Origin of the sequence: Gordonia spumicola, assembly GCF_009932475.1 — a bacterium.
Classification (GTDB): Bacteria; Actinomycetota; Actinomycetes; order Mycobacteriales; family Mycobacteriaceae; genus Gordonia; species Gordonia spumicola.
Map to the genome: position 1 here is coordinate 112,825 of NZ_BJOV01000002.1, position 221,683 is coordinate 334,507.

A 221,683-nucleotide genomic window follows, 5' to 3' on the forward strand; every position below is an offset into this window, starting at 1 on the left:
TCGGACCCCACACCGCCCCCAGGATCTCGCGTTGGCTGACGAGGTTCCCGTCCGCCCGGACCAGAAGTTCCAGGATCCCCCACTCCGTCGGGGTGAGGCGGACCTGCTCGCCGTCGCGGAGCACGCGCGTGCCCGCGAGGTCGACCTGGATGGCCCCCGCTTCGACTATCGGCGCGGCAGGCGCGGGGGCCGCCGTCGCACCGCGACGGATCGCGGCCCGCAGCCGGGCGAGGAGTTCCTCCATCCCGAACGGTTTTGTCACATAGTCGTCGGCTCCGGCGTCCAAAGCGGTCACCTTGTCTGCGGCGTCGGTCCGCGCCGACAGGACGATCACCGGGACCGTGCTCCAGCCGCGCAGGCCGTGCAGCACGGTGAACCCGTCCATGTCGGGCAGTCCGAGATCGAGGACGATCACATCCGGCGACACCTTCGCGGCCGTTTCGAGCGCACCGGCCCCGTCCGCGGCCGTCGTCACCTCGAATCCCCTGGCGCGCAGGTTGATCCGGAGTGCACGCAGCAATTGCGGCTCATCGTCGACCACGAGGACGTGTCCGTTCGCGCCGGTCATCAGGCCTCCTCTCCGACGGGCAGCTCAACGACCATCGTCGCACCGCCGCCCGGTGTCTGCGTCGCGGACAGCGTGCCGCCGACCGCGGTGACGAATCCGCTTGCCACCGACAGTCCGAGGCCGACCCCGGACGTGGTGCGGTTCTGGTCGCCGTACTGGTGGAACGGCACGAACACCCGCTGCACCTCGTCGGTGGGGATGCCGACGCCGTGGTCGATCACGCTGATCCGGCATCGCGGGCCGCCGTCGGGTGCGACGGCGACCTCCGAACGGATCTGCACCTCCTTCGACCCGTGCCGCAACGCGTTGTCGACGAGATTCGCCAGAGCCCGCTCGAGCAGGCCGGCGTCGGTGAGGGCCCACGCCTGGTCGATGGTGACCGGAATGTCGACGGCGGCCGGATCGCGCAGGGACACGGCCGCCGTCGCGCGGTGGATCACCTCGGCCAGGAACGTCGGCCGCAGTTGCGGCCGGACGACGCCTGCCGCCAGGCGCGACGAGTCGAGCAGGTTCCCGACCAGCGCCGACAGCTGGTCGACCGACTCCTCGACGGTCGCGAGGAGTTCGGCGGTGTCTTCGGCGCTGAAGGTGACGTCCTCGCTCCGCAGGCTCGACGCCGCGGCCTTCGCGGCGGCCAGCGGCGTCCGGAGGTCGTGGCTGACGGCCGACAGCAGCGCCCGCCGCAACTCGTCGGTGCGGGCCACCTCGTCGGCGAGCGCGGCCTCGGCCGCCAGCCTGTCACGTTCGGCTGCCGACGCCACCTGGTTCGCGACCGCCGTCAACACCTGGCGGTCGCGGGCGTCGATGGCGGGTCCGGCCAGATTGAGGCGGTACGCGCCGTCGTTCGCCGGGCACACGGTGTCCGGTTCACCCGTCGGGTCCGGCCCGACCGACGCGACGACCCCCGCGTCGTCGTCGATCCACACCGACGTCTGCTGATACGTCCCGCGGACCCGCTCCAGCAGGTCGGCGACGCCCGCGCCGTCGAGCACGGCGCCGGAGAACAGCGCGAGGAGTTCGGCGTCGCGGCTCGCGCGCTGCGCCTGGACGCGTCGGACCGTCGCCGAGTCGACGAGCGCGGCGACGGCGATCGCGATCATCAGCATCACGGCGAGGGTGATCACGTTGTCGGGTTCGGCGATCGTGAACGTCAGGCGCGGGTCGGCGAAGAAGAAGTTCAGCAGCAGCCCCGAGGCCACCGCCGACAGGGACGCGGGCCCCACACCGCCGAGCATCGCGACGGCGAGGACGCCGACGAAGAACAACGACGACTCGCTGGAGAAGCCGAGCCAGTCGTCCATCAGCGCGACGACGCCCGTCACTATCAACGGCACGACCAGTGCAAAAACCCAGCTCAGCGGCCGGTGGAAGCGGGTCTGCCGGATGTCGAAGGGATTGCGCTGCTGGGCCTGCTCGTGCGTCACCATGTGCACGTCGATGCGGCCGCTGTCGCGGACCACGCGCGATCCGACGCCCTCGTCGAAGATGCGGCTCCACCGCGACCGGCGGGACGTGCCGAGCACCAGTTGAGTGGCGTTGGCCGCGCGCGCGAAGTCGAGCAGGGTGATCGCGACGTCGTCGCCGACGACGGTGTGCACGCGCGCCCCGAGGTCCTTCGCCAGCGCGCGCAGCGCGGCGAGGTCGACGGCTCGACTGTCGGCGAGCCCATCGCCCCGGACGACGTGCGCGACGATCAGTTCGGCGCTCGACCGGGATGCGATCCGACTCGCGCGGCGGATCAGCGTGCCGCTCTCCGGTCCCCCGGTCACCGCGACGACAACACGTTCACGGGCCTCCCACGTGTCGGTGATGGCGTTCGCCGACCGGTACACGGCGAGCTTCTCGTCCACCCGGTCGGCGAGCCACAGCAGCGCCAGCTCGCGCAGCGCCGTCAGGTTGCCCTGCCGGAAGAAGTTCCCCAGCGCGTCGTCGATGCGGGACGCGTCGTACACCTTGCCCGCCGTCAGCCGCTGCCGCAGGGCCCTCGGCTCGATGTCGACGAGTTCGATCTGGTCCGCGGCGCGAACCACCGCGTCGGGCACGGTCTCCTGTTGCGTGACGCCGGTGATCTGCGCGACGACGTCGTTCAGGCTCTCCAGATGCTGGATGTTGACCGTCGAGAGGACGTCGATCCCGGCGTCGAGGATCGCGTCGATGTCCTCCCACCGCTTCGTGTTCGCGAGGCCGGGCGCGTTGGTGTGCGCCAGTTCGTCGACGAGCACCACATCGGGCCTGCGTGCCAGGACCGCGTCGAGGTCCATCTCGTCGAGGGCGGTCCCGCGGTAGTCGACGCGGCGACGCGGGATCACCTCCAGTCCGTCGACCATCGCCGCTGTCGCGACCCGCCCGTGCGTCTCGACGACGCCGACCACCACGTCGACGCCGTCGTCGCGCAGGCCGCGGGCGGTCGCCAGCATCTCGTACGTCTTGCCGACGCCGGGGGCGCATCCGAGGAACACCTCGAGCTGGCCTCGCGTCTGCGCTGTCATGGCCTCGACACTATCGGCAGCTCGGCCCGGTGAGCCCCAGCGCTGCGTTGACGCGTGCGACGTTCACCGTCGGCTCGCCGAGGAAGCCCAACTGGCGGCCGTCGGTGTTGTCGGTGATGATCCGGCGGACCTCCGCGAGCGGCAGCCCCGTGTTCCGGGCGATGCGCGGCGCCTGCAGATCGGCGTAGGCGGTCGAGATGCCGGGATCCAGGCTCGACCCCGAGCGGGTGACGGCGTCGGCGGGCACCTGGTCGGGTCGGACGCCTTCCCGCTTCGCTACCGCGGCTCGCCGCGCGTCGACGATCTTCACGAGGTCGGCGCTGTTCGGTCCCAGATTGCTCGCACCCGACGACGACGGGTCGCCCGCGCCCGTCGGATCGTCGACGCCGCCCGCGAACCGTGCGTGCAGGTATTTGTCCGGCTGGCCGGGCTTCGCGTGCTGGTCGACGCCGAGCAGTTCCGATCCGACGACGCAGCCGTCGGCGTCGGTGATCTTCGACCCCTCCGCGCCGTCGGAGTTGATGCGCGAGACCGCCCACACCGCGGCCGGGTAGGCCACGCCGACCACCACGGTGAGGGCGGTCAGGGCGATCAGTCCGACGACGAACTGTCGGGCGAGACCGGTGAGAAGGTTCTTCATGAGGTCATCCCATTCCAGGTAGGAGGCGGACCAGCAGGTCGATGAGCCAGATGCCGATGAACGGCGTGATCACGCCGCCGACGCCGTAGATCAGCAGATTGCGGCGCAGCAGTCGGGCGGGCGCGACCGCGCGGTAGGTGACGCCCCGCAACGACAGCGGGATGAGCGCGACGATGATCAGCGCGTTGAACACGACAGCCGACACGATCGCCGACTGCGCCGAGTGCAGGCGCATGACGTTCAGCGCGTCGAGTTGCGGATACACCGTCGAGAACAGGGCAGGCAGGATCGCGAAGTACTTCGCCAGATCGTTGGCGAGGGAGAACGTCGTCAGCGCGCCGCGTGTGATGAGCAGCTGCTTGCCGATGCCGACGACCTCGATGAGCTTGGTCGGGTCGGAGTCGAGGTCGACCATGTTGCCCGCCTCCTTGGCGGCCGACGTCCCCGTGTTCATCGCCAGACCGACGTCGGCCTGCGCGAGGGCGGGCGCGTCGTTGGTGCCGTCGCCGGTCATCGCGACGAGGCGTCCCGCCGCCTGCTCCTTCCGGATCAGGGTCAGCTTGTCCTCGGGCGTCGCCTGTGCGACGAAATCGTCCACGCCCGCCTGGTGGGCGATGGCGGCGGCGGTGAGCGGGTTGTCGCCGGTCACCATCACCGTGCGGATGCCCATCGCCCGCAACTGCGCGAACCGTGCGGCCATGCCCGGCTTCACCACGTCCGACAGTTCGATGACGCCGAGGATCTTCCCGGTCTGCGCCACGACGAGCGGGGTCCCGCCGCGGCCCGCGATCTCGTCGACGATCGCGTCGACCTCCGGCCGGGACGTCCCGACCCAGGCGCGGACCGAGTCGGCGGCGCCCTTGCGGTACTCGACGCCGTCCACGTCGACGCCGCTCATGCGGGTCTGCGCGGTGAACGGGATGGCGACATAGTCGTCCCGACTCCGACCCCGGTCGTCGAGCGCAGTCGAGAGACCTTGGCCTTCGAGCGCAGTCGAGAAACCTTGGTCTTCGAGCGCAGTCGAGAAGCGATCGGCGGCCAGTTCGACGATGCTGCGACCCTCGGGGGTCTCGTCGGCGAGGCTGCACAGGTGCGCGATGTCGGCCAGTTCGGCTTCGGTCACACCGTCGGCGGGGTGGAACGCCGTCGCCCGGCGGTTGCCGAACGTGATGGTGCCGGTCTTGTCCATGAGCAGGGTGTCGATGTCGCCCGCGGCCTCCACGGCGCGGCCCGACATGGCGAGCACGTTGCGCTGCACGAGACGGTCCATGCCCGCGATGCCGATCGACGAGACGAGGGCGCCGATCGTCGTCGGAATGAGGCACACCAGCAGGGCGATCAGCTTCACCGGGTCGGCGGCCTCGCCCGCGAACTGCTGCATCGGACCGACGGCGACGACGGCCAGCAGGAAGATGATCGTCAACGCGGTCAGCAGGATGTCCAGCGCGATCTCGTTCGGCGTCTTCTTGCGCGCCGCCCCCTCGACGAGGGCGATCATGCGGTCGACGAACGTCTCGCCGGGCTCGGTGGTGATGGCGACGACGATCCGGTCCGACAGGACGACTGTGCCTCCGGTGACGGCACTGCGGTCACCGCCCGACTCGCGGACGACGGGAGCCGATTCGCCGGTGATCGCCGACTCGTCGACTGTCGCGATCCCCTCGACCACGTCGCCGTCGCCCGCGATCACCTCGCCCGCCTCGACGACTATCCGCATGCCGACCGACAGTTCCGATCCCGGCATCTGCGTGATCGAACCGTCGTCGTTCAGGACACGGGCGACGGTGTCGCGCTTGACCTTTCGGAGACTGTCGGCCTGTGCGCGGCCGCGTCCCTCGGCGACGGCCTCGGCGAGTCCGGCGAACAGCACCGTGAACCACAGCCACGCGACGACGACCCATGCGAACACCGACGGATGCCAGATCGACAGTCCGGTGGTGATGGCGGCCCCGACGAACACGACGAACATGACGGGGTTGCGGGCCTGATCGCGCGGGTTCAGCTTGCGGACGGCCTGCGGCAGGGACGACACGAGTTGTCTGGCGTCGAAGGCGCCCGACGTGACGAGTTCCGGTTCGGACTCGGCGGTGGGTCGGGGTTCTGTCTGGAGCGTCATGAGAGCGCCTCCGCGATCGGGCCCAGCGCCATCGCCGGGAAGAAGGTGAGACCGGCCACGAGCAGGGTGGTCCCGAGAAGTAGTGCGCCGTACAGGAATCCGCGGGTCGGCAGGGCCGTCGCCGGGTCCGCCTCCTTCGGCGACTGAGCCGCGAGACGACCGGCGAGGGCCAGCACGAGGATGATCGGCAGGAGTCGGCCGAACAGCATCGCCAGACCGAGCGATATCTGGAACCAGTCGCTGGTGACGGTGAGGCCGCCGAACGCGCTGCCGTTGTTGTTCGCCGCCGACGCGTAGGCGTAGACGATCTCGCTGAAACCGTGCGCGCCGTCGTTGCTGAGGAAGCCCGTCGTCGAACCGAGCAGGACGGTGATCGACACGCCCGCAAGGACCAGCGCGGGCATCACCAGGACGTACAGCGCGGCGAGGGTGATCTCGTGCTGACCGATCTTCTTGCCGCGGAACTCCGGGGACCGTCCGACGAGCAGCCCTCCGACGAACACCGTGATGATCGCGAGGACGAGCAGGCCGTACAGGCCGGAGCCGACGCCGCCGGGCGCGACCTCCCCGAGCAGCATGTTCCAGATCAGGGCCCCGCCGCCTGCCGCCGAGAAGCTGTCGTGGGCGGCGTTGACCGCACCCGTCGACGTGCCCGTCGTCGACACCGCGAACAGCGCCGTGCCGGGAATCCCGAACCGCAGTTCCTTGCCCTCGAGCGCGGCGCCTGCGGCGCGGGTCGCGAGGCCGTCGGTCCTCGATTCGAACGTCCACACGATCGCGAGCATCGCGCCCCAGATCGACGCCATCACGCCGAGGAGGGTGAGGCCCTGTTTGCGGTCGCCGACAAGCGTTCCATACGTGCGGGTCAGCGCGACGGGGATGATCAAGATCGCGAGGATCTGCACCACGTTCGTCAGCGGCGTCGGATTGGAGAACGGGTGCGCCGAGTTGGCGCCGTACGTCCCGCCGCCGTTGGTGCCGATGAGCTTGATCGCCTCCTGCGACGCGAACGGCCCGACGGGGACGTGCGATGCGGTGCCGTCGAGCGAGGTGTAGTCGAAGCCCGTGGCCCACGACTGGACCGCGCCCTGGAGTACGAGGATCACTGCAACGACGGCCGCGAGCGGCAGCAGGATGCGGATGGTTCCGCGGACCAGATCGACCCAGAAGTTGCCGAGATGACCCGTCTTACGTGCGACGATGCCGCGGATCAGGGCCACGGCGACCGCCATGCCGACGGCCGCTGACAGGAAGTTCTGTACCGCCAGGCCCAGCATCTGCGTGAGATTGCTGATCGTCGACTCCGGCGTGTACGACTGCCAGTTGGTGTTGGCGACGAAGGAGACGGCCGTGTTGAAACTCATCGCGGGCGACATGCCCGGCTTTCCGTCCGACCACGGCAGGACGCCCTGCAGACGCTGAAGCGCATAGAGGACCAGGAGTGACGCCGCGGAGAATCCGACGACGCTGAGCGCGTACCCGCGCCACGTCTGACCGGACCGCGGGTCGACGCCCGCGACACGGTAGACGAGGCGTTCGACGGCCAGGTCTCTGTTCGACCGGTAGACGCGCGCCATGTAGTCGCCGAGCGGCACGTACACGGCCGCCAGGACGAGGAGGATGAAGACCAGCGTGAGCACGCCGGCGAGAGTGGAGTTCACCGGGTCAGAACCTCTCGGGATACAGGAGTGCCGCGATGAGGTAGCCGACGACGGCCACCGCGACGATCACCAGGATCACCGCGACGGTCCCCGCCCCGGTCATCGCGACATCCGACGGTCGAGCCCGTGGACGGCGAGCGCACAGAGCGCCGTCGCCGCGGCCACGATTGCCAGCATCACCACATCGGCCATGACAAGACCTCCTCGAATGTGTTCACAGAGTTCACATTCGGCCCGGTTCCGGGCGTCCGCCAGAGGCCTTAACGCGATCCATACGTCGTCGATCACGATCTTGACGCGATCTGATCGCATGTCCACCGATCGGCGGAAACGCGCCCGATTCAGAACTTAGATTTGCCTGATAGCCGAATCAGGCGTCTAGTTGATGCATATGTCCGTGTCTGCACGATTTGGAGGACCCATGAAACTCTCACTGAAGCTCGCCGCCGTCTCGGCCGCGGCAGCCGCCACCGCCGTCTTCGGCGTCGTCCCCGGCGAGGCCGCCGCCGCCAACCCGACGCAGCCGACCCAGCCCGCCGGAGGCAACGGCGGTGTGGTCGTCACCAACACGAACACCAGCATCGACGTGCTGGTCGTGAACCGTCAGAAGGCCAGCGAGTGCACCGTCACCGCGAGCCGTCCCGACGGCGCCGCCACCAAGGTGTTCACCAAGAAGATCACTCTCAACGACGCGAACCAGCACACGGCCGCCGCGAACATCAGCGGCCTCGGCCCGTACACGTACACCGTGACCGGCAAGTGCGTCGAGCCGAACGCCGACCCGACCAAGCCCGCGAGCGAGTCGAACCTGTTCGGCGGCACCAACCTGATCGACATCAAGCTCAAGGGCGGCACGTCGACCCCGACCAACCAGTGCCTGCTGATCGTCAAGGGCGTGGCCTGGGACCTCGGCCTGCGCGGCGCACCGCTCGAGTTCGTCATGGGCATCGCCACCCAGTTCTGCCCGAAGTAGGCAGCGTTCATCGCGGTCCCCCGTCGGATTCCGGCGGGGGATCTGCAGTTTCGGGCCCCTCATTCGACTGGATGACCCAACGTCCCGGCCGACCTGTACTCGAAGGACTCCGAGCTGGTCGGTCTCACCGTGACGGCAATCGTCGACGGCAACGTCGACGACGTGAACTCGATGGGCGAGGTCGAGGCTTCCGGCTCGGTGCTGTACCTGCAGTACACGGTGACCAACGCCTCCGACCAGCCGCTGCCGAAGGACTTCAAGGCCAGCGGCCTCAGCATCGTGAATCAGAACAAGAAGGCCATCACGCCGAAGACGAGGATCGCCGGCCTCAAGAACTGCGACGGCAGACTGGAACCACCTGCCGGGATCACGAAGGGCGAGTCGTACACGTCGTGCACCGTCGTCCGCGGCGACGACGAGGTGCTCGGCGCCGGCTTCACCGAAGGCGGCGGCCCGTACTCGCCCGACTATCGGAGCAACCCGATCATCTGGAAGAAGTAGTCGACCCGACCGCACTGAAGTGGTGACCATGTGATCGTGACGATCGCGTGGTCACCACTTCGTCGTCTCAGATGGTCCGGCGGCGGAGCGTCGCGGCGGCGAGGGCCAGAGCGACGACGATGCATGCCGCGACGATCGCGATGTCTCGAACCATGAGCGCCGTGACCGACGGGTGGGCCGCCACCTCTTGCAGTGCTTGGACAGCGTACGTCAGCGGCATGACGTCCGACAGCGCCTCCATCCAGCCCGGCAGCTGGTCGCGCGGGACGAAGAGTCCGCAGAGGAACAGCTGCGGGATCACCACGACGGGCAGGAACTGGACCGCCTGGAACTCGGTTTGCGCGAACGCGCTGCACAGCAACCCGAGACCGACACCCAGCATCGCGTCGAGCATGGCGATCAGAATCACCCAGCCGATCGATCCGACCGATTCGAGGCCGAGCAGCCCGAATGCGACCGCCGATGCGAGGACGGCCTGCACCGCGGCGACGACCGAGAACGCGACGCCGTAGCCGCCCAACAGGTCGAGCTTGCCGATCGGCGTCGTGAGGAGCCGTTCGAGGGTCCCGGAGCGGCGTTCGCGGAGCATGGCGATCGACGTGATCAGGAACATCGTGACGAACGGCAGGATGCCGAGCATGACGACGCCGACCCGCTGGAACGGATCGGGCGCGCCCGGCGGCGACGGCTGGTCGGAGTACATGAAGTACAGCAACGTCATCAACAGGATCGGCACGACGAGGACCAGCGCGATGGTCCGCGGGTCGGCGCGCAACTGGCGGAGGACGCGGATCGCCGTCGCGCCGAGCATTCGCGGGTGCATCAGGCCGCCCGCCCTTGAATGAGGGCGAGGAAGGCGTCTTCGAGGTTGTCGCATCCCGTACGTTCTCGGAGGTCACGCGGAGTCAGGTGGGCGACGAGCCCACCGTCGCGCATCAGGATGAGGTCGTCACAGCGGTCGGCCTCGTCCATGACGTGACTGGAGACGAGGATCGTCACGCCCGACGCGGCGAGGTCGGCGAAGCGCGACCACAGGTCGGCGCGGAGGACGGGATCGAGCCCGACCGTCGGCTCGTCGAGCACCAGCAGCGACGGCTCCGTGACCAGGGCGCACGCGATCGACACCCGACTGAGCTGCCCGCCCGACAGGTCGGCCGCGAGGTGATCGGCACGGTCGGTCAGGTCGACGGCGCGCAAGGCCTCGTCGACCCCGTCCACCGCGCCGAACAGCGTCGCGAAGTAGCGGACGTTCTGCACCACGGTGAGGTCGGTGTAGATCGACGCCGCCTGGGTCACGTATCCGACACGGCGCCGCAGGCTCGGCGATCCGGCGGGTTCACCGAGGACCGTCACCGTGCCACGGACGTTCTTCTGCGTCCCCACGATCGAGCGGAGGAGCGTCGTCTTGCCACACCCGGACGGCCCGAGGAGCCCAGTGATCCGACCCTGCGGGATCGTCACGCTCAGCCCGTGGACGGCCGTGACCGGTCCACGCCGGACGGTCACGTTCTCACATCTGATCGCATCCACCGTCGCCTCAATTCATCGACTGTTGAGTTCAGGTGAGACGATACGCCGAGTCCGATCGGCCCGCACCGCGGATCGACGTGGAATCTTCGAGCGCCTTCTCGACGCAGCCCTACCGGAGGGATCGGCGACCGGGCACATGCCCCAAGATCGGTCGATCCATCGATCTCCAACAGCACTATGCCGTTGAGACTCGATGGATCGACCGATCTCAGGACGCCTTACTGAGGGTGAACCGCCGGACGCACTGAACCCCGCCCTCCGATTGTCGAAAAGCGGGGTTCAGTGGCTCCGGTCAGCCGATGACGAGCGTTTCGCCGTCGGCGTCGACGTTCACCGGCACCACGTCGCCGTCGCGGATGTCGCCCGCGAGCAGGGCCTTGGCGAGCTTGTCGCCGATGGCCTGCTGCACCAGCCTGCGCAGCGGCCGGGCGCCGTACAGCGGGTCGAAGCCGCGTTCGGCGAGCCATTCCTTGGCCTTCGGCGTCACTTCCAGATCCAGCCGACGCTGCGCGAGGCGCTTGCCGAGCTGGGCCAGCTGGATGTCGACGATCGACACGAGTTCCTCCGGGCTCAGCGCGTCGAAGACGACGACGTCGTCGAGCCTGTTCACGAACTCCGGCTTGAACGCCGCGCGGACGGCCGCCATCACCTGGTCCTTGGTTCCGCCCGCGCCCAGGTTGGACGTCAGGATGAGGATGGTGTTGCGGAAGTCGACCGTGCGACCCTGGCCGTCGGTGAGACGACCCTCGTCGAGGACCTGCAGGAGCACGTCGAAGACGTCCGGATGAGCCTTCTCGACCTCGTCGAACAGGACCACCGAGTACGGGCGACGACGCACGGCTTCGGTCAGCTGACCGCCCGCCTCGTACCCGACGTAGCCGGGAGGTGCTCCGACGAGTCGGGCGACCGAGTGCTTCTCACCGTATTCGCTCATGTCGATGCGGATCAGGGCGCGTTCGTCGTCGAACAGGAACTCGCCGAGCGCCTTCGCCAGCTCCGTCTTGCCGACACCGGTCGGGCCGAGGAACAGGAATGACCCCAGCGGACGGTTCGGGTCGGCGACGCCTGCACGCGCACGTCGGACGGCGTCCGACACCGCACCGACAGCGGCCTTCTGGCCGATGACACGGTGGCCGAGTTCGTCCTCCATGCGGAGCAGCTTGGCCGACTCACCTTCGAGCATCTTGCCCGCGGGCACGCCGGTCCACGCCGACACGACCTCGGCGACGTCGTCCGGGCCGACCTCCTCCTGCAGCATCACGTCCTGGTCGGGGTCGGTGCCGGTCTTGGCGATCGCCGCCTCCAGTTCCTTCTCCAGGCCGGGGATGGTGCCGTAACGGAGTTCGGCCGCCCGCCCGAGATCGCCGTCGCGTTCGGCCCTGTCGGCTTCGCCGCGGAGGCGTTCGAGCTCCTCCTTGACGTCGCGGACCGCGTCGATCGCCGTCTTCTCGCCCTGCCAACGGGCGAGCAGCTCGTTGAGCTTCTCGCGGTTGTCCGCGAGTTCGCCGCGCAGGGTCTCGAGCCGGTCCTTGGACGCGGCGTCGGTCTCCTTGGCGAGCGCGACCTCCTCCACTTCGAGTCGACGGACCACGCGCTCCACCTCGTCGATCTCGACGGGACGCGAGTCGATCTCCATGCGCAGACGCGACGCGGCCTCGTCGACGAGGTCGATCGCCTTGTCCGGCAGGAAGCGCGAGGTGATGTAGCGGTCCGACAGTGTCGCCGCCGCGACGAGCGCGGAGTCGGTGATGCGCACGCCGTGGTGCACCTCGTACCGATCCTTGAGGCCGCGGAGGATGCCGATCGTGTCCTCGACGGACGGCTCGCCGACGTACACCTGCTGGAAGCGACGCTCGAGAGCGGCGTCCTTCTCGATGTACTGGCGGTACTCCTCGAGGGTGGTCGCGCCGACCAGCCGCAGTTCGCCACGGGCGAGCATCGGCTTGATCATGTTGCCCGCGTCCATCGCCGAATCGCCTGTCGCGCCCGCACCCACGATGGTGTGCAGCTCGTCGATGAACGTGATGATCTGGCCGTCGGAGCCCTTGATCTCATCGAGCACGGCCTTGAGCCGCTCCTCGAACTCGCCGCGGTACTTGGCGCCCGCGACCATCGAGCCGAGATCGAGCGAGATCACCGTCTTCCCGCGGAGGGATTCGGGGACGTCGCCCGCGACGACACGCTGAGCGAGGCCTTCGACGATGGCCGTCTTGCCGACGCCCGGCTCGCCGATGAGCACCGGGTTGTTCTTGGTGCGACGCGAGAGGACCTGGACCACGCGACGGATCTCGCTGTCGCGGCCGATCACCGGGTCGAGCTCGCCTTCGCGGGCACGCTTGGTGAGGTCGGTCGAGTACTTCTCGAGAGCCTGGTACGTCGATTCGGGATCCTCGCTGGTGACGCGACCGGTTCCGCGGACGGAGACGAAGGCCTCGCGCAGCGCCTCGGGCGTTGCACCCGCTCCGGACAGGAGCTTGGCGACGTCCGACTCGCCGGTCGCGAGACCAACCACCAGATGTTCGGTGGACACGTAGTCGTCGCCCATCTCGGTCGCGAGATTCTGTGCCGCGGTGATCGCCGCGATCGACTCACGCGACAGCGTGGGCTGAGCGCTGGCGCTCGACACCGTCGGTGCTCGTCCGACGAGGGCTTTCGCTTCGTTTCGGATGTGCGCGGGGTCGACGCCGACCGCCTTCAGCAGCGGCGACGCGATGCCGTCGTGCTGTTCGAGCAGCGCGGCGAGGATGTGGGCCGGACGGACGTCGGGGTTGCCCGCCGCGGCCGCGTCCTGGACGGCAGCCTGCAGCGCAGCCTGCGTCTTGGTCGTGGGAGTGAAGCTGTCCACTTGGTTGCCTTCCTGTAGGTCTGACCTCCGGAGCTCTTCCGGACTTAAGTCTATACGGCTCATGTTTTGCCGTTCGTAGAGTTCAACTACTTGAGACTTGAGTCCATTCCACTCAATCTTTCTTCTTTGAGTGAGCTGCAACACTCCGGTTGTCGCAGACGTCGCGGCGGCGTCGGCGTACCGTTCCGCGGTTCGTCCGAACAACCCAAAAATCGGTCGGATCGTCGGAGTTCAAGGACGATATGCCGCTCGGCCCGGATGATCAGACGGATCTTCGCGAATCAGGATGAAAGGCATGCTCTTGACCACGCCATCGGGCCCCCGGCAGGGCTACATCTACGTACTTACGTCGCCGAACTGTTCGAGCGTCAAGATCGGGCGTACCGAGAACCTCCCGCCGCACCGACTTCGAGAGATCAACCAGACTCCGGCGTACCAAGCACACGGCCCCTGGACCATCGCGGACCTCGTGCATGTGACTGACGTCGTCGCCGTGGAGACACGCATACATCGCGCGATCCGGTCACGGTATGACGCCAGTATCGAGCACCAGAACGAGCTGTTCGACATCTCAGTCGTGGAAGCACGCGGCCTATTGAGGACTGTTCCCGAGAGATCCGAGGTCCACGCGTACCCAAAGCTGGAGCGCGGCTTCTTCGACCCCGACCTCGCCGCCTACCTCGACTCCCTCTACCGGAGCGCCGGCCTATCGGCATTCTCGGGCGAGCAGGGCGCGTGGACGCTGTCGCTGTTCCCGTCCAGCGGCCGATATTTCACTGTCAACATCGGGCCACATGAGGTCGCCTACTCCACCACCCCGAAGCCCGGCCAGACACGACACCGGAACGTGATCGTCGTGGACAAGCTGATACGCGACTACCCCGACGTCAAACGTTGGGTGCGCAACCATGCGGGGTCAATCGACGACGCCGACTACGCGTCCCAGCGCGACCGTGCGACGAGCATCTACTTCGAAGGCGACCTCACCGAGGCGAACGAACTGCTCGCACTGCCCGGCGTCCGGAGAAGCCTGATCGCCTACTGGACCGAAGGCATCCTCGAACTTCGAGAAACAGGCCGGGAGAGTCGATACAAGAACTCCCACAATTGGAACGCGGCCGCTGAACTGCAGCGACGAGCCGAGGGCGTTCCGTCGATCCTCCTCGACCACACAGACTTCGAGGCGTGAGCCGAAAGATCGACACCCGAGGTCAGCGAGGATCCGGACCGGTCCCGGGCATGCGGTCGAGCTGGTCGAGTTCGTTGCGCATGCTGCGGATGACCATTCACCGGGCGTCCGATGTAGGACCGGCCGACGCCAGGCCCGTTTCGTACGCCCGGATCACCAGGTGGACGCGGTCGCGGGCTTCGAGTTTCGTCAACAGTCGCCCCACATGCGTCTTCACCGTCGTGATCCCGAGATAGAGGCGATCGGCGATCTCACCGTTCGACAGACCGGCGGCGACGAGCGCGAACACCTCGAGTTCCCGGTCGGTGAGGGTGTCCGGCACCGTCGGGCCCCGGGGCGCCGACGGCGGGGTGCGGACGAACTCGGTGATCAGCCTGCGGGTGATCGTCGGCGCGAGCAGCGCGTCGCCGCGTGCGACTGTGCGGATCGCGTCCACCAACTCCTCCGGTGGCGTGTCTTTGAGGAGGAAGCCGCTCGCGCCACCGCGGAGCGCGGCGAACACGTGATCGTCCTCGTCGAACGTGGTGACGATCAGGACGCGCGGGGCGTCGACGTCGGCGGTGATCAGCCGGGTGGCCTCCAGCCCGTCGATGCCGGGCATCCGGATGTCCATGACGACGACGTCGGGCCGCAGGCGCCGCGCGGCGCGCACCGCTTCCCCGCCGTCACCGGCCTCCCCCACCGCAGTCAGGTAGGGCGTCGCGTCGATGAGGAGCGCGAACCCGGCGCGGACGAGCTGCTCGTCGTCGACGACGAGCACCCTGATCGGCTCGGTCATGCGCCCGCTGCCTGGTCGGCGACGGGCAGGCACGCGGACACCGTGAACCCGCCGTCGTCGTTGGGTCCGGCCACCACCTCGCCGCCGAGCAGGTCGGCGCGTTCCCGGATCCCGGCCAGCCCGAGGCCAGACCCGGCGAGCGGGACGGCAGGCGCGGACCCGCCGTCGTCGCTGACCGTGAGGATCAGCTCGGACGGCCGATGACTCAGTTCGATGCGCACCGCCGCACCCGGCGCATGTTTGACGGCGTTCGTGACGGCCTCCTGGACGATGCGATAGCCGGACAGGTCCACCGCGGGCGGGTAGTCGCGCGGGACGCCGTCCTCGGTGAGCGTCACCGCGATCACCCCATCGTCGCCGATCCGCGCGACGAGCGCGGACAAGTCGGCCAAGCCGGTCCCCGAACCGCCGCCGGACCCGCTATCGCGGATGTCCCGCAGCAGACCCCGCAGATCGGTGAGCGCCGCCCGGCTCGCGACTTCGATCGTGGCGAGCGCCTGCCGCGCCTGATCCGGCCGGGCGTCGAACACCATCCGGCCGGTCCCCGCCTGGACGGCGATCATGCTCAGCCCGTGCGAGACCACGTCGTGCACCTCCCGCGACAGCCGCACGTGTTCCTCGGCGCGCAGCCGACGCCGCTGTTCGGCGGCGGCCAGCTGTTCCTGCTCGGCGACCCGCCGCCGATAGTCGCGCCCGGTCCGCACCGCGTCTCCGATCAGCCACGCGGGGATCGCGAGCGCCAACTGGACGGCGTTCTGATCGATGTCCGGGCGCAGGACGTAGGCGACCAACGCGCCCACCGTGGCCGCCAGCACCGCCGCGACCGTCACCGCCGCCGACAACCGTCGAGGGCGGGCGACGGCGACCGTGTACACCGCGATCGGCAGCGCGGGTCCGGCGTCGGAGACGAACGGCGTGAACTGCACCCCGAGGAGCGGCGCCACCGCGAGGACCACCGAGATCGTGACCAGCGCACCGACCGGGCGCCGTCGGCGGACCGCCACCGGGGCCGCAGCGAGCACCCCGAGCAGCGCCTGCGCCGGGAGCGGCCCCTGCCGGTCGACAGCGCCGACCAGAAGCGGACCGGTGAACAGGACAAAACAGCCGAGTGCGAGCGCTGCGTCGACGAACCGTGCGGTCCGTTCGGCGCCGAACCTGTCCGCGATCCGGACATGCCACGGCGGGCGGTCACCGTCGACGACGGGCTGAGACGAATCGGCCATGTCATCCGACACTACGAGCCGCAGCGAACCAGCGCATCGTCCTCGAGGCCACCGCCTGCCTCCTCCTCAGGTACCACCCGCGGGTCCCCGGTCCTGCGCGGGCACCACCCGCAGTCAGGCCCGCGGACCGACGACGGCGAGCCGATCGGAGAGCACCGTGAAGACATGACCACTCACACCGCACATCACTGCACCTCTCGCCCTTGCACCTCTCCCGACTGCACCGCTCCGAACTGCGCCGCCACTCGACTCTCCCGGTCGTCGGCCGCCGCCTTCGGCACCCTGTTCACCGCGGGCCTCGCCCAGGGAGCAGTCCTCTACGCGGGCCGCCCGGCCGACCCCGGACCGCGTGTCGCCGGGACCGCCGCATAGTGGCCGCACCTGGCTCTCGCCACGCTCGCCGCCGTCGTGGCAGTGAGCGTCTTCGTCCACCGCAGGCGCGCCGGACGCCGCGGGCCGGTCCTGCTCCTGCCACTCGGTGCACGCGCCCACCGCCGGGTCCGGCGGACGCTGCACGACATTCGACGCCGGCCGGCCCCGGGGCGTCGCCACCGCCGCCCTCGTCGCCCTGATCCTGTACGGGGCGTTCCGGATCGGTCTCCAACTCGTCGCCGGACTCGACCCGAGTTTCACTGTCAACGCCTGGGGCGGCCCCACCTATGTCGGCGCTCTCGCCGCGCACCTCCTCGACGCGGTCGCTCTGATGTCCGCCGCCGCGTGGGCGCTCGACAAGATCATGCTCGACGACCACTGACGGCGGCCGAACGGGTCCGCACCCAAGAACGGCGACTTCACCAAGGTCTCGCCGTACTCCTCGATCACCGCACCGCACATCGCGACGAACCGACCCAGCGCACTCCCGCCGGAACACCGAGATCTCCAGCTACGTCAGCGAGGATCCGGGCCGGTCCCGAGCATGCGGTCGAGTTGGTCGAGTTCTTGGCGCATGCTGCGGATGAGACGGGGGACGCTCGGGATGGACGACGGAGGTTCGTCGGAGAGCACGGAGCGGACGGCCATATCGGCCAGTTCGGCGGCGACGGCGTTCTCGTCGTCGCCGGGCTGGTGCCACCAGGCGATCCAGTTGAGCATGCCGACGACGCCGAGAGCCGCGGTCCGCGGGTTCACCGAACGGAAGACTCCGACCTCGATGCCGTTGTCGATCACCGTGATCAGCTCTTTCAACACCGCTCGGCGACTCGCCGCATACGACGCCGCAAGCGCTTCGGGAAGGTCGGACTCGGACCGGATCATCAGCCGGAACCTGTCTCCGTTGCGCATCTGTTGCACGGCGAGGGCCTCCGACATCCGCTGCAGTTTCTCGCGCGGGCCGAGATGCGACATCGCGTTCACCTGATGCAAGAGCTGCGCCGGCTCCTCGGCGATCTCGCTGACGAGCTGCGCGAACAGTTCGTCCTTGTTCGCGACGTAGTGATACACGGCCTGCCGCGTGAGACCGGTGGCTTCGGCGATGTCCTGCAGCGTGGTGCCCGCGACGCCCTTCTCCGCGAACAGGCGGGTCGCGTTCTCCTTGATCTCACGCTCCACGAGCTCGCGGCGGACGCGGGGACGACCGCGGCGGCGAGGGGCCGGAGCCTCCTCGCCGCCCTGATCAGCGACATCAGTGGTCATGACCACCGATTATTCCTCACGATGTGAATGACACGAGGTCGACGCGCTCACTGACGGCTCCGGCGGCGGCGTCGGCCCGGAACTCCTCCGGAACGTCGACGACCACGACGGCGCCGGTCCGACGCCGCAGGGCCTCGCCGACGTCGAGACGGTCGAGAGTCGACTCCCGATCGTCGGCGCCGGTCAACCACACGGTCGACGCGGCGGGCGGCTGAGCGATCAAACGCCGCATGGCCGCGCTCCACGGGCGGTCCGCGATCTCGACCAGAGCCGTGCCGTCGGCGTCACGGAGATCCGCGTCGGCGAGACGATCCGACCGCCCGGCGGTCGGACGCGACAGCGCCCACTCGACAACCTCGCCCGACGCGGGAACGTCGTCGACGCCGCACTCGCCGTAGGCCGCCAGACCGGCCGTCACCAGGCCCGACGCCGACTCGGCGAACCGTTCCAACGACACTTTCCCGGCCCGTGTCATGTACGCGATCATCAACTGTTCGACGGGCATGGCGAGGCGCTCGGGGAAGTTGTCCCACCACACCATCGACCGTTCGGCGATCGCCTGCAGATGGTCGACGGCAGGCCTGCGCTCGGCCTCGTAGGTGTCGAACGCCGACTCCAGATCGTCGTGCTCGAGCAGCGCGCGATCGAGCACGATCGCGTCCTCCATCGCGAGCTTGGTGCCCGATCCGATCGAATAGTGCGCGGTGTGGGCGGCGTCGCCGAGCAGGACGATGTTGCGGGTGTGCCACGAATCGCAGCGGATGGTCCGGAACGTTGTCCATTTGGTGCGATTGCCGATCAGGCGATGTCCCTGCAGCGTCTCGGAGAACGCCGCCTGCAGGTAGTCGAGCGACACCTGATCACTCTCCGACGCCGGCGTCGCCTCGGTCGACACGTCGAACCCGGCGCGTTGCCACGTCCGCTCATCGGTCTCGATGAGGAACGTGCTGCGATCGTCGGCGTACGGGTACGCGTGGGCCACGAACGTGCCGTGCTCGGTGGTGACCGGCGTGAACACGGCGCTCTCCAACGCGAAGTCGGTGCCGCACCACAGGTACAGCCCCTCCCCCTGCGCGATGTGCGGACCGAACTCGTCGGCCAGCTCGGTCCGGGTGACACTGTTGATGCCGTCCGCCGCGACGATCAGATCGGCGTCCACATCGGCGACGGTGACGCGCTCACCGAACCGCAACTCCACCCCTGCCTCGCGAGCGAAACGCTGCAGCACCGACAGCAGCGTCGCCCGGCCGATCGCGAGGAGTTCCCCGTGCGCCAACCGGACCTGACTGTCCCCGACTTTCATCGACATCTCGTGCGGGTGCGACTGCTCGACGATCGCGTTCAACGACGCCTCGTCCGCCTGCCGCAGGTTCCGCTGTGTCCGCGATGCGAGGCCGACGCCGAACCCGAACGTCTGATCGGGGACGCCCTGTTCGTACACGGTGACAACGGCGTCGGGATGACTCTTCTTGAGCAGTCGAGCAGCATACAGGCCGCCGGGCCCTCCTCCGAGGACCGCGATAGAGGCGAGTCTCATGACTGCGCTCCTTCCGATTCGAGCAGCGCGGCGACATCGGCGCGCAGGCTCTTCTTGTTGATCTTCCCGACGTTGGTCTTCGGCAGCTCCGCCACCCAGACCAGCCGTTCGGGCCATTTGAATTTGGCGACGCCGAGTCCGTCCATATGGCCCTGGACCTGCGTCATCGAAAGCTCGGACGCCCCTTCTCCGGCGACGACGAACGCACACACCTTCTCGCCGAGCCGCGCGTCGGGCATGGCGACGACCGCGGCCGCGGCGATCCCCGGATGACGCATCAGCAGCACCTCGACCTCCTCGGCGTTCACCTTCTCGCCGCCGCGGTTGATCAGGTCCTTGATCCGGCCCTCGATCGACAGGTTGGGTCTGCCGTCGGCGTCCCGGCGCACCGCGGCCAGGTCGCCGGTGCGGTAGAAGCCGTCCGAGGTGAAGGCGCTCGCATTGTGTTCGGCCGCGTCGAAGTACCCGCGGATCGTGTACGGGCCGCGGCAGCACAACTCGCCGACCTCACCGTCGGCCAGTTCGGTCTCCCGACCCGGTTCGAGGATGCGGATCTCGTCGGACGGCGCGATCGCCCAGCCGACGGTCGACGACCGGAATCGGGCAGGCGAGTCGAGCGTCGACACCATGAACATGCCTTCGCTCATGCCGAACATCTGCCCCGCCCAGCGGCGACCGCCGTCGTCGACCCGCGCGAACAGGTCGGCGGACACTTTGGCCCCGGACAGGACGGTGTGACGCACGGTCGCCAGCAGCGGCTCGAACTCCGGCGACTGCACGGCCCGGTAGTGGCCGTGCCCGATCAGCAGATCGGTGACGCCCGCGTCCGACATCAACGCGAACGCCGCGACGTGGTCGGGGTTCGCCAACACCAGCGTTGCGCCGACCGAGTGCGCGGCGTGCAACGCACACGAGATGCCCGCATTGTGGATCACCGGAATCAGGTGTCCCACAAGCGAATCGGCCGACCAGTCAAGGGCTCGGGCGTAGAACAGCGCGTTGTTCCAGTACTCCGCGTGGATCCGCGGGATCACCTTGGGAACGCCCGTGGTGCCGCCCGACAGCTGGAAGACGGCGACGTCCTCCGAGGCGATGCCCGCCTCAACCGACTCGACGAACGCGCGGGCGTCCGCCGGGTCGATGTCGACGCCGAGCTCCTCGATGCGGTCGACGCCTTCGGCGCGCTCGCCGACGGTGAACAGGTGCGCCATCGCGGGCTGCTGCGCGGCGACGTCACGGGCGAACCCGACGAGGTCGAACGACAGTCCGGTCTCGACGATGTGCGCCACCGCTCCGACCTTCGGCCCGATGTGCCCGATCTCGTGCATGCGGTGCTGAGCGAGCGTCGCGACCGGGATCAGTCCGGCCTTGAGGCATCCGTACCAGGCGAGGACTGTCGCGAGGCGGTTGGTGACCTGGAAGATCACCGGGTCGCGAGGCGCCAGCCCACGGGCACCGAACGCCGCCGCGATCTGATCCGTCCGTTCGTCGAGCTCACGGTAGGTGAGGGTGCCGTCGGCGGTGATCAGCGCGGGTCGGTCGGGGTCGGCGAGCGCGGCGTCGTGGAACCGGCGGCCGGTGGGCAGCTCGCTCCACTCCCCGCTCGTCCGATAGGCCTCGGCCACGTCGGCGGGGTACGGCACGAGAGCGCCGCCCCAGTCGAATGCAGTCACGTCGAACTCCTAGACCGTCGGTGCGGCGGGCAGCAGGCTGGTGAGCTCGCCGACGTGATCGGGATGATCGGCCGGGACGATGCCCGAGTACACGGCGGTGAAGCAGCCGGGGCAGCACTGCTGGCGGAAGACGACGTCGGCGTCCACGTACTCGCCGGGCGCGGACGTGACCTGCGGTCCGGCCTCGCTCGACGGTCCCTCGTAGTGGGCCAGCGACAGGTGTCCGGACTTGGTGTCGCCCAGGATCCGGCCGCAGTGGGCGCAGGCGATCACCTTGGCGTCGCCGATCGTGAGCTGGGCGAGGTTGTCGTCCACGCGACGTGCCGCGGACAGGTCGACGCGGGCGTCTTGCGACGCCGGGATCGTCGAGCGGTCTCGACGCTGCGCGAGCATCTCGTCGCGCGTGGCCGCGGTGGCCGCCTCGTCGACGGACTCGCCGTCGACGACGACGCCGTAGTTCACCAGGGCGCCGTCGGTGGTCACCTTGCCGTTGACGACGTCGGCGGCCACCGACGCCGGGTCACGGCGCAGCGGGTCGCCGTACCCGCCGCCGCCCTGCCAGTGCATGAACAGCACCTCACCGGGGGCCAGATAGCTCTCGGCGTAGCAGGCGCCGATCTCCTGGGTGCCGCCCAGCTCGTCGAGGTTCGCCGGCAGCTTTCCGGCCTTGATCAGGTCGCCGATCGCAGAGTCTCGGGCCAGGATCTCCAGGCCCGTGTTGCCCGGCAGACCACCGGCGAGACCGCCGTTCTGCGCGACGGCCTTGCCTGCCGACGCGAACACCAGACCCATCGGGACGCTGCTGCCGTACGGGGTGACCGCGAGCGATGCGCTGACGCCGCCGCGCATCCGGCCGGGGCCGCCGGAGTCGGGTTCCTCCCGCCGCCACAGGGTGAGCAGCGGGTACAGGAACTCGGTCATCTCGGTGTCCGGGATGCGGCCCATCGGGATGCAGAACAGGCCGCCGGTGTCCATGCCGTCGGCGACGGGCCGTGCACCGTAGCCGCCTGCCATCGGTTCCATCATGATGTTCAGGAACGGCACCGGCTGCTCGCCACGCTCGTCCAGACCTGCGACGACGGCGGTGTCCCAGGTGCCGCAGCACGACGCCTGCACATTCTTGCCGAGCTCGATGTCCTGGTCGAGCATCTGCGCGAGGCATTCGGCGATCAGATTGCCGGTGAGCCACGCGGGCCCGATCGGTCCGCGGCTCACCGCGGCCGGGAACGTCGCGTTGTTGATCGTCCCCGCTTCGGAGACGAGTTCGAAGCAGCGCATCAGACCGCCCGCCGACCACGGGATGTCCCCGGCGAGGATCGGCAGCAGGGCCAGCATCACGCCGCCGCGCATGCCGGCGTAGGTGCAGTTGATGACGCCGGTCTGCGGATCTGTTCCGGTGAAGTCGAACGTCAAGTGATCGTCCTGCTTGGTCATGGCGACGGTGATCTTGTGCAGGCCGCGGTCGCCCGTCGACGCCTGGTCCTGGTACCCGGTGGCCTTCCAGGTACCGTCGGGAAGCGACGTCAGCTTGGTGCGGAGACGCCCCTCGGCGTCGTTCATCATGCGCTTCATGACGGCCTTGACGGTGTCGGCGCCGTACTGCTCGATCACCGCGAGGAGGCGGTTGCGGCCGACCGTGTTGGCGCCGATCTTGGCCCGCAGGTCGAGGCCGACGAGCATCGGGACCCGTGATCGGCGGGTCCACGCGTCGGCGACGTCGCGCTGCAGCACGTAGTCGCGGACGACCTTGATCGGCGGCGTCGGCAGCGACTCGGAGAACACGTCCTTCGCGCCCGGATCGAACGAACCGAGACCCGAGCCGCCGAGGTCGGGCTCGTGGCAGATGGCGCTGGTCCAGCCGAAGAGCTTGCCGTCGTAGAAGATCGGCTGGTACACGATCACGTCGCTCTAGTGCAGACCGCCGCCCACCCACGGGTCGTTGCAGAGGAACATGTCGCCTTCGACGATCCCCGGGTTGTCGGAGCGGTTCTGCAGAGTCCAGTAGATGGCGAGGTCGACGGCGCCGACGAGCATCGTGTTGTAGAGGCCGACCTGGACTTCCTGGCCCACTTCGTCGCTGACCGCGAAGTCGAAGTCGTTGGCGTCGGTCACGATCGGCGATCCGGACATGCGCTTGAGCGCCTCGCCCATCTCGTCGGTCACCGACCACAAGCGGTGACGGATCACCTCGTAGGTGAGCGGGTCGACGGCGTCGATCTGCTCCTGGGTCACGGTGTGCAGCGGCACCTTGGCGCCGACGGCGCGACTGAGTGCTTCGGGGTCCACGGGGCGGCTCGAGAACACCTCGGAGCCGGGAATCGGTGCGGTCATGTCAATTCTCCTAGAGGTCTTCAGGCCTGGTCGACCGTGATGTGCAGGTTGCCGAGTCGATCGATGGTTCCGGTGGTGTCGTGGGGGACGACGACGGTGGTGGTCGGGACCTCGATGACGGCCGGGCCGCGCAGGACGTGGCCCGCCCGCAGCTTCGTGTAGTCGTAGATGTCGGTGTCGACGTAGCCGCGGGTGGCGCCGAGGCACACCTTGCGGACGCCGGTCAGTGCGACCGACGCGTCCGCCGACTCGCCGGCGGCCAGTTCGGGGAGGACCGGCGAGAACGGCAGGACGCCGGTGCCGCGGACTCGGTAGGTGATCGCCTGGACGCCTGCCTCCCGGAACCCGGAGTCCTTGCCGTACAGGTCGCCGTAGCGCTGCTCGAACACCGCTTCGGCGTCAGCGAGCTTCTGCGCGTCGAGGTCGCCGCCGGGGATCGGGGTGGCGACCTCCGCGAGCTGCATCGTGTACCGCATGTCGATCTCGCGCTCGATCTCGACGGACGAGAAGTGCAGCCCCTGCCGTTCGAGCATCTCGCGGACCTGGGACTCGAGGCCTTCGAAGTTGGCCTGGACGCGGGCCGGGTCGAGCGGCAACGCCGCCGGGTCGGACATCTCCTTGGCGAGCACGATGTCCGACGACGCGAGGCCGTACGCGGAGAACGCCGAGGCCACCTGGCCGAGCGGGACGACGACGTCGGTGGCTCCGATCTCCTGTGCGTACAGGCCGCAGTGGGCGGGGCCGGAACCGCCGAACGCGTAGACGATGAAGTCGCGCGGGTCGTGACCCGCCTCGACGACGGTCTTGCGGAGGAGGTCGCCGGTCTGCGCGTTCTGCACCTCGTAGATCGCGGCGGCGGCGTCTTCCACGGACAACCCGAGGGGTTCGGCGATGCGGGTGCGGATGGCCTCACGGGCCAGGCTCACGTCGAGGGCGCGGCGGCCACCGAGGAGTCCGCGCTCGGGGATTATGCCCAGCACCAGGTTCGCGTCGGTGTTGGTGGGCTCGGTGCCGCCGTTGCCATAGCAGGCCGGGCCGGGGACGGCCTGCGCGCTGTGCGGACCGATCTGCAGGTTGCCGCCCGCATCGATCCAGGCGATCGCGCCGCCGCCGGAGCCGATGGCGTGGACCTCGAGGGTCGGCACGTTGATCGGGTGATGGTTGATGATCGTCGTGGACGATCGGACGGGTTCGCCGCCGACGATGAGGCCGGCCAGGAAGGTGGTGCCGCCCGCGTCGGTGGCGATGATGTTGTCATGGCCGAGCTGCTGTCCGAGTTGGACGGCGCCGACCACACCGCCGGTGAGGACCGAGCCGACAGTCGAGATGGCGTTGCCGGGGGCCTCGGCCGCCGCGACCGCGCCGCCGTTGCTCTGCATCACAAGCAGCGGACCGGTCAGCTTGTGATCACGGAGCTTGGTCTCGAGCTCGCCGAGATAGTCGCGCAGACCCGGACCGACCTGGGTGCTCATGATCGTCGTCGCATTGCGGGCGAACTCGCGGATGCGGGGCGACACCTCGCTGGAGATCGCGACGAACAGGCTCGGGTCGATCTCGTGGGCGATCTCGCGGATCCGCTGCTCGTGCGCCGGGTTGCGGAACGACCACAGCAGCGACACGGCGATCGCGCTGATGCCGTCGGCGATCAGCGTGCGGACGGCGGCGCGCACCTCGTCCTCGTCGAGGGGCACAACAACGCGGCCGTCGCGGTCGACCCGCTCGGTCACTTCGAGGGCGTGACGCTTGCGGACGAGGCCGTGGGACTTGCTCTGCCCGATGGGGTTCTGCAGTTCTTCGGGCGCCCGGCCGAGGTAGCGGCCCTCGACGTTCATGATGTAGATCGAGTCGCGGTGCCCCTTGGTGGTGAGGAACCCGATGTCGGGGACTTTGTTCATCACCAGTGCGTTGAGCGACGACGTGGTGCCGTGCGCGATGTGATGCGTGTTCGCGAGCATCTCGTCGAGCGACTGCCCGAGTTGCTCGGCGAGGACCTCGAGCACGTCCATCACGCCTTCCGAGTAGTCGGGCGGGGTGGACGGAGCCTTGCCCGCCACCACCATTCCTTCTCCGTCGTCCAGAACTGCGTCGGTGAACGTGCCACCGACATCGACGCCGATTACGTATGCCATGAGCCCTGAGATCTCCTTCTGACGTGCCCACCACCCTAGTGATGCGCATCACCTGATGCTTGCTGACGTCGATTATTCGACGCTTGCGCAAAGAAAGTCAAGAGCAGAGCGTAAATTTCTCGACGGTCGCGTCGATGAAGTTCCAGATGGCCTCTCATCTGGCATTTCAAATGAACCCAGTTGCCTCGGAGGACTTGACGAACGAACCGAACGGTCCAATACTCGTCACTAACGACGAATAATTGACACCCACCGAGAGGCACCAATGAACACCCACCGCATCGGGCTGGTCGTTCCCAGCTCCAACGTCACCGTCGAGACCGAGATGCCGCGCATCCTCGGCGCCCACCCGGACGCCGACTTCTCGTTCCATTCCACCCGCATGCGCATGCACCAGGTGTCGCCCGAAGGTCTCGCCGCGATGAACGCGCAGCGCGAGCGCTGCGTCCTCGAGATCGGCGACGCCTCGCCCGAGGTGATCCTCTACGCGTGCCTCGTCGCGATCATGGTCGGCGGCCCCGGCGAGCATCAGCGCGTCGAATCCGCCGTCGCCGAACAACTCGCCACGGGTGGATCGGAAGCCCGTATCCGGTCGAGTGCAGGCGTGCTCGTCGAAGGCGTGCGCGCACTCGACGCGAAACGGGTCAGCCTGGTGATGCCGTACATGCGGCCGCTCGCCGAGCGGGTCGTCGCATATCTGGAGGCCGAAGGAATCGAGATCGTGGAATGGCGGGCCCTCGAAGTGGCCGACAACAACGACGTCGGCTGCATCCCCGGCGACCGAATCATGGAGGCGGCCCGCTCCCTCGACCTGACCGGCGTCGACGCCCTCGTCATCAGCTGCTGCGTGCAGATGCCGTCACTGCACCTCGTCGACGCCGCCGAGAAGGAGTTCGGGCTGCCCGTGCTGTCCGCCGCAACCGCGGGCGCCTACAGCATCCTCCGCGGCCTCGACCTGCCCGTCACCATCCCCGGCGCAGGCAGCCTCCTGCGCTCCGACCTCGACTAGGAGTTCGACATGTCCGAATCAGCACACCTCGTACAGGGCGTCGACCACGTCGCCTACCCCACCTTCGACCCGGCGGGCACTGTTCGGTTCTACCGCGACACCCTCGGCTTCCCCGTGGTGCACTCGATCTGCGCCGCGGGTTGGGGGCCCGACGAGCACCCCGACTTCATCCACTTCTTCTTCGACATCGGCAATGGGGACCGCCTCGCGTTCTTCTACTACTTCGGTCTGGAGCCGTTCGACGGCGGACCGCAGGGCGACTCGTACTCGCGGTTCGGCGAGGAGGTCCCGATCTGGTTCATCCGGTCGCGGCACCTCGCCATCCACGTCGAGAGCGAGGAGCACCTGATGGAGTACCGTCGCCGCCTCGACGCCAGCGACTGGCCCGTGGAGATGCAGATCCAGCACGAGACGATCGAGTCGATCTACACCCACGATCCCAACGGCTACATGATCGAGATCACCCGCGCGATGCGACCGGTGACGCCGCAGGAAGACCTCGACGCCAACCTGACGATCGACGCGCTCGTCGACATCGTCTCCGCACCGAATCCTTCGATGGACGCACTGCTCGTCCGCAAGGCCGAACTGATCGTCGAACGCGCCGAGGCGTGGCAGGAGGTGCAGGCGTGATGATCAGCGTTCTCGTGCTCGACGTCCCCGAGAACCGTCCCGTGGTGGAGGTGGCCGCGACGGCCGACACCGTCACCGTCGAACGGATCGGGCCGTACTTCAAGGTCAGCGCCCCCGGTGAGATCGTCATCGACCGTCGAGCCACCGGCTGTCGTCACGCCGTCTGGTACAGCAGTGTCGCCGGACTGATCGCGGCCCGCATCATCCAGTGGGACAAGGACGCGATTCGTCTGGAGCAGCGATGACGTCGCCGCGGCTCGGCGCGGGCCGGTACATCGAGTCGGCGGCGATCCCGGAGTCCACGGTGACGTCGGCGCACGAACTGTCGACGTCCGACGGCGCGAAGGTCAACGGCGTCCTGCGGACGACGCCCGGCGCGACGACGGTCGTGTCGTTGATGCACCCGCGGCAGGATCTCACTCATCACGTTCTGGTTCCCGAACTGCTCGCGCGCGGCTACGCGGTATGGACGCAGGGCGCACGGTCGACGAACAACGACCTCAACCTGATCCACGAGCAGGCGTTGCTCGACGCCGCGGCGGGCCAGGTCCTTCTACGGGACCGCGGATTCGACAGGCGCGTCACACTCGGCCATTCGGGCGGTGGAACCCTGTTCGCCTTCTATCACCAGCAGGCGTGGCTGACGCCCGAGGAGCGTCTGACCGCCGCCCCGTCCGGCCGCCGTGTCGACCTCGCATCCGCCGACATGCCGGTCCCCGACGCCGCCGTCTTCATGGCCCCGCATCCCGGACAAGGCGCGTTGCTGCAACGGCTCATCGACCCGTCGGTCGCCGACGAGACCGATCCCATGTCGGTGGACGCGACGCTCGACCCGTTCTCCCCGGACAACGGTTTCGCCGAACCGGGGACGTCGTCGACGTACTCCCCCGAGTTCGTGATGCGGTACCGCTCGGCGCAGGCCGACCGAGTGGCGCGGCTCGATGCGCGTGCGCGGGAACTCGTCGCCGGCACGTCTGCCGCGCGCGCCCGTTTCGCCTCGTCTCAAGATCCGCGCGACCGCCGGGCGGCCCTCGCCCCGCAGGTGATGACCGTGTACCGCACGGACGCCGATCTGCGGTTCATGGACCTGTCGCTCGATCCGAACGATCGACCGTACGGCTCGCTGTTCGGCCGCCGCCCCGACCTCACCGACTACGGGCTCGTCGGATTCTGTCGGCTCGTCACGGCGGAGGCGTGGCTGTCCACGTGGTCTGCGAACACCACCAACGCCGACTTCCTGCGGTGCGCGCCAGGGGTCCGCGTGCCGTCGCTGTTCGTCGAGCTGACAGGCGACGCCGCGTGCTTCCCCGACGACGCGAGGGCGATGGTCGCCGCCCTCGGCTCGTCCGACGTGGAGCACCGCCGCGTGGCAGGCACACACTTCGGCGGACCGATCGCGTCCGGAGCTCCGACGGGCGCCTCACTCGCCGCCGCCGAGATCGGCGACTGGCTCGAAGCCCGTGGCTTCTGATCCCGTCCATCGCATCTACGCGTCTGGACTCCGCTCGACGAGCCGGGTGGGCGTCCACGCGGGAATTTCACGACCGCCCGGCCCGTTGCTCCACGCATGAGCCAGCCTCGCAGCGCGCTGCCGATCGTCGACATGTCACTCCTGAACGGGACCGACGACGATCGGCGCGCGTTCGGCGACTCCCTGCGGACGGCGACCCACGAGTACGGCTTCTTCTACCTCGTGGGACACGGCATCGGCCGCGACGTGCGCGACCGCCTGTTCGCCGCGGCGCGCGAGTTCTTCGCCCTCCCGGAGGCCGACAAGCTCGACGTCGAGATGCTGGGCAGCCCCCAGTTCCGCGGCTACACGCGCTTCGGCGGCGAGTACACGCAGGGCAGCATCGACTGGCGGGAGCAGATCGACGTGGCCGCCGAATACGAACCGCTCGGCGACGGCCCCGCCTACCTGCGGCTCGACGGCCCCAATCAATGGCCTGCCGCCCTACCCGAGTTCCGCGCGGTGATCACCGACTGGGAGAACCGGCTCCACGCGATCGGTCTGAACCTCATGCGCGAATGGGCCGTCGGTCTGGGCGCCGACCGCGACGTCTTCGACGACGCGTTCGCCGAGCGCCCGCACACGCTGCTGAAACTGGTCCGCTATCCGGGCCGCGACACCTCCCAGGACCGCCAGGGCGTCGGCGCCCACAAGGACCCCGGAGTCCTGACGCTGCTGCTCATCGAACCCGGCAAGGGTGGACTGCAGGTGGAGCACGACGGCGACTGGATCGACGTCCCGCCGCTCGACGACGCGTTCGTCGTCAACATCGGCGAGCTGATGGAGTACGCCACCGACGGCTACCTGAAGGCGACGTTGCATCGCGTCCGGTCTCCCGAGGTCGGAGCCGAACGCCTGTCCGTCCCGTACTTCTTCAACCCGGCGCTATCGTCGACGATGCCCCGGATCGACCTGCCCGCCGACCTCGCCGCGCAAGCGCGCGGCGTCACGCTCGACCCCGACAACGTGATCTCCGGGACCTTCGGCGAGAACATGCTCAAAGCCCGTCTCCGCGCGCACCCCGACGTCGCCCGCATCCATCACGCGGACCTTCTCTGCTGACCTGACCCGAGCGAGGCCGCGCTCTGCACCGAACGCGCCGATCGCCCGTGAACCTTGTCATCGACGGTTGACAAATTCAGGTGACATCGCCATTCTGAACTCAGTTCATAAAATGAACGTCGTTCAGAATGGAGTCGGCATGAGCTTCCCATCCCGCGGACCGAACCTGGCGGACCGCCTCGCCAGCCCACGACGCGACACCGACCGAGCACGACTGCGCGCTGCGGTCGAGAGCAAGACCGTGCTGATCACCGGGGCGTCGTACGGACTCGGCGAAGCGACCGCCCGCTCGCTCGGCCACGCCGGGGCGACGGTCGTCCTCGCCGCACGCAGCGTCGACCGCCTCGACGGACTCGCCGCCGAGATCGGCCCGCGGGCCCACACCCACGCGCTCGACCTCACCGACCTCGACTCCGTCACGACCGTCACCGACCGAATGCTCGACGCACACGGCGCTCCGGACATCGTGATCAACAACGCGGGCATGTCGATCCGACGGTCGCTGGCGCTGCAGTACGACCGCCCACAGGATTTCGAGCGGACGATGGCCGTCAACTATCTGGGCCCGGTGCGGATGATGCTCGGCCTGCTTCCGGCGATGCGGGACGCGGGCGGCGGTCACCTGGTGAACGTCTCGACGATCGGCGTCCGGATTCCACCCGGCCCCCGATGGGGCGCCTACCAGGCGTCCAAGGGCGCCTTCGACACGTGGGTGCGCAGCGTGGAACCCGAGCTGGCGGCCGACGGCATCGACGTGACGTCCATCTACATGGCGTTGATCCGCACCCGGATGAGTGCACCGACGCCGATCATGCGCCGACTCCCCGGACTCGACCCCGACGACGCCGCCGACGTGGTCGCCGCCGGTCTCACCCGCAGGCCTCGCAGGCTGGCGCCGTGGTGGGTGCGTCCGACCGAACTGTCGGGCATCGCCGCAGATCGCCTGGTCACCGCGCTCTACTCCCGCAGTCTCCGGCACTCGGCCGACTCCGCGAGCGCCCGCGGCGAAGTTGTCAGCCGATGAACGCCACGCACGTCGCGTCGACGCTGTGGCGCACCGGAATCCTGACCCCGCCCCGCCCGTCGACCGCGATCGGCATGATCCGGTCCGGAACGGCCGTCCCGTCCGGACTCGGCCGGATGGTCCGGCTCTCGGCGGCCCGCTGGCCGATGCGCGTGGCGCTCCGCGACGACAACGGTCCCCTCACCTACCGCGCACTCGTCGACTCCGCCGACGACGCCGCACGTGCACTGGCCGACGTTCACCGGATCGGCCCCGGCTCGCGCGTCGGCGTGATGTGTCGCAACAGCCGTGACTTCGTGATCGCGCTGCTCGCCTCGGCCCGGCTCGGCGCCGACGTCGTGCTGCTCAACACCGACTTCCGCGGCGCCGCCCTCGACGCCGCCGCCACCCAGCAACGACTGTCCCTGGTGATCGCCGCCGCGGAGTTCGCCGACATCGTGTCCGCGACCGGGGTGCCCGTCGCCGACCCCGGCATGAGGTCCGTGCACGGAGCCCTCCCGTCGGTGCCCCGCGAGGGACGGCTCGTCCTGCTCACGTCGGGCACCACCGGCAACCCGCGCGGTGTGCCTCGCGACCCCGACATCGGCGCGCTCCTGGGCATGGTGACGACGGTGCTCGCCCGGACGCGGCTCCGCTGCGGCATGCGGACGATGATCGCCGTCCCGATGTTCCACGCGTTCGGCCTCGCGGTCCTCGGCCTGACACTGTCGTTCAGCGGGACGGCCGTCATGCGCGAACGCTTCGATCCGGTGGCGACCATCGATCTGTGCAGACGCCACGAGGCGCACGCGCTGATGGTGGTCCCGGCCATGCTGGCCCGGATCCTGGACGCCGATCTGCCCGCCGATGCGAAGACCCCGCCCGTCGTTCTCAGCGGCGGTTCCGCGCTCTCCCCGATCACGGCCGCGCGATTCACCGAGCGGTTCGGCGACGTGCTGTACAACGGCTACGGCTCGTCCGAGGTGGCGCTGGCGACCCTCGCCACCCCCGACGACCTGCGTACGCGCCCCGGCACCGTCGGCAAACCCATCGAGGGTGTGCGCATCGCGGTGATCGGCGACGACGGACGACCCGTCCCGACCGGAGCCACCGGACGAGTGTTCGCGGGCGGCGCGTCGGCCGTCGACGAGTACGTCGGAGGCGCCCGCAAGGACACCGTCGCCGGCCTCGTCTCGACGGGCGACCTGGGGCGACTCGACGGCGACGGACGACTCCACGTGATCGGACGGGAGGACGACATGATCGTCTCCGGCGGCGAGAACGTGTACCCGCAAGCCCTGGAGAACGCGCTCGCCGCACACGACGGAATCGTCGACGCCTGCGCATTCGGGGTGGCCGACGACCGGTTCGGTCAGCGGCTCACCGCGCTCGTCGTCTCGCGGGGGTCGTTGACGTCCGACGACGTGATCGATCACCTCTCCACGCGGGTCTCCCGATACGAGCGCCCACGCGAGATCCGGTTCGTCGACGAGATCCCGCGCAACGCGGCGGGGAAGGTGGACCGTGCGGCGGTTCGTCGCCTCGTGGGAGAGGAAGCCCGATGAGCACCGTCCACCTCTTCGACGTCGCGCCGCTGCGTCCACCGTTCGGCGGCGAAGTGCCCACGCAGGCACTGGTGATCGTCGACGACGAGCGGGTGACCGTCGTCGACGCGGGCTTTCCCGCCGCGGTCTTCGCCGACCCCTCGATGATCGGTTTCGAGGCGCGTTTCCTGCGTCTCCCCGACCGCCCGGACTCCGCGTTGGTGAACCGTCTCGCATCGATCGGCGTCGGTCCCGACCAGGTCGGCGACATCGTCCTCACTCACCTGCACAGCGAGCACGCGGCGGGCGTCTGCGACTTCCCCGAGGCGACCGTGCATGTCAGCGCCACCGAACTCGCGGTCGCCACCGGCTCGTCGTTGCGCGCCCGCGTGTCGTACCGGACGCGCTTCTTCGACCACGGTCCCCGCTGGAGCCCGCACGACGGCGACCTCGACTGGCTCGGCGTCCCCGGCTGCACCGAGGTTCTCGACGGGATCGTCCTCGTCCCGCTGCCGGGGCACACCGCCGGGCACTGCGGCGTCGCCGTCCGTCTCGACGACGGGACGTGGTTGCTGCACACCGGCGACGCGAGCTACGCCGACCCGCGCAGCGGGACGCCCGCCGCGTTCCCCCTCGGATTCTACGAGCGGTTCACCGCGGCCGACCGGGCCGCGCAACGACATACCCTGGCGACACTCGCCCGGCTCGCCGCCCGAGACGACGTCCACCTGATGTCGTCGCATCGCATTCCGATGCGACTGCCCCTCACCCTGCGACCCCCAGTCAAGGAGCACGACCGATGACCACCGTCGAGAAGATCGTCGTCCCCGGCGACGAACCGTTCGAAGCACTGATCGCCCTGCCCGACTCCGCCTCCGGCCCGCTGCCCGGCGTCCTGTTGATCCACGACATCACCGGAGCCGAACCCGACATCGAGCGAAACCTGCGGATCATCGCCGACCGCGGGTACGTCGCGCTCGCGCCGCTGCTGTTCACCGTCGGCGGACGACGACGCCTGACCTGCGTCGTCTCCGCACTCGGGTCGCTGTCCACCCGGCGCGGACGGTCGTTCGAGGTCATCGAGCGGGCGCGCATCGCGCTGGCCGAGACGCCCTCGTGCACCGGCGACGTCGCCGTCACCGGATTCTGTATGGGCGGCGGGTTCGCACTCCTCGTCGCCGACCAGAAGTACGCCGCGGCCGCACCGTTCTACGGATCCGTCCTCACCCACGGATTCGCCGGTCCCGACATGTGCCCGGTGGTCGCGTCGTTCGGCTCGCGGGACCCGATCCTCATCCGCGGCGAGAAGCGCCTGGCGAAGGCTCTCGACAAGAACGGCGTCGACCACGACACCAAGACCTACCCAGGAGTCGGACACAGTTTCGCCAACCAGATGGACGTCCCGCAGTCGTTGCTGCGGGTGACGGGCTTCGCCTACGACGAGGACGCCTCCTCGGACGCCTGGGACCGCGTGTTCGCGTTCTTCGACGCCCGATTCGGCGAGCGCGCGTCATGACCAGGTCACCGCGAGTCATCGTCGTCGGTGCGGGCATCGGCGGCATCACCACCGCACACGTCCTGGCCCGCCGAGGCTTCGACGATGTGACGATCCTGGAGAAGGGCGACGAGGCCGGCGGCGTCTGGCACTGGAACACCTATCCCGGTCTGACCTGCGACGTCCCGTCCAACCTGTACCAGTTCGCGTTCGCCCCGAAACCCGACTGGGAACGGGTGTTCGCGACCGGACCGCAGATCAAGCGGTACGTGAACGACGTGATCGATCACCTCGGGCTCCGAGACCGGCTGATCTGCGACGCCGAGGTCGTCTCGACAGTGTTCGCCGACGACGAGTGGACCGTCACGCTCGCCGACGGCCGGACCTTCGTCGCCGACTTCGTCGTCATGGCGACCGGCGTCCTGCATCATCCGAACGTCCCGGACATCCCCGGTCTCGACACATTCGGCGGGCCGGTCGTCCACTCCGCCCGGTGGGATGCCGACCTGCGCATCGAGGGCGAACGCGTCGCCGTCATCGGGTCGGGCTCGACGGGCGTCCAGCTGGTGACGGCCCTGCAGGGCCTCGCATCCCGGGTCCTGCACTTCACGCGGTCGCCGCAATGGGTGATGTGGGCTCCGATGGATCTCAAGCAGTCACGCCTGCTCACCGCGGTGCTCACCCGCTTCCCCGCCGCTCGGTCCGCGCTGTACCGGGCCCTGCTGTCCGGGTCTGGATTCCTCGCCGACGTCACGACGGTCCCCAGCTGGCGCAGGCGAGCGCTGCAGCAGTTCGCGCGGGCCTCGCTCGCGGTGCAGGTGCGCGACCGCCGCACCCGAGCCGCCCTGACGCCCGACTACGAGCCGATGTGCAAGCGGCAGGTCCTCTCCGGCGGCTACTACCGCGCGCTGCAGTCGGTGGACGCCGACCTCGTCGACGCTCCGATCCGCGAGGTGACCGCGACCGGGATCACCACGGGGGACGGCGTCCACCATCCCCTCGACGTGATCGTCCTCGCAACCGGATTCCGCGCACATGACTACATGCGGCCCATGGACCTGCGCGGACGTGACGGCGTGCGCATCGACGACGTGTGGGCCGACGGTCCGCGCGCCTACCGGCTCACCGCGATCCCCGGCTTCCCCAACCTGTTCACCGTCCTGGGCCCCAACTCCCCCACCGGGTCCATCTCGCTGCAGTACACGGCCGAACGGACCGCCGAGGCCATCGCCGACAGACTCGACGAGTTCGCCGCGGGCGTCTTCGACACCATCGAGGTGACCGAGGAGGCGACCGACGAGTTCCTCGCGGAGGCGAACACGGCGATGGGCCCGACGGTGTGGGCCACCGGCTGCGACTCCTGGTACCTCACCCCGGCGGGCGACGTCGACCTGTGGCCGTACGATCGCCGAACGCTCACCCGCATGCTCGCCGAGCACCGCACGGACCACTACCGATTCACCCGATCCCCGATGACCACGCACGGAGCGACCCGATGACGATCCACCACCTGAACTGCGGCACCATGCACCCGATCGGCGGGATGAGGATGGTCTGTCACGTCCTGCTCGTCGAGACCGACAGGGGACTCATGCTCGTCGACACCGGTCTCGGCGTGCGCGACGTCGAGGATCCGGCCGGCCGTATCGGGACTCCCCTGTCGCGTGTCATCCGCCCGGACTTCTCGATGGCGGAGACGGCCCTCGCCCAGGTGTCGGCTCACGGGTTCGCCGCGTCGGACGTCACCGACATCGTGATGACACACCTCGACTCCGACCACGCGGGCGGCATCGACGACTTCCCCGGGGCTCGCCTGCACGTCAGCGCACGCGAGTTCGCGAACGCCGACTCCGAACCCGGACGCTCGCCCGCCGTCCGCTACCGTCCGTGGCGTCGGACGCGGCATCCCGACGACGTCAGGGCGTACGCACAGACACCCGACGACTGGTTCGGGTTCGCAGCGACCGCGCTCGACGGTTTCGGCGACGACATCGCCTACGTGGCGCTTCCCGGCCACACCGCGGGCCACATGGGCGTCGCGATTCGCGACGGCGAGCGTTGGCTGCTGCATGGCGGTGATGCCTTCTATCACCGAAACGTCATACGAGGCGGACGTGTCCCCCGATCGTTGGCGATCGCGCAGTTCGGATCGGCGCGGCAGCCACGAACCGCCCGCGACACTCGACGACGGCTCGCTGACCTGCATGAACGACACGCCGATTCGATACGGATCGTGTGCGCGCACGACAGCGCGCAGCTCGACGAGAGCGCCGTGTCAGACGACACGTGACATTGCGGACCGCACGGACAGTGCAGGATGGACACATGACTTCCGATCCCCAGGATTCGCCCGGCACGCGCTGGGGCGACCGCGAGCAGCGCCGCGCCGACATTCTCCGCGCAGGCGAGTCGCTGCTCGTCTCGGGTGGATACGACGCGCTCCGCATGCGCGACGTCGCGACCGGCGCAGGCATCAGTCTCGGCGCCGTGTACACGTACTACACCAACAAGGAGTCGTTGTTCATCGCCGTCTTCGCGGAGCGGCTCGAAGCCATGCTCGCCGAACTCGAGCCCAAGGTCGCGGAGGCCGAGGACGCCGTGGACGCGTTCATCGTCACCGCGACCATGTACCGCGACGGATACCTGTTGTTCGGCAGACAGTTCGACGCGTTGAGCCTCGTCACCGACGAGGACAAGCTCCAGCCCGAGGTGGTCGAGCAACTGCGCCGGGCGACGGCTCGCATGGTGACGACGCTGTCGTCGTCGCTCGTCCGTTTCGGGTACGAGGGCGACATCCCGCTCGCCATGACGTTCCTCTGGTCGTCGATGCGCGGGCTGGCGAACCATTATGCGTCGGCCCGCAGCCAATTCCTGCCCGTGTCGTGGGACGAGGCCGTCGCATTCTCGGCCGAGTCCCTCGCCCGCAGCCTTCGCATCTCGCCCCGCGCGTAAGGGTGTGTCAGAACGACCAGATCAGCGGGACCACGAAGATCGCGACGATGCCGAACAGCAGCAGGCACGGGAGTCCGAGCTTCCAGTAGTCGCCGAACTTGTACGCGCCCGGCTCGGCGACCATCAGGTTGCCCGGCGTGGCGACGGGAGTCATGAACGACGCCGCGCCCGCGACGGTGATGCCCATCATCATCGGAAGCGGTGAGACGCCGGCGTCCTGGGCGATGGCGACCGCGACCGGCGCGACGATGAGGACCGTCGCGAGATTCGACAGGAACTGTCCGAGGATCAGCACGATGACGACCACCGCCGCCAGCAGCAGGTAGGGCGACGAGTCGCCGAGACGATCGACGAGCGTCGACGAGATCTTGTCGGCCGCGCCGCTGGTCTGCAGGGCCGTCGACAGCGGAATCATGCCCGCGACCACGAACAACGTGGTCAGCGAGATCGACGACTGCGCCTGGCTCGACGTGATCACCCGCAGTCCGACGAGGAGGACGGCCGCCGCGATCACGACAATCGACGCGGGCACCACGTTGACCGCGAGCATCACGCACATCGCGATGAGGACGGCGACGGCGATGTACGAGCTGCGTCCGAGGACCACGGACTGTCGTTTCACCTGGTCGGGGGCGTCGACGGCGAGCACCCCGGAATGGGCGGCCTGGCGTTCCAGCGACTCCCACGCGCCGCGCATCACCAGGACGTCGCCGACGCGCAGCGTGGCCTTGTCGAGGTGTTCCCCACCGCGGTTGACGGCGACGACGATCAGGTCGCCCGACTCGGTGCGCATGCCCGGGTACACCTCGTCGCCGAGGAACGGCGATCGCGGCGGGATGACGATCTCGGTGACACCGTCCTCGTAACTGAGCGACGCGTCGCCCGCATCGAGCGAGTACTGTCCCGCCAGGGTCTCGGCGTAGTCGCCGAGGTCGCGCGGGGCGTTCGCGGGGCTGCGGTGCGGGAGCAGCCGAGGACCGAGGAACACGGCTATCGCGATGACGCCCGCGAGCAGCGGCACACCGACGAGGGCGAACTCGAAGAAGCCGAGGCGACGCGCGTCGGCGTCGACGGCCAGGTCGGACACGAGCAGGTTGATCGGCGTGCCCAGCAGGGTCAGCATCGAGCCCGCGTGGGCGGCGAAGGCCAGCGGGATCAGCATCTGCGACGGCGGCTGTCCGATCTTCACGGCGAGCATCACCGCGACCGGCACCAGCGCGGCGACGGCTCCGTTGACGCTGATCAGCGCCGTCAACGCCGCCGAGAGCAGCATCATCGCGGCGAGGGTCGCCGTGCGGCTCTCACCGATGCGGCGGATCAGCTGCTGCCCGGCCCACGCCGTGACACCGGTCGCGTCGAGCGCTTCACTGACGACGAACAGACCGGCGAGGTAGATGACGATGGGATCGCCGAACCCGGCGATCGCCTGCTCGAAGGTGACGGTGTGCGTGAAGTACAACGCGAGCGTCACCCCGAGCGCGACGATGCCGGGCGAGAAGCGGTTCCAGATGAAGACGGCGATCGCGCAGACGAGAACGATCGAGGTGGTGATGATCGGGTCGATCGGGAGTGCCTTTCTCGTGTCCTGGTCAGATGGAGGCGAGCTGGTCGTCGATCTCGGTGATGCGATCGATGACCGGGTTCTCGATCAGGTGGCCGTGGGCGATCACGGCGCGCGGCTGACGCAACGCCGACAGTGCGTCCATCGGGTTGCGGTCGAGGAGGATGACGTCCGCCGACTTGCCCACCTCGAGCGAACCGGTGACGTCGTCGATTCCGAGGATCCGCGCATTGCCCGCGGTCGCCGTGTTGACGGCCTCGGCGATGGTGAATCCACCGAAGCGGACCAGGTACTCGAGTTCGAGCCAGGTGTTGGCGTGCGTCACGTAGGTGACGGCCGAGTCGGTGCCCATGCCGATCGGGATGTCGTTCTCGCGCGCCGCGGCGATGCCCGCGACCATCTCGTCGAGGACGAGGACCGCGTTGGCGTGTACGACGTCGTTCGCGCTGGTGACGGACTGGTCGAGCTTGACCAGCGGCATGCACGCCTGCAGGGTCGGGATCATCGCCGACCAGCCGCGCAGCGACTTCGGGTTGTCCTTGTAGAGCGCGATCGTCTCCTCGTCCATCGAGCTGCCGTGCTCGATGGTGTCGACGCCCGCGAGCAGAGCGTTGCGGACGCCTTCGACGCTCTGCGCGTGCGCGGCGACGAGCACGCCGCGGGCGTGGGCCTCTTCGCAGACCGCCGTCATCGACGGGACGTCCATCTCGGGGTGCCGGCGTGGCCGATGCACTTGGCGTCGCTGACGCCTCCGGTCGCGGCGATCTTGATGGCGCGGGCGCCGTGGTCGAGGTTCTCGCGGGTCCACTTGCGGGCCGCGTCGACGTCGTCGGCGATGTGCGCGATCATCGGAGCCCCGTGGCCGCCGGTGATCGCCATCAGCGGACCGGACGGCAGAATCCGCGGCCCGACGAGTTCACCCGCGTCGATCTGATCGCGCAGGCCGATGACCTCGTACGAGACGTCGCCGACGGTGCGCAGCGTGGTGACGCCGGTGTGCAGCTGAGTGAGGGCGTTCATCCGCACCCGCTTGCGCAGCATGACGCCGCCGAGCGGCCCCTTGGCGAGGAACGCGGCGATCTTCGACGTCGCCGGGTGCAGCGCGATCTTCGACAGCGGCCTGCCGTCCGCGAACAGGTGCGCGTGAGCGTTGATCAGGCCGGGCATGGCGAAGCGGCCGACGCCGTCGAGGTGTTTGGCGTCGACCGGGATCTGCACGTCGGCGGCCGGACCCGCATACGCGATGGTCCCGTCACTGTCGACGAGGAGGGTCCAGCCTTCGTGAACGGTCCCGGATTCGTCGCCGGTGACGACGGTGACATCTGTGATGGCGATGCTTATGGACATTGTTCAATTCTATCCTTCCGTCGATGCTCCTCGTCAGCGAACTGCACGGCCGGAGCGCCGGAGCAGGCCGTCGACGCAACCCCGAGAGCTCGCGGCGCAGCCGACGCGGAAGCTTCATGCCAGAATTGAAAACGACCATAAATAGAACACGTTTCAGTCTTGACTGCCGACGAGGAGCCGACCATGAGCCGCCGCCAGACACTGCTCGCCACCGCCGAACGATCACCGGCCGCCGTCGCCGCACACGACAAGCAGGCGTGGCTCGACGTGTTCACCGACGGCGGCGTGGTGAACGATCCGGTGGGCTCGGCGCCCCATCGCGGACGGGACCGACTCGGCCGCTTCTACGACACTTTCATCGCCCCGAACACCGTGACCTTCCATCCGGAGCACGACATCGTGTGCGACGACGTCGTCGTCCGCGATCTGACGCTCGAGATCACGATGAGCGACGCGGTGACCCTGTTCGTGCCCGCCCACCTGCGCTACGAGATGGCGTCGCCGGATCGCATCGCCAGCCTGCACGCGCATTGGGAGCTCCCCGCGATGGTCGGCCAGATGCTCGGCACGGGCGTGTCGTCCGCGCCGGTGTCGTTGCGACTGTCGACACTCCTCATACGAAATCAAGGACTGGCAGGCACGGCGGGATTCGCGCGCGGTTTCGTGCGCGTCGGCGCCGCGCACAAGCGCAAAGCCGTCGAGCACCTCGAGTCGAAGCACCCCGATTGGACGGCGGGCAAATGCATCGCGGCCGGGAACTTCGTCACCGTCAGCATGCGGCGCGGCGGTGAGCACGCCGTCGCCATGATCGAGTTCGCCAAGGGGTCGATCACCGGCGACCGACTCTTCGCCGAGCAGCGGGAACACGACAGCTAACGGTCGGCACATCGACTCGATTACGTATCGGATCGAGACGAAACACATTCGCCTACGCGTTCGGATCGCCGTCGATCGATAGGGCCTGACGTGGGACTCACGGCCTCAGACAACGTCACCCCACCCCTTCGTGTCGGCCGTTCAGATGGCCGACGAGGCGACCGCACACACCGCCTCCGCACTCCGCGCCCATGCCGCAACTTCGCGGTTACCGATTGGTCAGAAGATAACTGAAACAGTGGAACAGATTGCGTCCACCGCCTCAGGGGACGTCAGATCGACCGGACACGAAGGCTGCTGAACTGGACTTACGATCAGTGTTCAGAATTTTTCCGGACAAATCGTCGCACCGACTAGCGGCCCGGGAGAGTTTGCGTTACGGTAACTCCGTGCCCCCGAGGGAGGTCCGGGACGAAGGTGTCAAACGAGGGGTGTCGAATCGGCGTGATGTCGTTCGGCTGATGCGATACCTAGGCCTCGAAGAGATTCGAGGCAGACGGCGGCGGCCGGTTCCGTGGGGGGACCAGCCGCCGCCGTTCTGCACATCCGCCCGCCGACGACGTGGCACAAACCGTGCCAAGCACACGTTCAGCAGTGCCGAATGCACCGGCAGCTGTGGCGAAATCCGCAGACGAGGAGCACCGTCCTCGTCAGACGTCACAGGCGATCTCCACCGGCCCAGACAGTGCCCACCCGGAGCCACGGGGAACGAGCCTTCTTAGCCACTACATCACCCGATGTGGCCGACGGTGGCGATCCCATGCTGTTTCTGCACGCTGACGTGCTATTTCACCTCTCGGCTTCGTGTCGCTGACGAATTGCCCAGATGTTGCCTAAGCTTTTGCAGGAGCCCAGAACGGTGGTACGGTATAGCTGCTTGCAATCGGTTCACACTGTCGGAGCGTTACAACAGCCCGACGACCGCGACCGAACGACCCGACCGGAAGGCGAAATGGACAACGGCTTTGCAGATCGGCTGAACCGACTGTTCGAGACGGTGCACCCTCCGGGGCGTCGTCCGCATACCAACTCTGAGGTCGTCGCGGCGCTGACGTCGGCGGGTCACTCGATCTCCAAGCCCTACATGTCGCAGCTGCGCAACGGGCACCGCACCAACCCGTCGCACGAGGTCGTCGTCGCGCTCGCCAAGTTCTTCAAGGTGCAGCCCGACTACTTCTACGACGATGTGTACGCGGCGAAGATCGACCACGACCTCGAAGTCCTCTCCCAGCTCCGCGGGCGCGGACTCCGCCGCCTGTCGGCCCGCGCGTTCGACCTCTCCGAGGAGTCGCAGGAGATGCTGACCGCGATGGCGGAGAAGCTGCGCCGTGGCGAGGGCCTCCCCGCCACGCCCAACGAATGACGAACGTCCCTCGACGATGACGCGGAGGCGGAACATCTGGCGGGCGGCGGCGCCACTGGCGGCCGCCGCCATCGCCGTGTGCGTTCCGCTCGCCGCCCCGACCATCGCCGGGGCCCACCCGGACGGCGGTTGGGGGCACTGCCACCATCACCACGGCTGTTGGACTCCGCCCACCACCACGGGTCCTACCACCACTGACCCGACGACAACGACGGACCCGACCACCACCACGGACCCGACGACCGATCCGACCACCACGGATCCGACGACGACGGACCCCACGACGACGAGCCCGTCCGACACCACTCCGACGGCGCCGACCATCACCTTCACGTCACCGAGCCCCACGTCGCCCACGGTCACGTCACCGACGTCTCCCACCTCTCCGAGTTCGCCCACGACCAGGACCGATGCGTCCGGCCCGCGGACGACGCCGCCGCGCGCCACGGCCCCCGGCACCGTTCCTCGACAGCGCCCGGCGACGCCCCGGACCTCCTCGCCGCGGACGGTCACCGTTCCGACTGTGGACTCGCCGCTGACACCGCCCGCCGCCTCGAGGCCCACGGCCCCGTCCGAGTCGTCCGACGACGACTCGCACGACGTCGTCGCCGCCCCCGTCGGCGTGGGCGGACCGCCGAGCTCCGGGCCGGGTCCCACGTCCGCCACCCTCGGTCAGTACATCGGCGCCGCCGTCGGCGTCGGCGGAATCCTCGCCGTCGCCGCGGGGACCGCGGGCCTCACCCTCCGATCCGCCCGCGCCGGACGTGCACGAATCAACGCCGCCCGGGCAGAATTCATCTGATCTGACCTACGATGGCGTTCGATGTCTGACAACGGCGAGTCCCCCCGTGTGCGCCGGTCGCACCGCCGCGTCCACGCAGCGGTCGACGCGGTGCTCGACGTCGCCGCACAGAAGCACGCCAATTCACTGCTCGAGATCGTCCACGCCGTCGCGAAGCACGCGGTCGGACGGTGACCGTCGCCGTCGACGACCTCGCGCCCGGTGTGTGGGGACAGCGCCGCGAGTACGACGATCACGACGAGATCGTCCTCGCACGCTCGCTGCCGAGCGAGGCCCGCACCCTGGCGCACGAGCTGGGGCACGTCGTGTTCCGTCACCCCGGTACCGCGGCCGACGACGCGTCGCTCGCCGCCGACGACGACCTGATCGCCTACATGCTGCGCGGCGAGGAGCCGACCGATGTGGAGACGACACCCGACGACACCCTCGAATTGCAGGAGTGGGAGGCCGAGGCGTTCGCCGCACGCCTCCTGCAGCGGCTCGGTCAGCTCGATCGACGCCAGTCGCTGCGTCCGCTGCTGCGATACGACGAGGCCCTTGGATGACGTGGGCCACCTGGATCATCGCCTTCCTGTGCGCGGCGGCCGTCGGATCCCGGCTCGGGCGACTCACCGTCCGACCACCGTCGCTGGCGCGTAGTTCCGTCGTCATCGCGGCGGTCGCCGTCGCGGGCGCGGCCACCGTCCGCACGCCGACCCTCGCGGTGATCATCGGGCCGCCGGGCAGCCTGCGGCCCGAGATCGTGTTCGTCGGTTGCTGGGTGCTCGTAGCCGCAGCCACGGCGATGATCGCGGCGGCCGCATGGCCGGTGATTCGACGCCGCGCCATCGACCGACTGACTGTCGTGGTGCCGCTGCTCACTGTCGGAGTCATCGTCGCCACCGCCGTCACCAAGCACGTCGTGTACAGCACCGTGTTCATCGTCGCCGCCGGACTGTTCTCGCTGCTCGTCGGCGTGCGCTACATCGCCTGGCACTCCCTCGGACGAGCGATCGCCGTCTATCTCACGGGGATCGCCGTCGTCGTCGGAACACTGATCGCCGATCTCCGGCACGTCACGCCGACGTCCGACTTGTGGGCGGCGGCGATCGTGATCCTCAGCCTCGCGTGCACGTCGGTGATGCTCGAGTCGTGGTTCCTGGCCCGCTTCGACCTGCGGGTGAACCGGCGACTGTCGGAGCTGCTCCTGACCGCCCACCCCGAGTTGGCGTCGGCCGACTACTCGTCGGCCACCACGGTCCTCCGCGCCGACGATCAGGTGTCGCAGATCCTCGACGGCCTGTATCTGCACGCGGGCGCCGGGGTGATCATCGTCGAGATCGACGACGTCGACGCCCTCTCACCCGTCGACCGCGCACGTCAGGTGGCCCGCTGGCTGCACGATTCGGAGTCGACGCCGATCGACCCCGACCTCTTGACGGCGCCGGACGGACTGTCGGACCGGACGTGGGTCCGACTTCTCGCGCGCGAATTCAATCGACTGATGTAACGAACCGTCGCTCGGCGACGATGCGCGGCATTCAGTACGGTGGTTTCATGGCGGACATCATCATCATCGGAGGACACGGCAAGATCGCGCGGCTCCTCGCCCCACTGTTGACCGAACGCGGAGACAACGTCACCTCGGTCATCCGGAAGCCCGACCAGGCCGACGCGGTGGCCCAGACCGGAGCGACGCCTCTCGTCTTCGACGTCGAGAACTCCTCGCGTGCCGAGATCGCTGCCGCCCTGGCCGGTTTCGACGCCGTCGTCTGGAGTGCGGGCGCGGGCGGCGGCGACCCGGAACGCACGTACGCCGTGGACCGAGACGCGGCCATCCGCACGATCGACGCCGCGGCCGACGCCGACGTCCCGCGATTCGTCATGGTCTCGTATCTCGGTGCGAACACCGATCACGGCGTCCCGGAGGACGACTCGTTCTTCCCCTACGCCGAGGCGAAGGCCGCTGCCGACGTCGCGCTCCGCGAGTCGGACCTCGATTGGACCGTCCTCATGCCGGGAGCCCTGACTCTCGACGAGCCGTCCGGGACGATCGACCCGGCCGCGATCCGCGCGTCCAACCTGCCCGGCACGTCCCGCGCCAACGTCGCGCTCGTCGCCGCCGCGGCCCTCGCCGACTCGGCATCGATCGGCAAGAACGTCCCGTTCACCGACGGTTCGGTTCCCATCCCCGTCGCACTCGCCGCCCTCTAGCGCCGCTTACCGGCGCAGCGCCTTCGAGGCGTCGAAGGCCTCTTCGCGGCTGCCGAGATGCCATGCGTGCCATCGGCGCCAGCTGTTCACCGCGATGCGCTGTTGTGCGTCGTCCACCGCGGGGACCACCCGGCGGAGCAGTTCGACGACGGCCACGAACGGGGCCCTCGCGACGAGGAACGCGAGGCCGGGGAGACCGCTGGGCAGGCGGTAGTCCTTCCGGTTCCACGGAAGCATGAACAGGCGAGTGTATCCGGCCTGCAAGTGCAGGTGCGCCAGGGCGCGGGCGCGCCCGACTCCGCGGACCGACGGTCCGGGCCGGAACGACGGGACGAATCCCTCGACGAGTTCGGGGCCGAGCGGACCCGAGTCGTGTTTGCGGGTCGCGTCGAAGTAATAGAGGAGTCGGACGCCGTCGGCGACGGTCTCCGGATACATCTCGTCGACGCGGCATCCGACGAGATGGCCGAGGTAGCGGTTGAAGTGCAGCACCGCGCGCATCTCGGCGGGGCTGGTGAGGAAGCCGAGCGCGAACAGGCCAAGGGCGGGTGCGACGCTGCCGCCGAGGAGCGTCAGCATCATCTCGCTCTGGCTGATCGGGAGGCCGTGGACGTCGGACCGCCATTCCGGGTGCGCGGCGACGCGGGCCCGGACCGACACGTGCATCACCCGCACTTTGAGGGAGACCTCGCGGGCGGTCGACCCCGGCGTGAGCACCGCACCGGGCCGACACACCTCCAGCCACCAGCGGCTCGTCTCCAGATACCGGTGCAGGGCCGACGCTCCCGCGTACCCGCCGGACAGCGACAGCGGAACGGCGAGCGACGCTTCGGTGTACGTGTCCATCGTTCCGGCGTTGCCGACGGCGCCCAGGCTGTATCCCCAGCGACGCCAGACCGCGGCGCCCTGTTCGATGAGTTCGGGGTCGACCCAGTCGGGGACGGTCTCGAACTCGGCGAACAGTTCGCGCATCGACTCGGGTGCGTCCGGGACATTGTCGACGCCGACGCGGAGCGCCTCGTCGAGCAGTTCGCGGGCCTTCGCGCTGCCCATCTCACCGTGATAGGTCTGCGCGACGAATCGTTCGGCGACCGGATCGCCGTCGCTGTGGCCGCTGACGAATGCGCCGCGCACCGCGTCGGACGGCAGCAGGTCGAAGCGGGTGAACCGCTTGACCCGATCGCGGATTCGGCGATGCTGCGGCGACACTGTCAGTTCAACGGTCATGCTTGACGACGATAGAGCCGAACCGTTTGAGACACCAGAGGAAATTAGTCTCATTCTCGTGTCGCGTACTGTCGAATCGGTCCCCTACCCCACATCTCGGAGGCAATCATGCAGGTCAGCGTCGTCTGGACGATCAATGCGAAGAGCTTGTCGCTCGACAAGGCGATCGAGAACCTCACCACCCTGCGCGATGAGGGCTTCCGCCGCGTGTGGTCGACGCAGATGCCAAACGAACCCGACGTGCTGACCGCGATCGCCGTCGCGGGCCGCGAGGTGCCCGACATCGAGTTCGGCACCAGCGTCGTCCCGATCCAGTCACAGCATCCGATGAAGCTCGCCCAGCAGGCGTCGACGGTCAACCAGATCATCGGCGGGCGCCTGAACCTCGGCCTCGGGTTGAGTCACCGGGTCGTCACCGAGGGCATGTGGGGAGTGCCGTACTCGAAGCCCGTCCAGCGCACCGAGGAGTATCTCGACGGGCTGCTGCCGTTGCTCGCGGGCGAGAAGGTGAACGCGGCAGGCGACCTCGTGACCACCCGCGGCCGCCTCTCGATGGTCGACGCCCCGGTGCCGGACGTCTACTTCGCCGCGCTCGGCCCCAAGATGCTCGAGGTGGCCGGCCGTCGTACGTCGGGCACGGTCACCTGGATGACCGGCCCGAAGACGCTGCGCGATCACATCGTCCCCTCACTGAAGCGGGCCGCAGCCGACGCGGGCCGGCCCGCGGGCGCGGTTCGGACCGTCGCGATGCTGCCGGTCAGCGTGACCGACGCCGTCGACCACGCCCGAGCCGAGGCCGGAAAGCAGTTCGCCATGTACGACGGTCTGCCGTCGTACAAGGCGATGCTCGACCGCGAGGGTTTCACCGGTCCCGCCGATGCCGCGATCATCGGCGACGAGGCGACCGTCGCCGACCGGATCCGCGAGCTCGCGTCGTTCGGCGTCGACGAATACGTCGGCATCCTCTTCGACCGCGACCCCGAGGTCCGCGCACGGACGCGCGCGCTTCTGCGCACCCTCGACGCCTGATGTCGATCAGGCGTCGATCCGGTCGACCTTCGAGACGGTGAGGTAGCCGACGAGGATCGCGGTGACCGCGACGAACACCCAGGTCACGTTGTTGGTGCCGAGATCCAGGCCGCCGTCGGCCTTGGGTGCGGTGAGCAGGTCGCCGAGCGACGCGCCGAGCGGACGGGTGACGATGTACGCGGCCCAGAAGGCGACGACCGCATTGAGCCGCAGGACGTAGCGGCCGACGGCCACGACGCCGATGACGCCCGCGAACAGGGCCAGCGACAGCGGGTAACCGAGGGCGTACTTCTCCGAGATGAGGTCGCCCGCCGCGGTGCCGAGGGCGAAGGTCACCAGGATCGCCGCCCAGTAGAAGCACTCGCGGCGGCGGGTGTGGATGGAGTGGATCGACAGGGTTCGGTCGGTGGCGTACCAGACGCCGAACACCGCGACGAGCAGCACCGCGAAGACCGTGGTCGACGTCGTCAGCGGCACGCCGTAGCGGTCGGTGAGGTTGTCGGTGACGAGGGTGCCCGCGACGGAGACGAGCAGGACGGTCACCCAGTAGACGATCGGGATGTAGCGTCGGACGCCGATCTGGACGGCGAGGGCGACGACGAGGAGCCCGAGGGTCGCGACGGTCGTCGACTTGAGACCGAACCCGAGGGTCATGTTGACGTAGTCGGCGGCCGTCTCGCCGACCGTGGTGGCGAGGATCTTGATGATCCAGAAGTAGACGGTCACTTCCGGGACCTTGCTGAGCGCGAGCGCTGCGGGGCGGACACTTGTGCTGGTGATGGTCATGGCGCAAGTGTCGACGGAACACGCTTGGAGGTTCCTGTGACGGCGAGCGGCGCTATCGTCACGACTGTGAGTCTTCGACGTTCCCTCGGGCCGGTCCGGACCCGGATCACCGTCCTCGCCACGGTGTTGGTCATGGTCGCGCTGACAGCGGCCGCAGCGGTGATAGTGCTGGTCAGCCGCAACCTGATGCTGTCGACGGCCGACCGTGGGACCGCCGAGCGCGCGAGTGAGATCGCGATGACCCTCGGCAGCGAGGGGCTGCGGGGCGTCGACTCGGCGCTGCTCGACACCACCCAGTACGTGGACGTGATCCAGGTGATCGGGCCGGACGGCGCGGTGCTGCTGTCGAGCCGGAGCGGGGCGGTCGCGCCCCTCGGATCACCCGTCGAGGAGGGTGCCCGGACGGTTGAGCCGGATCGACGGTTCGACGCGTCGTCGGGCGACTTCCGCACCACGTTCATCGGGGTGAGGGCGTCGGACGGGACCGACATGACGGTGGCCGTCGGCGCCGCCGAGGCCCCGCTCAAACGCCTCGTGCTGGTTGTCACGCTGCTGTGCGTGATCGTGTTCCCGATCATCGTGCTGATGATCGGGCTCCTGACTTTCCAGGTCGTCGGGCGGGCGCTCAGGCCGGTCGAGGGCATCCGCCGCGAGGTCGACGAGATCACGGCGGGACGTCTCGACCAGCGGGTCCCCGTCCCCGACGGCGGTGATGAGATCACGCGCCTCGCGGAGACGATGAACAAGATGCTCGACAGGCTCGAGTCGGCGCGGGAGAGTCAGCTGAAGTTCGTGGGCGACGCGTCGCACGAGCTGAACAGCCCGCTGACGACGATCATCGGACTCACCGACCTCGCGGCGTCGCGCGATGAACCGATCGATGCCGCGACCGTCCGCGACGTCTTGGCGCCCGAGGCGCAGCGACTGCAGCGGATGGTCGCCGACCTGCTGCTGCTGGCGCGGGCCGACGAGAACGGGATCGGTCTGGCCCTCGGGCCGGTCGACCTCGACGAGCTCGTGTTCGCCGAGGCGTCGCGCGTCCGGGCGATCACGGCGCTCACCGTCGACGTGCGCCCGATCCCGGTCCAGGTGGACGGCGACCTCGACAAGCTGACTCGCGCGCTGCGCAACCTCGTCGACAATGCGATCCGGCACGCCGACGGGCGGATCGCCCTGGAGATAGTGGACGGCGGCGACACCGTGACGGTCGTCGTCTCCGACGACGGCCCTGGCGTCCCGGACGCCGACAAGGCGCGGATCACCGACCGGTTCGTGCGGCTCGACGACGCCCGCACCCGCGCGAGGGGCGGGTCGGGGCTCGGGCTGGCGATCGTCGACGAGATCATCCGCGCGCACGGAGGCGAGATGATCGTCGACGACGCTCCCGGCGGCGGCGCACGGATCGGTTTCGTCCTTCAGTCGAGCCGGTAGCCGATTCCGCGGACGGTCGTGATCGACGACGTCCCGAACGGCGCGTCGATGCGTTTGCGCAGGTAGCTGATGTACACCTCGACGACGTTCTCGTCACCCGCGTAGTTGACGTCCCACACCGAGTCGACGATCTGTGCCTTCGTGACGGCGACGCCGCGGTTGCGCATCAGGAACTCCAGGAGCGCGAACTCGCGACGCGTCAGGGGCAGCTCGACGTCGTCGCGGCGGGCGACGTGGGCGGCCGGATCGAGTGTGAGACCGCCCGCGGTCAGGACCGTCGGTCGTTCCGGTGCACTGCGCCGGACGAGGGCCCGCAGGCGCGCGACGAGGACGACGGGCGAGAACGGCTTGGTCAGATAGTCGTCGGCGCCGAGGTCGAACGCGTCGGCCTGGTCGTACTCGCCGTCCTTCGCGGTGAGCATGAGGACCGGCGTCCACACTGCCGCCGCTCGCAGACCGCGGACCACTTCGTAGCCGTTGAGACCGGGCAGCATGATGTCGAGGACGATCGCGTCGTATCCACCGGTCGCGGCCTCCTCCCGCCCAGCGAGACCGTCGCCGACGGTCTCGACCACCCACCCCTCGGCGGTCAACACCCGACGGACGGTCTCGGCGATCGCCGGGTCGTCTTCGACGACGAGAACTCTCATATGCTCGATCGTATGTCTGACGCACCCGTGCTGATCACCGTTGACGATCTCGTCGAGGCCATGTTGTCGTCCCGTCCGCCCGCAGTCTTGGACGTCCGCTGGCAGTTGGGCCTCGACGACGGCGCCCAACGGTACGCCGACGGTCACCTGCCGGGTGCGGTGTACGTCGACCTCGAGACCGAACTCGCCGCTCCCGCGTCGCCCGAACTGGGTCGTCACCCGCTGCCCGACCTCGCCGACCTGCAGGCCGCGGCCCGCCGGTGGGGTGTGGACGTCGGCTCACCCGTCGTCGTGTACGACGACAACGCGGGCATGTCGGCCGCCCGCGCGTGGTGGCTGCTGCGGTGGGCCGGAGTCGCCGACGTGCGGATACTCGACGGCGGTGTCGGAGCCTGGGTCGACGCCGGGATGCGGGTCTCGAAGGGCGATGCGAAGCCCCGCGTCGGGAACGTCGTGCTGACCGGCGGCGGGATGCCGACGGTCGACATCGCCGACGTCGGCGACACCGCCGCGCTGGTGCTCGATGCGCGGGCAGGCGAACGGTTCCGCGGCGAGGTGGAGCCCGTCGACCCGCGGCCCGGCCACATCCCGGGCGCAGTCAGTGCCCCGACCTCGGAGAACGTCGACTCCTCTGGCCGATTCCTGCCGGCGGCCGCGCTGCGCGAGCGGTTCTCGTCGCTCGGCGTCACCGGCGACGTGATCGTCTACTGCGGTTCCGGCGTCACCGCCGCCCACGAGATCGCTGCGCTCGCCGTCGCAGGCCTCCCCGCGGCGCTGTACCCCGGCTCGTACTCTCAGTGGTCGAGCGACGCCTCCCGGAGCGTCGCGCTGGGCTGACGCTTTCGCCGCCTGGCCGACACCAGGCCGAAGCGCTTGCCCGTGCGGGCGTCGATGCGAGGGGTCGTGTCATCGAACATCCGCTCACTGGCGGTTTCCGGGGCGTCGTCCGACGTGGCGATGAGGTACTTGTCGGGCAGCGAGAGTTTGGCGATCGTGCGCCACGTCTTCGCGTACTGCACGTGAAGCGGGCCCGCCGTGTACGGGAGGTCGTACTTCTCGCACAATGCGCGGACGCGGACACCGATCTCCCGCAGCCGGTTGGACGGCAGATCGGGGAACATGTGGTGCTCGATCTGGTAGCTCAGATTGCCCGACAGGAAGTCGATCACCGGGCCGCCCGTCAGGTTCGCGCTGCCGAGCATCTGCCGCAGATACCACTCCCCCTGGGTCTCGTCGTCCACGTCTTGCATGGTGAACTTCTCGGCGCCGTCTGGGAAGTGCCCGCAGAAGATGACCGCGTTGGTCCACACGTTGCGGATGAGGTTGGCGGTGACCATCGCGGTGAGCGCCTTCCGCCATCCGCGCTTGCCGCCGAGCGGCGCGCCGATGAGCGGGGTCGCGACGTAGTCCTTGAACGTCTGGCGGCCGATCTTGCGCGCGACCTCCGAGGCGTCCGCCTTGAACTTCGCGCGGTCGAACCACGGTCGGTTCCATTTGCGGGCGGCCTTGCCCAGCTCGAGATGCTGGATGGCGATGCCGTACTCGAACAACAGCGTGAGGATCGTGTTGTACAGGAGATTGCCCGCGTTCACCGGCTTCCACGGCTGGTCGCGCGTCACGCGCAGTACCCCGAAGCCGACGTCGTCGTCCATGTCCAGGACGTTCGTGTACTTGTGATGCGTGAAATTGTGGGTGTGCTTCCACAGTCGCGAGGTGCCCGCGGTGTCCCACTCCCAGGTCGTCGAGTGGATCTCGGGGTCGTTCATCCAGTCCCACTGGCCGTGCAGCACGTTGTGGCCGAGCTCCATGTTCTCGATGATCTTGGACAGTCCAAGCGTCGCGGCTCCGGCCCACCAGAGTCCGCGCTTGTGCGCACCGGCGAGCATCAGGCGGCCCGCGACGTCGAGGCCGCGTTGAGCGGCGATCGTCCGCTTCAGGTATCGGACGTCGGCCTCGCCTCGAACGGCCTCGATCTCGCGCCGGACTGCGTCCAACTCCGCGCCGATCGTCTCCACGTCGTCCCTGCTGAGGTGCGCGTATGCAGGAATGTCGGTGATCGCCATAGGTCTCCTCCGAGCTCGATTCAATAACCTACGCAACCGTAAGTTACGGTTGCGTAGGTTGTCAATCGCTCAGCAAGGCAGGCTTCGCTTACACTCCTACTGACCGTCGATTCACCGCTCCGACCGCGCCGCGGAGAACAACGCGGCGACCACGTGGTCCTGTTCGGTGATCGTGAGCCTGGGGAACATCGGGAGGTGCAGGACGTCTCCGTCGCGGGTCACGTCGACGCCGCGTTGGTCGAGGATCTCCGCGGTGTGACGCGCCCGGCACGGGTCCTGCCTCACGGCGAACCGATTCCACACGTGATTGTCGACGCGTTCGGGAAGGGTGAGGACTCCCGTCTCGGCGAGCGGAGCCAACCACTCCAGGTAGCGCAGTGCGAGGATCGACCGCCTGAGGTTGTTCAACGCGAGGAACGGGAGTCGTGCCGACAACGCGGCGGCCTGCACGTCGTCCATCCGCGTGTCGGCGGCGAGGTCGCGGACGAGGTCGGCGACGTCCGAACGGTAGGTGAGAACGGCGCCCGATCGACCGCACGATCCGAGGTTCTTCTGCGGATCGAATCCGATCACGACCGCGTCCGACCACACGCCGAGCCCGTCCAGGCCGATCCCTTCGGCGGCGTCTTCGACGATCGCGACCGACAGTCCGTCGACGACGGCGCTGATCGATCGGACGTCGGCCGCCCGACCGTACCGGTGGACGGGGATCACGCATCGGGTGCGGTCGGTCAGCGCGGCGCGTACGCGTTCGGGTGCGAGGAGATCCTGGTCGTCGGTGTCGACGACCACGGCGACCGCGCCGACCCGGCGGACCGCATTCTCGACGCCCGTCGCCGAGTCGGGGACGATCACCTCGTCGCCCGCGCGGACCCCGACCGCGCGCAGGGCCGCGATCAACGCATCCGCTCCCGAAGACGTGCCGATCGCGCCTGCCGCACCGAGGAAGCCCGCCAACGAGTGCTCGAAGTCGGCGACCCACGGGCCCGACTCGAATCGGCCGGTCACCAGCACGTCGTGAATGGCCCGCTCGATCGGCGCGATCTCCTCGGCAGACAAGAGACGATCGAGCGGCGCCGCCGGAACCGACGAGACGACGCCGCCGACGTCGACGATCTCCTTGCGCTTCCACAACGGGTTGCGGGTGGCGAGGGCACGGAGCTGCTCGTTGCCTGGGACGTCGAGGACCATCACCGGGCGCGGCGGGAGACGGTGCATCACGCGGTCGGCGAGCAGGCTCAGATCGGTGGCCCGCCCGTTGACCGTCATCGGCGCGACATCGTGAACGACGCTGTCCGCGATCATGTCTGTCATCAAACCCGTCCTCTCGGATTCGCCGACCATCGGCGATCACCCTTCCAGAACTACCCCCGCCCGCCGCGGACCGGAATGGGGCGAAGCGTCAATATCTCGTAGGGAAATCGCTAAGACGTGGGCTCCGAATAAGTTTGGCGCTCAAAAGGCGTATATCCGCCTTTTGAGCACCAGATGTGAATCAGTCGACGCTTCGGCGGAGTTCAAGGGTGGTCAGGAGCTCGCTCAAGACCTCGTCGGGCGAGAATTCGAGGCGCTTCCACGTGAAGATCAGCGGCTTCCAGCCGATGGACGTCAGCGCATTCGTCGTCGCCTGGTCCTTCTCCCACTGGTCGTGGTCGTGATGGAACGCCCAGCCGTGCAACTGCACCACCACCTGCTCCGCGGGGAACACGAAGTCCATTCGGAGATTGCCCATCCACACCTGCTGCGTCCACCCGATGATGCCGTGCTTGTTGAGGAATCGGACGAACTTGCGCTCCAACTCCGACTCCGAGAGGTCCTCGGCCGAGCGCAGGAGTCGTCGGGCCATCCGCATCCCGCGGGTGCCCGCGTTCCGTTCGAGGGCCGCACGCAGCTCCTTCAGCGTGACGCAGCGCATCTGCAGGGCGCGGTCCATGAGCGCGACTCCGTCGTCGCCGAGGTCGGCGGCCGCGGCCAGCACGGTCAGCGGAACGGCCGTCGTGACCACGCCTTTCACCGTCGTCACGTCCTCGGCGGGGTACGTCCGACGGCACACAGACGCCGGCACGCTGCACGAGTCGACGACGTGCGAACTCCGCGGCGTCGAGATCGTCACCTCATCGGGCAGGACTTTCGTCAGCCTGTGCAGCCAGGCGGCCGCGGTCCTGTCGACGACGGCGCCCGAGTAGCCCTCGGCGACGATCCGGATGCGCGCCATGTCGGCCATCCGATGCTCGGCCGACAGGAACGTCGACCGGGCGTGCGGCACCCACAGGCCGCTCTCGGTCCGCGCGCGCAACTGCCCCCTCGTCATGCCGAGATCGCGTGCTTGAGCTGTGGTGATGACCCCGTCGTGGTCGGCGAGAAAACGCGCGGCGCGCACTCCGACCGATTGTTCTGCCCCCATACCCGTTAGACGCACGCCGTCTCGTCCCGGTTCCACCGCCGACCGTCCGGCGCGTCGGATAACCTCCGACGCATGCTCACGTGGAAGCCCGTGCCGGCCGATGCGGCGGTCGTCGCACCCGATGAACGACTGTCCTGGCCGAGGACCATCGGAATCGGGGCCCAGCACGTTGTCGCGATGTTCGGCGCCACGTTCCTCGTCCCCGTGTTGACCGGGTTCCCACCGTCCACGACGCTGCTGTTCTCGGGCGTCGGAACGATCGCATTCCTGCTGATCACCGGCAATAAGCTGCCGAGTTACCTCGGGTCGAGCTTCGCGGTGATCGCACCGGTGACCGGCGCGGTCGCCAGCCACGGAACCGGCAGTGCACTCGGCGGATTCATCGTCCTCGGCGCGGTGCTGATCGCGATCGGTGCGGTGGTCCACCTCGTCGGGACGCACTGGATCGACGTGATCCTGCCGCCGGTGGTGACGGGCGCGATCGTCGCGCTCATCGGCTTCAACCTCGCGCCCGCCGCGAAGAACAACTTCGAGAAGGGCCCCGTGGCAGGCATCGTCACGCTGGTGCTCATGGTCGCGGTGCTGGCGTTTTTCCGCGGACTCGTCGGACGGCTCGCGATCTTCCTCGCGGTGGTCGCCGGATACCTGCTGGCCCTCGCGATGGGCGACGTCGACACGTCCGGCATCAAGAGCGCCGCGTGGATCGGACTCCCCGAGTTCCATGCGCCGACGTTCCACCTGTCGGTGCTGCCGCTGTTCTTGCCCGCGGTGATCGCGCTGGTCGCGGAGAACATCGGGCACGTGAAGTCGGTGTCGCAGATGACCGGCCGCGACCTCGACCCCGTCACCGGCCGCGCGCTGATGGCCGACGGCGTCGCGACAGTGCTGGCGGGTGCGGGCGGCGGCACGGCGACGACGACGTACGCGGAGAACATCGGTGTCATGGCGGCGACGCGCGTCTACTCGACGGCCGCCTACTGGGTGGCGGCGACCGTCGCGATCGTGTTGTCGTTGTGCCCGAAGGTCGGGGCGGTGATCTCCGCGATCCCGCCGGGTGTCCTCGGCGGTGCGACCGTCGTCCTCTACGGCCTCGTCGGCATCCTCGGCGTCCGGATCTGGCTCACCGCGGGCGTCGACTTCTCCAAGCCGATCAACCAGATGACCGCCGCGATCCCACTCATCATCGGCATCGCCGACTTCACGTGGCGGATAGGCGATCTCGCGTTCACCGGCATCTCGCTCGGCTCCATCGCGGCCCTAGCCGTCTACCACTGCATGCGACTTCTCACCGCGGCCCGCGACCGCGTTTAGGATGCCTCCTGATGCTTCACCGGGCACGCGCCGGGGAAGGTTCCGAGGCGGTCGATCCGGTACCCGTTGGGGTACGACCGCACGCGCCGGCTGTCCCCGAACGATGTCGGCGTGCGCCGCGGCGGCAGCAGTCGGACGATCCACGCGCGAGCACGCATGGCCCGTCGACTGAGCGCGACGACCGGGGCCGACGGCTTCCGGTAGCCGAGGGCGTTGAGCAGCGGATCGTCCATCAGCGCCTTCGAGAAGACGCGGGTGACGGGGGCGGTGAACCTCGGGAAGAACGTGGTCATCAGGTCGAGCGTCATGTCGGCGACGGCACGTCCGCCGTCGTCGAAGGCGAAGTGCTCGGCCTCATAGGTGTCGAGGAGGGTCTCGAACTCGGCGTACGTGGCGGGGACGTCCTTGATGTTCATGTGCCGGGCCAGCTCCCGGTAGTAGTTGGTCGACGCGATCACCTCGTCCTCGGTGAACGCGCGCCAGCCGTAGTCGTCCATCCACCGTTTCGGGACGACGACGAAGGTCGCGAGGACGTACCGCATGTCGTCGTTGGAGATGTCGTAGCGGTTGTGCATCTGGTTGATGCGGCGCAGCGCGGCTTTGCCGTCGGACGACGCGAACCCGCAGATCAGCGGAGCCTCGAGGAGGAGACCGGTGTCGTCATAGCGCCTCTGCGTGGCGTCGAATCCGCCGGATTCGGCGAGGAGCGCGCCGACGCTGGGGACGGCGTAGGTGCGGAACAACGCGAAGCTGAGGGCCTGATTGACGTCCCACGGAAAGTCGAGCGTCGACATGTGGCGGTAGATCTCGACGTAGTCGCGGTGCGGGTCGAGTCCGGCGTTGCGATCGGGGTTGAACATGGGAGGCCCTTTCATTGTCTGCCATCACCATAAGTCTACTTATGCCGCCTTGGCAAGGGTTTGCCGTCACTCGACGTGACAGAATCCCTCCATGGAGACGTCCGCCGAACCCGACAAACTGCGAACCCGATTCTTGGACGCAGGCATGACGGTCCTCGCCCGCGACGGCTACTCCGGATTCAAACAGGCCGCGGTGTGCGCCGAGACCGGGGTGACGACCGGGGCCTTCTACCATTCGTTCCGCAATTGGAAGGCGTTCGAGGCCGAGCTCATCGCGCATTGGCGGATCGAGGCTACCGACCGGCTGGTGGAAGCGGCGCGCAGCGTGACCGACCCCGTCGAACGGATTCAGGCGCTCATCTCCATCGCGCTGAACCTCCCCCACGACACCGAACGCGCCATCCGCACGTGGGCGGCCACCGACCCGAAGGTCCACGCGGCACTGGCGTCCGTCGAGGCGGCACGGCTGGACGCGATCACCGAGATGGGACTCGAACTCTTCGGCCCCGAACGCGCCCGCCGCCTCGCGGCGACGTCGATGCTGCTCCTGACCGGTTTCGAGAACTCCACTCAGCCGTCACTCGACGACTTCAAATGGGCGATGGACACCTTCACCGCCACCGCCCTCACCTCCCTGACCCAGGAGACGTCCTACACGTCCGAGTAGTCGGCCACCTGGCCGCGCTTGGGGGCCCGGTACATCGTCCACGCCATGCGCGGGAGGAGTCGCGCGGGCAGACGGGCGGGCCAGTCGTCCGGGCGGAGGAGGGCCTCGGTCCCACCGTCGACGGTGATGACCGATCCGACCATGAAGTCGGCGGCGGGCGACAGCATCGTCATCACCCAGTGGGCGAGTTGATCCGGGGTGCCGTATTCGCGGATCGGGACGGGGAACGAGCGGACCTGCGATCCGGTGGGGCTCGCCAACTGCCCGGCGAGGAGCGGGGTCATGACGGGCCCTGGCGCGATCACGTTCATCCGGATGCCCGATCCGGCCCAGTCGGCGCCCACGCCGACGCGACGGACCCACCTCGCCACCGCGATCTTGGACGCGGCGTACGACGCGGGCGCCGACAGCGGGCCGCGCCGGGTCAGGATCCGCGCGGACTTGGCCGCGTCACCGTCGAGGAGCGCACGGACGGCTCCGCGGGGGACGAGCGGCGTCGACGTCGTCGAGTTCGATCCGAAGACGACGACCTTCGCGTTCCCGGCCTGGGCGAGTCGAGGACGGATCGCGTCGAGGAGTTCGGTGACGCCGAGGTAGTTCACCTCGACGAGCATGCGTTCGCGTCCCCTGCGCGGCCCCATGCCCGCGGCGAGGACCGCACCGTCGAGCGGCCCCTCCGCGGCGGCGAGAACGGCGCGTGACGCCGCGATCCGGCCGTCGCGTGTCGAGAGGTCGGCGGTCACGTCGGCGTCGGCGAGGTCGACGCCGATGACGTCGTGCCCCTCGTCGCGCAGCCGCTGTGCGACCGCCGCTCCCATGCCCGACGCCGACCCGGTCACCACGTAGACACCCATACCGCTACTAGAACATGTTTCAGTTCGGGGCGGTAGGGGCCGTCACGAAATGCCGTAGATGCGTTGCGCGTTCCGCGCGAAGAGCTGGCCGAGCAGATAGTCGCCGCGGTCGGCGACGACGTCCAGCAGCGCACCGACGACCACGTCGAGCGGGGCGTTGGGCCGGTCGATCGGCATGTCGGAGCCGAAGACCACGCGGTCGGGCCCGAAACGGTCCACCACGTGCAGGACGAGCGGGCCGATCATCTCGGCGAGGACGCCTCGTCCGCCGACAGTGCCTGCCGTCTCACGCCCGTAGCCGAGCACCCCGAGCGCGAGACCGGACACCTTGACGACGATGTTGGGTCGCGCCGCGAGCATGGCGATCCGCTCCTTCCACAGGCCGAGGATCTCGGCGCGCGCGGCGGCCGTCGTCCCCGTGTCGGCTCCGACCGGCCCGAACACGCCGACGGGCAGCCCCAGGTGTTCGACGACGATCGTCGTCTCGGGAAAACGCCTCGCCAGCAGGTCGAGCTCACCGAGCTGATGCGAGTAGGCGAAGGAGTGGAACACCAGGCCCGCATCGGCCAGGGTCTCGAACCCGCGGAGGAAGTCGGGCGATCCGAGGACCCCGGATTCGCGTCGCCACTGGGTCACCTGCGGGTCGGCGTGCCGGGACCACTTGTATCGGACGCCGCGGACCAGCGGCGTGTACCCGGTCTGCGCGTCGATCGCCGCGGCGAAGCCCGGATGAGCCGGGTCGGCCGCGACGACGATCGCACCGAGATCGGGTACACGACCGCCGCCGAACGACAGTCCGGTCACGTACCGGGTCTCGTCGAACGAGGACGCGGCGTCCGACGTGTCGCCCGACCAGTGCGACTCCATGTGGACGACGGAGCCGACCCCGACGCCTGCCACCCTGTGCAGGGTCGCGGCCTCGGCGCCGTAGTGGCGCGGCTCGTACGCGGTGCGGACGATCGACGGGTCGATCATGAGGAGTCGTTCGAACTTCTTCGTCAGCATCCCCGACATCCACAGCGCGGGCCGCGGGAAGCGGTTGATCACCGGCATGGTCGCGACTCTGGCATAGCGGGACAGCGCCCACGTGGATTTCATCGGGTCGTAGAAGTGGACGTGAGCGTCGACGATCCCGGGGATCACTCCGTCCAATGTCACCACCGCTTCAGCGTGCCATACGGGCACACGCCGGGGCCGGACCGCTACCCTGGTACAACGCGGCCAGGCGTTCATCTGGCCGTCGAGCCAGGCGAAGACAGTTTCGCGGGCACGCCCTAGTCGATCAGTGGAGGAGGACGTCGCCGGTGACCCCGCCCGCGCAGCCAGTGCTGACCGTCCTCCGCGAGCGCATCGATCGCGACCGCGACCGCTTCAGCACCGGCGTGTTCCGACGCCTCTTCGCGCAGACGCCGCTGCTGAGGGAGCTGTTCCCCGCCGACATGGCGGGCATGCGCGACACGTTCATGCGGGTCGTCGACCACGTCTTGGATGCGATCGTGGCGGAGGACGATCATGCCGAGCTGATCGAGTTCCTGGCCCAGCTGGGGCGCGACCACCGCAAGTACGGAGTGATCGGCGACCACTACTGGCTCATGTACGACGCGCTGATGGCCGAGATCGAGGCCATCATGGTCGGGATGTGGGACGACGACGCGCGGGACGCCGCGTCGCACGCGATGATGCTGATGACCGGCGTCATGCGGGGCGCCGCCGACAGCGCCGAAGGCCCCGCCGTATGGCATGCGCGGGTGGTTCAGAAGTTCCAGATCAACCGGGAGCGGGCCGTGGTGCGGCTGGTCCCGACGGGCCCGCCGCTGCGGTACCGGCCGGGGCAGTACACCGAGGTCCAGATCCCGCAGCATCCCCACCTGTGGCGCGACCTGTCGCCCGCGACGCCCCCGAACGACCGTGGCGAGTTGGAGTTCCACGTCCACGCGATCCCGAACGGCGAGTTCAGCGGGTCGATCGTGCGTCAGACCCAGCCAGGCGACGTGTGGAAGTTCGGCTCGCAGCACGGCACCATGCGGGTGACCGGCGACCGCCCCGTCCTGATGGTCGGCGGCGGCTCGGGCCTGTCGCCGTTGCGCGCCATCCTGCTCGACATGGCGCGCCGCGTCGACTCCCCGCCGACACACGTCTTCTACGGCACCCGTCACCCCGGCGAACTCTACGAGCTGGGTGTTCTGGCTCAGCTGGCGTCGACGAATCCGTGGCTGCGGGTGACGGCCGTCGCCGAGACGCCCGACGACCCGTGGTGGCTCGGCGACTCCGCGGACCCGCGCCAGTGGGGTTTCGAGCTGCGGTTCGGTCGCGTCGGCGACGTCGTCGCGGGCTACGCCGACTGGACGCAGCATCAAGTGCTGTTGTCCGGACCCGCGCCGATGGTGTTCCACACCCAGTTGAAGTTGCGAGCGTCCGGGGTGGCCCCCGACCGCATCCTGCACGATCCCCTCAACTGATCGCGCGTCACTTCCAGCGCTTCGCGGACGCGGCCTCCACCAGCACGTCGGCCGACGCCGTCATCGACAGCGGCAACGGGATGGCCGACGGGACCGCCGTCGCGTTCGCCCCGCCCACGTAGACGGCAGGCACTCCGGCCTCGCGCAGGACGGCGCCGACGGCGTCGGCGTTCGGGACGTCGTCGGCCATCGTCGCGACCGTCACGACCATGCGGGGCGCCCATTCGGCGGCGAGTCTGCCCCAACTCTCCAACGGCACGTCGGCGCCCGCGTACAGGACGTCCATCCCGCGTCGACGCAGGCAGACGGCGAAGGCGAGCGCGGGGATCTCGTGGTGGCCGTGCGGCGGCAGTCCGACGACGACGCGCGGAGAACCCGCGGGTGTCGCGTCGAAGAGCGCGCCGAGCCTGCGCATCACCGCGGCGGCGACGAAGTGCTCGGCGGCGACGGTCATCCGGCCGCTCTCCCACGCCGCACCGACCGCGTGCATGCTCGGCAGCAGCCAGTGCTCGATGACGTCTTCGACGGGGCCCGCGGCGAACGCGTCGTCGAGCAGACGGGCGAGGTCGGCTCCATTGAAGAAGCGGCCGGCGCGGACGAGCGCGTCGTGCCCCGAGACGTCGGCGGGGCCGTCCCCGAACGGCTCACTCCGGGCGACGATCGCGGCCGCTCGGTTGACGGCGACGCCCGATTCGACGAGCGCTCGCATATGCCTGAGGCGGTCGACGTCGCTCGACGTGTAACACCGGTAACCGGACGTTTCGGACCGGATCGGCGTGACGATGCCGTACCGCTGCTCCCACGCACGCAGGGTGGTCGTCCGAATCCCCACCACCTGAGCCACGTGCCCGATGCGCAGCCCTGTCGACATGCCATCACCTCCGGACCGATTGTCCCACCACCAGTAACATTCGACAATTGCGCTTATCTGTGTAAGGTTTGAGGTGTCGGGACATCGAGTCCCCACAACGAGAACAAGCGATCGATGCGGTGATCGCAGATCACACGAGACTGATCGAGAGGATCTCCATCATGGGTGTTCAGGACAAGTTCGAGAACAAGGCCGAAGAGCTGAAGGGTCGCGCCAAGGAGGCCGCGGGCGCGGCCACCGGCGACGAGGACCTGAAGAACGAGGGACAAGCCGACCAGGCGTCGTCCGCCGTCCACAAGGGCGTCGAGAAGATCAAGGACAAGGCGAACGAGATCGCCGAGAAGCTCCTCGGCGACGACGACAAGTAGTCGTACCGACATGCGCGAGGCGGCGGGGACGTTCCCGCCGCCTCGCGCCCGCCTCCAGAGCTGTTCGTCGAGCGGAGTCGCGTCGACCCCGGACAGGACCGCACCATGACGTTGTTCGACACCATCCTCGACCGGTCGGTGATCGGCGGCTATTCGCGTGCGGGTTTCGCGCTTCGCGCGCGGACGTGGCACGACGATCCGTCGCCGGACGCGCTGGCGGGACGCACCGTCGTCGTCACCGGCGCGACGTCGGGGATCGGGGCGGCGATCGCCGCGCGCGTCGCCGCGTCCGGCGGCCGCCCGATCCTGGTCGGACGTGACGCCGATCGCGCCGAGGAGGTTCGGGCGTCGATCGTGCGACGGCGGCCTGGCGCGTCGCCGGCGATCGAGTTGTGCGACGTCTCCGACCTGTCTGCGGTGCGCGAGCTGGCACGACGACTGTCGGACAGCGTTGTGGACGCGATCGTCCACAACGCAGGCGTGATGCCGCCCGAGCGCACGGAGTCGGCGGACGGGCACGAGTTGTCGCTCGCCACACACGTGCTCGGACCGGTCCTGCTGACCGAATCGCTCGCGCCCCGACTCGACGCGAGCCCGGACGGCCGCGTGGTCTTCATGTCCTCGGGCGGCATGTACACCTCTCCCCTGCCCGTCGACGATCTCGAGTACCGCCGCGGCGACTACCGGGGCGCCCGCGCCTACGCACGAAGCAAACGGGTCCAGGTCTCATTGCTGCCGATCCTCGCCGCGCGCTGGCCCGGGACGATGGTCGCGGGCATGCACCCCGGCTGGGTCGACACGCCGGGGATCACGGCGTCGCTGCCAGTCTTCCGCCGGGCGGTGCGGCCGCTGCTGCGCGACGCGGACGAGGGCGCGGACACCGCCGCTTGGCTGCTCGCCACCCGGCCGACACCGCCGAGCGGCAGGTTCTGGCACGACCGCGTCGCACGTCCGACGCACTACCTCGGCGGGTCGGACGACGGCGTCTCAGCGGTGTGGCGGCAGGTCGCCGACGCGTGCGACATCGAACCGGACGGACGAGACCGTCGAGTGAAAGCGAGGCGGAATCCGTGATCGAGATGCAGCAGACCGTGGTCACCACGGCCCCGGCCGACGCCGTGTTCGACTACCTGGCCGACTTCACCAACGCGGAACGGTGGGACCCCAACGCCTTGTCCGTCACGACGCTCGACGGCGACGGCGGCGTCGGCACGACGTACCGCGTCGACAGCAAGTTCGCCGGACGGACCACGACGCTCGACTATCGGCTGACCGAGCTGGTCCCCGGTTCGCTGATCCGCCTGCGCGGCGAGAAGAAGTCGATCACGGCGGTCGACACGATCACCGTCACCGAGGGCCGATCGCGGACCGCCGTCACCTACGCCGTCGAGTTCGACTTCACGGGCGTTCTCCGCTTCGCCGAGCCCCTCCTCCGAATCGCCGTCGCGCGCCTCTTCGCCGACGGGGCCGAGGGCCTCTCCAGAGAACTCGACCTCCTCGCGCCCTAGTCCCGCTTGCATATTGGTAACCAAACAGATACCAATATGGAGGTGGACGCTTTCGAGGCTCTGGCCGACCCGATCCGGCGACGCCTGTTGACGAGGCTTCGGCGCGGCCCCGCGCGGGTCGTCGATCTCGCCGACGAGCATTCGATCAGCCGTCCCGCGATCAGCAAGCACCTCCGGCTGCTGTCGGAGGCGGGCCTCGTCGACGCGGTCCCGTCCGGCCGCGAGCGCCACTACCGATTGGTCGAGGACGGCTCCGCTCCTGTTCAGAGGTACCTGAACACGTTGCGGCCGCCGATCCCCGAACACGCCCTCGACGGTCTCGATCTCGAGGTCCGCCGCACCACCCGTGAGCGTCGGACCGCCGACGCGGACACCGAGGAGAACACCGCATGAACACCCCCACTCCCACCGGCCGCCGCATCGACGCCGCGGACGGAACGTACTGCGAATGGCGTCGGACGTTCGCCGCACCGATCGACGACGTCTGGGCCGCGGTCACCGAACCCGAACGACTGGCCCGCTGGATCGGGACCTGGACGGGCGAACCGTCGTCCGGCGCCGTGACGTTCCAGATGCTGTTCCAGGGCGACGACATGCCCGCGGAGGCGTTCGCGATCGACGAATGCGAGCCGCCCCGGAGGCTGCGGATCACGACGACGTCACCGTACGACGGCGAGAATCCGACCCACTGGCAGCTGCGACTGGACCTCTCCGAAGCCGACGGCGTCACGACGTTGACGTTCGCGCAGAGCGTCCCCGACCCGACGATGGCCGAGGGCGTCGGCCCCGGATGGGACTACTACCTCGACCGCCTGGTGGCCGCGGAGACGACCGGCGACGCGTCGACCGTCGACTTCGCCGCCTACCACCCGAACGACGAGTTCACCGCGCACTACCGAGCAGAATTCGGCTTCTGACCCGCCCGCTCCGAGCCCCGTGACCGCATTCCGGTCACGGGGCTCGGAGCGGTGGGATCAGGCCGTTCAGCGGCCAGCCTCACTCTCATCACGCCGAGCAGTTCGTCGAGGAATCCTTCGAAGCGTGCGATGTCGGACGCCGGGTAGCGAACGATGAGGCCGCCGACGTCCCGCCCGAGGGGCGCGAAGAACTCGTCGGCTAGGGCTTGGACGTCGGGCGCACTGCGCAGCGTGACGACGCGTCGATCGTCGTTCTCCTTGGTCCGCACGACGTGCCCGGCGCGTTCGAGGCGATTGATGACGGCGGTGGTCGCCGGGTTCGACTTCCCGATCCGTTCGCTCAGGCGGGCAGGCGTCATGACTCCGCCGCCCTCCTCCGCGGCGAGGATCTCCAGCAACGCTTCGGCGTCGGTCGAATGCAGCCCCAACCAGGCCGCGAACTGGCGGCTGAACTCCCGATACGTTGCGCCGTACACGCGGAGTCGGTCCGCCAACCCCTCCCACTGAGCACCGTCGCCGACGTCGGACATGTTGACAAAACTACACGTCAGATTTAGTTTCACTGTGGAATTATTTCAAGATGGAAGTGAATTGATGTCATCTACCGACACTCCCGAGGTCGCCCCCACCCGGCGGCAGTGGCTGGGACTGCTCGCCATCGCCCTCGGCGTGGCATTGATCGTCGTCGACACGACGATCGTCAACGTGATCGTCCCGTCGATCATCGAAGACCTGGACGCCGACTCCACGCAGGCGCAGTGGATTCAGGAGTCGTACGCGATCGTGTTCGCCGCGCTCCTGCTCGTCGTCGGACGCGTCGCCGACATCGTCGGCGCGCGCCGCGTGTTCGTCGCGGGCGTGATCGTCTTCGGCGTCACGAGCATCCTCGCGGGCCTCTCCTCCGGCAGCGGCCTGCTGATCGTCGCTCGTTTCCTGCAGGGCGCGGGCGCCGCGATGATCCTGCCGACGTCGCTCGCGCTGCTCAACGCCACGTTCACCGGCAAGGCTCGCGGTCAGGCGTTCGCCATCTGGGGTTCGACGATCGGTGCGGCAGCCGCACTCGGCCCGCTGCTCGGCGGCTGGCTCGCCGAGCACGTCTCGTGGCGCTGGGCGTTCGGCATCAACGTGCCGTTGGCCGTCCTGATCGTCATCGGCATCCTGACCTGCATGGATCGTTCGCCTCGCGTCGCGGGCCGACTCGACGCGATCGGCTCGGTCCTGTCGGTGATCGGTCTCGGACTCCTCGCGTTCGGCCTCATCGAGGGCCGCACCTACGGGTGGGCCTCCACCACCACGCCGCTCACCATCGGCGGTGTCACCTGGGGCGGCGGACCGTCGCCCGTGCTCGTCGCGCTTGTCGTGAGCGCGCTCGCGCTCGCCGGATTCGTCGCCCGCCAGGCGATGCTGCGCCGTGCGGGCGACGCCGACAAGGCGCTGATGGACCTCGGGCTGTTCTCCGTGTCGTCGTTCCGCAACGGCAACGTGGCGACGTTGATCATCGGCGTCGGCGAATTCGGCGTGGTCGCCGTCCTCCCCCTGTGGCTGCAGTTCACCCTCGGGTACAGCGCTGTGCAGGCCGGCCTGGCATTGGTCCCGATCGCGATCGGCAGCTTCATCGCCAGCGGCGCCAGCTTCGGTCTCGCCGACCGCGACGTGACGCCCCTGGCCCTGCTTCGCGTCGGCCTCGCCTTCGAGGTCATCGGCCTCGCCGCGCTCGCCTTCTTCGCCGAGCCGGACAGCTCGTGGTGGGCGCTCGCCCTGATCCTCGCCGTCTACGGCGTCGGTGTCGGATTCGCGACGGCTCAGGTGACCAACGTCGTCCTCGCCGACGTCCCCGAGACCGACAACGGCCAAGCGGCCGGCATCCAGAGCACCTTCCGCCAGCTCGGATCCGCGCTCGGCATCGCGATCCTGACCACGGTGTTCTTCACGACGCTCGGTTCGCGCGTGTCCGATCAGCTCGCCTCCGACGGCATGGACGTCGCGGACGCCGGCCGGAACGCCGACACCATCACCGCCAGCGCGGGCGCGGCGATCGAGGGATTCGCGGCCCGGCCCGGGACCGCCGCGATCGCCGACGCCGGACGCACCGCGATGACCGACGGCATCATGATCAGCGGCTACATCGCCGCAGGCTTTGTACTCCTCGGGCTCGTGGCGTCCCTGCTCATCCCCCGGCACACGCGACAATAGCTCCGAGCCCCGTGACCACATGCTGGTCACGGGGCTCGGAGTAAGTCAGTTCTTGCGTTTTCGCGGCTGCCAGACGACGAGTGCGTTGGTGTGCGGGACCGGGACCAGTTCGGCCCCGGGGCGGACGTTCCGACGGGCGTTGTCGAGTTCGTTGGTCAACTCGGCGACGCGGCGTTGCAGGGCATCCACCTGATCGGTGAGCTCGATGATCCGCTTGACGCCCGCGAGATTGACTCCCTCGTCCTGCGACAGACGCTGCACTTCGCGCAGCATCTCCACGTCGCGGTTCGAGTAGCGTCGTCCACCGCCACTCGTCCGTTGCGGGCTGACGAGGCCGAGCCGGTCATAGGTGCGTAGGGTCTGCGCGTGCATGCCCGCCAACTCGGCGGCCACCGAGATCAGGAAGGTGGCCGCCTCGTCACGGGGTTGCTGCTTCGCCATGGCACGCTCACCTGGCCCATCCGTCTCGTGGATCGAATCCGCTCGCCCGTTCCGCCTCCGCGTACGACTTCATCGCGGCGACGGCCGCGTCGTCGAGCTTCGACGGAACGGCCACCTTGACGGTGACGAGCAGGTCGCCCGCACCGCCCGCGCGTTTCGGCACGCCGCGGCCCTTCAACCGCAGCGTACGTCCGTCCGACGTGCCCGCGGGGATCTTCACCCCGACCGACCCGTCCAGCGTCGGGACCGACACCGTCGCACCGAGCACCAGCTCGGAGAACGCGACGGGCAGTTCCACCTTGAGGTCGTTGCCGCTTCGGGTGAACACCTTGTCGGCGGTCACGTGGACTGTCACGTACAGGTCGCCCGACGGTGCGCCGCGCCGTCCGGCCTCGCCTTGTCCGGCGAGGCGGATGCGCTGACCGTCTTCGACGCCCTGCGGGACGCGGACGTTGATGGTGCGCGGCCGCACGGTGATCCCCGACCCCGAGCAATCCGGGCACGGATCGTCGATCTTGGTGCCGGTGCCCTGGCAGTCCGAGCACGGCTCCGAGAAGCCGAAGTGCCCCTGGTTGCGGCTGACGAAGCCCGAACCGTTGCAGTTGACACAGGTCCGCGGGCTGGTGCCCGGCTTGGCTCCACTGCCGTGGCAGTTGGTGCACGGCGACGGGCTCGTCACCCGCAGCTGCACCGTCGTGCCCTGAACGGCGTCGCGGAACGCGAGAGTCGTCTCCGTCTCCAGGTCGTTTCCCCGACGTTGGCGCGGGGCCGACGGAGTCTTGCGCGACCGTCCGCCGAAGAGCCCGCCGAACAGGTCGCTCGCATCGGCTCCACCGGCGCCGGCGCCGAACAGGTCGCCGATGTCGAATCCACCGGCCCCGCCGAAGCCGCCCGTCGGACCGCCGTCGGCGCGGTAGCGACCACTCGCCATGAGCGTGCGCATCTCGTCGTACTCTTTGCGCTTGCCGTCGTCGGCAAGCACGCTGTGGGCTTCCGACACTCGTTTGAAGCGCTCTTCGGCGGCTGTGTCGCCGGGGTTGGCATCGGGGTGCAGCTCGCGGGCGAGCTTCCGGTATGCCTTCTTGATCTGCTCCGCAGTGGCGTCGGAAGAAACGCCGAGGTCTGCGTAGAAGTCACGATCCAGCCATTCACGCTGGGCTGCCATCAGGCGTCACCTCCTTGAGAGAAAAGTATGTGGTCTCGACTGCGCTCGACGAACCGTCCGGTTCGCCGAGCGCAGTCGAGGTGTGTCATTCCGCGGCGGGGGCGTCGGTGACGGTGACCATCGCAGTGCGGATCACCTTGTCGCCGAGGCGGTAGCCGGAGCGGTAGACGGTTCCGAGGACCGGCTGGTCGCCGGAGCCGTCGTTCTGGATTGCTTCGTGCAGTTCCGGGTCGAAGACGTCGCCCGCGTCACCGAACTTGGCGAGCTTCTCGCCCGTCAGGACGTCGCCGAGCTTGTCGGCGAGCGCCTTGAGCGGGCTGCCGTCGGTGACGTCGCCGTGCTCGCGGGCACGGTCGAGGTCGTCGAGCACGGGCAGCAGCTTCTCGACGAGAACCTGCTTGCCGCGCGCCACGGCCTGGAGGGCTTCCTCGGCGCTGCGACGCTTGAAGTTCGCGAACTGGGCGCGTTCACGCTGCAGTGCCTCGGTGAGCTCGGCGACCTGCGGGTCGACCGCAGCCTCAGCTGCAGTCGACTCCGCGGGAGCCTCCACCACGACGCTCTCGTCGGTGACGGCCTCGTCGACGACGGACTCGTCGGGCGTCACGTCTTCCGGCGACGTCACTTCTTGTCGCCTTCGGCCGGATCGTCCACGACCTCGGCGTCGACGACGTCGTCGGCGTCACCGGCGGGACCGCCCGCTGCCTCCGACTCGGCCTGCGCGTTGGCGTAGATCGCCTGGCCGAGGGCCTGCGAGTCTTCCGACAGCTTCTCGATCGCCGAGCGGATCGCGGCGGTGTCGGTGCCTTCGAGGGCCTTCTTGGCGTCGGCGACCGAAGCCTCCACCTTGTCCTTGACGTCGGCCGGAACCTTGTCCTCGTTCTCCTTGAGGAACTTCTCGGTCTGGTTGACGAGCGACTCCGCCTGGTTGCGGGTCTCCGCCTCCTCGCGGCGAGCGCGGTCCTCTTCAGCGTGAGCCTCGGCATCCTTGACCATGCGGTCGATCTCTTCCTTCGAGAGACCGGAACCGTCCTGGATGCGGATGCTGTTCTCCTTGCCGGTGCCCTTGTCCTTCGCGGTGACGTGCACGATGCCGTTGGCGTCGATGTCGAAGGTCACCTCGATCTGCGGGACGCCCTGCGGTGCGGGTGCGATGCCGCCGAGTTCGAACGAGCCGAGGAGCTTGTTGTGCGCCGCGATCTCGCGCTCACCCTGGAACACCTGGATCTGCACCGACGGCTGGTTGTTCTCAGCGGTCGTGTAGGTCTCCGAGCGCTTGGTGGGGATGGTGGTGTTGCGCTCGATCAGCTTGTGCATCACACCGCCCTTGGTCTCGATGCCCAGCGACAGCGGGGTCACATCGAGCAGCAGGACGTCCTTGACCTCACCGCGGAGCACACCGGCCTGCAGTGCGGCGCCGACGGCGACGACCTCGTCCGGGTTCACGCCCTTGTTGGGGTCCTGTCCGCCGGTGAGCTCCTTGACGAGCTCGGTGACGGCGGGCATGCGGGTCGAGCCGCCGACGAGCACCACGTGATCGATGTCGCCGACCGAGATGCCCGCGTCCTTGATGACGGCCTGGAACGGCGTGCGGGTGCGCTCGAGGAGATCGCTGGTGATCTTCTGGAACTCACTGCGGCTCAGCTGCTCGTCGAGGAACAGCGGGTTCTTGTCGGCGTCCACCGTGATGTACGGCAGGTTGATCGAGGTCGACTGCGACGACGACAGCTCGATCTTCGCCTTCTCGGCAGCCTCACGGAGACGCTGCATCGCCATCTTGTCCTTGGTCAGGTCGATGCCCGAGGTGGACTTGAACTTGTCGACGAGCCATTCGACGACGCGCTCATCCCAGTCGTCGCCGCCGAGGTTGTTGTCACCGGAGGTGGCGCGGACTTCGACGACACCGTCGCCGATCTCGAGCAGCGAGACGTCGAACGTGCCGCCGCCGAGGTCGAAGACCAGGATGGTCTGTTCCTTCTCGCCCTTGTCGAGTCCGTAGGCGAGTGCGGCCGCGGTGGGCTCGTTGACGATGCGCAGGACGTTGAGGCCGGCGATCTGGCCGGCTTCCTTGGTGGCCTGACGCTGCGAGTCGTTGAAGTAGGCGGGGACGGTGATGACGGCGTCGGAGACGTCCTCACCGAGGTACGCCTCGGCGTCGCGCTTGAGCTTCATCAGCGTACGGGCGCTGATCTCCTGCGGCGTGTACTTCTTGTCGTCGATCTCGACGGTCCAGTCGGTGCCCATGTGGCGCTTGACCGAGCGGATGGTGCGGTCGACGTTGGTGACCGCCTGGTTCTTGGCGGGCTGGCCGACGAGCACTTCACCGTTGCGGGCGAAGGCGACGACGGACGGGGTGGTGCGGGAGCCTTCGGCATTGGCGATGACGGTGGGCTCGCCGCCTTCGAGAACGGACACCACGGAGTTGGTGGTGCCGAGGTCGATTCCGACAGCACGGGACATGTGTGTTCCTCCTTGTGGGCGGCATCTGTGTAGGAAGCCGGTTGATGATGGCCTGGTGGCGTTGATCGTCGAGACCTAAGCGCCTTCGACTCAGGTCTACCGGTCCGTTTCCGATCCGTCAACCTTCTTGAGTCTGTTTCACTCAGGTTTCTTGCTCGGTTCAACTAGCGCCACACGGATTCCATTCCCCAGATTGAGCGAGATACGCTCAATTATTGCCGTGACGTCCCTCACATGCTTTTCAGCCCCTCCAGGGAGGACGCCGCATGACGGTCGAGCCCGACCCAAGTACCAACCAAGCCGCCCCCCATGCTGATTGAGCCGGACCGGAGCGCAAGCGGAGGTCCGTGTCGAAATCCCGCACGTCACGCCGGAACGAGGACCCGCCGCCCGATCACCCAGCGAACCCCTCGACCACGGATCGTCGCGAACGCTCGCCGACCGTGATCGCACCAGTTCAACGACACCCCGGACCGCCGGGCCCGCCGACAGGGAGCCGACAGCCCCATACATCCGTATCGCGCAAGCCGCACTCCGGCGTCGATCCCAGGCCGACGACACCTTCGAAATCGCCACCCACATCCCCGTAGAACACGTTTCAGTTCTGCGGAGAACGCAGACGTCACAGACACCGCGCGTCGCCGAACGCCCGATTCGAGCTACTAGGTGGGCACGTGGCACATTTCGCAACGTCAATTTGTGACGGACGGCACTCGACACATTGGACAGTGCCGCAGCCCATATCTGGCGCGAACGTATTCCAGATACCGTCTCTTTTCGCAGGCAGCGCCACTGGACAACGTTCACTCGATCGAATCGATCGATCAACATCATGTATGGCACACACCCTGCTATCGACCCCTTGTCCCCCGAAATGGGTACACCCACAGGTTCGTCTCAGCGGCCATGATTCTCCTCATGCAACAGAACGCACTGACCACCACCGCTCGACGCGCAGCCGTCATCGCAGCCGCCGGCGCGGCCGCGTTCTCCCTCGCAGCCTTCGGCGCGGGCGCCTCGCACGCAGCAGTCGGCGAGAACCTCCCCGACAACTGCCTCCAGTACTCGTCGAACGGCACCACATGGGGTGGCATCAACACCATCTCGTGGACCGGCAACGTCCCGTCGCCGGGCAGCGAAGTGCTCCAGGCCGCGTTCAAGGTCAAGAACACCTGCGACACTCCCGCCAAATTCCAGGCGTACGCGGGCAACTGGTCGATCACCAACGGCGGCACCGCCTACGTCCGCGCCAACGCGGGCGCCGTCACCGGCACCAAGAAGGATCTCGTCGGGAATCCCGGCATCCTCGTCGTCGAGTCGAATCGACTCGCCCAGGACACCCCGATCGACGTGAAGCTGTTCGTCGGCATTCCGCAGGGCGAGACCAAGCAGGGCTACAAGATCACTCCCGACTGGAGCACCGCGCTCGAAGAGGTCGCGGGCGACGGCCCCACCGATCCGACGGATCCCACCGACCCGACCGATCCGGGTTGCGACTCCGGCAGCGCGAGCGGAAGCTCCAGCGGCTCGCTGGGCGACATCCTCGGACCGATCCTCTGCTCGGACACCGGCAGCCTGTCCGGCAGCGCGGCGGCGAAGCTGATCCAGCTCGACTCGCCTGCGGTTGTCGCAGCGAATCGCTGACAGAACTCCCTCCCTGCCCCGATCCGTCGTGGCGGGCCTGAACCCCGGGCCCGCCACGACTCTCCACAGAACTTCGGCCGCACCCTCAGGTGACCCCCGGCCGTAGACGGTCGATCACGACGACCGCCTGCGCGGCGACTCCCGACGCGCACTCCCTCCCAGCACTCCGTCCTCGCGGAGTGCCCGACCCGACAAGGGACAAACATGAACAAGGTTATGAAGGGCGCTCTCGCCGCAGCCGCAGGCGCAGCCATCCTCGCCGGTGGCGCAGGCACCATGGCGGCCTGGAACAGCAACGTCACCACCAACGGCGGCACCGTCACCGCCGGTCAGCTGAACCTCACCGCAGTCGACTCCGGCTCCTGGACCTGGGTCGGAGGCACCAAGAACGGCCAGGCGTTCGTTCCTGCCACGGACAAGCTGGTCCCGGGCGACGTGGTGCGCTACACCGCCACCTACAAGATCACCGCGGTCGGCACCAACCTGAAGGCCACCCTCACCCCGCAACTCGGTGGCGTCACCGGTGAACTGAAGGACTTCCTGACGGCCACCAATGCAGGCGGCGGCGCGGTCAACATCACCTCGACCGACAACAACACCAACAAGACGGTGTCGACCGACATCACCTTCAACGCCAGCACCACCGGCACCGACGGCCAGACCAAGACCGCCGACCTGTCGGGCGCGACGGTCACCCTGCAGCAGACCAGCTAGTCAGCTCTCTCCTAAGAGGAAATCGTGAAGCCCCAAATCAAATGGGCGCTCGCAGCGGCGGCGGTTCTGCTGGTGGGATTCTTCTCCCTCCAGCAGACCGGCGCCCTCTGGCGTTCGGAAGCATCCGCACCCGGCGGCACCGTCACCGCGGGAACACTCGAGATCTCGGCGGGCCAGAGCGGCGTCAAGAGCTTCAATCTCGATGGATTGACCCTCACTGACGCCGACGCAGGTCAGAGCGTCCAGAAGCCGCTGCCGGTCATCAACTCGGGCAACGTCACCATGCGGTACAAGCTCAACAGCGTCGCCGTGAACGGCTCCGCGCCGCTCATGCTCCGCGTTGCGAAGGTCGCCGATCAGGCAGCCTGCACGGCAACCGGGACTCCCGGCACCGAGCTCTACAACGGTGCGGCGAACACCGCGTTCACGGCACCGCAGAACGTCTCCGCTGGAACCACCGAGGTGCTGTGCCTGAAGGTGACCATCGCCGACAACGCGCAGACCGCGCAGTCGAGCAACGCCACCTTCACCTTCGGCGCTGAGTCGGTCTCGAACTCATGATTTCGGGTCGCGGAACACACCACGTCGACGAGGCTCAGCCCTCGCCGGACACCGACGACGTCGAGCACGGTGTCGACGACGATGAGAAGACTCCACTCCTGTGGTGGGTCAAGACCATCGCCTCGTGGACCCTGCTCGCCGCCGCCGTCGCGCTGCTCGCAGCACTCGTGGTGGTTCCGCGACTGACCGGCTCGACCGCGTACACCGTCCTGACCGGTTCGATGGAGCCGACGTCCCCCCGGGGACGTTGATCGTCGTCAAACCGACTCCGGGCGACCAGTTGAAGGCCGGCGACGTGATCACGTTCCAGCCGAAGTCGGGCGACCCGTCCGTCACGACGCACCGCATCATCAGCATCGTGTACGACGCATCCGGCACCCGCCGGTTCATCACCAAGGGCGATGCGAACAACTCCACCGATCCGGTTCAGCTGGTCGAGGAGCAGATCCGCGGCAGGCTCATCTACTCGATACCGAAGCTCGGCTATCTGAACAACGTGATGTCCGGCAACTCGCGGAGCATCGCTGTGTTCCTCATCGCGGGAGCGCTAGGTCTCTACGCGCTCTGGATGTGGATCGGCAGCATCCGGGACCGCAAGAAGCCCAAGGACGGCGACCCCGAACCCACCGACAAGGCCGATGCGCCACCACCGGGTCCGGAGTCCGGGGAGACCAGTTCGTCCGAGTGGCCCGCAGCCGATCCCGGCACCCTCGGTTCGCTGGTCGTCACTGCCGCACCGGCGACGGACGTCGTCGCGACACCTGCCGTCGTCGCACCCCAGCCCGATCCCTACGAATACGCCTCGGCACCGTCACCGGCTCCCACCCCGGTCCAACCGCTCGGCGGCCACGCGGGATCGCCGAGCGCAAGAATGTTCCCCGCCCAACAGATGGCCGTGCCGCATGCGTACTCGCCATCGCCATGCCACGTGTGTGGCGCGCCGGCCCCTCCCCCGGCTGAACCCCTCGCGGACGTGCCGTCGACCGCGACCACCCGACCGATCCCCATCATCAAGTGACATGAGGCAACAGATGTCTACTCCCACCGAATCCCGCCTGCGCGGTCGCCTCGGCGCGACCGGCTGGACCCGCGCCCGTGCCATCGCATCCCTAGGCATGGTCTTCGGCCTCGGCGCCGTCGGCACGATGGCCGCCTGGTCCGACACCGCGACCGCCACCACCGGCATGTTCTCGACGAACGCGGTCAACATCAAGATGACCGTCAACGACAACCGCCCGGTCTACAACTTCGTCGGCTTGAAGAAGATCAACATGGCGCGCGGCGCTACGACGGCCGGTCTGCTCACCGTCAAGAACACGGGCTCGGATGCCTTCACCTACGCCATGGGCGTCGATATCGCGAACAACGGCACCGCCACGTACGGCGGTGCCAGCGCAGCGATCTTCGCGCAGAATCTCCTGGTCACGGTCCTCAAGAACGGTACGGTGAGCGGCGCCACCTGCACCGGCGGCACCGTCGTCGGCACCGCCGACACGCCGCTCCTGATCGGGTCCAAGGCGCTCGTGCCGACCACCGCTCCGCTGGCCGTGAACGGCACCGAGAATCTGTGCATCCAGGTGAAGGTCAACGCCAACGCGCCGAAGGAGGCCCGCATGGCCGCGGTCTCCGCCAAGTTCAAGTTCACCGCGACCAAGGCCTGACCTCAGATGAGTCGACTCACCGATACCGCCTCCGGTCATCACTCACGACGTGAGCTGCTGCTCAATGTCGGTGCGATCCTCGGTTTGGCCTGCATCGTCGTGGCGATCGGATCGATGGTGTTCGGGGTGACCCCGCTGGTGTTCCGCTCCGGTTCCATGTCCCCCGACATCCCCACCGGTTCACTCGCCCTGGCCCGGACCGTCGATGCCGCCGACCTCCGAGTCGGCGACGTGGTGAGCGTCGACAACGAAGTCGGCACTCGGATCACTCACCGGGTGATCGGCATCGAGAACGTCGGCGACGGTTCGGTGTCGTTGACTCTGAAAGGCGACGCCAATCGCGTTCCCGACCCCTCTCCCTATGTCGTGACACGTGCCGATCGGGTCATCACCAGTGTCCCCGTCCTCGGCTATGTCGCAGCCTGGCTCTCGAGCAAGACAGCCATCTTCATCGGCGGAATCATCGCCGGCGCCCTTTTGATGCTCGCGTTCGGCCCGATTCGCCGCCCGAGCGACCGCACCCTTTCGACCGACGAGCCCGCCGAGAGCAGCGAGCCGCAACTCCAGGAGGCAGACCATGCCTGAACTCTTCCAGTCCGTCCGGGGCAAGATCCCGTCCACGCGCGCACTCCTCGCCATCGGCGGGGCCGCGGCCGTAGCCGTCGGCGCGCTGTCCACCACCGACACTCTCGCCGCGAACAACGATGCGGTCAGCGCCAACACGTCGCAGATCGCCAGCCAGAACTTCTTCCCGGTGCGAGCCCCGGTCAATCCGAGCTACTCCACCCCAGGTACTTGTTTCGGCGGCAATGCGACCCTGAAGTGGCAGGCGGCTTCTGGAACCCCCGCCGACCAGCTGTGGCAGATCGAAGAATGGGGCAACTCAGGAACCCTGTTGATGTGGACCAGCCCAAACCTCGTGGCGTCGACCCGCGAGCGCCAAACTGGCATGGAGAACAACGGCGGCTCCACCCATGAGTATCGAGTCTACGGCGTGAACGCCACGACAAACGAACGATCCACAGGCTACGTGTCCATCTACTTCTACCGGGATGGCGGTCGCTGCAACTACTCGAAGGGTACGGCGACCGAAGGCCCGGTGAACATCACCACCTGGCAGGAGACGACGGACTACACCCCGTTCGACTCCGAAGAAGTGATCAACGTTCAGCGGAGCAACCGCGCGGCGTTCGAACCGCCTGCCGACGCCAGTACTTCGCCGTCGTCGACCGCTCCGACGACGTCGAGCAAGCCGTCGTCGACCGAGGCTCCGTCGTCCACCTCGTCGACGCCGTCCGCGCCGTCGAGCGAAGCACCCACGTCCACCGAGGAGTCGAAGGCACCGACGACGTCCTCCGCTGAGGCCGACAAGATCACGTACGGCGTTGGTATCGCGGGCACCACGAAGAAGCTGATCATCTACAAGAACGGCACCGAGATCTGCGACTTCGACATGGCCGAAGGCGATACGCCGTCGAGCAACGGCAACACCGTCTCGGTGACGAACGGCAGCACGGTGAAGACGGTCAATCCCAAGACCTGCACCCTGAGTTGATCCCCTGAACGGAAGCGCCCGGCCGAAATCCCCGACGGCCGGGCGCTTTCTTCATGCCCGGAATCGCAACCGTTAGAGTGCGGTCATGTTGACCCCCGAAGAGATTCATGACGTCGCGTTCAGCAAGCCGCCGTTCGGCAAGCGTGGGTACAACGAGGACGAGGTCGACGCGTACCTCGATCTCGTGGAAGCCACGGTCTCGGAACTCCGCACTCGACTGTCGAAATACGAGAAGATCTGACCGGCCCCCGTTGGTCTGGTGTCGCGTTCGGCCGCTACCGGCCGTCGACGTGACGAGTGGTCGGGCGGTCGGCGATCTCCATCGCCCAGGCGTAGAAGTCCCTGGCCCGGCCCCGCAGAACCAACAGATCGGGCCTCCACGCCGCGGCGGTGAGGAGGTCTGCGAGGCCGAGGTCGGCCCAGTCCCACATGATCGCGTTGTAGGCGAGCATCATTCGCCCGACACGGCGTCGGACGCGGCGCGCCTCGTCACGTCCGACGCCCATCTCGGCGAGCGCGTCGATGCTCGCCCGAGCGTCCTCGTCAGTGAACGACGTGTCGAGGAACGGTTCGAGCAGCAGTCCCCACGCGTCGGGTCGTCGGACCTGGGGAATCCCGTTCCGTTCGGCGAACGCGGCGAGATCCGGCTCCAACGCCTTCACGATGAACAGCGTCTCGCCGTCGACGGTCCTGATCTCCGGAGGGCACGCCGCCGGGTCGACGTCCCGAATCCGCGCCACGTGCAGCACCGGCCTGTCGACCACCGACGCCGCCGGAAACGGATACTCCCGCAGCGTGACCACACCATCGCCAAATGTCACGTCCGCGCACGCGACATTCCCGAGCATCGTCATGTGCCGAGACTACGACCACGGGATCGGTCGATGCCCGTGAAGGCTCTAACCTGTCGTTTCCTGTCGCCTGGTGACAGCAAACGACAGGTCAGTGATGTTCACACGCACAGACACCCGCGCTACCCTTCGCCCATGAGCGACATCAGCTACGAGGTCCGCGACCAGGTCGCGTACGTGAGCCTCAACCGGCCCGAGAAGCACAACGGCCTCACCCTCGACATGCTCGACGACCTTGCCGCCGCGGCTCGTCGCGCCTCGAGCGACCGGAGTCTGCGCGCGGTGATCATCTCCGGCGAGGGAGACTCGTTCTGCTCCGGCCTCGACTTCGCGTCCGCGGGCAAGGAGCAGGGCCGGATCATGCGGATGCTGGTCCCGAAGAAGTCGTCGGCCGCCAACAACTTCCAGAACGCGGGCTGGGCGTGGCGCAACGTCCCGGTCCCGGTTATCGCCGTGCTGCACGGGCACTGCTACGGCGGCGGACTGCAGATCGCACTCGCCGCCGACTTCCGTTTCGCCTCCACCGGCACCGATCTGTCGATCCTCGAAGCGAAATGGGGACTGATCCCCGACATGTCGCTCACCGCGAGCATCGCACAGCTCACCACCATCGACGTCGCGAAACGCCTGACCATGACCGGCGAGATGTTCAACGCAGCCCAAGCGCTCGACTGGGGCCTAGTGTCCGGAGTCTCCGACGATCCACTGGCCGACGCCGAAGCACTCGTCGTCGCGATCAAGGAACGCTCCCCGGACGCCGTCGCCGCGTCGAAGGCCCTGTTCGAGAACACCTGGTACAACGGCTCGCGACTCTCGTTCCCCGTGGAACAGGCACTTCAGGTCCGGCTTCTCCGCGGACGCAACCACGCGATCGCCCGGAAGGCCGGACTGTCCAAAGAGAAGCCGGTCTTCGAAGAGCGGCAGATCTGAGCTTCCACGTCTGACCGTCACTGCTTACAGCAGGCAACCCTCCACACTCCATTGCTCCCCCGCTCCGGTGACGGTTACGCGAACACGCACCTCGACGGGCGGGTTGTATCGCTACGGTCGGTGCATGGAACGCAGCGACAGGCGCACGCCGCAGATCGTGCAGAGCTGGCGCGAGATTCAGGACCGCGATCCGGTTGGGCCGTTGTGGCGGGCCGCGCAGATCTTCCGACTGCTGTCGTTCGTGTACGCGCTCGGCTTCCAGATCGCCGTCAACGGCGACCTGACAAGGCCCGGCCTCACGTGGGCCCTGTTCGGCGTCATGACCGTCGCCAACATCTGGTGGACCGTCGGCTACCTCGTCGGGTTCGGGCGACGCCCCTGGTTCGTCGCCGTCGAGGTCGCGGTGTCTGCCGCGATGATGATGTCCACGTCGTTCGTCGCCGACGGCTCGTGGATCTCCGCCAACCAGACTTGGCCCACCACCCTGTGGATGACGAACGCGGCGCTCTCGACGGCCGTCATCGGCGGCACCCTGTGGGGTGCCGCGGCGGCCCTCGCCATCGCGTGCGCGAACTACTACGTGAAGGGCGAGGTCTACCTCAACTTCGGCCGCAACGCGACGGCCATCCTCCTCGTCTCCGCGGCGGCAGCCGTCGGCATGGCGGCGTCGCGCGCTCGGAAAGTCCACGGCGAACTCGTCGCCGCCGTCGCTGTCGCCGCCCGATCGGCCGAACGCGAACGACTCTCCCGCGAAGTCCACGACGGCGTCCTCCAAGTCCTCGCGCTCATGGCGAAGCGGGGACGTGAGATCGGCGGCGACGCTGCACAGCTCGCCGAACTGGCCGCTGAACAGGAACGACGCCTCCGTGCCCTCATCGCCGATACCCCCGACACCGCTCTCGAGCCCGCCGAACGCGACCTCGCCGCCGTCCTGCGAACCGTCTCCGGCCCCCGCATCCACGTCAGCGCACCCGCCGAACCGGTCACCGTCTCCGCCCTCGTCGCCGACGAACTCGTCGCCGCCGTCGACAACATCCTCGACAACGTCACCCACCACGCCGGCCCCGGAGCCGAAGCGTTCATCCTGCTGGAAGATCTCGGCGACCAGGTGATCGTCAGCGTCCGAGACGACGGCGTCGGCATCCCCGACGGGCGCCTCGCCGCCGCCGAAGCCGAAGGCCGCCTCGGCATCTCGAGGTCGGTGATCGGCCGTGTCGAAGCGCTCGGCGGAACCGCGCGCTTGGAGTCCGGGCCCGATGCCGGGACAGAATGGGAACTGTCCGCACCGAAGGAGAGCCGCACATGACACTGCGAGTGATGGTGGTCGACGATCACCCCATGTGGCGCGAGGGGGTGGCCCGCGACCTCACCGACAACGGGTTCGACGTCGTCGCCACCGCGGACAGCGTCGCCGCCGCAGGCACACGCGCCGCGACGGTCCTGCCCGACGTGGTGCTCATGGACATGAATCTGCCCGACGGCACCGGCGCCCAGGCGACGGCCGCCGTGCTCGCCGTCCATCCGGGTGCTCGTGTGCTGATCCTGTCGGCGTCCGACGAACGCGATGACGTCCTCGACGCCATCAAGGCCGGCGCCACCGGGTATCTCGTGAAGAGCGCCCAACAGTCGGAGCTGATCGCCGCCGTCACCGCCACCGGCGACGGCCAGCCCGTGTTCACCCCGGGGCTCGCCGGACTCGTCCTCGGCGAGTACCGACGCATGTCGGCTTCTCCCCGGGCGGACGCCCCCGTCCTCACCTCCCGCGAGACCGAGGTCCTGCGGCATGTCGCCAAGGGGCTGTCGTCGCGCCAGATCGCGACCCGGTTGGAGATCAGCCCGAGGACCGTCGAGAACCACGTCGGCTCCGCCCTCCGAAAACTCCAACTCGGCAATCGCGTCGAACTCGCCCGCTACGCCATCGAACACGGCCTCGACGCCGACTGACCTCCTCGCTCCGCTCGTCGAACTCACAGCCGGGTGCGCACGAGCAAGTGACCATGCGGTCTGAGTAGTTCCACTCATGATCGGGACCGCGGTTCGGACGAGTGTTGAAGGCATGAACCAGACGCCGCAGTTCCAGCCCCACGTCCAGTACCAGACCAACACGTACACGCCGTATCCCCTACCGCCGTTGCCGCCGAGGAAGACTCTCGGGCAACGGCTTTCCGCTGCCGCCGAGTCCGGTCTCATCGGGCGGATCCTCGCCGGTGTCGGCGTCGCGATCACCCTGTCGGGCATGGTGATGCTGCTTGTCCTCGCCGCACAGGCCGGACTCCTGCGCCCCGAGGTCCGCGTCGCGGGCGGCGGGGTCCTCGCGGCCGCGCTCGCCGCGCTCGGCATCTGGATCGGACGGGCCCCGGCCAAACGTCCCGGTGCCGTCGCCCTCGTCGCGACCGGCATCGCCGGACTCCTCTTCGACGTCCTCGCCACCAGCACGATCTACCACTGGATCCCGGTCCCCGCGGCGCTCGCCGCGACCGGCGCGATCGCGGGCGTCGGGCTGACCGTCGCCCACCGGTGGGACTCCCAGACCCTCGGCCTGATGGTCTCGATCCCCGTCTTCATCCTCTCCGCGATCGTCAACGGCGGTATCGACGACACGCTCGTCGCCTTCCTGATCGTCTACGTCGCCGCAAGCACGTGGATCCAGGTGGGACGCGGCTGGACGCCCATGTTCCTGGTCAACACCGCGGCCGTCGTTCTGCCCGCGATCGTCTACGGCGCATACCCGGCGGACCCGTGGATCGCGGCGTCACTGGCACTGGCCGGCGCGGCCGTGATCGTCGGATCGTCGGTCCTGCTGGCCCGCACCAATGCGTACCCCGAACTGATCGCACTCGTGGCGGGCGCCGCCGCCCTCCCGCTGATCTTCGCGGTCAGCGAACTCGGCGCCCCGGCGGCCGCCATGCTCGCCGCGGGAGCAGCGATCTACGGTGCGGCGGCCTTCGGGACGGTGCGCGTGGCCGCCCGCGACGTCCGCGTCATGTGGCTGCTGCCCTCCGCGGTCCTGCTGATGCTCGCCACCGGGTACGCCGTCGACACCGCGTACCAGCCGTCGTCGATGCTCGCCGCGAGCGTCGTCCTCGCGGGCGCCTCGTACGCGGCGCGTGACCTCGCCTTCGTCGTCCGGATCCTCGCCACCGTGTTCGGCGTCATCGGCGTCCTCATGCTCAACGGCTACGGCGCCGCGGCCCAGGTGTTCTCCCCCGAACTCGACTCGCGTTCCACCTACGCCTCGCTCGTCATGGGCACCGTCCTCGGGCTGATCGCCGTCGGGCTGATCACCTGGTCGTGGGCCACCGCCTACCGCAAGGACGCACTGCCGATCACGATGGGCGGCGCGATCATGTCGCTCTGGCTGGTCACGACCGGCAGCCTGAGCGTCGCGCACCTCGTCACGTCGGACGCCGACGCCGCCTTCCGTTCGGGTCACGCGGCCGCGACGATCATCTGGGGCGCGGTCGCCGTGATCGCCCTGCTCGTCGCACGCAGGCTGGCCGGGTCCGACCGCGCCGTCGTCCTCACCGCAGGTCTCGCAGTGATGGCCGCCGCGATCGGCAAGCTCTTCCTCTTCGACCTCGCGACGCTCGACGGCGTCTACCGGGTCATCGCGTTCATGGTGGTCGGCCTCATGCTCCTCGGCCTCGGCGTCTCCTACGCCCAGACCCTCACCACGTCGGACGACGAACTCGCGCACACCTCGTGACGAGAGAATCGAAGGACCCCTCTGCTTCCGCGAGCAGAGGGGTCCTTCGTGTGCAATGCGTGGACTACTTCTTCAGGAGCGACATCACGAGTCCGCCCGCGAGCGCGATGATCGCACCGACGAGGGCCAGGTACAGGCCGCTGCCTGCCTTGAAGTCGCTGCCGAGGCTGATGTAGGTGAAGCCCGCGCTGAGGATGGCGAGCACTCCGAAGATGATCGGCAGGCGCTTGAGGTTCTCGCTGAACTTGCCCATCAGCCGGGCGAGCGCGACACCGATGAGGCCGAGCATCGCGACGCCGGCCAGCCAGTGCAGTCGGCCCATCGACACCTCGGTGATCTGGAAGATGCTGCCGTTGGTCTTGGTGCCGAAGCCCGTGACGGTCGCACCCGAGTCGAGCTTCGCGACCGCCCACACCATCGGGTAGCTGGCGAGGACGAGGACCGCGCCGAGCATCGTGACGACGGCGCCGATCGAGAACCCGGTGTACTCGTTCGCCGGAGCCGCGGCGGGAGCGTAGCCTGGCCCACCGACCGGCTGCTGCTGCGCGTAGTTCGGCGCCTGCGGCGGAACGCCTCCGGGCTGCTGGAAGTTCGGCTGCTGAGGCTGCTGCGGCGGCGGGAAGTTTCCGGGCTGCTGAGGCTGAGTCATGCGAAAGAACGTAGCGCACCCGCGCAGGACGCTGCGCGGGTGCGTCGTTCGATCAGATGATCTACCAGTCGGCCTCGTCGAAGACGACCATGCCACGGATGTTGTTGCCGTCGAGCATGTCGTCGTAGGCGCGGTTGATGTCTTCGAGACGGTACGTCTGGGTCACGAGGTCGGCCAGGTTGAGCTGTCCCGCCCGGTACTCGTTGCAGAGTTTCGGGATCTGCGTGCGAGGGCCAGCCCCGCCGAAGATCGCGCCCTGGATGCGTTTCTGCAGGAGTGTCAGCTCGAACAGGTTGAGCTTGACGTCCATCGCCGCGTAGTCGCCCATGCCGACGACGATCACCTGACCGCCCTTCGCGGTCATCGCGGCGGCGGGCGCGATGTATTCGCCCTTCATCTCACCGACGGTCAGGACGACGGTGTGCGCCATCTTTCCCCACGTCAGCTCGTTGACGACCGGGGTGGCCGCCTCCATCGACTCGAACGTGTGGGTGGCGCCGAGCTTCTCCGCCATGTCACGTTTGAACGCCACCGGGTCGATCGCGATCACATGACGCGCACCCGCGGCCTTCGCGCCCTGCACCGAGTTGATGCCGACGCCGCCGATGCCGACCACGACCACCGTGTCACCGGGCCGCGTTCCGCCGATCTCCGACGCCGAGCCCCATCCGGTGGCGACGCCGCACCCGAGGAGCGCGGCCGCCTGCAGCGGGATGTCGTCTTCGATCTTCACGAGGGACGCTTCGTTCACCGTGATGTACGGCGAGAAGGTCCCGAGCAGGCACATCGGAGTCAGTCCCGTGTCGCCCTGCGTGATGCGGTGGGTCTTGTCGGAGATCGAGAGGCCCGTCAGCAGGCCCGCACCCTCGTCGCAGATGTTCTGCGCGCCGCGAGAACACGGCTCGCACACGCCGCACGCGGGAATGAACGCGGTGACGACGTGATCGCCCTCCGCGAATCGAGTGACGCCCTCACCGACCTTGACGACGACACCCGCGCCCTCATGTCCACCGACAACCGGGAACGGCGCGGGCGACTGCCCGGTCCGCAGGTGATGATCGGAATGGCACAGGCCGGACGCGGCCAAGCGAACCTGGACCTCGCCTGCGACGGGATCACCGAGCTCGACCTCCTCGATCTGCCACTCTTGGTTGGGGCCGTGCAGGACAGCGGCTTTCGTCTTCATGCGCACATCACTCTCTTCGCGGAGTCGTTGACGAGGCCACCCGACACCGGAGTGACCACGGTCTCATCCTGCCCCGCGTCGAGCCCCCGGCGTGGGCGTATGTCGATTTACGGTGGACGTCCACTGCTCCGATCGGACGACACGACACGCCGACGCGGAATGGAATCCGGCACGCGATTGCACGTACCATCCCGCTGTGACGAATGCCCGAAGCAGTGCGAGTGGCGCGTCGCCGCAGAAGACGGCGGACGTCGGCTACCGCCTCGACCTCGACGGGCTTCGCGGAATCGCGATCTTCCTGGTCGCCGTGTTCCACGTCTGGTTCGGCAGGGTGTCCGGCGGCGTCGACGTCTTCCTCACCCTGTCCGGGTACTTCTTCGTGGCGTCCCTGCTCAAGCACGTCATCGTCACCAACCCGTCGGACGTCGGATGGTCGGTCGCGATCAACCCGTGGCCTCGACTGTCGCGCATGCTGCGGCGGCTCGTCCCCGCCCTGTTCCTCGTGTTGGCCGCCATCGCCGCCCTCACGTGGTGGCTGATGCCGTCGACCCGGTGGGGTCCGCTCGGTCGGGAACTCATCGCGTCCGCCCTGTACTACCAGAACTATCATCTGGCGTTCGCGTCGCAGGACTACGGTGCGGCAGACTCCGCGATAAGCCCGATGCAGCACCTGTGGTCGATGGCGATGCAGGGCCAGTTCTTCTTCATCACCATCATCACCGCGTTCGCGCTCGGCGGCCTCCTCAAGCTCGGCGCGCGCTGGTGGCCCGCCCTCGGCAGACGCACGGTGATCACGGGGATCGTCGGCGGGTCCCTCGCCCTGGTCGCGGCCGTCTCGTTCGCGTGGGCCAACTACCGCCACGGCGTGCATCAGACGTTCAACTACTACGACACGATCGCCCGCCTCTGGGAGCCGATCACCGGTGGGCTGCTCGCGATCTGGATGCCGCGGCTCGCTCTCCCGAACTGGCTGCGATCCCTCCTGAGCATCGGCGCCGTCGCATTGATCGCGTCGTCCGGCTTCTGGATCGAGGGTGTTCAGGAGTATCCGGCCGCGATGGCGCTCGTCCCCGCCGGATCGACGCTGCTCCTGATCTGGCTCGGTTCGGCGGCGTCCGCGGCGACACCGGAGTCGGGCCTGTCGCCCGCGGGCAAGCTGCTCGCCCACCGGCACATCGTCTGGCTCGGATCCATCGCATACGCCCTCTACCTGTGGCATTGGCCGCTGCTGATCTTCTACATGACCTGGCGTTTCGAAGACAGCGTGTCGTTCGTCGAGGGCACCGGCATCCTGCTGGTGTCGCTCGCCATCGCCTGGTTCACCTCCACCTACGTCGAGACTCCATTGCGCGCGGGACGCGGCGGCGGCTTCTCCACCCGCTACCGCAGGCTGATGGCGGTGTTCCTCGTGGTGGTGTCGGTGTTCGCGTTCGCGAGCGCCGGGTACTGGCAGTACCGGGAGTCGAAGCAGTACATCGACACGTCGAACCTCGATCCCCGGCTGTACCCGGGCGCGAGGGCGTTCCTGGACGACGCCCCCGTCCCCGCCGTCGACCCGGTGCCGTCCCCGGAAGCGGTCGTCGACGAATGGCCGATCAACCACGGACCGCACTTCTCCAACTTCGGCGATCCCCGCGTGAAAGTGGGCGTCTACGGCGACCGCCGGGCCAAGCGCACCGTCGCCGTCGTCGGCGGCTCGCATTCGGAGCACTGGATGAACGCCATCGACGCCCTCGGCAAACGTCGCGGCTTCCGCGTCACCACGTACATGAAGGCGGGCTGCGCGCTCAGCACCGAGGCGTCCGTCGAGATCGACGGTCGGCTCCTCACCGAGTGCAATGAGTGGACGGAGGCGGTGATGGACAGGCTCGCCGTCGACGAACCGGACGTTGTGTTCACCACGGCCACCCGGCCCGTGTCCGACGGCCGGGGCGACACCACGCCGCGCGGCTACCTCGACATCTTCGACGAGTTCCGGGCCCGCGGGCAGAAGGTGATCGCCATCCGCGACACCCCGTGGACCCACGGCCCGATGCTTCCGCGCGACTGCGTCGCCGCGGGCAAGAACCCCGAGGTGTGCGGCGTGTCGCGGGATCGCGCGCTGTCGCCGGTCAACCCTGTCGACGCGTTCGCCGACCAGTTCCCGAACATGACCTTCCTGGACTACTCCGACGGCTTCTGCCGCGACGGGTACTGCCCGGCCGTGGTCGGCAACATCCTCGTCTGGCACGACGGCCACCACATCACCAACGCCTTCGCGCTCAGCTTCCTCCCCCACCTGGACGCCGACTTCGGACGCGCCACCGGGTGGTGGAAGCCCGCACCGTAGGCCTCACATCAGGCAGCGGACGGACGCGCCGTCCGAGCCGGGCGCGACGAGCAGCACGTCCGCGTGCCCTCCGTCGCGGCTCGACAGCAGCGCGCGGACCGGCGACGACGCCCGCACGACGAACGGCTCCGCGGAGTACTCCGCGGACGACGCGGCCCCGGTGAGCACGAGGGACGCGGCGCCGTCGTCGTCGGTCTCGGTGATCAACACGCCTCTGCCCTCCGCGAGGAGCGACGCCCCGACCGCGAGGGCCGACACGAATCCGGCGGGTCCGCCCCCGACGTCGTAGGTGAGTCGGCACGTCGACGCCCCCAGTCCGTCGCGGACCGCGGCGGCGACGGCCGCCGATTCGTCGCCGCCGACGTGGATGACCGCGCCGATGTCGGACGGGCGCAGACCCGCATCGTCGAGCGCGGCGTACGCCGCTCGGACGGGGAGCAGCGGTCCGGGCCAGTCTCCGCTGGTCACAGCCATTCCGGCCACGTTGAGGCCGGGTCGTCCGGAGGTCATACGCCAAGGCTACGGTGCAGCAAACGAAAATCTATTCATTCGAATGACGCGGCGGACGTCAACGCGTCCAGCACCGCGCGTGGACGCGACAGCAACGCCTCGCGGAACTGGTTCCGCACCTTGCTGTAGAGGGAGCAGTGGCCGCACGGCGCGATGACGCCGATCGCGTCGAGACCGTATGCGTCGCACAGCATCACGGCCCGTCCCGCGTGGAAGTCCTGCGTGACGATGAGCGCCGAACGCAGCCCGAACTCGCGCACCGCACGACGGCAAGTGGCGGCCGTGTTGAGGCCGAACCGATCGTCGACGATCCGTTCGGCGGGCACCCCGTTGTCCTCCAGGTAGGCGCGCATCACGTGGACTTCGTTGCCCGCGTCGTCGGCGTCATTGCCGGAGACGAGGATCCGCGTCACGCGGCCGGTGCGGTACAGGTCGAGGGCGACGTCGAGCCGAGCGCGAACGTAGTCGCCCGCCTCACGGTCCTCGACCTTCGCCCCGAGGACGATGAGCGTCGTCGGGGCGTCATCGGGTATCTCGGACGGTTGCACCACCCGCCCGCGCGAGGCGATCGCCACCCATGACGAGGTGACCACGACAAGCGCCTCCACCGCGATCAGCAGTATCAGCACGAAGAGCCGACACCGGCGACGAGTGAACACCCGTACACTGTAATCTCCTTGACGCCGACCGCGGCATGAGGCACCCGACGCCCGCAAGTGTGCGTCATGTCATAATCATTCGCGCACCATCACACCCGCCGAGGAGACCCGCCATGCAGTACATGCCCGTCACCGAATCGATGTTCCTCGTCGCCGAGACACGAGATCAGCCCATGCACGTCGGCGGACTCCAGCTGTTCATCCCCCGCGAGGGCCAGACATCCGACGAGCTCGCGGAAGAGATGGCGGCCACGTTCACCTCCGCCACCGACATCGCGCCGATGTTCCGCAAGCGCCCGGCGACACCCGCCCAGCTGGCCGGATACACGGCGTGGTCGTTCGACGACACCGTCGACTTCGACTACCACCTGCGCCGCATCATCCTGCCGCGCCCCGGAGCCATCCGGGACCTGCTGCGCTACGTCTCGCTGAATCACGGCGCACTCCTGGACCGTCGTCGGCCCATGTGGGAGGTCCACATCATCGAGGGTCTCGCCGACGGACGCGTCGCCCTGTACACGAAGGTCCACCATTCCGTGGTCGACGGCGTCACCGCGCTCCGGCTGCTCCAACGCACCCTGTCGACCGATCCGGCCGACCGCGCAGGCACCGCGTTCTGGGACTCGCGCCTCAAGCGCCGTCGTTCCGCGCCGACCGAGCCGAAGGGACTCCTGTCGTCCCTGACCAGCGCCGCCGGGCAAGTTCTCGACGTCGCCGACCAGGTCGTCGGAATGGCGCCCGCCGCCGCGAAGATCGCCGTCGCGGGCGTCACCGACAGCGACTACTTCGCCCCGATGCAGCAGGCTCCGCAGACCATCCTGAACGTTCCGATCGGTTCGGCGCGACGTTTCGCCGCGCAGGACTGGCCGGTGGAACGCCTCCGCGCCGTCGGCAAGGCGCAGGGCATGACGCTGAACGACGTCGTCGTCGCCATGTGCTCGGGTGCGCTCCGCCGGTATCTCGCCGACAACGACGCCCTGCCCGACGAGTCGCTGGTCGCGTTGATGCCCGTGTCGCTGCACGCGGACGGCGACTCCGACGGCAACGCGGTGACGGCCATCTCCGTCCGGATGGCGACCGATGTGGAGTCCACGGCCGACCGTGTCACCGCGATCAAGGCGTCGACGGCCGCGGCGAAGAAGGCCGTCCGAGGCCTGCGCCCGCTCCAGGCGTTGGCGCTGGGGGCCGCGACGATCTGGCCGCTGGCGTTCAACACCGTCCCCGGCTTCGTGCAGTACACCCCGACCGGCTTCAACCTGATCATCTCGAACGTCCCCGGCCCGGACGACGAGCTGTACTGGAACGGCGCCCGTCTCGACGGCTGCTACCCGGTGTCGATCCCGATGGAGGGTCTGGCGATGAACATCACCGTCACCACCGTCGGAGGCAAGGCCAACTTCGGCATCATCGGCGCCCGCGCCGAACTCCCCCGCCTCCAGCGGATCCTCGATCATCTCGAGACCACCCTCGCCGAGATGGAGACCATCGAGCCGCAGGCCTGATCCACCGACGACACGCCCGAAACCGAAAGACCCTGCCCGACAACGTGTCCGGGCAGGGTCTTCGTGGATGCCGGTCAGGCGGCGGCCGGAGCCTCCACCGCGGGCTGGTCGGCAGCGGGAGCCTCATCGGCGGCCGGGGCGTCCGATGCCGGGGCCTCCGCAGCGGGAACCTCCGCTGCCGGGGCCTCCGAAACGGGCGCCTGCACGGCGGGCGCCTCGACTGCGGGAGTCTCCACAGCGGGGGCCTCCGTTGCGGGCGCCTCCACGACAGGCGCCTGCGCGGCCGGGGTCTCCGGGGCCGCAGGCTTCGTGGCGACGCCGGCCGCCGGGGTCACGTCAGCCGTGGCCGCAACGGGCGCGGGCTCCGACGAGCCGGTGGAGCCGAGGCCCTTGAACAGGTCCGACTCGATCTTCGGGCCACTGTCGGTCATGACGACGCGGATGAGGTCGTCATTGAACTTCGGGATGATGTTGCCGCCGAGGAGGTTCATGACCTCCTTCGGGATCGGCAGTTTGATGCCCATCGACTCCTGGACCGAGCTGAAGTCGGCGAGCAGCTTGAGCGGGTTGGCGAGCGCCAGCGACAACGGGTTCTTGATCGCGTAGACGACCGGCCCGTCGCCCTGCTGCGACTTCTGGAAGACGAACATCACGCTGGTGCACGAGCTCAGGGTCTTGCCGGTCGCCGGGTCGGTGACGGTCGCCGAACCGTAGACGGCGGTGCAGATGGTCTGGACCGAGGCCGGATCGTCCAGGCTTCCGGACGCCGCGGTGACACCGCCGAGGGCGACGGCCTTCACGTTGTTGCCGAGTCCGACCGCCAGTGCGATGCCGCCGGGGAGAGCGACGGCGTCGGCCTTGGAGTCGCCGATACCCGCGGCGAGCGCGAAGCCGCCGAGGTTGGCGTGTGCGAGGCCGACGCCGCCGAGTCCGCCGATGCCGATCGCGCCGCTGAGGACGTAGTCGGCGATCGCGATGCCGGTGCCGCCTGCGCCGATCGCCGACGCGAAGCCGCTGCCGGAGATGGTGGCGTTTCCGGGGAAGAGGAGGTCGGGGTTCCACTGGGATCCGAGGTCGAGAGGGAGCGCGATGGCCTTGTTCAGATCGCCGAGCTTGATGCCGGGTGCGATCAGACCGAGGATCGCGTCGGCGCCTGCCGCGATGACGGACGGTGTCGCGGTGGAGCAGTCGGTCGACCACTTGAGTACGGGATCACCCGCGGGCGCGTCGCCGGGATTGCAGGTGAAGGTGGGGAGGTCGTCCGCGGCATGCGCGGGGGCGACCGGGACCAGGGCTCCGGTGGCGAGGGTCGCGGTGGCGAAGCCTGCGACGAGCGCTTTGCGGAATGTCGACTTTTTCACGTCAACTCTTTCTGGGAGGAGTTCTTGTCCGGAACACGGAGATCGCACGAAGTGGGGATGCGATCGACCCCGACGCTAAACCCGAAACCTACTGACGAGTAGGCAGCCCCTCGACATGATGTGAACCACGGCACAACAGCAGCCGAGTGTGATCAAAATCGTGCCACCGAGTCAGTCGTCGGCCGCGGCGGCGTCGAAGTATCGATATCGGCCGCATCGCTATACCCGCAGGCCACAGCTTCCCACGCCAAGCAAATGTCCAGCGAACGAACGACAGACGGATAGAGACAAGAAACGTTGGTGACGTTTCCGTCGCCGAGACCGGAAAACGTCACCAACGTTTCTAGAACTGTCAGGCAGCCGCGTCGACCACCGGCTCGTCTGCTGCCGGAGCATCGTCCGCAAGAGCCGCGTCCGAGGACGCGTCGGCCGCCGGGGCCTGCGCGGCGGTCGTCTCGGCAGGCTCGTCGGCGACCGGAGCCTCGGTGGCGGGAACCTCGGTCGCGGGAGCGTTCGTAGCGGGAGCCTCGACCACAGGCGTCACGTCAGCGGACGGCGTGGTCGTCACCGCGGGAGCCTCGTCTTCCTCGGCAACGGCGGCCGCCAGGGCGGGATCCGCATCGGCCTTCGCCGCGACGACGGGTGCGGCATCGGCCTTCGGAGCCTCCTCGGCGGGAGCCTTCGGCTTGAACAGATCACTCTCGAACTTCGGCCCCTGATCCGTCATCACCACACGGAACAGGTCCTCGGAGAAGTACGGGACGAACCCCGTCTTGATCAGGCCGAGAGCCTCGGCCGGGATCGGAAGATCCATGCCCAACGACGCACCGAGTTCCAGGAACGGCGCGAGTAGGGCGAGCGGCGCCGCGAGCTGTGCGGAGAACGGGTTCTTGATCGCGTAGACGACCGGACCGTCACCCTTCTGCGACTTCTGGAAGATGAACATGACGCTGGTGCAGTTGTCGACGTTCTTGCCCTTGTCGTCGGTCACCGACGCGGTGCCGTACAGCGCGGTGCAGTAGGCGTAGGCGGCGTCCTTGTCGTCGACGACGCCCGAGACCGCGGTGGTGATGCCTCCCAAGGCGACCGCGTCGACGTTCTTGCCCGAACCGACGGCGATGGCGACACCTCCCGGCAGGGCCTTGGCGTTGGCGACCGCGTCGGCGCCGAGCGAGGTCGCGAGTGCGAGGCCGCCGAAGGAGGCGTTCGCGTTCGCGGTGCCCTGCATGAGCCCGAGTGCGATGGCACCGCTCAAGGCGCTCGGCGCATTGGCATGGGCGTCGCCGCCCGCGCCGACGGCCATGGTGAAGCCGTCTCCGGCGATCGACGCGTTGCCCGGGAGGAAGCCGAGGATGTTGAGCGCGATCGCGCGGTTCATGTCGGCCAACTTGATGCCGAGGTCGGGCGCGACTATCGCGAGAATCGAATCGGCGACAGAAGCCACCACGGACGGCGACGCCTTGGTGCAGTCCGCGGTCCAGCCTTCACCGGACTTGACCTCGGCGTCGCCGGGCACGCACGACGTCGGGAACGGGTCCGGGACCGGCTCGGCGGCGGCCGCGTGCACGGGTGAAATCGAGAAGCCGATCATCGCCGACACAGCGGTTGCCGCGACGGCGGATCGGAGGAGGGACTTCTTCACTGGTGACTCACTTCCTCGGGCGTCGATGGCATATGACCTGAGCCATTCCTCAAGGCCGTAGTGATACCCGTCTCAGCGGACGCTACAACCGGCCGCGGTGTCGGCCGAACAAATGAATGCAAAGCGACAGTAAAGACATCGTCACACCGGCAAACCTGGCACTGAATTGCACTCTCGAGGCGTCCGGCACATCTCGCCACCCCTTGGCAGTTCAAGTTACCGATAAGTAACATATGGGCACGAGGTTCTGGAACCCGTTGCAACCAGGGAAGTTAGGTAAACCTTGGCGGCGCCGAACGGGCCCGAAGCCTTACGGTTACCTGAAGAAAATTGTCGACATCGTCGTGAGCATCGGCCGCCCACGACGAGTCGTAGTACTTTCCTGGAGAAAGGCCGGTACTTCCCATGACGACGACGACCGTCACCATCGGAACGATCGCCGCATTGATCAGCCTCGTCTGCTGGGCGCTGTTCCTGCGCGGTGTGTTCACGATGGTCCGGACCATCGCCCAAGGTCAGAAGGTCGATTCGGGACGGTTCGCCTACCCCGGCAAGCGCCTCGTGACGATGATGAAGGAATTCGTCGCGCACACCCGGATGGTCAAGTTCCGCACCGTCGGCTGGGCCCACTGGCTGGTGATGTTCGGCTTCCTGATCGGTGCGATCTTCTGGTTCGAGGCCTACGGACAGATCTTCGACCCCGAGTTCCACTGGCCGATCTTCGGCGCGTGGCACATCTACATCTTCGCCGATGAGGTCCTCGGACTCGGCACGGTGATCGGTATCACGGCGATGATCATCATCCGCCAGCTGAACCATCCGAGGCTGCCGGGCCGCCTGTCGCGCTTCTCGGGGTCGCGCTTCGGCGCCGCGTACTTCGTCGAACTCGTCGTCCTCATCGAGGGCCTCGGCATGATCTTCGTGAAGACCTTCAAGATCGCGTCGGGCATCGAGAACCCGCCGATCTGGACGTCGTTCTTCACCCACTACTTCGCGCAGCTCTTCGACGGCATCTCCGTGTACGCCGTCACCGCGGCCGCGGTCGTGAAGCTGATGTCGGGCATGATCTGGCTCGCCGTCGTCGGTCTGAACATCGACTGGGGCGTCGCATGGCACCGCTTCGCCGCGTTCCCCAACATCTTCTTCAAGCGTGAGTCGGACGGCGGTGTCGCCCTCGGCGCCGCAAAGCCGATGATGAGCCAGGGCAAGGTCCTGGACATGGAGACGGCCGACCCCGACGTCGACGCGTTCGGCGCGGGCAAGATCGAGGACTTCAGTTGGAAGGGCTGGCTCGACTTCACGACCTGTACCGAATGTGGTCGCTGCCAGAGCCAGTGCCCCGCCTGGAACACCGGCAAGCCCCTGTCGCCGAAGCTGATGATCATGTCGCTCCGCGATCACGGTCAGGCGAAGGCCCCGTACCTGTTCGCCGGTGGACGCAAGGACGTCGGCGGCGAGGAGATCGGCCTGGTGGACGCCGACGGCAACGTCGACGAGGCGAAGCTCGCCGCGATCCCGGAGGCCGCACGTCTGGAGTCCGAGCGCAAGCTGGTCGGCGAATCGCTCGGCGGCGATCCGGCCGGCGCCGTCATCGACGTCGAGGCCCTGTGGAGCTGCACCACGTGCGGCGCGTGCGTCGAGCAGTGCCCGGTCGACATCGAGCACGTCGACCACTTCATCGACATGCGCCGCTACCAGGTCCTCATCGAGTCGGACTTCCCGTCCGAGCTCGCGGGCATGTTCAAGAACCTCGAGAACAAGGGCAACCCGTGGGGCCAGAACTCGTCGGCGCGCACCGCGTGGATCGATGAGATCGACATCGACATCCCGGTCTACGGCAAGGACGTCGAGTCGTTCGAGGGTTACGAGTACCTGTTCTGGGTCGGCTGCGCAGGCGCCTATGAGGACCGTGCGAAGAAGACGACGAAGGCCGTCGCCGAACTCCTCGACATCGCCGCCGTCGACTTCCTCGTCCTCGGCGAGGGCGAGACCTGTACCGGCGACTCCGCTCGTCGCGCGGGCAACGAGTTCCTGTTCCAGATGCTGGCGCAGCAGAACATCGAGACGTTCAACGAGCTGTTCGCGACCGCGCCGACGCAGCGCAAGAAGATCGTCGTCACCTGTGCGCACTGTTTCAACGCGCTCGGCAACGAGTACCCGCAGGTGGGCGGCGAGTACGAGGTGGTCCACCACACGCAGCTGCTGAACCGCCTGGTCCGCGAGAAGCGTCTGGTTCCGGTGGCCCCGATCGGCGGCGGCGAAGCCGTCACCTACCACGACCCCTGCTACCTGGGACGTCACAACAAGGTGTACGACGCCCCGCGCGAACTGATGGATGCCGCGGGCGGCGAACTCACCGAGATGCCTCGCCACGGCGAGCGGTCGATGTGCTGTGGCGCGGGCGGTGCCCGCATGTGGATGGAAGAGCAGATCGGCAAGCGCATCAACGTCGACCGCGTCGACGAAGCGCTCGACACGCTCACCGCTGCACCCGCAGGCGAGACGACCAAGAAGATCGCGACCGGCTGCCCGTTCTGCCGCGTGATGCTCACCGACGGTGTGACCGCCCAGCTGAGCGGCACCGAGGACGAGGGCAAGGTCGAGGTGATCGACGTCGCGCAGATGCTGCTCGAGGGCGTGAACCGCGGTCGCCAGGAGGTGAAGCGCGGAGGAAACTTCCTCGGCCCGATCCCCGTGGCGGCCCCCGCAACCGTGCCCGCTGCTGTTGCGGCCCCGGCCGCCAAGCCTGCCGCTGCGAAGCCCGCCGCAGCAGCTCCGGCCGCCGGTGGTCTGGCTCCGGCAGGCGGCCTGAAGAAGCCCGGCGGCCTCAAGAAGCCCGGCGGCGCCCCCAAGCCCGGCGGCGCCGCGGCTCCCGCTGCTGCACCTGCGGCTCCTGCCGCCGGTGGTCTCGCGATGGGCGGCGGAATGAAGAAGCCCGGCGGCCTCAAGAAGCCCGGCGGCGCTCCCAAGCCCGGCGGCACTGCCGCTCCGGCCACGCCCGCCGCGGCTCCCGCCGAGACCGCGACCGCGGCCACCGAGGGCAAGGCCAAGGGATTCGGCATGGCAGGCGGCTTGAAGAAGCCCGGCGCCAAGAAGCCCGGCACCGCTGCTCCGGCAGCTGCTGCTCCCGCCACTGAGGTCGCTCCCGCAGCTCCGCCCGCTGAGGCCGCCGCAGTCGCCGAGGTCACGTCGGGCACCGAGGGCAAGGCCAAGGGATTCGGCATGGCAGGCGGGCTGAAGAAGCCCGGCGCCAAGAAGCCCGGCGCCGTTGCTCCGGCAGCCACCGCGGCTCCGGCCGCCGAGGCCCCGGCTGCTGAGGCCCCGGCCGAAGCCGCTCCGGTCGCTGAGGCCGAGCCGACCTCGGTCGCCGCAGTCACCGAGGGCACCGAAGGCAAGGCCAAGGGATTCGGCATGGCGGGCGGCTTGAAGAAGCCCGGCGCCAAGAAGCCCGGCGCCCCGAAGCCCCTCGGCGGAGCTCAGGAACCACCCGCTGCCGCGACTCCCGCTCCGGCCGTCGAGGCCGAGTCCGACGTCGAGGCCCCGGCCGCTGAGGAACCGCAGGCCGCTCCGACCGCGGACTCGCGGACGATCACGGAGACCGGTGCATCGAAGGCGAAGGGCTTCGGCATCGCCGCAGGCAAGAAACGCCCCGGCGCGAAGTAGACGGTTCGACCGCGAGAACGGCCCGGAAGCGAAAGCTTCCGGGCCGTTCTTCTTCCCCCGCATCTTAAGAAAAGCGACGTTTTCGTGCCACCGAACAGATCTGAGGTTGGCACATCTTCCTGGCGTTCCCGCACTTGAAGGCCCATATTCGGGACACCGTGCTCGACCGACCGAGAATCCGGGACCGCTTTGCTGAATTTCGTCCCACGCCCGAACCGCCGAGTCTCTCGAAACATGATTCGTCCGTTCGAGCTACACGATTCAGGTAGCGGAGTTGTGACTCAAGGCACTCAGAAGGTGGATTGTGTGCCTACTTATGGCCGCTTGGCACACGCTTGAGTCGATTGGCAACACCAGTCACACGCGCAACACTCGTTCTTAGGCGATGGCTTACGTTTTCCTGAGCAATCGATCAACAGCAGTTCGCTGTCGTGCTGTCGTTCGTCGCAACGATCTAAGGGGAAAACGAATCATGCTCAGCCGGAGAAGCGCGGCCACAGCCGCGACGATCGCCACCGCGGTCGGTTCACTCGTCGCCTTCGCGCCGACGCCGACCGCATCGGCGGCCGACATCGTCACGACCACAACCTTCACGCACGCCTGCGCCGTCGACGGCTCGTTCAGCGACTGGACGTCGAACTACAACGACACCATGGTCGTGAGCGCGCCGGCGACCGTCGCACCGGGTGAACAGTTCACCATCAAGATGCAGGCCGGCCCGCTCGTCATGCCCGACGCCGCCATCGGCCGACTGAAGTACGACTTCAAGGTCCCCGACAACGCGACAGTCGTCTCGGCACAGTTGGTCGCGGGCACCGCCGTCGGCCTCGGCGGCCAGACTCCGACGCTGTTCCGCGTGAACGCCGCAGGCCAGGTCGACGCGAACGGCCAGTATCTTCGCATGACCGGCGACGGCCACCTCACGATCAACAACGGCCCCAACGGCAAGGACAACGACCCGGGCAAGGGCCTGCAGGTCGCGAAGAACGTCCAGTGGAAGACCCCGCAGATCGCCATCGTCGTCAAGGCGCCGATGACCGAGGGCACCCACATCACGACGGGCATCCGCACCGGTGCCGAGACCGCGGCGATCAAGGTCGACGAGACCAGCATCAGCTTCGGCGACACCCGCAATGTCGTCGACAAGACCGCTTCGTACTGTGTCGCAGCAGGAAACGGACGCGGCGCGCTGTCGAGCACCGAAGTGGTCGACCCGGCCGTCCGTACCACCGTCACCCTCGACGTCCCCGACAACGCGGGCGCCGGCCAGGAAGTGACCCTCAAGGCGAACCTCGATCCCGACAACGCCGAGGGCAAGGTCCAGTTCAAGGACGGCGACGACAACATCGGTTCGCCGATCACCGTGACGGGCGGTGTCGCCACCCTCGACCACACGTTCACCACACGTGGCGATCACGACATCAAGGCCGTGTTCACCGCCGACCCCGGTTTCCGCGACGCGACCTCCGGCGTGAAGACCGTCGTCGTCAAGTCCGCGACGACCACCGCCCTCGACGCCCCGGCGACCGCGCGCGTCGGCGAAGAGGTCACGTACACCGCGAACATCGATCCCGATGACGCGACCGGCACCGTCCAGTTCAAGGACGGCGACGACGACCTCGGCGCACCGGTGCCAGTCGTCAACGGCAAGGCCACCCTGGACCGCAAGTACGACGAGGCCGGGACGCATCACATCAAGGCCGTCTTCAACGCCACCGGGCACTTCGCCGACTCCGAGTCCGACGCCAAGACCGTGACCGTCAAGGACGCCGACTTCGCGACCACCGCCGTCGTCATCGACCCGATGGACGCGGTGACCGGCGAGTCCACCTCGCTGCGTGCGACCGTCCGCCCGATCCCGGACGGCGGCAAGGTCGAGTTCTTCGTCGACGGCAACTCGGTCGGTGAGGCGAACGTCGGCACCGCCGACGGCGTGGCAGTTCTGGCCCACACCTTCACCACCGCAGGTACGGCTGCCGTGACCGCCAAGTTCCTCGGCGCGGACGGCTTCGCCGCATCGGACGTGTCCGCTCCTCGCAATGTCACCGTGAAGAATCCCGACACCCGCACGAACACCAGCACCAAGCTGTCGGTTCAGGGTGCACCGAACGTCGGCAAGACCGTCACGTTCACCGCGACCGTCGATCCCGGCACCGCGGGCGGATCGGTCCAGTTCCGCGCCGGCACCCAGGAGCTCGGCGCCCCTGTCGCCATCGTGAACGGCGTCGCAACGCTGACCCACACGTTCACCGAGGAGGGCACCTACGCCGTCACCGCCGAGTACCTGGGCGACGACGACAACCGCGCCTCCGAGTCGGGTCCGACCATCATCAAGGTGACCACCGCGTCCACCCCGGTCGACCCGGGCGGCAACGGCTCCCTCGACACCGGCTCCCTCAGCGGCCTCCTCGGCAACTGACACCCCACTTCTCTAGGAGATCTTCGTGAAGAAGTCAGCACGCCGGATCCTCGCGATCGGCGCAGCTACCGCCGCCGGGCTGACGGTCCTCCCGACCGTTCCCGTCGCCAACGCTGAAACCACAACAACAACGTTCGACGTGATGTGCCTGGCGACCCCGTCGTCATCGCTCGCGGGCGGACCGCAGAACATCGGCAACCCGGGCGCTCAGATCACCGTCGACGCCCCCGCCACGGTCAATGCGGGCGACGAGTTCGACGTCCTCATCTCGCCGCCGCCGATCACGATCCCGAACGGCATCACCGCATCGGGCATCACGGCCACGATCGAGGAGTCGTCGCGCATCAAGATCGACGTCATGATGCCCGACAACGCCACCTACCTCAGCGGTGAAGTCGTCCCCGGCACCTCGATCGGCCTGAGCGGCACCGCGCCGAACATGCTGCGCGTCAACGAGGCGGGCACGGTCGATCCCAACGGCACCATCCTGCGCCTGTCGGGCAACAACCAGGTCATCGGCAACGGTCCGTCGTCGAGCAAGAACTCGTCGGGCGGTATCGTCGCCAAGAACGTCGGCGGCAGCAGCGCGTCAACCACGTTCAAGCTCCCGCAGGTCAAGGCGCGTCTGAAGGCAGGCACATCGGGCGCCATCAACCTGAAGCTCCGCACCGCGGGCGACGCGGGCACGTTCGGCAACGACAAGAACCCGATCACGCTCCTCCCGAAGGCGAGCGCGCCGCTCGTCGGCACCATCTGGGCGCCCGCGCAGTGCACGCCGCGCACCGGTGCGGGTGATCCGCTGAACAACGGCGCGGGCCCGCTCGCGACGGTGAACATCACCGAAGCCGACAAGCAGACGACGACGACGCTCGCCGTGCCCTCGACGGTCAAGAACGGCGACACCGCCACGCTGACCGCGAACATCGCACCTGCCGCGAACGGCGGCACCGTCCAGTTCTCGCTGAACGGCGACGATCTCGGCGCGCCGGTCGACGTCGAGAACGGCAAGGCGTCGATCGAGCACAAGTTCGAGACCGACGGCGACTTCGACGTGAAGGCCGTCTTCTCCGGCACGAACGGTTTCGAGGGCTCCACGTCGAGCACCAAGACGATCAAGGTCACGACCGACGACGTCACCACATCGGTTCGCACCACGGGCCCGAACGACGCGTACGTCGACGAGGACGTCAACCTGACCGCGCAGGTCACCCCTGCAATCCAGGGCGGCACCGTGACGTTCACCGTGGACGGCGCTTCCGGCCCGACCGCCGAGGTCGGCTCGGACGGCACCGCAGTGGCTCCGTACAAGTTCACGACTCCCGGCACGCACCGCGTGCTGGCCCGCTACTCGGGTCGTGCGGGCGTCGCGGGTTCGGTCGCCCCGATGTTCCCGGTCAGCGTCACCGCTGCCCCGGCGGCTGCCGTCCAGACGACGACCACGTTGTCGCCGGTCGGCACCGTGAACAAGGGCGAGTCGGTCACCCTGAAGGCCACCGTCGATCCGTCGAACGCCAACGGCACCGTGCAGTTCAAGATCGGTGACAAGCCGATCGGCCGTCCGGTCCGTGTCGTCAACGGAGTCGCCACCCTGACCACGACCTTCGCGACCGGCGGAGAGTTCGCGATCAGCGCCCAGTTCACGGGCGACAACGGGTTCATCGACTCCGCGTCCGATCCCGAGACCCTGAAGGTCCCGGGCGGCGAGGATCCCGGCACGCCCACCGATCCGGGCACCGGATCGCTCGGCAACATCTTCGGCAGCTGACCCCTCCGAGGTAGGCCCCGACAACGGCGGCCCCGAACACTCCTACGAGAGTGTTCGGGGCCGTCGCCGTTCTCCACCGGAAACGCTGGTGGCGCTCGGCCGCGTTACAGTCAGTCAGGCCTGCCGGCCACGTACGTGTGGGCCACCGCCGCGGTCAACAGCGTGTCGACGCCGTCGATGAACGGGTCCCGTTCGAGCACCACGAAGTCCGCCGACATCCCCGGCACCAGGCTGCCGATCGTGTCGTCCCAGCGGCACGAGTACGCCGCGTCCGCCGTCCCGTGCACGATCGCCTCCGCCAACGGGAGCGCATACTTCGGCAGATTCGGTTCCAGTCCGTCCACCAGCGCGGACCTTCTCGTCGACGCGATGTACATGTTCGGCAGCGGAGGATACGGAGCCGTCGGCGCATCCGTCCCGAACGCCACGACGGCGCCTGCCGCACCGAACTCCGGCCACGGATAGCCGCGGTCGGCCCGATCGTCGCCGAGCACCGCCCGCCACTGTTCCTGGATCGCCGGGTCACAGTGCACCGGTTGCATCGATGCGACGAGACCGAGCCGCGCGAGCCGAGTCACATTCGCCTCGGTGACGGTCTCCAGGTGCTCCAGCCGATGGCGTCTCGGGATGTCGCCGTTCACCTCGATCGCATGCTCGACGGCGTCGAGTGCGATGTCGGACGCCTCGTCGCCGATCGCGTGCATGGCGACCTGCAGGCCCGCCGCATCGGCCGCGGCGACGACGGGGGCAAGCGCGTCCGCATTCCAGATGGGTCCGGGATGGCTGCCGTCGGTGAACGGGTGCTTCATGGCCGCGGTGCAGCTGTCGATGACACCGTCGACCATGATCTTGACGCCGACGATCCGCAGCCACGGGCCTGACAGTCGGTCGCGCAAGGCCGCGGCCTCGGCGACCTGAGCCAGACTCGTCTCGAGCTCGGACGATCGCTCGATCAGCCAGTGTCCCGCCACCCTGATCGGAAGTCGGCCGCCGCCCGCCTCCAAGGCACGCTCCAGCGCCTCCAGATCGGGGCGGTTCAACGACATGTCGACGACGGCTCCCACCCCCGAGGCCCGGTAGCGGGCGAACGCCTCGGCGAGCGCGGCGTCGCGGTCGGCGTCCGTGGTCACCGCGTCGAGATGATCGCGCATCCGGCCGAGCGCGGCCGTCTCGTAGAGCATTCCGTCGGCGACCCCCGACTCGTCTCTGCTGATCTCGCCGCCGATCGGATCCGGGGTGTCGTCGTCGATTCCGAGTTCGCGAAGGGCCGCGGTGTTCACCCACGCCGAGTGGACGTCGTTCGAGGTCAGGTAGACGGGCCGGTCGGCGACCGCCGCGTCGATCATGTGCCGGTCCGGGGTGGAGCCGTCGAGCGCACCGTACAGCCAGCTCCGGCCGATGATCCGCGGCGCGTCCGGCGCGTCGGCCACCGCTCGCCGCAGCCGTTCTTGGATGTCAGCGAGATCCTCGGCGTCGACCAGGTCGACCTGCCCGAGCGACTCGCCCAGTGACACGAGGTGAGTGTGAGCGTCGACGAAGGCCGGCAGCACCAGGGCTCCGCCGAGGTCGACCGTCCGATCCGCACCCCAGGTGTCCGCGGTGTCGGTGTCCCCGACGTAGGCGATCGTGTCGCCGTCGACGATCAGCGACGACACCCATCCCGTGTCCGCGGCCGTGAACACACGCCCGTTCCGGTAGTGGACCGTGCTCATCGAAGAACCTCCGTCGTCGCGGGCGCCGCCAGTCGGCGCCATTCGCCGGTCCCGGCGGAGGTCGGCGGGCCGTCGAGCACCGACACCGCGCGGGTCGCCGGGTGCAGGCGCACCGTGGCGAGGGTGCGCCATCTGGCCCCGAGAGCGGCGTCCGGCGACGGGACGCAGCACAGTTCCGCCTCGCCGGGCCCCGACGACAACCAACCGGGCAACGCGTCGACGTCGGCGACCGAGCCGGAGCGCGGCAGTCGGGACCGGACGAGGTCGAATCGGGCGCGCGAGTCCGGAACGTCGAGCCACCACTTCTCGCCGATGCTGTTCACCCGGTCGAGGAAGTGGTTCGTGTGAAGCAGGTAGCCGTCCACCGGGGTCAGGTCCGCGACGCGCCCCGGCGACAGCTCCGCGCACACCGCGCTACGCGCGTCGAAGACGGTCAGCGCGCTCGACGAGGTGATCGTCGCCGAAGCCAGGAGGTCGAGTGCGGCCTCGACCGAACCGCAGTCGGCGAGGATGGTCGCCGCCAGCACGTGCACCGGCACTCCGCCGGGGGCGTCGTCCACATGGCCGAGGATGTTGAAGTGCACGGCGAGGCCGGCCTCGTTGACGCCGATCTTGCCGAGGACGCCCGCCTCGCTCAACCCGACGTGCGCGAACCGAGTCCCGGAGGCCGAGTACGTGTGCCAGAACGGGTCCAGTTCCTCGTGCCAGTCCCACGTCTGGATACCGAAGGGCTCCGCGCCGTCCGGCGCCACGACGAGGGTCGTGCACTCCGGCGACGGCGCGGGGGCGAGAGTCAGGATCTCGGTGCGCGCGTTGAGCATGAGGACCTCGTCGACGCCGATCTCGGCGCCCCGTGCGATCCCTTCGAGCTCGTCGAAGACGTCGGGGCGCCAGTCGGTCAACGCCCGCGCCGTCTCGGCGACAGCGACGTCGATCTGCTCCGTGGACACGCCGAGGGCGTCGAACAACCGCCGGTACTCGACTGACGCGTCCGACATCACCGCGCGCAGTGCGCGACCGCGCTGCCTGCCGCGCTCGGCGGGGTCGTCGGAGTCGACGACGACGTGCGGTCGCTTCACGCCGCAACACCGATCTGGCGACGGATCGTCGACGCCATCATCGTCCCGTAGATCACCGATGCGAGCACCATGCCGACGGGGAGAGACAGGTCGACGTCGCTCATCGCGGACGCGACGGGCCCGGTGAAGTCGGGCGCGCTCACGCACAGGATCGCGGCGGCGCTCGACACGATCAGCGCGACGAATCCCGCCGGATTCACGCCGCCCACGTACCAGAACGGGCTCGCGCTCGTCTCATCGCTCACCTGCAGGCCGTCGTACCGGTTGCGGCGCAGGACCAGGTCGGTCGTGTAGATGGCGATCACCGGACCGGTCACCACCACGATGAACTGCATGAGGTTGCTGATGGTGTCGATGAAGTTGGAGACCAGGAGCGCGTAGAGGGTGAGCGCGATCCCGACCGTGCCGTCGAGCAGCACGCTCACCGATCGTCGCAGTCGTAGTCCGACGGCCTGCAGGGCCAGACCGGAGCTGTAGGCGGTCATCGCGTTGTTGGCGACGGTGCCGACGATCACCGCGACGAGGAACACCGGCACGAACCAGTCGGGCAGAACGCCTTCGAGACCGGTCTGCGGGTCGGTCATGTCGACCGCTGTCGCCGCGATCGAACCGATCGAGGTGAACAGGACGCTCGGAACGAACATGCCGATCGTGGTCCACCAGGTGATCGACGCGACGGACGTGTTCGACGGCAGGTACCGCGCGAAGTCGGCCGAGTTGGAGTACGAGAGCGGTCCGGACGCCACGAGAGCGGTGCCCGCGGTGAGGGTGCCGAAGAGTTCGACGCCGGTCAACGGCGGCGGATCGTACGACCAGACGGCGTGACCGATGACGAAGTAGGCGAGCATCGCGAAGACGGTGATCAGCGCCAGGGTGAGCGGAACGTAGACGCGGACGATCGTGGCGTGACCGTAGACGGCGAGCACGAGGGTCACCGCCGCGATGGCGACGATGATGACGATCTTCGTGACCGTGTTGACCGGGATGCCGAACCGGTCGGCGAGCGCGAATCCGGTGGCCGCGGCCGCGGCCCAGTTCATCGCGAGGTAGCAGACGCTGATGAGCCATCCGGTGATCGCGATGTTCACCCTGTTGCCGTGTACTCCGAACATGGCACGCATGATCACTTCGCTCGGCGTGCCCGACGCCGCTCCGCTCGCCGCGATGACGCCGACGGGGATGCTCACCAGGTTGCCGACGACGATGACGGCGATCGCCTGCCAGAGCTGGAGGCCCATGAGGACGAGCGCGCCGCCGACGACCAGGGCGAGGTAGCTGACGTTGGGCGCGGCCCACACCGCGAACAGATCACGGGCCTTGCCGCGACGTTCGCTCTCGGGGATGAAGTCGATGCCGTGGGCTTCGATGCGTCCGACGCCGTCTACGTCCGGTGCCAGCTTGTCTGCCTCGGTAATCGTGCTCATTGTGTCTCCAACATCATGTGGTTCCCCCGCTATGGTGTAGATCACGCTAGATATGCAAATCGATTTGGACAAGACGTTGTCGAACGTGGATTTCTCCGACCCTCCCCTCGACTAACGTCGGATCGATGAAGGGTCAACGGTCCCGGCCGACGATTCACGACGTCGCTCGGCGAGCCGGCGTTTCGGCGACCACCGTCTCCCACACGTTCACCGGGAACGGCACCGTCGCCGCACGCACCCAGGAGATCGTTCGCGAGTCGGCCGCCGAACTCGGCTACCGGCCCGATCCGCTCGCGCGCGGACTGCGCAACACGCGGCACGGCGTCATCGGGCTGGTGATCCGACAGCTCCACTCGTTCGACTCACTGCTGCCGACGGGCGTCGACTACTTCCTCCGCTTCGCAGGCGCCGCCGCCCTCACCGCCCTGGAGCACGACTACGCACTGATGCTCGTCCCCGATCCGACGGGCGAAGGCAGATCCGGAGACACGTCCCTGTGCGACGGATACCTCATCGCCGATCCCGTCCACGGCGACCGACTCACCGATCTCATTCGCTCGCAACGTATTCCGCTCCTGACCATCGGATACGAACCCGGTGGTCCCACCGACGACGCGCTCAGCCTCGACAACACCACGATCACCCTCGACGTCCTCGATCACCTCGCCGAGCGGGGCGCTCGGCGGATCGCCGTGGTCCTCGGCACGGATGAGAACGCGTGGAACATCGACACCGAACGCGCCTACCGAGACTGGACCGCCCGCCACGGGCAGCGGCCGATCATCAGCGCGCGCGCCGAATCGGACGGAACCGCGGGCGGCCGCAACGCCGCCGGCGAGTTGTTCGACGTCGCCGACGACCTCCGACCGGACGCCGTCTACGCCATGACCGGACGTCAGGCGGCGGGCGTCATGGAGGCGCTCGCCGACCTCGGGCTCACCGTCCCCGACGACGTGCTGATCGCCTGCGGCTCCGACTCCGAGCACACGCGCACATCACGACCGGCCATCACATCGGTGCAGCTCCATCCTCATCTGCTCGCGTCGGCGGCCGTCATCACGATGATCAACATGCTGGAGCACTCCGATCACCCGGTGCCCGAGACCGATCTCCGCCCGACCCTGGAGATCCGCGGCTCGACTGCACGGCCCGAGAGGCCGACCGGCGAACGTTGGTGACGTTTCCAGGCTAACGGCGGCCGAAGCGGCCGGTTACGAAATGACGGGCAGCGAGATCGAGGGGCGCGTCCGCGCTGGACTCTGGTCGCGGGAGGCGCGCACGGTGTTCATCTCGGTGGAACATCCGATGGGCGATGCGGCGCGGATCAGAATCGTCTCCGCCGCGTACGGCGGCGTCATCGACCGCGCTTCGGCCGCATGGTGGCACGGGTTGACGAAGGAACCACCTGTCGACGTCCAGATCGCTGTCGGCCGATCCGTGCGGGCGACGCGACAGATCGGCACGCCCGTCGACGCGAAGCGGCGGTCGTACCCGTCCGAGGACATCGTCACCTTCCGCGGCATCCAGGTCACCTCGCTCTCGCTGACGGTGCTGGAGGCATCCGCCGAGTTGGACGACGGCATCGCGCTGATGGACCGCGCACTCCAGACGAAGTGCGTCACGGTGGCATCCCTGCGTGCGGCCTTGGACCGGAACTCGGGCGCTCACGGAATGAGGCGAGCGCGGTTCCTCTTGAATGCGGCAGCTGACCTGTCCGAATCGCAAGCCGAGCGACTGTTCATCAAGATTCTCCGAGAGTACGGGATCACCGGGTGGACGCAGCAGGTCTGGATCGCCGGGTTCAAATGCGATTTCGCGTGGGTCGTCGAGGGGGTCGCCGTGGAGATCCACGGCTGGGGCTGGCATCACCAACACGACCGCTGGGAACGCGACCAGAAGTGGATCAATGCGATGTACGGCGTCCAGTGCGTGCCGTTGGTCTTCACCTGGGAGCGCATGACGACCGATCCCGCCGGGTGCATGGCGGAGCTGATCGACGCCATCGAGCGCAGGCGCGCGGCAGCTGAACGTTGGTGACGTTTTCCGGCTCTGCGCCGGATAACGTCACCAACGTTCTCGCGCCTCAGTCGCGGTAGCGGACCATCAGCGGCGCGTGGTCGGAGAGTCGGGACTCCGGGGACGGTTCCTTGTCCACCCAGACGGCGTCGCAGCGGCGGGCGAGGGCCGGGGAGGACAGTTGGTGATCCACTCGCCAGCCGACGTCCTTGGTGAACGAGTCGCCCCGCCAACTCCACCAGGTGAGCGGGCCCGGCCGATCACCGTGCGTCGCCCTCACCACGTCGACGAGACGTCGCGGGGACAGCAGCGAGGAGAACCACTCCCGTTCCTCCGGGAGGAAGCCCTCCATCTTCCGCGCGGCCCGCCAGTTCGTGACGTCGTGCTCCACATGGGCCACGTTGAGGTCGCCGACGAGCGTGAAGTCGCGGCCCGCACGGGCGGCGGCCAATCGATTGCGGTCGAGTTCGCGCGCGAACCCGGCGAGGAACCGCATCTTGCGCTGATACTTGGCTCCGCCGTCCATCTCCTCCCGCATCCCGCCGGGACGCTGCAGATGTGCGGGCTGACCGCCTTTCGGCAGGTAGAGGCAGGCGACCGTCAGTGGCCTGTCGGCCAGATCCACTTCGATGTAGCGGCCGTGCGACGCGAAGGCTCCGAGGCCGCGGGCCTTCGGGGGATCGACGGCCCACGACCGCACCGCGGCGGGCTCCACCCGCGTCAGCAGGCCGACGCCGTTGCGCCCGAAAATCGATCCGACGTCCACCGACGCCGTGTATCCGGGGAACTCGCCGACCTCCGACAGCGGGCAGCGCAACTCCTGCAGACCCACGACGTCGGGCGACCGGTCGGCGAGCCACTCGTCGAACCCGCGCCGCCGAGCAGCGCGAATGCCGTTGACGTTGAACGATGCGACAGTGAAACCCACACCACAACAATGCACGGCCGGGCATTGTCGTCTGCTCGCGGCTGACAGAATGGACGCATGAGCCGTCCCCACGTGTCGCACCAGAACCTCAATCTGCGCACTCTCGAGCAGTCCGAGAAGCTGCAGAACGTCTGCTACGAGATCCGCGGTCCGGTGCACGCGCACGCGTCGCGCCTCGAGGCGGAGGGACACCGCATCCTCAAGCTGAACATCGGCAACCCGGCACTGTTCGGTTTCGAGGCCCCGGACGTGATCCTGCGCGACATGATCCACGCCCTCCCCTACTCGCAGGGCTACTCGGAGTCGGCGGGAGTCCTCTCGGCGCGACGCGCCGTGGTGACCCGCTACGAGCTGATCCGCGACTTCCCGTACTTCGACGTCGACGACGTCCTGCTCGGCAACGGCGTGTCCGAGCTGATCACGATGACGATGCAGGCGCTGTTGAACAACGGCGACGAGGTCCTGATCCCGGCCCCCGACTATCCGTTGTGGACGGCGATGACGGCCCTGTCCGGCGGCACCCCGGTGCACTACAAGTGCGACGAGGACAACGGCTGGAATCCGTCGATCGAGGACATCGAATCGAAGATCACGCCGAACACCAAGGCGATCGTCGTGATCAACCCGAACAATCCGACGGGAGCCGTCTATTCGCGCGAGGTGCTGCAGCGCCTGGTCGACGTGGCTCGCAAGCATTCGCTGCTGATCCTGGCCGACGAGATCTACGACAAGATCCTGTACGACGACGCCGAGCACATCAACGTCGCCTCGCTGGCGCCCGACCTGCTGGTCTTCACGTTCAACGGCCTCTCGAAGGCGTACCGGGTGTGCGGTTACCGCGCGGGCTGGGTCGTCATGACGGGACCGAAAGATCACGCGCGCGGCCTGATCGAGGGCATGGGGATTCTCGCGTCGACGCGCCTGTGCGCCAACGTCCCGGCTCAGCACGCCATCCAGGTGGCGCTCGGCGGCTACCAGAGCATCGACGATCTGGTCCGCCCCGGCGGTCGCCTGCTGGAGCAGCGCAACGTCACGTGGGACAAGCTGAACGAGATCCCCGGCGTGAGCTGTGTGAAGCCGATGGGCGCCCTGTACGCGTTCCCGCGGCTCGATCCGGAGGTCCACGAGATCCACGACGACGAGAAGTTCGTGCAGGACCTGCTCCTGCAGGAGAAGATCCTCGTCGTGCAGGGTTCGGGCTTCAACATGCCCGACACCGAGCACTTCCGGATCGTGACTCTTCCGTGGGCGCGGGATCTGACCGATGCGGTGGAGCGGATCGGCAACTTCTTGTCCTCGTATCGCCAGTGACCTGCGGAAACGCGGGCGCTAACTAGAGCTAGCGCTTTTACTGTCACCGGTGGTACCGTGTCAACGAGCAATGGCACGATCGGAGACGGCACATGACTGATTGGCAGCGCAGCGACATCACGGCGGGCGCCGTGCGACTCGCGACGTACGCGTACGGCGACACCACCGACACGACCCGCCCGGCGGTGGTGCTGGTGCACGGTTGGCCCGACACGCATCACCTGTGGGACAACGTGGCGCCGCAGCTCGCGGAGCGTTACCGCGTGTTCGCCTACGACACCCGTGGCTTCGGCGAGAGCGACCGTCCGACCGACGTCCCGTCGTACGCGCTGCCCGGTCTGGCCGACGACCTGTTCGCGGTGATCGACGCCGTCACCGACGGCGGAGCCGCGCACGTCGTCGCCCACGACTGGGGTTCGGTGCAGACGTGGGAAGCAGTGACCACACCCGACGCCGAGAGGCGCATCAAGTCGTTCACGTCCGTCTCCGGCCCCAATCTCGACTTCCTCGGCGAGTGGGCTCGCGCTCAGCTCGCCACGCCGACCCCGCGCAACATCGGCCGTGCCCTCTCGCAGGTGGCGTCGTCGGCGTACACCGGCTTCTTCCAGGTCCCCGGGGTGTCGGACGCCTTCTTCCGCACCCTCGGCTCGGACAAGCTGTGGACCGAGTTCCTGCACTTCGTCGAGGGCACGCCGCGCGAGAACGTCTCGTTCGCGCCGACGCTGCGCGAAGACATGATCTCCGGCCTGAAGCTGTACCGCGCCAACATCCGCGGAAAGCTCGCCAAGCCCGAACCGCGTCCGACGAAGGTCCCCGTCCTCGAGGTCGTCAACGACCGCGACATCGCGCTGCGTCCGGCCATCTTCGACCTCACGTACACGCACGCCGAGAAGCTGTGGCGCAAGAGCGGCACATCCGGCCACTGGCTGCCGTACACCAACCCCGACTACCTCGCGGAGACGGCGCGCGAGTTCATCGACTTCGTCGAGAACGGCACGTCGAGCGCACCGAACACCATCGACCGCGCCCGCCAGCTGACCGCTCCCCTGCCGCTCACCGGCAAGCTCGCCGTCATCACCGGTGCGGGCAGCGGCATCGGCCGGGAGACCGCGTACGCGCTCGCCGCACTCGGCTGTGAGGTCGTCCTCGCCGACATCAACGTCGCGGGCGCCGAGGAGACGGCCACCGAGTGCAAGGCGAAGGGCGTGCTGACCAACGTCTACGAGCTCGACGTCTCGAAGCTCGCGGCCGTCGACGAGTTCGCCGAGACAGTCCGCGCCCGTCACGGGGTCCCGGACATCGTCGTCAACAACGCGGGCATCGCCCTCGCCGGCGGAGCGCTCGACGCGTCGGACGCGCAGATCGAGCGCCTCTTCGACATCAACGTACGCGGCGTCATCTCCGGCAGTCGCGCGTTCGCCAAGCAGATGGTGGCACGAGGCACCGGCGGCCACATCGTCAACCTGTCGTCGGCCGCGGCGTTCACCCCGTCTCGCGACCTCGGCCTGTACTCGGCGAGCAAGGCCGCCGTCCTCATGTTCTCGGAGAGCCTGCGCGCCGAGCTGGCCGAGCACAACATCGGAGTGAGCGCGATCTGCCCCGGCATCGTCCACACGAACATCACGAACGCCACCGAGTACGCGGGCGCCGCCGATCAGGAGGCGACGCGCAAGAAGATCGACGGCTTCTACGAGAAGCGGAACTTCACTCCCGACCGGGTCGCGAAGGAGATCGTCGACGCCGTCGTCTCCAACAAGGCCGTGGTCCCGGTGACGCCGGAGGCCAAGTTCGGGTACCGCGTGTACCGATTCATCCCGTGGGCGTCGCGCATCGCCGCACGTCAGAAGCTGAACGGATAGGACGAAGACGATGACCGCTGTGCACGCCAACCGTTCCACCCCCGAGACCGATCCGGGCGAGGTGGAACTGCACGCCCGCAACGTCGAGTTCGACCTCTCCGGCACGCCGCTCCACTGGATCCCGGACGCGCCGGTCTCGTCGAACATGATCACGGTGCTGAACCTGCTGCTGCCCGAGGGCGAGCGCTGGTTCGTGGAGACGTTCAACGAGGCGCTCCCGATGATCAAGGACGACAAGCTCGCCACCGCCATGCGCGGCTTCGTCGGTCAGGAGGCCATGCACGCCGAGGTCCACGACAAGGCCGTCGAGAACTGGCTGTCGCGCCACGGCGTGGACGCCACCGGCTACCTGGAGCAGATGGAGTGGATCTTCCGCAAGGTCCTCGGTCCCCGTGAGGGCCAGACGCCGGAGCAGGACCTCAAGCATCTCATCGAGCGTCTGTGGCTGATCGCCGCGATCGAGCACTACACGGCACTGCTCGGCGATTTCGCGTTGAACTGCACGTGGACCGAGAACGGCGCCGACAAGAACATGGCGGACATGTTCGTCTGGCACGGGGCGGAAGAGGTGGAGCACCGGGCGGTGGCGCACGACGCCGCGGCCTACTTCGGCGACACCCCGATCCGTCGCGGCCGTGCGATGGCCCTGGCGATGCCGTTCCTCGCGATCCTGCTGGTCCGAGGGTTCCGGTTCATCAACAGCCAGGACCCGCTGTACGACGACATGAGCGTTCCGGCCAAGTACACGAAGTACGTCAAGGACTACTTCGTCGAGTCGCGTCGCGGCCTGTTCCCGAAGATCGGCGGCCTCGTGTGGGCGACGGCCACCTACTTCAAGCCCGGCTTCCACCCGAACGACATCGGCGACACCGCTCAGGCCGTCGCGTACCTGGCGTCGTCGCCGGGCGCTCGTCGCGCGGGGTGATCCGGCGATGAATCACGTGATGCACCCGCACACGACCGCGTTGTCCACCGAGCCGCCGCATCTTCACGGCCGGTGGCGACGCGATCCGCTGATGCGCATGATCACCGGTATCGGCAAGGTGTGGTTCCCGTTCTGGGGCCGTCTCGAGCCGCTGCGGGAGACCTCGGAGGACGACAACGTCCAGGTGCTGGAGATCGTCGGACGCGAGGTTGTCGCGCTCGACGAGAACGTGATCGCGTTGACGTTCGCCGCACCCGACCGGTCGGTGCTTCCCGAATGGCATGCCGGAGCCCACCTCGACCTGCTGCTGCCGTCCGGCCGCATGCGCGAGTACTCGCTGTGCGGCGATCCGGGCGATCGGACGACCTACCGCATCGCGGTCCGGCGCATCCCCGACGGAGGCGGCGGGTCGAAGGAGGTCCACGACGACCTCAAGGTCGGCGACACCATCTCCATCAAGGGCCCGCGCAATGCGTTCCCGCTGGCGATGCCCGGTTACGGGTCGCCCGTCGGCAAGTTGCGGTTCATCGCCGCAGGCATCGGCATCACTCCGATCCTGCCGATGGTCGCGATCGCCGACCGTTTCGGCCTCGACTGGTCGATGGTCTACACCGGCCGCTCGCTCGAGTCGATCCCGTTCCGCCGCGAACTCGCCCGATACGGCGACCGCGTCCAGATCCGCACCGACGACGATCACGGTCTGCCGACGATGTCCGAGCTCGTCGGCGATGTCGGCGACGCCGGGCTGGCCGTGTACTGCTGCGGCCCCACCCCGATGCTCGAAGCGCTCCGCGTCCACCTCGTCGGCAGCGACGACGTCGAGTTGCACTACGAGCGCTTCTCGCCGCCGCCGATCGAGAACGGCACCGAGTTCGAGATCCGTCTGAGTTCGACCGGGGAGACCGAGACCGTCGCGGCGGACGAGTCGGTGCTGACAGCGCTGCGTCGTCTGCGTCCGAACACTCCGTACTCGTGCCAGCAGGGCTTCTGCGGCACGTGCAAGCTGCACGTGTCCGACGGCGTCGTCGAGCACCGCGACGGGAGCCTCATGGAACCCGAACGCCAAGCCGGCTACTTCCTCCCCTGCGTCTCACGCTGCGAGACCGACTCCCTGACGATCGACGCCTGACCTCTCGACCTGCTCCGCCCTTGGAGCGCGTCCTCCCAGCCCTTCGAGCGCAGTCGAGAAGAGCTTCGAGCGCGTCCTCCCCGGTCTTCGAGCGTGTCCTCCCCGGTCTTCGAGCGCAGTCGAGAAGGTCTTTGACAGAATGCTGTCGTGACCGAGTACCGAATCGACGACCTTGCACAGGCCGCGGGGACCACGACGCGCAATGTGCGCGGCTATCAGGATCGTGGTCTGATTCCCCGGCCCGTCCGTCGTGGGCGGATCGCGATCTACAACGACGAGCACCTCGCTCGACTCCGCGTGATCAACGACCTGCTCGGTCGGGGCTTCACGATGCAGCACATCGGCGAGTTCTTCGAGCGGATGCGGCAGGGTGAGGACCTGGCCGAGGTTTTGGGTCTGCGGGAGATGGTGTCGGAGCCGTGGTCCCGGACGCCGTCGGAGACGATGTCGGCGGAGAGACTGCACGAACTGCTCGGGACGGACGATCCCGAGCTCCTCGCCCGGGTGCGGGAGTCGGGTCTCATCGAACCGGTCGGCGACGACGACCCGCCGAGCCAGTACACGGTCACCGACACCGAGAGCGTGGACGGATACATCCGCCTGATGGCGATCGGCGTGCCGTTGGAGTACATCCTCGGTCTGCAGCGCACCTTGGACGCCGACATGGATCGGGCGGCGCACACGTTGATATCGGCGGGTCGCCGGGCCATCACGGAGGGCCGCTTCGACGGCTGGATCCCGGAGAGCGACGAGGAGTCGGGCTGGGCGTCGTTGTTCCTCGGCGAACTGCGTCGAACGGGACGGGTGGCCGCCCACAACACCCTGTACCGCGCACTGGACCGCGAACTCTCACGCCAGTTGGACGACTATCTGGCGATCGCCCGCGAACGCAGGCACGCCGCAGACACAACCTAGTTCACGACGATCGGCGGGAGTCCGGGGATCGGGTTGGGCACGGTCCTGCGCTTGTGGCCGGGGTCGGGGGTGCGGCCCGTCGACGGTTTCTTGGTCGTCTTCTTCGGCGGAGGCGGCGGCGGGGGCGTCGTGTAGGCGAGCATCGTCGACCGGGCCGCGGCCATCTCGGTGGGATCGGCCGTGGTGGGGATGCGTTCGGGTTCGGACGATGTGGTCGACGGCTTCTGGGCGGTGTCCGAGGCGCTTTCGGAGTCGAGGGCGGCCATCGTCGGGCCGCCGTGCTCGTGGACGTTCATGGCGACGGCCGTGCCCGCACCGGCCAGGCCGAGCAGCACGACGACCGCCGCGGCTGCCGTCCACCTGCGACGGCGCCGCGCCTGCAGTTCGCGTTCTTCGTCGGACGGACCGTCGACGGGCGCGGTCTCGTACTGGACGTCGCCGTTGTCGTCGAGCTCATAGTCGGCGGGATCGATGCCGGACGCGGTGAACGACATCGGGCCGCTCTCGTCGGACTGTTCCGTCCAGGCGAGGGTCGCGGGGGTCTCGTCGACCCGGTCGAGGAGTCCGGTCTCCCGATCGTCGCCGCCGAAGGTGGCGGGGAACGGGTCGCCGGGCAGCAGTGCGCTGAATCCGCGTTCGGTGAACGCCTCCCACAGTCCCGGCCATCCGTCGGTGCCGGGGCCGAGGAGGATCGCGTCGACGGGCTGCGATCCGGCGAGTTCGATGAGCATGCCGTGCAGGCGGTTCACCTCGGGAACCGTCGCCTCGACCATGTCGACGCGTGTCACGGAGACGAAGCTGACGGCGCCGCGGCCCATCGCGAGGGCGCTGTCGCGGTCGCCGATGGTGGTTCGCGTGTGCGCTGCGAGGGGTATGAGTTCGGCGAAGACCTCGGGGTCCTCGGCTTCGGGGACCTTCCCGTTCTCGACGAGTTCGCCCGCGATCCGGACGTCGAGCACCGCGGGTACGATGCGGGCCTCGCGGAGTTCGCCGATCACTCGACGAGTTCCGTCGACACGGCCCATCCACACGCCGTCGTCGCCGAAGGTGATGGCGAGCACGGCGCCGGTCGGGGCGGGCGGGATCGGGAAGTCCGCCAACCATCCGAGAGTGCCGTGTCCGCTTGTCATGGTGTCAGTTCCGGAAGTTCAGATACGCCTTGGAGGGCGTCGGACCGCGCTGGCCCTGATACTTGGATCCGACAGCGGCGCTGCCGTACGGATTCTCGGCCGGGCTGGACAGCCGGATCAGGCACAGCTGGCCTATCTTCATGCCCGGCCAGAGGGTGATCGGCAGGTTCGCGACATTCGACAGTTCGAGCGTGATGTGGCCGCTGAAACCGGGGTCGATGAAGCCTGCCGTCGAATGCGTGAGCAGACCGAGGCGGCCGAGGGACGACTTGCCCTCCAGACGGCCCGCGAGGTCGTCGGGGAGCGACACCACTTCGAGGGTCGACCCGAGAACGAACTCGCCGGGATGCAGCACGAACGGCTCGCCCGCGGCCGGTTCGACGAGCGTCGTCAGCTCGTCCTGCTGCTGCTTCGGGTCGATGTGCGTGTACTTCGTGTTGTTGAAGACGCGGAACAGCCCGTCGAGGCGCACGTCGACGCTCGACGGCTGGACCATGGCGTCGTCGAACGGGTCGACGCCCAGTCGGCCCCCGCCGATCTCGGCACGGATGTCGCGATCAGATAACAGCACTCATAGAGGTTAACTGAACTTTGCTCACGCCCGGGCATCGGTCGCATCAGATCACTCGTCGGATCGAGGCGTATCGGTCGAGGGCGTCGAGCCGTTCGGCGGCGTGGTCGACGATCGGTTCGGGGTAGTCCGCGGGCCGGTTGACGCCGAGGCGGTGCACGAGCGTGCCGGGGACGCCGCGGAGTTCGGGCACCCAGCGACGGACGTAGTCGCCGTCGGGATCGAACTTCTCACCCTGCGTCGTCGGATTGAACACCCGGAAATAGGGCGCAGCATCGGTCCCGCAGCCCGCCACCCACTGCCATCCGTGCTGGTTGGACGCGAGATCGCCGTCGATGAGCCGATCCATGAAGTGGCGGGCGCCCCACTGCCACGGCAGGTGGAGGTCTTTGGTCAGGAACGACGCGACGATCATCCGCACCCGGTTGTGCATCCACCCCTCGGCGTTCAGCTGACGCATGCCCGCATCGACGATCGGGTAGCCGGTGCGGCCGTCGCACCACGCCCGGAACGCGGATTGCGCGGCGGCCCCGGTGTCGTGCGGGAGGCGGCGGAACTTCTCGTCGTACTCGACGTACGCGGTGTCGGGGCGGTGATGCAGGACGTCGGCGTAGAACTCCCGCCAGCACAGTTCGCTGCGGAACTTCGACGCACCGGAGTCGTTGCGGGTTCCGAGCTCGTGCAGGAGCGTCCGCGGATGCAGGCAGCCGGTCTTCAGGTATGCCGACATCCGGCTGGTGGCGTCGAGGTCGGGGCGGTCGCGGTCGGCGTCGTAGGTGTCGAGACGGTCGTCGACGAAGCTGCGCCATCTCGTCAGTGCGGCCCGTTCACCGCCGTTGCTGTCCGCGTCGACGACTGTCCGCCCGTCGAATCCCGACGGATCGATCCAGTCGACGGTCGTCTCGTCGGTCTGTGCGGGCGGCCGCCACCCGTGGTCGTTCCAGGAGCGCCGAAACGGCCCGAACACGCGGTACGGCGTGCCGTCGGCCTTGCGGATGCGGCCCGGCGCGACGGCGTACGGCGACCCGGTGCGGACGAGCGGCGTGTCGCCGAGGGCGTTCTCGACCTCACCGTCGCGACGTGCACCGTACGGCGTGAAGTCGGCCGACACGTGCACCGACGACGCCCCGAGTTCGGTGACGATGCGCGGTACCTGGTCGACGGGGTCTCCGCGCACAACGAGTAGCCGTCCACCGAGAGTCTCGTCGAGTGCGGAGAGGCAGCCCAGGAAGAAGTCGGTCCGCGGACCCGGTCGCGCGACACGCTCGTCGAGCACGAACACCGCCACCGCAGCGTCCGACTCCCCCGCCGCCGTCAGCGTCGGCAAGTCGTGCACGCGCAGATCGCGCCGGAACCACACCACCGAAAGATCCGCGATCTCCGACTCCTGTCCTGGTCTGCGCACACCCGGGCCGCGTACGTTTGTTACGGTAGTCGTCGCACGGTCACACCGTGCAGCGCCGATGTAGTTTAGTGGTAGAACAGCAGCTTCCCAAGCTGCGAGTGCGGGTTCGATTCCCGTCATCGGCTCAAATAACAGCAGGTCAGACGCGGTAAATGTGCGATAATCGCACCATGTCAACACTCCGTGTCAACACACACACGCAATTCGGCCAGGTCAGACGCGGGTGCACCATCCCGCGTGGTGTCAACTGATGGCGTCGATCAGGCCACACCGGGCAGCCAACGGAGTCGTCACCTACCGCGTCCTCTGGCGACAAGACGGGCGACAACGCGGCCTCACCTTCACCGACCTCACGTCGGCCGAGCGGCACCGCGGCAACATCGAGCGCATCGGAGCGTCCGCCGCCCTCGACATGCTCGGCATCGCCGACAGTGGCGAATTGACCCTGCGGGAATGGCTCGACGATCACGTCGCCAACCTCCCCGGCATCATCGAGGGCACTCGGCGGCAGTACAGGCGGTACGTCGCACACGACCTTGCAGACCTCGGACGGCTCCCCCTCGCCGCCGTCACCGAGGCCGCCGTCGCACAGTGGCTCCAAGGCATGGAGCAGCCTGTCGGTGCCGACGGCAAGCCGGGTAAGCGGCCCAGCAGCAAGACCCTCCAGAACAAGCACGCCTTCCTCTCGGGCGCGATGAAGGCCGCCGTACGCGCCGGGAAGATTGACCGGAATCCGTGCGACGGACAGCGGATCATGCGGTCCGAACGCCGCGAAATGGTCATGCTCACGCGCGCCGAGTTCGACAAGGTGCACGCGACGATCGGGCGGGAGCTGTGGGCCGACCTCGCATTGTGGCTCGTGTCGACCGGCATGCGATTCGGAGAGGCGACAGCGCTCGCCCCGTCCGCAATCGACCTCGACGAGGGGACGTGCCGGATCACGCGCGCATGGAAGCGAGGCAAGGACGGCTGGGAGATCGGACCGCCGAAGTCACGCCGCTCCGTGCGGACCATCAACCTACCGCCGCAGGCCGTCGACATCGCCCGCCGGAGGATCGCCGATGGTGGCGACCTGGTCTTCGTCGTGAGCACTGGCGCGCGCTGCCGTCAGCAGAACTTCTTCAACGAAGGGTGGGCGCCCGCCCGCGGCGTCTTGGGCACGGATCGTGTGCCGCGCATCCACGACCTGCGGCACACGTGCGCGTCGTGGATGATCGGTGCTGGCGTGCCACTGGTGGTGGTGTCGCGTCACCTTGGGCACGAGGACATCACGACGACGGCCAACGTCTATGGTCACGTGGATCGGGAGTCTGGCGCGGCGGCTGCCGCCGCGATCGGGAGAGTGCTCGGGTGACGGAGGGTATCCTCGGGCGTCCGTGCGGGGTCGTGCAACGACGAAAAGCCCCCGACCTCCGCGTGATGCGGAAGCCGGGGGCATTGTCGTGCTTGGGGTCGACCAGATCAGCTGTACTTAGTCTTCGGCGTCACGTCGACGGCGACCGGTCCGCCCGCGTTGACGGTGATCGTCGCGTCGAGCGCCTGCCCTCGCAGGAACGTTGACCCGTTCCAGATGCCGTAGTGCGTGACATTCGTCGACGCCGGGACCTGTAGGTTCACCGCTGACCCTTGAGCCGTGGCCTGTGTACCGTCGTCGGTCGCCGCCGCCCACGTCGTGTTGGCCGACGCCGGTGTCGTCGCGATCGCGTTTGCACCTGTCGTGCCGGGGTCCGCTGAGTGCAGGGTGATCTTTCCGCCCATGCCGCCGATCGCGTCTGCGACGGCCTTCCGGTGTGCTGCTGTCTTCGCCATGTCATTCCTTCTCTCGTGAGGTTCGGCCCGGACTGCTGATACAGGTGATCCCGCGGGCGATTGATGTGGAGCCGTCAGCGGCGACGCGGACGACGTCGGCGATGAACTCGAACGCCGGTGCGTCCGGGTCCGCGAACGGGGCGTAGTCGTAGTCGGCGAGATCCACGCCGATCACTGCGCCGTCAGCGCTCGCAGTCGCGCTCGTGATGGCTGACCCGGCCGGGACGATGACTGCACCGGGGCGTGGGCTGGTGCGGGTTGTGTGGATCATGCGTATTGCTGCCTCGCTCGGATGAACACGCGGCCTGCTGCGCCTGCACCACCACGGGTGCGGGACCCGAAGATGCCGCCGTTGCCGCCCGCGCCCGCTGCTCCCGGTGCGGTCGCTGCACCGCCGTTTCCGGTGCCGCCGTTGCCGCCGGTGTGGGTGACGCCCTGCCACGTGGTGTTCCCGGGAGCGGCGCCGTTCTGTGTCGACGTCTTCCCCGACCCGCCGGGCGACGTCAGCGCGAACGCCTGGCCGGTGTGGACTACCGACGACGCTGTGCCGGGGTTCGGTGATGCGTGGTCGGAGTTCGCGGCCTGTGCGCCACCCGACCCGACCGTCACCTCGAGGGTGTCGGCGTACTCGCCGATCTGAGATACCGATGATCCCCAGCGGTTGACACGCTCGATCGTGGTCGTCGCCCACGCGGCTGCGTTGCCGCCCTTGCCTGCCGAGTTGATCGCGCCGTTGCCGGTCTGTCCCGATGCGCCGCCGCCGATCACGACGATGTCGAGGTGAGTGGCCCACGCCGGGATCGGGTACACGAACGAACCGGCGGTCGAGTATGTGGCGTCTGCAGAGGCGTGCGACGTCCACCGCGCTGCGCCACTGTCCTCGCCTGCTGCGAGGTCGAGGCCGGACGTGTGCGCAAGGAGTGCAGCGAGGTCGAGGCCGGTCCCTGAATCGGCTCCCGCCAGGTACGCGAGGATCGTGGCGAGGTCGGTACCTGTGCCGGTGTCGACGCCGGTCGCTGCCCACTTCTCGATCCACGACGCCGCATCGGACCCGAGACCGGCGTCGGTGCCGGTGACGATCGCTCGCAGGATCGCAGTGTCGAGGCTCGCCCCGGTGTCGGTTCCGCTGAGCGCGGCGACGATCAGCGCTACGTCCGTCCCCGTCGAGACATCAGTTCCGAGCAGGTGCGCGACGAGTTCGCCGACGTCTTCGCCGATGCCCCCGTCGATCGCCGCACGAGCGATGACCGTTCTCCACCCTCGGACCGGGTCGCGGGTCGTCGGCCCGGCACTGCCCGCCCAGCCCTTGCGCGGGGTGAGCGTCGGGCCGGTGGGTGACCAGGTCATCAGGCGACCGGTCGGAACATCGCGCACACGTCGACCTGGCCGCGTCCGCCATTCCCGCCTGCGCCAGCTGATTGTCCGAGCGCCGCGTTCCAGTCACCGGCCCCACCGCCACCGCCACCCGGCGCGCCACCGTTGCCGCCGCGCTGCTGCCCAAAGAGCCCATAGACTGCGCCGCCACCACCGCCACCGGCACCGCCCGTGGTGTAGTTGCCCTTAGTAATGCCGTGCGCACCGTTTCCTGCAGGTGTGACAGATCCCCAGTACCCAGAGTCGCCAATACCCGCAGACCCACCCGCAGCCCCAGAGGACGACTCACCAACCCCGCCCGGCGAGATCCGCCGGTCATGCGAGATCGAGTGACTATGACTCCCAGTCGAGGACGTGCTGCCCGTATTCGCGGAGATTCCGACGACGATCAGCAGGCCGCCGTCGCCGCCCGACCCCGGTGCCGCCGACGACGCCAGGTCGCCGAAGATAGTGGGGATCGCCGAGGTACCGGGGACCGAGACGACTAGGTTTCCAAACTTCGATACGCCGCCGTCAGAACCCAACCCGGTACTGTTCGCCGGACACCCAGCACCGCCCTGCCCGACAATGATGGTCTGAGACGTACCCGCATCGGTCGGCGAGATTCGGTCGCAGATTCGGCCGCCGCCTTGACCTCCTGTGCCGCCGTCCGTGGAGCGAGCACCACCGGTTCCGCCGCCGTAGACAGTCACGAGGTAGTGATCGACTTCGTATCCAGTGGGTACGACGTGCGCCGCTGGTGTCCACGTCGTGGTTCCAACTGACGTGTAGGAGACGAGGTGGTAGGCCATGTCGTCGAGGACACCGACGGTGATCGCCTGACCACCGAGGCCTGTCGACACCTGCTGCTGCGTCGTCTCGGTAGTGTCCTTGAGTCCACCCAGATCGGAGATGATGTCGGCGAGCGTGCCGCCGACGACCGGGATACCGCGCAGTGCACGGAGCAGCGCGTCGATCAAGTCCTGCACGAAGTCGTCGATCCCGGCGAGCGCGGACTCGAGCCCGGCGACCATCGCCTTGGGGATCGAGCCGAGGACAGCGGCCGGATCGTGCAGCAGCTTGTCGAGCAGTGTGTCGAGCCCTGCGGCGTTGTCCTCTCCGAGGCCGAGCAGGTCGCCGATCGCGTCGGCGAAGTCGCCGATCCGGTCGCCGATCTCGCCGACCGATGGGATACCGAGCGCGGTGAGAGCCTGGTCGATGAGGTGCTCGATCCAGTCGCCGAGGTTGCCGAGCGCGTCGAGGAGTCCGGTCACCCACTGCTGCGGGATCGACGTCGCCGGCTTGCGCAGTGCGGCGTCGTCCCACCAGATCGATCCGGCTGTGACGACGTCCTCGGTAATCAGCGTGAGCGTCGCCAACGTCGCACCAGCTGGTGTAGTCGCCGACCCGGACAGCTTCACCCAGTCCGACGACGCGGCCGGCGACGTCTTCGACGCGATCACGGTCTCAGCGAGCATCGTCTCGCCGTCCCACCACCGGACCGCGAGCTTCCACGCAGCAGCCGACGACGACGTCGCCACACCGGACCACTTCGCCCACACCTCAGCGTCCAGCTCCTGGCCCTCGGCGACCTGCACCGGCGTCGACTGCTGCAGACCACGCACGCCCGCACCCGTGAACCGAGCCGATCCGGCCTTCGTGCGGCCGACAGCAGCGTCGTACAGCCAGCCCTCGCCGACAACCATCGAATCGGCGCCGTCAAAGTCAGGATTGGCGAGCAGATTCGGTGTGTCCGTGGACAGCCAACCGATCGGAATGACGCCTTGTAAGAGCGCCTGCGCCCCCTTCGCGATGTCGCCCAGAATCGGAACCTCGCCGATCAAGTCGATGAACGGGTCAAAGTCCCCAGTCAGCGCGGACGTCACCGCATGGACAAGTTCACGAATGATCTCCAGCGGATCACCCAGCGGCAGCAGCTTGCCGTTCCAGTCGCCCTCAATCAGGGCTTCCCAGTCTTCCCTCGTCATCCCCGAGAAGTCCGCGAGACCACCAGTGACGCCGTTCGACAGATTGGCCGGGATAAAATACTGGCCGAAATTGGTGCCCGCAGCGGGCAGATTAGGTGTGGTCATCGCCGGTCCTCCTTCTGTGCACGCACCACAGTCCAGATCAGATGCGCGATCGTCACAGCCAAACCGAAGTACAAGACGAACCGAATCTCATTGCGTCCCCAGTACGCCGAGCCGATCCACACCGACACCGCGACCTGAGTCGTGAACGCAGCCAGCGCGAACGCGAGATACAGCACCGCCCGTCCGCCGCGGGTGGCCTGCCATCGAGACCTCAACCCGTACAGGGCGACCAACACCCACGACAGGGAGGCGATGACAACGATCGCCACGTTCGCCCCGATACGCTCGGGAAACATCGGCATGATCGCGAGGGCCGCGGCCGTCGTAGTCACAGCGCCAGCAATAGCGCGCCTCATGCATGCCTCCTCTTCATCGCCAGATCGATCGACTCGCCGAAGTGGTTTCGTGCCCGCTGCTCGCGGCCTTTCGCTGCCAACGCGAACGCCTCCGGCCCGCGGGCATGGATCGCATCGCGTTTCTGCTCTGCAAGGTCGGCGGCTTCACGCGCATGCTCAACCTCCGGCGGCGAGCCCTCGCAACTCCACGGCCACCTCATGACTGAGGTTCCCGATCGAAGAGTCGCTGCACGGACTCGGCCACGGCGGTTCCAGTACGGGCCGCGTCGAGGAGCATCCCGTTCTGTCTCAGCAGTTCGGCGTTCGCGTCGTCATCGGCTGCCGACTTCCGCTTCAGTTCGACGATCTGCTCGTCCTTGAAGCGGATCTCTCGGTCGTGAGTGCGGCGAGGGATCAGCCAGCCCCTCAAGATCATGACAACCACCGCAGCCAAGAGTGCGCCCGATCCCAGGTCGGCCCATGGGAGCGGCGGCACTACTCGCCCTTGCGGTGTCGACCGCCGCGGGTGTTGGCGGCGGCGAGTGCTGTACCACCGCCACCGAGGAGGGCGGCAACCACAGCCAGCCAGAGGGACGCTTCGGTGTCTGACACGACGCCATAGACGACACCGATCGGCACGAGTGCAGTGAGGACGGCGTAAATCCGCTGACGAGCAGCGGGAGTCAGGGCGATCATGCGGTCACCACCTTGATAGCGCCCGACGGATCCCACTCGAGGCGGCCGTGCTCGAAGTCCTGCACGCGCCCACCGGTGCCGTTGTCGCGCTCGTCCGACGTCGGCCAGCCAAGCGGCCCCGTCTCGAACCCCTCCTTCGCCCACCGGTCACCGATCACACCACGCACCGGGAACCCCGGCTGGTCGCCCTGTCGGTAGATCACGCCGCCCTGGAACGCCTGCACCGCTCCGCCCTTGACGAGCGTGTGACGGCGGACCGGGTAGCCGAGGAACCCCGCCTCCCACCGGTGACCTGCCCACGTCTCGAAGATCCGCATCGGCACCGCGACAGCGCCAGTCTTCGGATTCCAGTACACGTAGCCGTTCGCGAACTGAGCGAAACGACCCTCGCCGTCCGGCGTCTTGATCTCACCCTTGGTGACACGCTCCCCCAGCCACGATGCCGCGACCTTCGCCTCAGCGTCGATCGCGTTCACAACTGGCTTCACTACCTCAGTTGGTGCGCCCTTCGCGTAGCCGATGACCACGTCGTACGGGAAGTTCGGTCCGGGATCCGCGTGGTCGGTGCCGCCCCACACGCGGGTGTCGACGTGACCGAGGATGCCTGGAAGTCCGGCGGCGGTCACCCTGCGAAGAGGAATCCGGTACTTGTCGGACCAGTAGCGGAGAACTCGGCCGACCGAGCGGAGCATCTTGTCCTGGGCGAGCCATTCAGCACGCGACTGCGATGCGTTGCCGACGACGCACAGGTTCAGCAGAATGTCGTTGCCCTTGTTGCCGGTCGACCAGGTCTGCCAGTCGTCGGTGTTCTCGCGGATCACCTTTCCGTCGACGCCGACCATCACGTTGTAGCTGCCGGACTGTGTACGAACCTGGTAGCTGACGACGTCGTCAGCGGTGCGCGAGGTAGCGGTCGCGGACTTCCCTGACTCGGTCGTGTGGATGCAGATTCCGACCAAGCCGGATGTCGGGCGCGGTCGCCCGAACCCGAACTCTTCTGACCTGTCGCTGTCGTAGTAGGTCACTATGGCCTCCTGGATGAAATGGCCCGCCGAATCTCGGGGCCTATTTGATGTGAAGTGGTGTCTGGATCAGATGTCGGTCAGCGTTTCCGTGAAGCTCCGCGCTTCCCGCGACGGCGCTCCACCTCCGCCAAGTACTCCTCGTGTTGCTCACGCGCCAGCCGCTTTATCCGGTCGCGCGGATCCTCCACGCCCTCGACACCATCGCGGTACACCCACAGACCGGCTGCCGAATCCTTGTCGATCGACGTACCCGGCTGGTAGTCCTTGATCGGCTCGCAGCAGATCCGGATACCGACCTCGACCTGATGTCGTGCGACCTCGAGCCAGTACTCCGGGCCCATCACCATCGGTGCGCCGACGACGAGCGGGAGCCCGACGAACGTCGCACTGATGCGGTCGATCTGATCGTTCAGTTGGTCTTCGGTCAGATCCTTGTACGGGACACAGGCGTCGCACACTGTCACCACACTCCCAGCATTGAGGCCGCCGAAGCGGTGTCGGAGATCATCTTGATGATCGTTTCGATCGGGTCGCGGTCAGCGGGTGCACCGAACTCGGCTTCCCACTGCGCGAAATGGTCTGCCGCCCAGTTGAATGTCGTCTTGCTGCAGCGCTCTACGTGGATCTCGCCGGACTCGTCGCCCGCGATCTCGAAGCTGCCGCGGTCACCCTTGTAGAAATGGCCCGAGCCTTTCCAGCCGACAACGTACGGGCCGCCAACCGATGTCACCTTCCCGTGCCGTTGCCGCTCCGTAGCCTTCACGCCCGACCGGACCGCCATCAACGACGACAGCGTGTACGCCTTACCTGGCAGGTCAACGTGGTACTCGAGATAGTGCGACGAGCCTTGCTGCGCTATTCGATGCGGCAACTTCACCGAGATCCACGCAAGTACCGTGTCCGTATAGAACGGCTTCAACACCGCGTCTATCGCGCCACCCTGCGGCCCGATCCCGTACCCGCCGACATTCAGATTCGATGTCACCAAGTCGCCAAGCGCCTGCACCCCGGCGCTGATCGCCTCATTCACGCCCGGCGCACTCTGTCCGCCGCAGTTGATGATGATGCCCTTCGATGGCGACGTCGTGAACTCAGTCTCGGTCGGATAGTCAGCCGGGAAGTGGGCGAACGGGAAACCCTTCGGCGTCTCGAACATCGTGCTGTAGAACTGTGATGGCCACTGCGGTTCGCCGGTCAGCTCGACCTCGATGTCCTCGAACATGTCGCCGATCGATTCGCGAATCGTGCGAGTCATCCCGTCGAAGATCGTGCCGCCATTCGCAGCACCCTCGCGGTGTCCGGACTTGTCGACAATGTCGACGACCAGCGCACCGTCCTTGATGTCAGCGCCAGGCCACGGCTCCGGATCCCCGGCACGGTAGCGGCGAGTGACGACCGACATTTCCGCATCCGACATGATCGGCGATGCGATGTCGTGCCACTTCCCCCAGCGGGACATGAACAGCGCCCACGTCGTCCCGTCCGCCAAGTCCTGCAACAGCGTCGTCGGCTTGATGACGATGTCCCAGTTCGACATGTCCAACCCGTCCAACCAGGTCATCGGGTTCATCGGATCGTCAGGGATCTGCCAGATGCTCGAGTAGATCCGCAACAGATTCAGGAACAACGCCGTCTTCAAAGTCCAGATCGCCGGCCCCGCCAACAGGAAGATCCGCGGGAACTGGAAGATCGCAGGCAAGAACGGATTCGACCAGCAGTCGACCCACTTCAGATTCTCGTAGTCGGTGAGGAACGTGACGACCAAGAGACGCTGCCCCTTCGCATCCTTCTTCACCGTCTTCGAGTCGTAACGCCCCGACAACCGGACGCCGTTGTGCTCGACATCGACGTGGAAGTTCTCGCCCTCACCGCGCGACATGCGCCCGCGGTCGTCGTTCATCCACTGCGCGACCGGGTGATCAAACGCCAACGTGAGTTCAATGCTGCCGGTGTCGTTCTCGTTGTCCTCGGCGTGAATCGACACGACATCGAGCAGCAGATGTTGCAGTCGTTGCTGTCCGTCGAACACGAACGTTCCGGGCGGCGTCTCCCGCATCGCCTCGACACGACGATCCTCAGCCTCGGTCGCCTCGCGGATTGCGTTGCACTGATCGAGCAGCGACATCGTTGGAGCAGTCATCTACAGCTCCATTCCGATGAAGCGCGACCACAGTCGCGGCATGTGAACCTCAGCGCGGGCGCCCGACGACGGCGCACCGGTCACCGAGATCGGGAGTTGAGTCAGCGGCGTGTACGGCGGGATGTCGAAACGGACCCAGTTGCCGTTCATGCGGCCCAACAGATTCGCACCGGTGAGCGTCGACGCATGCAGCTTGCGGCGTTCACGCGTGATCCGCGCACCACCATCAGCGACCGTCACATCGACAGTCACCGTCCGCGTCGCCTGCTCGCCCGCCGGGACACGAGCACCCTCCGGCCCTTGCCACGACGGATCCGGAAGCACCCACTTGCCCGGCGTCAGGATCCACGTGTGGCGGCACGGCGTATCCGTCGGATTCGACACAGTGACAGTCCCACTGCCACTACTGTCTGACGTCTCAAAGAAATCCACTTCGGTGCCCGAAGTCGGCAGCGGTTGCGGGGCACGCAACTCGTACACGATGTCGAAGATCGCATTCGTATACGGGTCGCGCTCCATCTTCATCTCCGGTGCCGCCTTCAAATGGGCGTCCAGAGTGCGGACACCCGACAGTGTCGAGTTGACCTCCACCTGCGGAAGACGCGCAGCGGGGTTCCACGGATCGCGGCGTGACGAGAATGCACGCCGGAAGTCAGACTCAAGGCGACCCGCCTGCTTCGACCCGGACAACTCCTCGGCGATGTACAGGCCGATCGTCATATCGCGCGGCTTGTACCGCTCGCCCGAGAACACTGCACCCTCAGTGTCCTCTATCCAATCCGTCTCCATTGGTGCGTCCATCAAGCCATCACAACTCGACTCAGCGATGGTGATCCACGGATTACGCTGCGATCCCCACACTGGAAACCGTGTGCCGTCCCCCGCGATGAACGTGACATCAAAACCGGGCATCAGACACGGCCCCCCTTACCGGCCGCAACCAGCCGTCGATTCTTCTGCCGTTGCTTATCGGCGAAATCGCGATCGTCCCGGGCAGGCTGAACGCCATTCGGACCCTGAGCGACGACCACCTTGATCAGTTGGTCGAGCTTCGCGACGATCGCATCCGTCCCGATCCCCGACTGGAAATCACGACGCACCATCTGCTCGAACGCCGACGTCTGCCGCGGCGACAACACCCGCTCAGGCGTATTGATGTTCTTCAACATCAACCCCTTGCGAGGAGCGATACCGCCCTGGTCGTACCAGTTGTTCGCCTCGTGAAACGCCTTCGCATCCACCGGCGTCTTGTACCGGCCATCCACGTACTTGTCGAAAGCCTTCGCCTGCAACGCCGGATCGGTCGTCTTCGGGTCGACACCAGCCGCCCGATACACGTCCTCACCAGCCTGAATCAGACCCCAGTACTTGCCGTTCTGCGCATCCGGCTTCCACGTCGACTCCTTGTTGACGATCCAATCCGTCGCCGACCACTGATCGCCCGACCGCCACGCCTCACGCAAACCGCCCTTGAACGCGGCCTTGATCGCATCCACCGACGACAGCTTCCCGACGCCCGTGTCCTCGCCACGCTTCGGTCGGTGAGTACCCGGATCACGGACACCCTTGCCAGGCGTGATCGTCGCCGTCGTCGTCTCCGACGCCTTCAGCTTCTCCAGGTCCTCCTTGGCCTGCTTCGCCTCCCGCTCAGCCTTCTCGGCCGCAGCCTTCGCCGCCATCCGCGACGACTGTGACGACTTCTTGTTGGCCTCCACCTCCGCGAGCCGCTGCTTCGCGACCTTCAGCGCGGTCTCCTTGTCGGTGACCTTGTCCTCGGCCTCACGCAGCTTCTTCGGATCGACAGGCTTACCGGACGTCGTGTCCTTCACCGGCAGACCGGCCCACGCGGCCAATGCGCCGGGCGAATCATTGACGCCGAACACGTCGAGAATGTCCTTGATCTGACCCGACACGCCCGTCTTCACGACATCGCCGACCAGACCCGAGATCGTCGACTCCTTCGACACCGTGTCCGGTGTCGACGTTGTCGTCGGCGAATCGGTAGTCGCAGACGGAGCATCTGTCGTCGAATCGAGCGTCAGAGTGCCGACCGCATTATCCAGAGCCTGCGCCACCGTCAGATACCAACGGTCAGTGAACTGCGGATGATCCGGCCCCACCGGACCGCCGACCATACCGCCGCCGTTCTGGCCGCCCATCTCAACATTCACGTCATCCGGCAGTCGACCGATCGCATGGCCGCCACCCGGACCGCCGTTGTAGTACGCGACCCGCATGTCACCCGACTTGCCAGCGCCACGCTGGTATCCCATCGCCGGAAGATCTGACCCCATCGACCCTGTCGACATGCGGCCGCCGAACGGCGGCAGGCCAGCAGCAGCACGCGCAGGCGCCGAAACAGCTCCGGAGCAGTCGCCCCAGTTCACGCCGCCCCAGACGTACGGTGCGCCTGTCAGAGGGCGTGACGCCCCGTGTCCACCGTCGACCAACTCCCTGAGTTGCTTGCCGTTGAACCCACCGTCAGCGAACCGGGTGATTCCGTCGGCCCCTGCTGACTTGAGCAGCTTCGACACCGCACCGCCAGCGATCCCACCGAGCAGCCCCGAGACGGACCCGTCGCGCGGGATCAGCTCGAGCCCGAACATTCGCGCGACCGCCGCCAGGATGTCCGTCGACCGACGGCGCTTCGACGGCGCGAGCGGGATGAAGGCTTCGCCATGCGTCGACGGCTCCGCCCACTGCACCAGGCCGCCGCCAGGATCAGCCTGCTGAATCAGCGCACGGTCCGGGAGCGTGTCACGCACGCCGCCGTTCGCGTACGCCTCCGCTGCACGGATACCGCCCGCCGCATACCGACGGATCGACCCGTCAGCGTTGCCGCCATTGGCGGCCTGCGCTGCCGCCGCAGCGGCAGCAGCAGCCGGATTCAGCGCCCCCACCGCAGTCACGACACTGATGACGGCACTTCTTTCGCGCGCAATCTGATTCAGCTTGTTCTCGACAGTATCCGCACCCTGTTCTCGGACGAGAATCAATTTGTCATTGTCGTTCACAACCTTGAGGCCGATCTGCTCCAGCAGCGCATTCACACCGGGGGCGAGAGGGGCCGTGATCTCGATGTCCTTCTTGTTGTCCTTGTTGACCTTCACGCCCAATTCGTCGAGAAGAGTGCGGACTGCACCCGCACCCTGCGTCGTAACACTAATCGACTTCATAGGCGGAATCTGAGTAACCGCATCGATGACAGTCTGGAGCTTTGCTCCCGCTTCTCCGGTGACGTCAACCTTGATTGCCTTCTGGCCGTTCTCGATGACCTCCCGATACTTGATCCCCAGCCTGTCCAACACAGGCAGGGCCGCCTTGATCTGGTCATAGCCAATAGCGACTTCCTTACGTCCTGGGGTCGCGATCATCGCCGCCCTAATCGCCCCCAGCCCCTGGACCGCCTCCGGTGCCCCAGTCAGCTTCACCATCAGATCGATGTTGTCGCCACCACCGAAGCTGCCGTACAACTCGCGGATCTTCTCGATCGGCTTGTTGGTCGCATCAGCGAGAGCCTGCAACGTCGCCTCGATCTCACGGTTCGTACGGGAGATCGCTGCACCGTCACCAGTGGACGCGACCTGCTGCTGCTTCTGCGCGAGATCATCGAGGATCGAATACAGCTTGCCGCCAGTCACCCCCATCTCGTCCAGATTTCCCTTGGCATCGAATGCCGCCGGACCAATCTCCTTCGCAGCCTCGGCGGCCTGACGGATCGACTCACCCATCTGGCGCATTGCGTCGGCTTTGTTCCGCGCCGGATTCAAGGCGTCCATCGCAGTCTTGATCGCCTTCAGCTTCGACTCTGCGGTGGCCGACTTATCGCCGAGTACGTCGATTGCTTCTCCGAATTCGGCGACTCCATGCGTGGTCATCCTTGCGATCGCCTGCTGCTTCTCAAACTCAATCCTGTAGCCCTGCAAAGCAGCAATCGTGTCTGTGCCCACCCCTAGAGATTTCAGGGATGATACAAACTGATCCCACGACTGTTTCGTGCCGGAAATCCTAGCAGTCAACTGGGACATTGAAAGGCCCATTGAATCCATAGCTTCCTTTATGGAAGTTGCTCCAACTCCGGTCTCTGCAAGAGGTTTCTTAAATGCGCCACTAAACATATTCGTGGTCAATTCAGAGACAGTATCCAGGCTCTTGACTGACATGTCGATCTGCTCCGACAATGCGCTGAATACGTTGTCGTCGACCTCGCCGCGCGAGGCCCTGAGGGCGACCTTGACGTTGGTGACTGCCGTGGCGTATTCATCAGCCCTCTGTTTCGCTTCGGCTGCCTGCTCCTTGTTCTTCTGTATGTGGGACGTGAGCGCCATGACGCCGACCGTTGCGCCAACCATTGCGACACCCCACGGGCCGCCCATCATGCCCATGAGGCCAGCGCCGGCCGAACGCATACCCGCCATGCCTGCGGAGGCCACCCCGGCGGTTCGCGAGAAACGCTGGGCACCCGCCGCACCCTGCGCGTACGCCTGCCGAACTGTCGAGCCGAACGTTTGCGTCTGCCGAGCCGCAGCAGCCTGAGCTGCCGTCATCCCCGCCTGGGCCGCTGTCGCACGAGTCGCAGCAGTCGTCGATGCCAAACGGGCCTCGGCAACACGAGCCTCAGCCGCAGCAACCTGCCCGGCCGTCGCGCCAGCAGTCGCGCGAACACGCGCAAGGTTCTCTTCCGCGATCAGCACCTTCGCGGCTGCCGTCGCCGCGACGTTCTGAGCCTGCGCCAGCCTGGTCGATGCCGCCGCCAGCGCGGACTCCGACTCGGCCGACAGTGCCGACGCACGAACAAGGCCCGACAACTTCTGCGTCACGGTCGACGTCGCCGTCGACACCCTCGACATCAGGGTCGGCATCGTCTTGAAGGCCATCCACCCGATGAGCGCCGCGCCCACCAGGGCAGGCTGCGCTTCCATCAGGTCAGCGATCCCCGACAGCACGGGCTCCAGTGCCGATAGGACGGACGCGACACCCGATATCCCGGCCATCGCGACCTGCCACGTGCCGACGCCGAGGCTCGCGGACACGGATGCGATCGACGTCGCGATCCGGATCACCGTCGGCGCGAGCTGCTGCCCAGTGCTGATGAGCTGCATGAACGTGTCGCGCGTCTGATTGACGACGCCAGAGCCCTGGAGAGCCTTCCACGCCGCCATCGCCGACGCCTGGATCTTCGGCCCGAACTCCGTGACCGCCTTCGACGAGATCGTCTGGACGAAGGCACCGACCTTCGGCTCAAGCTGGTCGATCGCATCAGTGATCCCGGAGAATCCGCCCGGCAACGCCTTGAAGATCGGTTCGAGCGCCGTCGCGCCGATGCGGCCCGCCGCGGCCTTCATGTTCTCGAATGCGCCCTGGACCGTCTGGCCCATCTCCTCCGCGCCACCACCGACCTTCTCGGTCATCACCTTGGCGAAGTCCTCGAACGACACCTTGCCGTCGGAGACCATCTTGGACGCTTCTTCGGTGGTCACCCCGTAGTTCTTGGCGAGTTCGGGGAGGATGCCGATCTGGCGCTCCATGAGCTGGTCCAGGGTCTCGCCGTCGAGCTTGCCCTTCGCGGCGATCTTGCCCCAGATCATCCCCATGTCGTTGAGGTCGGTGCCCGCGATCGCCGCGCTGTCGGCGACCAGGCGCAGCGTCGATTCGAGCTGCTGGCCCGGCTTGATACCGGCGGCCACCATCGTCCCCGCCAGACCCGCGGCGTCGCCGAGACCGAAGGCAGTGCCCTTCACCGCGGCGAGGGCGTTCTTCATGATCGACTCGACTTCTTCGCCCGACGAGCCGAGCGCGCGCAACTTGGCCTGAGCCTGGTCGATGGTGTTGAGTCGGGAGAAGCCCTTCGTCAGCGCGAACCCGATACCACCGAGCGCGGCAGCCCCAGCGGTCGCCACCCCGCCCTTGAGTGCCGTGCCGAGCGCCGACGACATCTTCGAGCCCATCGACTTGCCAGCCGCCGCGGCGTCACCGTCAGCCTGACCGAGAGCCCGCTTGATCGCGGGCCCCATCTTCGACGTCTCGGCCACTAGGCTCACGTAACCCACTGCAAGCTCCGGCATGGGCATCCTCCGATCAGATGAGGTGCGCCAACCGGCGCGGAATGTCGTGAAGCGCGAGTACTCTCAGCGCATGAAGAAGTGGCTCGCCGCGATCGCCGCGGTCATAGCAGTTGTCGGAATCCAGGGATGCGGCAGCGAATCAAGCGGGCCGGACCCGTTCACCATCAAGGCCGACGTGTCGATGATCTTCTCCGGATACGGAGTGCTCACGATGGAACCGGAGCATTGCGACACTGTGACCACCGAGAACGGTCGATGGCAGTCTGACGTGCCTGTGATCTTCAAGCAGGGCGAACGCGAGATCGGGACCGGCGGCGTGATCTCCGACCTCGCTGATATAGATCAGAGCACCGGATACCGTGTGTGCTCCTACACCGTTTCCGGCACCGTCACCCCGAAGGACAACAGCTCGATCACCGCCGAGTTCTCCGACGGTGGCGAATGGTCGCAATCGATCCACGACTGGCAGACAGGAGAGTCTGCGTTCATCTACCAGTCGTCGTTGGACGCCTCGGACACTACCGACGCTGGTTTCTAGCCACCACCCGCAGCTTTCTGCCGGGCGCCCTCCCTACCCTCGCAGCGACTCTGCGACAGCCCGAGCGTCTTGAACCTCGGTGGACTCGGCATTACCTCCGGCCGGACTGGCGCTAGCGCTGGGCCCGTACTCCGCTGGTAGATACCCTGCCAGCGCATCACCTTCGAGGTCGTCGAGCAGTCCCATGCGCATGAGATCCCAGAACCGCAGCGAGGAGAGTGCGGTCGCCGACTTCGCCGCAAGCTGGGCGCCGATGTCGTTCCAGTACCAACCGTCCGGGTCAAGCGCCCGAGACAACGCCGAATCGTGCTTGCGGTGGTCGATGATGTCTCGCAGGTCCGACCATGAGAGCACGGTTGCGATGTCGCGGCGACTGTAGCCGCGGTCCAGGAGGTCCGAGTTCACGGCCCCGCCATGCTCCTTCAGGAGTCGGCAGAGCCCGAGGATTCCCCCTCGGTGATCTCCTCGCCAGCACCGTTGATCGCCTGGAAGATCTCATTCGCGAGACCCGACGGGATGCGCTGCACCTGCTCCCACTCGGCGTCGCTGCAGAAGTGCTTGAGCCAGCGGAGTTGGAACGTCTTCGGGGAGACGTTGAGATCTTCGGGATCGTGCGGAGGTTTCGCCGCGGGCTTACGTCCTGGCTTCGGCGCGTTCTCGGGGTCCTTCTCGAACTCGGCGACGGCCTTGGCGTGCGCGGCGACAGCTTCCTGCCATTCGTCGAACTCTGCGGCGCGCTTGGTGATGTCGGCGACGAACTCGTTGTAAGCATCGACGACGTCGGGGTCCATCCAGTCCATCGTCGGCATCGTCACCTCGACGACCTTGCCGCCACCGACAGGGATCGGCAGAGTGATCAGGTGGTCGTCGGTCGATCCGAGCTTGATGATCTTGGGCATCGGTCAGGAGCCTCTCGTGAGAAGTAGTTGGGGTGCGGTCGGAGCCTGGACCTGGCCCGGTGGAGGCCACGGCTCCTGACCAAAGGGGTGAAGACACCCCACCGGGCCAGGTTGAAAAAGTCGCCTATCAGGCGACGGTGACGGTGCCGCCGTTGCCAGTCGCGGTGACCGCGGTGACGGCGACCGAGAACGACGCAGTGAGCGGGCCGCCGGAAGAGCCGGTGACGGTGACGCCCGAGCTGCCGACGTTCGACAGTGCGCGGAGTGCGGTCTGCAGTGCCGCGGCGGTCATCGTCGAGACGGTCGCAGTGGTCTGGCCGTCGACCGTCGCGGTGTAGTCGGTGACACCGGAGCCGATGGTGAAGACCTTCGTGACCGGTGTCGGCATGGTGATCTCGCCGTCGTCGATGAACGTGCGGAAGAACCGGCCCGCGTCATCCTTCGACGCCTTCACCGTCACCTCCACACCCGATGCATCCTGCGACTCGAGCTTGAACTCGGAGACATCCGAGACTCGAGCGATCTCGATGGTGTCGAAGCGGAGCTTGTCGCCCGACCTCGTGGTCGTCACGATCGCCACGAACGGCAACTGCTCGCCGGTGTGGTTGATCTCGGTGAGATTGCCGTGCGTTCCATCCGACGGAGTGTGGACCACGTTCTGCACGCCGTGCAGGAACGCGAGGACCTCTTCCTTGTCGACGTCGAGCAGCTTGAACTTGAACTCGCCCGAGTACTTGTTCTGGAAGGTGATGTAGTCGTTGCCGTCGAAGTCCTCGACAGTCTGCGACTCGCGGGTCTCGCCGATCGACAGGCCGTCCTTGGCGAGGGTGCCAAGGTCGCCGAGCTTGATGGCCGGGTCGAGCGGCAGGACCGCCTGCGTCGGCAACGTGGTGCCGAGCGGTACGACGTACACGACGCCGCCATCGACGGACTTCGCCACGAAAGTGTGCTTGATTGCCATAGTGGTTTGCCCCTTCTAGGCAGAGTGGTCAGGAGCCGTGAAGGGTCTATTCAGTTGTGGTCAGAAGGTGATGCAGTGCAGCGTCCCGTGGACCTGCCACTTCGCCGCACTGGTGTCGGGATCGCCATAGTCGACGATCGTCGCGTCGTCCCAGTCCGAGATGATCCGCGACCGGTTCGGCGAGTCCTGCAAGGCGGTGTCGACGTCGAGCGCATCCTGTTCGGCCTGCACCGAGTTCGGCGCGTAGCACTCCACCAGGAGCGACATGTGGTCCACAGATCGACTGCGGGTGCCGCCAACTCGTGAGACCCGGATGTACCGCGTGTCCTTCGGTGCCTTACCTGCAACATGCACGCCGGGAAACGCCTCCTTGAGAACGCGGATCGCCTCGGCCAGTGGAGTCGTCATGACCCGCCGGCCATCGCCCGAAGGAGGATGTTGTGCTTCCTGTCTGCGGCGATCGCGTGCGCATCCGCGGTCACAACCGATGCACGCCAACGACCCTGAGGCCGCTTGATGCCCTGCCGTGACCCGACAGCGAACATGCCCTTGCCCTGCGCGTTGGCGCGGGCAGCGATCTGCTCAGCCATCTTGTCGATCTCCCCCACCACCGCCGGAGCGCGACGGAGATCGTAGAAGCCCTGAGGTTTGAACACGACCTTCATTCCGTGCACCTCACCTTCTGCCAGTGGCCCGGCGCGTACGCCGCCCACACTGTCTTCGGCGTCTGCATGATCACCAGAGCGCCCGATGGTTCAGTCATGAACGTGGTTTCGGGGCCGTCGAACTGGTCGACCTCTTCCTCGCCGCCTTTGTCGACGCCGGTCACGATCTCGATCATCCGTTCACAGCCTTCAGGTTGATGACGCCGCCGGGGTTCCAGCCGAACGGATTGTGGTCGAACATCTCCGGACCGCCGACCACCTCGAACTCGACGCCGTCGAGAACCATGCGGTCACGGTGCGAGCAGTCGAAACCGGGCGGCACGAGCATTTCGACCTCGACGATCTCGCGGTCATGGCCGGCCAACTTCGGTTCCGATGTCTGCGGTGCGCCCCACCCGTAGACGGGCTTCGGGACCGCGGGGAACCAAAACTCGACCGGGTTGCCGTGAGCATCCTCGGCCCCTTGATCGAACGCGCGGTGCCCGACGGTGAACAGCAGTGGGAACTCGTCCATCGTGCTCATCGTGTGTCGAAGCTCCATGCTCGGCCGCGGCAGCCGTACCGCCGCAGGATCCGCTTGTCGTCCTTCGTCAACCACGGACTACCCGAGGTCGCGCCCTCGGTGTACGTCCCCGACTGCGAGTAGACACCCGCCGACCGGGAGAACTGGTCGAGGTGCTGCATCTGCGGAGGCGACGCGGGCGCACTCAGCACCCGCGCCACCATCCGCGACACCACCAGCGACACATCATCCGGCACAGGATCCGGGTCGTCCGCGCATGCCATCCACGCGCGGGCCGACGCCGAAGCCTCCACCAGAAGACCGGCCGCCTGCGTCTCCTCGTCAGTCGTCAGAGGACGCCCGAGACGCGCTTGCACGTCCACGAGGTTTGCGAGCGGTGCCACTGGTCTGCTCCTTCACGGTCAGGTGGTCGCCGACTGTGACGCCATCAGGAACGGAGTCGCCCGCGGCGAGCACCACCCCGGCGACGAAGACGACGCCTTCGAGGTCGTCACGGATCCGCATCAGGACAGGACCGTGGCGACCATCGACGCGACCGGGTTCACCAGGACCGGGAGTGCGATCGCGTTGGAGTGCACCCACAGTCCGATCGGGTCCTTGGTCTTGTATGCGCCGACCGCGATGCCGGGCTGCTCACCGGCGCCGATGCCGTACTCCGGCTCGTCCGCTTCAAGCGTTGGGCCGAAGAATGTGGCACCGAGGATGTTGCTGCCGCCGGTCGGAGCGACCTCAGCCGGGAGCAGGAACACCTTCTTGTCGGAGGTGGTGCGCTGGCCCTTGACCTTGCGGTCGTAGATGTAGATCGGGGGCAGCGAGTGCGCCGACAGGGTCGCATTGAGGACGTCGACCGACACGATCTGCGGGGAGCCTGCCGCAGTTGCGACGAGCGCACGCACAGCCGGGTCGCGCAGCATCACGTTCAGCACCTTGCGCGACATGACGAGCGCGCCAGGAGCCTCACCATCGTTGGCGTCGGCGTAGGCGTCGACCCACGTCAGGAGATCCTCGAGGATCTTGGTCCCCGAAGCCGCGTCCCATAGAACGGCCGCGGTGACCGTGTTGCCAGCGGGCCGGAGGAAATCCGCAGTCTGGACAAGGTTGTTTTCGTTGATCGACAAGACGCCGGTCTCGAGGGCCTGCCCACGTGCGACCTCGAGTCGATCCGAGATTGCACGAATGGTTCGGACTGTGGCCGCCTCGATGCCTCCAAGGGCGATTGCTGCCCCGTCTGCTCCCCGCGTGCGAAGCTGGCTGTATTCGCTGATGTGCTCTTTCAGGCCCAGTGGGATCAGGTCGAAGACCTTCCGCTCCGCCTGTCCGCCCGAACCGATCGGAGTCTCCGAGTCAAAAGAGCGGAACTTGGCAAGCTGCCCGGCACCGTTCTTGCCGACGACCGTGCGGACGACGACGTCGTTCACGGCGGTGTTCGGCAGCCAGCGGGCGAGGGTGCCCTGCTTGGCTTCGATGTCTTCCTGCGCGGCGCGGGCGAACCCGGTCAGCTCGGCGGGAGTGATGGTCTCGGTGTAGAGAGTCGCCATGATCAGGCCTCCAGGAGGAAGTGGCCCGACTGCTTCGCCGTGGCAGCGGCGACAGTGGAGGGCAGCTTGGATGTGATGATGCGGCCGTGCCACACGCCGGGCGCAGCGACGTTGCCGCGCGCGGCGTCGACCGACTGGTCAGTGAGCAGGAAACCGGCGATGACTTCCGTGCCGTCCGATGCGCCCGACGCGTAAGGCACAGCGAGGCCAGCCTTCATCGCGTACGGCTCACCGGACTTGATGCGGCCGTCGACGATCTTCGCCGACCATGCCGCGGGTGCGAGCGTGACAGTCTTCGCGACGTCGGTACCGTGGCGCGAGCCGAGCCACGACTGGTCGCCTGCACCGAAGGACTCAGTTCGAGGTGCGAGCTGGGTCATAGTGATCACTCCTTCCAGAGCGGTCAGGTGCAGACGACGGTCGCCTGCACGAGGGTTAGTTGTTGTGGGCCGCCTTGTAGCGGTCACGGCCTGCAGTCACAGAGCCGCCGGTCTTGCCGGGCGGCGTGCCCTGCTGCGGATTGATTGCGGGACCTGACTTGATGTGCTGCGCAAGCGTGTCGACCTGCGCCTTGATCTCGTCTTCAGTCGTCCCGGTGATCAGGCCAAGCAGGTCGGCCGGGAGTCCCGCTCCGAGCCTGGTCCGCAGCGCCGACACCTCGGCGGCACTACGCGCCGCCTTCTCGTCCGCGAGCTGCTGCTCCAGTGCCGCGATCCGCTCCGACACGTCATCGCCACCACCCGGTTCGGGCTTCGGCTTCGGCGCAGGCTTTGGGTCGTTGACCTTCTTGCCTGCATCGATCTGCTGCTGCAGCTCGGCGTTCTTCTGCTTCTGCGCCGCGAGCGCGGTCACCAGCGGATGATCGCCCGGCAGCCGCTCCGGGGCCGCGGATGCGGCCGGTGGTGCGGCAGGTTCGGACGGGGTCGCCGGAGTCGCCGGCGGGGTGAGCTGATCGCCCATGATGTGATCACTCCAATCGAGTGAATCAGTCCCGACCCGATCGGCCGGGGTGGTCTAGAGCCTGTTGAGTGCCAGGCCGAGCGCCTTCGCCACGTGAGGCGGAAGTCAGCGAGTACGAGCCCCGCGAGACATGCGGTCCATCTCAGTGATGATCTTCGTCGTGTCACCACCGGCAGCCTCGCGCGCCTGGATGTACTGCTCATTCCAGTCATCCACATACGGCGGAGGCGTATAGCTGCCTCCTGGACGGACCATCACGCTCAAGCAGTGACAGTTATCGTGGTACTTCTCGCCGAGATCACGCGTCCCGCGCGGCCTCCGCAACTTCGCTTCACCAACGGATCGACCGACCTTCGCTGCAGCCCGAGAATCCGAGTAGTACGCGCGGCTGGCGAGCGCCTCTTCCCTGGTCATCAAACCCGCCGCGATCGCACGCCTATCAGCCACCGTCAAGTCAATGCTCCGGCCAACCACGCGAGTCGAGGCATCCTCGCTCCGATAGAAGGTTGCGTTCGGACCGACATGACGAGTGCACAGCATCCGGCAGAACGAGCAAGCGTTCGCTGACGCATGACGCACCCACCGGGCTCCAGGTTCAGCAGCAGCATTAGCCACCACCGTGTCGCGCAGCCCGTTCATCAGTGTCCGAGACGCAGATCCGAGCAACACGGTCAGACCCGCCTCTCCCGACGTCGAGTTCAATGCCCACAGCGCAGACTCGCTCAACTGTTGCGGCGGCGCCAGTCCCACAGGCTTAGCCCGATATGGCGTCGTTGACGGCGACTCGTCATACCACTGCGTGCCGAGTTCAATCGCCGTCGCCTCGTACGGGGCAATAATCTCCGGATAAGCGTCCACCAGTAGCGCCCGGAACTGGGCCGGGTCAGACTGTGCGATCGCGCGCCAGAACCCGGCCAGGTCACGCCCAAGACGGCGATCCAATTCAGCGAGCAGTGCGCGCACCTCGGTCGGAGTCATCGCGATTCGAGCTTCGCCGCATCCTGCTCGGGCATACGCAGCGCCACCGGGATGCCGCCCGTCAACTTGATTCCGTTCAAGCCAAGACGGTTCGCCGCATCCTCAGGGTCCACTCCAGCACGCACGGCGATACCCAGAGCCTCGAACCTCGCCTTCAGAACGTTCGCGTCCCGAGTCGGATCTTCCGCGGCCTCCGCGATTGCCTGCGGCTGTTCGCCGATCTTCGCTATCAACGCTGATACCCCATCCGCGCGCTGCTCGGCTTTTAGCTGCTGCTGCTCCTGCGGCGACAACCCGACGCGGTCGTACGTGACCACCGACGTCGGAGCCAGCACGCCAGACCCGATGAGCTTTGATGCTTCGTCGGCCGCTGCGGCACGCGTGGGTGTCGACGCATCACGCCAGTTCACGCCGATCTCGCGGAACGTCTCGACGTCGTATTCGCCCATGATCTCCAGCGCCAGACGGCCAACCTCGAGCCATCCGTACCCGAACGACGTCTGCCGCCGCTCGGCGCGCTTCACCAGCCGGTACTCCTGCTGACGAATTGAATCCGCGCTCGACGGGTTGTCCGTCACGAAACCGAGATACGGTGCCGGGATCCCCGACTCCGCGGCGAGCAACTGCGAGTAGGCCTTGATCTGCTCGATGTACGGCGTCGGCGGCGCAGGACGGAACTCGTGAAAGCTCGGCGTCACCGGGTTGCCGTCCTCGTCATACTGCACCGGCACAATGTTCAACCTGCCCGCAGTTGCCCGGAAGCCAGCGCGAGCATTCTGCTCCGGCGACTTCTCCTCCGACATCCCGAACACCTCAGGATCAGCATTGAGGATCGTCCACTTCGGAGACGTGTAGAACTCGCGGTTGATTTCCATGCCGCTGAGCGTCCGAACCGCGGCGCGCGTGTAGTACGCAACCGGCCGCGTGATCTCCGACCGCCCCGACACGTCCGATGCACGATCCCGATTCAGCATCCGAGCAACCGGCACACGACCCAGGTTGTGGACATCGCGGCCCACAACAACCAGCCGACCGCCAACCGACTTCTCGAACCGGATCGTCTCGTTCGGCAGGTATAGCGTCTCCATCACGACCGTGCCGTGCTCATCGCTCGTCTGAGACAACGCCGACCGAGCACGCCGCGACCGGTAATCCCAATCGACCGTGCACGACTCTGTCGACTCTGCCGTTACGAGCACGTCAGGCTCGCCGGCGTTCGCGTCACCGCGGCCCACTGTGGTGAACCCGACGCCATAGATCAGCGCATCCAGGTGCCCGCGGCCCGACTCCACACCGAGATGGTTGTCCCGAAACACATCGACCAGGCGAGTGTCCTCAGCGCCGGTCCAGCCGCGCAACTCCAGGCGCTCCTCAAGGACGTCAACGACAGTCCCCGGCCAGCCCATCACCGCGTTGATCAGGTCCGGCAGATCCTTCGGAGCTGCGATGCCCAGATCATCGGGATCAGTGTGACCCTCGTACAGGTCCGCCTTCTTCTTGTTGTGCACGCGCACAGCAACCAGACGTTGCCGTAGCGCCTCCACTGAGAGCTTCTCGTCATCCGACAACACCAGCGTGGGCAGAGCAATCGCGACCGTCATCCGATCACCGCCTTCCGTACACGCTTCGTTGTTGACCGCCCAGGGCGGTGAGTCTTAGTGGCACCCAGCAGAGCCAGGAAGGCAGCCACGAGCGGGAAGATCGACACCGTCGAATCCTTCCGATCCAGCCCCCACCCGCCAGCCGTGCCAATCGGCCGCTTCCGTGCACCCTCAGCAGCGTCATTCACCGACTGCTGACCCGCATGCGACAACGTGCCCGCCTTGATCCGCGCAGCCGCCAGGCCACACGCACGAGCCATGTCCGTCGCGCCCGACCGGACCACATTCACGCCACGCTGCTTCAACTCGATCTGCATCGAGGCAGCAGGAGACGCATCGTCAATCACCACCGGCATACGGCGGCCAGCACGCTCAGCAACCCAGGCAGTCGCGGCAGCCTCATCAGTGCCGCGCCACACCTCCTCGACATGCGCCGAATCGCCCTCAATCCAGCACGCACCCACCGAGATCTCCCGGGCATGCGACATGTCCACAGCGAGCGCATCAGGCCTCACGCCAGCATCGGGGCCGACATCCACCAGCTCGGCCCACTGCGACGGCGACACAACGATCTGGTGCGACGACACGTCATCCCAGATACCCAGCGCCTCACGCCGCCACGAATCCTCATTGCGGAGCTTCTTCCGCAGCCGCAACATCGCCCGCTCCGTCGTCCGGTGCGGGAAGCTCGGGTTCGCCTTCATCCACTGCGCCCGATCCATTGGATCGCAGCCTCGGTCCGCCGACATCTCGATATAGAGCGTGCCGTCCGACTCTCCGTCGACCGCTTCCTGCCGCATCACCGTGAAGAACTCGCCCTTGTCCTGAGGCCTCGGAGGAGTCCCCATCACCAGACAGAGCGGATTCACAGCAACGTTCTGAGCGGCACCCATGTTCTCAAGTGCCTGCAGCGACAAGTGCTGGCCCTCATCGAAGACCAGGACATCGACGTCAGTTCGGCCTCGACCGAAACCAGAGTCACGGGCGCCGAACTCGATCTTCGAACCGTTCGTGAAGACGATCGCCTCGTCGCCCTTGCCCTTTGGCGTCGCCTCAATGTGCGGCTGAACCTTCGGGCCCTGCGACATGTCGTAGAACTTCTCGAACGTCTCCAGTGCCGTGTCCTTCACCTGAGCCGTCCAGATGACCTTCAAGCCCGGCTTCATCAGACACAGCGCGAAGATGATGCAGCCGATGATGTACGTCTTGCCGACCTGCCTCGGAATCGAAATGACGATCGTGTCCGCCGCATACTCGCCGTCGCCGTTGAGCGACAGAATCAGCATCGACGCGCCGTCCTGCCAACCGTCGAAATCCCAACCCAGCCGGCGGCACGTCAACCGCACCGACGGCCACTCCGACCCGACAATCCCCTCGGGCGTCACGACGTGGCGGGCGACCTCCGACAGCTTCGCCCGACGGCGGTCAATACCCGGTTCCATCCCACTGCTCGACCTCAAGATCAGCGACCACCGACGCCTCAGCAGACGCCGTCCGCCGGCGCGCCTCCTCCTCAGCAATCAGCTTGTTCAGCTTCGACAGCTCGTTCGAGTACTGGGGTCGCGTGTTGTCCAACGCCGACTCCAAGCCCTCGGCGATGATGACCCGCTGAGCCCTCATGATCGCCAACGTGTCCCCCGCCGCCACAGCCTCCGTCAACGACAGCGGCTTCTCAGGCTCAGGCACGGTCTCATCTGGTGCGACCGACCGCAATTGCGTCTTGCGAGTCATGCGGCCTCCAATCGCTACCGGGGGGGCGGGGGGGTGTTCGGAGGGGGTAAATGCCTATGCCGTGAGGTGCGGTCGAGAAGGGGGTGGCAGGGGCATATGGGTGGTACCTGAAATTAATTCAGGCGACCCTGATCACTCCCCCTAGGGGCGCTTCATGGAGTAGCGGATGGTCTGGGTCGAGTGCAGCAAGAGCGCGCTCCAAATGTCCGATTCGACGGGTGTAATCTGTTCGAGCCAGCATCTCCGCAACATTCTCTCTGCAGGTCACTTGCTGCAGGTGCTCAGGATTCACGCACAATGAGTTGCCGCACATGTGGTGTGCAGCCTGCTCTCCGAGAGGCATGCCCAGCTTCGCTTCAAGCATCGCCCTATGTACCGGTACCTGCTTCTTATCGCCGATCTGCATCACGGCGTATCCCCGCTTGATTCGACCAACCCATACCCAACATCCGCGATCTTCGTCTTCGGATGTACGCTTCTTGATCTCCATTGTCAGGCGACTGTAGTCACGCGACTCGTAGGCGACTCGTAGCGGGCCAAGCTTGCTGGTGCTCTTGCCTCTCGCGGCGGCGACGCACTCAGTGCTGCACATCTTCCCGCTCTCTGTGTGGAGGACGTTGCACCATGCGCATTGCTTGAAGGATTCCCGCTTTACCTTCGGGGGGCGATGCCGCATAGCTTCGGCTGCTGCCAGTGAGGCGGTGGTACTACCGCACTTGCGCGAGCAGTGACGTTCGTTCTTCCGTGCCACCTGTGCTGTCGATCCACAGTGCGCGCAGGTGATGGTGTACTTGCGCTGCGACCTGTGCCAGTCGGCGTAGTGCGGTCCACATAGGCGACGTGCATGTTGCGGCTTGTCGCACCCGTCTTTGGTGCACGCGTCCTGCCTTGCCTTGCGGTACTGGTAGCTGCATGATCGGCTGCAGTACTTGCGTTGGCATGGCGTTGCACAATGCGCGCAGATATGATTGGTCATGTCGAACTCCTCCTACGGGTTCGGCCAATGCCCCGGACGGTTGCAGCCGTCGCGGGGCCTTTTAGTTGGTGATCAGTTCCAGTTGCGTTCGGTGATGTAGTCTACGCCGGTGTTGTGGATGATGCGGTCTGATTTTGCGCGGTTGCAGGATCGGTGTGCTGGGACGATGTTGTCGAGGGTGTCGGGGCCGCCGCGGTCGAGGGGTATGACGTGGTCGATTTGGAAGGCGTTGGGGTCGAGGTGGTGTGCCTCGTAGTTGATGGGGTTGTTGCACCAGTGGCATGCGGGTTGGTCGGCGGCGATGATGCGCCTGTGTCGATCGCGTGTGCTGGTGTTGCGCTTGGCTGTCACGCTGCGTCGCCCGTGTCGGTGTCACCGGTGGTGGTGACGTAGAGCGTGTGGTCTGTGGCGGCGAGGCTGTCGTGTTGTCGCTCAGCGAAGCAAACGATGGAGCAGTCGGCCAACCGTCGGACGCCGCACCTCTCGCAGAACCTCATGCACACCACCGTGAGAACGGCGCATCAGCAAGGCGCTGCACTTCGGTGACGATGTCGGCTGGACAGTAGTCGCGGACGAGCGCGGCGAGCAGCTCGTCTTCGTCACCGTGTGCGGCTTCGTCGTCGGCGCTAGCCATGATGATGCGGTTGACTTCGGAGCGCACTTGTTCTGCGTTCATCATGCCTGGCCTCCGTCGTGTTCATGGTCGGTGAACGTGACGCCTGCGCAGGTTTCGTGTGCGCCGTTGTGGCCGTTGTTCTTGGCGCACCAGACGCGGATGTGGTGTCCGTCGTGGGTGGTGCGCTGGTGTGCCTGGCAGGCGCGCGGGTTGGTGACGGCAGTCATGCGTCCTCCAGGCTGAGTCGGACGGTGATGTGGATGCGCAGGCGGCTGAGTGTGTCGGCGGTCAGTCTGTGTGCGATGGGCCGTGCAGCTTCGGTGATCTGGTCGGCGATCCACGCGGCGAGGCTGGTCATCCTCGTGCTGCGATGCTGTCGATGGCTGACGCGAGGAGTCCGCGAACCGTGTAGCTCGGCGCGCTCTGGGATGTGGTGATGATGATTCCGTCGGTGCCGTCGGGTCGGATGAATCCTGAGACGATGACAAAGTCTGTGATGAGGTCTCCCTCGTCGCGCTCAGGGTCGCGAATGAAGTCACGTACGTCTTCGTCGGTCATCGGACGTTCGCCTTCCACCATCGGTTGATCTCCCGCGCCACGGGTGCGGGCAGGTGCTTGGGCACGATGCTGATCACGTAAGCCTGAGCAGCGCGAACGGGTCGTAGCGCGCATACCGCTTCGGGTATGCGCGGCACAGATGTAGAGCGGTTGCGATGACTGCTGCGCGGCAGGCCACGTTCGCGACAGGGTGCGTTGCGCGCCCACGGTCGAGCGCTCTGGACAACAAACGTTCGGGGTCGGTGCGGAGCGCGTAGATTTCCCACGCTGCGACGCCACCGATAAGGCACCACCAAGCTCGCCCACCGCTCACGATGGCCTCCCGGGTGGTGTGAAGTTGTGCCCTGCACGCGTCGTGGACGTTGTCCGTGCGCCAGCCCGCGCATGTTGGCGCGTGCAGGGCGGGAGGGTGCGCACGCTCAACCCGGTTTCGGGGAGCGGATACGCGAAACGGGACCGCTGATCTAGTGATCAACTGTCCCGCTACGCGAAGCGTATCACGCAGGTATGGGCACTACCTGAATGTCATTGACGTGCCGGACTAGCTCGGGCGTCAGGTCGAACCACTCCCCTACTACGCGCAAGTGCCGGAACTGCTCATGCCGACGCTGTTCGAGTGCTCGACCGCCAAGCTCGAACGTCATGCAGTCCTCGGGATTGATCGACGACAGCCGGGACGCGAGGCCCTGCGACGTACCGATCTTCGCCCGGTTGCCGAGCCGCATGTAGTAGACGACGGACCGACGACCCGCCGCGATACCCATCAGCTTTCGGCGGTGGGCGCCAAACTTGGTTCGCTCCTGCGAGTAGGTGCACGACCCAGCGCGGCATTCGACAATGCCGTTCGCCAGTCCGACGAGCAGGCCGGTAGTCCCGCATCCCGGGCACGGGCCGGGGATGAACTCCGCCTCCATTGGCAGCAGTTCGTACTGTTGGTCCACTCCGGTCCGCGTGCCGAGGATCTGGTTCGTCTGTCGATAGACGACGTACACGTGCTCTTCGCAGAGCGGGATCACGGTCGCCATGTCCTCGAACGAGGGCTTGTAGCAGTCGGGGTGGCAGCAGGTCGCCGCCTCCGAATCGATGTAGTGGGTCGCGCGGCGATTGACCCAGCGGCTAGTCTTTCCCATGTCGAACTCCTTCGTAGTTCGTCCACACCCCGGGGTCGTTCCAGCGATCGCCGGGGCCTTTCCGTTATCCTCATTCTACCTGTTCACAACAACTTCTCGCTGATGCGCGCCTTGCGTCGCAGGTGTGCGTCGATCACGTCGCCGAGCCGGTAGAACTTGGTCCCGGACTGGCCGTCCTCGCTCGCCGGCTTCACGTCCCGATGCTTCGCCAGGAGTCTCAGTCGCTCGCGGTTCAGCCCGCGTCCCGGCTCCCCAATCTTCCGCGCGATGGTCTCGATGGTGGACAGGGTGACGAGGGACTTGTTCGCCGCTTCGAGCCGCCGCGGGTCGATCACGACCTCGTCGTCCGGCGGAATGTCCACCATGCGCCGGCACTCCGCGACGGCCGACTCGATGTCGTCGAGCGCTTCGGCCGATCCCTCGCAGAGAGCGAGGGCTTCGGCGTTGCGGTGCAGCCATGCCGCGATGGACAGTGTCGCGTCTGCGGGTCGCCCCCGCCCGCGGCCCTGGTCGAGCATGACGCGCACCCATCCGACGAGCGTCGCGTGCAGCAGGTCGGCCGCTTCGGCGGCACCGATGTGGAACGGGATCGACGACCCGAGCTGCTTCGGTCTGTGGCCCTTGCTCATGCCCGGCTTCGACAGCCGTGCGGTGCGACACTCGACGTTGAGCAGATCCTCGACCAGGCCAGGCACGCCGGCGAGGACTTCACGAAGCCGCTTCACCTCGTGCCGCTGCAAGTGCTCGTGCGCGCGAGACACCATCGAACGTGCGGGGTCAAGCGTCCGGTCGCTCTGGTTGCTGGTCATTAGCTGTGGTCCTCTCGGGTCATGCGGTCGGCGGTCTCGGCTTCGGGGCTGGTGTCGCAGTCGGTGCCGCACACGGGCGGCGGTGGACAGGTGCGGTCACAGACCCAGCACCAAGCGGGTTCGGCGGTCACGCTTCGGCCTCCTGGGTGGTGATGGTGAGCCAGAGTCGGCCGACGCCGGTTCCGGTCTTTGGGTGGATGGCGGGCATCAGATCGGTGACGTACCGGCTGTCGTCGTCTTCGACGAGTCCGTAGTCGCGGAGGCCGTCGACTAACGCCTTCTGGGTGGGCGTGAGGTTGATCGGGTCTCGGTGCCTGGTCTGCGATGGGGCGTAGTGGAGCTGGATCGTCGCGTGGGCGACTTTCAGGGGCAGGTTGGTGTGACGGGCCAGGGTTGCGGCGTCAGCCCGTACGGAGCGAATCTGGCGGGCTTTGGCTCGCATCGCCGGTACCGACGTGGGTACACCGCCGTTGAGCGTGAGTGGCGGTGTCCGATACGGCAGGTCGATCGTGAACGTCGTCATCGGCGCGCCTTCCTGTACCCATGCGCAGTTCTGGATGTGCACGGGATCTTGCGCGTCAGCTTGGTCGAGAGGTTGACGCACGCTTCCCGCTCCCCCGCGCCGCACGTCTCGCACGGCAGGTCGATCGCGCCGTGCTGGTCGTACGCGGCCCACACCGGTTCACCCTCGGCGGCAATGGGGAGACCGCCGGATTGCGGGTCGCCTGCCGGGAGCGCGGCGACCGCGGAGCCCTTGTCGGCTTCGGCGTCGATCGCCCGCAGGCGCCGGTAGGTGCCGACGAATGTTCCGACGCGGAGGGTGTCGGCATCAGGCCGCGTGTAGTGCTCGTCGACGGCACGGCAGGCGAGGGCTGTGTCCGTGATGCCGTGCGGCTGGCATGTCTCGGCCCAGACGCGGAGTCGGGCCGGGTCGGATGTCATTCGGTCGTCGTGGATTTCGGCGCGGCTGATGGCGGCAGCGACGGCGCGGATGGTGTCGGGGGTCGGCTGCTGGGTCATGCGGTGCCTTCCTGGAATTGGGCGATGAGCGCTTCGGCGTCGTCGAGGGTGGACACGGCCCGCAGGGTCGCCTTCGTCGGCTTGGGTGTGTCGGCGGGTCTGGCGGCTTTGGCGACGAAGCTGGGGATCTGTGACGGGTAGATCCGGTCGCTCGCGTGCCATGCCTTGATGCCGTCGGCGATCTGCACGGGGTCGATGCGGTCGCCGAGGAGTGTGTCGACTTCCTGGGCGATCTCGATGAGCGTCTGTGACGGGATCCCTCCGCCGGCCCACTGGTTGAAGCTTGTTGCGAAGCGGTCGGCTTCGGCGGAGCGGGCTGTGGCGTTGAGTTCGCGCATTCGGACTTCGGCTCGCGTCTCGCGCGTGTTCGCGCTCGCGCGCTGGTGAGGTTCAGTCCTAAGTGCGGGAGGAAGAGATTCCCCTGTTCCCCTGCTCCCCTGCTCCCCTGCTCCAGCACTGAGTGTCTCCGGAGTGTCTCTTGAGACACTCATGCAATTTGCATGAGTGTCTGCCTGGTCGAGCATTTCCGCTGTTGGGAGAGGGTAGGAGTGCCCTTTGCTTGGCCGGTTGACGACTTGGTGCTTGTCCCAGTTGCGGATGAACACGAGTTCGCGTCGAGCCTGGTTTGGGTCTGTGTACATGACGATCAATCCGGCGTTTTGCAATTGCTGCAAGTCTCCGGAGACACTCCGGAGTGTCTCTTGCAAATTGCATGAGAGGTCATGTGCGTACAGATCCGCGACGATCGATGACAGTCGCGCATCCCCTACGCCGTTGTCGTCGACATAGGACCAGAGTCCGATGAACGTCAGTCTCGCGCTGATGGGAAGGGACACGATTGTCTCGTCGCGCCAGAACTCTGGCTTGATTGACCGAATCCTCATGCCGCCTCCCCTGCCGGCATCGCGAACAGCACGAGTTCGTCGGGTTCGTCACCGTGCGGCCACTGCTGGGTTCCGCAGGCGTCGCACCACTCACCGCGGGCGTGCGCGTCAAGGCGTCTTCTGCGGTCGTCGTTGGCGGTCACTGTGCACCTCCGAAGAGTGTCGGTTCATCGGCCTGCCCTGCGGCGTGGACGAACGGCCACGGCGTGCCGCACTGGCGGCATCGCGGGTGCCGCGGGTCCCGTGCGTCGAGAGTGAGGTGCGGGCAGATGTCGGGGTCGAGAAGCTTCTTCATGCCGGCCGCCTCTCCGCTGCCCGGTCGCGGGTCGCCGCCCGGAACTGACCGGCCTCTCGGTATGTCCAGCCGTAGCCTGGGAGTGCTTTCATGACGCTGGCGCGGCCGACGCCGAGGGTTCTGGCTGTCTCCCGGTAGGAGCAGCCGTCGTCGAGGAGACGTTGGGCGGTGGCGTGCTGGGCTCTGGTGAGGCTCATGCTGCACCTGCCCCGAGGTGCTCCCACGTGGTGTGCCGGATGCACGGGTCGGCGATGCGGAGTTCGGTGCGGACGACGCCGTACGGTGCTGCGGCGACGTTCGCGACATCGTTGACGATGGTGGCGTTGATGGGGTTGAGGGTGCGGATGAGGCTGAGGATGGTGGCGGTGGCGAGGCGTCGGGGTCTGATGTTGGGGCCGGTGATGGTGGCGTGTGTTGCGTGGAGGTCGTCGAGCCAGGTGCGTACGAGTGCGACAACTTCGGTGGTGGTCACGACAGGCTCCTTTCAGGGCTGGTAGAACGCGGCGAACAGGCAGATGCCGATCGCGAGCGTGGTGATGACGGCATTGATGGCGAGGGCTTGGAGATGCGTGCAGGACTTCACGACGACGTCTTCTGTCGGTGGTTGGCGCTACCGTCGCCGCATGGCGTGGTGTTGGTGGGATGGTGCGGAGTGGCGGCAGACCGAGCGGGGTGTCGTTGAGACGATCCCGGCGGCGTGCCCTCGGTGCGGTGTTGCGTGGTCGACGCCGGATCGGATGCTGATCCTGCGGGACAACGCAGTGAGGTCGTGGGGGGCGCCTCCGGACGGGTCGACGACGGCGACCGTGTTCTACGAGTGCCTGCACTGCCCGCAGCTCGTGTACGTGCGACGCCGCTAGCCATCACGCCTCCCCGTCGAACGCGCGGATGGTCGGGCACGGGTGGTTCTCGCTGGGGCATTCGGTGCAGATGGTGTTGCCGCAGCCGCACCGGCAGTCGACGGGCGAGTGCAGCTGCCGGACGCGTAGCTCTGCTGCCCCGGCTTGGTCGGTTTCCCGCCGCAGGCTGGCGATCGCGTCGACGGCGTCACCGTGCGTGCCGACGGGCCCACCAGCCGCGAGGGACAGGTGATGCCAGATGTCGGCCTCGCGGTCGACGGCGGCGCGTGCCTCGTCGCGTTCTTCGCGGTGGAGGGTGGCGCGTGCTTCGGCCCGCTGATGCGCGGCGATCACCTGATCCCGCTCGGCGGTCAGCCGCTCAACCTCGGCGCGTGCCTCGCGGAGGTCGGCGTCGACGGACTCGCACAGGTGGGTGGTGATGCGCTCGACCCGCAGGTCATCCCGCAACCGCTCGTTCTCGGCGAGCAGGTCGCGGACGAGGGTGGGCGCATCGGCGATCAGCGTGATGTTCGCGCGGCCCATGTCTGTGTCGCAGTCGTCCGGGTGCAGGAGTGCGATGAAGAACTTCTCGTCAGGGCTGACGACTGCGATCTGCCCCTTGTCGGACGTGTACGTGGCCCAATCGCCGGGCGTGATGCCGTCGAGGGCGGCGCGGGCACGAGACGCGACGTCGGATTGATCATCCTTTGGGGATGGTGACAGCCTGTCGGCCACGTCAAACTCGTCAGTCATTGGTCAGCTCCTCGCTGGTGTAGATGAGTCGGGCGGTGTCGCACGGCCACTCTTCGAGGCACCCTTCGCACGCGTGGTGCGGCGTGTCGCAGTGGCAGAGGTATGGCTTGTGCAGTTCGCGGATCGGAGCGAGGGCCGCGCGGGCGGCGGACTCCATTGCGTGGCCCTGCGAGGCGAACCCGTGACAGTCGGTGCCGTCCCACGCCCGCTGTGCAGCTTCGACTGCGGGATCACGGCCGGTCATCGCACACCGCCGTCGTCCGGTTCGGTGACGGCCTTGCACAGCAACTCCTTGTAGACGCTGTCGGCGATCGCCTTGGTGAACAGGCTGAACACGAAGTCGATGTCGTTCTGGCACTGGCAGCCGCGTTTGTGACATCGGGGCCACTGCCACTCGGCGTCTGCGCGACCGACCTTGGTGTCGTAGATCGCGGCCTCGATGCGAGGCCACATGTCCAGGTCAGCCACGGCCCTCACCCGCCTCGGCGTGAGCGGCGGTGATCCCGTCAGATCCTCGAGTCTCTGTACCTCCGCCGTCGAGCGCGATCCGGTACGTCGGGATGATCTCGTCGATCACTCCGACGTAGGCAGGGCTGGTCGCGGTGCGGCCTCGCCCCGTGGTGACTCGCTGGCCGGCGGCCCAGTCGGACCTCACGACGGCGTACCCGGCGGCGGCGAGGGCGTCGACCTGGTGTCCGGCGTGCTCGCGCTCCCAGTCGACCCGTGTCCGCACCGGGGCCGTGCCGCGCCACCCGCAGGTACACGCGCCCACCCACCCGGACTCGGCGTTGATCAGGTCAGGTCCCATGCATCGGTGCGCGGCGATCACGTCCTGCGCGGTCACGGCTGCACCGCCTCGGCGAGGTAGCCAGCATCGGCGAGCGCGCGAGCATACGGAAGGCCGACAGAGACGACAGCGCCGTTCGGATGCGTGACGGACACCGAAGCCGCCTTCACGATCAGCGCTTCCCGCGCGGCGTCCTGCTCGGCCTTCTCCTGCGCGGCGCGGTGCTCACGTTCGAGGTGGTTGGCGTGCGCCAGGATCGAGGAACGCTCGATGCCGTCGAGGTGCCGCGCGATTGACTCCGCTTCCCGCAGGATGTCCCACGGCTGCATCGGCACGTCGAGCACCTTCTCCTCCGGCTCGGGGACGAGACGGTGCAGGACGGTGACGGCAGAGTCGGGGTGCCAGGTGTTGAGGTCGTCGCTGCGCCACCCCGCGGTGATCCACCACGGGCGGCTGTCGTCGTCCAGGCGGACCGCGATCGACTCGCGGCCATCCACGCGGACCATGTACGCCTCGCCGGGCTTGCAGGTGGTGGGATCGATCGTGGTCATGCTGCTGCCTCCATCTGTCGGGCGTGCTTCGCCGTGCGGCGATGCTGGGTCAGGAATCCTCGGCGGACGGTCGCGCCACACGCGCAGCGCCACGAGGACACCGACGGGAGGTCGAACAGTGTCAGTTCACTCACCGCCCTCACCCGCCTCGGCGAGCATCCGGCGTGCATGCAGCCCCGTCCGGCGGTGCGCCCCCTGATTGCCGGACGACACCCACGTGCCGCACTCACACAACCGCTTCCGAGTCTTCGCCGCATTCGAGGCGGCCCGACGGCACGCCCTGCACTGCCCGCCACTCGGGCCGACATGCACCGCGGCCGGGTCCGTCAGGTCATGCAAACCCTTAGCGCATACTGACCGCCGAGGACGGCCCGGTGGGCGCGACTCGCGAGCGAAAACCTTCCCGCCCCACACGCCGAACGACTCGCCGCGCGCCTCCGCACCCTCACGGCACGCGACACGGACCGGGCAGTGGAAACACACCATCGCCACCCGCAACAGGACGTCGCGGTCATCCGACGTGAACTCGCTTCGGCCCTGGCACGGGGTCGACTCTGGGGTGCGCCTCATGACTGCACCTCCACATCCACGACGTCGGCGTCGGGCGTCAGCTCCGGCTCCGGCTCGGCGGGCGCAGTCAGGGCGTCGATGCGCTGTGCGATAGCCAGCAGCAGGTCCGCCACCTCGTCCGTGTCGCCGTACTTGCGCGGCAGGAAGTCCGCCAGCTTCCGCAAGCCCTCCGCGTCCTCCGACGCCGCGATGCGCGCCGCCATGTCCGCCGGGACCGGCTCGGCGGCGGGCGCAGCAGGCTCGGCGATCGGCGCGGGCTGCTGCTGCACCTGCTCCGACTCCACGCGGCGCGGCGCATCCGCGATCGGCGCGCCGTCCACGTCGACGTCAACACCCAACTCCTCCGGCGCATAGATGACGCCGAACAGCGCCTCCGACGCCCACATGCGGGCCGCTTCCGTCACCGCGCGGGCGCGCATCATCGCGCCTGGATAGGACTGCCACGGCCCCTTCTTGCCGAGAAGGCCAGCCTTGCGGGCGCGGTCCAAATCCCAGCGGATCGGGTCGGGCACGAAGTCGGGATCATCCGCGCGGATGATCACCGCCTCCGCGTAGGTTTCGTCGCCCTTCACGCGGAGCTTGTGGCCTGCCTTGCGGACCAGTGCGCCGATCAGGTCAGCCGACGCGGTCGGCTTTCCATCGACGATGTGCACACCCGTGAGGGCGCTGATGCGGGGCACGCCGAGAGCGTCGGCGAACTCGAACGCCACCAGAAGGGCGGCCGGATTGTCGCGGTACTGGCGCGGGAGCGCATCACGCGCACCCGCCATCATGCGGGCCCGCTCCGCGTTAACCGCGAGTTCGCGGGCCGAGTCGGTGCCAATCAAGGCAAGGTCGGTGCTCATGCTGCTTCGAGTCCTTTCAGGAGGTCGCTGGCCTTGTCGGCGAGCTTGGGTGCTGTGGAGAATGTGGGCGGTCCGTCGCCGCGGCCCTTGCGGCGCGTGCCGAGCGTGACGCCGCGCCACGTCGCCTTCTTGCTGTCGCCGAGGAACGCGGCAAGCTCGGCGGCCGCGACCGCCTTCGCCGACTCCGCGACGTCATGGGCGCCGATCGCGGCCAGGAAGGCGCCGGCGATCTCGTCGGGGATCTCGACGCCGGGATCGTCAACAACGACGGGGTGCTGCCAGCGCAACGCCTGCCGATCCTCGGTGCGGCGGTAGTCAGCGGCCGGGGCGATGCCGAGGTCCAGCGAGTCGAGGAACAGTCGCCCCTCACGCGCAAGCCACCGCTGCACGCCCTCGTCAGCGTCGATCCACGTCTCGGCGGGCTTCATGTCGATCAGCTCGTCGCCTCCACACGATGCGACCAGGCAGCGGGACGCGCCGGTCACCCACATCTGCCACTGGACCTGCGCCTGATAAGCGACGGGGACGCCGTCACGCGCCCACATCCAGTGGTCACGCGCGGTCTTGATCTCCAGGAGCGCGAGCCGCCCGTCGACGTGGACGACGCCGTCGGGCTGGGCCAGCGCCCACGACTCCGTCGCGTGCTGCCACGTCCCGGTCGACGCGACCGCCCACTCCGGGTGCAGCTCGGCGAGCCACCCGCGGATCAGCGGCTCGAACACGTGCCCCCGCGTCTGTGCCCGCGTCTGCGGTTCGGGCGGCGTGGTGCCGGCCATCTTGTGCCACAGCGAGTGCGGGGTGTCGTGGCGGGAGAGGCCGACGACGGCGGCGATCTTCGACGCCGTCATGTGCCGCAGCCACTCCGGCGAGCCGGGATCGACCGCGTGATCGAGGATGATGCCCGTGGTCATGACGCCTCCCGGACGATGATGGTGTTGGTGCAGGTATCGGCAGTGTGGGTGTCGGTGGCGCAGTCCTCGCACCACGCGCCGTAGGTCATGCAGTGCGGCTCGTGCCGCCAGGAGGTGGCGGGGCCGTACGCGCAGCTGCATGTGTCGCGGCTCATCGCCGCACCTTGCCGTTGCGGACGATGTCGCCGAGCGGCCCGCCGAGGGCGGGGTGGTCGTCGGGGACGTCGAGCTTGCCGGGCTTGACGCGCAGGCCCATGCTGACGCCGATCACCCATCCGGTGAAGCCGATGACGCAGGCGATGAGCGCGTCCGCGGCGGCGTTCACGACGTCGCCCCGCGTGCCCACGCGACCGCCCGGAGCGTGTCCAGCGCGCTCCGCTCGGCCTCGTCGATGCGGCCCCAGCGACGGCCGTTCCAAACGAGCGGACCGTCGACCGTGAGTCGCGCCTCGGCATCCGCGCCGAAGTACGCCCAGTCGTCGTCCATGCGGTCGGGCGTGGAGTCGGGGTGCAGTCGCTCCCACTCGGCACGGTCCACGACGACCGTCGAGCCGTCGAGAAGCTGGTCATAGACGTGCGTGCTCATGCCGTCACCTCGCGGCCCTCACGGTCGACAGCGACACACGCCGTGACGACGCGCTTCGCCTTGCACTTGTCGTCGAGCGGCACCATCTCTGACAGGAGGACACCGACGCGGACGAAGCGCGTCGCATCCTGGAGGTAGTCGGCCGAGCGCGACGGCGACACCCCGAAGTGGAGGCCGTGACCACAGAAGGTGGTGGGCTCCCAGTCGGGGGCCTCCGGCGTGCTGCCGGGGCGGTAGTCGACGCCGCGTGGTGTCGTCCACTTGTCGTCGACCGCCTTGAAGACGACCGCGATGTCGTCGGCGGTCGTCTCGCCGGGGATGACCTTGACGCCGCGGACCTCGCACCACGTGCGGGGGTCGGTCATGTCGACCGCGGTCATATCGATGACGACGCCGCCGTCGAGGGTGACGCGCTGTGAGTGGAGGTGGATGGCGACGCATCTCCGCGCCTCGACGTGCGAGCGGTCCCACGCCTCGACGTGCGAGCTGTCCCGCGCCTCGACGTGCGAGCTGTCCCGCGCCTCGACGTGCGATCTGCCCCCCGCCTCGACGTGCGAGCGGTCCCACGCCTCGACGTGCGAGCTGCCCCCCGCCACGACGTGCGATCTGCCCCGCGCCACGACGTGCGATCTGCCCCCCGCCACGACGTGCGAGCTGTCCCACGCCTCGACGTGCGATCTGCCCCGCGCCTCGACGTGCGAGCTGTCCCGCGCCTCGACGTGCGAGCTGTCCCGCGCCTCGACGTGCGATCTGCCCCCCGCCTCGACGTGCGAGCTGCCCCCCGCCACGACGTGCGAGCTGCCCGAGCTGTTGAGCGTCAGCCAGACGCCGTCCGGCGACTCGACGTAGATCGTGCACGCCTTGTCGGCGAGCGCCTTGTCCAACTCCTGCTGGGTGGTGACCGTGATGATGGTCATGATGGTCCTTTCGGTGGGCTGGTCTCGCCCCGCTCCCTCTTCGGGGCGAGACCAGCGGCAATGGTGGTCAGGTGGTGATGATGAGAAGGTCGTCGCATTCGATCCACGCAAGACGCGTGCCGAACGGCGACGTGATCGCGATGTGCGCGAGCATCCCGGACGGGCCGGGCGCGTATCCGGCGATGTCGCCGCACACGATGTCGCAGCACGCCGCGTCGATCAGGCGCGTGCTCACGACGCCCGCTTCGACCGCGACCGCGGCGACAAGCCAGACGGGCGGTCGGCAGGATCGGGGTTCGGCTCCACCCTCAGTCGAGCCAGTGTCTCCTGGAACTGAGCCTCGGTCATGCCACGGAATCCGCCAACTTTGGTGTGCGGCCATTCCTTGACCATCTTCCGCCGCACCCAATCCGCGGACCGGGGCCGGCCATTCGGCGGCGACAAGCGCTCGGCGATCGTCGCCGCGTCCATCAAGTCAGACATCGGGATCCTCCTGGTGGTTGGCCTGCGCCTGCTGGAATGCCTGCCAGGCGTCGAGAACGGGCGCGAATGCTTCTTGGGATGCGAGCGGGGTCATGCCCTCGCAGACGCGGGCGGCGTGCGTCACCGTGCGATCGACGAAGACCTCGAACGCCTCCGCCGCCTGCTCTGACATGACGGCCGGTTCGACGGCGGTCACGATGCCGCCTTCGACCGCGACCGGTAGGTGCTGATCGTCGACAGGGCGACGCCGACGCGGGACGCGGCATGCTCTGGCGACACTCCGCCGCCGACAAGCCAGTCGAAGTCCTCGATGACGTCCTCGACGTGACGCTCCACGTCTATGAGTGATCTGGTCACGATGCCGCCTCCTCGCACGGTCGGTGGGTGAAGGCGGCGCGGCCCTCTGCGTCGACACCGTCCGGGATGCGGATCGTCGGCTGGTGCAGGATCGCGATGGTGCGCACCGTCTGCGTGACCGGGTCAATCCCGGCGATCGACGCGACGCCCTTCATCTGATTGACGTGGGCGTCGACGATCGGCATGGTGCGGACCTGCGCGAGCGCGTAGTGGACAGACATCCTCCGTCGGCCGATGCGTGCACCCTCCACGACGACGTGCGTAGCGCCCAAGTCGCGGAGCCACCGCCGGACGGGCTTCAGGTGTGTGACGTGTGCAGATGTCATTGCTGGTCTCCGATCGCTGCGAGAAGGTCGTCGACGCGGACCGTCACCCTCGTGGTGACGTCGCGGTGGGTGGGGTCGTCGATCGTCACGTCGACCAGCCCCCCCTGCTGCTGGTGGATGGTGACGGTGGTCTTGGCGACGTCGAGCGGCGTGCCGCCGACACGACGCGACACGATCGCGGGCGCGGTCACAGCGGTCACAGCGGTCACAGCGGTACCGGCGTTTCCGTGCGCACGAAGACGACCGCCCGCTCCAGGACGTCGATGATCGACTCGCCGGGCTGGCCGATGACGAAGATCGACGCCCAGGGCGTGTCGTCGAAGTGCCGGACACGCAACTCCGGCGCATCCTGCTGCTGGTACTCGTCTCGGTCGGCGTAGATCACCTGCACGTCCGCGCCATGCCCGGACACCGTGAGCGCCGGGAATGCGACGTCGAACCCGTCGCACGGAACCGTCTCCGTCGCGATCTCACCCAGCAGTGCGTGAATGCGGTCCAGGTCGCTCATGCCGCCACCTCGATCACAGCGTCGGCGGCGACCCGCCACACTGCGGTCTCGCCGAAGCGGTCATCCCACACCGTCACCAGCACCTCGCGGTCCGTGTGGTCGAGCACCGTCACCGACAGCGGCGTCACGTCCCCACCCGACCGGAACGTCGGGGCCCACGCGAGCTTCGTCGCGGTCATGCCGACACCGCCTTCGCCAGTCGGAAGGTATTGAGGTGATCCGCGAGCGCGTTGTACAGGTCGACGCACTCACGGCCGTCGAGCCCCAACGATCCGATCATGTCGGACCTCGCGTCGTGCGGCTCAATGAATCCGAACTCCTGGACGACGTCGCGATCCAGATCGCCGATGTGGGTGACCCCGTCAACCACAGTCGTCTTGACTTCGGGACGATCGAAGAGTGTGAATCGTGCAGTGTCGTTCATGCTCATCACTTCGGCTCCGGGAAGGTGTCGAGGGTCCAGGCTCCGGACTTGGGGCGCTGCAGCTTGCCGAGTGACTTACCGTCACGCCACGCGTTCCACGCGACGAGGAAGAATCCGACGAGGTCTCGGTCGGATGTGATGACCTTCTGCTGGTTGATCCGCTCGAGCCGGTCTCGCAGTGCGAGGATTGGGTTCCCGGGGTCGAGGCTGGCGCCGGTGATGAGGGATTCGCAGAACGCGCGTTGCGCTTCGCCGTCGACCTGGCGGAGCATCAGCATGACCGCGACGGTCACCGACGGGCGGGCCTTGATCCGGCGGAGGCGTTCGCCCGCGATGTCGCGGAGCATCGCCATTTCGACGGGGTGCTGGTGTGCCCACTCGACGATCTCCGGGTTCGAGATGCGGTTGCGGACGCGGTCGCCGAAGAATCGGCCTTCGACCCACTCGATGTAGACACGGATCGCTCCGGCGATGATCCGCTGGCTCGACGCTCCGACGAGTCCGTCGATGGAGAGCTGGTCACCAGCGGTGCGCTTGCGGCCCTGGTCCATCGTGTCTTGCGACGAGGTGGGCAGGCCGCGGACCACAAGAAACGTGATGCCGGGGAAGTCGTCGGGCATCCGTGACAGGGCAGTGAGCCGGTGTTGTCCGTCGAGGAGGACGTCGTCGACGGACCACTTGATCGCTTCGCCGTTGTACACCCAGCGGCCGGACTCCATCTCGCGGATGAGCTGCTGGACGTGATGTTCGTTGATGGGCCGGTTGCGGGTGTTCTTGGCGAGGACGCGGCGCGCGGTCTGCGGTGTGACGAGCAGGTTCGCAGAGACGGGCTTGCCGAAGAATCGGATGACGTTGTCGTCGTTGTTGGGCTGGGACATGGGTTATCCTTCGATGGTGTTGATGACGCCGTTGAGGGCGTCGCGGACGCGGACCAGGTCACTCAGGTTGGACGCCTTGACCTGGTCCTTGTTCTTTTCCAGGCGGTCGTCCGCTGTGAGGCGGGCGACCGTGTCGACGGCGCGCTTCAGGTTGAAGACGGCAGTGTCGAACGATTCGGGGAGCGGCCGACGGCGCGGCGTCGGCACGGCAGGGGCGGGCGACGGCTCGGTGATCGGACGGTCTTCGTCTGCGGGCTCGTCCTCGATGAGGGCGTCGGCGTCGTAGGCGGCGTCGATCCAGTCCTGGTCGGACATGTCCACGGGATCACGGTCGTCGACCATGCCGCCGACTTCGGTCCCGTCTTCGTCGGTTGCGGTGATCTGCTGGCGAGCGCGAACCGCGTCACGGATCGCGGCAGCAGTTGGCTTGCCGCCGGTCTCGTCATTGACTTCATTCATGACGCCGACCGCTTCGGCGGGATCAAGCCCGGCGAGTTCACGCGCCTGCCCCTCGTTCGCGGGCAACGTGGTGTCACCAATTGGTGACATCGCCATGTCTAGCGCGGCTTCCATGCCGTCCACGACAGTCGCGGCCGACATGAGGTCGTAGGCGCGCTTCCGGGTGAGGTTCCACCGACTCCGGCAGTAGGCCTCGAATGACGAGTACTTGTGCAGGTACAGGCGTCCGTCGCGGATGGTCGCCAGTGCTCGCCCGATCTCGATGAACGACTGCAAGCCGCGCTCGATCACCTGCTCCTGCTCGTCGAGCGCAAGCGCACCTTCGGGATCGCAGATCGACGAAGTCGCGCGAAGCATGAACTCCATATCGTCGGAAGCCATCAAGCGACCTCGTCTTCCGGGGGGCGACGAATGGCGATCTGCGGTACCTCAAGGACCCTTGCGGAGCGCGCCAGGAGGACGTCTGTCAGCGGCTTGCGGCCAGCTTCAATGTTGGCGAGGTAGGGGCGCGAGATGCGGATCTTCCCCGCAAACTCGTCGGGCTTGAAGCCCCTGAGTTCCCGTAGTGCACGGAGCACTGCTCCCGTGTGTTCCCTGTCTTCGTTCATAGTTACCAACCGTAGGGAACTATAGGGAACATGTCAACAGTGCCCGAGGGAACATTGCGGAACTTCCATGTTTGAGCACGTCAGAAGGGAACTACATCTATGTAGTTCCCTTCGTGTTTTTCCGCTCTAGCAGGTGGTGTTCCCTGAAGTGTCGCTGTTGATGTTCCTTGGTGTTCCCCTCACACTTGAGCCATGAACGAACGACAGCTTGGAGAGGTCGGCCAGATCGTTGCGAACCGGAGGGCGCGTCTGCAGATGGACGCTGCAGGTCTCGCGTCAGCAGCCGGTGTCGATCCGAAGACGCTTCGCTCCCTGGAGCGTGGCGAACGCTGGCCTCGAGACCGAACGCTGCGGAAGATTGAGGTGGCGCTCCAGTGGCAGCCAGGTTCGCTCGACAGCATCAAGAGTGGTGGGTCCGCGATCGCGATCGATGGACTGGCGGCTGTTGATGAGTTCGGCGAGGAACGCTTCTATATCGACCCGAACCAAGTCGATGTGCCCGACAACACCCCCGAAGAATCCCGGTACAGGTCTGTGCTTGGAGACCTCGCGGACATTCAAGAGACAATGCGCCACCAGCCGGATCGCGCAAGCGTCATCGCAGACAGGCGCATCCGCGCGGCCGGGAGACTGCTCGACTCTGCGGCCGAATCCCTCTCTACATCCGACAAGTCTCGAGCGGTAGATGACCTTGACGCATCCGTAGTGGTCATCCGCAGCACAATCGCCGAACTTCAGAAGGAGATACCCCATGCCGAACAACCTGCCACTGACGCCGCCGATCCGACGGCGGCCGCGCGAGCACAGGGCACCGAAGACCAGAAGAACGATGACAAGCCCACAGACTTGTCGGAGCGTCGATCAAGGCGTGAGGCTTTACCGGAGCGGCCGGACGATGCGATCGCGGCCCGGCGACTGGACCCGAAGTTCGGGTTCGAGGACGAGGGCGCGGACGGCATCGGCGAAGAGAACCAGGACACCGGCTGGGACGAATAACACGCGTGTAGTTCCTGGTCGCGGCGGTTTCTGTCGGCGGGGTGTGGTCACATGCCGGACATGAACGCATGGCATCCGTGGCGGTGGGCCCGCGACCACCACCCCGACCTCATCATCGACTGCACGCGCCGCCTCGCGGGCGACGCGATGGGACTCCTCGGGGAGCGCAAGATCTGGCTGCACCGCGGCCTCACCCAAGCCGAGCGGCGGACCACCCTCACGCACGAGATCATCCACATCGAGCAGCCAGACGCGAGCGAGGCAGCCGTCGAGCGGGAGACGGCACGCCGGCTCATCACCACCGACCAGCTCGTCGACGCCTTCCGGTGGCTGCGGCACCCGACCGTCGCCGACCTCGCCGACCACCTGTGGGTGGACCGGCAGGCGGCGGCGTGCCGAATGCAGCACCTCGACCCGATCGAGGTCGCACAGATCGAGGCCGCCACCGACGGCGACTGGTCGTGGACGGCATGACCGACGGCGGCGCATTGCGGGCCGCCAGGTGTTGACATGTCAACACGGCGCGGCATTCCCGCTGGTCGCGTCCCACCCATTTCCACCCACTCTGGAGCGCTTTCATGCAGGTCAAGGCTATTTTGTGGGATGTCAGGTCGGGTTCGATTCCCGTCATCGGCTCCACGAAACCCCTGGTCAGAGCGTTTTGGCAGGGGTACGTCAACATCCGAGCCCCGACCATCCACGGCGTTCAGCCGACCGCCGCCCGGACGATCGACGGGTACATTCCAGCGCATGCGCCTCCGACCTCTCGCCGCCGCCGCACTCGTCGCGGTCAGTGCGACGAGCCTCGCGTCGTGCACTCGCGACCGGACTCAGGAAGCGAACGCGCTGCACGACGACGTGCTCGCCATGCCGGGTGTGACGGCCGTCGACATGTACTACGACAATCACTGGTCGTCCGGATACGACGTGAAGTTGACCGTGGACATGTTCACCGCGACTCCCGCCCAGGTGGACGCCGTCGCCCGCCGTATCGACGCCGCCCAGGCGGGCGCGCTCGCCGACTACGACCCGGTCGGCGTACTGCGGGTGACGCGCACCTCGACGCTGACGTTCACCGAACAGTCGGACACGGCGGACATCCCACTGCACACCGTCGCGACCAGGCTCGCAGAACCACTGTGGGGCACTGTGGACGCGCGCAGCGCCGGCGACCGCGTCATCGACCTGGGACCCGCAGTGACGGACTCCCCGACTGCGACTGTCGACGCACTCTTCCGCATCGTCGCCGTGCCGTTCACGGTCGCAGTCGACAGCCGGCGGCGCGACGGCACCTCGTGGCGGATCGTCGAACCGACGACTGCCGAGGTGAAGGCCGCCGTGCAGTCGCGCATCGCCGCCCTTCCCACAGTTCCGACGGCTGTGCGAATGAACCGGGACGGCATCGCCGAACTGTCACTCGACCTGCCCGACGACGCCGTCGCCTACGACGCCATCGTCTCCGCTGCCCGCACGACCGACGGTTCGAAAGACCGGCCGACCGTCGTCAAGTGGACACTCACCGGCCACCCGTCACCCACCAGCGAGAACGGGTGGCGCGGGAGCGTGACGATCGGCGGCTGCGACGACGGCTCCGCCCAGTCCGCTACGACCGACCCGTTTGCCCTGGATCTCGAACGTCGCATCCAGACGCAGTTCAACGTCTGCGCCACCTGACGCCGCCGGACATTGCTCGGTGCGCCCAGAATCGGTCGATTCATCGACCTTCAACGGCATATTGCCCGCGCATCTGAGTGACGAGACCGATCGTGGGGCCGTCCTCGTCGACCGTCGACCGCTACCGTCAAACGCATGACCGCTGCACGCACCGCGTACGACTCCCTCGAACCGTTCCACGTCGTCGCCTACTTCAATCCGGGGATCGGCGCGGCACTGGCCGACACCGGACTCGATCCGCACGCCTTCTACCTCGGGGGACGGGGCGCGCCGCTCGGCGACGCCGCCGCGGAGGTCGTGGCGTCGACGTTCTACAACTTCTCCCCCGCCCTCGTGTCGACGGGCTGGGCCGCGGCCCGCGACGTCGGCCTGGAGAAGGTGGCCGAGCGCCGCTACCTGATGCTCGACGAGGTGCTGCGCCACATCCTCGGCGACGACGCCGACAACCCGGAGATCGCCGAACTCGCCGACGGCTTCGGACGCCTCGCCGAGGGACTTCCCCTGGGCGGTCGCGCGCTGGCGGCGGCGTGGTCGGCGACCACCCCGCCCGACGGCAACAACCTGCTGAGCCTGTGGAACAACATCGCGATCCTGCGGGAATGGCGCGGCGACAACCACATCGCCGTCCTCGTACTGCACGGCCTCGACGGCATCGACGCCTGCACGTTCCACGAGGCGACGCTCCCCGACCCGACGATCCGCCGCCGCGTCATGGGACGCCGGATGACGCAGTTGACGCGCGGATGGTCGGACGAGCAGTGGGAGGCGTCCATCGACAGCCTCGTCGAACGCGGCATCGCCGAACGTACTGACGACGGGCACCGCCTCACGTCCGACGGCGCCGCCCTCTACGACGACATCGAAGCCACGACCGACGCGCTCGGCGAGACCGTCTGGGCAGGCGCCGGCGACCTCATCGCCCGCATGCGCCCGTACGTGAAGGCCGTCATCGACGCGGGGATCCTTCCTGGGACCACGAAGCGATAGCCGCCTCCACGTCGCCGTGCAGGAGATACTGGTTCACCGCAATCGCGGCCGCCGAACCCTCTCCAGCAGCAGTGATGACCTGGGCCTTCGGATTGACGACGTTGCCCGCGGCGAACACTCCGGGGACACTCGTCGCACCGCGGGAATCCACGGAGACGAATCCGTGCGACGCGACGTCGCAGCCGAGTGACCGCAGGATGTCGTCGTTCGGGTCGAACCGCGGCCCGACGAACACGACGTCGCGCGGCACGCTCTGCCCGTCAGCCATCTCGATCGCCTCGCCGTCGAACGCGGCCACCTCGCCGTCGACGATCTCCACCCCGCGTGCCCGGATCGACGTGCGTTCGGCGTCGGACAGGTCGGCTCCGTTCGGGAAGAAGACGACGTCGCGCGACCACAGCGGCAGCAGCAACGCCTGGTGCACCGACGCGTCGCGGTTGAGGCCGCCGAGCACCGCGAGCCGCCGGTCCCGGACCTCGTAGCCGTGGCAGTACGGGCAGTGCAGGACCTCCGAGCCCCAGCGCTCGCGAAGTCCGGGGATCTCCGGGATGTGGTCGACCAGACCCGTCGCGACGATGATCGCCGACGTCCGCACGTCACGTCCGCCGCCGAGGGTGACGACGTAGCCCGGCTCCACCCCGCACGGCACGACGCGCGCGACGTCGCCGTCGACGAACTGGACGCCGTATGCGCGCGCCTCGTCGCGGCCGATCTCGACGAGTGTCGCGGGCGGCAGACCGTCGTGGCCGAGGTAGCCGTGCATGTGGGCGGCTGGCGCATTCCGCGGTCGACCGCCGTCCACCACGAGGACGCGGCGCCGAGCGCGGCCGAGGACCTGTGCCGCCGTGAGGCCCGCGGCCCCGCCGCCGACGATCACCACGTCGTAGGAGTTCTGAGTGTCTGCTGCAGTCGCGTTCATGCGCCCACTGTCCGACAGCCTTCCGATTTCGGCAAAGATATTTGCCGAAACAGGGAATGCGGAGGACAGTCGGGGCATGGTGAACCCGACGATCACGAACGCCATCGACCGCGTCGGCCCCCGGATCAAGGAGTTCCGGACGCGACGCGACATCACACTCACCGAACTCTCCGCGGAGACCGGCATCTCGGTGAGCACCCTGTCGCGCCTGGAGAAGGGCGAACGCAAACCCAGCCTGGAGCTCCTGCTGCCGATCGCGCTCGCCCTCCAGACCCCGCTCGACGAGCTGATCGCGGTACCACGGATCGCCGACCCCAGGGTGGTCGTGGCACCACGCACCGTCAGCGGTCGGACGATCCAGCCGCTCACCGCGAGACGCGAAGGACTCCAGGCCTTCAAGATCACCATCCCCCGCGGCCAGAGCGACCCCGATCCAGTGACGCACGACGGCTACGAGTGGCTGTACGTGCTGTCCGGCCATCTTCGTCTGATCTTGGGCGACCACGACGTCGTCCTCGGCCCCGGCGAGGTCGCCGAGTTCGAGACCACCGTCCCGCACTGGTTCGGCAGCGCCGGACGCGGACCCGTCGAGATCCTGAGCTTGTTCGGGGCGCAGGGCCAACGGATGCACGTCCGAGCGAGGTCTACGCGCGCAGCCGCCCCCGGATCATCTCCCGACGTTCGGCGATCACGGCGTCGAGCGGCGCCGTCGACCGGCGCGACCTCGACAGGATGACGGCGCCGTTGATCGCGGCGAGCGTCGTCGTCGCGAGGATCTCCGCGTCCGCGACGCCCGCCGCCGCCAGCGACCGTTCGATCACACCCGCCCACCTCTCGATCACCTCGTGAGCGATGTCGAGGGCGTCGCCGTCCGAGTCGCTGACGATGACCGACACGACCGGGCACGCCGCGTCGAAGCCTGAGCGCCGCAGCACACCCTTCCAGAACCGCCCGAATCGCTCGAGGGCCGCCACCGGGTCGGGGTGGTCGAGCACCGATTCGACGGTGTCGCCGGTGACGGTCAACGCCTGCCCGATGAGATCGGCCCGCCCGCCCGGAAAGTGGTGATACACGGAGCCCCTCGGCGCTCCGGTCCGTTCGAGGACGGCGTCGACGGTGAGCCCGGCCGCACCGCGTTCGCGGAGCAGCTCGATCGCGCCGTCGATCATCACGTCGCGAGTACCCGCCATCGTCAGCCGCCGAGAGTGCGGTTCACGTAGTCGAGGTTGGCCTGGATGCCGACCCTCCACTCCTCCAGACGGCGGGACACGATCCGCGCCTCCTTCTCCGGCATCCGGGAGATCGCGATGCTCAGGCCCGACGGCGACGGCCCCATCCGCGCCCACTGCCGGAGGACGGCGCCCTTGCTGCTCGGCTCCACCTCGAACGCCCACGTCGCCATCACGTGGCCGGGCTCGAACCCCTCGATGTTCCACACCCAGCGTCGCCCCGGATCGACCTCCGCGACCACCGCGGTCGTCGACCACGAGCCGAGCGCCGGGTTCACGTTGCTCCCCACGAAACGCGCACCCGGCACCACCGCGTCGGCGCCGTCGAGCCATTCGACCGATTGGAGCTCGGGCGACACCTTCACCGGCAGCGTGATGTCGGTGATCAGATCCCACACCTGCTCGGGGGTGGCCCCTTCGACGACCGTGCTGAGTTCGAGTGTCGGACCGTCCGAATACCGCATCGCGAATCCCTTCTATGGATTATGGTCTAGTCCATAGTCCACTATCGAGGGAGCTCGCACATGAGAATCGGAGTACTCACGGATCCACGCGTGCCCGGCGCGGTCGACTTCGCCGTGGACGCCGAACGCATGGGCGTCGACTCCCTCTGGGTGCCCGAGGTGTGGGGATACGACGCGCTGACCGCGATGGCCTATCTGGCCGCGAAGACCGAGCGCGTGTCGTTGGGGACGTTCATCGTCCAGCTCGTCGTCCAGCTCGGATCGCGCTCCCCCGCCCTGCTGGCGACGTCGGGACTGAGTCTCCAGCAGTTGTCGGGGGGACGATTCATCCTCGGCATCGGAGTGTCGGGGCCGCAGGTGATGGAGGGATGGCACGGCGTCCGCTTCCGCAAGCCCGTGCAGGCCACGCGGGAGACCGTCGACATCATCCGGACGATCAGCGCGGGCGAGCGCCTCTCGTACGACGGTGAGGTGTACCAGTTGCCCCTTCCGGACAGCACCGGCAAAGCGTTGCGTCCCATGGTGATTCCGGAGAAGTTGCCGGTCTACATCGCCGCGATGGGTCCGAGGAACCTCGAACTGACCGGTGAGGTGGCCGACGGCTGGATCGGCAACGCGTTCATGCCGGAGGCCGCCGACGTGTTCTTCGACCCGATCCGGACCGGAGCCGCCCGCACCGGCCGCACCCTCGCCGACCTGGACATCCTCGCCCCGGCCGCCGTGCAGTTCGTCGCCGACGACGCCGAACGCGACGCCGCCGCACGCGGGCACGCCGACGGCTACGCGTTCACGATCGGCGCGATGGGCGGCGCGGGCTCCAACTTCTACGCCGACGCGTTCAGCCGCCTCGGTTTCGCCGATGAGGTCGCCACCGTCGCGCGGCTGTGGCGCGACGGCGACAAGGAGGCGGCCCAAGCAGCCGTGCCGGTCGAGTTCGGTGTCCGCACCAATCTCATCGGCACCCCCGACGAGGTGACCGACCGCCTCCGCGCCTACGCCGACACCGGCGTCACCACACTCCTCGCCAAGCTCGACGGCCCCCTCGACCGGCAACGGCAGACCATCCGCACCCTCATGGAGTGCGTCGACCGGATGTGACGCCGAAGATCGGTCTCCTCATCGCCGTCCGACGGCGTACTGCCGCTGAACATCGATGAGGAGACCGGTCTCGGGCGGATCAGCCGACGGCGGTCGGCACCGCCTGGTCGACGACGTCTTCGCTCGGTTCCCGCAGCGCCCATGCGCCGACCGCGGCCGACAGCAGGGACACGCCGACGGCGACCCATGTCGCCTGGGCCAGACCGTCGATGAACGCCGATGACACGACGTCGTGGATCGCCGGGCCCGCACCGGCGGGGGCGCGCGAGGACACTTCGACGCCGGCCATCACCGACTGCTCGGCGATCTCTCGGGCCGGGGCGGGAACCCCGAGTGCGGTGAGTCGGTCGGCGACGTCCGACGCGTACACCGAGGTCAGAACCGATCCGAGGACGGCGACGCCCAGCGTTCCGCCGATCTCACGGGTGGTGTCGTTGACCGCGGAACCCGCTCCTGCCTGTTCCGGAGTCAACGCGTCCATGATCACCTGCGTGCATGGGCCGGAGATGAACGCGAGACCGGCAGCCATCAGCATCATCGACCAGATGATCAGCCCGAAGTAGGTCGACTGCTGATCGACGAACTGCACCAGACCGAAGCCGGACGCCATCAGCAGGGCTCCGGTGACGGCGACCGGCCGCGGCCCGAAGCGATGAGCAGCGGCCATCGCCGCGGGCGACAACGCGGCGACGACCAGCGCGAAGGGCAGCGTGCGGACACCCGCCTGCAGCGGCGAGTAGCCCTGCACGGCCTGGAAGTACTGCGTGATCAAGAAGATGAATCCGAACAGGGCGAAGAACGCGACGGCCACCATCGCCGCGGCGGCCGCGAACCGACGGTTCGCGAACAGCATCACGTCGAAGATCGGGTCGCTCACGCGTCGCTGGTGCGCGACGAACACGGCGAGGATCGCCGCCGCGACGAGCAGTCCGACGATGGTGCGCGCCGACGCCCAGCCGGCGGCGGGCCCTTCGATGACCGAGTACGTGAGGAGCCCGAGTCCGGCGATCGACAGAACGACGCCGACGGCGTCGAACCGAGGAAGCAGTGCGTGTTCGTCGAGCCCACGCGGTCCGATCACCCCGAGGACGGCGACGAAAGCGACCACCCCGAAGGGGACGTTCACCCAGAACACGGACGCCCACGAGAAGTGCTCGAGGAGCCAGCCGCCGAGCACCGGGCCGATGGCGATCGCGACACCCGACGTCGCCGCCCACACGCCGACGGCCGCCGCACGCTGCTTCGGATCGGTGAAGATCCCGACGATCAAGGCCAGCGTGGCGGGGAAGACGACCGCGGCGAACGCACCGAGGCCCGCCCGCGCGGCGATCAGTTCACCGAGGGATCCGGCGAGGGCCGCGCCGACCGATACGACGACGAATCCGACGATGCCGCCGAGCAGCATCCGGCGGTGGCCGAAGCGGTCGCCGAGATATCCACCGGTGAGGAGCAACCCCGCGAAGACCAGCGTGTATGCGTCGACCACCCACTGGAGTCCGGAGATCCCGGCGTCCAACTCGCGGCTGATGGTGGGGAGCGCGACGTTGACGATCGTGTTGTCGACCATCACGAGCAGTTCCGCGAAGCAGAGCGCGGCGAGGGCGAGCCATTTGTTTCTCATCAGTTCCTCCGTTGTAGAACGACGTACCAATACAGTAGTACGCCGTTCTACATCGATGTCAACACTTTTGTAGAACAACGTTCCAGTAAGGTGGGCCACATGTCCGCCAGCCGCCGCACTCCCGCAGCCCAGGTCCGATCGTCGCTGCTCCACGCGGCCCGGCGCATCCTGGAGGCCGACGGCCCCGCCGGGCTGACGGTCCGAGCGGTCGCGTCCGCGGCCGGAGTCGCACCGATGGGCGTCTACAACCACTTCGACGGCAAGGACGGACTGCTGTCGGCGGCCGTCAATGACGGATTCGCCGAGTTTGGCCGCGCGATCGCCGCCGCCGACAGCGACCCGACCGAGCGTCTACTCGCGGCGGGCCGGGCCTACCGCGCGTTCGCAGTCGCCAATCCGACGCTGTACTCGCTGATGTTCGGCGGGCAGTGCGAACCCGACAGTGTCGTCGCAGACGCCGCGTTCACCGCGCTCGTCGACATCGTCCAGTACGGCCAGGTGGGAGGGGTCATCCGGGACGGCGACCCGGCGGCGCTCGCGATGCAGATCTGGTCGTGCGTCCACGGCGCGACGAGCCTGGAACTCACCTCGGCAATGGCGCCGGGCGCCGTCATGACGGAGAACTACGAGAACGTCATCGCCCTCATCGCGCGCGGCGTGGCGCCGTAGAACTTCGGTGACGTTTCCCGGCGTCGGACCGGGAAACGTCACCGACGTTGGGCGAGGAGGTACTTGGCCGTCACAGACGTGCCCTCATCGGGGTCATCGACAAGCGTTTCGAGCAATTCGACGGCCGCGGGGCCGCCGATCTCGCCGAGCGCCTGCGCGATCCGGCGACGGGCCGGGCCGTCCGCGCCGCGGAGCGCCGTCCCGAGCCGATCGGCGCACGACGGGTCACCGAGTGCGGCGAGCGCCTCGGCGGCGTCGACGTCCGCGACACCGTCCACGATTCGGTCGACGAGCGGTCCGACCACCCCTACGTCGCCGCGATCGGCCAGCGCCTGCGTCGCACGCCTCCTCACCACTGGATCATCATCCGCCACAACGGTTCTCAAGGCTTCGGACGATCCCGTGACAGCACTGAGCGCGAGCACTGCACGCCGGCGGACGGCGACGTCCGCATCGGCGAGAGCTTCCGTGAGCGCGGGGACGACGTCGGCGTCCGACCGCGACAGCGCCCACCGCAGCGCGCCCGCGACGTTCTCGTCCGTCTCCGACAGCAGCGCCCGCACCAACGCGTCCGGCGGAACCCCCGCATCGGCGACGGTCAGCGCCGCCCGCTGCCTGCTGCCCGCGTCGTCCGACTCGAGGCCGGCCAGCAGCGCGACGACGCCGAGCACCTGCTCCCAGTCCTCCGGCCCCGCGTCTGCCACCCGTCGGAGCCGTTCGACGAGTTCCCGTTCGCGCGCGATCCGCTGCTCGGCGCGGGCGGTCAGATCGGCGACGAGGTCGGCGGGGGCGAACGACGGATCGTCCAACGCCTGCCCGACCTCTCGCAACGACAACCCGAGCGCCCGCAGACTCTCGACGTGGAAGATCCGAACGATGTCGTCGGCCGCGTACTCGCGGTACCCGGCCGACGTCCGACCGCTCGGACTCGCCAGACCGAGCGCGTCGTAGTGCCGGAGCATGCGCGCACTCACGCCGGAGCGTCTCGCGACGTCACCGATCCGCATCGTTCACCTCACAGGTCGTCGGCGGCCGCACCGAGCGCGGCGATCCTCTTGGCTGCGTCGACGTCGAACCCGAACGCCGACTCCGGGTCGTCCATCAACTGTGCGGTCGCGGCGGCGTGTCCGCTGATCACCGGGTCGGGCGAGCGGCGAGCGGCGGCCACCACCGGAGCCGCCGCGTCCGAGAGACAGACGAACGCCCGGCTCAGGCTGCGGTGGACGACGGTGTCGCCGCGACCGAACTGCGTCGCCAGTATCGCAGCCAACGCCGCCCTCCGGTCGTCGGGCACGAGGATCACGGCGACCCGCCACGCGGCCCGCGCGACCTCCACGTCGTCGTCGACGAGCAGTCGCCGAGTGATGTGCGGCCACGCCGAGACGTCGCCGATCTTCGACAGCGAATGCAGGGCCTGGCTCCGCGCCAGACCGCTCGGCGAGTCGAGCTCGGCGATCAGCGCGGGCACCGTCACCGCCGCGGGCAGACGCGTGATCGCCCAGGTCAGCATGTCCCTCACGTAGAAGTCCGGCTCCACGCGGCACCTGTCGATCAGCGTGTCGAGCAGCGCGACATCGGGGTCGACGCCCGCCGCCATCGCGGCCTGCAGGCGCACGGACGCGCGGTCGTCGGCGAGTGCTCTGGTGAGCTGTGGGGTCATGGGGACCACCTCCTTCGCCGTCCACGAAAGACCTTGTCACCGTGTGAAGGTCAAGCGCGCGAATGCGCCACGAAACGCACGCGTGAGGCCTAACGTCGTCTATGCCCGAGTCCCCCACCTCGAGGAAGTGCCATGTCCGTCCCCCGAATCCGCGTGGCGCTCGCATGCGCGGCCGCCGTCGCTCTCGTCTCGCCCGTCGTCGCCCCGGCGGACGCCGCCGTCGTCCCCGGCGTCTCCGCCGCCTGCTCTGCGGGCGACCCGAACGTCGCCGACGCCAGCGTCCGCAATCCGATCACCGGCAACGTCCTCATCCGGATCACCGCCGACTGCACCGATTCGAGCCCGTCGTTCGTCGGACGTGCCGCCGACACCGTGCTCCGCGTGATCTCGCCGGGGACGTCGATCAGCTCCCTCAACCAGGCGATCGCGATCGGCCCGCTCGCGGGCACCGACGCCACGATCACCGGCCGCGGGTTCACCACCGCCATCGCCGCGCTCGGCGGCTCGTCGACGTCGAACGCCCGCAACACCTTTGCCGCGGCGATCACGGCCGCTACCGGTCCGGGCGTCGCAACATCGAGCGCCCTGCTCGGCATCGGCGTGTCGCTCGCGATCGGCGTCCCGATCGTCGCACCCAACCGGGCCGACACGAACGCGCTCCCCGGCGGCATCGCGATCGCCTCGGCGAATCATCCGCTCGCGGGCCGGACCGCGGACGCGACCGCCCTGCTCGGCATCGCGAGCGCGACGGCGACAGCCGACCCGGACGACGGCGCCGTCTGCACGGCCCTCTACGGAACGGCTCGGGTCGCGGACCGGAACGGCGCCAACATCGACTCCTGCACCAGCGTCGGATTCATGTTCCAGCGCCGTCAGCAGAACGACGGCCCGGTGTGGTACTCGGTGAAGGACCCGACGTCGGTCCGCGCCGTCGCACCCATCGGCGACGGACTCACCGATCTGATCGGCGCGGTCGGCAATGTGGTCGACATCCCGCCCGCAGCCGTCGACGTGCTCAGCGCGGCATTCGTCCCCGAGTTCACGCGCGACATCGTCCGAGTCTCGTTCGACGACGGTTTCCGCATCGGCACCGACCTTCTCGGGGGTCTCGGCTCCACGTCGGGCAGCACGGCGAAGCGTCACTGACGTTCGGACCGGAAACGCCCGAGTCGGGCGTCCCCGCGCTGCATACTGACCAGATGAGACGCGTGTTCGTCGCCCTGATCGCCGCCCTTCTGCTCGCACCGCTCGCCCCAGCGCACGCGTCGACGCGCGTCGGCCCGCTGCCGGACGACTTCCTGTGGGGCGTCGCCTCGTCGGGGTTCCAGGCCGAGGGATACTCCCCGGCGAGCAACTGGACGCGGTACATCGCGCGGGGCACGACCACCGACCGGATCGGGAACTCCATCGACTTCCGGCACCGCTACGCGTCCGACATCGCGTTGGCGAAGGGCCTCGGCGTGAAGGTGTACCGGATCGGGATCGAGTGGGCGCGGGTCGAACCGCGGCCGGGGCTGATCGACAGGCGTGAGCTCGCCTACTACGACGACCTGGTCGCGCAGATCGTCGCCGCCGGGATGCGCCCGATGATCACCCTCGACCATTGGGTGTATCCGGCGTGGATCGCCGACCGCGGGGGCTGGGCGTGGTCCGGGACCGCCGACCGATGGCTGCGGCACAATCGGATGATCGTCGACCGATACACGAAGTTCCACCCGCTGTGGATCACGGTCAACGAACCCGCGGCCTACATCCTGAAGGAGGTCCAGCACGGAGGGCTCGCGATCGGGGACGTCCCGCGGATGACCGACCGCCTCGTCCACGTGCACCGTGTCATGTACGACTACATCCACGCCCGCGACCCCAGGGCACGGGTGTCGTCGAACGTCGCCTACCTGCCGACGGTCGAGCCGACGGTCGATGCCGCGATCCTCGATCGGATGGCCGACAAGATCGACTTCGTCGGGTTCGACTACTACTATTCGGTGACCCCGACGGACATGTCGGCGGCCAACGTGGCCGTCGACCGCATGTGGGACGCGTCGATGGCCGCCGACGGCATCTACTACGCCCTTCGTGACCTGCACGAACGGTTCCCCGGCAAACCGTTGTACGTCGTCGAGGCCGGCCTGGTGACACAGGACGGCAAGCCGCGCGTCGACGGATACCGCAGGGCGGATCACCTGAGGGACATGACCTACTGGATCCAGCGCGCGCACGACGACGGGATCCCGGTGATGGGCTTCAACTACTGGACGCTCACCGACAACTACGAGTGGGGCAACTACGCGTCGCGCTTCGGCCTGTACACGGTGAATGTGAAGACCGATCCGACGCTGACCCGCCGCCCGACCGACGGCGTGGCCGCCTACCGGCAGGTGACCGCGGCGAACGGCGTGGCGGCGTCGTACCGACCGAGCCGGCCCGCGGTCTGGTGCTCCCTGGTGGCGGCTCCGTCGAGCTGCGCGCAGCCGGTTCACTGACGCGGGGCGCGTCCAGCCTGTTTCAGGGCGAGACGCAGCGCGTACTCGAGCTGCGCGTTGACGCTCCGCAAGTCGTCGGCCGCCCACTTGGCGATCGCGGCGTGCACATCGGGGTCGATCCGGAGCAGCACCTTCTTCGACTCCCGGCGGGGAGCGGTCATGCGTACAGCGATCCCGCATTCACGACCGGCTGGGTGGCCCGGTCGCCGCACAGCACCACCAGGAGGTTCGACACCATCTGGGCGCGGCGCTCGTCGTCGAGGTCGACGATGCCCTGCGCCTTCAGGTCGTCGAGCGCGAGTCCGACCATGCCGACGGCGCCCTGGACGATCTGCTTGCGTGCCGCGACCACCTGCGCGGCCTGCTGACGGACGAGCATGGCCTGCGCGATCTCCGGCGCGTACGCGAGGTGCGTGATCCTGGCCTCGATCACCTCGATGCCTGCCGACGCGGTGCGTTCGCGCAGCTCATCGGTGAGTTCCTCGGCGACCGTCGCACCGTCGCGGAGGCTGATCACGTTCTCCTGGTGCGCGTCGTACGGGTGGATCGTCGCCAGGTGCCGCACGGCGGCCTCCGACTGGGTCGCGACGTACTGTTCGTAGTCGTCCACGGCGAAGGCCGCCTTGAAGCTGTCGACCACCTTGTAGACGACGACGGCCCCGATCTCGACGGGATTGCCGTCCGCGTCGTTCACCTTGAGCGTCTGCGTCTCGAAGTTGCGGACGCGCAGCGAGATCGTCTGCTTGTCGGCGAGCGGGATGACGGTGAAGAATCCCGGCTCGCTGACCGAACCGACGTACCGCCCGAAGAACTGGACCACCCTCGCCTCGTTGGGTCCGACGACGGTGAGTCCGCTCATCGCGAGCAGCGTCGCCAGACCGAGGACGATCGCCACGACGACCACCGCCGCGAACGCCCCCGATCCGCCGTCTGCCATGACGACGACCGACCCGATGCCCGCGGCGATGCACACCGCGAGGACGACGAGTCCTGCCAGAAGTGCGACGAACCCGTTGGTCCGCCACGCCTGCTTCAGTTCCATGACGCCTCCTATCGAAGTGATATCACTACGATAGCCCGTTTCGGGGCGACGGGCAGTCTTACGCCGGACCGCTCGCCTTCACCATGCGTCGGGTGCCCGACCGGACCTTCCACGACTGGCCGCGGTACTGCCCGGTGCGGGGATCGGCGCGGTCGACGAGGAAGTACCAGTCCATCTGCGCGGCGGCCGGGGTGACGGTCATGACCGCGTAGCCGTGAGCGTCGGTGTCGACCCAGCGGATGTGGTGATTCAGCGTCTCCAGTGCCGTCGACGCCGCCCCGCCGACCGGCGAATGCTCCGGCAGCGACACCATGTCGTCCACGTTGTTCGAGGTCACCGAGGTCACGACGAACTCGGTGGCCGAGGTTCCCGCGCCGGGGTAGTTCGCGGGATTGCGCGGGACGTCGTTGGCGAACGACATGTGGATGTCGCCGGTGATGAACACGACGTTCTTCTTGCCCGCTCGGTCGATCGCGTCGAGCAGCGTCCGACGGTCCTTGGTGTAGCCGTCCCACTGGTCGCCGTTGAACGCGACACCGTTCTCGGGAACGCCGATGAGCGTCGTCAGCTCCTTGGTGCGCGCCGGGTCGAGCGGCGGGACGAGGATCGGCGCGATCATCACCGAGTTCCCGACGATCTGCCACGTCGCCGTCGACGTGGTGATGCCGCCCTTGACCCACTCCATCTGGCGACGACCCATGATCGTGCGCTTGCGATCATCGGCCTCCGGCGAGAAGCGGCCTGCCTCCTTGTCGCGGTACGTCCGCAGATCGAGCATGTTCAGCTCGAGGAGCTTGCCGTAGGCGAGACGGCGGTAGATGTGGCGATTGTCGGCGCTGACCTGCGGTCGGACCGGCATCCACTCGTAGTACGCCCGGTCGGCGTGCGCCTTGCGCTGCGTCCACGACCCCTGCGAGGGTTTGTGGTTCTCGGCCCCGCCCTTCCACTGGTTGTCGGCCACCTCGTGGTCGTCCCACGTGACGATGAACGGGTGCTGCGCGTGGGCGGCCTGCAGGTCGCGGTCGGTCTTGTACTGACCGTGGCGGATCCGATAGTCCGACAGGGAGACGATGTCGTGCTTGGGTTCGTGCGTGCGGACCGATCCGTGCTTGCCGCCGTACTCGCCCGGCGCGTACTCGTAGATGTAGTCGCCGAGGAAGACGACGGCGTCGAGGTCTGTGCGTGCGGCGAGGAAGCGGTAGGCGCCGAAGTATCCCGCCTCCCAGTTGGCACAGCTTGCGACTCCGAAGCGAACCTGCGCGACGTCCGCACCGGCCGCGGGCGCGGTCTTGGTCCGCCCGACCGGCGAGACCGCTCCCGCCGCGGGGCCGCCGGTCACGCGGAACCGGTACCAGTAGACGGCGGCCGGGCTCAGACCCGCCGCGTCGACCTTGACCGTGTGATCACGGGAGGCGTCGGTGCTCGTCGAACCGGACGCCACGATCCGGGAGAAGCCTCGGTCCGAGGCGATCTCCCATGTGAGGGTCGACGCGCCCCCTCGACCCGATCCGGGGGTCGCGTCGCTGGTAGGAGTCACGCGGGTCCACAGGATGACGCCGCCGGGCAGCGGGTCTCCGGAGGCGACGCCGTGACGGAAGGCTCCCGCGGCGCCTGCCGACGCGGGCGCGGGCGCGACCCCGGCCGCGAGGGGCAGTCCCACGGCGATGGCGCCCGCTCCCGCGGCTCCGATGAAGCCGCGGCGAGAGAAGGAAGTGGAAGCTGTGTCAGACATACCGGGGACCTTCCCACAGCCGGATGACCCGATGGTGAACGCATCCGTAACTACGGATCGTCGTAGGTATGCCCGACGGTCATGTGCCGTTCATCGATTCATGGGAAAGTGGATCGCATGATCGAGAACAGCCCCGAATCGGTCGGACCCGACCGTCGCACATTCCTCGCCGGAGCCGCAGTCGTCGCAGGCGCGGCCACCGTCGCCGCCACGGGCGTCGGCGCACCCACCGCGTCCGCCGCGGGCCGCTTCCCGTTGCCCCGGAAGTCCGACGCCCTGCGCGTGCTCGTCACGGGCGACGCAGGCACCGGAGAGAAGCCGCAGTTCGCGGTCACCGCCGCGGCCCGCAAGCTGCACGCCGCACGGTCGTTCGACGTCGCGGTCGGTCTCGGCGACAACATCTACGAGTCCGGTCCGAAGGGGCCGGACGATCATCAATTCCAGACGAAGTTCGAAAAGCCCAACGCGGGCCTGGACTTCCCGTGGCTGATGACGCTCGGCAACCATGACAACACCGCGGTCTTCCCCGGTGACGGCGGCTGGCTGCTCCGCGGCGACGCTGAGGTGAAGTACCACAATCGGTCGCGCCGCTGGTACATGCCGTCGCGCTACTACTCCGTGTCGCTCGGGGTCGCCGACTTCTTCATCGTCGACCTCAATCCGCTCGCTGCGTATATTCCCCCGGTGTTCTCGCCGGAATGGGAGCCAGGTGGTCACTACATGACGCGCCAGGCGCGCTGGCTCGACAAGGCACTCGCGGCGTCGAAGGCTCCGTGGAAGATCGTCTGCACCCATCACCCGTACGCGAACAACGGGCCGCACGGTCCGGCTGGCGACTTCGACGGACTCCCCGCGCCGCTGAACGGCCAGGCTGCGAAGGATTTCATCGAACGCCACATCGCGGGCAAAGCGCAGTTCCTGTTCTCCGGCCACGACCACAGCCAGCAGATCCTCGAGAACGTCTCGGGTCTGAAGGGGACGCGTCAGATCGTGTCGGGCGCGGCGGCCAAGGTGGTCAACAAGTCGTCGTCGAAGCAGTTCCGCGCCAAGTACGAGAACTACAAGGACCGCGGCTTCATGACGCTCGACGTCACGCCGACGAGCCTGCGACTCACCGCGTACGAGGTTCCGGTCTCGGGTTCGGCCCGGGCCGCGTACTCCACCACGTACCGACGCTGAGCGAGATACCCCACACGATCAGCCACACGCTCATCGATCCCACTTGGATTCGCTGAGCCAGGCCGAGCAGGTAATCGCCCTGGAGACGGTCCGACCCGAGCATCCAACCGGTCGCGACCGTCACCAGGGCGAACACCGCCGCGCCGGATGTCTTCAAGATCGGCCAGCTGCCCTCGCGGTACGCCGACCAGGTCGCCGCGATCATCGTGACGAACAAGGAGAAGACGGCGATCGCGCTCGTCGCGGCGTGGACGAGCGGCGCCGTTCCCATCGGGGACAGTGCGTCGGCGACGGTCGCGACGCCGAAGACCCCGACGGCCGCGACAGCGGTCCTGGCTCCGACTCCCCGAAGCCCGAGCGTCACCAGGATCAACGCCGCCGCCACCGCGGCGCCACCGGCGACGATGTCCCCGTACTCGTAGACGCGATGACAGGGGACGTCGGGCTCCTCGAGTTCGGAGAGGAACGAACGGAACCGGTCGCGGCCGGTCGGGACGATGAAGTCGAAGACCCATGACGAGTAGGCGACGCCCGCGATCACGAGCGCAGCGGTCGCCGCTGCTCCCCGCATCCTCTCTCCCCACACCCGGCTCACGGTACGCCCGCACGCCACCGGCCTCGTCGCCGCGCTCGGAGTCCAATCAGTCAACAGAAACCGTTTCATCACCCGATGGCAAGATTGCGGTGAGTCGTTGCTACCGTCAACGCCCATGAGTGACCGCACCCTGACCGACGTCCTCGTCCTCGGCAGCAATCGGATCCCGTTCGCACGGTCGAACGGGGCGTACCTCGGCGAGACGAACCAGTCGATGCTCACCGCCGCGCTCGGCGGACTGATCGACCGCTACGACCTCGCGGGTCAACGCCTCGGCGAGGTGGCGGGCGGCGCCGTCGTGAAGCTCGCGCGCGACCACAGCCTCACGAGGGAAGCGCTCATGGACTCCTCGCTCTCACGCATGACGCCGACGGTCGACGTGCAGCAGCAGTGCGCGACCGGCGGACAGGCGATCGTTCACATCGCCAACAAGATCGCGTGCGGCCAGATCGAGTCGGGCGTCGCCTGTGGCGCGGACACGACGTCCGACCCGCCGATCGGCTTCGGCCCGCGACTGCGGAATCGTCTCGTCAAGGTGAACGCGGCACGCTCCCTCGGCGACCGGCTTCGCGAAGCAGCTCAGATCCCCCTGTCGATCGACTTCGACATCCCCAGCCCGTCCGAACGACGTACGCACCTCGTTCCCGGTGCGGCCCAGGCGATCACCGGCGCGGCGTGGAACATCGGACGTCAGGAGCAGGACGAGATCGCGCTGGCTTCCCACGAGAATCTCGCCGCCGCCTACGACGACGGATTCTTCGACGACCTCGTCACCCCGTTCGCGGGCCTCGCACAGGACGACAACATGAGGCGTGGACTCACCGCCGAACGCCTCGCCGGACTGTCACCGTGCTTCGGCGGCGCCGACGGCACCATGACGGCGGCCAACTCCACCACCCTGACCGACGGAGCGTCGAGCGTCCTCCTCGGCAGTCCGGCATGGGCGGCCGAGCGCGGGCTGACACCGCTGGCCCGCATCGTCGACGCCCAGAGCTGGGCCGTCGACTATGTGGACGGCGACCCGAAGTCGGAGGGCGTGCTGATGGCTCCGGTGTACGCGGTGGACGAGCTGCTGCGCCGCAACGATCTGGCCTTGCAGGACTTCGACTTCTACGAGATCCATGAGGCGTTCGCGTCACAGGTGTGCTCCACGCTCGCCGCGTGGGCCGACGACGACTTCTGCCGCGAGCATCTCGGCCATGCGACGCTCGGCGAGATCGACCGGTCGAAGCTGAACGTCCACGGCGGCTCCCCCGCGACAGGTCACCCGTTCGGCGCGACGGGCGGCCGCATTGTCGGCACCCTCGCCAAGCTCATCTCACAGAAGCCAGGCTCCCGAGGTCTCGTCTCGATCTGCGCGGGCAGCGGGATGTCCGTCGCACTGATCCTCGAGTCTGTCTAGTGTCCCGAACCTGAAGTTCGTTGCATAGATGACTACGTCAGCATGCTCAACCACCATTGGATTATGAATACTCGTGCAATGGTCTTGCAGTTCGGGACACCGGTCAGCTCATCGCGATCAGGCCGCCACCGAGCCCGACCATGACGACGGCGATGATCGAGTCGAGCACCCGCCACGCACGGACGGAGGAGAACATCGGCGCCATCTTCTTGGCGCCGAATCCGAGGGCGAGGAACCAGACGATGCTGGCGATGCACGCGCCCACGGTGAACGCCCATTTGGCGTCGGCGTGGCTGTTCGCGATGGAGCCGAGCGTGAGCACGGTGTCGAGGTACGTGTGCGGGTTCAGCCAGGTCAGAGCCAGCGCCGTGCCGAGCGCCACCCACAGTCCGCGCGTGCGGCCGGGGTCGTCGTTGGTCGTCGAGGTCGGCGTCGGACGCCATGCTCGGCGGGCGGCGAACACTCCGAGCAGCATCAGGTACACACCGCCGATCACCTTGGCGATGCTGACGACCTCCGGATGCGAGGCGACGACGGCGCCGAGTCCGACCGTGCCCGCGCTGATGAGGACGATGTCGGACACGACGCACACGGCGATCACCGGAAGCACATACGAGCCGCTGATCCCTTGTCGGATCACGTACACGTTCTGAGGTCCGATCGCGATGATGAGGCCCGCTCCGGTGAGAAGGCCGGCGAGCGCGGCGAGCAGGAAAGTCGTGGTCACGTACATCGACGTTAGGAACCGCACGATCATTAGTCCATCAACTGATTCTTAGGAAAGATTAGAATCAGTAACTGTGATTTCTGGCATGGACGTCTCCGCAGAAGGCCTCGTCACCCTCAGCGCGGTACTACGCGAGGGAACGTTCGAGGCGGCCGCCGCATCGCTGCACGTCACACCGTCGGCCGTGAGTCAGCGGATCAAAGCGCTGGAGCAGTCGGTCGGCCGAGTCCTCGTCAGACGTGTCAAACCGGTGACCGCGACGCCCGACGGCGAGGTGCTCGCAAGGCTCGGTGAGCAGTGGTCCCTGCTGGTCGCCGAGGCGCAGGGCGAGTTGACGGGGATCGCGCACGAGCCCGACGTCGACCCCCGCCTGCTGCCCCGCGTGACGATCGCCGTCGCGTGCAACGCCGACTCGCTCGCCACCTGGTTCCTGCCGGTGGTCGCCGAGTTCCACGGCGCGCACCCCGTGTCGATCGACCTGCACCGCGACGACGAGAGCGTCACGACGGCCATGCTTCGGGCCGGCGACGTGGTCGGCGCGGTGACGTCGGAGCCGACGGTGGTACGCGGCTGCAAGACCGTCGAGTTGGGCTCGCTGCGGTACTTCCCCGTCGCGTCACCCGAGTTCATCGATCGGTGGCTGCCGAACGGCGTCCGCGCTCGCGACATGCGGCACGCGCCGATGGTGATGTTCGACCGCAAGGACCACCTGCAGATCAAGGCACTCAAACACCTCGTGTCCGAGCCGATCTCGCCGCCGGTCAACTACATCCCGGCGGCCTCGGAGTACCGCCGCGCCATCCAGGCAGGCATCGGCTGGGGCGCGGTCCCCGAGGTGGAGATCGACGACGAGCAGATCGGTCGCAGACTGGTTCCGCTGTCACGCAAGCCGATCGACGTGCCACTGTTCTGGCAGCACTGGAAACTGCGCTCGCCACTGGTCACGGCCCTCACCGAACTCGTCGTCGACCACGCGGCCCGGAACCTCGTCCCGCCCAGGCGCGGTCTCGCCCCGGTTCCCTCCGGCGGCCGCTGACCGCGCCGGGCGCCTCGCACGATTGCGACCCTCCCCGGCGGTCCGTCAGCGGAACAGCCTCCCGAGGAAGCTGCCCCGCGCGGACTTCGCCGCGGCCTTCTCTGCGGCGGAGTGTCCGCCCGCGCACCACTGCGTGGCGGGCACCGATGCCTTGACCTGTGCGACGTGGCTGCCGCAGCCCGACCACGTGGTCTTTCCACACGTCGTGCACTTCACCGCATGACACATTCGTGTATCTCCTGATGGGTCAGGCGGGCGCTTCGCCCGCATCGATGGCTTCAACGAATTCGCAGAACGCCTCGAAGGCGCGCGCACCGTGCACAGTGGCGGGCCCACCGTGCATCAGGAAGGTGACGCCGATCGCTTCGGCAGCCTCCTGCGGCGTGGCACCCGCGCGTGCCGCCGCCTGACCGTGGGACGCGACGCAGCCGTCACAACCCTCGACGACGCCGATGGCGAGTGCCACCAACTCCTTCGTCTTGCGGTCGAGTGCACCGTCGGCGAATGCAGCCTTCGAGAGCGCGCCCCACCCCTGGTAGACGTCGGGAATCGCCCGACGCAGCTCTCGGTGCAACGGTGCCAGGTCACGCAGCACCTGCTTGCCATGCGGCGAATCATGATCGTTCATGTCGTCTCCTTCCGACCATATCCCCCTAGGGGGTTAATTCGAACCTACCATATCCCCCACGGGGGTTAGGTGAACAACGGTCCCGGCTGCACCGGCCGGGCACGGCGGCGTTCGCGCTATTCTCCGAATGTGAAACTGCGCGTCGTGTCGTTGCTCGCTGTCGCCGCCGCCGTGATCGGCCTGTCCGTCCCGACGACAGCGCATGCGGGACCGGCGTCGTGCGTGCCCTTCGGGACGGCGCAACTGCCGCCGGGCGCCCCCGCGACGGGCAGCCGGGCAGGCTTGGAAACGTTCCCGCGATACACGGGCTCGCGGGCGCCACAGCGAGTGGAGCTGCGGACGGAGACCGCGCAGTTCAATCTGCACTGGGAGTTCGCGCTCGTGGGCCACCGGCTGATCGCACGGCCCCGGTCGACGACGCAGTGGCGCGCGGTCCCGCTGCCGTCGTGCCTGTCCGACCGTCTCGTCGCCATCTCGCTCGACGACGACGAACTCGTCGGCATCGACGCCCAGGGCTGGATCTACACGATGGACAACGTGAATCAGTCTCCGCGCCTGTGGAATTGGACGTCGGCGTGGGGCGCGATGCTGTGGACTGCACCGGGCCGCACGCTGCCGGGTCGGAAGACGGGAGGATGGGCGCTGTCGGTCACGTCACCGTCCGACAACCGCGTGTACCAGGACATCGCGGGCCGGGTGCATCCGAGCGGCCAGGCCAAGATGACGATGATCCCGTCGTTGACCGGCGACGGCAGCCGCATCACCTACGCCGACCCGTGGCTCCCCAACGACGACAGTTACGAAGTCGGCGGACCGCTCGGCGGACGCTTCCGGTCCACATCGTTGTCGGCGGCCGCGTCGACGATGTTCGTGATGAACAAGTACGGCGACATGTTCACCCGCACATTCGACTTCGATTCGTCCGGCTCCGACTCCGTCTTCTTCCGCTACAGCTGGGAGTCGCAGCGGGGCAAGCCGAGCGCCACCGACCTCACGACCGAGACGTGGGACCGCTCGACGGCCGCCGTCCAGCTCCCCGCTCCCGACTGGGCGCGCCAGCCCAAGATCCCCGGCCGGATCACGTCGACGATCACCGTCGTCGCGACCGGGCCGGGCGTGGAGAAGAGGGAACTGCGCGTCGCGGGCGCCCGGGCCGGGGCGGTGGGATTCTGGCACAAGGCACTGCACGCGACGGCCTGGTCGTTCACCGCGACCGGCGGCCCGCTGCCCGGAAGACCGCTGCAGAACTCGCCGTCCGACCGATCGTCGGAGACTCTCGCCGACCCGGTCCCGTGGAACCTCTCGGCCTCACTGCCGTCGCGGAAGGCCGTGGTCGACGGGCAGACGCTCATCGACATCGGACTGCCCTACAGCGTCGTCGACCCGCGACTGCTCGACCGGGTCGGTCTGACGGCGCCGCGTTCGGGTTATCGACTGCAGGTGACCGCGTTCGATCCCGCCGTCACCACCCGCCCCGCGGTGGTCGTGACCCCGACCGGCGCCCGGATCCCGGTGCTCCTGCACACCGCGGACGGCATGCGGATGACGCCGAGCCGACCTGGACTGACGTCCACCCCACGCCATCTCGTCGGAGCCGTCGCACTCGACGACGCGACATTCGCGAGACGGGCGTCAGACACGGCGATCGCGGCGTTCGTGCGCGACTGGATGCGAGGCGAGGCCATCGCCCCGATCACCCTCAGCGCCACCACGACGAGCCTGGTGATCCGATGAGCGGCGCCCTCGTCGACGTCGGCGACGGCATCGAGATCTGGGCGTCGTCCACCGGTGACGGTCCGGCGGTCCTCCTGTCCCCCGGCCTCGGAATGCCGCCCGGCTCATGGGCTTTCAGCGGCCTTCCCGAGAGGTTGGCCGACGCCGGGTTCCGCGTGATCACGTACGCGGCACGCGGTGTCGCCCCGTCCTCCGCGCCGCCCGCCCCGTACACCGTCCACGGGATGGCCGCAGACGCGGCGAGCGTCCTCGGCCACTTCGACGTCGACGAGGCGATCCTCGTCGGGTACTCGATGGGCTGCTACGTGTCACAGGCATTGTTCGACGTGTGGTCCGGCCGCGTCGTCGGGCTGGCGATGATCGGCGGCCTGCGGTCGTCCGTGATCGGCGAGGTCGTGAATCGGATGGAACTCGACCTCATCGAGAGACTCGGCGGCGTTCCGGCGTCGGTCTCGCTGTTCGAGCAGCTCATGACCACGTTGGCGCCGTCGACCTTGCGCGACAACGCCCAGGTCGGAGTATGGCGCGACATCCTGGCCTCGGCATCCGACGTCTGGACGTCTCCCGCGGGTCAACACGGCCAGACGGCGGCGTCGTGGGCGTGGATGAGCGCGGGCGAACCGACCCTCGACCGCCTCACCGCCATCGACTGTCCGACCCTCGTCGTCGGCTTCGAGGACGACGTCTTCTTCCCGCCGTCCGGGTCGCGGGAGGCGGCGTCGCACATCCCCGACTCGCGGTGGCTGCTCGTCGACGGCGAAGGGCACGGCGGCCTCATGCTCGATCCCGCGCACCGCGCCGCCTCGCACGTCGTCGACTTCTGCACGTCGCTGGCGACACCGTAAGGGTCAGATCGGGCGGCCGTCCCACTCGTGGTCGTGCATGAACCCGCCGTCGACGCCGACACCGTACTTCCGCGCCTGCCGCATGATGCCTGCGTACGCCAGCGGCATCATCGCGGCGGGTTTACGGTCGAGGGGATCGATGATGACGTCCTTCGACGACCGCATCTTGGCCCAGAACTTCTTGAACGTGTTGTCCGGGTAGGCGTCCTTCTTCCAGCCGAACAGCAACATGCCCGCGCCGATCATCGTCGTCCGGCCGGGCGGAGGCGTGATCAGTTCGGTGTTCTCGCCGAAGAACGCGCGATCCACCCGCTGTTCACGCGTGAACATCATGATTCCGCTGGTTCCGCGCGGATTGCATTCGATCGTGTACAGCCCCCGCTCGGGGTGATCGATGAAGTCCAAGCCCATGTGCCCGGTGAAGTTCACCGACTTCACGAGCTCGCGCGTCCACTCCAGGATCCCTTCGTGGTCGACGTGTTCGAAGGTCAGGCACGATTTCCCGTCGATCGCGTAGTCGACGGGGTAGGTGGCGTGCGCGTACACCTCGCCGTCACGACACACCGAATACGTGCAGTACCGGTCGCCCTCGAGCCATTCCTGCGCGATCCACGGATTCGTCGGATCGAACTCGAGATAGCTCAGATCGTCGCCCGGATGGGCCTTGTAGATCGTCTGCGAACCCCGTGAATACGCCTGCTTGATCGCGAACGGGGTGGTGAAGTCGAGTTTCGCGACGTCGTCCGGTCCCGCCAGTTCCATGAACTTCAGCGTGTCGAATCCACGGTCGACCAGCGCCCGTTGATAAGCCAGCTTGTTGTGCAGCATGTCCTCCACCTCGAAAGGCGAGAGGAACAGTTTGTCAAGACCCGAGTTTGTTGGAGACCGATCAGTTGTTCTGTGAGGTGAGTTCGCGGGCCCGATTCTGGGTCCAGTAGTCGGCTTCGGCCGCGGCGGGTGGTTGGTAGTCCAAGGCCGAGTGCAGGCGGGTGGTGTTGTACCAGTGGACCCATTCGGCGGTGGCGATCTCGACGGCGTTGGTGCTTGTCCACGGTCCTTTCTTGTAGATCAGCTCGTGCTTGTACAACGAGTTCAGGGCTTCGGCCATCGCGTTGTCGTAGGAGTCCCCGCGCGAGCCGACTGAGGCGATGGCGCCGGCTTCATCGAGGGCCTGGGTGTAGCGGATGGCTCGGTATTGCACCCCGCGGTCGGAGTGATGGATCAGCGCGGTTAGGTCTTGACCGGACCGCCGGCGCAGCCACAATCCCATCGCCAGGGCGTCGATCGCGAGGTCAGCGAACATGCGGGTCGAGGTCTGCCACCCGACGATCATCCGGGAGAACACGTCCAACACGAACGCTACGTACACCCATCCGACCTCGGTCCGCACGTACGTGATGTCGGCAACCCACAGCTGATTCGGCGCGTCAGCGTGAAATGTGCGGTCGACCAGATCGGCCGGACGCGCCGTTTCCGGTGCCGGGCGGGTGGTCCGTGGGAACTTGCCCCGCACGACGCCCCGGATCCCCAGGTCAGCGCATAGTCGTTCGATAGTGCACTTGGCTACGGTGATCCCCTCCATGCGCAGTGCGGCGCGGATCTTGCGTTGTCCGTAGATTCCGCCGGTGGCCTCATAGACCCGCATGATCTGGGTCTTGAGGTACTCGTCTCGCACTGCTCTGGCCGACGGTGGCCGGGTGCGGGCGGCGTAATAAGTCGATGGCGCGATCGCGCAGCCAGCCTCGGTCAGAGCGGTGCAGATCGCCTCGACGGGCCATCGATGTCGGTGCTGATCGATGAAGGCGACGATCAGCGGTGTGGCCGGTCGAGCTCGGCCGCGAAGAAAGCCGACGCCGTCTTCAAGATCTCGTTCGCCCGACGCAGCTCTCGAACTTCGTTCTCCAACAAGCGGATCCGCTCAATATCGGAAATCGTTTCAATCCCAGGCGATTCGGCTTGGCCGTCTTCGACGCGACGGACCCAGTTCCGCAGGGTTTCGGGGTTGATGTCGAGTTGCTTAGCGATCCGGGCCAGAGCTCCGGGCGCGGTCTCGGGATCCTTCCGAGCATCGATGGCCATGCGTGTGGCACGGTCCCGCAACTCGGGTGAGTACTTCGATGGGCGAGGCATGAAACAAGTGTCCCTTCCGGTCAAACCTGTCTCCATCAAACCCGGGACGATTCAGTTCGACGGTGTCCGGGAACAGGCCCGCCATCATTGCGAGAATGTCCGTCTCTTCGTGGATCGGGATGACGATGTCGACCTTTTCGCGTTCGACGATCGCCGCCAACTCACGGCAGTACTCCTGCGGTTTGAACTTCGGCGGGCTCACCTTGTGAAAGCCGCTCACCGCGTTCGAATACCTGCTCACGCCCACCGCGAGACTGTCGACGACAGTCACCTGATGGCCTGCGGCGGCCATGAGTCGGGCCAAGTTGAGCGTCAGGAATGACCGCGCGAACGTGATCAGGACATGTCTGCGAGTACCAGAGGCCACAGATACAGAGTAAACACAGCCCTGTGACGCACGTGTAGCGTGGGCAATCGATCAACAGTGGGATCGTCAGGCCCGCGGTCAGATTGGGGATTTCTGCGTTGTTCGCTATCGGAGTCATCGCGGCAGCCATGGCGGCCGTCGCGTACGGCGTGTCGACTGTGCTTCGCGCACTCGGGGCGCGTCGCGTCGCACTCGAGATGCGCGAGGACGGCAAGAACGACGTCCAGGCGCTCGAAGACGGCGGAGCCGCGCCGTCGGTCTCGTCGACGATGTCGACGATCGCCGATCCCGCTTTCATCCTCGGCACCGTCATGGTGATCGTCGGCTTCGCGGGCGGAGCCCTCGCGGCCCGATTCCTGCCGCTGTTCCTCGCGCAGTCGATCGTCGCCGCCAACCTCGTCGTCACGGCACTGCTCGGCACGCTCCTGCTGAACATCACCCTCCACACCCGCGACTGGGTCGCGATCTGGCTGGTCGTCCTATCGCTGTTCATGTTGGGCGTGTCGTCGGCGAAGCACGCGCACGACGAAGCGTCCCGCACGTTCCACTGGGGTCTGCTGGTCGCGACGATCATCGTCGCCGCCGTCGCACTCCTCGGCGTGTACACGCTCGGGAAGTACGCGGCGATAGTCGGCGGTGCGGCGTCCGGCCTGTGCTTCGGCATCATCGCGATCGCCGTCCGCGTCCTCGACGGCATGGAACCGTTCGACCTCGTCGCACTCCTCACCGACCCGGCCGCCTGGTCGATCGCCGTCGCGGGCGCCGTCGGCTTCTACGTCCAGACCGTCGCACTGCAGGTCGGAGCCGTGAACGGCGTGACCGCGCTCCTCGTCGTGTTCGAGACCGCCGCGCCGAGCATCATCGGAGTCACCTTCCTCGGCGACGCGGCCCGCGAAGGCCTCGGCTGGCTCGCCGTCGTCGGATTCATCGGCGCCGTGATCGGCGCGGTCCTCGTCGCCTGGTACGGCACCGGCGACCCCGACCACTTCGGCGAAGCCCCGCCCGAGAAGGGCGGCTGGCGCCGCGGTCGCGAACAGGGCGCGGTCTCCGACTGACACTCTCCGCTCGTGCGCAGCGCGTCGCGACATCCGGCCGCCACGCGGAAGAACGCAGCCCAACCAGCACCTTCGACGTTCATCCGTTCGGACTACAAGTCGAACATACGTTTTTGTCAGAGGTGATCCATATCATGGATGTAGTTCTTCGGTAGCGCGAGGAGCTGCACGTCCTTTGACAACTTGATAGCGCCCGGTCCGGGCGAACCGAACCACTCGACCCCACTGGGGGACCGAGTAGGCGGTGGACTTGGCGCAGCACCTATCGGTGACCGTACCGTCGCTCACTGACATTCGGCGACGGATGCGGGACGGGTCGCTGTCGGCGGTGATGGCAGACCCAGTCGGTCTTGGTATCGCTGCCGTGGACAAGCGGGTGCCGTTGGACTCGGCCGAGAAGGCCGTGTTGGCTCGTCGGGTGCTGTGGTCGACGCCGGGTGAGGCGAAGAATGCGGCCACAGTGGAAGGGATACGGTCGCGGTCCACGGCACAGCGCTCGGCTTGGGTTCACCGGACCCGCGAGCTCGGCGACGGTCGGGCTCATGCTCTGCTCGTCTGCGGTGACCGTGGTGGGCGCCGACGGGCAGGGTCACACGCGCGGAGGACGCTGACCAGCCACGCCGACGCGGCAGCGTGACTCGTCAGTCGCGGGCCGGACTCGACGCCTGGGCCCAGAAGCGCTTCGGAATCCGGCCGGCACGGGAAGCCAGACGACCCGCCTTCACGGCGTGCGCCATCGCCTCCGCCATGACCTCCGGGTCGTCGGCGCGGGTCACGGCGCTAGCCAACAGCACGGCGTCACACCCGAGCTCCATAGCGAGAGCGGCGTCGGACGCCGTCCCGATCCCGGCGTCCAACACCACGGGAACACTCGCTCGGGACACGATCATCTCGATGTTGTGCGGGTTCGCGATGCCGAGTCCCGTGCCGATCGGAGCCCCGAGCGGCATCACCGCCGCGACTCCCGCATCCTCCAACCGGAGAGCCAGGACCGGATCGTCGTTCGTGTACGCCATCACCCGGAACCCGTCGGCCACGAGAGCGGCGGCCGCATCGACGAGTTCGAGAGGATCGGGCAGGAGCGTCCGGTCATCGGCCACCACCTCGAGCTTGACGAGGTCGGTCTCCACCGCCTCCCGACCGAGCTGCGCCGTCAACACGGCCTCGGCCGTGGTGTGGCAGCCCGCCGTGTTCGGCAGGACCGCGATGTCGAGCCGACGCAGCAGATCGAGCACGCCGGTCCCCGCGGTCGGGTCGACCCGACGCATCGCGACCGTCGTCAGCTCCGTTCCCGACGCGACCAGCGCCCGCTCCAACACGGCGAGGTTCGACGCCCCTCCCGTCCCCATGATCAAGCGCGACGAGAACGTCCTGCCCGCGACGACGAACTCGTCAGCCACCCTGCACCGCCGTCAGCACGTCGATCTCGGAGTACTCGCCGATCTCCTCGCCCCACCGGCCCTTCGGCCGCACCACGCCGTTGACGGCGACCGCGACACCGGTGTCGGGCAAGTCCAGGTGCGCGAGCAGGCGCGGCACGTCCACCGGGCCCTCCACGACGACGGTGTCGCCGTTGACTGTCAATTCCACTGGTTCTCCTTCGGGTAGGTGTCAAGCGAGCAGTTCGACGACGCGGTCGGCCGTCCACGGACTGAGAGCGATGCCGTTGCGGCCGTGCCCCGTCGCGACGAGCACGCGGTCGTCCACGCGGCGGACCATCGGCAGGCCGTCGACGGACGACGGCCGGATCCCCGCCGACACCTCGGACAGCTCGTAAGTCCGTAGGCCCGGCAACAGTTCCCCGACGTCGGCGAGCAGGTCGGCGACACCGCCCGCCTGCGGCGCCCGGTCATCGGACCCGACCGCCTCGTACTGGGTGGCGCCGACGACGACGCCGTCCTCGCGCGGCACCACATAGACCGGCCTGCCGTGCCAGCGCGCCCGGATCACCCGGGACGGCGGCGCGACCGACCACCGCGTGCGTCGCAGCCGAAGGATCTCGCCCTTCTCACCCCGCACCTCGACGCCCGGCACCAACCGCGGGGTGTGCAGACCGGCCGCGACGAGCACCCGGTCGCCGGGCACATCGTCCAGATCCTCGACGTCCGCATCGACGAACGCGGCTCCGGCGCCGACGAGCGCGGACCGCAGCGCTGCGAGCAGACGGCGATTGTCGACCGCTCCCTCCCCCGACACGAGATAGCCGCCCGCGCAGCCGCGCGCGAGCATCGGTTCAGAACTCCGCAGGGCGGGCCCGCTGCGCGGAGCGATGGCCGCGTCGGCCGATCGCGCCCGGACGAACGACACCTGGTCGTCGATCTCCGCGAGATCGGTGCTCGACGCGCCGACGAGCAGCGTGTCGTCCGCGGTGCGGACGTCGGGCCTGCCGAGTCGTTCCAGGAATGCGGGCCACCGGGCCGCCGACGTCACGGACACGTCGAGCAGGTCGCCCTCGCCCGGACGGCCCTCGCCGAAACAGCCGAGCATCCCGCCCGCGACATGCGCGGCACGCCGATCGGTTCCCGCGTCGAGAATCGTCACCGCCCAGCCGCGGTCGGCCGCGGCCAACGCGCACGACAACCCGATCGCGCCCGCTCCGACGACGGACAGAGTTGGTCCCACAATTCATCCCTTCGCCGGCATTACCCGGATCAGGTCAGACGGTCAGCGACGGCCCGCATCGCACTCTCAGCCCGGCGCCCCGGACTCCCGTGTCTTCTCACTTCCACCACGCAGCCTACCGTTGACGCCATGCCAGCCGATCCGCGCACCGCACTCGCCACCGCCCGCCTGTACCTGTGCACCGACGCTCGCCGGGAACGCGGCGACCTTCTCGACTTCGTCGCGGAAGCGGTCGCGGGCGGCGTCGACATCGTCCAACTCCGCGACAAGGGGTCGGCGGGAGCGAAGCGGTTCGGGGAACTCGAGGCGAAGCAGGAGCTGGAGATCCTCGCCGGTCTGCGGGACGTGGCCCACGCGGGCGGGGCCTTGCTCGCCGTCAACGATCGCGCCGACATCGCGCACGCGGCGGGCGCCGACGTCCTGCACCTCGGGCAGGACGACCTGCCTCCCGCCGCCGCGCGCGCGGTCGTCGGGCCGCACGTCGTCATCGGACGCTCCACCCACGACGCCGACCAGATGCGGGCGGCCGTAGTCGACGCCGACATCGACTACTTCTGCACCGGCCCGCTGTGGACGACTCCGACCAAGCCCGGACGCGCCGCCACCGGCCTCGACCTGGTTCGCGCGGCGCACGCGGAGGCATTGGGCAAACCGTGGTTCGCGATCGGCGGTGTCGACCTGCCCCGCGTCCCCGAGGTCACGGCGGCGGGCGCGTCGCGCATCGTGGTGGTCCGAGCGATCACCGCCTCGGACACCCCGCGGAAAGCGGCTACCGATCTGCGTGAGGCAGTGCTAGCGTCATGAAGACCATGACGTGGAACCTGATTCTCGTAGCCCGCCGCAGCGGGGTCTGATTCGACCGACCCCCCGCTGCGGGTCTGTCGCGTCTCCATTCACTTTCGTCGGTCACGAAATTCGACCGAAATGAACCGACGATATGCGTTCCATTCAGATCCACCCGACATCGTCGTACCCGTACGGGCACGGCATTCGCCGTCTGCCCGCCTGGTTCCCACAGGAGGCGGCCACGATGACCACTGCCAGCTTCGACAAGACGTACGCCCCGACGGGCGCGATCTCCCTCGACGATCTCCGCATCGAACCGGGCGCGAGCGACATGGTCCGCTGCACCGCGGACATTCGGGTCGCCGCACGCACGATCAGCCTGGAGGCGACCGCCACCGGCACGATCGGCGCGATGACCTCGATGCTCTACGACATCGGCGCGGGCGTCGAGATCATGTCCTTCTACCAGCAGACCGAGGGCGAGCAGGTGATCACGTATCTCCTGTGCGACCGTGACGGCGACCGTTGTTGGAGCTACGGCCGCGGCAGCACGGGCGACGAGTCGGCGGTCAACGCCCTCATCTCGGGCGCGAACCAGCTCGCGTAGGCGGTATCAGGCGGTCAGCTGTTCGAGAAGCGTCGGCCACGACCGCGCGAGGCCCGGATGCAGCGGCAGTTCGGCGACCTCGTCGACCGGAACCCAGCGGAGTTCCGCCGACTCGAGGTTGGCGACGGTCGCGACCCGGTGTGCCGCCCGCGCAACGACGGTCGTGTACGTCCACCCACTCGACGCGCGGTGGGTGACGAGCGCGCCGGTCACCTCCAGGTCGGACGCGGAGAGTCCGGCCTCCTCCTCGGCTTCGCGGACGGCAGCCTCTTCGACGGTCTCGTGCGAATCGCGGGCTCCACCGGGCAGCCCCCACGTTCCGCCCTGATGCGACCACACGGCTCGATGCTGCAGGAGGACGGCCACCCCTTCGGCGTCGTCGAGAGGTGCGGTCACCAGCAGTCCGGCGGCGCCGTGAACGCCCCAGTACCGCTGCCCGTCCGCGTCGAAGACCCAACCGTCGCCGTCTCCCCGCACGATGCCTCCTTCAGCGCCATCCCTCGATCGGCGACTCGCCCATCACGCTACCGGGTCCTGCCATCGGTGACGGCTCCGTCGGACTAGGCTGTGTGTGACGCAAGTGAAAGGGATGCAAGTGACCGGCCGGGTTTCGGGAGTGCGCTCGGCGCTCACCCATGCCGGTCGGACGGTCATCCCGGATCGGGCGGTTCCCGGCCCCACGCTGCGGCAGGTGATCGCGGACCGTCGCGAGATCGCGGCGATGACGCGCGAGCGGGTCAGTTCGCCGCTGGTCACCCTCCGCTTCTACGCGACGACGACGCCGGGCAAGCTCGTCATCATCCTGTTGGCTCTGGTTTTCGCCTGCGGGCTGACGGGCTGGTACTCGTCGGCGGCGCTGACATCGCGCAGTTCCACCCTGGAGTCGCTGATCGACCGCAGCGAACCGCAGGCCGAGGCGGCGGAAGTGCTGTACAGCTCGCTGTCGGTCGCCGACGCGTCGGCCAATTCGGCGTTCATCTCCGGCGGCCGGGAGTCGCCCGAGCTGCGGGCCGACTTCGCGAACTCGATCGCGACGGCGTCGACCGCGCTGATCGCCGCGACCGACGGATACCGCGAGGGGTCCGTCGCCCACACCGAAGACGAGGAGTCGGCCCGCGCCGACCTGAACACGCTCGCCGTCAAGATCCCCGTCTACACGGGCCTGGTGGAGACCGCCCGCACCAACAACCGGCTCGGCTACCCGGTCGGTTCGGCGTACCTGACGGTGGCGTCGACGCTGATGCAGGAGACGATCCTGCCCGCCGCGCAGCGGCTCTACGAGCAGCGGTCCGCCGCCATCTCCGAACCGCAGCGCACGCTGACGGTCCCGCCGTGGGGCGTGTACGTCGCACTGTTCCTGATCATCGGGATGCTGCTCGCGACGGGCCGATACCTCGCTCGCCGCACCCGCAGACACTTCAACATCGGCCTGATCGCGGCGGTCACCGCGATGGCGTTGGGGACGGTGTGGCTGCTCGTCTCCGGTCTGACGTCGGTGGCGTCGGCGAACACCGCGAAGGCGTCCGGCGCCGATCCGCTGCACACGTTGACGAGCATGCGGATCCTCACCCAGCAGGCCCGGTCCGCGGAGACGTTGTCGCTCGTCAGACGTTCCGATCCGGGCGCGCTCGACCGCACGTTCTCCGAGTCGATGGACCAGATCCGGACGCAGGCCGATCAGTTGCGCGCCGACCCCGACCTCGCCGACGACCCCGACGTGACCGATCGCCTGGAGGACGTGAAGTCGGCCGTCGTGCGCTGGCGTTCCGCGCATGCGGAGGTGGCGCGGCTGCTGACGAACGGCGACTTCACCGGAGCGCGCGCCCTGACCATCGGCGAAGGGTCGATCAGCACCGCGAGTGCCTACGCGGACGCCAACGCGGCCTTGGTGAAGGCCATCGGCGACGCCCGTGCCACGTTCCGCACCAACATCAACACGGCGCAGCGAGTCCTCGGATTCACCGGCGGCGGCATCGCTGTGCTGTGCGTAATCGCCGGGCTCGCCGTGTTCGGCGGCCTGTTCCCGCGGATCCGGGAGTACCGATGACTCGCCGCCGACTCGCCACCGCCCTGCTCGCGGTCGCCACCGTCGCCTGTATCGGCGGGTGCGCGGCCCCGTCGGCCGAGGGCAATCCTCCGCCGACGACGACGGCCGACGTCCCCCTGCCGCCGAACGTGGTGCTCGACGACACGGCCGACACCCAGGGCGACACCGACACCTGCAACACGGCGAGCCTTCGGCCCGACGACGTGACACCCGAGCCGGGCCAGATGCCGCCGAACTCGACGATGGCGGCGATCGTCAAACGGGGGCGGCTCGTCGTCGGCACCGACCTCGGGTCCAATCCGTTGAGCTTCCGGGATCCGCTGTCGGGCGACGTGAAGGGCTTCGACGTCGACGTCGCCCACTGGATCGCGGCGGCCCTGTTCGGTGATCCGAACCGCATCGACTACCGCATGGTGACGACGGACAACCGGGTCGACGCCCTGACGTCGGGGGCGGTCGACGTCGTCATCAAGTCGATGAGCATCACCTGTCAGCGTCTGCAGTCGGTCGACTTCTCGGCACCGTATTTCAATGCGACGCAGCGCATCCTCGCGTACCGGCACTCCGGCATCGAGAGCGCGGCGGATCTGAAGAACAAACGAGTCTGCGCAACCCGCTCGTCGACGTCCGCGGCGCGTGTCAAGGACACGACGCCGAGCGTGCGGTTCGTGTCGACGGTCAGCTGGGCCGACTGCCTGGTGATGATGCAGCAGGGCCAGGTGGACGCCATCACCTCCGACACTCCGATCCTCGCGGGCATCGCCGCCCAGGACCCGTGGGTGCAGGTGGTCGGCGACAGTCTCGGAGCCCAGGACTACGGTGTCGGGATCGCGAAGGGACATCCCGATTTCGTGCGTTTCGTCAACGGGGTGCTCGCCGCCCGACGCGCCGACGGCAGTTGGCAGCGGTCCTATCAGGAGTGGCTGTCGGTTCTCGGACCGGGCAGCCCGCCGTCGTACACCTACCGCGATTGAGCCGATGACCGACCAGACCGATCCACAGACCGAACCGTCGTCGACGATGCCGTCGGACGTCCCGCCGCGCCCGGCCGCCACCGACGTGAGCACGGCCGTCACCGCCGACGACGGACCCGCGACCCAGGCCACCGAGGTGGGGACGATGCCCGCGGCCGACACCGCGGCGTCGCTGGTCGGGCCGCCGACGGTCGGCACCATGCCCGCTCCGGTCGGAACGCAGGCCACGCAGGTCCGACGACTCTTCGAGGACATCACCGCGTCGCGCCGCAAGACCCGCAAGGGTCCGCACGTCCATGACCGCAGGCTCGGCAGCGAACTGGTGCAACTGCCCGACGTCACCGACATCGACCCGGCCGACGCGGTGCTCGCCGACCCGAAGATCGTCGAGTCGAAGCGCAACTGCTGGCAGTGCGGGGCCAAGGTCGGCCGCTCGTCCGGCGAGGGGAAGGGCCCGATCCAGGGCACCTGCCCGCACTGCGGATCCCGCTACTCGTTCGTCCCCGGCCTGTCGCGGGGCACGATGGTCGCCGACCAGTACGAGATCGCCGGCGCCATCGCCCACGGCGGCATGGGGTGGATCTACCTGGCCGTCGACCACAACGTGTCCGACCGTCCCGTCGTCCTCAAGGGCCTGTTGAACTCGTCCGACTCGCAGGCGCAGGCTGTCGCGATCGCCGAACGGCAGTTCCTCGCGTCGGTGAACGACCCGGGCATCGTGAAGATCTTCAACTTCGTCGAGTGGGCGGACGAGGACGGCCGACTGTTCGGCTACATCGTGATGGAGTACGTCGGCGGTCACACGCTGAAGCAGCTGACGACGTCGGCGTCGGGCAAGTCGAAGCTGATGCCCGTCGAGCAGGCGATGGCGTACATCCTCGAGGTGCTGTCGGCCGTCGGCTACCTGCATTCGGTCGGCCTGGTCTACAACGACGTGAAACCCGACAACATCATGATCACCTCCGACGAGGTGAAGCTGATCGACCTGGGTGCGGTGTCGGCGATCAACGGCTACGGGCGGCTGTACGGCACGCCGGGGTTCCAGGCGCCGGAGATCGTGGAGACCGGCCCGCAGGTCGTCACCGACATCTACTCGCTCGGCCGGACGCTTGCCGCGCTGACGGTCGAGATGCCGATGGAGGGCGGACGCTACCTCGACGGACTCCCCGACCCCGACACCACACAGGTGTTCGTGGAGAACCCGTCGTTCTACTTCCTGCTCCAGCGTGCGACGTCCATCGATCCGGCCGAGCGGTTCGAGTCGGTCGAGGAGATGACGACGCAGGTCTTGAACGTGCTGCGCGAGACCGTCGCCCTGCACACGGGTGTGCCGCGGCCGTCGATGTCGACGGTGTTCACGCCGCAGCGCTCGACGTTCGCGACGGCGCTCCTGCTGTCACCGGTGGACGGCTTCTTCGATCCGAAGGACGCCGCGATCCACGATCCCGAGGACATCGCACGGGCGCTGCCGGTGCCCCTCGTCGATCCGGCCGATCCCGCGGCGAACGTGCTGACGTCGGCCGCACTGTCGTACCCGCGTCAGACGTTGGACACGATCAACGCCGCTCGCGCCGACGGGTTCGCCACACTGATGCGCGCGGGATCGGACGACGACGGTCCCCTCGATCCGGAGCATCCGTCGCTGGAGATCGACCTGGCCGAGGCCCGCGCGCACCTCGAGCTCGGCAACCTCGACACCGCCCTGGAGCTGTTGCGCGACGTCGCCGAACATCACGGCGACTCGTGGCGCCTGCACTGGTTCCTCGGTATCTGCGCGCTCCTCAACGCCGAGCCGGAACTGGCCTACGACCGGTTCCACGAAGTGCTCGAGGCCATGCCCGGCGAGGTGGCTCCGAAGTTGGCCGTCGCGGGCACGGCCGAACTGATCGGCTACTGGCTGTCCGCGGACGACTTCATCACCAACGAGCAGGCGGCCCAGGTGGAGCGCTGGTACGACATCGCCCGCCAGGCGTACCACGATCTGTGGCTCACCGATCACGGCACCGTCACGGCGGCGTTCGGCTTCGCACGGATGCTGCTGGCCGAGGGCGACATCGCGGCGGCCATCGAACCCCTCGACGAGGTCCCGATGACCAGCCGCCACTACGGCACGGCGCAGATCAGCGCGATCCTGGCCCTGGTCCACGGCAGACCGGCCGGCGAACTGACGCGTGACGAACTGTTCGAGGCCGCGAGTCGTTTCGATCAGATCGGCTACGACGATCCGCGCCGCCGCAGACTCAAACTGATCGTCCTGGGCAGCGCCCTCGGCTGGATCGACGCGAATCCCGATCCCGGCGAGTGCGGCGCGTTCCTCGGCTTCCCGTTCACGGAGCAGGGACTGCGAGCGGGCACCGAGCGCTCGCTCCGCGAGTTGGCCCGCGCCACCCGCGACAACCGAGGTCACCGGTTCCTGTTGGTCGACCTCGCGAACCTCGTCCGGCCCGCGACGCTGTTCTGACGAGTCAGAACCGCAACGACACCGGCGCCGCCTGGCCGACCGACAGTGCGGCGAGCGACGTCGGCGCGATCCCCGGCCGGAACGCGGCCCGGACACCGGTGAGGTCGGCGGTCCGCGCGAGGCGCGCCGCCTGATCGGCGGTCAAGTACAAGTCGGCCAGATCGATGCGGCGGAGCGCGTCGTCACCGTTCATGTCCGTGCTCGACGTCCGCATGGACAGCACCGCATGGCGGCCGTCGACGCGGACGATCGGGTCGGCGAGTGCGATCTCGAGAAGGTGGAACTTGGTGTAGGCGACGACGGTCCCGCGGTATCGCAGTGTGCCGCGGCCGCCGCGGAGCGTGCTGCCTGCGAGCTCGAACGACATCCGGCCCGCATCGTCGACACCGGCTCCGTCCTTTCCGGCGAGCGCACCACCCGTGCGTTCGACGCTCGACGCGAACGACGGCGAGTATCCCCACACGAGATTGCGCGCCGGGGCCTTCGGCGTGTTCGGGCCGGGGTCGGTCGAGTAGTCGAGCGGGACGAACTTCTCCTGGGCGGCGTTGACGGCGTCCGCCGCACCGTAGGTGTAGACGCCCCACCGCTTGCCCGCGGGAGTCTTCTCGGGCGTCGCGAGTGTGAGTCGCGCGGTGAATCGGCCGGCCGCGTCGAGCGGGACCCACTGCTGGCGAACGGTGCGCCGCAGGTCGAACGGCGCGTTCGGCACCTTGGCGAGCGCCGACCGGGACAGCGCCCACTTGGTCTTCGACCGCACTTCGGCGCGGGTGGACGCCGGTGCTCCCTTGGACGGTTGCCACACGGGAGCGAAGCCGCCGAAGGTGACGAACGTTCCGTGCGGGACGCCGGGCGGCACCGGAACCGGCAGTCCGGACGTGTTCGACCGCGGGTCGAAGCCGGTCCCCTTGACGACCACCTGGTCGCCCGGGTGCAGGGTGACGCCCGCCGCCGGGGTGACGCCGTCGGCGAGGAACACCGCGATCGTCGGTCGCGTGGGGGCGGCGGTCGCGACACCGACGCCGGTGAGGCAACTCGCGGCGACGACGGCGACGGCGAACAGAACGCGCAACTTAGACATGAGCAGAGCCTAACCTATGCAGTTCGGCGCGGAGAGGGTCGGAAGTCCCGTGCCGATTTCTTCAAGAACCTTGGCCCGAGCCGGGGCAGGATCGAGACATGACCACACGAACTGACACCAACATCTGGCCCGGCATCACCTACGACGACGCGCTCGCCGCCCGCACCTGGCTCGCGGCCCTCGGTTTCGAAGCGGGCGTCTGCGTGGAGGGCGACGGCCCCGGCGAGGTCACGCATTCGGAGATGCTCTGGCCCGACGGCGGCCGCGTGATGATCCACTCCACGTGCAAGACCGACACCACGTTCACCACGCCCGCGGGCAGCGCGAGCGTGTACGTCGTGGTCATCGACCCGGACGCCGTGTACGCCAGAGCCACCGCGCTCGGCGCGCGACTGGTGCGCGACATGGCAGAGGAGGACTATGGATCGCGAGGCTTCTCCATCGCCGACCCGGAGGGCAACCTGTGGAGTTTCGGGACGTACGCGGGCTGACCGCACGCCTGTCACGCGCCGGTGTGCGCGTGGTCCCGTACGACGTCGTCGGCACCCGCCCCGGCGTTCACCTCGGCCTGCCGTCGCCGACCGTTACCGTGGTGATCGACCTGCGCGACGGCCTCCTCCTGACCGGGCCCGGACTGGACGGTCCGACGTCGTTCCGCTGCGGCATCGGCGGCCTGCACATGTCGCCGTTCGTCATCCATCACGACGGCGTGCAGCGGGGTGTGCAGTTGTCGCTCACCCCCGGCGCCGTGCGACGCCTGTTCGACGTGCCGGTCCGCGCCCTCGGACCGTCGACGTTCGAGGTGGCCGACGTCGACCAGTCGTTCGCGGCGCGGCTCGTCGACGCCGCCGCAACCGGTGCGATCGGCTCGGTACTCGCCGAACGACTCTCCGACTCGTGGACCGGCGTCGACCCCGACGCGGTCCGCGCGTGGCGGGACATCGTCCGCACCGGGGGCCGCGTGAGCGTGTCGCACCTGGTGGAGCGCTCCGGCCGGTCGGCGCGACGTCTGACCGGCGTGTTCACATCCGAGTTCGGCATCGGTCCGAAGCAGGCCGCACGCCTAGTCAGGTTCGACGCGGCCCGACACGCACTCGAAGCAGGCACTCCGGCCTGCGACGTCGCCGCGACGGGCGGCTACGCCGACCAAGCTCATCTGTCGCGGGAGTTCGTCGACTTCACCGGCCTTCCGCCGTCCCGCTTCCTCCAGAATCGTCGGGCCGAGTTCGCCTGAGGTGTGTCCCCTAGGCTGAACCACGTGATCGAGTCCCCCGCCCGCACCAGGCTCCTGCTCGGCGACCTCGGGGCGCTGCTCCTGGACGCCGGACTGTCCGTGACCGAAGTCCACACACGGCTGTCGCAGATCGCCGCGTCCGTGAAAGCACCCGTCACGGTGTCCGTCCTCCCGAAGGAGGTGTTCGTCGCCGACGCCGCATCGGGTGAGACGACCACGGTCCAGGCCGCGGGCACCGAACTGTCCATGCGGCAGACGGCGATCGCCAACCGCCTCGCCGAACGCGTGCGCCTGGGCCTCGACTCGTTCGCCGACCTGCCCGAACTGATAGGCGACGTCCGCCGCATCACCCGCCGACGCCCCGACATGCAGATGGTGATCGGGTCGGCACTGGTGGCGGCCGGGTTGGCCGTCTTGTTCCGGTGCCCGTGGTGGGCGGTCGTGACGTCGACGATCGCCGGGCTCGTCGTCGGCGTCTGCGTGATCGTGATCCGACGGGTGCCGACGTCGGTCGCCATCCTGCCGTTCGTGGTCGCCTTCGTCTCGACGAGCCTCGTCGGGACCACCGCACAGGTCTTCGGCCTCGGACCGGTCCCGCTGTACGCGGTGTGCGCCCCCGTCGCGGTCCTCGTTCCGGGCGCCCTCATCACGAACGCCCTGCTCGAATTGACGGCCGCCGACGTCGTGACCGGCTCGTCACGATTGATGTACGGCGTGATCATGCTCGGCTTCATGGCGGCGGGCATCAGCGCAGGTGCCCGCCTCACCGACACCAGGTTGGACGAGTCGTCGGCGCGCAAGCTGACCGAGGCTCCCGGCCTCACCGGGCATCTCGGCTGGCAGGCGCACCCGCCGACCTGGTTGTCGTGGGTGGGCGTCGTGTTCCTCGCGGTGGGCGTCGGAGCCGCGTTCGGCGCCGGTTTCCGACTCAGCGCGGTCGCCCTCGCCGTCATGACCGGCGTGTACGCGGTGCTGACGGTCCTCGGCCCCGTGATCGGCGACATCCAGGCCACCGGGGTCATCGCCTGCATCGTGTTCGCCGCCTCCCAAGCCGTCGAACGACGGACGCCGGCGATCCCGTCGGTCGCCTTCTTCTTTCCGGCGTTCCTGCTGCTGGTCCCCGGAACCGTCGGCCTGGTCGCGCTGGCCGCTTCCGACACCAACGGCATCGCCCTCGCCGTCGGCACCTTCGTCAGCCTCTGCATCGGTGTGAAGGTCGGCGAGTTCGTCTCCGCGATCGGCCTTCCGTCCCGATCCGGCGAAGCTCCCTGAGATCGGGGCCCTCATCGACGTCGAGAGGCGACACGCCGCCGGGACGCGATGGATCGACCGATGTTCGTGGCCCTACTCGCCGACGCGGTTCCCGTCGGAGTCCCAGTGCTCGGCGACCTTCTTGGACGGTTGGACGCGGGGCGGCTCACCCGGCATCTTGGGGTAACTCGGCGGGTAGACGAGGTCGCCGAGCCCGGCGTCCTCGTCGCGCTGCACCATCTCGAGGAGCTTCTCGATGCCGCCCGCGTGGTCGGCGATGTCGGCCCACGGGTCGCCGCGGCGGGCGACGAGGTCGGGGACCGTCGCGATCGTCAGCTCGGTCGGGTCGATGTCGGCGAACTCGTCCCAGGTCAGCGGGGTGGAGACGCGTGCGTTCGGCGTCTTGCGCACCGAGTACGGCGCGGCCATCGAGCGGTCGCGCGCGTTCTGGTTGTAGTCGATGAAGATCCGGTCGCCGCGTTCCTCCTTCCACCACGACGTGGTCACCGCGTCGGGCGCCCGTCGTTCCAACTCCCGGCCGAGCGCGATCACCGCACGCCGCGTCGCGATGAAGTCCCACTCGGGCCGGATCGGCACGAACACGTGCACTCCCCGACTGCCGGACGTCTTCACGAAACCCGTCAGGCCGAGTTCGCTCAGCAGCGGCCGCACGTGGTCGGCGGCCACCTCGCGCACGGCGTCGAAGTCGCGCCCGTCCGGCGGATCCAGGTCGATGCGCAGCTGGTCGGGGTGATCGTTGTCCGGGTCGACTGTCGGCCACGTGTGAAACGTGACGGTCCCCAGATTCGCCGCCCACACCACGTCGGCCGGGATGCGCGGGCAGAACGGCTGCCCGGATCGCTTGGACGGGAAGACGATCCGCGTCGACTCGACATGGTCGGGGTGATATTTGGTCAGGTGCTTCTGGTAGATCTCGTCGCCCTCGACGCCGTCGGGGAACCGCTGCAGGAAGGTGGGGCGGCCGCCGATCGCGTCGAGGATCGGGCCGGTCATCGACCGGTAGTAGTCGACGAGGTCGCCCTTCCGTCCGCCGTCCTCCCCGAGCTGCGGGAAGTAGATCTTGTCGGGGTTCGAGAGCTTCACCTCGACGCCGTCGACGTCGATCATGACCGGTTTGGGTTTAGGCATCGGTGGACTCCAGGACGTCGTGGATGTCGTAGGTCAGGGGCACGTCGAGCTGGTCGTAGCCGCAGCTGGACGGTTCGCGGTCGGGTCGCCACCGCAGGAATTTGACAGTGTGCCGGAAGCGGCCGTTCTCCATCTGGTCATAGGCCACTTCGACGACGAGCTCCTGTCGGATCGGGATCCACTCGCCGCTGCCCGCCGATCGCCAGCGCGACAGCTCTCCCTGTGCGACGTTCTCCGGGTCGAGCCGCATCGGCTCGAACATCTCCTGCAGTTCGACGCGTTTCGCGTCGGAGAACGCGCTCGACCCGCCGACCATGCGGAGGTCGCCGTCGTCTCCGTAGAGCCCGAGGAGCATCGAACCCAGCCCGGTGCCGCTCTTGTGGACGCGGTATCCGAGGACGACGCAGTCCGCGGTCCGCTTGTGCTTGATCTTCAGCATCTCCCGCTTACCCGGAACGTAAACGCCCGCAAGAGGTTTGGCGACCACACCGTCGAGCCCCGCACCCTCGAACGCGGTGAACCAGTCGCGCGCGGTGTCCGGATCAGTCGTCACGCGGCTCACCTGGAATCGCCCGGCCCCGCTTATCGCCTCGAGCAGCGCCGCGCGTCGGACGTCGAACGGCTCGCCGGTGAGGTCACGGCCACGCAGGGCGAGGGCGTCGAAGCCGATGAAGATCGCGGGCGTCTCATCGGCGAGCTTCGCCACGCGGGACGCGGCCGGGTGGATGCGTTGACTCAGCGAGTCCCAGTCGAGGCGTCGGACACCACCGATCTCGCGCACCACGCCGACTTCTCCGTCGACGACGACCTTGTCCGGGAGCTCGACGCGTGCGGCCTCGACGAGTTCGGGAAAGTACCTGGCGAGGTCTTTGCCGCCGCGGGACGACATCACGACGTCGTCGCCGTCGCGGAACACCAGGGCGCGGAAGCCGTCCCACTTCGGCTCATACGACCACGCCGGACCGTCGGTCGGCTGATCGGGCACGGCGGCAACGGCTTTCGCGAGCATCGGCGCTATCGGAGGGCTGATCGGAAGGTCCACTCGTTCATCGTCCACCACACCCGGAGACGGCGGCAACGGATTGGACGCACCGGAGTCAGCCCGCCGGGGTCGACCGTCCCCACCCGGAGTCCTTGGCGAGTTCGGCGAGGGGCGCGACGGATCGGTGCGGGAGGGGCGTGGTGAGGGTGAGCCACGTGCTGGAGTGGACGACGCCGGGGAACGCGACGATCGACGAGACGATGTCCAGCAGCGCGGGCTGCGTCGCGGCGGCGACTCGCACGAGCAGGTCTTCGCGGCCGGTGACGGTGTGCACCTCGATGACGTGCGGCATGCGCGTGAGCTCGTCGATGATCGCGGTCAGGCTCCCCTGGTGCGTCTCCAACGCCACGAACGCGTGGACGACGAGACCGGCGCACGTCAGGTCGATCTCCGGCCGATACCCGGTGATCAGGCCGCCGTCCTCCATCCGCCGCAGTCGTGACTGCACGGTGTTGCGGGACACCCCGGTCTTGGCCGCCAATTCGACGACACCCGACCTCGCGTCCGCCTCTAGCAGTCGTAGCAGTGCCACGTCGAGCTGATCGATGCTGAGCATTCCGGTCACTCTCCTCACCACTCGTCGCCAGTGTACTGAGCAATCCGATCAGCTCATCCCGAATCAACAGACCTGACCGCATGGCAGGACCGACGATGGTGGAGCGGTCACACGATGACCCGCATCACATCCGCCGGCCACCCTTCGGAAGGAACCCCACATGACCGTCGCCGATCACCGCTCCGAGCTCAGCGTCTTCTCGCATCCCGACATGACCATCGACCCGCCGCACGAGCAGATCGTGTTCTGCCGGGACGCCGCGACGGGACTGCGGGCCATCATCGCGATCCATTCGACGACGCTCGGACCGTCACTCGGCGGCACCCGGTTCTACCCATACGCGTCGGAATCCGACGCCCTCGGCGACGTCCTGCGACTCTCGCGCGGCATGACGTTCAAGTCGGCCGCCGCGGGCCTCGACCTCGGCGGAGGCAAGGCCGTCATCATCGGCGACCCCGCCGTCGACAAGACGCCCGACCTCCTGCGTGCCTACGGCAGGTTCGTCGACACCCTCGGCGGCCGCTACATCACGGCGGGCGACGTCGGGACCACGTCCGACGACATGGACGTCATCGGCGAGGGCACCCAGTTCGTCGCGTCGAAGACCGCGGCCAACGGCGGTTCCGGCGACACCGCGCCGATGACGGCGCTCGGCGTGTTCAGCTCGCTGCTGGCAGCAGCGGCCCACCGGTGGGGCTCGGCGGATCTGGCCGGGCGCACCGTCGGCGTCGAGGGTGTCGGCAAGGTCGGCTCGCAACTCGTCGACCTGCTGCTGGCGGCAGGTGCGACGGTGATCGCCGCCGAGCGGAATCCCGCCGCCCGCGACGCCTTCGCGGCACGGTTCCCGCAGGCACGGTTGGCGGACGACGTCCGGTCGGCACAGGTCGACGTCTACGCACCGTGTGCGATGGGCGGCACCGTGACGCCCGACCTGGCTCGCGAGACCACCGCGACGGTCGTCTGCGGCGCGGCCAACAACCAGCTGTCGTCGCCCGAGGTGGAACGGATCCTCGGCGGCCGCGGCATCGTGTGGGCGCCCGACTACATCGCCAACGCGGGCGGTGTCATCCAGGCGTTCGGCGAGCAGCGCGACTGGACGCACGACCAGATGCGCACCAAGGTGGAGGCGCTGCGCGAGCGGACCGCACACGTCCTCGACACCGCGGCGGCGAAGAGCATCACGGCGGGCGACGCGGCGCGCCTGATCGTCGCCGAGCGCCTGTCGCGTGCCGAACGAGACTGAACGGCCCCTGTCGATCGTTTGATCCACTAGGGTCCAAGGGCATGGCGACATCACCGAAGCACGTCTCCGACCACTCCCGTCGACATTTCCTCGGCCTCGCCGCGGGTGCGGCCGGAGTCGCGGGCGCGGCGACGCTGCTGCCGCCGTCCCTGCTGGCCGCGGTGGCGCAGGCCCGGCCCGCGGGATCGATCGACGATGTGGAGCACGTCGTGATCCTGATGCAGGAGAACCGGTCGTTCGACCACTACTTCGGCACGATGAAAGGCGTCCGCGGCTTCGCCGACAACTCGGCGAAGCCCGGTGTCTTCGATCAGAACGGCGTCCACCCGTTCCTCGCCAGGGACGCCGCCAATCGCGGATCACTGTCGGTGGAGTACCTCGCGTCGCTCCCCCACGAATGGGCCGACGGCCAGAAGGCCCTGCGCCACGGGCACTGCGACGGCTGGATCGCGGCCAAGGGCAAGGCGACGATGGCCTGCTACGACCGCTCCGACATCCCGTTCCACCACGCTCTCGCCGAGACCTTCACCATCTGCGACGGATACTTCGCGTCGTCGCCCACCGGTACAGGGACCAACCGGAACTACCTGTTCAGCGGCACATCGGGCTACGAGCCGTGGGGCGCGCGCTCGGTCGGCAACGAGATGTACGCGCCGGTGCACCCCGGTCTGGAGTGGGAGACGTACGCCGAGACCCTGCACCGTGCGGGCGTCGACTGGCGCGTGTACCAGGAGTGGGACAACTTCACCGACAACAACCTCGACTTCTTCGCGAGCTTCCGAGCCATCGGACGCGACGCGGTCCTGCGGGCAGGCCAACTCGGCGTCGACCTGACGGGCTTCTACTCGCTGCTCATCGAGGCCGGACGCACGAGTGTGGCGCCATCGGCCGACCAGAAGGCCCGGGCGGCCGCCGTCCACCGAGCGGCCCGCGGACTCGGCGAACGCCGGGCCGACCTGTACGACCGCGCGCTCTACCGCAGCGAGCCCGGCACGTTGATCTCCCGTTTCCGGCGCGACGTGCAACGCGACGCGCTGCCCGCGGTGTCGTGGATCGTCGCACCCGAAGCCGATTCGGAACATCCGAGGTCGTCGTCGCCGATCCAGTCGGCGAACGTCGTCTACCGGCTGCTCGACGCCCTCGCCTCCAGCCCCGAGGTGTGGGCCAAGACAGCGGTGATCCTCAACTACGACGAGTTCGACGGCTACTTCGACCACGTGGTGCCGCCGCTCCCGCCGAAGGGCGAGGCCGGCGAGTGGTGGGAGGGCGATCCGATGGGATTCGGCTTCCGCGTCCCACTGACGATCGTGTCGCCGTGGACCGTCGGCGGGCGCGTCTCGTCCGAGGTGTTCGACCACACGTCGGTGGTGCGTTTCCTGGAGAAGGTGACCGGGGTGCGGTGCCCCAACATCTCGACGTGGCGGCGCACCGTCGCGGGCGACCTGGTCTCGACGTTCGACTTCGCCCGCTCCGACGGCCTCGACGTGCCCGACGATCCCGGAAGGCCCCCGACGTTCCACAAGCGATGGGAGGCCGAACCCGGCGGGGCGTTCCCCGTCCAGGAGTCGGGCGCCACGACCGCCCTCCCCACCCCGTACCGACTGTCGGCGAACGTTGTGAAGGGCGTCGTGGAACTCGTCAACGACGGTGGTCGTGCCGCCGTGTTCGCGGTGTTCCACGACGGCGACGTCGAGCACGTGACGGTGCGCGGAAAGCGCCAGATCCCGCTGCCGCGCACCACGTCTCACGTCGTGATCTGTGGCCCCGACCGCTTCCTGCGCGACCTGCACTTCACACCGGGCGGGTCGAGCGCACGCGTGGAGATCGACCACGCCGCGGGGACCGTCACCGTCGACGGCCGACCGGCGCCGGCCCGGGGCAGCTGGTACGAGGTGACCGTCGCACACACCGCTGGACGTCAGTACTTCACCGGGCGCGTCGAGAGCGGCCAGGTCACGACCACGTCGCCGCTGCGCCGCCAGCCGTAGCCGACTCGTCCACCGCACGACACCCCGACGACATCGCCGGGCCACCCCGCATCCCTAGGGTCTGCTGATCGTGGCGACTTCCCCCGAACAGATCTCCGAACACTCCCGCAGGCACTTCCTCGGACTCACGGCAGGCGCCGTCGGCGCGGCCGCGGTCGCGACGCTCCTCCCGCCGTCCCTCCTCGAGGCGGTCGCGCAGGCACGGCCCGAAGGCAACCTTCGCCAGGTGGAGCACATCGTGGTGCTCATGCAGGAGAACCGATCGTTCGACCACTACTTCGGATCGCTCCGCGGGGTCCGCGGCTTCGCCGACAACTCGGCGTTGCCCGGCGTCTTCGACCAGGGCGGCGTCCACCCGTTCCTCGCCCGGTCTGCGGCCAACCGCGGAGAACTGTCGGTCGAATACCTGGCATCGCTCCCGCACGGTTGGCCCGACGGCCATCAGGCCCTCAACGGTGGACGCTGCGACGGCTGGATCCGCGCCAAGGGCAAGGCGACGATGGCCGCCTACGACAGACAGGACATCGGCTTCCACTACGCGCTCGCCGAGATGTTCACCGTGTGCGACGCGTACTTCGCGTCGTGCCCGACGTCGACGAGCCCCAACCGGAACTTCCTCTTCTCGGGTACCACCGGGTTCGAACCGTGGGGCCCGCGCGCCGTCGGCAACGACGCCTACGACAGCTTCCACCCCGGCTACTCGTGGACGTCGTACGCCGAGAGCCTGCAGAACGCCGGAGTTGACTGGCGCGTCTACCAGGAATGGGACAACTTCACCGACAACAATCTCGACTTCTTCGCACGGCTGCGCACCATCGGACGCGCCGCGGTCACCACCGCGGGTGAGGGCGCCACCGACCTGACGGGCTTCTACGGCGATCTGCTCGGTCGATCGAAGGCCGACGACTCAGGCGTCTACCAGACCACCGATGCACAACGCCGGGCGGCGACGTCCGTGCACGACGCGGCGCGTCGCCTCGGCCGAGCCGAGGCCGACCTGTACGACCGCGCGCTCTTCCGCGGCGAACCCGGCAGCATCGTGTCGCGCTTCCGCGACGACGTGAAACGCGACAGACTGCCGACGATCTCGTGGATCGTCACGTCGGCCGCCGACTCCGAACATCCGGGGTCGTCGTCTCCGATCCAGTCGTCCACCATCACCTACCAGCTGCTCGACGCCCTCGCAGCCAACCCGAAGGTGTGGAGCAAGACCGCAGTCCTGCTGAACTTCGACGAGTTCGACGGCTACTTCGACCACGTGGTCCCGCCGCTGCCGCCCGAGGGCGAGCCAGACGAGTGGTGGGACGGCAAGCCGATGGGCCTCGGCTTCCGCGTCCCGATGACGATCGTGTCGCCGTGGACGGTCGGCGGGCGCGTCTCGTCGGAGGTGTTCGACCACACGTCGGTGGTCCGCCTCATGGAACGGGTGACGGGAGTCCGCTGCCCCAACATCTCCCGGTGGCGTCGGAAGGTGTGCGGCGATCTGGTCTCGACGTTCGACTTCTCCCGGTCGGACGGCTACCGGTCGCCCGCGCGGCCCGGCCCGGTGCCGACGTTCGTCGAACGCTGGAGCGCCGAACCCGGCGGCGACTTCCCGGTCCAGGAGACCGGTCGGGCCGTCGCACTGCCCACTCCGTACCGTTTGTCGGCGAACGTGTCCGGCCGCGTCCTGACCCTCACGAACGAGGGGTCGCGGGCGGCCGTGTTCGCCGTCTTCCACAACGGGCGGACCGAACACCACACCGTCACCGATCGACGACGGGTGACACTGCCGTCGAGCACATCGCACGTCATCGTCACCGGACCCGACCGCTTCCTCCGCGACCTGCACCTGGGCGCGGACGGCTCCGCGGCCAAGGTGACGCTGAATCACGCGGGAGGCCGGACCACGGTGAACGGCCGCGACGTCACGTCCAGCGCCGTCCACGACGGCTGGTACGAGGTGACCGTCGGCGGCACGGCGGGACGCCAGTACTACACGGGCCGTCTCGAGAACGGTCGCCGCCGACGCACCTCTCCGCTTCGTCGCGCCTGAGCGGTACCGCTCCGGTACCACTCACGCGAGCAGGTACGACGACCAGACGCCGACGGCGACGAGGGCGCCCGCGAGTTCGATGAGGATCAGCAGGCCGACGGACTTGCTCGCGGCGATCCCGCCGGTCCAGCCCGCGCGCCAGTCGCCGAGGCGAAGGCCCTCGGCGACCACGGTGCCGAGGACGAAGCCGAGCGGCAGTCCGATCACGGGGACGACGAAGAACCCGACGATCCCGATCGCCCCGCCGACGACGAGAGACCATCGGGAGACGTCCGACTTGGCGAGCGACCGGCCGCCGACGACGTACTTGACCACCCACGCGATCAGCATCGCGGCCAGTGCGACGGCGAACACCCACCATGCGCCGCCGCCGGTGACGATCGCCCAGATCAGGATGCCCGCGGCGACGAGCGTGGTCCCCGGCAGCATCGGCACCACGATGCCGAACAGGCCGACCACGATGAGCAGGACGACGCCGACGTATCCCCACGTGTTCACCTCGTCAATGTACGCATACGGTGGAACGGTGGTCCTCGACGTCACGCCCGCCGGGCGCTTCGCCCCCTCGCCGTCCGGTGATCTGCACATCGGCAATCTGCGGACGGCTGTGCTGGCGCAGTTGTTCGCCGACGCGTCGGGTCGCCGGTTCCTGCTGCGAGTGGAGGATCTCGACCGGGTCAGAGAGGGCTCCGAGCAGCGGCAGCTCGCCGATCTCGCCGCGCTCGGCCTGCGGTGGGCGCAGCCGCTGGTCCGGCAGTCCGACCGCCGCTCCGTCTACGAGACCGTGATCGCGCGGTTGACCGCCGACGGCCACACCTTCGAGTGCTTCTGCACACGCCGCGAGATACTCGACGCCCCGTCGGCGCCGCACGCCCCGCAGGGCGCCTACCCCGGCACCTGCCGGGACCTCACCGAATCCGAGCGCGAGGAACGACGCCGCACGCGTCCCGCCGCGATCCGCCTGCGCGCCGACGTCGCCGAGTTCACCGTTCACGACGTGCTGCACGGCGACTTCACCGGCGACGTCGACGACTTCGTCCTCCGACGCAACGACGGCACCCCCGCATACAACCTGGCGGTGGTCGTCGACGACGCCGAGACCGGCGTGGATCAGGTGGTCCGCGGCGACGACCTGTTGACGTCCGCTCCACGTCAGGCCTACCTCGCGACCAGGCTCGGGTCGTCGCCGCCGGAGTACGCGCACGTCCCGATGGTCCTCAACACCGCGGGCGCACGTCTGGCGAAACGCGACGGAGCCGTCACCCTGGCCGATCTCGCCGACACCGACGTCGACGCGTCGGACGTCCTGTCCCTGATCGCGGTGTCGCTCGGCATGGCCTCGGCGGGTGAACGGGTGACGCTCGACGTCCTCCGGGACCGTTTCGACCCCGCTCGTCTCCCCCGCGACCCCTGGATCTTCGCGGGCGCACCTTAGCGCGCTACACGTTGTGGCCGCGGCGGGTGCGGTGGATGAGGCCGTCCCAGGCGTGCTCGCCGGTGCGGTCGGCTACGGTCCTGGCTCGGGAGAGGATCCGGTCGGCCATGTCCGGGCGCCCCGCGATCATCTCGACTTCGGCCGCGAGCACCAGGAACATCGGGAGCATCGCGGTGCTCCCGTCCGCGGTGTAGACGGCGACGGCGTCCCGGACCACGCCCGTGTCGAACGGCGCACCGGTGCGGGCCCGCGCCCAGTAGCCGATGATGTCCGCACACGCCGCCCACTGCGGTGACCCCGCGGTTCGCAGTTCCGCGGCCAGCACGGACGACGCGTCGGCCACCCCGTCCGGCTCGTCGAGGATCGCCGCCACTTCGACGGCCGTCAGCCTGGCGACCAGTGCGTTGAATCCGTCTCCGCGGGCGAGCGCCAGGTCGGCGCCCTCCCTGACGTGCAGGCGGGCGGCGGTCGCGCGGCCGTCCAACGCCTCGCTGACCGCGAGGTAGCCGTGCACGCGAGGATGGAAGAACGCGGTCGGATCGGCCACCGTGTCGGGCGGCTCGTAGTCGGCGAAGAACGTCTCGGCGAGACGACGGCCGCGGGCGGCGTCGCCGCGGAGCATCGCGAGTCCGATCTGCACGAACAACGAACCAGCGGACGGTCGCCCGTCGCCGTCGACCATGCGCTGCGCCAACGACTGCGCTTCGTCCAGCGCCCCTCGCCCGCACAGGACGAGGCAGTGCAGTGCCGCGGCCACGTGCTGGTCGTCGCCCAACTCCCAGGCGCGGGTGACGGCCCGTTCGACGGCGTCGCTCGATTGACCGTCGATGATCGACGCCGCGCCCGCCACATTCAGCCACAGGCCGGCGAGGATCCCGTCGTCGACCGGCGTCTCCGGTTCACGTTCGACGATGTCGATGACTCGCGTCGACAGCAGTGCGATGTCGCGGTGCGCACACCGGACGAGGGCCCGGTCGAGGGCCGCCGTGATCACCTGCACCGTGTCGACCGGCGACAGATACGCCCCCGCCTCCCACGCATGATGGGCCGCCGCGACCATCGCCTCGTATGCGGGCGTCCGGGCGGGCGAGGCGTGTGCCCGGTGGACGGCGACCGCGCCCGCGTGCAGACGCTGCAGGACGGCCAGGGAAGTCCGGGCGATCGTCGCATCGCGCAGCAGTCCGTGCGCGAAACGGTAGGTGCGCGGCCCGGCCAGGTGCACGATCTCCGTCGCGACGGGCGCCGCGAACGCCTCATGGACGTGGGCGACGTCGCGTCCGGTCAGTTCCGCGACCACCGCGACGTCCGCTTCGGCTCCGATCACCGCCGCCGCGGCCAGCACGTCGAGCGAGTCCTGGCCGCAGGCGTCGAGGCGGGCCCCGATCACGTCGACGAGAGTGTCCGGCACTCCGCTCGGCGCCCCGTCGACACCCGCGACCCGGACCAGTTCCTTCACGTACAGGGGATTCCCGCCGGTACTCTCCCACACTGCTCGGGCGTCGGCCGCGGTGAGCGGCTCCTCTGCCACAACGCCCGCGAGTTCGGCGGTCGCGCCGACGTCGAGTCCGCCGAGCCGGACCACGGTGCCCCGGGTGGACCGCAACCGCGGGTCGAGGTCGGAGCCCGACCAGATCACGATCACGGCGACCGGCCTGCCCGCGATCCGGTCGGCGAGGAGCGCGAGCGCGTCCAACGACGCCGGGTCGGCTCGGTGGACGTCGTCGAGGACCACCAGCAGCGGCCTGTCGACGGCCAGGGTCGCGATGACGTCGACGACGCCGGAGGCGAACTCGAAGTCGGACACCGCGGGGATGCCCGGCACGGCGAGCCCCTCGGTCCACTCGGGAAGCAGGCTCGACAACGCGTCGGCCTTCACGCGGCCGAGGCGTTCCCGTTCGGCCGGATCGGTGACGACCTGCCGCAGGACCTGCGTCCACGCCCACCCCCGGGGCGGCCGCAGGCCCGCGGGCTGCCCCGCCCAGCCGACGGCGAAGTCGTCTCCCGCATCGACGACGACCTGTTCGGCCAGGGTCGTCTTTCCGATGCCGCTCGGCCCGGTGACGACGACGAGACCGCCCCGCCCGGCGCGGGCGGCGTCGACGGTCTCGGCGACCACCCGCAGCTCCCTGGTGCGGCCGACGAACGACCTGGTCGCGGGCCTGCGGATCATGCCGGGGCGCGGTGTCAGCAGCGACGGGTCGCGGTCGCCGATGCGCTGCGCGAGCTCCCGCAGGTCCGCACCGGGCACGGTCCCGACCTCCGCGAGCAGGATGGCGCTCGCGCGGTCGTAGGCCTGCAGGGCCTCGCCGGTTCGGCCCGTCGCGTGCAACGCGATCATGAGGTGTCGCCAGAACGGTTCGTGCAGCGGATGCCGATTCACCGTGTCGGTCATCAACGCCAGGTGCCTGCCCGGTTCCCCGCGTCGTGCCGACAGCTCGAACAGGTCGTCCAGGGCGGTGCGTCGTCTGACGTCGGCCGCGGCCGACGCCTGCCGGGCGAACTCGGCGTCCCCGAACTCGGCGAACGGCTCCCCGCGATACGTGTCCACGGCTTCGACGAGGGCCGATTCGGCGGCCGCGAGGTCGCCCGCCCGGGCCAGGTCCCGACCTCGGGCGGCCGCGGCCGCGAAGTCGACGAGGTCGACGGTGTCGTCGGCGGACAGGTCGAGCGCATACCCGTGCCCACGGGACACGATCCGGGGCCGTCCGTCGACCGCGGCGAACTGCCTGCGCAGGTTGGACACGTATGCGCGCACCGACGTCAGCGCCTTCGTCGGCGGCGTCGAACGCCACAGGACGTCGACGATCTCGCCCGATCCGACGGTCGTGCCCGGATCGGCGAGCAGCCGGGCCAGCAGCAGGCGCTGCTTGGGTCCGCCGAGTCTCAGTGGTCCTTCGGGGCCGCTGGCGGCGACGACTCCGAATGCGCGGAAGGCGATCATCTCAGTCGAAATGAATACTCCATCCTGACGTCGTCGTGCAGCGTTCCAATCATTCTCCAAGCGACCGATCCTACGGTGTCACCACTCACGACGCCGGAGCCCCGACGTCGCCATATCCGGGCAATCCGGGATCAGGAGGACACCGACATGCACATCTCAACTCTCACCCGCGGCCTGGTCGTCACCGCGTCGGCGTGCGCGCTCGTCGTCGGCGCCGCCGCCTGCGGCAAGGACGACTCGTCATCCGCGCCCAGCTCGACATCGTCGTCGACCAGCGCCGCGAGCACCACCACCACGACGGCCACGACGTCGACCACCAGCGGCTCGAACCCGACGATCGCCGACTACATCAAACAGCAGGGCATCACCGAGACGAAGGCGACCCCGGGCGAGGACGGCGCACCCGAGATCGACAGCGTGACGCCCGACGGTTGGGAGGTCGTCGGCAAGAGCGATCTCCCCGAGTACGCGCTCGGAGCCATCAAGTACACGGGACCGGAGTCGGAGGGCTCGAACTACACGGCCAACATCGTCTCCCTGTTCTCGAAACTGACCGGACCCGTCGACGTCGACAAGCTGTTCGAGCTGGCGCCGGGCGAACTGCGCAACCTCGATCAGTTCCAGGAGATCGGCTCGGGTCACCGCGACACGCTGTCGGGCTTCCCGTCGTACAAGATGGCGGGTCAGTACAGCCTCGACGGCATGACGGCCCTCACCGCGCAGCAGACCGTGGTCATCAAGGCGTCCGACGGCGTCTACGTGCTCCAGTTGAACGCGACGAGCAACGAGGCCCAGGCCGACGCTCTCCAGAAGGCGATGGACTCGATCGACGCGAACGTCAAGATCACCGCCTGAGCGGCTGATCTCCGCGAATGCCGACGGACTCGCCGCGGAGGGCGGCGGGTCCGTCGGTGCGGTCAGAGCTGGTCGATGCGGACGAGGTTGCCGGACGGGTCACGGAAGGCGCAGTCCCGGACGCCGTAGTTCTGGTCGGTCGGCTCCTGGACGACGTCGGCTCCCGCGGCGACGAGCGTGTCGAAGAGCGCGTCGAGATCGTCCGATGCGAGGGTCACCGCACCGTACGACCCCTTCGCCATGAGGTCGAGGATCGTCTCGCGTTCGGCGTCGGTGACGCCGGGATCGACGGCAGGCGGGTGCAGGACGATCGACACGTCCTGCCCGACCGGACCGACGGTGATCCAGCGGAGGTCGTTGTAGCCGACGTCCTTGCGGACCTCGAAGCCGAGCATGTCGCGGTAGAAGGCGAGGGACTTCTCGGCGTCGGTGTGCGGGAGGAATGCGTAGTGGATCTTCACGTTCGTGGTCATGCAGGCAACGCTAGGCGTCCGGGCGCGGGCGCGCTTCTCGATTCCTGACCGGTCTGGCGACCTGTTTCGCCAGGCACGCGGGCACCCCGTCCCAGTCGCCGTCACGTTCGCGGCGGTACACGCTCGGCGGCACTCCGACGAGTTCGGTGAAGCGGGTGCTGAACGTGCCGAGCGACGACGACCCGACGGCGAAGCACACCTGAGTCACCGACATGTCGCCGCGTCGCAGCAGGGTCATCGCGCGTTCCACGCGCCGCGTCATCAGATACGAGTACGGCGACTCACCGTAGACGCGCTTGAACTCGCGGCTCAGGTGACCCGCCGACATGTACACGCCGCGGGCGAGTTCCTCGACGTCGAGCGGTTTGTCGAATTCGCGGTCGATGCGGTCGCGCACCTTCCGCATCGCGACGATGGTCTCGCGCCGGTCATCCGCCATCGCCGGTCGTCACCCGTTGCGCCCGCGGGCGGCCACCCGCCAGCGGTCGACGACGAGCCCGCCGCGCACCACGGCGACGTCGTCGACGAGGTTCAGGACGGGGCACACGTGATTGGGCACCACCCGGATGCGGGAGCCGCGGGCGGGGAGCGTCGCGTTCTCGCCGAACTCGACAGTTGCATGATGCTCGGACAGCGCGGTGACCCTGGCGTCCGGGTAGTCGATGAGACGCGCGAAACCCGTCGCCCACGCGGGGCGGTCGCTGCCGAGGATCTTGCTTCCGGAGTCGAGGACGATCCGCCGGTCCCCCGGCCGGTCGTAGCGTCCGACGACGGTCGCGAGGACGGTGAGCGCGATGTCGTCGGCGCTCACCCGACCGAGCTCCCACTGCTGGGCGTCGCCGAACACGTAGACGCCGGGTCTCGACTCGGTGACCACGTCGGAGTCGACGAGCAGGGCGCTCGGTGTGGACCCGCCGCTGCGGACGTCCACGCGGAAACCCGCCTTCGTCAGCAGATCGGCTGCACGACGGAGGGTCTTGGCCTCCTGCGCCGCGGCCGCGGCCTGCGCGTCGGGGCCGTAGCTGTGGCCGGGGAACGTGAACACGCCGGACACCCGCAGTCCCGCGTCGGTCGCGGCGTTCGCGACCGCGACCACCTCGTCCGGCCGCACACCGGTGCGGTGATGGCCGCTGTCGAGTTCGATCACCACCTCGACGTTCGACGCCGCGTCGCCGAGCAGTCGTCCCGCGGCGACGGCCGCCTCGACCGAGTCGATGCCGAACGAGACGTCGATCCGCGCGGCCAGCGCGGCGAGTCGGTGCGCCGACGATCGGGTGAGCCACAGCGGGTAGGCGATGAACACGTCGTCGATCCCGGCGTCCGCGAACACCTCGGCCTCACCGATCGTCGCGACGGTCAGACCGGTGGCGCCCGCGCCGATCTGCTTGCGGGCGATCTCGACGATCTTGTGGGTCTTCGCGTGCGGGCGGAGCGCGACGCCCTTGGCGGTCATCGCCGCGGCCATCGCGGCGATGTTGCGATCGACGACGTCGACGTCGACGATCACCGTCGGCGTACCGACCATGTCACCCATTGCGTGCGCTCCCCGCGTAGTAGCGGCCCAGGAACTCGTCCCGGTACTCGATGTAGTTCCCGTCCTCGATGGCCTTGCGCGCCCTGTCGACGAGAGTGATCGTGAACGACAGGTTGTGCAGGGTCGCGAGGGTCGACGCGAGCCCTTCCTTCGCTTTGAACAGATGATGCAGATACGCCCGGGTGTACTGCGTCGAATAGTTGTCGAGTTCGGCGTCGAGCGGGCTGAAGTCGCGCTTGTACTTGGCGTTCGTGATGTTGTAACGGCCGTCGAACGAGTAGATCGCGCCGTTGCGCGCCACGCGCGTCGGGGAGACGCAGTCGAAGGTGTCGGCTCCGTTCTCGATCGCCGTGAAGATGTCGTCGGGCTCGCTGATGCCCAACAGGTGACGCGGCGCGTCGTCGGGCATCTCGTCGGTGACCCACCCGACGATGGTGCCGAGGTTGTCCTTCTCGAGGGCTCCGCCGATGCCGTAGCCGCCGAAGCCCTTGCCGCCGTTCTCGCGGTCGATGCGGCTCAGTTCGACGAGGTCGCGCGTGGCCTTGCGGCGCAAGTCCTCGTACTGCGCACCCTGCACGACGCCCCACAGCGCCTGCTGCGGGCGGTGCGAACGCTGCGTCGAGAGGCGGTTGTGCTCGGCCAGGCAGCGGATGGCCCACTGCCGGGTCCGCTCCAACGACTGCTCCTGGTAACCGCGCGTGTTCATCAGGGTCGTCAGCTCGTCGAACGCGAAGATGATGTCGGCGCCCAGCTGATGCTGGATGCCCATCGACACCTCCGGCGTGAACCGGTGGCTGGTGCCGTCGATGTGCGATTTGAACGTGACGCCGTCGTCGTCGACGTTCGCGAGACGTTCCTTGCCCTCGGCGATGAGCGTGTCGTCCTGCGGTCCGGTCGCGTCCATCGAGATGACCTTCTTGAACCCGACGCCGAGCGACATCACCTGGAATCCGCCGCTGTCGGTGTAGGTCGGCCCCGACCAGTTCATGAACTTCCCGAGACCGCCCGCCTCGTCGACGATGTCCGACCCCGGCTGCAGATACAGGTGATACGCGTTGGCGAGCACCGCCTGCGCGCCGAGTGCCGCCACCTGTTCGGGGACCACGGTCTTGACCGTCGCCTTGGTGCCGACCGGGACGAACGCCGGTGTCGCGATCTCCCCGTGCGGGGTGACGATGGTGCCGGTACGACCGGCCGTCCCGTCGAGGGTGGCACGCCGGATGAACTCACTGCTGGTCACGAGGACCCATTGTTCCAGGTTCGCTACCGTGGGGACCATGATGACTCGCACGTACAAGCTCGCCGCCACCGCTGTGCTCGGTCTCGCCCTCGCCGGAACGGTCGCCGCGTGCGGCGACGAGACCGAGGCCCCGAGTGCCGCGTCGAGCACCGTCGCCGAGGTGACACCGCCGTCGGACCGCAGCGTTCCCGTGGTCCCCGGCCGCAAACCGACGTCGGAGACGACGCAGACCCCGAAGTCGAGCACCCCGGACGGCGTGAAGTCGTGCGGCGCGACCGCCGGACCCGACGGAGCGCTCCAGATCCACCTCGTCGGCGGCGACGTGACGTGCGCGACCGCGAAGGCCATCGCCAAGGACTACAGCCCGCTGATCGCCACCGGCAAGGCGCAGAAGATCAAGGAGTGGGACTGCGGTCCGTCGAATGTCGCAGGCGAACTCGCCCGTTGCACCAAGGACGACCTGGCCTTCGCGCTAGTGCCCTGATCGAGTTTCCTGAACCGCTAGTCCGTTGCATAAATGATTGCATCAGCATGCTGGTTGAGCCGGGCCGGAGCGATAGCGGAGGGCCGTGTCGAAACCTGGTGAGGTCGGCCCTAAATTGGTGACAACTCTCACTAATTTCGATGGTCACGCCTGTTTCGTGGCGACAATTCAGAGCATTCGGACTGCAGTTTCAGCGAATGTCACCGGGTTTCGACGCGGGTCTCCGCTATCGCTCCGGCCCGGCTCAACCACCATCGTGTTATGAATACTTATGCAACGGATTAACGGTTCGGCGCACTAGCTGGTGCCCTGATCTCAGGCGAGTGCTTCGGCCACTCGTTCGAGCTGGGCGACTCGGCTGCCCTTGACCAGGACGGCGTCGCCCGGCGCGAGGTCGCCGAGGGCGTCGACGGCGCCTGCCACGTCGGACACGTGGATCACGTCACCGTAGGCGGGTTCGTCGACGGCGATGACGGTGACGCCCAGGTCGGCGGCCGCCCGCGCGACGTCGCGATGCGCGGCAGGCCCGTCCTCGCCCAGTTCGGCCATCGTCCCCAGGACCGCGAAGCGGCGTCGGGCGTCGATGCGGGCCAGTGACGACAGTCCCGCGATCATCGACGTCGGGTTGGCGTTGTAGGCGTCGTTGATGACGGTGACGCCCCCGGCTGTCGTGCTCATCTCCATCCGCAGGCCCGACAGCGCGGCGTCGTTCAGTCCGCCGGGCAGGGCCTCGATCGGCACGCCGAGTCCGCATGCGGCCGCGGCGGCGGCGAGGGCGTTCGGGACCTGATGCTCGCCGCGCGCCTGCAGCGCGACGGGTGTCGAACCCCACGGGCTGTGCAGTGTGAACGACGCCCGCAGCTGTGCGTCGAGGACGATGTCGGTGGCCCGGACGTCGGCGTCGTCGGCCACGCCGTACGTGAGGACGCGGGCCCGCGTGCGGTCGCGCATGCCGCGGACCACGGGATGGTCGGCGTTGAGGACGGCGACGCCGTCGGCGGGCAGGGACTCGACGAGTTCGCCCTTGGCCGTCGCGATGTCGTCGAGGGTGCCGAACATCTCCAGGTGCACGGCCTCGACGCGGGTGATCACGCCGACGGTCGGCGAGGCGATGTCGCACAGCAGCGCGATGTGTCCGACGCCGCGGGCCCCCATCTCCAGCACGACGGCTTCGGTGTCGTCGGGAGCGCCGAGCAGGGTGAGCGGCAGTCCGAGTTCGTTGTTGAACGACTTCTCGCTGGCCGCGGTGCGGTATGTGGTCGCGAGCGCACCCGCGAGCAGGTCTTTCGTCGAGGTCTTGCCGACCGAGCCGGTGACGCCGACGACCCGCGGCGGCAGGGACGCCCGGACGGCGCGGCCGATGTCGGCCAGTGCGATCGCGGTGTCGGCGACCCGCACGGCCGTCGCCGTCACCGCGGGATCGGGCGCCCTGTCCGTCAGGTAGACGCTCGCCCCCGCGGCGACGGCGACCGGGATGAAGTCGTGGCCGTCCCGCGCGGCGACGATCGGCACGAACAGTTGGCCCGGCGCGATCGTGCGTGAGTCGATGCTCGCCGAAACGGCCTCGACGTCGGGTCCGTGGAGCGTTCCACCGGTGGCTGCTGCGATCTGGCTGGCGAGAAGGTGCACGGGTCCAAACGCTACAGGCGAACACGTATCCTGGCACCCATGAGCACCCCCCTGCTGCGGTTGGTCGTCCTCTACGGCGGAGTGTCCGCCGAGCACGACGTCTCCCGTGTGACCGCCGCCCACGTCCTGGCCGCGGCCGACACCGAGAAGTACGTCCTCGTCCCCGTCGGCATCGACAAGAACGGCACGTGGCATCGCAACGACGCCGCAGCCGCCGCCCTCGCCGCAGGTGAGGAACTCCCGAACAGCCTGCCCGTCGAGGGCCCCGAGGTGGACCCGCTGTCGGTGATCCGCGACGCGCAGCGAGTCGAAGGGCCGGGGCAGCTGACCGTGGTCCTCCCGCTGCTCCACGGCCCGCACGGCGAGGACGGCACCGTCCAGGGCATGCTCGAACTGTTCAAGGTCCCGTATGTGGGTTGCGGGGTCCTGTCGTCGGCGCTGTGCATGGACAAGGCGATGGCGAAGGAGGTCGCGGCCCGCGCGGGGATCCCCCAGTGCGACTGGCTCACGTTCCGCGACGGCGTCGACGACGCCCGGACCGTGGTGTCCGAGGCCGTCGACCGACTCGGGCTTCCCGTCTTCGTCAAGCCCGCCAACATGGGGTCGTCGGTCGGCGTCACACGCGCGACCACCCGTGAAGAACTCGACGAGGCGATCAACGTCGCGCTGCACTACGACGACGTCGTGGTCATCGAGGAGGCCGTCGTCGGACGTGAGATCGAGGTCGGTGTGCTCGGCAACGCCGCCCCCGACACCACGCTCCCCGGCGAGATCAAGCCGGGCAGCGACTTCTACGACTACGAGGACAAGTACGTCACCGGCAACGCCGAGTTGATGATCCCGGCTCTCCTCTCGGACGAGGCGATCGCGCAGGTCCGCGAGCTGGCGGCGGACGCGTTCGTCGCCCTGCGCTGCGCCGGGATGGCCCGGGTCGACTTCTTCTACGAGGAGGACGGCCGCGGCTGGCTGCTCAACGAGATCAACACGATCCCCGGCTTCACCCCGGCGTCGATGTACCCGAAGATGTGGGAGGCCTCCGGGATCGCGTACCCCGACCTCATCGACCGCCTCGTCACCCTCGCACTCGACGTCCACCGACGCCGCAGCTCGTTCTCGACCGAACACTGACACCACGGCATAACTTTGGTGACGTCGTCCGGGCCAGCTCCGGGAAACGTCACCAAACTTTTCGGAAGGACTCCCATGCGCACACTGATCGTCTCCGCATTCGTCTCGGCCGACGGCGTCGCCCAGGCCCCCGGCGACGACGGGACATACCGGAACGGCGGCTGGACCGTGACCGGAGCCGAGTTCGACCCCGCGTCGTTCGAGATGAAGGGCTCCGAGCAGGAGGAGTCGACCGCGATGCTGCTCGGTCGTCGCAGCTACGAGATGTTCGCGCCCGTCTGGCCGACGATGGACGAGTTCGCGGGTTACAACGCGATGCCGCGCTACGTCGTGTCGTCGACCCTCGAGACCGGCGACGACCGCTGGCCCGCGACCGTCCTGCGCACCCTCGACGAGGTCGCCGCGCTCAAGGAGACCGACGGCGGTCCGATCATCGTCCACGGCAGCCTCGCACTCGGTCATGCTCTCGCCGACGCCGGACTCGTCGACCGCTACCACGTCCTGACGTTCCCCGTCCTCCTCGGCGAGGGCCAACGCCTCTTCAGCGGCTCCTCGCACGACATGATCAAACTGTCGCTCGTCGACAGCGCGGTCTACCCCAACGGCCTGCAGAAGCTGATCTACGACGTCGTGCGGTAGGTGTAGTTACTCGGCCCGATATGATCCCGGCATGAAGAGCATTCTGGTCACCGCTGCCGTCGCCGGGCTCACCATCGCCTCCGCTGCGGCGTGCTCATCCGACAACTCCAACGAAACGGCATCGCTGACTCCAGAATCGGCGGCAACCACAACGGTCGCCGATGTCTCGGCCCTCTCCGCAATCAAGGCGGCAGGCGCGACGTGCAAACCAGGTCGACGCGACGGCGAGTTCGTCTGTACCCTCAATGGCTTCGAAGTGACGATCTCCGACACCGGGTGGGAACGCGAAACCAATGCCCGCGCCTTGGCGTGTGAGGGCGGCTACATCAACCCATCGTTCGAAGTCCTCACCAACGGGTCATGGTGGGCAGCTACAGACTTCGACCGCGACCTAGCCGCGGTGAAGAGCGCACTCGCCGAGCACGGAGCCGTGGGCGATGTCGA

238 protein-coding genes, 1 tRNA gene, 5 pseudogenes and 1 riboswitch (2 of these 245 running past the window's edge) are annotated in these 221,683 nt (G+C 67.9%); of the genes and pseudogenes, 95 read left to right on the top strand and 149 right to left on the bottom strand.

Annotation, left to right across the window (positions count from 1 at the left end):
* The 6 genes in view from GYB83_RS02515 to kdpF are tightly spaced (at most 10 nt apart) and all read right to left on the bottom strand, a layout consistent with a single transcriptional unit that may run on beyond the window.
* A protein-coding gene (locus GYB83_RS02515; protein ID WP_161894000.1) for a response regulator crosses the window boundary here: on the bottom strand, window positions 1-568 show its 5' portion. It extends 128 nt beyond the left edge of the window; 568 of the gene's 696 nt are visible here — the first part of the coding sequence; it begins with the start codon at window positions 566-568; the stop codon falls past the left edge of the window.
* Window positions 568-3,057 carry a DUF4118 domain-containing protein gene (locus GYB83_RS02520; protein ID WP_161894001.1) on the bottom strand — a complete coding sequence of 830 codons (2,490 nt, stop codon included), beginning with the start codon at window positions 3,055-3,057 and terminating at the stop codon, window positions 568-570. Before GYB83_RS02520 ends, GYB83_RS02515 begins: the two co-directional genes overlap by 1 nt.
* A gap of 10 nt (window positions 3,058-3,067) precedes the next feature.
* Window positions 3,068-3,697, bottom strand: a complete 630-nt coding sequence (locus GYB83_RS02525; protein ID WP_161894002.1) for a potassium-transporting ATPase subunit C — start codon at window positions 3,695-3,697, stop codon at window positions 3,068-3,070.
* A gap of 4 nt (window positions 3,698-3,701) precedes the next feature.
* Complete coding sequence (gene kdpB / locus GYB83_RS02530) at window positions 3,702-5,813, bottom strand: potassium-transporting ATPase subunit KdpB (RefSeq protein ID WP_161894003.1); 2,112 nt, start codon at window positions 5,811-5,813, stop codon at window positions 3,702-3,704.
* Window positions 5,810-7,474: a potassium-transporting ATPase subunit KdpA gene (gene kdpA, locus GYB83_RS02535; RefSeq protein ID WP_161894004.1), complete on the bottom strand. Its 1,665-nt coding sequence runs from the start codon at window positions 7,472-7,474 to the stop codon at window positions 5,810-5,812. The genes kdpB and kdpA overlap by 4 nt, the downstream gene beginning before the upstream one ends.
* 4 nt (window positions 7,475-7,478) lie before the next feature.
* Window positions 7,479-7,577 (bottom strand): K(+)-transporting ATPase subunit F, encoded by a 99-nt coding sequence (kdpF, locus tag GYB83_RS02540; RefSeq protein WP_161894005.1) that lies wholly within the window; start codon window positions 7,575-7,577, stop codon window positions 7,479-7,481.
* 318 nt (window positions 7,578-7,895) lie between these two features.
* Between kdpF and GYB83_RS02545 the strand changes: the two genes are divergently transcribed.
* Entirely contained in the window at window positions 7,896-8,447 is a 552-nt protein-coding gene (locus GYB83_RS02545; RefSeq protein ID WP_161894006.1) for a hypothetical protein, read from the top strand.
* 129 nt (window positions 8,448-8,576) lie between these two features.
* The gene (locus tag GYB83_RS02550) at window positions 8,577-8,948 is read left to right on the top strand and encodes a hypothetical protein (RefSeq protein WP_161894007.1); all 372 of its coding nucleotides are present in this window, start codon (window positions 8,577-8,579) and stop codon (window positions 8,946-8,948) included.
* A gap of 67 nt (window positions 8,949-9,015) precedes the next feature.
* On the opposite strand, the gene GYB83_RS02555 is transcribed toward GYB83_RS02550, so the two are convergent.
* From GYB83_RS02555 to clpB, 3 genes are all read right to left on the bottom strand, one after another.
* On the bottom strand, window positions 9,016-9,771 hold the full coding sequence (locus GYB83_RS02555; protein WP_161894008.1) for an ABC transporter permease: 756 nt from the start codon (window positions 9,769-9,771) through the stop codon (window positions 9,016-9,018).
* The gene (locus GYB83_RS02560) at window positions 9,771-10,478 is read right to left on the bottom strand and encodes an ABC transporter ATP-binding protein (RefSeq protein WP_161894009.1); all 708 of its coding nucleotides are present in this window, start codon (window positions 10,476-10,478) and stop codon (window positions 9,771-9,773) included. Before GYB83_RS02560 ends, GYB83_RS02555 begins: the two co-directional genes overlap by 1 nt.
* Before the next feature lie 292 nt (window positions 10,479-10,770).
* Window positions 10,771-13,323 (bottom strand): ATP-dependent chaperone ClpB, encoded by a 2,553-nt coding sequence (gene clpB, locus GYB83_RS02565; RefSeq protein ID WP_161894010.1) that lies wholly within the window; start codon window positions 13,321-13,323, stop codon window positions 10,771-10,773.
* A 295-nt stretch (window positions 13,324-13,618) separates the two neighbouring features.
* On the opposite strand from clpB, the gene GYB83_RS02570 reads away from it, so the two are divergent.
* The gene (locus tag GYB83_RS02570) at window positions 13,619-14,512 is read left to right on the top strand and encodes a GIY-YIG nuclease family protein (protein ID WP_161894011.1); all 894 of its coding nucleotides are present in this window, start codon (window positions 13,619-13,621) and stop codon (window positions 14,510-14,512) included.
* Window positions 14,513-14,609: 97 nt separating this feature from the next.
* Here GYB83_RS02570 and GYB83_RS02575 read toward each other — a convergent pair whose 3' ends face one another.
* Entirely contained in the window at window positions 14,610-15,290 is a 681-nt protein-coding gene (locus GYB83_RS02575) for a response regulator (protein ID WP_161894012.1), read from the bottom strand.
* Window positions 15,287-16,513: a sensor histidine kinase gene (locus GYB83_RS02580; protein ID WP_161894013.1), complete on the bottom strand. Its 1,227-nt coding sequence runs from the start codon at window positions 16,511-16,513 to the stop codon at window positions 15,287-15,289. The genes GYB83_RS02575 and GYB83_RS02580 overlap by 4 nt, the downstream gene beginning before the upstream one ends.
* Window positions 16,514-16,678: 165 nt before the next feature.
* On the opposite strand from GYB83_RS02580, the gene GYB83_RS02585 reads away from it, so the two are divergent.
* Complete coding sequence (locus tag GYB83_RS02585) at window positions 16,679-16,885, top strand: hypothetical protein (protein ID WP_161894014.1); 207 nt, start codon at window positions 16,679-16,681, stop codon at window positions 16,883-16,885.
* A 106-nt stretch (window positions 16,886-16,991) separates the two neighbouring features.
* Window positions 16,992-17,267 (top strand): hypothetical protein, encoded by a 276-nt coding sequence (locus GYB83_RS02590; RefSeq protein ID WP_161894015.1) that lies wholly within the window; start codon window positions 16,992-16,994, stop codon window positions 17,265-17,267.
* Window positions 17,268-17,401: 134 nt separating this feature from the next.
* Here the strand turns inward: GYB83_RS02590 and GYB83_RS02595 are convergent, their stop codons facing one another.
* The 5 genes and pseudogenes from GYB83_RS02595 to GYB83_RS02615 form a co-directional block, all read right to left on the bottom strand.
* The gene (locus GYB83_RS02595; protein ID WP_161894016.1) at window positions 17,402-18,145 is read right to left on the bottom strand and encodes a TetR/AcrR family transcriptional regulator; all 744 of its coding nucleotides are present in this window, start codon (window positions 18,143-18,145) and stop codon (window positions 17,402-17,404) included.
* A 16-nt stretch (window positions 18,146-18,161) separates the two neighbouring features.
* Complete coding sequence (locus GYB83_RS02600; RefSeq protein WP_161894017.1) at window positions 18,162-19,682, bottom strand: FAD-dependent monooxygenase; 1,521 nt, start codon at window positions 19,680-19,682, stop codon at window positions 18,162-18,164.
* A complete protein-coding gene (locus GYB83_RS02605) occupies window positions 19,679-21,355 on the bottom strand; it encodes a (2,3-dihydroxybenzoyl)adenylate synthase (RefSeq protein WP_161894018.1) in 1,677 nt (558 codons plus the stop codon). Before GYB83_RS02605 ends, GYB83_RS02600 begins: the two co-directional genes overlap by 4 nt.
* A 9-nt stretch (window positions 21,356-21,364) precedes the next feature.
* Window positions 21,365-23,686 (bottom strand): annotated as a pseudogene (locus tag GYB83_RS02610) (hydantoinase B/oxoprolinase family protein).
* Window positions 23,687-23,706: 20 nt separating this feature from the next.
* Window positions 23,707-25,815: a hydantoinase/oxoprolinase family protein gene (locus GYB83_RS02615; protein WP_161894019.1), complete on the bottom strand. Its 2,109-nt coding sequence runs from the start codon at window positions 25,813-25,815 to the stop codon at window positions 23,707-23,709.
* 265 nt (window positions 25,816-26,080) lie between these two features.
* Here GYB83_RS02615 and GYB83_RS02620 point away from each other — a divergent pair, with 265 nt between their 5' ends.
* From GYB83_RS02620 to GYB83_RS02675, 12 genes are all read left to right on the top strand, one after another.
* Entirely contained in the window at window positions 26,081-26,824 is a 744-nt protein-coding gene (locus GYB83_RS02620) for a maleate cis-trans isomerase family protein (RefSeq protein ID WP_161894020.1), read from the top strand.
* A gap of 9 nt (window positions 26,825-26,833) precedes the next feature.
* Entirely contained in the window at window positions 26,834-27,457 is a 624-nt protein-coding gene (locus GYB83_RS02625; protein ID WP_161894021.1) for a VOC family protein, read from the top strand.
* A complete protein-coding gene (locus tag GYB83_RS02630; protein WP_161894022.1) occupies window positions 27,457-27,702 on the top strand; it encodes a hypothetical protein in 246 nt (81 codons plus the stop codon). Before GYB83_RS02625 ends, GYB83_RS02630 begins: the two co-directional genes overlap by 1 nt.
* Window positions 27,699-28,928, top strand: coding sequence for an alpha/beta hydrolase (locus GYB83_RS02635; RefSeq protein WP_161894023.1), 1,230 nt, complete (start codon window positions 27,699-27,701; stop codon window positions 28,926-28,928). The genes GYB83_RS02630 and GYB83_RS02635 overlap by 4 nt, the downstream gene beginning before the upstream one ends.
* Before the next feature lie 96 nt (window positions 28,929-29,024).
* Window positions 29,025-30,029 (top strand): isopenicillin N synthase family dioxygenase, encoded by a 1,005-nt coding sequence (locus GYB83_RS02640; protein ID WP_161894024.1) that lies wholly within the window; start codon window positions 29,025-29,027, stop codon window positions 30,027-30,029.
* 139 nt (window positions 30,030-30,168) lie between these two features.
* Window positions 30,169-31,053, top strand: coding sequence for an SDR family NAD(P)-dependent oxidoreductase (locus tag GYB83_RS02645; RefSeq protein WP_161894025.1), 885 nt, complete (start codon window positions 30,169-30,171; stop codon window positions 31,051-31,053).
* Window positions 31,050-32,597 carry an AMP-binding protein gene (locus GYB83_RS02650; protein ID WP_161894026.1) on the top strand — a complete coding sequence of 516 codons (1,548 nt, stop codon included), beginning with the start codon at window positions 31,050-31,052 and terminating at the stop codon, window positions 32,595-32,597. Before GYB83_RS02645 ends, GYB83_RS02650 begins: the two co-directional genes overlap by 4 nt.
* The gene (locus tag GYB83_RS02655; RefSeq protein WP_161894027.1) at window positions 32,594-33,379 is read left to right on the top strand and encodes an MBL fold metallo-hydrolase; all 786 of its coding nucleotides are present in this window, start codon (window positions 32,594-32,596) and stop codon (window positions 33,377-33,379) included. The genes GYB83_RS02650 and GYB83_RS02655 overlap by 4 nt, the downstream gene beginning before the upstream one ends.
* Window positions 33,376-34,092, top strand: coding sequence for a dienelactone hydrolase family protein (locus GYB83_RS02660; protein ID WP_161894028.1), 717 nt, complete (start codon window positions 33,376-33,378; stop codon window positions 34,090-34,092). Before GYB83_RS02655 ends, GYB83_RS02660 begins: the two co-directional genes overlap by 4 nt.
* Window positions 34,089-35,570, top strand: coding sequence for a flavin-containing monooxygenase (locus GYB83_RS02665; RefSeq protein ID WP_161894029.1), 1,482 nt, complete (start codon window positions 34,089-34,091; stop codon window positions 35,568-35,570). The genes GYB83_RS02660 and GYB83_RS02665 overlap by 4 nt, the downstream gene beginning before the upstream one ends.
* Entirely contained in the window at window positions 35,567-36,361 is a 795-nt protein-coding gene (locus GYB83_RS02670; RefSeq protein WP_161894030.1) for an MBL fold metallo-hydrolase, read from the top strand. The genes GYB83_RS02665 and GYB83_RS02670 overlap by 4 nt, the downstream gene beginning before the upstream one ends.
* Before the next feature lie 35 nt (window positions 36,362-36,396).
* Window positions 36,397-37,023: a TetR/AcrR family transcriptional regulator gene (locus GYB83_RS02675; protein ID WP_161894031.1), complete on the top strand. Its 627-nt coding sequence runs from the start codon at window positions 36,397-36,399 to the stop codon at window positions 37,021-37,023.
* A 7-nt stretch (window positions 37,024-37,030) separates the two neighbouring features.
* Here the strand turns inward: GYB83_RS02675 and GYB83_RS02680 are convergent, their stop codons facing one another.
* The 3 genes from GYB83_RS02680 to GYB83_RS23800 are packed head-to-tail and all read right to left on the bottom strand — an operon-like array spanning window position 37,031 to window position 39,931.
* Entirely contained in the window at window positions 37,031-38,653 is a 1,623-nt protein-coding gene (locus GYB83_RS02680; protein ID WP_228461202.1) for an SLC13 family permease, read from the bottom strand.
* Window positions 38,613-39,317: an amidohydrolase family protein gene (locus tag GYB83_RS23795; RefSeq protein WP_267130309.1), complete on the bottom strand. Its 705-nt coding sequence runs from the start codon at window positions 39,315-39,317 to the stop codon at window positions 38,613-38,615. The genes GYB83_RS02680 and GYB83_RS23795 overlap by 41 nt, the downstream gene beginning before the upstream one ends.
* On the bottom strand, window positions 39,272-39,931 hold the full coding sequence (locus GYB83_RS23800; protein ID WP_267130310.1) for an amidohydrolase family protein: 660 nt from the start codon (window positions 39,929-39,931) through the stop codon (window positions 39,272-39,274). Before GYB83_RS23800 ends, GYB83_RS23795 begins: the two co-directional genes overlap by 46 nt.
* Before the next feature lie 183 nt (window positions 39,932-40,114).
* Here GYB83_RS23800 and GYB83_RS02690 point away from each other — a divergent pair, with 183 nt between their 5' ends.
* Together GYB83_RS02690 and GYB83_RS02695 are read left to right on the top strand one after the other, a co-directional pair.
* Complete coding sequence (locus GYB83_RS02690; RefSeq protein WP_161894032.1) at window positions 40,115-40,807, top strand: nuclear transport factor 2 family protein; 693 nt, start codon at window positions 40,115-40,117, stop codon at window positions 40,805-40,807.
* A 952-nt stretch (window positions 40,808-41,759) separates the two neighbouring features.
* Window positions 41,760-42,170: a helix-turn-helix domain-containing protein gene (locus GYB83_RS02695; RefSeq protein WP_161894033.1), complete on the top strand. Its 411-nt coding sequence runs from the start codon at window positions 41,760-41,762 to the stop codon at window positions 42,168-42,170.
* A gap of 147 nt (window positions 42,171-42,317) precedes the next feature.
* Here the strand turns inward: GYB83_RS02695 and GYB83_RS02700 are convergent, their stop codons facing one another.
* Window positions 42,318-42,683, bottom strand: a complete 366-nt coding sequence (locus GYB83_RS02700; RefSeq protein ID WP_161894034.1) for a hypothetical protein — start codon at window positions 42,681-42,683, stop codon at window positions 42,318-42,320.
* Between the two features lie 10 nt (window positions 42,684-42,693).
* On the opposite strand from GYB83_RS02700, the gene GYB83_RS02705 reads away from it, so the two are divergent.
* The 4 genes and pseudogenes from GYB83_RS02705 (at window position 42,694) to GYB83_RS02720 (ending at window position 45,165) form a co-directional block, all read left to right on the top strand.
* Window positions 42,694-42,972 (top strand): hypothetical protein, encoded by a 279-nt coding sequence (locus tag GYB83_RS02705; RefSeq protein WP_161894035.1) that lies wholly within the window; start codon window positions 42,694-42,696, stop codon window positions 42,970-42,972.
* 21 nt (window positions 42,973-42,993) lie between these two features.
* Window positions 42,994-43,517 (top strand): annotated as a pseudogene (locus tag GYB83_RS02710) (ImmA/IrrE family metallo-endopeptidase).
* Complete coding sequence (locus GYB83_RS02715) at window positions 43,514-44,461, top strand: hypothetical protein (protein WP_161894036.1); 948 nt, start codon at window positions 43,514-43,516, stop codon at window positions 44,459-44,461. The pseudogene GYB83_RS02710 and the gene GYB83_RS02715 overlap by 4 nt, the downstream one beginning before the upstream one ends.
* A gap of 47 nt (window positions 44,462-44,508) precedes the next feature.
* Window positions 44,509-45,165, top strand: coding sequence for an NAD(P)H-binding protein (locus tag GYB83_RS02720; RefSeq protein WP_161894037.1), 657 nt, complete (start codon window positions 44,509-44,511; stop codon window positions 45,163-45,165).
* Between the two features lie 6 nt (window positions 45,166-45,171).
* Here the strand turns inward: GYB83_RS02720 and GYB83_RS02725 are convergent, their stop codons facing one another.
* Window positions 45,172-46,392 (bottom strand): oxygenase MpaB family protein, encoded by a 1,221-nt coding sequence (locus tag GYB83_RS02725; RefSeq protein ID WP_161894038.1) that lies wholly within the window; start codon window positions 46,390-46,392, stop codon window positions 45,172-45,174.
* Window positions 46,393-46,500: 108 nt separating this feature from the next.
* Between GYB83_RS02725 and GYB83_RS02730 the strand changes: the two genes are divergently transcribed.
* Window positions 46,501-47,421, top strand: coding sequence for a TIGR03564 family F420-dependent LLM class oxidoreductase (locus tag GYB83_RS02730; protein ID WP_161894039.1), 921 nt, complete (start codon window positions 46,501-46,503; stop codon window positions 47,419-47,421).
* Window positions 47,422-47,427: 6 nt separating this feature from the next.
* Here the strand turns inward: GYB83_RS02730 and GYB83_RS02735 are convergent, their stop codons facing one another.
* Complete coding sequence (locus GYB83_RS02735) at window positions 47,428-48,207, bottom strand: COG4705 family protein (protein WP_161894040.1); 780 nt, start codon at window positions 48,205-48,207, stop codon at window positions 47,428-47,430.
* A 66-nt stretch (window positions 48,208-48,273) separates the two neighbouring features.
* Here GYB83_RS02735 and GYB83_RS02740 point away from each other — a divergent pair, with 66 nt between their 5' ends.
* Entirely contained in the window at window positions 48,274-49,638 is a 1,365-nt protein-coding gene (locus GYB83_RS02740; RefSeq protein ID WP_228461139.1) for a sensor histidine kinase, read from the top strand.
* Here the strand turns inward: GYB83_RS02740 and GYB83_RS02745 are convergent.
* Window positions 49,623-50,288: a response regulator transcription factor gene (locus GYB83_RS02745; RefSeq protein ID WP_161894041.1), complete on the bottom strand. Its 666-nt coding sequence runs from the start codon at window positions 50,286-50,288 to the stop codon at window positions 49,623-49,625. The genes GYB83_RS02740 and GYB83_RS02745 overlap by 16 nt on opposite strands.
* Window positions 50,289-50,300: 12 nt before the next feature.
* On the opposite strand from GYB83_RS02745, the gene GYB83_RS02750 reads away from it, so the two are divergent.
* A complete protein-coding gene (locus tag GYB83_RS02750) occupies window positions 50,301-51,125 on the top strand; it encodes a sulfurtransferase (protein ID WP_161894042.1) in 825 nt (274 codons plus the stop codon).
* Here the strand turns inward: GYB83_RS02750 and GYB83_RS02755 are convergent.
* The 3 genes from GYB83_RS02755 to GYB83_RS02765 all read right to left on the bottom strand — a co-directional run bounded on the left by GYB83_RS02755 (window position 51,083) and on the right by GYB83_RS02765 (window position 54,731).
* Window positions 51,083-52,351 (bottom strand): fatty acid desaturase family protein, encoded by a 1,269-nt coding sequence (locus GYB83_RS02755; protein ID WP_161894043.1) that lies wholly within the window; start codon window positions 52,349-52,351, stop codon window positions 51,083-51,085. The genes GYB83_RS02750 and GYB83_RS02755 overlap by 43 nt on opposite strands.
* Window positions 52,352-52,462: 111 nt before the next feature.
* A complete protein-coding gene (locus GYB83_RS02760) occupies window positions 52,463-53,665 on the bottom strand; it encodes a DegT/DnrJ/EryC1/StrS family aminotransferase (RefSeq protein WP_161894044.1) in 1,203 nt (400 codons plus the stop codon).
* Window positions 53,666-53,846: 181 nt separating this feature from the next.
* Window positions 53,847-54,731, bottom strand: a complete 885-nt coding sequence (locus tag GYB83_RS02765; protein ID WP_161894045.1) for a type IV toxin-antitoxin system AbiEi family antitoxin domain-containing protein — start codon at window positions 54,729-54,731, stop codon at window positions 53,847-53,849.
* A 96-nt stretch (window positions 54,732-54,827) separates the two neighbouring features.
* On the opposite strand from GYB83_RS02765, the gene GYB83_RS02770 reads away from it, so the two are divergent.
* Window positions 54,828-56,066: a uracil-xanthine permease family protein gene (locus GYB83_RS02770; RefSeq protein WP_161894046.1), complete on the top strand. Its 1,239-nt coding sequence runs from the start codon at window positions 54,828-54,830 to the stop codon at window positions 56,064-56,066.
* On the opposite strand, the gene GYB83_RS02775 is transcribed toward GYB83_RS02770, so the two are convergent.
* Window positions 56,063-56,926, bottom strand: coding sequence for an oxygenase MpaB family protein (locus GYB83_RS02775; RefSeq protein WP_161894047.1), 864 nt, complete (start codon window positions 56,924-56,926; stop codon window positions 56,063-56,065). The two genes, GYB83_RS02770 and GYB83_RS02775, sit on opposite strands and share 4 nt — an antisense overlap.
* A gap of 91 nt (window positions 56,927-57,017) precedes the next feature.
* Between GYB83_RS02775 and GYB83_RS02780 the strand changes: the two genes are divergently transcribed.
* On the top strand, window positions 57,018-57,593 hold the full coding sequence (locus GYB83_RS02780) for a TetR/AcrR family transcriptional regulator (protein WP_161894048.1): 576 nt from the start codon (window positions 57,018-57,020) through the stop codon (window positions 57,591-57,593).
* Here GYB83_RS02780 and GYB83_RS02785 read toward each other — a convergent pair.
* Together GYB83_RS02785 and GYB83_RS02790 are read right to left on the bottom strand one after the other, a co-directional pair.
* Complete coding sequence (locus tag GYB83_RS02785; protein WP_161894049.1) at window positions 57,578-58,447, bottom strand: SDR family oxidoreductase; 870 nt, start codon at window positions 58,445-58,447, stop codon at window positions 57,578-57,580. The two genes, GYB83_RS02780 and GYB83_RS02785, sit on opposite strands and share 16 nt — an antisense overlap.
* Window positions 58,448-58,489: 42 nt before the next feature.
* On the bottom strand, window positions 58,490-59,608 hold the full coding sequence (locus tag GYB83_RS02790; RefSeq protein ID WP_161894050.1) for an amidohydrolase family protein: 1,119 nt from the start codon (window positions 59,606-59,608) through the stop codon (window positions 58,490-58,492).
* 143 nt (window positions 59,609-59,751) lie between these two features.
* Here GYB83_RS02790 and GYB83_RS02795 point away from each other — a divergent pair, with 143 nt between their 5' ends.
* On the top strand, window positions 59,752-60,906 hold the full coding sequence (locus tag GYB83_RS02795) for an FAD-binding oxidoreductase (protein WP_161894051.1): 1,155 nt from the start codon (window positions 59,752-59,754) through the stop codon (window positions 60,904-60,906).
* A 7-nt stretch (window positions 60,907-60,913) separates the two neighbouring features.
* On the opposite strand, the gene GYB83_RS02800 is transcribed toward GYB83_RS02795, so the two are convergent.
* Complete coding sequence (locus GYB83_RS02800) at window positions 60,914-61,777, bottom strand: MerR family transcriptional regulator (RefSeq protein ID WP_161894052.1); 864 nt, start codon at window positions 61,775-61,777, stop codon at window positions 60,914-60,916.
* A gap of 161 nt (window positions 61,778-61,938) precedes the next feature.
* On the opposite strand from GYB83_RS02800, the gene GYB83_RS02805 reads away from it, so the two are divergent.
* From GYB83_RS02805 to GYB83_RS02825, 5 genes are all read left to right on the top strand, one after another.
* On the top strand, window positions 61,939-62,145 hold the full coding sequence (locus GYB83_RS02805; protein WP_161894053.1) for a CsbD family protein: 207 nt from the start codon (window positions 61,939-61,941) through the stop codon (window positions 62,143-62,145).
* Between the two features lie 105 nt (window positions 62,146-62,250).
* The gene (locus GYB83_RS02810; protein ID WP_161894054.1) at window positions 62,251-63,219 is read left to right on the top strand and encodes an SDR family NAD(P)-dependent oxidoreductase; all 969 of its coding nucleotides are present in this window, start codon (window positions 62,251-62,253) and stop codon (window positions 63,217-63,219) included.
* 5 nt (window positions 63,220-63,224) lie between these two features.
* The gene (locus GYB83_RS02815) at window positions 63,225-63,653 is read left to right on the top strand and encodes an SRPBCC family protein (RefSeq protein WP_228461205.1); all 429 of its coding nucleotides are present in this window, start codon (window positions 63,225-63,227) and stop codon (window positions 63,651-63,653) included.
* A 42-nt stretch (window positions 63,654-63,695) separates the two neighbouring features.
* Window positions 63,696-64,046, top strand: coding sequence for an ArsR/SmtB family transcription factor (locus GYB83_RS02820; RefSeq protein WP_161894056.1), 351 nt, complete (start codon window positions 63,696-63,698; stop codon window positions 64,044-64,046).
* Window positions 64,043-64,570: an SRPBCC family protein gene (locus GYB83_RS02825; RefSeq protein ID WP_161894057.1), complete on the top strand. Its 528-nt coding sequence runs from the start codon at window positions 64,043-64,045 to the stop codon at window positions 64,568-64,570. The genes GYB83_RS02820 and GYB83_RS02825 overlap by 4 nt, the downstream gene beginning before the upstream one ends.
* Here the strand turns inward: GYB83_RS02825 and GYB83_RS02830 are convergent.
* Window positions 64,546-65,100, bottom strand: coding sequence for a MarR family winged helix-turn-helix transcriptional regulator (locus GYB83_RS02830; RefSeq protein WP_161894058.1), 555 nt, complete (start codon window positions 65,098-65,100; stop codon window positions 64,546-64,548). The genes GYB83_RS02825 and GYB83_RS02830 overlap by 25 nt on opposite strands.
* Window positions 65,101-65,164: 64 nt before the next feature.
* On the opposite strand from GYB83_RS02830, the gene GYB83_RS02835 reads away from it, so the two are divergent.
* Window positions 65,165-66,763 carry a DHA2 family efflux MFS transporter permease subunit gene (locus GYB83_RS02835; protein ID WP_161894059.1) on the top strand — a complete coding sequence of 533 codons (1,599 nt, stop codon included), beginning with the start codon at window positions 65,165-65,167 and terminating at the stop codon, window positions 66,761-66,763.
* 45 nt (window positions 66,764-66,808) lie between these two features.
* Here the strand turns inward: GYB83_RS02835 and GYB83_RS02840 are convergent, their stop codons facing one another.
* The 4 genes from GYB83_RS02840 to dnaK all read right to left on the bottom strand — a co-directional run bounded on the left by GYB83_RS02840 (window position 66,809) and on the right by dnaK (window position 70,826).
* On the bottom strand, window positions 66,809-67,204 hold the full coding sequence (locus GYB83_RS02840) for a heat shock protein transcriptional repressor HspR (RefSeq protein WP_161894060.1): 396 nt from the start codon (window positions 67,202-67,204) through the stop codon (window positions 66,809-66,811).
* Between the two features lie 7 nt (window positions 67,205-67,211).
* Window positions 67,212-68,369: a molecular chaperone DnaJ gene (gene dnaJ, locus GYB83_RS02845; protein WP_161894061.1), complete on the bottom strand. Its 1,158-nt coding sequence runs from the start codon at window positions 68,367-68,369 to the stop codon at window positions 67,212-67,214.
* A gap of 85 nt (window positions 68,370-68,454) precedes the next feature.
* Entirely contained in the window at window positions 68,455-68,991 is a 537-nt protein-coding gene (gene grpE / locus GYB83_RS02850; protein WP_161894062.1) for a nucleotide exchange factor GrpE, read from the bottom strand.
* Window positions 68,988-70,826, bottom strand: coding sequence for a molecular chaperone DnaK (gene dnaK, locus GYB83_RS02855; RefSeq protein WP_161894063.1), 1,839 nt, complete (start codon window positions 70,824-70,826; stop codon window positions 68,988-68,990). The genes grpE and dnaK overlap by 4 nt, the downstream gene beginning before the upstream one ends.
* Before the next feature lie 918 nt (window positions 70,827-71,744).
* On the opposite strand from dnaK, the gene GYB83_RS02860 reads away from it, so the two are divergent.
* The 9 genes and pseudogenes from GYB83_RS02860 to GYB83_RS02895 all read left to right on the top strand — a co-directional run.
* On the top strand, window positions 71,745-72,470 hold the full coding sequence (locus GYB83_RS02860) for a hypothetical protein (RefSeq protein WP_161894064.1): 726 nt from the start codon (window positions 71,745-71,747) through the stop codon (window positions 72,468-72,470).
* 204 nt (window positions 72,471-72,674) lie between these two features.
* Window positions 72,675-73,184, top strand: a complete 510-nt coding sequence (locus tag GYB83_RS02865) for an alternate-type signal peptide domain-containing protein (RefSeq protein WP_161894065.1) — start codon at window positions 72,675-72,677, stop codon at window positions 73,182-73,184.
* Window positions 73,185-73,208: 24 nt separating this feature from the next.
* Entirely contained in the window at window positions 73,209-73,745 is a 537-nt protein-coding gene (locus GYB83_RS02870) for a hypothetical protein (protein ID WP_161894066.1), read from the top strand.
* Window positions 73,742-73,996: a hypothetical protein gene (locus tag GYB83_RS23490; protein WP_228461140.1), complete on the top strand. Its 255-nt coding sequence runs from the start codon at window positions 73,742-73,744 to the stop codon at window positions 73,994-73,996. The genes GYB83_RS02870 and GYB83_RS23490 overlap by 4 nt, the downstream gene beginning before the upstream one ends.
* A 44-nt stretch (window positions 73,997-74,040) precedes the next feature.
* The gene (locus GYB83_RS02875) at window positions 74,041-74,763 is read left to right on the top strand and encodes a S24/S26 family peptidase (protein ID WP_267130311.1); all 723 of its coding nucleotides are present in this window, start codon (window positions 74,041-74,043) and stop codon (window positions 74,761-74,763) included.
* A gap of 13 nt (window positions 74,764-74,776) precedes the next feature.
* The gene (locus tag GYB83_RS02880; RefSeq protein ID WP_161894067.1) at window positions 74,777-75,406 is read left to right on the top strand and encodes a SipW-dependent-type signal peptide-containing protein; all 630 of its coding nucleotides are present in this window, start codon (window positions 74,777-74,779) and stop codon (window positions 75,404-75,406) included.
* Between the two features lie 6 nt (window positions 75,407-75,412).
* Window positions 75,413-75,991, top strand: a complete 579-nt coding sequence (locus GYB83_RS02885) for a signal peptidase I (RefSeq protein WP_161894068.1) — start codon at window positions 75,413-75,415, stop codon at window positions 75,989-75,991.
* The gene (locus tag GYB83_RS02890) at window positions 75,984-76,961 is read left to right on the top strand and encodes a hypothetical protein (protein ID WP_161894069.1); all 978 of its coding nucleotides are present in this window, start codon (window positions 75,984-75,986) and stop codon (window positions 76,959-76,961) included. The genes GYB83_RS02885 and GYB83_RS02890 overlap by 8 nt, the downstream gene beginning before the upstream one ends.
* Before the next feature lie 85 nt (window positions 76,962-77,046).
* Window positions 77,047-77,154: pseudogene (locus GYB83_RS02895) on the top strand (DivIVA domain-containing protein); the annotation flags it as partial.
* Window positions 77,155-77,236: 82 nt separating this feature from the next.
* On the opposite strand, the gene GYB83_RS02900 reads toward GYB83_RS02895, so the two are convergent.
* On the bottom strand, window positions 77,237-77,815 hold the full coding sequence (locus GYB83_RS02900; RefSeq protein WP_161894071.1) for a hypothetical protein: 579 nt from the start codon (window positions 77,813-77,815) through the stop codon (window positions 77,237-77,239).
* A 132-nt stretch (window positions 77,816-77,947) separates the two neighbouring features.
* Between GYB83_RS02900 and GYB83_RS02905 the strand changes: the two genes are divergently transcribed.
* The 4 genes from GYB83_RS02905 (at window position 77,948) to GYB83_RS02920 (ending at window position 82,448) form a co-directional block, all read left to right on the top strand.
* On the top strand, window positions 77,948-78,742 hold the full coding sequence (locus GYB83_RS02905) for a crotonase/enoyl-CoA hydratase family protein (RefSeq protein WP_161894072.1): 795 nt from the start codon (window positions 77,948-77,950) through the stop codon (window positions 78,740-78,742).
* A 124-nt stretch (window positions 78,743-78,866) separates the two neighbouring features.
* Window positions 78,867-80,048, top strand: a complete 1,182-nt coding sequence (macS, locus tag GYB83_RS02910; RefSeq protein ID WP_161894073.1) for a MacS family sensor histidine kinase — start codon at window positions 78,867-78,869, stop codon at window positions 80,046-80,048.
* Window positions 80,045-80,686, top strand: a complete 642-nt coding sequence (locus tag GYB83_RS02915; protein ID WP_161894074.1) for a response regulator — start codon at window positions 80,045-80,047, stop codon at window positions 80,684-80,686. Before macS ends, GYB83_RS02915 begins: the two co-directional genes overlap by 4 nt.
* A gap of 112 nt (window positions 80,687-80,798) precedes the next feature.
* Window positions 80,799-82,448, top strand: a complete 1,650-nt coding sequence (locus GYB83_RS02920) for a DUF2339 domain-containing protein (protein WP_161894075.1) — start codon at window positions 80,799-80,801, stop codon at window positions 82,446-82,448.
* 64 nt (window positions 82,449-82,512) lie between these two features.
* On the opposite strand, the gene GYB83_RS02925 is transcribed toward GYB83_RS02920, so the two are convergent.
* Together GYB83_RS02925 and GYB83_RS02930 are read right to left on the bottom strand one after the other, a co-directional pair.
* Window positions 82,513-83,097, bottom strand: coding sequence for a hypothetical protein (locus GYB83_RS02925; protein ID WP_161894076.1), 585 nt, complete (start codon window positions 83,095-83,097; stop codon window positions 82,513-82,515).
* Window positions 83,098-83,158: 61 nt separating this feature from the next.
* Window positions 83,159-84,283, bottom strand: coding sequence for an NDMA-dependent alcohol dehydrogenase (locus GYB83_RS02930; RefSeq protein WP_161894077.1), 1,125 nt, complete (start codon window positions 84,281-84,283; stop codon window positions 83,159-83,161).
* A 196-nt stretch (window positions 84,284-84,479) separates the two neighbouring features.
* On the opposite strand from GYB83_RS02930, the gene GYB83_RS02935 reads away from it, so the two are divergent.
* Window positions 84,480-86,612 carry an acyltransferase family protein gene (locus GYB83_RS02935; RefSeq protein ID WP_161894078.1) on the top strand — a complete coding sequence of 711 codons (2,133 nt, stop codon included), beginning with the start codon at window positions 84,480-84,482 and terminating at the stop codon, window positions 86,610-86,612.
* A 3-nt stretch (window positions 86,613-86,615) separates the two neighbouring features.
* Here GYB83_RS02935 and GYB83_RS02940 read toward each other — a convergent pair whose 3' ends face one another.
* Both GYB83_RS02940 and GYB83_RS02945 read right to left on the bottom strand, forming a co-directional pair.
* Window positions 86,616-87,122 (bottom strand): beta-ketoacyl-[acyl-carrier-protein] synthase family protein, encoded by a 507-nt coding sequence (locus tag GYB83_RS02940; RefSeq protein WP_161894079.1) that lies wholly within the window; start codon window positions 87,120-87,122, stop codon window positions 86,616-86,618.
* A 35-nt stretch (window positions 87,123-87,157) separates the two neighbouring features.
* A complete protein-coding gene (locus tag GYB83_RS02945) occupies window positions 87,158-87,781 on the bottom strand; it encodes a SanA/YdcF family protein (protein WP_228461142.1) in 624 nt (207 codons plus the stop codon).
* 113 nt (window positions 87,782-87,894) lie between these two features.
* Here GYB83_RS02945 and GYB83_RS02950 point away from each other — a divergent pair, with 113 nt between their 5' ends.
* Complete coding sequence (locus GYB83_RS02950; protein WP_161894080.1) at window positions 87,895-89,283, top strand: WS/DGAT/MGAT family O-acyltransferase; 1,389 nt, start codon at window positions 87,895-87,897, stop codon at window positions 89,281-89,283.
* 74 nt (window positions 89,284-89,357) lie between these two features.
* On the opposite strand, the gene GYB83_RS23495 is transcribed toward GYB83_RS02950, so the two are convergent.
* Entirely contained in the window at window positions 89,358-90,644 is a 1,287-nt protein-coding gene (locus GYB83_RS23495; RefSeq protein ID WP_228461143.1) for a hypothetical protein, read from the bottom strand.
* 352 nt (window positions 90,645-90,996) lie between these two features.
* Entirely contained in the window at window positions 90,997-92,286 is a 1,290-nt protein-coding gene (locus GYB83_RS23500) for a hypothetical protein (RefSeq protein ID WP_228461144.1), read from the bottom strand.
* Window positions 92,287-92,691: 405 nt separating this feature from the next.
* On the opposite strand from GYB83_RS23500, the gene GYB83_RS02965 reads away from it, so the two are divergent.
* The 3 genes from GYB83_RS02965 to GYB83_RS02975 all read left to right on the top strand — a co-directional run bounded on the left by GYB83_RS02965 (window position 92,692) and on the right by GYB83_RS02975 (window position 100,133).
* Entirely contained in the window at window positions 92,692-95,949 is a 3,258-nt protein-coding gene (locus GYB83_RS02965; RefSeq protein WP_161894081.1) for a (Fe-S)-binding protein, read from the top strand.
* Between the two features lie 472 nt (window positions 95,950-96,421).
* Window positions 96,422-98,368 (top strand): Ig-like domain-containing protein, encoded by a 1,947-nt coding sequence (locus GYB83_RS02970; RefSeq protein ID WP_228461145.1) that lies wholly within the window; start codon window positions 96,422-96,424, stop codon window positions 98,366-98,368.
* Between the two features lie 25 nt (window positions 98,369-98,393).
* Window positions 98,394-100,133: an Ig-like domain-containing protein gene (locus tag GYB83_RS02975; RefSeq protein WP_161894082.1), complete on the top strand. Its 1,740-nt coding sequence runs from the start codon at window positions 98,394-98,396 to the stop codon at window positions 100,131-100,133.
* A gap of 110 nt (window positions 100,134-100,243) precedes the next feature.
* Here GYB83_RS02975 and GYB83_RS02980 read toward each other — a convergent pair whose 3' ends face one another.
* The 3 genes from GYB83_RS02980 to GYB83_RS02990 are packed head-to-tail and all read right to left on the bottom strand — an operon-like array spanning window position 100,244 to window position 104,348.
* Window positions 100,244-101,845 (bottom strand): amidohydrolase, encoded by a 1,602-nt coding sequence (locus GYB83_RS02980; RefSeq protein ID WP_161894083.1) that lies wholly within the window; start codon window positions 101,843-101,845, stop codon window positions 100,244-100,246.
* Window positions 101,842-102,924 (bottom strand): C45 family autoproteolytic acyltransferase/hydrolase, encoded by a 1,083-nt coding sequence (locus GYB83_RS02985; RefSeq protein ID WP_228461146.1) that lies wholly within the window; start codon window positions 102,922-102,924, stop codon window positions 101,842-101,844. The genes GYB83_RS02980 and GYB83_RS02985 overlap by 4 nt, the downstream gene beginning before the upstream one ends.
* Window positions 102,921-104,348, bottom strand: a complete 1,428-nt coding sequence (locus GYB83_RS02990; protein ID WP_161894084.1) for a purine-cytosine permease family protein — start codon at window positions 104,346-104,348, stop codon at window positions 102,921-102,923. The genes GYB83_RS02985 and GYB83_RS02990 overlap by 4 nt, the downstream gene beginning before the upstream one ends.
* Before the next feature lie 125 nt (window positions 104,349-104,473).
* Here GYB83_RS02990 and GYB83_RS02995 point away from each other — a divergent pair, with 125 nt between their 5' ends.
* Together GYB83_RS02995 and GYB83_RS03000 are read left to right on the top strand one after the other, a co-directional pair.
* Window positions 104,474-105,526, top strand: a complete 1,053-nt coding sequence (locus tag GYB83_RS02995; protein ID WP_161894085.1) for a LacI family DNA-binding transcriptional regulator — start codon at window positions 104,474-104,476, stop codon at window positions 105,524-105,526.
* Between the two features lie 40 nt (window positions 105,527-105,566).
* Window positions 105,567-106,385 carry a type IV toxin-antitoxin system AbiEi family antitoxin gene (locus tag GYB83_RS03000; RefSeq protein WP_161894086.1) on the top strand — a complete coding sequence of 273 codons (819 nt, stop codon included), beginning with the start codon at window positions 105,567-105,569 and terminating at the stop codon, window positions 106,383-106,385.
* A gap of 46 nt (window positions 106,386-106,431) precedes the next feature.
* Here the strand turns inward: GYB83_RS03000 and GYB83_RS03005 are convergent, their stop codons facing one another.
* Window positions 106,432-107,292, bottom strand: coding sequence for an exodeoxyribonuclease III (locus GYB83_RS03005; protein ID WP_161894087.1), 861 nt, complete (start codon window positions 107,290-107,292; stop codon window positions 106,432-106,434).
* A gap of 57 nt (window positions 107,293-107,349) precedes the next feature.
* Between GYB83_RS03005 and GYB83_RS03010 the strand changes: the two genes are divergently transcribed.
* The 5 genes from GYB83_RS03010 (at window position 107,350) to GYB83_RS03030 (ending at window position 113,431) form a co-directional block, all read left to right on the top strand.
* Window positions 107,350-108,603: a pyridoxal phosphate-dependent aminotransferase gene (locus GYB83_RS03010; RefSeq protein WP_161894088.1), complete on the top strand. Its 1,254-nt coding sequence runs from the start codon at window positions 107,350-107,352 to the stop codon at window positions 108,601-108,603.
* Between the two features lie 92 nt (window positions 108,604-108,695).
* Entirely contained in the window at window positions 108,696-110,462 is a 1,767-nt protein-coding gene (locus GYB83_RS03015; protein WP_161894089.1) for an SDR family oxidoreductase, read from the top strand.
* A gap of 10 nt (window positions 110,463-110,472) precedes the next feature.
* Window positions 110,473-111,387, top strand: coding sequence for a metal-dependent hydrolase (locus GYB83_RS03020; protein WP_161894090.1), 915 nt, complete (start codon window positions 110,473-110,475; stop codon window positions 111,385-111,387).
* Window positions 111,388-111,394: 7 nt separating this feature from the next.
* Window positions 111,395-112,516, top strand: a complete 1,122-nt coding sequence (locus tag GYB83_RS03025) for a PDR/VanB family oxidoreductase (RefSeq protein ID WP_161894091.1) — start codon at window positions 111,395-111,397, stop codon at window positions 112,514-112,516.
* A gap of 147 nt (window positions 112,517-112,663) precedes the next feature.
* Window positions 112,664-113,431 carry a MerR family transcriptional regulator gene (locus tag GYB83_RS03030; protein WP_161894092.1) on the top strand — a complete coding sequence of 256 codons (768 nt, stop codon included), beginning with the start codon at window positions 112,664-112,666 and terminating at the stop codon, window positions 113,429-113,431.
* Here GYB83_RS03030 and GYB83_RS03035 read toward each other — a convergent pair.
* The 3 genes from GYB83_RS03035 to GYB83_RS03045 are packed head-to-tail and all read right to left on the bottom strand — an operon-like array spanning window position 113,428 to window position 116,510.
* Window positions 113,428-114,561: a hypothetical protein gene (locus tag GYB83_RS03035; protein WP_161894093.1), complete on the bottom strand. Its 1,134-nt coding sequence runs from the start codon at window positions 114,559-114,561 to the stop codon at window positions 113,428-113,430. The two genes, GYB83_RS03030 and GYB83_RS03035, sit on opposite strands and share 4 nt — an antisense overlap.
* A 4-nt stretch (window positions 114,562-114,565) precedes the next feature.
* Window positions 114,566-115,132, bottom strand: coding sequence for a dCTP deaminase (gene dcd / locus GYB83_RS03040; RefSeq protein WP_161894094.1), 567 nt, complete (start codon window positions 115,130-115,132; stop codon window positions 114,566-114,568).
* Window positions 115,133-115,178: 46 nt separating this feature from the next.
* Window positions 115,179-116,510, bottom strand: a complete 1,332-nt coding sequence (locus tag GYB83_RS03045; protein ID WP_161894626.1) for a cryptochrome/photolyase family protein — start codon at window positions 116,508-116,510, stop codon at window positions 115,179-115,181.
* A gap of 81 nt (window positions 116,511-116,591) precedes the next feature.
* On the opposite strand from GYB83_RS03045, the gene GYB83_RS03050 reads away from it, so the two are divergent.
* Both GYB83_RS03050 and GYB83_RS03055 read left to right on the top strand, forming a co-directional pair.
* Window positions 116,592-116,662 (top strand) — tRNA-Gly (locus tag GYB83_RS03050).
* A gap of 125 nt (window positions 116,663-116,787) precedes the next feature.
* On the top strand, window positions 116,788-117,891 hold the full coding sequence (locus GYB83_RS03055; RefSeq protein WP_161894095.1) for a tyrosine-type recombinase/integrase: 1,104 nt from the start codon (window positions 116,788-116,790) through the stop codon (window positions 117,889-117,891).
* A gap of 107 nt (window positions 117,892-117,998) precedes the next feature.
* On the opposite strand, the gene GYB83_RS03060 is transcribed toward GYB83_RS03055, so the two are convergent.
* The 13 genes from GYB83_RS03060 to GYB83_RS03115 form a co-directional block, all read right to left on the bottom strand.
* Window positions 117,999-118,346, bottom strand: a complete 348-nt coding sequence (locus GYB83_RS03060) for a hypothetical protein (RefSeq protein ID WP_161894096.1) — start codon at window positions 118,344-118,346, stop codon at window positions 117,999-118,001.
* 1 nt (window position 118,347) lies between these two features.
* Window positions 118,348-118,617 carry a DUF7233 domain-containing protein gene (locus GYB83_RS03065; protein ID WP_161894097.1) on the bottom strand — a complete coding sequence of 90 codons (270 nt, stop codon included), beginning with the start codon at window positions 118,615-118,617 and terminating at the stop codon, window positions 118,348-118,350.
* Window positions 118,614-119,693 carry a glycine-rich domain-containing protein gene (locus GYB83_RS03070; RefSeq protein ID WP_161894098.1) on the bottom strand — a complete coding sequence of 360 codons (1,080 nt, stop codon included), beginning with the start codon at window positions 119,691-119,693 and terminating at the stop codon, window positions 118,614-118,616. The genes GYB83_RS03065 and GYB83_RS03070 overlap by 4 nt, the downstream gene beginning before the upstream one ends.
* Entirely contained in the window at window positions 119,693-121,792 is a 2,100-nt protein-coding gene (locus GYB83_RS03075; RefSeq protein WP_161894099.1) for a glycine-rich domain-containing protein, read from the bottom strand. Before GYB83_RS03075 ends, GYB83_RS03070 begins: the two co-directional genes overlap by 1 nt.
* Complete coding sequence (locus GYB83_RS03080) at window positions 121,789-122,124, bottom strand: putative phage holin (RefSeq protein WP_161894100.1); 336 nt, start codon at window positions 122,122-122,124, stop codon at window positions 121,789-121,791. Before GYB83_RS03080 ends, GYB83_RS03075 begins: the two co-directional genes overlap by 4 nt.
* 20 nt (window positions 122,125-122,144) lie before the next feature.
* Window positions 122,145-122,348 (bottom strand): DUF7620 family protein, encoded by a 204-nt coding sequence (locus GYB83_RS24215; RefSeq protein WP_443093427.1) that lies wholly within the window; start codon window positions 122,346-122,348, stop codon window positions 122,145-122,147.
* Window positions 122,345-122,563 (bottom strand): hypothetical protein, encoded by a 219-nt coding sequence (locus GYB83_RS03085; RefSeq protein ID WP_161894101.1) that lies wholly within the window; start codon window positions 122,561-122,563, stop codon window positions 122,345-122,347. Before GYB83_RS03085 ends, GYB83_RS24215 begins: the two co-directional genes overlap by 4 nt.
* 59 nt (window positions 122,564-122,622) lie before the next feature.
* Window positions 122,623-122,823, bottom strand: a complete 201-nt coding sequence (locus GYB83_RS03090) for a phage holin (RefSeq protein ID WP_161894102.1) — start codon at window positions 122,821-122,823, stop codon at window positions 122,623-122,625.
* A complete protein-coding gene (locus tag GYB83_RS23505) occupies window positions 122,820-123,848 on the bottom strand; it encodes an N-acetylmuramoyl-L-alanine amidase (RefSeq protein WP_228461148.1) in 1,029 nt (342 codons plus the stop codon). Before GYB83_RS23505 ends, GYB83_RS03090 begins: the two co-directional genes overlap by 4 nt.
* Window positions 123,849-123,925: 77 nt before the next feature.
* A complete protein-coding gene (locus GYB83_RS03100) occupies window positions 123,926-124,315 on the bottom strand; it encodes a phage gene 29 protein family protein (RefSeq protein ID WP_161894103.1) in 390 nt (129 codons plus the stop codon).
* Complete coding sequence (locus tag GYB83_RS03105) at window positions 124,309-125,973, bottom strand: Gp37-like protein (RefSeq protein WP_161894104.1); 1,665 nt, start codon at window positions 125,971-125,973, stop codon at window positions 124,309-124,311. The genes GYB83_RS03100 and GYB83_RS03105 overlap by 7 nt, the downstream gene beginning before the upstream one ends.
* A gap of 15 nt (window positions 125,974-125,988) precedes the next feature.
* The gene (locus tag GYB83_RS03110) at window positions 125,989-126,777 is read right to left on the bottom strand and encodes a hypothetical protein (protein WP_161894105.1); all 789 of its coding nucleotides are present in this window, start codon (window positions 126,775-126,777) and stop codon (window positions 125,989-125,991) included.
* A 122-nt stretch (window positions 126,778-126,899) separates the two neighbouring features.
* Window positions 126,900-132,053, bottom strand: a complete 5,154-nt coding sequence (locus GYB83_RS03115) for a tape measure protein (RefSeq protein ID WP_161894106.1) — start codon at window positions 132,051-132,053, stop codon at window positions 126,900-126,902.
* A gap of 70 nt (window positions 132,054-132,123) precedes the next feature.
* On the opposite strand from GYB83_RS03115, the gene GYB83_RS03120 reads away from it, so the two are divergent.
* Window positions 132,124-132,591 carry a hypothetical protein gene (locus GYB83_RS03120; protein WP_161894107.1) on the top strand — a complete coding sequence of 156 codons (468 nt, stop codon included), beginning with the start codon at window positions 132,124-132,126 and terminating at the stop codon, window positions 132,589-132,591.
* A 33-nt stretch (window positions 132,592-132,624) separates the two neighbouring features.
* On the opposite strand, the gene GYB83_RS03125 is transcribed toward GYB83_RS03120, so the two are convergent.
* The 56 genes from GYB83_RS03125 to GYB83_RS03390 all read right to left on the bottom strand — a co-directional run bounded on the left by GYB83_RS03125 (window position 132,625) and on the right by GYB83_RS03390 (window position 159,536).
* On the bottom strand, window positions 132,625-132,996 hold the full coding sequence (locus GYB83_RS03125; protein WP_161894108.1) for a hypothetical protein: 372 nt from the start codon (window positions 132,994-132,996) through the stop codon (window positions 132,625-132,627).
* Between the two features lie 17 nt (window positions 132,997-133,013).
* On the bottom strand, window positions 133,014-133,490 hold the full coding sequence (locus GYB83_RS03130) for a hypothetical protein (RefSeq protein ID WP_161894109.1): 477 nt from the start codon (window positions 133,488-133,490) through the stop codon (window positions 133,014-133,016).
* 127 nt (window positions 133,491-133,617) lie between these two features.
* Complete coding sequence (locus GYB83_RS03135; RefSeq protein WP_161894110.1) at window positions 133,618-134,451, bottom strand: hypothetical protein; 834 nt, start codon at window positions 134,449-134,451, stop codon at window positions 133,618-133,620.
* 60 nt (window positions 134,452-134,511) lie between these two features.
* Complete coding sequence (locus GYB83_RS03140) at window positions 134,512-134,859, bottom strand: hypothetical protein (protein ID WP_161894111.1); 348 nt, start codon at window positions 134,857-134,859, stop codon at window positions 134,512-134,514.
* Entirely contained in the window at window positions 134,856-135,116 is a 261-nt protein-coding gene (locus tag GYB83_RS03145) for a hypothetical protein (RefSeq protein WP_161894112.1), read from the bottom strand. Before GYB83_RS03145 ends, GYB83_RS03140 begins: the two co-directional genes overlap by 4 nt.
* Window positions 135,113-135,292 (bottom strand): hypothetical protein, encoded by a 180-nt coding sequence (locus GYB83_RS03150; RefSeq protein ID WP_161894113.1) that lies wholly within the window; start codon window positions 135,290-135,292, stop codon window positions 135,113-135,115. Before GYB83_RS03150 ends, GYB83_RS03145 begins: the two co-directional genes overlap by 4 nt.
* The gene (locus tag GYB83_RS03155; RefSeq protein WP_228461149.1) at window positions 135,289-135,639 is read right to left on the bottom strand and encodes a hypothetical protein; all 351 of its coding nucleotides are present in this window, start codon (window positions 135,637-135,639) and stop codon (window positions 135,289-135,291) included. Before GYB83_RS03155 ends, GYB83_RS03150 begins: the two co-directional genes overlap by 4 nt.
* A complete protein-coding gene (locus tag GYB83_RS03160; protein WP_161894114.1) occupies window positions 135,636-136,022 on the bottom strand; it encodes a hypothetical protein in 387 nt (128 codons plus the stop codon). The genes GYB83_RS03155 and GYB83_RS03160 overlap by 4 nt, the downstream gene beginning before the upstream one ends.
* Window positions 135,961-136,143, bottom strand: a complete 183-nt coding sequence (locus GYB83_RS03165) for a hypothetical protein (protein ID WP_161894115.1) — start codon at window positions 136,141-136,143, stop codon at window positions 135,961-135,963. The genes GYB83_RS03160 and GYB83_RS03165 overlap by 62 nt, the downstream gene beginning before the upstream one ends.
* Window positions 136,143-137,177, bottom strand: coding sequence for a major capsid protein (locus tag GYB83_RS03170; protein WP_161894116.1), 1,035 nt, complete (start codon window positions 137,175-137,177; stop codon window positions 136,143-136,145). The genes GYB83_RS03165 and GYB83_RS03170 overlap by 1 nt, the downstream gene beginning before the upstream one ends.
* A gap of 2 nt (window positions 137,178-137,179) precedes the next feature.
* Window positions 137,180-137,557, bottom strand: coding sequence for a potassium transporter (locus GYB83_RS03175; RefSeq protein WP_161894117.1), 378 nt, complete (start codon window positions 137,555-137,557; stop codon window positions 137,180-137,182).
* Window positions 137,558-137,612: 55 nt separating this feature from the next.
* A complete protein-coding gene (locus tag GYB83_RS03180) occupies window positions 137,613-138,137 on the bottom strand; it encodes a capsid assembly scaffolding protein Gp46 family protein (protein WP_161894118.1) in 525 nt (174 codons plus the stop codon).
* A 105-nt stretch (window positions 138,138-138,242) separates the two neighbouring features.
* Window positions 138,243-139,115 carry a VG15 protein gene (locus GYB83_RS03185; RefSeq protein ID WP_161894119.1) on the bottom strand — a complete coding sequence of 291 codons (873 nt, stop codon included), beginning with the start codon at window positions 139,113-139,115 and terminating at the stop codon, window positions 138,243-138,245.
* Window positions 139,112-140,716 carry a phage portal protein gene (locus GYB83_RS03190; RefSeq protein ID WP_161894120.1) on the bottom strand — a complete coding sequence of 535 codons (1,605 nt, stop codon included), beginning with the start codon at window positions 140,714-140,716 and terminating at the stop codon, window positions 139,112-139,114. Before GYB83_RS03190 ends, GYB83_RS03185 begins: the two co-directional genes overlap by 4 nt.
* Window positions 140,713-142,158 carry a terminase large subunit domain-containing protein gene (locus GYB83_RS03195; RefSeq protein WP_186349701.1) on the bottom strand — a complete coding sequence of 482 codons (1,446 nt, stop codon included), beginning with the start codon at window positions 142,156-142,158 and terminating at the stop codon, window positions 140,713-140,715. The genes GYB83_RS03190 and GYB83_RS03195 overlap by 4 nt, the downstream gene beginning before the upstream one ends.
* Complete coding sequence (locus tag GYB83_RS03200; protein ID WP_161894121.1) at window positions 142,142-142,447, bottom strand: hypothetical protein; 306 nt, start codon at window positions 142,445-142,447, stop codon at window positions 142,142-142,144. The genes GYB83_RS03195 and GYB83_RS03200 overlap by 17 nt, the downstream gene beginning before the upstream one ends.
* A 118-nt stretch (window positions 142,448-142,565) precedes the next feature.
* Window positions 142,566-142,937 carry an HNH endonuclease gene (locus GYB83_RS03205; RefSeq protein WP_161894122.1) on the bottom strand — a complete coding sequence of 124 codons (372 nt, stop codon included), beginning with the start codon at window positions 142,935-142,937 and terminating at the stop codon, window positions 142,566-142,568.
* 558 nt (window positions 142,938-143,495) lie between these two features.
* Window positions 143,496-143,774, bottom strand: a complete 279-nt coding sequence (locus GYB83_RS03210; RefSeq protein WP_161894123.1) for an HNH endonuclease — start codon at window positions 143,772-143,774, stop codon at window positions 143,496-143,498.
* 142 nt (window positions 143,775-143,916) lie between these two features.
* Complete coding sequence (locus tag GYB83_RS03215) at window positions 143,917-144,102, bottom strand: hypothetical protein (RefSeq protein WP_161894124.1); 186 nt, start codon at window positions 144,100-144,102, stop codon at window positions 143,917-143,919.
* A complete protein-coding gene (locus GYB83_RS03220; RefSeq protein WP_161894125.1) occupies window positions 144,099-144,266 on the bottom strand; it encodes a hypothetical protein in 168 nt (55 codons plus the stop codon). The genes GYB83_RS03215 and GYB83_RS03220 overlap by 4 nt, the downstream gene beginning before the upstream one ends.
* Entirely contained in the window at window positions 144,263-144,397 is a 135-nt protein-coding gene (locus GYB83_RS23805) for a hypothetical protein (protein WP_267130312.1), read from the bottom strand. Before GYB83_RS23805 ends, GYB83_RS03220 begins: the two co-directional genes overlap by 4 nt.
* Window positions 144,394-144,597 carry a hypothetical protein gene (locus GYB83_RS03225; RefSeq protein WP_161894126.1) on the bottom strand — a complete coding sequence of 68 codons (204 nt, stop codon included), beginning with the start codon at window positions 144,595-144,597 and terminating at the stop codon, window positions 144,394-144,396. Before GYB83_RS03225 ends, GYB83_RS23805 begins: the two co-directional genes overlap by 4 nt.
* A 73-nt stretch (window positions 144,598-144,670) precedes the next feature.
* Entirely contained in the window at window positions 144,671-144,910 is a 240-nt protein-coding gene (locus GYB83_RS24220) for a DUF7427 family protein (RefSeq protein WP_443093428.1), read from the bottom strand.
* 184 nt (window positions 144,911-145,094) lie between these two features.
* Window positions 145,095-145,727, bottom strand: a complete 633-nt coding sequence (locus GYB83_RS03230; protein ID WP_161894127.1) for a GIY-YIG nuclease family protein — start codon at window positions 145,725-145,727, stop codon at window positions 145,095-145,097.
* Window positions 145,728-145,810: 83 nt separating this feature from the next.
* Window positions 145,811-146,536 (bottom strand): hypothetical protein, encoded by a 726-nt coding sequence (locus GYB83_RS23510; RefSeq protein ID WP_228461150.1) that lies wholly within the window; start codon window positions 146,534-146,536, stop codon window positions 145,811-145,813.
* A gap of 127 nt (window positions 146,537-146,663) precedes the next feature.
* Entirely contained in the window at window positions 146,664-147,059 is a 396-nt protein-coding gene (locus GYB83_RS03240) for a RusA family crossover junction endodeoxyribonuclease (RefSeq protein ID WP_161894128.1), read from the bottom strand.
* Complete coding sequence (locus tag GYB83_RS03245) at window positions 147,056-147,556, bottom strand: hypothetical protein (protein ID WP_161894129.1); 501 nt, start codon at window positions 147,554-147,556, stop codon at window positions 147,056-147,058. Before GYB83_RS03245 ends, GYB83_RS03240 begins: the two co-directional genes overlap by 4 nt.
* On the bottom strand, window positions 147,553-147,894 hold the full coding sequence (locus GYB83_RS03250; protein WP_161894130.1) for a hypothetical protein: 342 nt from the start codon (window positions 147,892-147,894) through the stop codon (window positions 147,553-147,555). The genes GYB83_RS03245 and GYB83_RS03250 overlap by 4 nt, the downstream gene beginning before the upstream one ends.
* A 542-nt stretch (window positions 147,895-148,436) precedes the next feature.
* Window positions 148,437-148,583 carry a hypothetical protein gene (locus GYB83_RS03255; protein WP_161894131.1) on the bottom strand — a complete coding sequence of 49 codons (147 nt, stop codon included), beginning with the start codon at window positions 148,581-148,583 and terminating at the stop codon, window positions 148,437-148,439.
* The gene (locus GYB83_RS03260) at window positions 148,580-148,735 is read right to left on the bottom strand and encodes a hypothetical protein (RefSeq protein WP_161894132.1); all 156 of its coding nucleotides are present in this window, start codon (window positions 148,733-148,735) and stop codon (window positions 148,580-148,582) included. Before GYB83_RS03260 ends, GYB83_RS03255 begins: the two co-directional genes overlap by 4 nt.
* Window positions 148,736-148,928: 193 nt before the next feature.
* Complete coding sequence (locus tag GYB83_RS03265) at window positions 148,929-149,207, bottom strand: hypothetical protein (RefSeq protein ID WP_161894133.1); 279 nt, start codon at window positions 149,205-149,207, stop codon at window positions 148,929-148,931.
* 391 nt (window positions 149,208-149,598) lie between these two features.
* Window positions 149,599-150,327, bottom strand: coding sequence for a hypothetical protein (locus GYB83_RS03270; protein ID WP_161894134.1), 729 nt, complete (start codon window positions 150,325-150,327; stop codon window positions 149,599-149,601).
* Window positions 150,320-150,571 (bottom strand): hypothetical protein, encoded by a 252-nt coding sequence (locus tag GYB83_RS03275; protein ID WP_161894135.1) that lies wholly within the window; start codon window positions 150,569-150,571, stop codon window positions 150,320-150,322. Before GYB83_RS03275 ends, GYB83_RS03270 begins: the two co-directional genes overlap by 8 nt.
* Complete coding sequence (locus GYB83_RS03280; RefSeq protein WP_161894136.1) at window positions 150,568-150,795, bottom strand: hypothetical protein; 228 nt, start codon at window positions 150,793-150,795, stop codon at window positions 150,568-150,570. The genes GYB83_RS03275 and GYB83_RS03280 overlap by 4 nt, the downstream gene beginning before the upstream one ends.
* Window positions 150,788-151,171 (bottom strand): hypothetical protein, encoded by a 384-nt coding sequence (locus GYB83_RS03285; RefSeq protein ID WP_161894137.1) that lies wholly within the window; start codon window positions 151,169-151,171, stop codon window positions 150,788-150,790. Before GYB83_RS03285 ends, GYB83_RS03280 begins: the two co-directional genes overlap by 8 nt.
* The gene (locus GYB83_RS03290; protein WP_161894138.1) at window positions 151,168-151,665 is read right to left on the bottom strand and encodes a hypothetical protein; all 498 of its coding nucleotides are present in this window, start codon (window positions 151,663-151,665) and stop codon (window positions 151,168-151,170) included. Before GYB83_RS03290 ends, GYB83_RS03285 begins: the two co-directional genes overlap by 4 nt.
* Complete coding sequence (locus GYB83_RS03295; protein WP_161894139.1) at window positions 151,662-151,799, bottom strand: hypothetical protein; 138 nt, start codon at window positions 151,797-151,799, stop codon at window positions 151,662-151,664. The genes GYB83_RS03290 and GYB83_RS03295 overlap by 4 nt, the downstream gene beginning before the upstream one ends.
* Entirely contained in the window at window positions 151,792-152,235 is a 444-nt protein-coding gene (locus GYB83_RS24050) for a WhiB family transcriptional regulator (protein ID WP_161894140.1), read from the bottom strand. Before GYB83_RS24050 ends, GYB83_RS03295 begins: the two co-directional genes overlap by 8 nt.
* Entirely contained in the window at window positions 152,232-153,080 is an 849-nt protein-coding gene (locus GYB83_RS03305) for a hypothetical protein (protein ID WP_161894141.1), read from the bottom strand. The genes GYB83_RS24050 and GYB83_RS03305 overlap by 4 nt, the downstream gene beginning before the upstream one ends.
* Window positions 153,077-153,991, bottom strand: coding sequence for a lambda-exonuclease family protein (locus GYB83_RS03310; RefSeq protein ID WP_161894142.1), 915 nt, complete (start codon window positions 153,989-153,991; stop codon window positions 153,077-153,079). Before GYB83_RS03310 ends, GYB83_RS03305 begins: the two co-directional genes overlap by 4 nt.
* Complete coding sequence (locus GYB83_RS03315) at window positions 153,988-154,146, bottom strand: hypothetical protein (RefSeq protein WP_161894143.1); 159 nt, start codon at window positions 154,144-154,146, stop codon at window positions 153,988-153,990. Before GYB83_RS03315 ends, GYB83_RS03310 begins: the two co-directional genes overlap by 4 nt.
* The gene (locus GYB83_RS03320; RefSeq protein ID WP_161894144.1) at window positions 154,143-154,316 is read right to left on the bottom strand and encodes a hypothetical protein; all 174 of its coding nucleotides are present in this window, start codon (window positions 154,314-154,316) and stop codon (window positions 154,143-154,145) included. Before GYB83_RS03320 ends, GYB83_RS03315 begins: the two co-directional genes overlap by 4 nt.
* Window positions 154,313-154,576: a hypothetical protein gene (locus GYB83_RS03325; protein ID WP_161894145.1), complete on the bottom strand. Its 264-nt coding sequence runs from the start codon at window positions 154,574-154,576 to the stop codon at window positions 154,313-154,315. Before GYB83_RS03325 ends, GYB83_RS03320 begins: the two co-directional genes overlap by 4 nt.
* Window positions 154,573-155,493: a DUF7666 domain-containing protein gene (locus GYB83_RS03330; protein ID WP_161894146.1), complete on the bottom strand. Its 921-nt coding sequence runs from the start codon at window positions 155,491-155,493 to the stop codon at window positions 154,573-154,575. Before GYB83_RS03330 ends, GYB83_RS03325 begins: the two co-directional genes overlap by 4 nt.
* 67 nt (window positions 155,494-155,560) lie before the next feature.
* Window positions 155,561-155,728 (bottom strand): hypothetical protein, encoded by a 168-nt coding sequence (locus GYB83_RS03335; protein ID WP_161894147.1) that lies wholly within the window; start codon window positions 155,726-155,728, stop codon window positions 155,561-155,563.
* Window positions 155,725-155,976, bottom strand: a complete 252-nt coding sequence (locus GYB83_RS03340; protein WP_161894148.1) for a hypothetical protein — start codon at window positions 155,974-155,976, stop codon at window positions 155,725-155,727. The genes GYB83_RS03335 and GYB83_RS03340 overlap by 4 nt, the downstream gene beginning before the upstream one ends.
* Window positions 155,969-156,172 (bottom strand): hypothetical protein, encoded by a 204-nt coding sequence (locus GYB83_RS03345; RefSeq protein WP_161894149.1) that lies wholly within the window; start codon window positions 156,170-156,172, stop codon window positions 155,969-155,971. The genes GYB83_RS03340 and GYB83_RS03345 overlap by 8 nt, the downstream gene beginning before the upstream one ends.
* The gene (locus GYB83_RS03350; RefSeq protein ID WP_161894150.1) at window positions 156,169-156,333 is read right to left on the bottom strand and encodes a hypothetical protein; all 165 of its coding nucleotides are present in this window, start codon (window positions 156,331-156,333) and stop codon (window positions 156,169-156,171) included. Before GYB83_RS03350 ends, GYB83_RS03345 begins: the two co-directional genes overlap by 4 nt.
* Entirely contained in the window at window positions 156,330-156,659 is a 330-nt protein-coding gene (locus GYB83_RS03355) for a hypothetical protein (RefSeq protein WP_161894151.1), read from the bottom strand. The genes GYB83_RS03350 and GYB83_RS03355 overlap by 4 nt, the downstream gene beginning before the upstream one ends.
* Window positions 156,656-156,868, bottom strand: a complete 213-nt coding sequence (locus GYB83_RS03360; protein WP_161894152.1) for a hypothetical protein — start codon at window positions 156,866-156,868, stop codon at window positions 156,656-156,658. The genes GYB83_RS03355 and GYB83_RS03360 overlap by 4 nt, the downstream gene beginning before the upstream one ends.
* Window positions 156,865-157,167, bottom strand: a complete 303-nt coding sequence (locus tag GYB83_RS03365) for a hypothetical protein (protein WP_161894153.1) — start codon at window positions 157,165-157,167, stop codon at window positions 156,865-156,867. Before GYB83_RS03365 ends, GYB83_RS03360 begins: the two co-directional genes overlap by 4 nt.
* Window positions 157,164-157,346: a hypothetical protein gene (locus GYB83_RS03370; protein WP_161894154.1), complete on the bottom strand. Its 183-nt coding sequence runs from the start codon at window positions 157,344-157,346 to the stop codon at window positions 157,164-157,166. Before GYB83_RS03370 ends, GYB83_RS03365 begins: the two co-directional genes overlap by 4 nt.
* A complete protein-coding gene (locus GYB83_RS03375) occupies window positions 157,343-157,591 on the bottom strand; it encodes a hypothetical protein (RefSeq protein ID WP_161894155.1) in 249 nt (82 codons plus the stop codon). The genes GYB83_RS03370 and GYB83_RS03375 overlap by 4 nt, the downstream gene beginning before the upstream one ends.
* Window positions 157,592-157,596: 5 nt before the next feature.
* Window positions 157,597-158,469, bottom strand: a complete 873-nt coding sequence (locus GYB83_RS03380) for a hypothetical protein (RefSeq protein WP_228461151.1) — start codon at window positions 158,467-158,469, stop codon at window positions 157,597-157,599.
* 3 nt (window positions 158,470-158,472) lie between these two features.
* A complete protein-coding gene (locus GYB83_RS03385) occupies window positions 158,473-159,309 on the bottom strand; it encodes a hypothetical protein (protein ID WP_161894156.1) in 837 nt (278 codons plus the stop codon).
* Window positions 159,309-159,536: a helix-turn-helix domain-containing protein gene (locus GYB83_RS03390; protein ID WP_161894157.1), complete on the bottom strand. Its 228-nt coding sequence runs from the start codon at window positions 159,534-159,536 to the stop codon at window positions 159,309-159,311. The genes GYB83_RS03385 and GYB83_RS03390 overlap by 1 nt, the downstream gene beginning before the upstream one ends.
* Window positions 159,537-159,728: 192 nt before the next feature.
* Here GYB83_RS03390 and GYB83_RS03395 point away from each other — a divergent pair, with 192 nt between their 5' ends.
* The 4 genes from GYB83_RS03395 (at window position 159,729) to GYB83_RS03410 (ending at window position 163,193) form a co-directional block, all read left to right on the top strand.
* Window positions 159,729-160,532: a helix-turn-helix domain-containing protein gene (locus GYB83_RS03395; RefSeq protein ID WP_161894158.1), complete on the top strand. Its 804-nt coding sequence runs from the start codon at window positions 159,729-159,731 to the stop codon at window positions 160,530-160,532.
* Window positions 160,533-160,592: 60 nt separating this feature from the next.
* Window positions 160,593-161,006: a hypothetical protein gene (locus tag GYB83_RS03400; protein WP_228461152.1), complete on the top strand. Its 414-nt coding sequence runs from the start codon at window positions 160,593-160,595 to the stop codon at window positions 161,004-161,006.
* A 276-nt stretch (window positions 161,007-161,282) separates the two neighbouring features.
* Window positions 161,283-162,206 (top strand): hypothetical protein, encoded by a 924-nt coding sequence (locus GYB83_RS03405; protein ID WP_161894159.1) that lies wholly within the window; start codon window positions 161,283-161,285, stop codon window positions 162,204-162,206.
* A gap of 135 nt (window positions 162,207-162,341) precedes the next feature.
* The gene (locus tag GYB83_RS03410; RefSeq protein ID WP_161894160.1) at window positions 162,342-163,193 is read left to right on the top strand and encodes an SCO6745 family protein; all 852 of its coding nucleotides are present in this window, start codon (window positions 162,342-162,344) and stop codon (window positions 163,191-163,193) included.
* Here GYB83_RS03410 and GYB83_RS03415 read toward each other — a convergent pair.
* Window positions 163,153-164,112 carry an NAD(P)/FAD-dependent oxidoreductase gene (locus GYB83_RS03415; RefSeq protein ID WP_161894161.1) on the bottom strand — a complete coding sequence of 320 codons (960 nt, stop codon included), beginning with the start codon at window positions 164,110-164,112 and terminating at the stop codon, window positions 163,153-163,155. The two genes, GYB83_RS03410 and GYB83_RS03415, sit on opposite strands and share 41 nt — an antisense overlap.
* 76 nt (window positions 164,113-164,188) lie before the next feature.
* On the opposite strand from GYB83_RS03415, the gene GYB83_RS03420 reads away from it, so the two are divergent.
* Entirely contained in the window at window positions 164,189-164,848 is a 660-nt protein-coding gene (locus GYB83_RS03420; protein WP_161894162.1) for a helix-turn-helix domain-containing protein, read from the top strand.
* Here the strand turns inward: GYB83_RS03420 and GYB83_RS03425 are convergent.
* Both GYB83_RS03425 and GYB83_RS03430 read right to left on the bottom strand, forming a co-directional pair.
* Window positions 164,757-165,302, bottom strand: coding sequence for a TetR/AcrR family transcriptional regulator (locus tag GYB83_RS03425; protein WP_161894163.1), 546 nt, complete (start codon window positions 165,300-165,302; stop codon window positions 164,757-164,759). The genes GYB83_RS03420 and GYB83_RS03425 overlap by 92 nt on opposite strands.
* A 2-nt stretch (window positions 165,303-165,304) precedes the next feature.
* Window positions 165,305-165,805 carry an SRPBCC family protein gene (locus GYB83_RS03430; protein WP_161894164.1) on the bottom strand — a complete coding sequence of 167 codons (501 nt, stop codon included), beginning with the start codon at window positions 165,803-165,805 and terminating at the stop codon, window positions 165,305-165,307.
* A 60-nt stretch (window positions 165,806-165,865) separates the two neighbouring features.
* Between GYB83_RS03430 and GYB83_RS03435 the strand changes: the two genes are divergently transcribed.
* Window positions 165,866-166,903 (top strand): LLM class flavin-dependent oxidoreductase, encoded by a 1,038-nt coding sequence (locus GYB83_RS03435; protein ID WP_161894165.1) that lies wholly within the window; start codon window positions 165,866-165,868, stop codon window positions 166,901-166,903.
* Between the two features lie 79 nt (window positions 166,904-166,982).
* Here GYB83_RS03435 and GYB83_RS03440 read toward each other — a convergent pair whose 3' ends face one another.
* A complete protein-coding gene (locus tag GYB83_RS03440) occupies window positions 166,983-168,524 on the bottom strand; it encodes a DHA2 family efflux MFS transporter permease subunit (protein WP_161894166.1) in 1,542 nt (513 codons plus the stop codon).
* Between the two features lie 99 nt (window positions 168,525-168,623).
* On the opposite strand from GYB83_RS03440, the gene GYB83_RS03445 reads away from it, so the two are divergent.
* Complete coding sequence (locus tag GYB83_RS03445; protein ID WP_161894167.1) at window positions 168,624-169,193, top strand: TetR/AcrR family transcriptional regulator; 570 nt, start codon at window positions 168,624-168,626, stop codon at window positions 169,191-169,193.
* Between the two features lie 38 nt (window positions 169,194-169,231).
* On the opposite strand, the gene GYB83_RS03450 is transcribed toward GYB83_RS03445, so the two are convergent.
* Together GYB83_RS03450 and GYB83_RS03455 are read right to left on the bottom strand one after the other, a co-directional pair.
* Window positions 169,232-170,200 carry a HEAT repeat domain-containing protein gene (locus GYB83_RS03450; RefSeq protein WP_161894168.1) on the bottom strand — a complete coding sequence of 323 codons (969 nt, stop codon included), beginning with the start codon at window positions 170,198-170,200 and terminating at the stop codon, window positions 169,232-169,234.
* An 8-nt stretch (window positions 170,201-170,208) separates the two neighbouring features.
* Window positions 170,209-170,853 carry a HEAT repeat domain-containing protein gene (locus tag GYB83_RS03455; RefSeq protein ID WP_161894169.1) on the bottom strand — a complete coding sequence of 215 codons (645 nt, stop codon included), beginning with the start codon at window positions 170,851-170,853 and terminating at the stop codon, window positions 170,209-170,211.
* Window positions 170,854-170,985: 132 nt separating this feature from the next.
* Here GYB83_RS03455 and GYB83_RS03460 point away from each other — a divergent pair, with 132 nt between their 5' ends.
* On the top strand, window positions 170,986-171,999 hold the full coding sequence (locus GYB83_RS03460) for a hypothetical protein (RefSeq protein WP_161894170.1): 1,014 nt from the start codon (window positions 170,986-170,988) through the stop codon (window positions 171,997-171,999).
* A 53-nt stretch (window positions 172,000-172,052) separates the two neighbouring features.
* Window positions 172,053-173,336: a family 1 glycosylhydrolase gene (locus GYB83_RS03465; protein WP_161894171.1), complete on the top strand. Its 1,284-nt coding sequence runs from the start codon at window positions 172,053-172,055 to the stop codon at window positions 173,334-173,336.
* On the opposite strand, the gene GYB83_RS03470 is transcribed toward GYB83_RS03465, so the two are convergent.
* From GYB83_RS03470 to GYB83_RS03480, 3 genes are read right to left on the bottom strand one after another with little or no spacing between them, the layout of a single operon-like run.
* Entirely contained in the window at window positions 173,330-173,497 is a 168-nt protein-coding gene (locus GYB83_RS03470; RefSeq protein WP_161894172.1) for a type II toxin-antitoxin system antitoxin, read from the bottom strand. The genes GYB83_RS03465 and GYB83_RS03470 overlap by 7 nt on opposite strands.
* Window positions 173,494-174,378 carry an SPFH domain-containing protein gene (locus tag GYB83_RS03475; RefSeq protein WP_161894173.1) on the bottom strand — a complete coding sequence of 295 codons (885 nt, stop codon included), beginning with the start codon at window positions 174,376-174,378 and terminating at the stop codon, window positions 173,494-173,496. Before GYB83_RS03475 ends, GYB83_RS03470 begins: the two co-directional genes overlap by 4 nt.
* Window positions 174,379-174,436: 58 nt before the next feature.
* Window positions 174,437-176,110 (bottom strand): alkaline phosphatase D family protein, encoded by a 1,674-nt coding sequence (locus GYB83_RS03480; protein WP_161894174.1) that lies wholly within the window; start codon window positions 176,108-176,110, stop codon window positions 174,437-174,439.
* Between the two features lie 117 nt (window positions 176,111-176,227).
* Here GYB83_RS03480 and GYB83_RS03485 point away from each other — a divergent pair, with 117 nt between their 5' ends.
* Window positions 176,228-177,289, top strand: a complete 1,062-nt coding sequence (locus GYB83_RS03485; RefSeq protein ID WP_161894175.1) for a metallophosphoesterase — start codon at window positions 176,228-176,230, stop codon at window positions 177,287-177,289.
* Here the strand turns inward: GYB83_RS03485 and GYB83_RS03490 are convergent.
* The gene (locus tag GYB83_RS03490) at window positions 177,222-177,860 is read right to left on the bottom strand and encodes a DUF998 domain-containing protein (RefSeq protein WP_161894176.1); all 639 of its coding nucleotides are present in this window, start codon (window positions 177,858-177,860) and stop codon (window positions 177,222-177,224) included. The genes GYB83_RS03485 and GYB83_RS03490 overlap by 68 nt on opposite strands.
* 139 nt (window positions 177,861-177,999) lie before the next feature.
* Here GYB83_RS03490 and GYB83_RS03495 point away from each other — a divergent pair, with 139 nt between their 5' ends.
* The gene (locus GYB83_RS03495) at window positions 178,000-179,286 is read left to right on the top strand and encodes an acetyl-CoA C-acetyltransferase (RefSeq protein WP_161894177.1); all 1,287 of its coding nucleotides are present in this window, start codon (window positions 178,000-178,002) and stop codon (window positions 179,284-179,286) included.
* A 103-nt stretch (window positions 179,287-179,389) separates the two neighbouring features.
* On the opposite strand, the gene GYB83_RS03500 is transcribed toward GYB83_RS03495, so the two are convergent.
* Window positions 179,390-180,019: a LysE/ArgO family amino acid transporter gene (locus tag GYB83_RS03500; protein ID WP_228461207.1), complete on the bottom strand. Its 630-nt coding sequence runs from the start codon at window positions 180,017-180,019 to the stop codon at window positions 179,390-179,392.
* Window positions 180,020-180,098: 79 nt separating this feature from the next.
* On the opposite strand from GYB83_RS03500, the gene GYB83_RS03505 reads away from it, so the two are divergent.
* Window positions 180,099-181,049, top strand: a complete 951-nt coding sequence (locus GYB83_RS03505; protein ID WP_161894179.1) for a LysR family transcriptional regulator ArgP — start codon at window positions 180,099-180,101, stop codon at window positions 181,047-181,049.
* Between the two features lie 45 nt (window positions 181,050-181,094).
* Here GYB83_RS03505 and GYB83_RS03510 read toward each other — a convergent pair whose 3' ends face one another.
* Together GYB83_RS03510 and GYB83_RS03515 are read right to left on the bottom strand one after the other, a co-directional pair.
* Window positions 181,095-181,265, bottom strand: a complete 171-nt coding sequence (locus GYB83_RS03510; protein ID WP_371864990.1) for a DUF8730 family Cys-rich protein — start codon at window positions 181,263-181,265, stop codon at window positions 181,095-181,097.
* Window positions 181,266-181,296: 31 nt separating this feature from the next.
* Window positions 181,297-181,677, bottom strand: coding sequence for a carboxymuconolactone decarboxylase family protein (locus GYB83_RS03515; RefSeq protein ID WP_161894181.1), 381 nt, complete (start codon window positions 181,675-181,677; stop codon window positions 181,297-181,299).
* A 129-nt stretch (window positions 181,678-181,806) separates the two neighbouring features.
* On the opposite strand from GYB83_RS03515, the gene GYB83_RS03520 reads away from it, so the two are divergent.
* Window positions 181,807-183,411, top strand: a complete 1,605-nt coding sequence (locus GYB83_RS03520; protein ID WP_371864991.1) for a hypothetical protein — start codon at window positions 181,807-181,809, stop codon at window positions 183,409-183,411.
* Window positions 183,408-184,256, top strand: a complete 849-nt coding sequence (locus GYB83_RS03525; protein WP_161894182.1) for an alpha/beta fold hydrolase — start codon at window positions 183,408-183,410, stop codon at window positions 184,254-184,256. Before GYB83_RS03520 ends, GYB83_RS03525 begins: the two co-directional genes overlap by 4 nt.
* Before the next feature lie 3 nt (window positions 184,257-184,259).
* Here GYB83_RS03525 and GYB83_RS03530 read toward each other — a convergent pair whose 3' ends face one another.
* The 3 genes and pseudogenes from GYB83_RS03530 to GYB83_RS23515 form a co-directional block, all read right to left on the bottom strand.
* Complete coding sequence (locus GYB83_RS03530) at window positions 184,260-185,084, bottom strand: ATP-grasp domain-containing protein (RefSeq protein WP_161894183.1); 825 nt, start codon at window positions 185,082-185,084, stop codon at window positions 184,260-184,262.
* A gap of 61 nt (window positions 185,085-185,145) precedes the next feature.
* Window positions 185,146-186,386, bottom strand: a pseudogene (locus GYB83_RS03535) (IS3 family transposase).
* Window positions 186,387-186,420: 34 nt separating this feature from the next.
* Window positions 186,421-186,753: pseudogene (locus tag GYB83_RS23515) on the bottom strand (ATP-grasp domain-containing protein); the annotation flags it as partial.
* 98 nt (window positions 186,754-186,851) lie between these two features.
* On the opposite strand from GYB83_RS23515, the gene GYB83_RS03545 reads away from it, so the two are divergent.
* Window positions 186,852-187,808 carry a DMT family transporter gene (locus tag GYB83_RS03545; RefSeq protein WP_161894184.1) on the top strand — a complete coding sequence of 319 codons (957 nt, stop codon included), beginning with the start codon at window positions 186,852-186,854 and terminating at the stop codon, window positions 187,806-187,808.
* A gap of 641 nt (window positions 187,809-188,449) precedes the next feature.
* On the opposite strand, the gene GYB83_RS03550 is transcribed toward GYB83_RS03545, so the two are convergent.
* The 3 genes from GYB83_RS03550 to GYB83_RS03560 all read right to left on the bottom strand — a co-directional run bounded on the left by GYB83_RS03550 (window position 188,450) and on the right by GYB83_RS03560 (window position 190,430).
* Window positions 188,450-189,208, bottom strand: coding sequence for a thiazole synthase (locus tag GYB83_RS03550; protein ID WP_161894185.1), 759 nt, complete (start codon window positions 189,206-189,208; stop codon window positions 188,450-188,452).
* Window positions 189,201-189,398, bottom strand: a complete 198-nt coding sequence (thiS, locus tag GYB83_RS03555; RefSeq protein WP_161894186.1) for a sulfur carrier protein ThiS — start codon at window positions 189,396-189,398, stop codon at window positions 189,201-189,203. Before thiS ends, GYB83_RS03550 begins: the two co-directional genes overlap by 8 nt.
* 21 nt (window positions 189,399-189,419) lie before the next feature.
* Window positions 189,420-190,430, bottom strand: a complete 1,011-nt coding sequence (locus tag GYB83_RS03560; protein ID WP_228461153.1) for an FAD-dependent oxidoreductase — start codon at window positions 190,428-190,430, stop codon at window positions 189,420-189,422.
* Window positions 190,419-190,531, bottom strand: a riboswitch (TPP riboswitch). It overlaps the preceding gene by 12 nt.
* A 28-nt stretch (window positions 190,532-190,559) precedes the next feature.
* Between GYB83_RS03560 and thiE the strand changes: the two genes are divergently transcribed.
* The gene (thiE, locus tag GYB83_RS03565; protein ID WP_161894187.1) at window positions 190,560-191,234 is read left to right on the top strand and encodes a thiamine phosphate synthase; all 675 of its coding nucleotides are present in this window, start codon (window positions 190,560-190,562) and stop codon (window positions 191,232-191,234) included.
* A gap of 133 nt (window positions 191,235-191,367) precedes the next feature.
* Window positions 191,368-191,823: a hypothetical protein gene (locus GYB83_RS03570; protein WP_161894188.1), complete on the top strand. Its 456-nt coding sequence runs from the start codon at window positions 191,368-191,370 to the stop codon at window positions 191,821-191,823.
* Window positions 191,824-191,829: 6 nt separating this feature from the next.
* On the opposite strand, the gene GYB83_RS03575 is transcribed toward GYB83_RS03570, so the two are convergent.
* Window positions 191,830-192,300: an NUDIX domain-containing protein gene (locus GYB83_RS03575; protein WP_161894189.1), complete on the bottom strand. Its 471-nt coding sequence runs from the start codon at window positions 192,298-192,300 to the stop codon at window positions 191,830-191,832.
* Between the two features lie 118 nt (window positions 192,301-192,418).
* Here GYB83_RS03575 and GYB83_RS03580 point away from each other — a divergent pair, with 118 nt between their 5' ends.
* The 3 genes from GYB83_RS03580 to GYB83_RS03590 are packed head-to-tail and all read left to right on the top strand — an operon-like array spanning window position 192,419 to window position 197,305.
* On the top strand, window positions 192,419-193,870 hold the full coding sequence (locus GYB83_RS03580; RefSeq protein ID WP_161894190.1) for a GlnX family signal transduction membrane protein: 1,452 nt from the start codon (window positions 192,419-192,421) through the stop codon (window positions 193,868-193,870).
* On the top strand, window positions 193,867-194,844 hold the full coding sequence (locus tag GYB83_RS03585) for a glutamate ABC transporter substrate-binding protein (protein WP_161894191.1): 978 nt from the start codon (window positions 193,867-193,869) through the stop codon (window positions 194,842-194,844). Before GYB83_RS03580 ends, GYB83_RS03585 begins: the two co-directional genes overlap by 4 nt.
* Before the next feature lie 46 nt (window positions 194,845-194,890).
* A complete protein-coding gene (locus GYB83_RS03590; RefSeq protein ID WP_371865005.1) occupies window positions 194,891-197,305 on the top strand; it encodes a serine/threonine-protein kinase in 2,415 nt (804 codons plus the stop codon).
* Window positions 197,306-197,309: 4 nt separating this feature from the next.
* Here GYB83_RS03590 and GYB83_RS03595 read toward each other — a convergent pair whose 3' ends face one another.
* Window positions 197,310-198,383, bottom strand: a complete 1,074-nt coding sequence (locus tag GYB83_RS03595) for an HtaA domain-containing protein (protein ID WP_161894193.1) — start codon at window positions 198,381-198,383, stop codon at window positions 197,310-197,312.
* A gap of 98 nt (window positions 198,384-198,481) precedes the next feature.
* Between GYB83_RS03595 and GYB83_RS03600 the strand changes: the two genes are divergently transcribed.
* From GYB83_RS03600 to GYB83_RS03610, 3 genes are read left to right on the top strand one after another with little or no spacing between them, the layout of a single operon-like run.
* The gene (locus tag GYB83_RS03600; protein ID WP_161894194.1) at window positions 198,482-198,874 is read left to right on the top strand and encodes a VOC family protein; all 393 of its coding nucleotides are present in this window, start codon (window positions 198,482-198,484) and stop codon (window positions 198,872-198,874) included.
* Complete coding sequence (locus GYB83_RS03605; protein ID WP_161894195.1) at window positions 198,847-199,617, top strand: helix-turn-helix domain-containing protein; 771 nt, start codon at window positions 198,847-198,849, stop codon at window positions 199,615-199,617. Before GYB83_RS03600 ends, GYB83_RS03605 begins: the two co-directional genes overlap by 28 nt.
* 24 nt (window positions 199,618-199,641) lie before the next feature.
* Window positions 199,642-200,889 carry a threonine/serine exporter family protein gene (locus GYB83_RS03610; protein ID WP_228461154.1) on the top strand — a complete coding sequence of 416 codons (1,248 nt, stop codon included), beginning with the start codon at window positions 199,642-199,644 and terminating at the stop codon, window positions 200,887-200,889.
* 72 nt (window positions 200,890-200,961) lie between these two features.
* Here the strand turns inward: GYB83_RS03610 and ligD are convergent, their stop codons facing one another.
* The 3 genes from ligD to GYB83_RS03625 are packed head-to-tail and all read right to left on the bottom strand — an operon-like array spanning window position 200,962 to window position 203,615.
* Window positions 200,962-202,017: a non-homologous end-joining DNA ligase gene (gene ligD, locus GYB83_RS03615; protein WP_161894196.1), complete on the bottom strand. Its 1,056-nt coding sequence runs from the start codon at window positions 202,015-202,017 to the stop codon at window positions 200,962-200,964.
* The gene (locus tag GYB83_RS03620) at window positions 202,010-203,059 is read right to left on the bottom strand and encodes an ATP-dependent DNA ligase (protein WP_161894197.1); all 1,050 of its coding nucleotides are present in this window, start codon (window positions 203,057-203,059) and stop codon (window positions 202,010-202,012) included. The genes ligD and GYB83_RS03620 overlap by 8 nt, the downstream gene beginning before the upstream one ends.
* 55 nt (window positions 203,060-203,114) lie before the next feature.
* The gene (locus GYB83_RS03625) at window positions 203,115-203,615 is read right to left on the bottom strand and encodes an Lrp/AsnC family transcriptional regulator (RefSeq protein WP_161894198.1); all 501 of its coding nucleotides are present in this window, start codon (window positions 203,613-203,615) and stop codon (window positions 203,115-203,117) included.
* 160 nt (window positions 203,616-203,775) lie between these two features.
* On the opposite strand from GYB83_RS03625, the gene GYB83_RS03630 reads away from it, so the two are divergent.
* The 3 genes from GYB83_RS03630 (at window position 203,776) to GYB83_RS03640 (ending at window position 208,881) form a co-directional block, all read left to right on the top strand.
* The gene (locus GYB83_RS03630) at window positions 203,776-204,858 is read left to right on the top strand and encodes a Glu/Leu/Phe/Val dehydrogenase dimerization domain-containing protein (RefSeq protein WP_161894199.1); all 1,083 of its coding nucleotides are present in this window, start codon (window positions 203,776-203,778) and stop codon (window positions 204,856-204,858) included.
* Window positions 204,859-204,899: 41 nt separating this feature from the next.
* Window positions 204,900-206,846 (top strand): alkaline phosphatase family protein, encoded by a 1,947-nt coding sequence (locus GYB83_RS03635; RefSeq protein WP_161894200.1) that lies wholly within the window; start codon window positions 204,900-204,902, stop codon window positions 206,844-206,846.
* 70 nt (window positions 206,847-206,916) lie between these two features.
* Window positions 206,917-208,881 carry an alkaline phosphatase family protein gene (locus GYB83_RS03640; protein WP_161894201.1) on the top strand — a complete coding sequence of 655 codons (1,965 nt, stop codon included), beginning with the start codon at window positions 206,917-206,919 and terminating at the stop codon, window positions 208,879-208,881.
* Between the two features lie 21 nt (window positions 208,882-208,902).
* Here the strand turns inward: GYB83_RS03640 and GYB83_RS03645 are convergent, their stop codons facing one another.
* Entirely contained in the window at window positions 208,903-209,379 is a 477-nt protein-coding gene (locus tag GYB83_RS03645; protein ID WP_161894202.1) for a DUF456 domain-containing protein, read from the bottom strand.
* 7 nt (window positions 209,380-209,386) lie between these two features.
* On the opposite strand from GYB83_RS03645, the gene gluQRS reads away from it, so the two are divergent.
* Window positions 209,387-210,316, top strand: a complete 930-nt coding sequence (gene gluQRS / locus GYB83_RS03650) for a tRNA glutamyl-Q(34) synthetase GluQRS (protein ID WP_161894636.1) — start codon at window positions 209,387-209,389, stop codon at window positions 210,314-210,316.
* Window positions 210,317-210,320: 4 nt separating this feature from the next.
* Here the strand turns inward: gluQRS and GYB83_RS03655 are convergent, their stop codons facing one another.
* Entirely contained in the window at window positions 210,321-213,257 is a 2,937-nt protein-coding gene (locus GYB83_RS03655) for an ATP-binding protein (protein ID WP_161894203.1), read from the bottom strand.
* Window positions 213,258-213,404: 147 nt separating this feature from the next.
* Between GYB83_RS03655 and GYB83_RS03660 the strand changes: the two genes are divergently transcribed.
* Window positions 213,405-214,112 (top strand): LpqN/LpqT family lipoprotein, encoded by a 708-nt coding sequence (locus GYB83_RS03660; RefSeq protein WP_161894204.1) that lies wholly within the window; start codon window positions 213,405-213,407, stop codon window positions 214,110-214,112.
* Window positions 214,113-214,174: 62 nt separating this feature from the next.
* On the opposite strand, the gene GYB83_RS03665 is transcribed toward GYB83_RS03660, so the two are convergent.
* Genes GYB83_RS03665 through tgt form a run of 4 tightly spaced genes read right to left on the bottom strand, consistent with a single transcriptional unit; the run spans window position 214,175 to window position 217,398 of the window.
* Window positions 214,175-214,585 carry a VOC family protein gene (locus GYB83_RS03665; RefSeq protein WP_161894205.1) on the bottom strand — a complete coding sequence of 137 codons (411 nt, stop codon included), beginning with the start codon at window positions 214,583-214,585 and terminating at the stop codon, window positions 214,175-214,177.
* A gap of 10 nt (window positions 214,586-214,595) precedes the next feature.
* Window positions 214,596-215,024: a helix-turn-helix transcriptional regulator gene (locus GYB83_RS03670; protein WP_161894206.1), complete on the bottom strand. Its 429-nt coding sequence runs from the start codon at window positions 215,022-215,024 to the stop codon at window positions 214,596-214,598.
* A 9-nt stretch (window positions 215,025-215,033) separates the two neighbouring features.
* On the bottom strand, window positions 215,034-216,119 hold the full coding sequence (locus GYB83_RS03675; RefSeq protein ID WP_161894207.1) for an alanine racemase: 1,086 nt from the start codon (window positions 216,117-216,119) through the stop codon (window positions 215,034-215,036).
* Window positions 216,112-217,398, bottom strand: coding sequence for a tRNA guanosine(34) transglycosylase Tgt (gene tgt / locus GYB83_RS03680; protein ID WP_161894208.1), 1,287 nt, complete (start codon window positions 217,396-217,398; stop codon window positions 216,112-216,114). Before tgt ends, GYB83_RS03675 begins: the two co-directional genes overlap by 8 nt.
* Between tgt and GYB83_RS03685 the strand changes: the two genes are divergently transcribed.
* Complete coding sequence (locus tag GYB83_RS03685) at window positions 217,397-217,843, top strand: hypothetical protein (RefSeq protein WP_228461155.1); 447 nt, start codon at window positions 217,397-217,399, stop codon at window positions 217,841-217,843. The two genes, tgt and GYB83_RS03685, sit on opposite strands and share 2 nt — an antisense overlap.
* A 315-nt stretch (window positions 217,844-218,158) precedes the next feature.
* On the opposite strand, the gene GYB83_RS03690 is transcribed toward GYB83_RS03685, so the two are convergent.
* The gene (locus GYB83_RS03690) at window positions 218,159-219,472 is read right to left on the bottom strand and encodes a UDP-N-acetylmuramoyl-tripeptide--D-alanyl-D-alanine ligase (protein WP_161894209.1); all 1,314 of its coding nucleotides are present in this window, start codon (window positions 219,470-219,472) and stop codon (window positions 218,159-218,161) included.
* Window positions 219,473-219,511: 39 nt separating this feature from the next.
* Between GYB83_RS03690 and GYB83_RS03695 the strand changes: the two genes are divergently transcribed.
* The 3 genes from GYB83_RS03695 to GYB83_RS03705 all read left to right on the top strand — a co-directional run.
* Window positions 219,512-220,600 (top strand): D-alanine--D-alanine ligase family protein, encoded by a 1,089-nt coding sequence (locus tag GYB83_RS03695; RefSeq protein ID WP_161894210.1) that lies wholly within the window; start codon window positions 219,512-219,514, stop codon window positions 220,598-220,600.
* A 75-nt stretch (window positions 220,601-220,675) separates the two neighbouring features.
* Complete coding sequence (locus tag GYB83_RS03700) at window positions 220,676-221,239, top strand: dihydrofolate reductase family protein (protein WP_161894211.1); 564 nt, start codon at window positions 220,676-220,678, stop codon at window positions 221,237-221,239.
* Window positions 221,240-221,270: 31 nt separating this feature from the next.
* Window positions 221,271-221,683: the 5' portion of a hypothetical protein gene (locus GYB83_RS03705; RefSeq protein WP_161894212.1), read on the top strand. The gene runs 31 nt beyond the window's last position; only the first 413 of its 444 coding nucleotides appear in the window; it begins with the start codon at window positions 221,271-221,273; its stop codon lies off the right edge, out of view.

Bases quoted from the DNA above. Each gene is read 5' to 3' on its own strand.
- GYB83_RS02520 (WP_161894001.1), bottom strand. From the start codon at position 3,057: ATGACAGCGCAGACGCGAGGCCAGCTCGAGGTGTTCCTCGGATGCGCC.
- GYB83_RS02525 (WP_161894002.1), bottom strand. From the start codon at position 3,697: ATGAAGAACCTTCTCACCGGTCTCGCCCGACAGTTCGTCGTCGGACTG.
- kdpB (WP_161894003.1), bottom strand. From the start codon at position 5,813: ATGACGCTCCAGACAGAACCCCGACCCACCGCCGAGTCCGAACCGGAA.
- kdpF (WP_161894005.1), bottom strand. From the start codon at position 7,577: ATGACCGGGGCGGGGACCGTCGCGGTGATCCTGGTGATCGTCGCGGTG.
- GYB83_RS02545 (WP_161894006.1), top strand. From the start codon at position 7,896: ATGAAACTCTCACTGAAGCTCGCCGCCGTCTCGGCCGCGGCAGCCGCC.
- GYB83_RS02555 (WP_161894008.1), bottom strand. From the start codon at position 9,771: ATGCACCCGCGAATGCTCGGCGCGACGGCGATCCGCGTCCTCCGCCAG.
- GYB83_RS02570 (WP_161894011.1), top strand. From the start codon at position 13,619: ATGCTCTTGACCACGCCATCGGGCCCCCGGCAGGGCTACATCTACGTA.
- GYB83_RS02575 (WP_161894012.1), bottom strand. From the start codon at position 15,290: ATGACCGAGCCGATCAGGGTGCTCGTCGTCGACGACGAGCAGCTCGTC.
- GYB83_RS02580 (WP_161894013.1), bottom strand. From the start codon at position 16,513: ATGGCCGATTCGTCTCAGCCCGTCGTCGACGGTGACCGCCCGCCGTGG.
- GYB83_RS02585 (WP_161894014.1), top strand. From the start codon at position 16,679: ATGACCACTCACACCGCACATCACTGCACCTCTCGCCCTTGCACCTCT.
- GYB83_RS02595 (WP_161894016.1), bottom strand. From the start codon at position 18,145: ATGACCACTGATGTCGCTGATCAGGGCGGCGAGGAGGCTCCGGCCCCT.
- GYB83_RS02600 (WP_161894017.1), bottom strand. From the start codon at position 19,682: ATGAGACTCGCCTCTATCGCGGTCCTCGGAGGAGGGCCCGGCGGCCTG.
- GYB83_RS02615 (WP_161894019.1), bottom strand. From the start codon at position 25,815: ATGGCATACGTAATCGGCGTCGATGTCGGTGGCACGTTCACCGACGCA.
- GYB83_RS02620 (WP_161894020.1), top strand. From the start codon at position 26,081: ATGAACACCCACCGCATCGGGCTGGTCGTTCCCAGCTCCAACGTCACC.
- GYB83_RS02625 (WP_161894021.1), top strand. From the start codon at position 26,834: ATGTCCGAATCAGCACACCTCGTACAGGGCGTCGACCACGTCGCCTAC.
- GYB83_RS02630 (WP_161894022.1), top strand. From the start codon at position 27,457: ATGATCAGCGTTCTCGTGCTCGACGTCCCCGAGAACCGTCCCGTGGTG.
- GYB83_RS02635 (WP_161894023.1), top strand. From the start codon at position 27,699: ATGACGTCGCCGCGGCTCGGCGCGGGCCGGTACATCGAGTCGGCGGCG.
- GYB83_RS02640 (WP_161894024.1), top strand. From the start codon at position 29,025: ATGAGCCAGCCTCGCAGCGCGCTGCCGATCGTCGACATGTCACTCCTG.
- GYB83_RS02645 (WP_161894025.1), top strand. From the start codon at position 30,169: ATGAGCTTCCCATCCCGCGGACCGAACCTGGCGGACCGCCTCGCCAGC.
- GYB83_RS02650 (WP_161894026.1), top strand. From the start codon at position 31,050: ATGAACGCCACGCACGTCGCGTCGACGCTGTGGCGCACCGGAATCCTG.
- GYB83_RS02655 (WP_161894027.1), top strand. From the start codon at position 32,594: ATGAGCACCGTCCACCTCTTCGACGTCGCGCCGCTGCGTCCACCGTTC.
- GYB83_RS02660 (WP_161894028.1), top strand. From the start codon at position 33,376: ATGACCACCGTCGAGAAGATCGTCGTCCCCGGCGACGAACCGTTCGAA.
- GYB83_RS02665 (WP_161894029.1), top strand. From the start codon at position 34,089: ATGACCAGGTCACCGCGAGTCATCGTCGTCGGTGCGGGCATCGGCGGC.
- GYB83_RS02670 (WP_161894030.1), top strand. From the start codon at position 35,567: ATGACGATCCACCACCTGAACTGCGGCACCATGCACCCGATCGGCGGG.
- GYB83_RS02675 (WP_161894031.1), top strand. From the start codon at position 36,397: ATGACTTCCGATCCCCAGGATTCGCCCGGCACGCGCTGGGGCGACCGC.
- GYB83_RS23800 (WP_267130310.1), bottom strand. From the start codon at position 39,931: ATGTCCATAAGCATCGCCATCACAGATGTCACCGTCGTCACCGGCGAC.
- GYB83_RS02690 (WP_161894032.1), top strand. From the start codon at position 40,115: ATGAGCCGCCGCCAGACACTGCTCGCCACCGCCGAACGATCACCGGCC.
- GYB83_RS02695 (WP_161894033.1), top strand. From the start codon at position 41,760: ATGGACAACGGCTTTGCAGATCGGCTGAACCGACTGTTCGAGACGGTG.
- GYB83_RS02715 (WP_161894036.1), top strand. From the start codon at position 43,514: ATGACGTGGGCCACCTGGATCATCGCCTTCCTGTGCGCGGCGGCCGTC.
- GYB83_RS02720 (WP_161894037.1), top strand. From the start codon at position 44,509: ATGGCGGACATCATCATCATCGGAGGACACGGCAAGATCGCGCGGCTC.
- GYB83_RS02725 (WP_161894038.1), bottom strand. From the start codon at position 46,392: ATGACCGTTGAACTGACAGTGTCGCCGCAGCATCGCCGAATCCGCGAT.
- GYB83_RS02730 (WP_161894039.1), top strand. From the start codon at position 46,501: ATGCAGGTCAGCGTCGTCTGGACGATCAATGCGAAGAGCTTGTCGCTC.
- GYB83_RS02735 (WP_161894040.1), bottom strand. From the start codon at position 48,207: ATGACCATCACCAGCACAAGTGTCCGCCCCGCAGCGCTCGCGCTCAGC.
- GYB83_RS02745 (WP_161894041.1), bottom strand. From the start codon at position 50,288: ATGAGAGTTCTCGTCGTCGAAGACGACCCGGCGATCGCCGAGACCGTC.
- GYB83_RS02750 (WP_161894042.1), top strand. From the start codon at position 50,301: ATGTCTGACGCACCCGTGCTGATCACCGTTGACGATCTCGTCGAGGCC.
- GYB83_RS02755 (WP_161894043.1), bottom strand. From the start codon at position 52,351: ATGGCGATCACCGACATTCCTGCATACGCGCACCTCAGCAGGGACGAC.
- GYB83_RS02760 (WP_161894044.1), bottom strand. From the start codon at position 53,665: ATGACAGACATGATCGCGGACAGCGTCGTTCACGATGTCGCGCCGATG.
- GYB83_RS02770 (WP_161894046.1), top strand. From the start codon at position 54,828: ATGCTCACGTGGAAGCCCGTGCCGGCCGATGCGGCGGTCGTCGCACCC.
- GYB83_RS02775 (WP_161894047.1), bottom strand. From the start codon at position 56,926: ATGTTCAACCCCGATCGCAACGCCGGACTCGACCCGCACCGCGACTAC.
- GYB83_RS02780 (WP_161894048.1), top strand. From the start codon at position 57,018: ATGGAGACGTCCGCCGAACCCGACAAACTGCGAACCCGATTCTTGGAC.
- GYB83_RS02785 (WP_161894049.1), bottom strand. From the start codon at position 58,447: ATGGGTGTCTACGTGGTGACCGGGTCGGCGTCGGGCATGGGAGCGGCG.
- GYB83_RS02800 (WP_161894052.1), bottom strand. From the start codon at position 61,777: ATGTCGACAGGGCTGCGCATCGGGCACGTGGCTCAGGTGGTGGGGATT.
- GYB83_RS02805 (WP_161894053.1), top strand. From the start codon at position 61,939: ATGGGTGTTCAGGACAAGTTCGAGAACAAGGCCGAAGAGCTGAAGGGT.
- GYB83_RS02810 (WP_161894054.1), top strand. From the start codon at position 62,251: ATGACGTTGTTCGACACCATCCTCGACCGGTCGGTGATCGGCGGCTAT.
- GYB83_RS02815 (WP_228461205.1), top strand. From the start codon at position 63,225: ATGCAGCAGACCGTGGTCACCACGGCCCCGGCCGACGCCGTGTTCGAC.
- GYB83_RS02825 (WP_161894057.1), top strand. From the start codon at position 64,043: ATGAACACCCCCACTCCCACCGGCCGCCGCATCGACGCCGCGGACGGA.
- GYB83_RS02830 (WP_161894058.1), bottom strand. From the start codon at position 65,100: ATGTCCGACGTCGGCGACGGTGCTCAGTGGGAGGGGTTGGCGGACCGA.
- GYB83_RS02835 (WP_161894059.1), top strand. From the start codon at position 65,165: ATGTCATCTACCGACACTCCCGAGGTCGCCCCCACCCGGCGGCAGTGG.
- GYB83_RS02840 (WP_161894060.1), bottom strand. From the start codon at position 67,204: ATGGCGAAGCAGCAACCCCGTGACGAGGCGGCCACCTTCCTGATCTCG.
- dnaJ (WP_161894061.1), bottom strand. From the start codon at position 68,369: ATGGCAGCCCAGCGTGAATGGCTGGATCGTGACTTCTACGCAGACCTC.
- dnaK (WP_161894063.1), bottom strand. From the start codon at position 70,826: ATGTCCCGTGCTGTCGGAATCGACCTCGGCACCACCAACTCCGTGGTG.
- GYB83_RS02860 (WP_161894064.1), top strand. From the start codon at position 71,745: ATGCAACAGAACGCACTGACCACCACCGCTCGACGCGCAGCCGTCATC.
- GYB83_RS02865 (WP_161894065.1), top strand. From the start codon at position 72,675: ATGAACAAGGTTATGAAGGGCGCTCTCGCCGCAGCCGCAGGCGCAGCC.
- GYB83_RS23490 (WP_228461140.1), top strand. From the start codon at position 73,742: ATGATTTCGGGTCGCGGAACACACCACGTCGACGAGGCTCAGCCCTCG.
- GYB83_RS02880 (WP_161894067.1), top strand. From the start codon at position 74,777: ATGTCTACTCCCACCGAATCCCGCCTGCGCGGTCGCCTCGGCGCGACC.
- GYB83_RS02885 (WP_161894068.1), top strand. From the start codon at position 75,413: ATGAGTCGACTCACCGATACCGCCTCCGGTCATCACTCACGACGTGAG.
- GYB83_RS02890 (WP_161894069.1), top strand. From the start codon at position 75,984: ATGCCTGAACTCTTCCAGTCCGTCCGGGGCAAGATCCCGTCCACGCGC.
- GYB83_RS02900 (WP_161894071.1), bottom strand. From the start codon at position 77,815: ATGACGATGCTCGGGAATGTCGCGTGCGCGGACGTGACATTTGGCGAT.
- GYB83_RS02905 (WP_161894072.1), top strand. From the start codon at position 77,948: ATGAGCGACATCAGCTACGAGGTCCGCGACCAGGTCGCGTACGTGAGC.
- macS (WP_161894073.1), top strand. From the start codon at position 78,867: ATGGAACGCAGCGACAGGCGCACGCCGCAGATCGTGCAGAGCTGGCGC.
- GYB83_RS02915 (WP_161894074.1), top strand. From the start codon at position 80,045: ATGACACTGCGAGTGATGGTGGTCGACGATCACCCCATGTGGCGCGAG.
- GYB83_RS02920 (WP_161894075.1), top strand. From the start codon at position 80,799: ATGAACCAGACGCCGCAGTTCCAGCCCCACGTCCAGTACCAGACCAAC.
- GYB83_RS02925 (WP_161894076.1), bottom strand. From the start codon at position 83,097: ATGACTCAGCCTCAGCAGCCCGGAAACTTCCCGCCGCCGCAGCAGCCT.
- GYB83_RS02930 (WP_161894077.1), bottom strand. From the start codon at position 84,283: ATGAAGACGAAAGCCGCTGTCCTGCACGGCCCCAACCAAGAGTGGCAG.
- GYB83_RS02940 (WP_161894079.1), bottom strand. From the start codon at position 87,122: ATGACCTCCGGACGACCCGGCCTCAACGTGGCCGGAATGGCTGTGACC.
- GYB83_RS02950 (WP_161894080.1), top strand. From the start codon at position 87,895: ATGCAGTACATGCCCGTCACCGAATCGATGTTCCTCGTCGCCGAGACA.
- GYB83_RS02965 (WP_161894081.1), top strand. From the start codon at position 92,692: ATGACGACGACGACCGTCACCATCGGAACGATCGCCGCATTGATCAGC.
- GYB83_RS02970 (WP_228461145.1), top strand. From the start codon at position 96,422: ATGCTCAGCCGGAGAAGCGCGGCCACAGCCGCGACGATCGCCACCGCG.
- GYB83_RS02980 (WP_161894083.1), bottom strand. From the start codon at position 101,845: ATGAGCACGGTCCACTACCGGAACGGGCGTGTGTTCACGGCCGCGGAC.
- GYB83_RS02990 (WP_161894084.1), bottom strand. From the start codon at position 104,348: ATGAGCACGATTACCGAGGCAGACAAGCTGGCACCGGACGTAGACGGC.
- GYB83_RS02995 (WP_161894085.1), top strand. From the start codon at position 104,474: ATGAAGGGTCAACGGTCCCGGCCGACGATTCACGACGTCGCTCGGCGA.
- GYB83_RS03000 (WP_161894086.1), top strand. From the start codon at position 105,567: ATGACGGGCAGCGAGATCGAGGGGCGCGTCCGCGCTGGACTCTGGTCG.
- GYB83_RS03010 (WP_161894088.1), top strand. From the start codon at position 107,350: ATGAGCCGTCCCCACGTGTCGCACCAGAACCTCAATCTGCGCACTCTC.
- GYB83_RS03015 (WP_161894089.1), top strand. From the start codon at position 108,696: ATGACTGATTGGCAGCGCAGCGACATCACGGCGGGCGCCGTGCGACTC.
- GYB83_RS03020 (WP_161894090.1), top strand. From the start codon at position 110,473: ATGACCGCTGTGCACGCCAACCGTTCCACCCCCGAGACCGATCCGGGC.
- GYB83_RS03025 (WP_161894091.1), top strand. From the start codon at position 111,395: ATGAATCACGTGATGCACCCGCACACGACCGCGTTGTCCACCGAGCCG.
- GYB83_RS03035 (WP_161894093.1), bottom strand. From the start codon at position 114,561: ATGACAAGCGGACACGGCACTCTCGGATGGTTGGCGGACTTCCCGATC.
- GYB83_RS03055 (WP_161894095.1), top strand. From the start codon at position 116,788: ATGGCGTCGATCAGGCCACACCGGGCAGCCAACGGAGTCGTCACCTAC.
- GYB83_RS03060 (WP_161894096.1), bottom strand. From the start codon at position 118,346: ATGGCGAAGACAGCAGCACACCGGAAGGCCGTCGCAGACGCGATCGGC.
- GYB83_RS03065 (WP_161894097.1), bottom strand. From the start codon at position 118,617: ATGATCCACACAACCCGCACCAGCCCACGCCCCGGTGCAGTCATCGTC.
- GYB83_RS03070 (WP_161894098.1), bottom strand. From the start codon at position 119,693: ATGACCTGGTCACCCACCGGCCCGACGCTCACCCCGCGCAAGGGCTGG.
- GYB83_RS03075 (WP_161894099.1), bottom strand. From the start codon at position 121,792: ATGACCACACCTAATCTGCCCGCTGCGGGCACCAATTTCGGCCAGTAT.
- GYB83_RS24215 (WP_443093427.1), bottom strand. From the start codon at position 122,348: ATGAGGTGGCCGTGGAGTTGCGAGGGCTCGCCGCCGGAGGTTGAGCAT.
- GYB83_RS03085 (WP_161894101.1), bottom strand. From the start codon at position 122,563: ATGATCTTGAGGGGCTGGCTGATCCCTCGCCGCACTCACGACCGAGAG.
- GYB83_RS03090 (WP_161894102.1), bottom strand. From the start codon at position 122,823: ATGATCGCCCTGACTCCCGCTGCTCGTCAGCGGATTTACGCCGTCCTC.
- GYB83_RS03105 (WP_161894104.1), bottom strand. From the start codon at position 125,973: ATGTCGCTGCTCGATCAGTGCAACGCAATCCGCGAGGCGACCGAGGCT.
- GYB83_RS03110 (WP_161894105.1), bottom strand. From the start codon at position 126,777: ATGGAGACGGATTGGATAGAGGACACTGAGGGTGCAGTGTTCTCGGGC.
- GYB83_RS03115 (WP_161894106.1), bottom strand. From the start codon at position 132,053: ATGCCGGAGCTTGCAGTGGGTTACGTGAGCCTAGTGGCCGAGACGTCG.
- GYB83_RS03120 (WP_161894107.1), top strand. From the start codon at position 132,124: ATGAAGAAGTGGCTCGCCGCGATCGCCGCGGTCATAGCAGTTGTCGGA.
- GYB83_RS03130 (WP_161894109.1), bottom strand. From the start codon at position 133,490: ATGCCCAAGATCATCAAGCTCGGATCGACCGACGACCACCTGATCACT.
- GYB83_RS03135 (WP_161894110.1), bottom strand. From the start codon at position 134,451: ATGGCAATCAAGCACACTTTCGTGGCGAAGTCCGTCGATGGCGGCGTC.
- GYB83_RS03140 (WP_161894111.1), bottom strand. From the start codon at position 134,859: ATGACGACTCCACTGGCCGAGGCGATCCGCGTTCTCAAGGAGGCGTTT.
- GYB83_RS03145 (WP_161894112.1), bottom strand. From the start codon at position 135,116: ATGAAGGTCGTGTTCAAACCTCAGGGCTTCTACGATCTCCGTCGCGCT.
- GYB83_RS03150 (WP_161894113.1), bottom strand. From the start codon at position 135,292: ATGATCGAGATCGTGACCGGCGTCGACAAAGGCGGCGAGGAAGAGGTC.
- GYB83_RS03155 (WP_228461149.1), bottom strand. From the start codon at position 135,639: ATGAGCACGATGGACGAGTTCCCACTGCTGTTCACCGTCGGGCACCGC.
- GYB83_RS03165 (WP_161894115.1), bottom strand. From the start codon at position 136,143: ATGCGGATCCGTGACGACCTCGAAGGCGTCGTCTTCGTCGCCGGGGTG.
- GYB83_RS03170 (WP_161894116.1), bottom strand. From the start codon at position 137,177: ATGGCGACTCTCTACACCGAGACCATCACTCCCGCCGAGCTGACCGGG.
- GYB83_RS03175 (WP_161894117.1), bottom strand. From the start codon at position 137,557: ATGACCCAGCTCGCACCTCGAACTGAGTCCTTCGGTGCAGGCGACCAG.
- GYB83_RS03180 (WP_161894118.1), bottom strand. From the start codon at position 138,137: ATGGGCGATCAGCTCACCCCGCCGGCGACTCCGGCGACCCCGTCCGAA.
- GYB83_RS03185 (WP_161894119.1), bottom strand. From the start codon at position 139,115: ATGACTCCGACCGAGGTGCGCGCACTGCTCGCTGAATTGGATCGCCGT.
- GYB83_RS03190 (WP_161894120.1), bottom strand. From the start codon at position 140,716: ATGACGGTCGCGATTGCTCTGCCCACGCTGGTGTTGTCGGATGACGAG.
- GYB83_RS03195 (WP_186349701.1), bottom strand. From the start codon at position 142,158: ATGGAACCGGGTATTGACCGCCGTCGGGCGAAGCTGTCGGAGGTCGCC.
- GYB83_RS03200 (WP_161894121.1), bottom strand. From the start codon at position 142,447: ATGACTCGCAAGACGCAATTGCGGTCGGTCGCACCAGATGAGACCGTG.
- GYB83_RS03205 (WP_161894122.1), bottom strand. From the start codon at position 142,937: ATGGAGATCAAGAAGCGTACATCCGAAGACGAAGATCGCGGATGTTGG.
- GYB83_RS03215 (WP_161894124.1), bottom strand. From the start codon at position 144,102: ATGATGAACGCAGAACAAGTGCGCTCCGAAGTCAACCGCATCATCATG.
- GYB83_RS03220 (WP_161894125.1), bottom strand. From the start codon at position 144,266: ATGACTGCCGTCACCAACCCGCGCGCCTGCCAGGCACACCAGCGCACC.
- GYB83_RS23805 (WP_267130312.1), bottom strand. From the start codon at position 144,397: ATGACCAGCCTCGCCGCGTGGATCGCCGACCAGATCACCGAAGCTGCA.
- GYB83_RS03225 (WP_161894126.1), bottom strand. From the start codon at position 144,597: ATGACCGACGAAGACGTACGTGACTTCATTCGCGACCCTGAGCGCGAC.
- GYB83_RS03230 (WP_161894127.1), bottom strand. From the start codon at position 145,727: ATGGGAAAGACTAGCCGCTGGGTCAATCGCCGCGCGACCCACTACATC.
- GYB83_RS23510 (WP_228461150.1), bottom strand. From the start codon at position 146,536: ATGACCAGCAACCAGAGCGACCGGACGCTTGACCCCGCACGTTCGATG.
- GYB83_RS03240 (WP_161894128.1), bottom strand. From the start codon at position 147,059: ATGACGACGTTCACGATCGACCTGCCGTATCGGACACCGCCACTCACG.
- GYB83_RS03245 (WP_161894129.1), bottom strand. From the start codon at position 147,556: ATGACCCAGCAGCCGACCCCCGACACCATCCGCGCCGTCGCTGCCGCC.
- GYB83_RS03250 (WP_161894130.1), bottom strand. From the start codon at position 147,894: ATGCGCGAACTCAACGCCACAGCCCGCTCCGCCGAAGCCGACCGCTTC.
- GYB83_RS03260 (WP_161894132.1), bottom strand. From the start codon at position 148,735: ATGAAGAAGCTTCTCGACCCCGACATCTGCCCGCACCTCACTCTCGAC.
- GYB83_RS03270 (WP_161894134.1), bottom strand. From the start codon at position 150,327: ATGACTGACGAGTTTGACGTGGCCGACAGGCTGTCACCATCCCCAAAG.
- GYB83_RS03275 (WP_161894135.1), bottom strand. From the start codon at position 150,571: ATGACCGGCCGTGATCCCGCAGTCGAAGCTGCACAGCGGGCGTGGGAC.
- GYB83_RS03290 (WP_161894138.1), bottom strand. From the start codon at position 151,665: ATGACCACGATCGATCCCACCACCTGCAAGCCCGGCGAGGCGTACATG.
- GYB83_RS24050 (WP_161894140.1), bottom strand. From the start codon at position 152,235: ATGAGGCGCACCCCAGAGTCGACCCCGTGCCAGGGCCGAAGCGAGTTC.
- GYB83_RS03305 (WP_161894141.1), bottom strand. From the start codon at position 153,080: ATGAGCACCGACCTTGCCTTGATTGGCACCGACTCGGCCCGCGAACTC.
- GYB83_RS03310 (WP_161894142.1), bottom strand. From the start codon at position 153,991: ATGACCACGGGCATCATCCTCGATCACGCGGTCGATCCCGGCTCGCCG.
- GYB83_RS03315 (WP_161894143.1), bottom strand. From the start codon at position 154,146: ATGAGCCGCGACACATGCAGCTGCGCGTACGGCCCCGCCACCTCCTGG.
- GYB83_RS03325 (WP_161894145.1), bottom strand. From the start codon at position 154,576: ATGAGCACGCACGTCTATGACCAGCTTCTCGACGGCTCGACGGTCGTC.
- GYB83_RS03330 (WP_161894146.1), bottom strand. From the start codon at position 155,493: ATGACCATCATCACGGTCACCACCCAGCAGGAGTTGGACAAGGCGCTC.
- GYB83_RS03340 (WP_161894148.1), bottom strand. From the start codon at position 155,976: ATGTCTGACTTGATGGACGCGGCGACGATCGCCGAGCGCTTGTCGCCG.
- GYB83_RS03355 (WP_161894151.1), bottom strand. From the start codon at position 156,659: ATGACATCTGCACACGTCACACACCTGAAGCCCGTCCGGCGGTGGCTC.
- GYB83_RS03365 (WP_161894153.1), bottom strand. From the start codon at position 157,167: ATGAGCGACCTGGACCGCATTCACGCACTGCTGGGTGAGATCGCGACG.
- GYB83_RS03370 (WP_161894154.1), bottom strand. From the start codon at position 157,346: ATGACCGCGACGAAGCTCGCGTGGGCCCCGACGTTCCGGTCGGGTGGG.
- GYB83_RS03375 (WP_161894155.1), bottom strand. From the start codon at position 157,591: ATGAACGACACTGCACGATTCACACTCTTCGATCGTCCCGAAGTCAAG.
- GYB83_RS03380 (WP_228461151.1), bottom strand. From the start codon at position 158,469: ATGTCCCAGCCCAACAACGACGACAACGTCATCCGATTCTTCGGCAAG.
- GYB83_RS03385 (WP_161894156.1), bottom strand. From the start codon at position 159,309: ATGGCTTCCGACGATATGGAGTTCATGCTTCGCGCGACTTCGTCGATC.
- GYB83_RS03390 (WP_161894157.1), bottom strand. From the start codon at position 159,536: ATGAACGAAGACAGGGAACACACGGGAGCAGTGCTCCGTGCACTACGG.
- GYB83_RS03395 (WP_161894158.1), top strand. From the start codon at position 159,729: ATGAACGAACGACAGCTTGGAGAGGTCGGCCAGATCGTTGCGAACCGG.
- GYB83_RS03400 (WP_228461152.1), top strand. From the start codon at position 160,593: ATGAACGCATGGCATCCGTGGCGGTGGGCCCGCGACCACCACCCCGAC.
- GYB83_RS03405 (WP_161894159.1), top strand. From the start codon at position 161,283: ATGCGCCTCCGACCTCTCGCCGCCGCCGCACTCGTCGCGGTCAGTGCG.
- GYB83_RS03410 (WP_161894160.1), top strand. From the start codon at position 162,342: ATGACCGCTGCACGCACCGCGTACGACTCCCTCGAACCGTTCCACGTC.
- GYB83_RS03415 (WP_161894161.1), bottom strand. From the start codon at position 164,112: ATGAACGCGACTGCAGCAGACACTCAGAACTCCTACGACGTGGTGATC.
- GYB83_RS03420 (WP_161894162.1), top strand. From the start codon at position 164,189: ATGGTGAACCCGACGATCACGAACGCCATCGACCGCGTCGGCCCCCGG.
- GYB83_RS03425 (WP_161894163.1), bottom strand. From the start codon at position 165,302: ATGGCGGGTACTCGCGACGTGATGATCGACGGCGCGATCGAGCTGCTC.
- GYB83_RS03430 (WP_161894164.1), bottom strand. From the start codon at position 165,805: ATGCGGTATTCGGACGGTCCGACACTCGAACTCAGCACGGTCGTCGAA.
- GYB83_RS03435 (WP_161894165.1), top strand. From the start codon at position 165,866: ATGAGAATCGGAGTACTCACGGATCCACGCGTGCCCGGCGCGGTCGAC.
- GYB83_RS03440 (WP_161894166.1), bottom strand. From the start codon at position 168,524: ATGAGAAACAAATGGCTCGCCCTCGCCGCGCTCTGCTTCGCGGAACTG.
- GYB83_RS03445 (WP_161894167.1), top strand. From the start codon at position 168,624: ATGTCCGCCAGCCGCCGCACTCCCGCAGCCCAGGTCCGATCGTCGCTG.
- GYB83_RS03450 (WP_161894168.1), bottom strand. From the start codon at position 170,200: ATGCGGATCGGTGACGTCGCGAGACGCTCCGGCGTGAGTGCGCGCATG.
- GYB83_RS03455 (WP_161894169.1), bottom strand. From the start codon at position 170,853: ATGACCCCACAGCTCACCAGAGCACTCGCCGACGACCGCGCGTCCGTG.
- GYB83_RS03460 (WP_161894170.1), top strand. From the start codon at position 170,986: ATGTCCGTCCCCCGAATCCGCGTGGCGCTCGCATGCGCGGCCGCCGTC.
- GYB83_RS03465 (WP_161894171.1), top strand. From the start codon at position 172,053: ATGAGACGCGTGTTCGTCGCCCTGATCGCCGCCCTTCTGCTCGCACCG.
- GYB83_RS03470 (WP_161894172.1), bottom strand. From the start codon at position 173,497: ATGACCGCTCCCCGCCGGGAGTCGAAGAAGGTGCTGCTCCGGATCGAC.
- GYB83_RS03475 (WP_161894173.1), bottom strand. From the start codon at position 174,378: ATGGAACTGAAGCAGGCGTGGCGGACCAACGGGTTCGTCGCACTTCTG.
- GYB83_RS03480 (WP_161894174.1), bottom strand. From the start codon at position 176,110: ATGTCTGACACAGCTTCCACTTCCTTCTCTCGCCGCGGCTTCATCGGA.
- GYB83_RS03485 (WP_161894175.1), top strand. From the start codon at position 176,228: ATGATCGAGAACAGCCCCGAATCGGTCGGACCCGACCGTCGCACATTC.
- GYB83_RS03490 (WP_161894176.1), bottom strand. From the start codon at position 177,860: ATGCGGGGAGCAGCGGCGACCGCTGCGCTCGTGATCGCGGGCGTCGCC.
- GYB83_RS03495 (WP_161894177.1), top strand. From the start codon at position 178,000: ATGAGTGACCGCACCCTGACCGACGTCCTCGTCCTCGGCAGCAATCGG.
- GYB83_RS03500 (WP_228461207.1), bottom strand. From the start codon at position 180,019: ATGTACGTGACCACGACTTTCCTGCTCGCCGCGCTCGCCGGCCTTCTC.
- GYB83_RS03505 (WP_161894179.1), top strand. From the start codon at position 180,099: ATGGACGTCTCCGCAGAAGGCCTCGTCACCCTCAGCGCGGTACTACGC.
- GYB83_RS03515 (WP_161894181.1), bottom strand. From the start codon at position 181,677: ATGAACGATCATGATTCGCCGCATGGCAAGCAGGTGCTGCGTGACCTG.
- GYB83_RS03525 (WP_161894182.1), top strand. From the start codon at position 183,408: ATGAGCGGCGCCCTCGTCGACGTCGGCGACGGCATCGAGATCTGGGCG.
- GYB83_RS03530 (WP_161894183.1), bottom strand. From the start codon at position 185,084: ATGCTGCACAACAAGCTGGCTTATCAACGGGCGCTGGTCGACCGTGGA.
- thiE (WP_161894187.1), top strand. From the start codon at position 190,560: ATGCCAGCCGATCCGCGCACCGCACTCGCCACCGCCCGCCTGTACCTG.
- GYB83_RS03570 (WP_161894188.1), top strand. From the start codon at position 191,368: ATGCGTTCCATTCAGATCCACCCGACATCGTCGTACCCGTACGGGCAC.
- GYB83_RS03585 (WP_161894191.1), top strand. From the start codon at position 193,867: ATGACTCGCCGCCGACTCGCCACCGCCCTGCTCGCGGTCGCCACCGTC.
- GYB83_RS03590 (WP_371865005.1), top strand. From the start codon at position 194,891: ATGCCGTCGGACGTCCCGCCGCGCCCGGCCGCCACCGACGTGAGCACG.
- GYB83_RS03595 (WP_161894193.1), bottom strand. From the start codon at position 198,383: ATGTCTAAGTTGCGCGTTCTGTTCGCCGTCGCCGTCGTCGCCGCGAGT.
- GYB83_RS03600 (WP_161894194.1), top strand. From the start codon at position 198,482: ATGACCACACGAACTGACACCAACATCTGGCCCGGCATCACCTACGAC.
- ligD (WP_161894196.1), bottom strand. From the start codon at position 202,017: ATGCCTAAACCCAAACCGGTCATGATCGACGTCGACGGCGTCGAGGTG.
- GYB83_RS03625 (WP_161894198.1), bottom strand. From the start codon at position 203,615: ATGCTCAGCATCGATCAGCTCGACGTGGCACTGCTACGACTGCTAGAG.
- GYB83_RS03630 (WP_161894199.1), top strand. From the start codon at position 203,776: ATGACCGTCGCCGATCACCGCTCCGAGCTCAGCGTCTTCTCGCATCCC.
- GYB83_RS03635 (WP_161894200.1), top strand. From the start codon at position 204,900: ATGGCGACATCACCGAAGCACGTCTCCGACCACTCCCGTCGACATTTC.
- gluQRS (WP_161894636.1), top strand. From the start codon at position 209,387: ATGTACGCATACGGTGGAACGGTGGTCCTCGACGTCACGCCCGCCGGG.
- GYB83_RS03655 (WP_161894203.1), bottom strand. From the start codon at position 213,257: ATGATCGCCTTCCGCGCATTCGGAGTCGTCGCCGCCAGCGGCCCCGAA.
- GYB83_RS03660 (WP_161894204.1), top strand. From the start codon at position 213,405: ATGCACATCTCAACTCTCACCCGCGGCCTGGTCGTCACCGCGTCGGCG.
- GYB83_RS03665 (WP_161894205.1), bottom strand. From the start codon at position 214,585: ATGACCACGAACGTGAAGATCCACTACGCATTCCTCCCGCACACCGAC.
- GYB83_RS03670 (WP_161894206.1), bottom strand. From the start codon at position 215,024: ATGGCGGATGACCGGCGCGAGACCATCGTCGCGATGCGGAAGGTGCGC.
- GYB83_RS03675 (WP_161894207.1), bottom strand. From the start codon at position 216,119: ATGGGTGACATGGTCGGTACGCCGACGGTGATCGTCGACGTCGACGTC.
- GYB83_RS03685 (WP_228461155.1), top strand. From the start codon at position 217,397: ATGATGACTCGCACGTACAAGCTCGCCGCCACCGCTGTGCTCGGTCTC.
- tgt (WP_161894208.1), bottom strand. From the start codon at position 217,398: ATGGTCCCCACGGTAGCGAACCTGGAACAATGGGTCCTCGTGACCAGC.
- GYB83_RS03695 (WP_161894210.1), top strand. From the start codon at position 219,512: ATGAGCACCCCCCTGCTGCGGTTGGTCGTCCTCTACGGCGGAGTGTCC.
- GYB83_RS03700 (WP_161894211.1), top strand. From the start codon at position 220,676: ATGCGCACACTGATCGTCTCCGCATTCGTCTCGGCCGACGGCGTCGCC.